This is a genomic window from Cupriavidus sp. GW823-FHT07A04 (assembly GCF_058794615.1).
In genome coordinates this window covers 170,256-355,110 of the sequence record NZ_JBXAHA010000008.1, presented here as the reverse complement: position 1 = coordinate 355,110, position 184,855 = coordinate 170,256, and the positions used below count along the sequence as shown (strand labels likewise).

General features: G+C 67.1%; 165 protein-coding genes, 1 tRNA gene and 2 riboswitches (1 of these 168 running past the window's edge). Of the genes, 108 read left to right on the top strand and 58 right to left on the bottom strand.

Going from position 1 to position 184,855, the window contains the following annotated elements:
• From AC1Q7Q_RS16590 to AC1Q7Q_RS16475, 24 genes are all read left to right on the top strand, one after another.
• Nucleotides 1-96, top strand: a 96-nt coding sequence (locus AC1Q7Q_RS16590; RefSeq protein WP_492368639.1) for an acyl-CoA dehydrogenase family protein, incomplete at its 5' end; no start/stop codon positions are given.
• A gap of 161 nt (nt 97-257) precedes the next feature.
• On the top strand, nt 258-2,102 hold the full coding sequence (aceK, locus tag AC1Q7Q_RS16585) for a bifunctional isocitrate dehydrogenase kinase/phosphatase (protein ID WP_492374269.1): 1,845 nt from the start codon (nt 258-260) through the stop codon (nt 2,100-2,102).
• The gene (gene can / locus AC1Q7Q_RS16580; protein ID WP_416050198.1) at nt 2,099-2,770 is read left to right on the top strand and encodes a carbonate dehydratase; all 672 of its coding nucleotides are present in this window, start codon (nt 2,099-2,101) and stop codon (nt 2,768-2,770) included. Before aceK ends, can begins: the two co-directional genes overlap by 4 nt.
• Nucleotides 2,771-2,843: 73 nt before the next feature.
• A complete protein-coding gene (locus AC1Q7Q_RS16575) occupies nt 2,844-4,040 on the top strand; it encodes an acetyl-CoA C-acetyltransferase (protein ID WP_492374270.1) in 1,197 nt (398 codons plus the stop codon).
• A gap of 84 nt (nt 4,041-4,124) precedes the next feature.
• The gene (locus AC1Q7Q_RS16570; protein ID WP_416050200.1) at nt 4,125-4,805 is read left to right on the top strand and encodes an SDR family oxidoreductase; all 681 of its coding nucleotides are present in this window, start codon (nt 4,125-4,127) and stop codon (nt 4,803-4,805) included.
• 48 nt (nt 4,806-4,853) lie between these two features.
• Nucleotides 4,854-5,984, top strand: a complete 1,131-nt coding sequence (locus tag AC1Q7Q_RS16565) for an acyl-CoA dehydrogenase family protein (protein ID WP_492374271.1) — start codon at nt 4,854-4,856, stop codon at nt 5,982-5,984.
• Nucleotides 5,985-6,081: 97 nt separating this feature from the next.
• Nucleotides 6,082-6,786, top strand: coding sequence for a 2-hydroxychromene-2-carboxylate isomerase (locus AC1Q7Q_RS16560; protein ID WP_492374272.1), 705 nt, complete (start codon nt 6,082-6,084; stop codon nt 6,784-6,786).
• Nucleotides 6,783-7,472, top strand: coding sequence for an HAD family hydrolase (locus AC1Q7Q_RS16555; protein ID WP_416050202.1), 690 nt, complete (start codon nt 6,783-6,785; stop codon nt 7,470-7,472). The genes AC1Q7Q_RS16560 and AC1Q7Q_RS16555 overlap by 4 nt, the downstream gene beginning before the upstream one ends.
• Nucleotides 7,469-7,894: a YchJ family metal-binding protein gene (locus AC1Q7Q_RS16550; protein WP_174428625.1), complete on the top strand. Its 426-nt coding sequence runs from the start codon at nt 7,469-7,471 to the stop codon at nt 7,892-7,894. Before AC1Q7Q_RS16555 ends, AC1Q7Q_RS16550 begins: the two co-directional genes overlap by 4 nt.
• The gene (locus AC1Q7Q_RS16545; protein ID WP_492374273.1) at nt 7,891-8,580 is read left to right on the top strand and encodes a glutathione S-transferase family protein; all 690 of its coding nucleotides are present in this window, start codon (nt 7,891-7,893) and stop codon (nt 8,578-8,580) included. Before AC1Q7Q_RS16550 ends, AC1Q7Q_RS16545 begins: the two co-directional genes overlap by 4 nt.
• Before the next feature lie 63 nt (nt 8,581-8,643).
• A complete protein-coding gene (locus AC1Q7Q_RS16540; protein WP_492374274.1) occupies nt 8,644-9,546 on the top strand; it encodes a dienelactone hydrolase family protein in 903 nt (300 codons plus the stop codon).
• 273 nt (nt 9,547-9,819) lie between these two features.
• Entirely contained in the window at nt 9,820-11,307 is a 1,488-nt protein-coding gene (gene bioA, locus AC1Q7Q_RS16535; RefSeq protein WP_492374275.1) for an adenosylmethionine--8-amino-7-oxononanoate transaminase, read from the top strand.
• A complete protein-coding gene (gene bioF, locus AC1Q7Q_RS16530; protein ID WP_416050206.1) occupies nt 11,297-12,514 on the top strand; it encodes an 8-amino-7-oxononanoate synthase in 1,218 nt (405 codons plus the stop codon). The genes bioA and bioF overlap by 11 nt, the downstream gene beginning before the upstream one ends.
• Nucleotides 12,511-13,233 (top strand): dethiobiotin synthase, encoded by a 723-nt coding sequence (gene bioD / locus AC1Q7Q_RS16525; RefSeq protein WP_492374276.1) that lies wholly within the window; start codon nt 12,511-12,513, stop codon nt 13,231-13,233. The genes bioF and bioD overlap by 4 nt, the downstream gene beginning before the upstream one ends.
• Before the next feature lie 57 nt (nt 13,234-13,290).
• Entirely contained in the window at nt 13,291-14,337 is a 1,047-nt protein-coding gene (gene bioB, locus AC1Q7Q_RS16520; RefSeq protein ID WP_492374277.1) for a biotin synthase BioB, read from the top strand.
• 97 nt (nt 14,338-14,434) lie between these two features.
• The gene (locus AC1Q7Q_RS16515; RefSeq protein WP_492374278.1) at nt 14,435-16,471 is read left to right on the top strand and encodes an acetyl/propionyl/methylcrotonyl-CoA carboxylase subunit alpha; all 2,037 of its coding nucleotides are present in this window, start codon (nt 14,435-14,437) and stop codon (nt 16,469-16,471) included.
• Between the two features lie 95 nt (nt 16,472-16,566).
• Nucleotides 16,567-17,508 carry a 2-hydroxyacid dehydrogenase gene (locus AC1Q7Q_RS16510; protein ID WP_492374279.1) on the top strand — a complete coding sequence of 314 codons (942 nt, stop codon included), beginning with the start codon at nt 16,567-16,569 and terminating at the stop codon, nt 17,506-17,508.
• 117 nt (nt 17,509-17,625) lie between these two features.
• On the top strand, nt 17,626-18,561 hold the full coding sequence (locus AC1Q7Q_RS16505) for a hydroxymethylglutaryl-CoA lyase (protein WP_492374280.1): 936 nt from the start codon (nt 17,626-17,628) through the stop codon (nt 18,559-18,561).
• A gap of 25 nt (nt 18,562-18,586) precedes the next feature.
• Nucleotides 18,587-19,126, top strand: coding sequence for a YbaK/EbsC family protein (locus AC1Q7Q_RS16500; protein WP_492374281.1), 540 nt, complete (start codon nt 18,587-18,589; stop codon nt 19,124-19,126).
• Between the two features lie 51 nt (nt 19,127-19,177).
• Nucleotides 19,178-19,426 (top strand): DUF1289 domain-containing protein, encoded by a 249-nt coding sequence (locus AC1Q7Q_RS16495; RefSeq protein ID WP_492374282.1) that lies wholly within the window; start codon nt 19,178-19,180, stop codon nt 19,424-19,426.
• A gap of 33 nt (nt 19,427-19,459) precedes the next feature.
• Nucleotides 19,460-20,146, top strand: coding sequence for a 2-hydroxychromene-2-carboxylate isomerase (locus AC1Q7Q_RS16490; RefSeq protein WP_492374283.1), 687 nt, complete (start codon nt 19,460-19,462; stop codon nt 20,144-20,146).
• Nucleotides 20,147-20,165: 19 nt separating this feature from the next.
• Nucleotides 20,166-21,098, top strand: a complete 933-nt coding sequence (locus tag AC1Q7Q_RS16485; protein WP_492374284.1) for an MBL fold metallo-hydrolase — start codon at nt 20,166-20,168, stop codon at nt 21,096-21,098.
• A gap of 72 nt (nt 21,099-21,170) precedes the next feature.
• Entirely contained in the window at nt 21,171-21,767 is a 597-nt protein-coding gene (locus AC1Q7Q_RS16480; RefSeq protein ID WP_492374285.1) for a GatB/YqeY domain-containing protein, read from the top strand.
• 109 nt (nt 21,768-21,876) lie between these two features.
• Complete coding sequence (locus AC1Q7Q_RS16475; protein ID WP_492374286.1) at nt 21,877-22,527, top strand: GNAT family N-acetyltransferase; 651 nt, start codon at nt 21,877-21,879, stop codon at nt 22,525-22,527.
• Between the two features lie 10 nt (nt 22,528-22,537).
• Here AC1Q7Q_RS16475 and AC1Q7Q_RS16470 read toward each other — a convergent pair whose 3' ends face one another.
• On the bottom strand, nt 22,538-23,275 hold the full coding sequence (locus AC1Q7Q_RS16470) for a GntR family transcriptional regulator (protein WP_492374287.1): 738 nt from the start codon (nt 23,273-23,275) through the stop codon (nt 22,538-22,540).
• A 158-nt stretch (nt 23,276-23,433) separates the two neighbouring features.
• Here AC1Q7Q_RS16470 and AC1Q7Q_RS16465 point away from each other — a divergent pair, with 158 nt between their 5' ends.
• Nucleotides 23,434-24,963: an SLC13 family permease gene (locus AC1Q7Q_RS16465; RefSeq protein WP_492374288.1), complete on the top strand. Its 1,530-nt coding sequence runs from the start codon at nt 23,434-23,436 to the stop codon at nt 24,961-24,963.
• Nucleotides 24,964-24,980: 17 nt separating this feature from the next.
• A complete protein-coding gene (locus tag AC1Q7Q_RS16460) occupies nt 24,981-27,389 on the top strand; it encodes a hypothetical protein (RefSeq protein ID WP_492374289.1) in 2,409 nt (802 codons plus the stop codon).
• A gap of 68 nt (nt 27,390-27,457) precedes the next feature.
• On the opposite strand, the gene AC1Q7Q_RS16455 is transcribed toward AC1Q7Q_RS16460, so the two are convergent.
• Nucleotides 27,458-29,044, bottom strand: coding sequence for an ABC transporter substrate-binding protein (locus AC1Q7Q_RS16455; protein ID WP_492374290.1), 1,587 nt, complete (start codon nt 29,042-29,044; stop codon nt 27,458-27,460).
• A 291-nt stretch (nt 29,045-29,335) separates the two neighbouring features.
• Here AC1Q7Q_RS16455 and AC1Q7Q_RS16450 point away from each other — a divergent pair, with 291 nt between their 5' ends.
• Nucleotides 29,336-29,965 carry a glutathione S-transferase family protein gene (locus tag AC1Q7Q_RS16450; protein WP_492374291.1) on the top strand — a complete coding sequence of 210 codons (630 nt, stop codon included), beginning with the start codon at nt 29,336-29,338 and terminating at the stop codon, nt 29,963-29,965.
• A gap of 7 nt (nt 29,966-29,972) precedes the next feature.
• On the opposite strand, the gene AC1Q7Q_RS16445 is transcribed toward AC1Q7Q_RS16450, so the two are convergent.
• The 10 genes from AC1Q7Q_RS16445 to AC1Q7Q_RS16400 all read right to left on the bottom strand — a co-directional run bounded on the left by AC1Q7Q_RS16445 (nt 29,973) and on the right by AC1Q7Q_RS16400 (nt 47,567).
• The gene (locus tag AC1Q7Q_RS16445; RefSeq protein WP_492374292.1) at nt 29,973-31,370 is read right to left on the bottom strand and encodes a hypothetical protein; all 1,398 of its coding nucleotides are present in this window, start codon (nt 31,368-31,370) and stop codon (nt 29,973-29,975) included.
• Nucleotides 31,367-37,783: an AAA domain-containing protein gene (locus AC1Q7Q_RS16440; RefSeq protein ID WP_492374293.1), complete on the bottom strand. Its 6,417-nt coding sequence runs from the start codon at nt 37,781-37,783 to the stop codon at nt 31,367-31,369. Before AC1Q7Q_RS16440 ends, AC1Q7Q_RS16445 begins: the two co-directional genes overlap by 4 nt.
• Nucleotides 37,780-38,469 carry a 4Fe-4S single cluster domain-containing protein gene (locus AC1Q7Q_RS16435; protein ID WP_492374294.1) on the bottom strand — a complete coding sequence of 230 codons (690 nt, stop codon included), beginning with the start codon at nt 38,467-38,469 and terminating at the stop codon, nt 37,780-37,782. The genes AC1Q7Q_RS16440 and AC1Q7Q_RS16435 overlap by 4 nt, the downstream gene beginning before the upstream one ends.
• Entirely contained in the window at nt 38,466-40,346 is a 1,881-nt protein-coding gene (locus tag AC1Q7Q_RS16430) for an AAA family ATPase (protein ID WP_492374295.1), read from the bottom strand. The genes AC1Q7Q_RS16435 and AC1Q7Q_RS16430 overlap by 4 nt, the downstream gene beginning before the upstream one ends.
• Nucleotides 40,347-40,490: 144 nt before the next feature.
• Complete coding sequence (locus AC1Q7Q_RS16425; protein WP_492374296.1) at nt 40,491-42,641, bottom strand: TonB-dependent receptor; 2,151 nt, start codon at nt 42,639-42,641, stop codon at nt 40,491-40,493.
• A 167-nt stretch (nt 42,642-42,808) separates the two neighbouring features.
• Nucleotides 42,809-43,276 carry a hypothetical protein gene (locus AC1Q7Q_RS16420; protein ID WP_492374297.1) on the bottom strand — a complete coding sequence of 156 codons (468 nt, stop codon included), beginning with the start codon at nt 43,274-43,276 and terminating at the stop codon, nt 42,809-42,811.
• Nucleotides 43,266-44,561 carry a zinc metallochaperone GTPase ZigA gene (gene zigA / locus AC1Q7Q_RS16415; protein WP_492374298.1) on the bottom strand — a complete coding sequence of 432 codons (1,296 nt, stop codon included), beginning with the start codon at nt 44,559-44,561 and terminating at the stop codon, nt 43,266-43,268. The genes AC1Q7Q_RS16420 and zigA overlap by 11 nt, the downstream gene beginning before the upstream one ends.
• 267 nt (nt 44,562-44,828) lie before the next feature.
• The gene (dksA, locus tag AC1Q7Q_RS16410; RefSeq protein WP_006164034.1) at nt 44,829-45,248 is read right to left on the bottom strand and encodes an RNA polymerase-binding protein DksA; all 420 of its coding nucleotides are present in this window, start codon (nt 45,246-45,248) and stop codon (nt 44,829-44,831) included.
• Nucleotides 45,249-45,846: 598 nt separating this feature from the next.
• Nucleotides 45,847-46,944 carry a CobW family GTP-binding protein gene (locus AC1Q7Q_RS16405; protein ID WP_492374299.1) on the bottom strand — a complete coding sequence of 366 codons (1,098 nt, stop codon included), beginning with the start codon at nt 46,942-46,944 and terminating at the stop codon, nt 45,847-45,849.
• Nucleotides 46,945-47,045: 101 nt separating this feature from the next.
• The gene (locus AC1Q7Q_RS16400; RefSeq protein WP_492374300.1) at nt 47,046-47,567 is read right to left on the bottom strand and encodes a Fur family transcriptional regulator; all 522 of its coding nucleotides are present in this window, start codon (nt 47,565-47,567) and stop codon (nt 47,046-47,048) included.
• Nucleotides 47,568-47,714: 147 nt separating this feature from the next.
• On the opposite strand from AC1Q7Q_RS16400, the gene AC1Q7Q_RS16395 reads away from it, so the two are divergent.
• The 4 genes from AC1Q7Q_RS16395 to hslU all read left to right on the top strand — a co-directional run bounded on the left by AC1Q7Q_RS16395 (nt 47,715) and on the right by hslU (nt 52,132).
• Nucleotides 47,715-48,614: an alpha/beta fold hydrolase gene (locus AC1Q7Q_RS16395; RefSeq protein ID WP_492374301.1), complete on the top strand. Its 900-nt coding sequence runs from the start codon at nt 47,715-47,717 to the stop codon at nt 48,612-48,614.
• Between the two features lie 328 nt (nt 48,615-48,942).
• Nucleotides 48,943-49,929: a tripartite tricarboxylate transporter substrate-binding protein gene (locus tag AC1Q7Q_RS16390; RefSeq protein WP_492374302.1), complete on the top strand. Its 987-nt coding sequence runs from the start codon at nt 48,943-48,945 to the stop codon at nt 49,927-49,929.
• 242 nt (nt 49,930-50,171) lie between these two features.
• Complete coding sequence (hslV, locus tag AC1Q7Q_RS16385; protein ID WP_006162714.1) at nt 50,172-50,708, top strand: ATP-dependent protease subunit HslV; 537 nt, start codon at nt 50,172-50,174, stop codon at nt 50,706-50,708.
• Nucleotides 50,709-50,800: 92 nt separating this feature from the next.
• Complete coding sequence (hslU, locus tag AC1Q7Q_RS16380) at nt 50,801-52,132, top strand: ATP-dependent protease ATPase subunit HslU (RefSeq protein ID WP_150989789.1); 1,332 nt, start codon at nt 50,801-50,803, stop codon at nt 52,130-52,132.
• A gap of 88 nt (nt 52,133-52,220) precedes the next feature.
• Here hslU and AC1Q7Q_RS16375 read toward each other — a convergent pair whose 3' ends face one another.
• A complete protein-coding gene (locus AC1Q7Q_RS16375; protein ID WP_492374303.1) occupies nt 52,221-52,772 on the bottom strand; it encodes a YcnI family copper-binding membrane protein in 552 nt (183 codons plus the stop codon).
• A gap of 255 nt (nt 52,773-53,027) precedes the next feature.
• Between AC1Q7Q_RS16375 and AC1Q7Q_RS16370 the strand changes: the two genes are divergently transcribed.
• The 3 genes from AC1Q7Q_RS16370 (at nt 53,028) to AC1Q7Q_RS16360 (ending at nt 54,383) form a co-directional block, all read left to right on the top strand.
• Nucleotides 53,028-53,609, top strand: coding sequence for a hypothetical protein (locus tag AC1Q7Q_RS16370; protein ID WP_492374304.1), 582 nt, complete (start codon nt 53,028-53,030; stop codon nt 53,607-53,609).
• Nucleotides 53,610-53,697: 88 nt separating this feature from the next.
• Nucleotides 53,698-53,901: a CsbD family protein gene (locus AC1Q7Q_RS16365; protein WP_150989795.1), complete on the top strand. Its 204-nt coding sequence runs from the start codon at nt 53,698-53,700 to the stop codon at nt 53,899-53,901.
• 185 nt (nt 53,902-54,086) lie between these two features.
• On the top strand, nt 54,087-54,383 hold the full coding sequence (locus AC1Q7Q_RS16360; protein WP_492374305.1) for a hypothetical protein: 297 nt from the start codon (nt 54,087-54,089) through the stop codon (nt 54,381-54,383).
• A 23-nt stretch (nt 54,384-54,406) separates the two neighbouring features.
• On the opposite strand, the gene AC1Q7Q_RS16355 is transcribed toward AC1Q7Q_RS16360, so the two are convergent.
• Together AC1Q7Q_RS16355 and AC1Q7Q_RS16350 are read right to left on the bottom strand one after the other, a co-directional pair.
• A complete protein-coding gene (locus tag AC1Q7Q_RS16355) occupies nt 54,407-55,030 on the bottom strand; it encodes a response regulator transcription factor (protein WP_492374306.1) in 624 nt (207 codons plus the stop codon).
• Nucleotides 55,027-56,430, bottom strand: a complete 1,404-nt coding sequence (locus AC1Q7Q_RS16350; RefSeq protein ID WP_492374307.1) for an ATP-binding protein — start codon at nt 56,428-56,430, stop codon at nt 55,027-55,029. Before AC1Q7Q_RS16350 ends, AC1Q7Q_RS16355 begins: the two co-directional genes overlap by 4 nt.
• 214 nt (nt 56,431-56,644) lie before the next feature.
• Between AC1Q7Q_RS16350 and AC1Q7Q_RS16345 the strand changes: the two genes are divergently transcribed.
• A complete protein-coding gene (locus tag AC1Q7Q_RS16345) occupies nt 56,645-57,124 on the top strand; it encodes a copper chaperone PCu(A)C (protein ID WP_416050237.1) in 480 nt (159 codons plus the stop codon).
• Between the two features lie 34 nt (nt 57,125-57,158).
• On the opposite strand, the gene AC1Q7Q_RS16340 is transcribed toward AC1Q7Q_RS16345, so the two are convergent.
• Complete coding sequence (locus tag AC1Q7Q_RS16340; protein WP_174426049.1) at nt 57,159-58,094, bottom strand: LysR family transcriptional regulator; 936 nt, start codon at nt 58,092-58,094, stop codon at nt 57,159-57,161.
• A gap of 94 nt (nt 58,095-58,188) precedes the next feature.
• On the opposite strand from AC1Q7Q_RS16340, the gene AC1Q7Q_RS16335 reads away from it, so the two are divergent.
• A complete protein-coding gene (locus AC1Q7Q_RS16335; protein WP_492387186.1) occupies nt 58,189-58,701 on the top strand; it encodes a DMT family transporter in 513 nt (170 codons plus the stop codon).
• Here AC1Q7Q_RS16335 and AC1Q7Q_RS16330 read toward each other — a convergent pair whose 3' ends face one another.
• The 3 genes from AC1Q7Q_RS16330 to AC1Q7Q_RS16320 all read right to left on the bottom strand — a co-directional run bounded on the left by AC1Q7Q_RS16330 (nt 58,702) and on the right by AC1Q7Q_RS16320 (nt 59,822).
• Nucleotides 58,702-58,929, bottom strand: coding sequence for a cysteine-rich CWC family protein (locus AC1Q7Q_RS16330; protein ID WP_492373909.1), 228 nt, complete (start codon nt 58,927-58,929; stop codon nt 58,702-58,704). It abuts the gene before it with no gap.
• Complete coding sequence (locus tag AC1Q7Q_RS16325) at nt 58,926-59,153, bottom strand: zf-HC2 domain-containing protein (protein ID WP_492373910.1); 228 nt, start codon at nt 59,151-59,153, stop codon at nt 58,926-58,928. The genes AC1Q7Q_RS16330 and AC1Q7Q_RS16325 overlap by 4 nt, the downstream gene beginning before the upstream one ends.
• A gap of 90 nt (nt 59,154-59,243) precedes the next feature.
• Nucleotides 59,244-59,822, bottom strand: coding sequence for a sigma-70 family RNA polymerase sigma factor (locus AC1Q7Q_RS16320; RefSeq protein WP_492373911.1), 579 nt, complete (start codon nt 59,820-59,822; stop codon nt 59,244-59,246).
• A 260-nt stretch (nt 59,823-60,082) separates the two neighbouring features.
• On the opposite strand from AC1Q7Q_RS16320, the gene argB reads away from it, so the two are divergent.
• The 3 genes from argB to slmA are packed head-to-tail and all read left to right on the top strand — an operon-like array spanning nt 60,083 to nt 62,706.
• A complete protein-coding gene (gene argB / locus AC1Q7Q_RS16315) occupies nt 60,083-61,012 on the top strand; it encodes an acetylglutamate kinase (RefSeq protein ID WP_006162725.1) in 930 nt (309 codons plus the stop codon).
• A 57-nt stretch (nt 61,013-61,069) separates the two neighbouring features.
• Nucleotides 61,070-62,050, top strand: coding sequence for an HAD-IA family hydrolase (locus AC1Q7Q_RS16310; RefSeq protein ID WP_492373912.1), 981 nt, complete (start codon nt 61,070-61,072; stop codon nt 62,048-62,050).
• Entirely contained in the window at nt 62,047-62,706 is a 660-nt protein-coding gene (gene slmA, locus AC1Q7Q_RS16305) for a nucleoid occlusion factor SlmA (RefSeq protein ID WP_043343042.1), read from the top strand. Before AC1Q7Q_RS16310 ends, slmA begins: the two co-directional genes overlap by 4 nt.
• 54 nt (nt 62,707-62,760) lie before the next feature.
• Here the strand turns inward: slmA and AC1Q7Q_RS16300 are convergent, their stop codons facing one another.
• The 5 genes from AC1Q7Q_RS16300 to creB all read right to left on the bottom strand — a co-directional run bounded on the left by AC1Q7Q_RS16300 (nt 62,761) and on the right by creB (nt 67,983).
• Nucleotides 62,761-63,582 (bottom strand): DUF817 domain-containing protein, encoded by an 822-nt coding sequence (locus AC1Q7Q_RS16300; protein ID WP_492373954.1) that lies wholly within the window; start codon nt 63,580-63,582, stop codon nt 62,761-62,763.
• Nucleotides 63,583-63,685: 103 nt separating this feature from the next.
• Nucleotides 63,686-64,243, bottom strand: a complete 558-nt coding sequence (locus AC1Q7Q_RS16295) for a metal-dependent hydrolase (RefSeq protein WP_492373913.1) — start codon at nt 64,241-64,243, stop codon at nt 63,686-63,688.
• Between the two features lie 16 nt (nt 64,244-64,259).
• Entirely contained in the window at nt 64,260-65,690 is a 1,431-nt protein-coding gene (creD, locus tag AC1Q7Q_RS16290) for a cell envelope integrity protein CreD (RefSeq protein WP_492373914.1), read from the bottom strand.
• Nucleotides 65,691-65,800: 110 nt separating this feature from the next.
• Complete coding sequence (gene creC, locus AC1Q7Q_RS16285; protein WP_492373915.1) at nt 65,801-67,243, bottom strand: two-component system sensor histidine kinase CreC; 1,443 nt, start codon at nt 67,241-67,243, stop codon at nt 65,801-65,803.
• 41 nt (nt 67,244-67,284) lie between these two features.
• Complete coding sequence (creB, locus tag AC1Q7Q_RS16280; protein ID WP_492373916.1) at nt 67,285-67,983, bottom strand: two-component system response regulator CreB; 699 nt, start codon at nt 67,981-67,983, stop codon at nt 67,285-67,287.
• Nucleotides 67,984-68,340: 357 nt separating this feature from the next.
• On the opposite strand from creB, the gene metX reads away from it, so the two are divergent.
• Together metX and metW are read left to right on the top strand one after the other, a co-directional pair.
• On the top strand, nt 68,341-69,513 hold the full coding sequence (metX, locus tag AC1Q7Q_RS16275) for a homoserine O-succinyltransferase MetX (RefSeq protein ID WP_416050246.1): 1,173 nt from the start codon (nt 68,341-68,343) through the stop codon (nt 69,511-69,513).
• The gene (gene metW, locus AC1Q7Q_RS16270) at nt 69,510-70,121 is read left to right on the top strand and encodes a methionine biosynthesis protein MetW (RefSeq protein ID WP_416050247.1); all 612 of its coding nucleotides are present in this window, start codon (nt 69,510-69,512) and stop codon (nt 70,119-70,121) included. Before metX ends, metW begins: the two co-directional genes overlap by 4 nt.
• Nucleotides 70,122-70,161: 40 nt before the next feature.
• On the opposite strand, the gene AC1Q7Q_RS16265 is transcribed toward metW, so the two are convergent.
• Nucleotides 70,162-71,079: a LysR family transcriptional regulator gene (locus AC1Q7Q_RS16265; RefSeq protein WP_492373917.1), complete on the bottom strand. Its 918-nt coding sequence runs from the start codon at nt 71,077-71,079 to the stop codon at nt 70,162-70,164.
• A gap of 121 nt (nt 71,080-71,200) precedes the next feature.
• On the opposite strand from AC1Q7Q_RS16265, the gene AC1Q7Q_RS16260 reads away from it, so the two are divergent.
• Both AC1Q7Q_RS16260 and AC1Q7Q_RS16255 read left to right on the top strand, forming a co-directional pair.
• The gene (locus AC1Q7Q_RS16260; RefSeq protein ID WP_492373918.1) at nt 71,201-72,139 is read left to right on the top strand and encodes a DMT family transporter; all 939 of its coding nucleotides are present in this window, start codon (nt 71,201-71,203) and stop codon (nt 72,137-72,139) included.
• 98 nt (nt 72,140-72,237) lie between these two features.
• The gene (locus AC1Q7Q_RS16255; protein ID WP_492373919.1) at nt 72,238-73,068 is read left to right on the top strand and encodes an acyl-CoA thioesterase; all 831 of its coding nucleotides are present in this window, start codon (nt 72,238-72,240) and stop codon (nt 73,066-73,068) included.
• A 60-nt stretch (nt 73,069-73,128) separates the two neighbouring features.
• Here the strand turns inward: AC1Q7Q_RS16255 and AC1Q7Q_RS16250 are convergent, their stop codons facing one another.
• Nucleotides 73,129-74,385, bottom strand: a complete 1,257-nt coding sequence (locus AC1Q7Q_RS16250; RefSeq protein ID WP_174426061.1) for a muropeptide transporter — start codon at nt 74,383-74,385, stop codon at nt 73,129-73,131.
• Between the two features lie 194 nt (nt 74,386-74,579).
• Here AC1Q7Q_RS16250 and AC1Q7Q_RS16245 point away from each other — a divergent pair, with 194 nt between their 5' ends.
• Together AC1Q7Q_RS16245 and AC1Q7Q_RS16240 are read left to right on the top strand one after the other, a co-directional pair.
• Nucleotides 74,580-75,578: a M48 family metallopeptidase gene (locus AC1Q7Q_RS16245; protein ID WP_492373920.1), complete on the top strand. Its 999-nt coding sequence runs from the start codon at nt 74,580-74,582 to the stop codon at nt 75,576-75,578.
• Nucleotides 75,579-75,653: 75 nt separating this feature from the next.
• Nucleotides 75,654-76,127: an excinuclease ATPase gene (locus AC1Q7Q_RS16240; RefSeq protein ID WP_492373921.1), complete on the top strand. Its 474-nt coding sequence runs from the start codon at nt 75,654-75,656 to the stop codon at nt 76,125-76,127.
• 97 nt (nt 76,128-76,224) lie between these two features.
• Here the strand turns inward: AC1Q7Q_RS16240 and argC are convergent, their stop codons facing one another.
• The gene (gene argC / locus AC1Q7Q_RS16235; protein ID WP_183032188.1) at nt 76,225-77,172 is read right to left on the bottom strand and encodes an N-acetyl-gamma-glutamyl-phosphate reductase; all 948 of its coding nucleotides are present in this window, start codon (nt 77,170-77,172) and stop codon (nt 76,225-76,227) included.
• A 108-nt stretch (nt 77,173-77,280) separates the two neighbouring features.
• On the opposite strand from argC, the gene AC1Q7Q_RS16230 reads away from it, so the two are divergent.
• The gene (locus tag AC1Q7Q_RS16230) at nt 77,281-77,448 is read left to right on the top strand and encodes a type II toxin-antitoxin system MqsA family antitoxin (RefSeq protein ID WP_492373922.1); all 168 of its coding nucleotides are present in this window, start codon (nt 77,281-77,283) and stop codon (nt 77,446-77,448) included.
• A gap of 30 nt (nt 77,449-77,478) precedes the next feature.
• On the opposite strand, the gene AC1Q7Q_RS16225 is transcribed toward AC1Q7Q_RS16230, so the two are convergent.
• A complete protein-coding gene (locus AC1Q7Q_RS16225) occupies nt 77,479-78,255 on the bottom strand; it encodes an exodeoxyribonuclease III (protein WP_492373923.1) in 777 nt (258 codons plus the stop codon).
• A 30-nt stretch (nt 78,256-78,285) separates the two neighbouring features.
• Here AC1Q7Q_RS16225 and pyrE point away from each other — a divergent pair, with 30 nt between their 5' ends.
• The 4 genes from pyrE (at nt 78,286) to AC1Q7Q_RS16205 (ending at nt 82,272) form a co-directional block, all read left to right on the top strand.
• On the top strand, nt 78,286-78,975 hold the full coding sequence (pyrE, locus tag AC1Q7Q_RS16220; RefSeq protein WP_492373924.1) for an orotate phosphoribosyltransferase: 690 nt from the start codon (nt 78,286-78,288) through the stop codon (nt 78,973-78,975).
• 185 nt (nt 78,976-79,160) lie between these two features.
• Nucleotides 79,161-79,901: an acetoacetate decarboxylase gene (locus tag AC1Q7Q_RS16215; protein ID WP_441640849.1), complete on the top strand. Its 741-nt coding sequence runs from the start codon at nt 79,161-79,163 to the stop codon at nt 79,899-79,901.
• Nucleotides 79,902-79,997: 96 nt separating this feature from the next.
• Entirely contained in the window at nt 79,998-80,780 is a 783-nt protein-coding gene (locus AC1Q7Q_RS16210) for a 3-hydroxybutyrate dehydrogenase (protein WP_441640848.1), read from the top strand.
• Nucleotides 80,781-80,919: 139 nt separating this feature from the next.
• On the top strand, nt 80,920-82,272 hold the full coding sequence (locus AC1Q7Q_RS16205; RefSeq protein WP_492373925.1) for a DUF3734 domain-containing protein: 1,353 nt from the start codon (nt 80,920-80,922) through the stop codon (nt 82,270-82,272).
• Nucleotides 82,273-82,319: 47 nt separating this feature from the next.
• Here the strand turns inward: AC1Q7Q_RS16205 and AC1Q7Q_RS16200 are convergent, their stop codons facing one another.
• The 4 genes from AC1Q7Q_RS16200 to AC1Q7Q_RS16185 form a co-directional block, all read right to left on the bottom strand.
• Entirely contained in the window at nt 82,320-83,129 is an 810-nt protein-coding gene (locus AC1Q7Q_RS16200; protein WP_492373926.1) for a polyphosphate kinase 2 family protein, read from the bottom strand.
• Nucleotides 83,130-83,177: 48 nt separating this feature from the next.
• Nucleotides 83,178-84,044 carry a diaminopimelate epimerase gene (gene dapF, locus AC1Q7Q_RS16195; RefSeq protein WP_459372642.1) on the bottom strand — a complete coding sequence of 289 codons (867 nt, stop codon included), beginning with the start codon at nt 84,042-84,044 and terminating at the stop codon, nt 83,178-83,180.
• Nucleotides 84,045-84,144: 100 nt separating this feature from the next.
• The gene (locus tag AC1Q7Q_RS16190) at nt 84,145-85,038 is read right to left on the bottom strand and encodes a lipid A biosynthesis lauroyl acyltransferase (protein ID WP_492373927.1); all 894 of its coding nucleotides are present in this window, start codon (nt 85,036-85,038) and stop codon (nt 84,145-84,147) included.
• Nucleotides 85,035-85,973: a lysophospholipid acyltransferase family protein gene (locus AC1Q7Q_RS16185; protein ID WP_492373928.1), complete on the bottom strand. Its 939-nt coding sequence runs from the start codon at nt 85,971-85,973 to the stop codon at nt 85,035-85,037. The genes AC1Q7Q_RS16190 and AC1Q7Q_RS16185 overlap by 4 nt, the downstream gene beginning before the upstream one ends.
• A gap of 386 nt (nt 85,974-86,359) precedes the next feature.
• On the opposite strand from AC1Q7Q_RS16185, the gene metK reads away from it, so the two are divergent.
• Both metK and kdoO read left to right on the top strand, forming a co-directional pair.
• Complete coding sequence (gene metK, locus AC1Q7Q_RS16180; protein ID WP_043343105.1) at nt 86,360-87,523, top strand: methionine adenosyltransferase; 1,164 nt, start codon at nt 86,360-86,362, stop codon at nt 87,521-87,523.
• Nucleotides 87,524-87,776: 253 nt separating this feature from the next.
• Nucleotides 87,777-88,730: a Kdo hydroxylase KdoO gene (kdoO, locus tag AC1Q7Q_RS16175; protein ID WP_492373929.1), complete on the top strand. Its 954-nt coding sequence runs from the start codon at nt 87,777-87,779 to the stop codon at nt 88,728-88,730.
• Between the two features lie 187 nt (nt 88,731-88,917).
• On the opposite strand, the gene AC1Q7Q_RS16170 is transcribed toward kdoO, so the two are convergent.
• Nucleotides 88,918-90,339: a coniferyl aldehyde dehydrogenase gene (locus AC1Q7Q_RS16170; protein ID WP_492373930.1), complete on the bottom strand. Its 1,422-nt coding sequence runs from the start codon at nt 90,337-90,339 to the stop codon at nt 88,918-88,920.
• Nucleotides 90,340-90,631: 292 nt separating this feature from the next.
• Here AC1Q7Q_RS16170 and AC1Q7Q_RS16165 point away from each other — a divergent pair, with 292 nt between their 5' ends.
• Nucleotides 90,632-92,311, top strand: coding sequence for a GMC family oxidoreductase (locus AC1Q7Q_RS16165; RefSeq protein WP_492373931.1), 1,680 nt, complete (start codon nt 90,632-90,634; stop codon nt 92,309-92,311).
• Nucleotides 92,312-92,353: 42 nt separating this feature from the next.
• Here AC1Q7Q_RS16165 and AC1Q7Q_RS16160 read toward each other — a convergent pair whose 3' ends face one another.
• Both AC1Q7Q_RS16160 and AC1Q7Q_RS16155 read right to left on the bottom strand, forming a co-directional pair.
• Nucleotides 92,354-93,898: a methyl-accepting chemotaxis protein gene (locus AC1Q7Q_RS16160; protein WP_492373932.1), complete on the bottom strand. Its 1,545-nt coding sequence runs from the start codon at nt 93,896-93,898 to the stop codon at nt 92,354-92,356.
• Nucleotides 93,899-94,083: 185 nt separating this feature from the next.
• Nucleotides 94,084-95,745, bottom strand: coding sequence for an acyl-CoA dehydrogenase family protein (locus AC1Q7Q_RS16155; RefSeq protein WP_492373933.1), 1,662 nt, complete (start codon nt 95,743-95,745; stop codon nt 94,084-94,086).
• 267 nt (nt 95,746-96,012) lie between these two features.
• Between AC1Q7Q_RS16155 and AC1Q7Q_RS16150 the strand changes: the two genes are divergently transcribed.
• The 9 genes from AC1Q7Q_RS16150 (at nt 96,013) to AC1Q7Q_RS16110 (ending at nt 105,202) form a co-directional block, all read left to right on the top strand.
• Nucleotides 96,013-97,404 (top strand): RtcB family protein, encoded by a 1,392-nt coding sequence (locus AC1Q7Q_RS16150; RefSeq protein ID WP_492373934.1) that lies wholly within the window; start codon nt 96,013-96,015, stop codon nt 97,402-97,404.
• A gap of 192 nt (nt 97,405-97,596) precedes the next feature.
• Nucleotides 97,597-97,698, top strand: a riboswitch (TPP riboswitch).
• A gap of 103 nt (nt 97,699-97,801) precedes the next feature.
• Entirely contained in the window at nt 97,802-99,688 is a 1,887-nt protein-coding gene (gene thiC, locus AC1Q7Q_RS16145) for a phosphomethylpyrimidine synthase ThiC (protein ID WP_441641114.1), read from the top strand.
• 141 nt (nt 99,689-99,829) lie between these two features.
• On the top strand, nt 99,830-101,008 hold the full coding sequence (locus AC1Q7Q_RS16140; RefSeq protein ID WP_492373955.1) for an FAD-dependent oxidoreductase: 1,179 nt from the start codon (nt 99,830-99,832) through the stop codon (nt 101,006-101,008).
• 12 nt (nt 101,009-101,020) lie between these two features.
• Complete coding sequence (gene thiS, locus AC1Q7Q_RS16135) at nt 101,021-101,218, top strand: sulfur carrier protein ThiS (protein WP_150989923.1); 198 nt, start codon at nt 101,021-101,023, stop codon at nt 101,216-101,218.
• 6 nt (nt 101,219-101,224) lie between these two features.
• Nucleotides 101,225-102,073: a thiazole synthase gene (locus AC1Q7Q_RS16130; RefSeq protein WP_043343126.1), complete on the top strand. Its 849-nt coding sequence runs from the start codon at nt 101,225-101,227 to the stop codon at nt 102,071-102,073.
• Entirely contained in the window at nt 102,070-103,203 is a 1,134-nt protein-coding gene (locus AC1Q7Q_RS16125; RefSeq protein ID WP_492373935.1) for a thiamine phosphate synthase, read from the top strand. Before AC1Q7Q_RS16130 ends, AC1Q7Q_RS16125 begins: the two co-directional genes overlap by 4 nt.
• 341 nt (nt 103,204-103,544) lie before the next feature.
• Nucleotides 103,545-104,048: a GNAT family N-acetyltransferase gene (locus AC1Q7Q_RS16120; protein ID WP_492373936.1), complete on the top strand. Its 504-nt coding sequence runs from the start codon at nt 103,545-103,547 to the stop codon at nt 104,046-104,048.
• Nucleotides 104,049-104,107: 59 nt separating this feature from the next.
• Nucleotides 104,108-104,884, top strand: coding sequence for an AAA family ATPase (locus AC1Q7Q_RS16115; protein WP_492373937.1), 777 nt, complete (start codon nt 104,108-104,110; stop codon nt 104,882-104,884).
• Nucleotides 104,885-105,202: a hypothetical protein gene (locus AC1Q7Q_RS16110; protein WP_492373938.1), complete on the top strand. Its 318-nt coding sequence runs from the start codon at nt 104,885-104,887 to the stop codon at nt 105,200-105,202.
• A 20-nt stretch (nt 105,203-105,222) separates the two neighbouring features.
• Here AC1Q7Q_RS16110 and AC1Q7Q_RS16105 read toward each other — a convergent pair whose 3' ends face one another.
• Nucleotides 105,223-106,992: a sigma-54 interaction domain-containing protein gene (locus AC1Q7Q_RS16105; protein ID WP_492373939.1), complete on the bottom strand. Its 1,770-nt coding sequence runs from the start codon at nt 106,990-106,992 to the stop codon at nt 105,223-105,225.
• A gap of 162 nt (nt 106,993-107,154) precedes the next feature.
• Between AC1Q7Q_RS16105 and AC1Q7Q_RS16100 the strand changes: the two genes are divergently transcribed.
• The 6 genes from AC1Q7Q_RS16100 to AC1Q7Q_RS16075 are packed head-to-tail and all read left to right on the top strand — an operon-like array spanning nt 107,155 to nt 114,002.
• A complete protein-coding gene (locus AC1Q7Q_RS16100; protein ID WP_043343137.1) occupies nt 107,155-108,702 on the top strand; it encodes an acyl-CoA carboxylase subunit beta in 1,548 nt (515 codons plus the stop codon).
• Nucleotides 108,703-108,753: 51 nt separating this feature from the next.
• Entirely contained in the window at nt 108,754-109,764 is a 1,011-nt protein-coding gene (locus AC1Q7Q_RS16095) for a tripartite tricarboxylate transporter substrate binding protein (protein ID WP_492373940.1), read from the top strand.
• Between the two features lies 1 nt (nt 109,765).
• The gene (locus AC1Q7Q_RS16090; RefSeq protein WP_492373941.1) at nt 109,766-111,877 is read left to right on the top strand and encodes an acetate--CoA ligase family protein; all 2,112 of its coding nucleotides are present in this window, start codon (nt 109,766-109,768) and stop codon (nt 111,875-111,877) included.
• The gene (locus AC1Q7Q_RS16085; RefSeq protein ID WP_492373942.1) at nt 111,874-113,313 is read left to right on the top strand and encodes an acetyl-CoA carboxylase biotin carboxylase subunit; all 1,440 of its coding nucleotides are present in this window, start codon (nt 111,874-111,876) and stop codon (nt 113,311-113,313) included. The genes AC1Q7Q_RS16090 and AC1Q7Q_RS16085 overlap by 4 nt, the downstream gene beginning before the upstream one ends.
• Nucleotides 113,313-113,525 (top strand): acyl-CoA carboxylase biotin carboxyl carrier protein subunit, encoded by a 213-nt coding sequence (locus AC1Q7Q_RS16080; RefSeq protein WP_492373943.1) that lies wholly within the window; start codon nt 113,313-113,315, stop codon nt 113,523-113,525. The genes AC1Q7Q_RS16085 and AC1Q7Q_RS16080 overlap by 1 nt, the downstream gene beginning before the upstream one ends.
• Before the next feature lie 30 nt (nt 113,526-113,555).
• A complete protein-coding gene (locus AC1Q7Q_RS16075) occupies nt 113,556-114,002 on the top strand; it encodes a PaaI family thioesterase (protein ID WP_150989937.1) in 447 nt (148 codons plus the stop codon).
• 4 nt (nt 114,003-114,006) lie between these two features.
• Here the strand turns inward: AC1Q7Q_RS16075 and AC1Q7Q_RS16070 are convergent, their stop codons facing one another.
• Both AC1Q7Q_RS16070 and thiD read right to left on the bottom strand, forming a co-directional pair.
• Complete coding sequence (locus AC1Q7Q_RS16070) at nt 114,007-114,447, bottom strand: PGDYG domain-containing protein (protein ID WP_492373944.1); 441 nt, start codon at nt 114,445-114,447, stop codon at nt 114,007-114,009.
• Nucleotides 114,448-114,711: 264 nt separating this feature from the next.
• A complete protein-coding gene (thiD, locus tag AC1Q7Q_RS16065; protein ID WP_492373945.1) occupies nt 114,712-115,542 on the bottom strand; it encodes a bifunctional hydroxymethylpyrimidine kinase/phosphomethylpyrimidine kinase in 831 nt (276 codons plus the stop codon).
• Nucleotides 115,543-115,616: 74 nt separating this feature from the next.
• Nucleotides 115,617-115,697: riboswitch (S-adenosyl-L-homocysteine riboswitch) on the top strand.
• A gap of 131 nt (nt 115,698-115,828) precedes the next feature.
• On the opposite strand from thiD, the gene ahcY reads away from it, so the two are divergent.
• The 5 genes from ahcY to AC1Q7Q_RS16040 all read left to right on the top strand — a co-directional run bounded on the left by ahcY (nt 115,829) and on the right by AC1Q7Q_RS16040 (nt 119,825).
• Entirely contained in the window at nt 115,829-117,262 is a 1,434-nt protein-coding gene (ahcY, locus tag AC1Q7Q_RS16060) for an adenosylhomocysteinase (RefSeq protein ID WP_492373946.1), read from the top strand.
• Nucleotides 117,263-117,391: 129 nt separating this feature from the next.
• Nucleotides 117,392-117,745, top strand: coding sequence for a phage holin family protein (locus AC1Q7Q_RS16055; RefSeq protein ID WP_150989950.1), 354 nt, complete (start codon nt 117,392-117,394; stop codon nt 117,743-117,745).
• Nucleotides 117,746-117,807: 62 nt separating this feature from the next.
• Nucleotides 117,808-118,638, top strand: coding sequence for a methylenetetrahydrofolate reductase [NAD(P)H] (gene metF / locus AC1Q7Q_RS16050; RefSeq protein WP_183032212.1), 831 nt, complete (start codon nt 117,808-117,810; stop codon nt 118,636-118,638).
• A gap of 22 nt (nt 118,639-118,660) precedes the next feature.
• Nucleotides 118,661-119,023, top strand: a complete 363-nt coding sequence (locus AC1Q7Q_RS16045; RefSeq protein WP_492373947.1) for a TfoX/Sxy family protein — start codon at nt 118,661-118,663, stop codon at nt 119,021-119,023.
• Between the two features lie 31 nt (nt 119,024-119,054).
• Nucleotides 119,055-119,825: a Mut7-C RNAse domain-containing protein gene (locus tag AC1Q7Q_RS16040; protein ID WP_492373948.1), complete on the top strand. Its 771-nt coding sequence runs from the start codon at nt 119,055-119,057 to the stop codon at nt 119,823-119,825.
• 970 nt (nt 119,826-120,795) lie between these two features.
• Here the strand turns inward: AC1Q7Q_RS16040 and AC1Q7Q_RS16035 are convergent.
• Nucleotides 120,796-121,404 (bottom strand): 5-formyltetrahydrofolate cyclo-ligase, encoded by a 609-nt coding sequence (locus AC1Q7Q_RS16035; protein ID WP_492373949.1) that lies wholly within the window; start codon nt 121,402-121,404, stop codon nt 120,796-120,798.
• Between the two features lie 96 nt (nt 121,405-121,500).
• Here AC1Q7Q_RS16035 and AC1Q7Q_RS16030 point away from each other — a divergent pair, with 96 nt between their 5' ends.
• The 4 genes from AC1Q7Q_RS16030 to AC1Q7Q_RS16015 all read left to right on the top strand — a co-directional run bounded on the left by AC1Q7Q_RS16030 (nt 121,501) and on the right by AC1Q7Q_RS16015 (nt 126,706).
• The gene (locus tag AC1Q7Q_RS16030) at nt 121,501-123,453 is read left to right on the top strand and encodes a lytic transglycosylase domain-containing protein (protein WP_492373950.1); all 1,953 of its coding nucleotides are present in this window, start codon (nt 121,501-121,503) and stop codon (nt 123,451-123,453) included.
• A 105-nt stretch (nt 123,454-123,558) separates the two neighbouring features.
• Nucleotides 123,559-124,584, top strand: a complete 1,026-nt coding sequence (locus AC1Q7Q_RS16025; protein ID WP_492373951.1) for a complex I NDUFA9 subunit family protein — start codon at nt 123,559-123,561, stop codon at nt 124,582-124,584.
• 188 nt (nt 124,585-124,772) lie between these two features.
• Nucleotides 124,773-125,462: a glutathione S-transferase family protein gene (locus AC1Q7Q_RS16020; RefSeq protein ID WP_492373952.1), complete on the top strand. Its 690-nt coding sequence runs from the start codon at nt 124,773-124,775 to the stop codon at nt 125,460-125,462.
• An 8-nt stretch (nt 125,463-125,470) separates the two neighbouring features.
• A complete protein-coding gene (locus AC1Q7Q_RS16015) occupies nt 125,471-126,706 on the top strand; it encodes a multifunctional CCA addition/repair protein (protein WP_492373953.1) in 1,236 nt (411 codons plus the stop codon).
• Between the two features lie 664 nt (nt 126,707-127,370).
• Here the strand turns inward: AC1Q7Q_RS16015 and AC1Q7Q_RS16010 are convergent.
• Nucleotides 127,371-127,565, bottom strand: a complete 195-nt coding sequence (locus tag AC1Q7Q_RS16010; RefSeq protein ID WP_150992005.1) for a DUF2905 domain-containing protein — start codon at nt 127,563-127,565, stop codon at nt 127,371-127,373.
• A gap of 36 nt (nt 127,566-127,601) precedes the next feature.
• Complete coding sequence (locus AC1Q7Q_RS16005) at nt 127,602-128,810, bottom strand: class I SAM-dependent methyltransferase (protein WP_492374751.1); 1,209 nt, start codon at nt 128,808-128,810, stop codon at nt 127,602-127,604.
• 15 nt (nt 128,811-128,825) lie between these two features.
• Between AC1Q7Q_RS16005 and AC1Q7Q_RS16000 the strand changes: the two genes are divergently transcribed.
• The 3 genes from AC1Q7Q_RS16000 (at nt 128,826) to ttcA (ending at nt 131,245) form a co-directional block, all read left to right on the top strand.
• Complete coding sequence (locus AC1Q7Q_RS16000; protein ID WP_416050307.1) at nt 128,826-129,656, top strand: SDR family oxidoreductase; 831 nt, start codon at nt 128,826-128,828, stop codon at nt 129,654-129,656.
• Nucleotides 129,657-129,726: 70 nt separating this feature from the next.
• Nucleotides 129,727-130,140, top strand: a complete 414-nt coding sequence (locus AC1Q7Q_RS15995; RefSeq protein WP_459372687.1) for a dihydroneopterin aldolase — start codon at nt 129,727-129,729, stop codon at nt 130,138-130,140.
• Between the two features lie 163 nt (nt 130,141-130,303).
• Nucleotides 130,304-131,245: a tRNA 2-thiocytidine(32) synthetase TtcA gene (gene ttcA, locus AC1Q7Q_RS15990; protein ID WP_150992013.1), complete on the top strand. Its 942-nt coding sequence runs from the start codon at nt 130,304-130,306 to the stop codon at nt 131,243-131,245.
• A gap of 34 nt (nt 131,246-131,279) precedes the next feature.
• Here the strand turns inward: ttcA and AC1Q7Q_RS15985 are convergent, their stop codons facing one another.
• Entirely contained in the window at nt 131,280-132,224 is a 945-nt protein-coding gene (locus AC1Q7Q_RS15985) for a DUF6279 family lipoprotein (protein WP_492374752.1), read from the bottom strand.
• A gap of 179 nt (nt 132,225-132,403) precedes the next feature.
• Between AC1Q7Q_RS15985 and glmU the strand changes: the two genes are divergently transcribed.
• The 5 genes from glmU to AC1Q7Q_RS15960 all read left to right on the top strand — a co-directional run bounded on the left by glmU (nt 132,404) and on the right by AC1Q7Q_RS15960 (nt 139,651).
• On the top strand, nt 132,404-133,765 hold the full coding sequence (glmU, locus tag AC1Q7Q_RS15980) for a bifunctional UDP-N-acetylglucosamine diphosphorylase/glucosamine-1-phosphate N-acetyltransferase GlmU (RefSeq protein WP_253932589.1): 1,362 nt from the start codon (nt 132,404-132,406) through the stop codon (nt 133,763-133,765).
• A gap of 120 nt (nt 133,766-133,885) precedes the next feature.
• A complete protein-coding gene (glmS, locus tag AC1Q7Q_RS15975; protein WP_492374753.1) occupies nt 133,886-135,724 on the top strand; it encodes a glutamine--fructose-6-phosphate transaminase (isomerizing) in 1,839 nt (612 codons plus the stop codon).
• A gap of 646 nt (nt 135,725-136,370) precedes the next feature.
• Entirely contained in the window at nt 136,371-138,338 is a 1,968-nt protein-coding gene (locus tag AC1Q7Q_RS15970; RefSeq protein ID WP_492374754.1) for a sensor histidine kinase, read from the top strand.
• The gene (locus AC1Q7Q_RS15965) at nt 138,335-139,105 is read left to right on the top strand and encodes a response regulator transcription factor (protein ID WP_492374755.1); all 771 of its coding nucleotides are present in this window, start codon (nt 138,335-138,337) and stop codon (nt 139,103-139,105) included. Before AC1Q7Q_RS15970 ends, AC1Q7Q_RS15965 begins: the two co-directional genes overlap by 4 nt.
• 225 nt (nt 139,106-139,330) lie before the next feature.
• On the top strand, nt 139,331-139,651 hold the full coding sequence (locus AC1Q7Q_RS15960; RefSeq protein WP_492374756.1) for a hypothetical protein: 321 nt from the start codon (nt 139,331-139,333) through the stop codon (nt 139,649-139,651).
• 1 nt (nt 139,652) lies between these two features.
• On the opposite strand, the gene AC1Q7Q_RS15955 is transcribed toward AC1Q7Q_RS15960, so the two are convergent.
• The 4 genes from AC1Q7Q_RS15955 to AC1Q7Q_RS15940 are packed head-to-tail and all read right to left on the bottom strand — an operon-like array spanning nt 139,653 to nt 144,602.
• The gene (locus AC1Q7Q_RS15955) at nt 139,653-140,954 is read right to left on the bottom strand and encodes a sensor domain-containing diguanylate cyclase (RefSeq protein ID WP_492374757.1); all 1,302 of its coding nucleotides are present in this window, start codon (nt 140,952-140,954) and stop codon (nt 139,653-139,655) included.
• A 7-nt stretch (nt 140,955-140,961) separates the two neighbouring features.
• Complete coding sequence (locus AC1Q7Q_RS15950) at nt 140,962-141,321, bottom strand: phosphonate transporter (RefSeq protein ID WP_492374758.1); 360 nt, start codon at nt 141,319-141,321, stop codon at nt 140,962-140,964.
• Between the two features lie 48 nt (nt 141,322-141,369).
• A complete protein-coding gene (locus AC1Q7Q_RS15945; RefSeq protein WP_492374759.1) occupies nt 141,370-142,812 on the bottom strand; it encodes an HDOD domain-containing protein in 1,443 nt (480 codons plus the stop codon).
• A gap of 8 nt (nt 142,813-142,820) precedes the next feature.
• Nucleotides 142,821-144,602, bottom strand: a complete 1,782-nt coding sequence (locus tag AC1Q7Q_RS15940) for a putative bifunctional diguanylate cyclase/phosphodiesterase (RefSeq protein ID WP_492374760.1) — start codon at nt 144,600-144,602, stop codon at nt 142,821-142,823.
• A 321-nt stretch (nt 144,603-144,923) separates the two neighbouring features.
• On the opposite strand from AC1Q7Q_RS15940, the gene AC1Q7Q_RS15935 reads away from it, so the two are divergent.
• The 4 genes from AC1Q7Q_RS15935 (at nt 144,924) to AC1Q7Q_RS15920 (ending at nt 147,344) form a co-directional block, all read left to right on the top strand.
• A complete protein-coding gene (locus AC1Q7Q_RS15935) occupies nt 144,924-145,343 on the top strand; it encodes a hotdog fold thioesterase (RefSeq protein WP_492374761.1) in 420 nt (139 codons plus the stop codon).
• Nucleotides 145,344-145,462: 119 nt separating this feature from the next.
• Nucleotides 145,463-145,537, top strand: a tRNA-Cys gene (locus AC1Q7Q_RS15930).
• Nucleotides 145,538-145,794: 257 nt separating this feature from the next.
• Entirely contained in the window at nt 145,795-146,238 is a 444-nt protein-coding gene (locus AC1Q7Q_RS15925; protein WP_492374762.1) for a GNAT family N-acetyltransferase, read from the top strand.
• Nucleotides 146,235-147,344, top strand: coding sequence for a bifunctional nicotinamide-nucleotide adenylyltransferase/Nudix hydroxylase (locus AC1Q7Q_RS15920; RefSeq protein WP_492374763.1), 1,110 nt, complete (start codon nt 146,235-146,237; stop codon nt 147,342-147,344). Before AC1Q7Q_RS15925 ends, AC1Q7Q_RS15920 begins: the two co-directional genes overlap by 4 nt.
• Before the next feature lie 17 nt (nt 147,345-147,361).
• Here the strand turns inward: AC1Q7Q_RS15920 and AC1Q7Q_RS15915 are convergent, their stop codons facing one another.
• From AC1Q7Q_RS15915 to AC1Q7Q_RS15905, 3 genes are read right to left on the bottom strand one after another with little or no spacing between them, the layout of a single operon-like run.
• Entirely contained in the window at nt 147,362-149,992 is a 2,631-nt protein-coding gene (locus AC1Q7Q_RS15915; protein WP_492374764.1) for a branched-chain amino acid ABC transporter ATP-binding protein/permease, read from the bottom strand.
• Nucleotides 149,989-150,867, bottom strand: a complete 879-nt coding sequence (locus AC1Q7Q_RS15910) for a branched-chain amino acid ABC transporter permease (RefSeq protein WP_492374765.1) — start codon at nt 150,865-150,867, stop codon at nt 149,989-149,991. Before AC1Q7Q_RS15910 ends, AC1Q7Q_RS15915 begins: the two co-directional genes overlap by 4 nt.
• A gap of 44 nt (nt 150,868-150,911) precedes the next feature.
• A complete protein-coding gene (locus AC1Q7Q_RS15905; RefSeq protein ID WP_492374766.1) occupies nt 150,912-152,090 on the bottom strand; it encodes an ABC transporter substrate-binding protein in 1,179 nt (392 codons plus the stop codon).
• Between the two features lie 323 nt (nt 152,091-152,413).
• Between AC1Q7Q_RS15905 and AC1Q7Q_RS15900 the strand changes: the two genes are divergently transcribed.
• Genes AC1Q7Q_RS15900 through AC1Q7Q_RS15885 form a run of 4 tightly spaced genes read left to right on the top strand, consistent with a single transcriptional unit; the run spans nt 152,414 to nt 155,099 of the window.
• Nucleotides 152,414-153,400, top strand: a complete 987-nt coding sequence (locus AC1Q7Q_RS15900) for a polysaccharide deacetylase family protein (protein WP_492374767.1) — start codon at nt 152,414-152,416, stop codon at nt 153,398-153,400.
• Between the two features lie 13 nt (nt 153,401-153,413).
• Nucleotides 153,414-154,226 carry a GntR family transcriptional regulator gene (locus tag AC1Q7Q_RS15895; protein WP_492374768.1) on the top strand — a complete coding sequence of 271 codons (813 nt, stop codon included), beginning with the start codon at nt 153,414-153,416 and terminating at the stop codon, nt 154,224-154,226.
• 22 nt (nt 154,227-154,248) lie between these two features.
• Nucleotides 154,249-154,884, top strand: a complete 636-nt coding sequence (locus AC1Q7Q_RS15890) for a flavin reductase family protein (RefSeq protein ID WP_492374769.1) — start codon at nt 154,249-154,251, stop codon at nt 154,882-154,884.
• Between the two features lie 32 nt (nt 154,885-154,916).
• A complete protein-coding gene (locus tag AC1Q7Q_RS15885; protein ID WP_492374770.1) occupies nt 154,917-155,099 on the top strand; it encodes a hypothetical protein in 183 nt (60 codons plus the stop codon).
• A 43-nt stretch (nt 155,100-155,142) separates the two neighbouring features.
• On the opposite strand, the gene AC1Q7Q_RS15880 is transcribed toward AC1Q7Q_RS15885, so the two are convergent.
• The 7 genes from AC1Q7Q_RS15880 to urtA all read right to left on the bottom strand — a co-directional run bounded on the left by AC1Q7Q_RS15880 (nt 155,143) and on the right by urtA (nt 161,869).
• Complete coding sequence (locus tag AC1Q7Q_RS15880) at nt 155,143-155,481, bottom strand: zinc ribbon domain-containing protein (RefSeq protein WP_492387185.1); 339 nt, start codon at nt 155,479-155,481, stop codon at nt 155,143-155,145.
• Between the two features lie 74 nt (nt 155,482-155,555).
• Nucleotides 155,556-156,785, bottom strand: a complete 1,230-nt coding sequence (fmdA, locus tag AC1Q7Q_RS15875; RefSeq protein ID WP_492374772.1) for a formamidase — start codon at nt 156,783-156,785, stop codon at nt 155,556-155,558.
• A gap of 82 nt (nt 156,786-156,867) precedes the next feature.
• The gene (gene urtE, locus AC1Q7Q_RS15870; RefSeq protein WP_492374773.1) at nt 156,868-157,557 is read right to left on the bottom strand and encodes an urea ABC transporter ATP-binding subunit UrtE; all 690 of its coding nucleotides are present in this window, start codon (nt 157,555-157,557) and stop codon (nt 156,868-156,870) included.
• Between the two features lie 27 nt (nt 157,558-157,584).
• Nucleotides 157,585-158,328, bottom strand: coding sequence for an urea ABC transporter ATP-binding protein UrtD (gene urtD, locus AC1Q7Q_RS15865; protein WP_492374774.1), 744 nt, complete (start codon nt 158,326-158,328; stop codon nt 157,585-157,587).
• A gap of 29 nt (nt 158,329-158,357) precedes the next feature.
• Nucleotides 158,358-159,539: an urea ABC transporter permease subunit UrtC gene (gene urtC, locus AC1Q7Q_RS15860; RefSeq protein ID WP_492374775.1), complete on the bottom strand. Its 1,182-nt coding sequence runs from the start codon at nt 159,537-159,539 to the stop codon at nt 158,358-158,360.
• A 44-nt stretch (nt 159,540-159,583) separates the two neighbouring features.
• On the bottom strand, nt 159,584-160,498 hold the full coding sequence (gene urtB / locus AC1Q7Q_RS15855; protein ID WP_492374776.1) for an urea ABC transporter permease subunit UrtB: 915 nt from the start codon (nt 160,496-160,498) through the stop codon (nt 159,584-159,586).
• A gap of 147 nt (nt 160,499-160,645) precedes the next feature.
• On the bottom strand, nt 160,646-161,869 hold the full coding sequence (gene urtA, locus AC1Q7Q_RS15850) for an urea ABC transporter substrate-binding protein (RefSeq protein ID WP_492374787.1): 1,224 nt from the start codon (nt 161,867-161,869) through the stop codon (nt 160,646-160,648).
• Nucleotides 161,870-162,208: 339 nt separating this feature from the next.
• Here urtA and AC1Q7Q_RS15845 point away from each other — a divergent pair, with 339 nt between their 5' ends.
• From AC1Q7Q_RS15845 to chrA, 3 genes are all read left to right on the top strand, one after another.
• Nucleotides 162,209-165,553: a hybrid sensor histidine kinase/response regulator gene (locus tag AC1Q7Q_RS15845; RefSeq protein ID WP_492374777.1), complete on the top strand. Its 3,345-nt coding sequence runs from the start codon at nt 162,209-162,211 to the stop codon at nt 165,551-165,553.
• Nucleotides 165,537-166,421 carry a response regulator gene (locus AC1Q7Q_RS15840; protein ID WP_492374778.1) on the top strand — a complete coding sequence of 295 codons (885 nt, stop codon included), beginning with the start codon at nt 165,537-165,539 and terminating at the stop codon, nt 166,419-166,421. The genes AC1Q7Q_RS15845 and AC1Q7Q_RS15840 overlap by 17 nt, the downstream gene beginning before the upstream one ends.
• A 184-nt stretch (nt 166,422-166,605) precedes the next feature.
• Nucleotides 166,606-167,967 carry a chromate efflux transporter gene (gene chrA, locus AC1Q7Q_RS15835; RefSeq protein WP_492374779.1) on the top strand — a complete coding sequence of 454 codons (1,362 nt, stop codon included), beginning with the start codon at nt 166,606-166,608 and terminating at the stop codon, nt 167,965-167,967.
• A 5-nt stretch (nt 167,968-167,972) separates the two neighbouring features.
• Here chrA and AC1Q7Q_RS15830 read toward each other — a convergent pair whose 3' ends face one another.
• Entirely contained in the window at nt 167,973-168,893 is a 921-nt protein-coding gene (locus tag AC1Q7Q_RS15830; protein ID WP_492374780.1) for a LysR family transcriptional regulator, read from the bottom strand.
• Nucleotides 168,894-169,050: 157 nt separating this feature from the next.
• Between AC1Q7Q_RS15830 and AC1Q7Q_RS15825 the strand changes: the two genes are divergently transcribed.
• The 9 genes from AC1Q7Q_RS15825 to AC1Q7Q_RS15785 all read left to right on the top strand — a co-directional run bounded on the left by AC1Q7Q_RS15825 (nt 169,051) and on the right by AC1Q7Q_RS15785 (nt 179,130).
• On the top strand, nt 169,051-170,061 hold the full coding sequence (locus AC1Q7Q_RS15825) for a tripartite tricarboxylate transporter substrate binding protein (RefSeq protein ID WP_492374781.1): 1,011 nt from the start codon (nt 169,051-169,053) through the stop codon (nt 170,059-170,061).
• Between the two features lie 53 nt (nt 170,062-170,114).
• Nucleotides 170,115-171,533, top strand: a complete 1,419-nt coding sequence (gene leuC, locus AC1Q7Q_RS15820) for a 3-isopropylmalate dehydratase large subunit (RefSeq protein ID WP_492374782.1) — start codon at nt 170,115-170,117, stop codon at nt 171,531-171,533.
• The gene (leuD, locus tag AC1Q7Q_RS15815; RefSeq protein WP_492374783.1) at nt 171,526-172,185 is read left to right on the top strand and encodes a 3-isopropylmalate dehydratase small subunit; all 660 of its coding nucleotides are present in this window, start codon (nt 171,526-171,528) and stop codon (nt 172,183-172,185) included. Before leuC ends, leuD begins: the two co-directional genes overlap by 8 nt.
• A gap of 13 nt (nt 172,186-172,198) precedes the next feature.
• Nucleotides 172,199-173,083: an alpha/beta fold hydrolase gene (locus AC1Q7Q_RS15810; protein WP_492374784.1), complete on the top strand. Its 885-nt coding sequence runs from the start codon at nt 172,199-172,201 to the stop codon at nt 173,081-173,083.
• Nucleotides 173,084-173,171: 88 nt separating this feature from the next.
• Nucleotides 173,172-173,834: a TetR family transcriptional regulator gene (locus AC1Q7Q_RS15805; RefSeq protein ID WP_492374785.1), complete on the top strand. Its 663-nt coding sequence runs from the start codon at nt 173,172-173,174 to the stop codon at nt 173,832-173,834.
• A 131-nt stretch (nt 173,835-173,965) separates the two neighbouring features.
• On the top strand, nt 173,966-174,934 hold the full coding sequence (locus AC1Q7Q_RS15800) for a Bug family tripartite tricarboxylate transporter substrate binding protein (RefSeq protein ID WP_492374786.1): 969 nt from the start codon (nt 173,966-173,968) through the stop codon (nt 174,932-174,934).
• Nucleotides 174,935-175,023: 89 nt separating this feature from the next.
• Nucleotides 175,024-176,214 (top strand): M24 family metallopeptidase, encoded by a 1,191-nt coding sequence (locus AC1Q7Q_RS15795; RefSeq protein WP_492376847.1) that lies wholly within the window; start codon nt 175,024-175,026, stop codon nt 176,212-176,214.
• 212 nt (nt 176,215-176,426) lie between these two features.
• A complete protein-coding gene (locus AC1Q7Q_RS15790; RefSeq protein WP_492375590.1) occupies nt 176,427-178,196 on the top strand; it encodes a putative bifunctional diguanylate cyclase/phosphodiesterase in 1,770 nt (589 codons plus the stop codon).
• Nucleotides 178,197-178,551: 355 nt separating this feature from the next.
• On the top strand, nt 178,552-179,130 hold the full coding sequence (locus AC1Q7Q_RS15785) for an acyloxyacyl hydrolase (RefSeq protein WP_492375591.1): 579 nt from the start codon (nt 178,552-178,554) through the stop codon (nt 179,128-179,130).
• 39 nt (nt 179,131-179,169) lie between these two features.
• On the opposite strand, the gene AC1Q7Q_RS15780 is transcribed toward AC1Q7Q_RS15785, so the two are convergent.
• Complete coding sequence (locus AC1Q7Q_RS15780) at nt 179,170-180,675, bottom strand: aminotransferase-like domain-containing protein (RefSeq protein ID WP_492375604.1); 1,506 nt, start codon at nt 180,673-180,675, stop codon at nt 179,170-179,172.
• 355 nt (nt 180,676-181,030) lie between these two features.
• On the opposite strand from AC1Q7Q_RS15780, the gene aptA reads away from it, so the two are divergent.
• From aptA to bcaP, 3 genes are all read left to right on the top strand, one after another.
• Complete coding sequence (gene aptA / locus AC1Q7Q_RS15775; protein WP_492375592.1) at nt 181,031-182,362, top strand: omega-aminotransferase AptA; 1,332 nt, start codon at nt 181,031-181,033, stop codon at nt 182,360-182,362.
• A gap of 55 nt (nt 182,363-182,417) precedes the next feature.
• Complete coding sequence (locus AC1Q7Q_RS15770; RefSeq protein WP_492375593.1) at nt 182,418-183,935, top strand: CoA-acylating methylmalonate-semialdehyde dehydrogenase; 1,518 nt, start codon at nt 182,418-182,420, stop codon at nt 183,933-183,935.
• 829 nt (nt 183,936-184,764) lie between these two features.
• A protein-coding gene (bcaP, locus tag AC1Q7Q_RS15765) for a branched-chain amino acid transporter BcaP (protein WP_492375594.1) crosses the window boundary here: on the top strand, nt 184,765-184,855 show its beginning. Its footprint extends 1,304 nt past the window's final position; the window shows 91 of its 1,395 coding nt (coding positions 1-91); its start codon is at nt 184,765-184,767; the stop codon falls past the right edge of the window.

Genomic DNA, 184,855 nt, shown 5'->3' with positions numbered 1-184,855 from the left:
CTGTGGCGCGACGCCAAGCTGTACGAGATCGGCGCGGGCACCTCGGAAATCCGCCGCATGCTGATCGGGCGCGAGCTGTTCTCGCAAACCATGTGATGCCGGCGCAGCACGCGGCCGGGCGCGGCGCCGCAAGGCGGCAGCGCCAGCCTAAGTGCCCCACCGCCCACGCCGAATTGACCGAAAGAGCACTCGCCCGGCCGCCGAACCAATTTACAATCTCCGGAAACCACCTCCAGCCTTAGTCACCGGTCTGCGACATGTCCCACTTCCCCAAGCTGCTGTCCTCGCAGATCGCCTACGACGTGGCCCGGACCATGCTGGACGGGTTTGACAAGCATTACCGGCTGTTCCGCGAAGTCAGCCACCTGGCCAAGCTGAAGTTCGAAGCGGCCGACTGGCTCGGCCTGCAGCAACTGCAGCGCGACCGCATCGACTTCTACAACGAGCGGGTGCGCGAAACCAGCGTGATCCTGGAAGACGAATACGACGCGGAAAATATCGAGGACGAGATCTGGCAGCAGATCAAGCTGCACTACATCGGGCTGCTGACCAATCATCACCAGCCCGAACTGGCCGAGACGTTCTTCAACTCGGTGTGCACGCGTATCCTGCACCGCTCGTACTTCAACAACGACTTCATCTTCGTGCGCCCGGCCATCTCGACCGAGTACATCGAGAACGAGGAGTCGCCCACCCGGCCGACCTTTCGCGCCTACTATCCGGGCAGCCGCAAGGGCATGGCGGCGTGCTTCGAACGCATCGTCCATAACTTCCAGCTCGACCGGCCGTTTGACGATCTCACGCGCGATATCGGCTATGTGGTGCGCGCTGTCACCGAGTATTTCGGTGACTTCCGCATTGCGCCGAATTTCCAGATCCATGTGCTGTCGTCGCTGTTCTTCCGCAACAAGTCGGCGTTCATCATCGGCCGTATCCTGAATGCCGATCGCACCTTCCCGCTGGCGATTCCCATCGTGCACACGCCCGATGGCAAGCTATCGCTCGATACGGTGCTGCTCAAGAAGGTGCAACTGCTGATCCTGTTCTCCTTCACGCACTCGTATTTCATGGTCGACATGGAGATCCCGTCGGCGTACGTGACCTTCCTGCGCGACATCATGCCGCGCAAGCCGCGCGCGGAGATCTACACCTCTCTGGGCTTGCAGAAGCAGGGCAAGAACCTGTTCTACCGGGACTTCCTGCATCACCTGCAGCATTCGTCGGACAAGTTCATCAGCGCACCCGGTATCAAGGGCCTGGTGATGCTCGTGTTCACGCTGCCGTCGTACCCATACGTGTTCAAGGTGATCAAGGACTACTACCCCGCGCCCAAGGAGACCACGCGCGAGCTGATCAAGTCGAAGTACCAACTGGTCAAGCAGCATGACCGCGTCGGGCGCATGGCCGATACGCTGGAGTACTCCGACGTGGCCTTCCCGCTGTCGCGCTTCGACGATGCGCTGGTGCGCGAGCTGGAGTTGCATGCGCCGTCGATGATCGAATACCAGCGCGGCAAGGATGGTGGCGAGGAAATTGTCGTGCGCCACGTGTATATTGAGCGCCGCATGACGCCGCTGAACATCTGGCTGCAGGAAGGCTCGGATGCGCAGGTCGAGCACGGCATCGTCGAGTACGGCAACGCCATCAAGGAGCTGATCGCCGCCAATATCTTTCCCGGCGACATGCTCTACAAGAACTTCGGCGTGACGCGCCACGGGCGCGTGGTGTTCTACGACTACGACGAGATCGAGTACATGACGGACACCAATGTCCGCCACGTGCCGCAGCCGCGCAATGAGGAGGAGGAGCTTTCGGGCGAGGTCTGGTACAGCGTCGGGCGGCACGACATCTTCCCCGAGACCTATCGCACCTTCTTGCTCGGCGACGCACGCGTGCGTGCTGCCTTCCTGCGGCACCACGAAGATTTTTTCGATCCTGCCATGTGGCAGGCTCACAAGGACCGGCTGCTGGCCGGGCAAATCCATGATTTCTATGCCTATGATGTTTCTGAACGCTTTATCCATCGCTATGCCGCCGGCGGCGACGACGCCGAAGCGCGCGCGCACGGCAACGATCCCGCACCCGCAAGGAGAGTCGCATGAGTGACGCTATCGCCCAGCTTTTCCGCAACAACCGCGAGTGGGTGGACCGCGTCAATGCGGAAGACCCAAGCTTCTTCATGCGCCTGGCCAACCAGCAGGCGCCCGAGTACCTGTGGATCGGCTGCTCGGATTCGCGCGTGCCGGCCAACCAGATCCTCGGGCTGGCACCGGGCGAGGTGTTCGTCCACCGCAATATCGCCAACGTCATCGCCCATAGCGACCTCAACGCGCTGTCCGTCATCCAGTTCGCGGTGGAAGTGCTCAAGGTGCGCCACATCACCGTGGTGGGCCACTATGGCTGCGGCGGCGTCAAGGTGGCGCTCAAGCGCCAGCGCATCGGCCTGGCCGACAACTGGCTGCGCCATGTGCGCGACGTGGCCGACAAGCACGGCGCCTACCTTGGCACCATCACCCGCGAGGAAGACGCGCATACGCGCCTGTGCGAGCTCAACGTGATCGAGCAGGTCAACAACGTGTGCCAGACCACGGTGCTGCAGGACGCGTGGGACCGCGGGCAGCCGGTCACGGTGCATGGCTGGGTCTACGGCGTGTCCGACGGCCTGCTGCGCGACCTGGGCATGGCCGCCAGCAGCAACGACGAACTGCACGCACAGCTTGAGGCCGCCTATCGCCAGTTCGGCGATCCGCCGCAAGCGTCGATCCGCTAAGCCAAGTACAGAGAGATTCCCGGAAGAGCCAACAATCGCCGCCAGCCAGCGCCCCAATCATTGGAGACACCACATGCATGATCCCGTAGTCATCGTATCCGCCGCCCGCACCCCCATGGCGGCTTTCCAGGGCGAGTTCGCCACGCTGACGGCGCCGCAGCTTGGCGCCACCGCCATCCGTGCGGCGGTCGAGCGCGCGGGCCTCGCGCCGGAGCAGATCGAGGAAGTGGTGTTCGGCTGCGTGCTGCCCGCGGGCCTGGGCCAGGCGCCCGCCCGGCAGGCCGCGCTGGGCGCTGGCTTGCCGCTTGGCGTGGGTTGCACCACGGTCAACAAGATGTGCGGCTCCGGCATGCGCGCCGCCATGAATGTGCATGACGCGCTGATCGCGGGCGCATTCGAGATCGGCATCGCCGGCGGCATGGAGAGCATGACCAATGCGCCGTACCTGGTGCCCAAGGGCCGCGGCGGCTACCGCATCGGCCACGGCATGATCTTCGACCACATGATGCTGGATGGGCTGGAAGACGCCTACATCAAGGACGAAAAAGGCGGCGGGCGTTCGATGGGCACCTTCGGCGAGGACTGCGCGGCCAAGTACGACTTCACCCGCGCGGCGCAGGACGAGTTCGCCATGGAGAGCGTACGGCGCGCCCAGCAGGCCACCGAGCGCGGCGACTTCCGTTGGGAGATCGCGCCGGTGACGGTGCCGGGGCGTGGTGGCGACACCATCATCGACACCGACGAAGGCCCGCGCCGCATCAAGGTCGACAAGATTCCATCGCTCAAGCCCGCTTTTGCCAAGGACGGCACCATCACCGCCGCCTCATCGTCATCGATCAACGACGGCGCGGCCGCGCTGGTGATGATGCGCGAATCCACCGCCAGGCGGCTCGGCCTGGAACCGCTGGCCCGCCTGCTCGGCCACACCACGCATGCGCAGGCGCCGGGATGGTTCACCACCGCGCCGGTGGAAGCGATGAGCAAGCTCTACCGCAAGCTCGGCTGGACGACCGACAGCGTCGACCTGTTCGAGATCAACGAAGCGTTCGCCGTGGTGCCGATGGCCGCCATGCACGACCTCAAGATCCCGCGCGACAAGGTCAACATCCACGGCGGCGCCTGCGCGCTGGGCCACCCCATCGGCGCCTCGGGCGCGCGCATCATGGCCACGCTGATCGGCGCGCTGCGCAAGACCGGCGGCAAGCGCGGCGTGGCCAGCCTGTGCATCGGCGGCGGCGAAGCCACCGCGGTGGGGCTGGAGATCGTCTGAACCCGCGGCATTGACCGCAACAGAGCCGCTGCCGCCACCGCGCGGCAGCCAGGCTGCAATCCATATAGAAGAAGGAGTACTGCCTTGCCAACCGCTCTCATCCTTGGTGCCTCGCGTGGCATCGGTCTCGAATTTGTGCGCCAGTACCGTGCCGATGGCTGGCGGGTGCTGGCCGTCGCGCGCAGCGATGACGGCATCAAGGCCATCGAAGCGCTTGGCGCGGAGGCGTTGCGCGCCGACCTGACCGACGCGGGCCAGGTCGCCGGGCTGGGTTGGAAGCTGGACGGCGAGTCCATCGACGTAGCGATCTACAACGCCGGCGTGATCGGCCCGCGCACCGAAGGCGCACAGCCGGTCACCCGCGAGGACTTCGACAAGGTGATGCACGTCAATGTGCTGGGGCCGATGATGGCGCTGCCGTTGCTGCTGCCGCTGGTCGAGGCCGGGCGTTCGGGCAAGGGTGGCGTGCTGGCGGTGCTGGCTTCGCGCATGGGCAGCATCGGCACCATGGACAGCAACCGCAGCTGGCTCTACCGGGTCAGCAAGGCGGCGGCCAACGCGGCGCTCAAGGCCGCCTCGCTCGACGCGCGCCACGCTACCTGCCTGGCCTTCCACCCGGGCTGGGTGCAGACCGAGATGGGCGGTAAGGAAGCCGACCTCACGCCGCAGCAAAGCGTATCCGGCATGCGCGGCGTGATCGCCGGCGCGACGCGCCAGGATAACGGCGGTTTTCGCAACTACGATGGCAGCGTGATCCCGTGGTGAGCACGGCGTTCATGGTTCCCGACTCCGCTACCACCTTGGTGAATTGACATGCTGCTCACGCCAGAACAGGAAATGATCCGCGATGCCGTGCGCCAGTTCGCGCGGCAGGAGATCGCGCCGCACGCCGCCGCGTGGGATCGCGACAAGACCTTCCCGCAGGCGGTGCACCGCGAGCTGGCCGCGCTCGGCGCCTACGGCGTGGCGGTACCCGAGCAATACGGCGGCGCCGGGCTCGACTATCTCTCGCTGGCGCTGATCCTGGAAGAAATCGCTGCCGGCGATGGCGGCACCTCGACTGTCATCAGCGTCAACAACTGCCCGGTGTGCAGCATGTTGATGGCTTTCGCCAGCGAGGCGCAGAAGCAGCGGTGGCTGGTGCCTCTCGCGCGCGGCGAGATGCTCGGCGCTTTCTGCCTGACCGAGCCGCACGTGGGCTCGGATGCCGCCGCGCTACGCACCAGCGCGGTGAGGGATGGCGACGACTACGTGCTCAACGGTGTCAAGCAATTCATCACCAGCGGCAAGAACGCCGACGTGGCCATCGTGCTCGCGGTCACCGACAAGGCGGCGGGCAAGCGCGGCATCAGTGCCTTCCTGGTGCCCACCGCGACGCCCGGCTACATCGTCGCGCGGCTGGAGGAAAAACTCGGCCAGCATTCGTCGGACACCGCGCAGATCCTGTTCGAGGATTGCCGCGTGCCGGCAGCCAATATGCTGGGCGAGGAGGGCGCCGGCTACAAGATGGCGCTGTCCGGCCTGGAAGGCGGACGCATCGGCATCGCCTCGCAAAGCATCGGCATGGCACGCGCGGCGTTCGACGCGGCGCTGGCGTATGCCAAGGAACGCGAGAGCTTCGGCCAGCCGCTGTTCGCGCACCAGGCCGTGCAGTTCCGCCTGGCCGACATGGCGACCAAGATCGAGGTGGCGCGGCAGATGGTGTGGCATGCCGCGTCGCTCAAGGATGCGGGGCGGCCTTGCCTGAAGGAGGCCGCCATGGCCAAGCTGTATGCCAGCGAGATGGCCGAGGAGGTCTGCTCGGCCGCCATCCAGGTCTTTGGGGGCTACGGCTATGTCAGCGATTTCCCGGTCGAGCGCATCTACCGGGATGTGCGCGTCTGCCAGATCTACGAGGGCACCAGCGACATTCAGAAGATACTGATCGCTCGGGCGCTGGCCTGAGGGCGGCTCGCGCGCAGCACGGAACCAACCTGTTGGCGCATCATCGAATCACCGAAGCATTGAACCCAAACGGCCAGACGCCAGGAGCCCCCAGACAATGACTGCTGCCATCGATTTCTACTTCGATTTTTCCTCGCCCTACGGCTACTTCGCCAGCACGCGCATCGACGAGCTGGCGCAGAAGTACGGGCGCATCGTCGCCTGGCATCCGATCCTGCTCGGCGTGGTGTTCAAGACCACTGGCAGCTCGCCGCTGCCGCAGGTGCCGCTCAAGGGCGACTATTCCTGGCGCGATTTCGAGCGCACCGCGCGCTTCCACAATATCGAGTACAAGCGTCCGACGCACTTCCCGCTGCCCACCACGCAGGCCGCGCGCGCCGTGCTGTGGCTGCAGAACCATCACGGCGACGATATCGCCACCGCGTTTGCCAAGTCGGTCTATCACGCCCTGTTCGTGGATGACATCAACATCGCCGAGCCGGCCGAACTGGTGAAGCTGGCCGAGCCGCTCGGCATCGACGCGCATGCCATGGATGCCGGCGCGAGCAGCTTCCAGATCAAGGACCAGCTCAAGGCCGAGATCGACGTGGCCATGGCCAAGGGCGTGTTCGGCTCGCCCTTTGTGATCATCGACGGCGAGCCGTTCTGGGGCTTCGACCGCTTCGACCAGATCGAAGCACACCTCAAGAGCAAGCGCCCGATGGCGCTGCGTGCCGTGCCGGGCATGGACAGCAATGCAAGCCATACCGAAAACAGCGCAGATAACAGCACAGACAGCAGCAAGGAAAAGAAACCCGCATGAATGCCAGCATCAAGCCGATCCGCCATCCCCGTTTCGACTGCGTGATTTTCGATTGCGACGGCGTGCTCGTCGACAGCGAGCCCATCGTCAACCGCGTGCTCAACGAGATGCTCAACGAGCTTGGCATCCGCATCTCGATCGAGGAATCCACCAAGTGGTTTCTCGGCCGCGCGGTGCGCGAAGAGCTCGACAACATCGCCAGCCGGCGTGGCGCGCCGCTGCCGGAAAACTGGCTGTCGGAATGGTTCGTGCGTCGCAACGCGGTCCTTGAGGCGGAAGTGCAGGCGGTGCCGCATGTGCGTGAGGCGGTGCGCGCGATCGTCGCGACTGGCTTGCCGGTCTGCGTGGCCTCGGGCGCGGATCGCATCAAGGTCAAGCTGCAACTGACGCGCACCGGCCTGGTGGAGCTGTTCCAGCAGGACGAGCGCGAGCATATCTTCTCGTCGACCGAGGTCGAGCGCAGCAAGCCGGCGCCCGACGTGTACCTGCTGGCGGCGCGCACCATGGATGTGGAGCCGGCGCGCTGCGTGGTGATCGAGGATAGTCCGACGGGCGTGACCGCAGGCGTTGCCGCGGGCATGACGGTGCTCGGCTACGCTGCGCGCAACGCGGCGCAATCGCTGCTGGCAGCCGGCGCAGTCACTACCTTCACCGATATGCGCGAGCTGCCGGGGCTGATCGGATGAAGGCGCGCGCGTCCGGCGCCGGCACTGGCGGCTGCCCATGCGGCGGGGGCGACTACGCCACCTGCTGCGGGCGCTTTCATCGCGGCGAGGCGCTGCCGTTCAACGCAGAGCAATTGATGCGCTCGCGCTATAGCGCCTATGTGCTGGGCGACGTGGACTGGCTGCGCCATACCTGGCATCCATCTACCTGCCCGGACGATCTTGCCGCGGACACGGACACGCGCTGGCTCGGGCTCGCGGTCAAGGCGCATGCGCAGCAGGACGAGACGCATGCCCAGGTGGAGTTCGTGGCGCGCTACAAGGTGGGCGGGCGCGCCTGGCGGCTGCACGAGCGCAGCCGCTTTGTACGCGAGCCGCGCAGCGCCGGCGAGGCGCCGCGCTGGCTTTATGTCGATGGCGAAATGCTGGGGGAGACACCATGACGGAATCGATGGCTGCTGCTGCTGCGCGGGACACGGAGTACCTGCTGTATGGCTTCGCACAATCCGGCAACACCTACAAGGTGGCATTGCTGCTGGAAACCGTCGGCGTGCAGCGTGGCCGCACGCTGTGGACGCCGCGCTTCGTCGACTACTTCAACGGCGAGACGCATGCGCCCGAGTACCGTGCCATCAACGAAATGGGCGAGGCGCCGGTGCTGGAGTTCGATGGACAGCGGTTGTCGCAATCGGGCGCCATCCTGGACCTGCTCGCGCAGCGCCTCGACGCCTACGGCCCTGCCAGCGAGGCCGAACGCTCCGAGGTCTTGCGCTGGCTGCTGTTCGACAACCACAAGTTCACGTCGTACACCGCAACCTACCGCTTCCTGCGCACCTTCACCAAGGCACCGAACCCGGCGGTGCTGCAGTTCCTGAGGCAGCGCTGCGAGGGCGCGTGGAACGTGCTCAACACGCATTTGTCCGGGCGAGCCTACGTGCTGGGCGAGCGCCCGACCATCGCGGATTTCTCGCTGGCCGGCTACGTGTTCTACGACGACGAGATCGGCGTGCACTGGCGCAAGGAGTATCCGCAACTCCACGCCTGGACCGAGCGGTTGCGTGCGCTGCCGGGCTGGCGTCATCCGTACGACCTGCTGCCGGGGCATCCGTTGCCCAAGCGCACGGCCTGAGGCGGCGGGCAGCAGGCAAGCGGCGCTTCGCGCGGCAGGGGCAAACCAAGGAGCAGGCAAATCATGAGGTGGATGCAACGACTGGCCCTGGCCCTGCTGCTGACCCTGCCATTCGCCGGGGCGATGGCGCGGGCGCCATCCGCGAATCAGGCCACGCAGGCACCAGAGGCGATCACCGCCATCATCCCCGGATCGTCTGAGCAGGTCGCCATGGTTCCCAAGCCCGGCGTCATGTTCTCGCTGGAGCTGGAAACCACTATCTTCAAGCCACCCGGCGACGGCCCGTTTCCGCTGGTCGTGATCAATCACGGCAAGGCGCTGGGCAAGCCAGCCTTCCAGTCGCGCGCACGCTACCTCGCGCAGAGCGCGGAATTCGTCAAGCGCGGCTACGTTGTGGCGCTGCCGATGCGCCAGGGCTTTTCCAAATCCGGCGGCGCCTATATCGGCGGCGGCTGCAATGTCGAGAGCAACGGCCTGGTGCAGGCCGAAGACGTGGTGGCCACACTCGAATACATGATCAAGCAGCCCTATGTGGACAAATCGCACATCGTCGTGATCGGCCAGTCGCATGGCGGGCTGACCACCATGGCATTCAGCACCATCGCCTATCCGGGCGTGCTGGGCGTGATCAATTTTGCCGGCGGACTGCGCGATGAATCCTGCAGTCGCTGGGAATTCAACCTGGTGGACGCATTCGGCGACTACGGCAAAAAGGCGCGCTATCCCTCGCTGTGGCTGTACGGCGATAACGACAGCTACTGGCCGCAGCCCCTGCCGGCAAAATTCTTCGAGGCCTATACCGCGCAGGCGCATGGCCCTGCCGCTAACGCCCGCATGGTGGACTACGGCACATTCGCGGGCGACTCCCATACGCTGTTCGGCGCCCGCGCGGGCGTGCCGATCTGGCTGCCGGAGGTCGAGCGGTTCTTCAAGGAGATCGGGCTTTCGTTCGATCCGCAGCCATGATGCGTGATTATTTTCGATAGACGGATGGAATCGCGCGCCGCATCCGGCTGCGCAGGGTGGAGATAGGCGCACGCAAGTGTCGGGATACGAGGCGGTTAGGTACTTCTTCGTGCTTTGTCGTTCAACGTGTCGTCAACGTGTAAATCCGGCGCTGTTTGCCAATTCACCAGGTAGCTCCCTACCATGACTCTCCCCAACCCGCACGCAAGTGCCGCCACGCCAGGCTTCGCCGGCCTGGGCCGGCCAGCGCGCGGTCAACAAAGGAGGGTTTCCTTGGAAGACCAGTCCAATTCCGCGTCCCTGGCGCCGAGCGCGCATCTTGCCCAGCCCACGCTGGGCGAGCGCAGCTTGCGCGCGGTATGGCATCCGTGCACGCCGCTGCGGCCCGATGCCGGCGAGCCGCCGCTCGCCATCGCCCGCGGCGAGGGCCCCTGGCTGCACGACACCGACGGCCAGCGCTATTTCGACGCCACCAGCTCTTGGTGGGTCAATCTGTTTGGCCACGCCAACCCGGACATCAACGCCGCGCTGCGCGAGCAGCTCGATACGCTCGAGCACGTGATGCTGGCCGGCTGCACGCATGCGCCGGCGGTGGAGCTTGCCGAGCGCTTGTCGGCGCTGACCGGCGGCGCGCTCGGTCATGCGTTCTATGCCAGCGACGGCGCGTCCGCCGTGGAGATTGCGCTGAAGATGAGCTTCCACTACTGGCGCAACACCGGCCTGGGCGGCAAGCGCGAATTCGTCTGCCTGCGCCACGGCTACCACGGCGAGACCGTGGGCGCGCTGGCGGTGACCGATGTGGCGATCTTCCGCGATGCCTACGATCCGATGCTGATGAGCTCGCACGTGGTCATGTCGCCGGATGCGCGCCAGGCCGCGCCGGGCGAGAGCGCCGCGCAGGTTGCGCAGCGCGCGCTGGATGCGCTGGAGGCGCTGCTGCAGGCGCGCGGCGGCCAGATTGCAGCGCTCATCATCGAGCCGCTGGTGCAGTGCGCCGCAGGCATGGCCATGCATGATCCGCTCTACCTGGAAGGCGTGCGCGCGCTGTGCGACCGCTACCGCGTGCATTTGATCGCCGACGAGATTGCGGTGGGGTGCGGGCGTACCGGCACCTTTTTCGCGTGGGAGCAGGCACGCGGCGCGGCCGAGCCCGGCGCACCGCTGCCGGCGCACCTGTGGCCGGATTTCCTGTGCTTGTCCAAAGGCATCAGCGGCGGCTACCTGCCGCTCTCGCTGGTGCTGTCGCGCAGCGCGATCCAGCAGGCCTTCGTGGCCGAGGCGCGCGACCCGGACCGCGCCCGCAGCTTCCTGCACTCGCATTCCTATACCGGCAACCCGCTGGCCTGCCGCGCCGCGCTGGCCACGCTCGACCTGTTCGCCAAGCAAGACGTGGTGGCGCAGAACCGCCAGCGCGCGCAGTGGCTCACGCAGGCCATGGCAGGGCTGGCGGCGGATGCCCGGCTGCATCACGTACGCCAGCGCGGCCTGATCTGGGCCGCCGATGTGCGCGAAGAATACGCGGCCGACGCGGGCGAGTTCGCCGCGCGCTTCCATCATGCCGCGCGCAAGCACGGCGTGCTGATCCGGCCGATCGGCCGCACGCTTTACATCATGCCCCCGTACGTGTTCGACGCGGCGCTTGCGCAATGGCTGGCAGGCCAGCTGCAAGCCACGCTCGACACGGTACTCGCCGGCATGGACCAGAACAACAGCGCTGGCAACGGTACCGGCGCACCCACGGAGATACGCGATGCTGCTTGAGCACTTGACCCTGGCCGCCGCCGAGCGCGACGAAAAGGCACTGACGCGGCGCCGCCGCACCGCGTACTCCGCCTGTGCGCCGCAGCAAGCCGTGAGCGATGCCTGCGGCGGCGAGATGCACTCGTTGCTGACGTTCTGCAGCAACGACTACCTGGGCCTGGCCAACCATCCCGCGCTGATCGCGGCCATGGCCGAGGGCGCGCGCCAGTTCGGCGCGGGCAGCGGGGCCTCCCACCTGGTGAGCGGCCATTCGCTGGCCCACCACCGGCTCGAAGGGGAACTGGCGGCGTGGTTCGCGCCGAACATTCCGCACGCGGCCGCGCTCTACTTCAGCACCGGCTATATGGCCAACATGGCGGTGCTGACCGCGCTAGGCAGCGCCGATGCCACGCTCTTCTGCGAAGCGCTCAACCATGCCTCGCTGATCGACGGCGCGCGCCTGGCGCGGGCCGAGGTCCGCCGCTACGCGCATCGCAACGTGGCCGAGCTCGAAGGCTTGCTGGCCGCCAGCACCAGCCCGCTCAAGCTGATCGTCACCGACAGCGTGTTCAGCATGGACGGCGACTTTGCGCCGCTGGCCGAGCTGCTGACGCTGGCCGAGCGGCACGATGCCTGGATCATCCTGGATGACGCACATGGCTTCGGCGTGCTGGGCGAGCAAGGCCACGGCGTGCTGGAGCACCTCGCGCTGACGTCGCCGCGCTTTATCTATATCGGCACGCTGGGCAAGGCCGCCGGCGTGGCGGGCGCGTTCGTGGCCGCGCACGAGACCATCATCGATCATCTCGTCAACACCGCGCGGCAGTACATCTACACCACGGCCTCGCCGCCGGCGGTGGCGCACGCCCTGTCCGCCAGCCTGGCGTTGATCGCCGGCGACGAAGGGCGGCAACGCCGCGCGCAGCTGGATAAGCTGATCCATACGCTGCGCAGCGGCCTGGCCGGCCTGACGCGGGCGGCTGGCTGGCGCCTGGGTGAGAGCTCGACGGCGATCCAGCCGGTGATCGTGGGCGACAACGTGGCGGCGCTGGCACTGTCCGCGGCGCTGGAGGCCGACGGCATCCGCGTCGGCGCGATCCGCCCGCCCACCGTGCCCGTTGGTACCGCGCGCCTGCGCATCACGCTGTCGGCCTCGCATACCGTGGCCGATGTCGAGCGCCTGCTGGCCAGCCTGGCCAGCGTGGTGCCGCGCAAGGAGGCGTCATGATCGCCTGCTTTGTCACGGGTACCGACACCGGCATCGGCAAGACGCACGCTAGCGCCACCTTGCTGCACGCGCTGCGCGCCGCCGGCCACCTGGCCGTTGGCATGAAGCCAGTGGCCAGCGGCAGCGAATGGCGCAACGACCATTGGCACAACGATGACGTGGCGCAACTGCGCGCCGCCAGCGCGGTGACCGTTGCGCAGGCGCAGACGTGCCCGTTTTTGCTGCGCACGCCGGCTTCGCCGCACCTGGCCGCCGCCATCGAGGGCACGCGCATCACGCGCGAGCCGATCCGCGCCGCGTTTGCCGCGCTGCAGGCGCGGGCCGGCGCGGTGGTGGTGGAGGGCGTCGGTGGCTTTTGCGTGCCACTGGACGGCGCGCCGCGCGACCAAGGCGGCTGGGACACGGCCGACCTTGCCGTGATGCTCGGCCTGCCGGTGGTGCTGGTGGTCGGCATCCGCCTGGGCTGCATCAGCCATGCGCTGCTTACCGCCGAAGCCGTGCGCGCGCGCGGCTTGCACCTGGCCGGCTGGATCGCCAACCGCATCGATCCCGGCATGCAGCTCGCCGACGAGAACATCGACACGCTGCGCACGGCGCTAGGCGCGCCCTGGCTCGGCACGCTGCCGTGGCAGGTCGCGCCGGCCGAAGCCGCCAGCCAGCTCGCGCTGGCGCCGCTGCTTGCCGCTTGCCATGCCGCAGGCGATGGTGTCGCCGCCTGAGCGCGCACCGGACCAAGACTGAAAACACTGAACGAATTACCGGAACAGATCGCAAACATGACCGCAACCACCCACGCCGGCGAAACCGTCGCCACCATTTCCGCCGACACCCTGCGCCAGACCGCCCGCCGCTTTACCGAGCCCGCGCCCGCCACCAAGCCGGGCGACTGGACCGTCGCCGAGGTCGCCGCGCTGTACGCGCTGCCGTTCAACGATCTGCTGTTCCGCGCCCAGCAGGTGCACCGCGAGCATTTCGATGCCAACGCCGTGCAGCTCTCGACGCTGCTGTCGATCAAGACCGGCGGCTGCGAAGAGGATTGCGGCTATTGCCCGCAGAGCGCGCACCACGATGCCGGCGTCACCGCGGGCAAGCTGATGGCGCTCGACGAAGTGCTGGAAGCCGCGCGCGCCGCCAAGGCCAGCGGCGCTGGCCGCTTCTGCATGGGCGCCGCCTGGCGCAGCCCGAAGGAGCGCCACCTTGAGCCGGTCATCGAGATGGTGAAAGAGGTCAAGGCCATGGGCCTGGAGACCTGCGTCACGCTAGGCATGCTGGAAGCCGAGCAGGCGCAGCGCCTGAAGGACGCGGGACTGGACTACTACAACCACAACCTCGATACCTCGCCCGAGTTCTACGGCGAGATCATCGGCACGCGCACCTACCAGGACCGCCTGGACACCATCGGCCATGTGCGCGAGGCCGGTATCAACGTGTGCTGCGGCGGCATCGTCGGCATGGGCGAATCGCGCGAGGCGCGCGCCGGGCTGATCGCGCAGCTCGCCAACCTCGACCCGTATCCCGAGTCGGTGCCCATCAACAACCTGGTGGCGGTCAAGGGCACGCCGCTGGCCGACACCGCGCCGATCGACCCGTTCGAGTTCGTGCGCACCATCGCGGTGGCGCGCATCACCATGCCCAGCGCCATGGTGCGCCTGTCCGCCGGCCGCGAGACCATGGACGACGCGCTGCAGGCCCTGTGCTTCATGGCCGGCGCCAATTCCATCTTCTACGGCGACCGCCTGCTGACCACCGCCAACCCCCAGGCCGATCGCGATCGCGCGCTGCTGGCACGGCTGGATATCCGCACCGAGGGCTACGCAGGGTAAGCTGGCGGCAATGGCGGCGGCCAAGGGCCCATGGTCAATGGCCGCCGTCCCCGCAACCACACTGGCTGCGGGCAGAGGTTCATCAGGGGAGGGCGCCATGTTCAACAAGATCCTGATCGCCAATCGCGGCGAAATCGCCTGCCGCGTGGCAGCCACCTGCCGCCGCCTGGGCATCCGCACGGTAGCCGTCTACTCCGACGCCGACGCCAACGCGCGCCACGTGGCGCTGTGCGACGAGGCCGTGCATATCGGCGGCGCGGCAGCGCGCGACAGCTACCTGCGCGGCGACCACATCATCGAGATGGCCAAGGCCACCGGCGCGCAGGCCATCCATCCGGGCTACGGTTTCCTCTCCGAGAACGACGGCTTCGCAGAAGCTTGCGCCGAAGCCGGCCTCGTCTTTATCGGCCCGCCGGCATCCAGCATCCGCGCCATGGGCAGCAAGAGCGCGGCCAAGCGCCTGATGGAGGCGGCCGCGGTGCCGCTCGTGCCCGGCTACCACGGCGAGGATCAGGATGCCGCCCTGCTGCGCCGCGAGGCCGACCGCATCGGCTACCCCGTGCTGCTCAAGGCCAGCGCCGGCGGCGGCGGCAAGGGCATGCGCGTGGTGGAAGCCAGCGACGGCTTCGAAGCCGCGCTGGCGTCCGTGCAGCGCGAGGCCAGCGCCAGCTTCGGCGACGACCGCGTGCTGGTCGAGAAATACCTGACCCGCCCCCGCCATATCGAGATCCAGGTCTTTGCCGACACGCACGGCAACTGCGTCTACCTGTTCGAGCGCGACTGCTCCGTGCAGCGCCGCCACCAGAAGGTGCTGGAGGAAGCGCCGGCCCCTGGCATGAGCGAGGAACGCCGGCGCGCCATGGGCGAAGCCGCTGTTGCCGCCGCGCAGGCCGTGGGCTACGTCGGCGCTGGCACGGTGGAATTCATCGCCAACCAGGACGGCTCGTTCTACTTCATGGAGATGAACACCCGCCTGCAGGTAGAGCACCCGGTCACCGAGATGATCACCGGGCAGGACCTGGTGGAATGGCAACTGCGCGTAGCCGCGGGCGAGCCGCTGCCGCTGAAGCAGGAACAACTGCGCATCCACGGCCATGCACTGGAAGCCCGCGTCTACGCCGAAAACCCCGACAAGGGCTTCCTGCCCTCCACCGGCACGCTGCGCTACCTGCGCACACCGGCAGCGGTCACGTTCGCGCTGGGCCAGGACGGCAACGGCCCGGCTGGCGTGCGCATCGACTCCGGCGTGCGCGAGGGCGACACCATCAGCCCGTACTATGACCCCATGATCGCCAAGCTGATCGTGTGGGGCCACGACCGCGAGGAGGCATTGGCGCGCATGGCGCAGGCGCTGGCCGAATACCGTGTGGTGGGCCTGTCCACCAATGTGGCTTTCCTGCGGCGGCTGGTGACGTCGCAGGCGTTCCGCACGGCGGACCTCGACACCGGCCTGATCGAGCGCAGCCAGGCGGCGTTGTTCCCGCCGCCCGCGCCGGTCGGCATGGAAGTGATCGCGCTGGCCGTAGCGGCGTTGCTGGATGCGCAAGCCCGCGCGCGCCGCGTGGACCCGGCCGACGCGCATTCGCCCTGGCAGCATGCGGGCGCATGGCGGTTGAATGGCGGGGAGCGGCGCGCCCTGCGCTTCTCGGTGGGTGGCCTGGCGGGCAGCCACATCGCCGACGTGACGCTCGCCACCGATGCGCGCGGCAGTACGCTGTTCTTCGCCGACCAGGCCGCGCCCTTCCGGGCGCAGTGCGCGGCGGACGATATCCGTGTCGATCTCGGCACGCGGCGCGCCCGTGGGCAGGTCCACGCGGAAGGTGATACCTTCCATGTATTCAGCGGCCACCGTCATGTGGCCCTCACCTGGATCGACCCGCTCGCGCATGCTGCCGAGGGCGAAGGCGAGGGCGGCAAGCTCACCGCGCCCATGCCCGGCAAGGTCATCGCGGTCATGGTCCAGGCCGGCAGCCGGGTTGCGCGCGGCGCGCCGTTGCTGGTGATGGAGGCCATGAAGATGGAGCACACCATCAGTGCGCCGGCCGACGGCGTGGTGGGCGAGGTGCTGTATGGCGTGGGCGAGCAGGTCGGCGAAGGCGCGCAATTGCTGTCCTTCGAAGCCGGCAACGGCTGAGCCGCCCCTTCAGGCGGTGCCCGCTGCAAGAAAACCGCAGGCCACGCCTATCCTCTGCGAAAATAGAAGAGAAAGAAGACCAGAGTGGAGATGAGATGAAGTTGCAGTTGTATGTACCGGACGGCCGTTACCAGCCCTGGATCGACGGCTTTGCCGAGGCCCTGCCCGAAGCGCAATGCCTGACCTGGGAAGACAGCAAGAACGAGCAGGTCGACTACGCCGTGGTGTGGCGCCCGCCGCTCGAGATGCTGCGCGGGCGTACCGACCTGAAAGCCGTGTTCAACCTGGGCGCCGGCGTGGACGGCATCTTGAGCCTGCGCGACACCGACCCGGACGCGCTGCCGGCCGGCGTGCCCATCGTGCGCCTGGACGATGCCGGCATGGCCGCGCAGATGATCGACTACGTGACGCACGCGGTACTGCGTTATTTCCGCCGCCTGGACGAGTACGCGCTGGCCCAGCAGGCCGGCACCTGGCGCTTTCTCAAGCCGCATCGCCGCGCCGATTTCACCGTGGGCGTGATGGGCGTGGGCACGCTCGGCGCGCAGATCGCGCAGGCGCTGGCCGGCTTCGGGTTCCCGGTGCGCGGCTGGAGCCGCACGGCGCGCGATATCGAAGGCGTGCAGGGCTTTGCCGGCGAGGCTGGCCAGGCGCCGTTCCTGGATGGCCTGCGCGTGCTGGTCAACGTGCTGCCGCTCACGCCGGAAACCGAGAACATCCTGGATGCCGGGCTGCTGGGCAAGCTCGCCAAGGGGGCCTACCTGGTCAACGTGGCGCGCGGCCCGCACCTGGTTGAGCAAGACCTGCTGGCCGCCGTGCAGTCGGGACAGATTGCCGGCGCCACGCTCGACGTGTTCCGCACTGAGCCGCTGCCCGCCGAGCATCCGTTCTGGGCCGAGCCGCGCATCACCATCACGCCGCATATCGCGGCACTGACGCTGCGCGAAGACAGCGTCGCCCAGATCGCGGCCAAGATCCGCGCGCTGGGCGCGGGCCAGCCGATCGCCGGCGTGGTCGACCTGCAACGCGGCTATTGAGCAAGCCGGGCGCCGGGGCGGAGCGTTTGCGCCGGGAGCCCGAGCACAATGTCCGCACATTAGTTAAATCGCGCACGCTCCGACGCGTGCGCAGCAACCAGACAGCGAGGAGACATCGTGACCCTGCCCCACTATGTAAAAGTCGTAGAAGTTGGCCCGCGCGACGGCCTGCAAAACGAGAAGGCGATGGTGCCGACCGAGGTCAAGGTCGACCTGATCAACCGTCTCAGCGACGCCGGCTTCGTCAATATCGAGGCCGCCTCCTTCGTCTCGCCCAAATGGGTGCCACAGATGGCCGATGGCGCCGAGGTGATGGCGCGCATCCAGCGCCGGCCGGGCACGCTGTACTCCGTGCTCACGCCCAATATGAAGGGCTTCGAAGGCGCGGTGGCCGCGTCGGCGGACGAGGTCGTGATCTTCGGCGCCGCCAGCGAGGCGTTCTCGCAAAAGAACATCAACTGCTCCATCGCCGAATCCATCGAGCGCTTCGCGCCTGTCGCCGCCGCCGCCAAGGAAAAAGGCCTGCGCCTGCGCGCCAGCATCTCCTGCGCGCTGGGCTGCCCCTACCAGGGCGAGGTGCCGGTGCACGCGGTGGTGGACGTGGTGCGCCGCATGCGCGATCTCGGCTGCGACGAGATCGACATCGCCGACACCATCGGCGTGGGTACGCCGGGCCGGGTGCAGGAGGTGATGCACGCGGTCGCCGCCGAATTCCCCATCGACCGGCTCTCCGGCCATTTCCACGATACCTACGGCCAGGCGCTGTCCAATATCCTGGCCAGCCTGCAGGTCGGCATCTCGATCTTCCACGCCTCGGTGGCAGGACTCGGCGGCTGTCCTTACGCCAAGGGCGCCACCGGCAATGTGGCCACCGAAGACGTGCTGTACATGCTGCACGGCATGGGCATCCACACCGGGGTGGACCTGGAGCAGGTGGTGCGCGCGGGCGATTTCATCTCGCAGTCGATCGGCCGCGCCAACAGCTCGCGCGTGGGACGCGCGCTGCTGACCAAGTGGGGCGCCGCCGCGGACGCCGCGCCTGCCTGCGTATAAGGCCTTTCATCCGAACCCTATCGACATGAACGCTCACTCTCCCGACAACGCCAACGCCAACGCCAACGCCAACGACACCGCCGCGCTGCCCGAAGCGGCGCAGCGCGTGGCCGGCCTGCTGGCCGGCCTTGGCCACGACAAGCCCGTGGTCATGCTGCCCGCCACCGGCAAGACCTCGGCCGAGGCAGCGGCCGGCCTCGGCTGTTCGGTGGCCGAGATCGCCAAGTCCATCATCTTTCGCCGCGTCGCCGACGACGCGCCGGTGCTGGTGATCGCCAGCGGCAGCAACCGCGTCGACGAAGCCAAGGTCGCCGCCGTGGTGGGCCCGCTCGGCAAGGCCGACGCCAGGTTCGTGCGCGAGAAGACGGGCTACGCCATTGGCGGCGTCTGCCCGATCGGCCACGCGGTGGCGCCCGTCATGCTGCTCGACAGCGACCTGTTCCGCTACGACAGCCTGTGGGCGGCCGCCGGCCATCCGCACGCCGTGTTCAACCTCACGCCCCAGGATCTGCAGCGCATGACCGGGGCCGAGGTGGCCGACGTGGCGCAGCGCCAATCGGCATGAAGCCGCTGCTTGCACGCGTCATGCGCGGCACCCGGGGCGAGGGCTGAGGCGATGTCGCAAGCCACCCGCCTCGTTACCGAGCTCACGCGCGGCGCGCAAGCCGCCCAGCGCGCGCAGCCCGTGCCGTCGCCGTGCCGCAACGTGTGCCGCATGGACGCCGCGAGCGGCTATTGCGAAGGCTGCCTGCGCACCATCGACGAGATCGCCGCATGGTCCGGCAGCGACGAGGCCGGGCGGCGCAGGATCTGGCTGCTGCTGCCGCAGCGCGCCGCGGCGTTGGCCGCAAGAGCGGCGCCATGATGCATCGCACCCACAACACAGCGTGACCCGGCCATGACAACCGCCATCGACTGGTACTTCGACCCGATCTCGCCGTTCGCCTACCTGGCGTTCGAGCGCTTGCCCCGGGCCTTGCCAGCCGATGTCTCGGTGCGCTACGTGCCGCTGCTGTTTGCCGGGCTGCTGCGCCATTGGGGCAACGTCGGCCCGGCGGAGATCGCGCCCAAGCGCCGCTTTACCTTCGAGCACGTTACCTGGATCGCGCACCGCGACGGCACGCCGCTCGCCATGCCCGCCGTGCACCCGTTCAATCCGCTGCCCTTGCTGCGCCTGGCGGTCGTGCTGGAGCTCGAAGGCCGGCTCTCGCACGCCACGCTGGCACCGGTTTTCCGCTTCGTCTGGCAGCAAGGCCACGTGCCCCAGCAGCAGGCCGAGTTCGACGCGCTATGCGGTGCGCTGGGCGTACCTACCGCTGCGCTGGCGCAAGATGCGGTCAAGGCGCGCCTGCGGGAAAACGGGGACGAAGCGCTGGCGCGCGGCGTGTTCGGCGTACCTACCGCTGCGCTGCAGGGGGATGCCGAGGGGCAGTTGTTCTGGGGCCTGGATGCGCTCGACATGCTCACCGCGCGGCTTGCCCAGGATCCTTTCTTTGCCTCGGACGCATTCCGTGCCGCCGCCGCATTGCCGGTTGGCGCGGGGCGAGTCGATGCACCGCCACCTCCCACGCCGCGCGCTGACTAGCTGATTTGCCGACACCCCAATGCCAACCACTTTCACGCCTCCAAACCTGCCCGGCACCATGCGCGTTTTCGAGCGCGGCTGGCTATCCGCCAACAACATCCTGTTTGTCGATGGCGACGACACCGCGCTGGTCGATTCCGGCTACGTCACGCATGCGCCACAGACGCTGGCGCTGGTCGAGGCCGGCCTTGGCGGGCGGGCGCTGCGGCGCCTGGTGAACACGCACCTGCACTCCGACCACTGCGGCGGCAACGCCACGCTGCAGCGCCGCTGGCAACCGCGCACGCTGATCCCCGCCGCGGAGGCCGAGGCGGTGCGCGCGTGGGACGTGGACGCCCTCAGCTACCGCGCCACCGGTCAGCAGTGCGACCGCTTCACCTTCGATGACGTGGTGCAGGACGGCGACACCTTGCGCCTGGGCGGGCTCGACTGGCAGGTGGTAGGCGCGCCCGGCCACGATCCCCATGCCGTGATGCTGTTCGCCCCGCAAGAAGGCATCCTGATCTCCGGCGATGCGCTGTGGGAGAACGGCTTTGGCGTGATCTTCCCGGAACTCGACGGTGAGAGCGGCTTCGCCGAGCAGGCGGCCGTGCTGGCGCGCATCGCCACGCTGGATGTGCGCGTGGTGATTCCCGGCCACGGGCGGCCCTTCACAAACGTAGCGGCCGCGCTTGACGTTGCTGATGGGCGGCTGGCTTACCTCAGCGCCGATGCCGGGCGTAATGCCACGCATGCCATCAAGGTGCTGGTGAAGTTCAAGCTGCTTGAGCAGCAGCGCATGCGACGCGACGCGCTGCTGGCGTGGATGGCGCAGGCGCCGCTGATGCAGCGCATCCATGCGCGCTTCATGCCCGCGCAGGACATGGCGGCCATCCTTGAGCGGATCCTGGCGTCGCTGGCCGCCGCCGGCGCGCTGGCGGAGGAAGGCGGCGAGGTGTACAACCGGGATTGAGCGGTAACGCTGGTAATGCGGGCGCCACCATGCCCTGGCGCCAGTCCCTGACCCTTTGCGAGGAAACCGTCCATGCCTGCCTTTCCCGTCGCACTGCTTCACCCCCTGGTCGCGCATCTCTGCGCCTCGACGATCCACGCGCACGGCGCCGACCTCGAGATAGAACTGGCGCCATTCGTGCTCGGCGGCGCGCCGGTGCGCACGGCGATCCGGCTCGACGGCATGGACCTGCCCACCTACAGCCTTGAACAACTGGCGGGCACGCGCCTTGTCTTCCCGCTCAACCCGGAGCCCGGCTACATCGACGGCTCGCTCTACCTCGACGGCCGCCATCATGCGGTCGACATCCGCGAGCTGCGCTTTGGCGAGATCGACCCGCAAGGCTTGCCTGTGATGATCGAGGGCTGCATTCATTTCGACGACGGCGCCCGCTTCGACGACACGGCACTGAGCCTGGCCGCCCGCATCGCCCGTCCGCTGTCCGACGCGGAGATCGACGCGCTGATCGACCGCGCCGCCGCCGATGCCGGCGCTGGCTCGATCCGGCAGTCCGGCAAGGTGATGGCCGCGCTGAGCCGCCACCCGAGCCTGCGCCATGCCGACATGGCGCTGCTGCATGCGCGCGTGCAGGCCAGGCTGCTGATTGGCGAAGCCATGAGGCCGAGATGAGGCGGCCTGGCCATGACGCTCGCCGCACTGGCATGCAGGCCGGGCGCGTCATGCCCCACGATGCGCACGCCGGCAAGTTCCCGCGCTGACCGAGTCCCAAGGACGCACCATGCAAGCCCTTCACGGCCAAGGCTTCCTCCTTCGCCCCTTCCGCTATCCCGACGTGCCCCAGTTCGTGGCCGCCGTGCACGAATCACTCGAGACCGTGGGCAAATGGCTGCCGTGGTGCCACGCGGGCTATAGCGTGCGCGATGCCGAGAACTGGGTCGACCTGTGCACGCAGAGCATGGCCATCGGCGAGGCCTACGACATCGGCGTATTCGCCCCGGACGGCAGGGAGCTGTATGGCGGCGTCTCCATCAACCAGATCAACCGCGACTACAACTTCGGCAACCTCGGCTACTGGATCCGCCAGACCCGGCAGCGGCAGGGATTGGGCGCGCGCGCGGCAGAGCTGATGGCGTGCTATGCCTTTCACCGCCTCGGGCTGACGCGCCTGGAAGTGGTCGCCGCCGAGCACAACATGGTCAGCCGCGCCGTGGCGCAGAAGATCGGCGCGCAGTTCGAATGCATCGCCCGCAACCGGCTGGTGCTGCACGGCGTGCCGTGCTCGGCGGCGATGTACTCGCTGGTGCCGCCGTGGTACGGCAATGCCGGCGCGTCCAGGGACAAGGACAAGGACAAGGACAAGGACAAGGACAAGGACAAGGACAAGGACAAGGACAAGGGCAAGGATCAAGACAAGGGGGAGGTGAGATGAAAGGAGCCACTCACGCCGGCACCCGCACGCCGCCCGCGCTATTGAGCGCGAACTCATACCGCTCCGACCGTATGGAAAACAGCGTGTGCTCGCAAACCGTGCCATCCGCTGTGAACGACGTGCGTTCCAGTTCCAGCAGCGGATGCGTGCGCGAGGTCTGCAGCACGGCCGCCAGGTGCTGGCCCGCCGAGCGCGCGCGGATGACGAGGTCAGCCCGGTCGACCGGCATGCCCAGCAACTGGCCGATCAAGGTGTAGGACGGATTGCGCTCGGCATCTTCCCAGCCGGGCGTGGCATCGCAGGCAATGTGGGTCTCGGCGAGCGCAATCGGCTCGCCATCGAGACGATGCAGGCGCTGCAAGGCGATGCAGTGGCCGAGCGCGGCGGGAAAGATACCGCGCAGCCGGGCCGGCACGGCGATCCGCTCCAGCGCGACCAGTTGCATCTCTGGCGCGTGTCCCTGCAGCACCAGCGAATCGTAGAAGCCGCGCAGCGTATCCAGGCCATGGCGCAGCCGCTTGTCGACCACGAAGGTGCCTTTGCCTTGCTTGCGCTCGACCAGGCCAGCATCAACCAGCCGCGTGATCGCGAGGCGCACCGTGACCCGGCTCACCCCGAAACGCTCGCCCAGCTCGGCCTCGGAAGGTAGCTTTCCAGACGGGTCGAAGCGCCGCTTCTGGATTTCTTCGCGCAACAAATCTGCGATCTGCTCGTATAGTGAAATGGCGTTCTCACGCGCAACACTCATGTAAAACCCTGTTGTATCAAAGGCTTGTGAAAAACAGCATAACAATATGCCAATGCCTTCGTTGGACATCTTGTATTAAAACGTATTATTGCCTTCCAAGGCCGGACTGACCAGTGCGGCGTCTTACGTGCGTATCGGGAAACCGCCAAGGAGCCGCAGTGAACTCTCCCCTCAACCCGTCATCGGCGCATTCGCGCGCCGGTTGGCAAGCATACCTGCACAAGCCGCCGGCCTGGTTCCGGCCGGGTCCATTGCGCAAAGCGCAGCTGGGCTTCGTGGCCGCGTGGATCGCCTTTTTCGCCATCCTGTTCGTGCTCCCGCAGCCGGAGGGCTTGCCGCCCGCGGGCCGCGCCACGCTGGCGGTGGTGGCCTGGGCGAGCCTGGTCTGGATGAGCGAGGCCGTGCCGGTCGGCGTGAGCGGCATGCTGATCCCCGCCTTGCTGGTGCTGGCGCATGCGGTGACGCCGTTCTCCAAGGCGGCCAGCGGCTTTGCCACGCCCGTGGTGTTCCTGTGCCTGGCAGCGTTCATCTTCTCGGCCATCATGCAGGCGGCCGGGCTGGACCGGCGGATCGCCTTGTTCCTGCTCGACAAGCTGAAGACGCGTACCGCCAATGGCGTGATCTGGGTGATGTTCGTGGTCAACTTCGTGCTGGGCTTTCTCGTGCCGGCGGCCAATGCGCGCGCGGCTACGTTGCTGCCGGTCGTCAACGGCATCGTGGGCCTGTTTGGCGACTCGCCGCGTGAGCGCAGCGCGAAGAAGGCCATCGTGATTCAGTCGCTGGTGTATGGCTCGATGATCAGCGGCATGTGCATTCTCACCGCGCACCTGCCCAATATGGTGATCGTCGGCCTGCTGCAGAAGAACCTCGGCCTGCACATCTCCTATCTCGACTGGTTCAAGCTGCAATGGCCGTACCTGGGCATGTTCGTGCTGACCCAGTTGTGGGTGCAGTCCTACTTCAAGTCGCGCGCGGTCCGGCTGCCTGGCGGCCAGGCGGCGATTGCCGCCGAGCGTGCCGCGTTGCCGCCGGCAGGTGTGCAATCCAAAACGATCCTGGCGGTGTTTGCCGTGGTGGCCGTGCTGTGGGCGACCGAGTCGTGGCATGGCCTGCCTTCCGAAATCGTGGCCTTGCTCGGGCTGGCCGCGCTGTTCGTGCCCGGGTTGACGGGGCTGGGCTGGAGGGACATCCAGGCCCGCACGATCTGGGGCACGTTCTTCTTGCTGGCCGGCGCGCTGAGCCTGTCCTCCGCGATTGGCGAGACCGGCCTGGCGCCGTGGGTGGCCGACTGGCTGTACCGCTTCGCGGCGGGCCATCCGTGGTGGCTGGCGTTGCTGATCGTCATGCTCGGCACGCACGTGGCGCGCCTGGCCATGCTGTCCAACGTGGCCGCCGTGACGATGATCGCGCCGATCATGCTGGCGCTAGCACCCAAGCTCGGGCTGCATCCCGCCGCGTTCACCTTGCTGGTGTGCGACAGCGACAGCTTTGCCTACATCTTGCCCACGCAGATCACCGCGGCCGTGGTGGCCTATAGCAGCGGCACCTTCACCACGGCGGACTATGCCCGCGTGGGCGTGGTGTCGGTGCTGATCGGCATTGCCTACGGCCTGCTGGTCATGGCGCCCTGGTATGCCTACCTGGGCATCCCGGTGTGGGATGCCAGCGCGCCGTGGCCATTTCATTGACATCGGAGTTCCCCCCAATGACCGACAAGACAACACTGGCCGCGCGTTACGCCGCGCTGCGCGAGCGCCTGGGCACGCATCACGCGCCCGCCGGCCTGTACGAGCAGAACAAGGCGCTGCCGTTCGCCGGCCGGGTGAGCTGCTCCGTGAGCCGGCTGGAAGCGGGCGAATGGGCCGAGATCATCGTCGACTACGAGGTCGGTGCCTCCGGCGTGGCGGATGGCGCGTGGCTCAAGGCGACGTTCAAGTTCTACTCCGACTGGGCGCTGTTCCAGACCACCGACCCGGGCGGCGCCAATTACATCAGCGCCGAGTACCAGGCCGCGCCGCTTGTGCCTGGCCAGAGCCCCGCGAGCGTGCAATCGCTCAACGTGCGCTTCGAGCAGAAGGGGCATGAGCGCCCGTTCCAGAAAGCGATCATCGTCGATGTGGTCGATGGTTACCTGAATGCCGGCGATCACATCCTGATCCGCCTTGGCGACCGGCGCCGCGGCGGGCCCGGCACGCGCGTGCAGACCTTTATCGAAGACAGCTTTCGCTTCCGGCTCTATGTGGATCCGCTAGGCACTTCGCGCTTCGTGGCGGTGCCGGGCGATGCGGTGATCGATATCCACGCCGGGCAGCCGGCGCAGGTCCTGCTGCAGGCGCCGCGCTTTGCCCGGCCGGGCACGCCGTTGCCGCTCAGGGCTTCGCTGATGGACAGATGGGGCAATATCTGCGCTGCGGCAGGCGGCTCGATACGCCTTGCCGCGTGGCAAGGCATTGAGCTTGTCCACCAGCGCGATTATCCCGTGCCCCAGGCGGGCTGGGCATCGGTGGGCATCGACGACCTGCCCGCCAGCGCCGGCACGCTGCGCCTGGAAGCTTCCCTGACGGATGCGCCCCGCGTTGCCAAGGGCTCGGCGTGGCTGACGGTCTTCGACGCAGCCGATGCGCCGCGCGCCTTCTACGCCGACTTGCATGTGCATGCGCACGACACGGTCGGCACCAATAGCCCGGCCTACAACGTGGCCTATGCGCGCGACGTGGGCGGCATCGATGTGTTCGGCTACACCGTCAACGATTTCCAGATCACCGATGCCAACTGGCAGCTTGGGCTGGAAGCCGTGGGAACCTTCAACGAGCCCGGCCGCTTTGTCGCTTACCCGGTGCAGGAGTGGTGCGGCAGCTCCACGGCGGGCGGGGATCACAACGTCGTGTTCCTTGGCGACGGCACGCCGGATTTTCCCTACAACGCCCGCGGCCAACACAATCGTACGCTGGTCTGGAACGAGGACATGAAGGGCACCGCGGCCGAGCTGGGGCGCTGGCCAGTCGAGGAGCTATGGGACGCCTATGTCGGCGCGCCCGAGCAGCACCTGATCATGCCGCACGTGGGCGGGCGGCGCTACATCCCGGACTGGCATCATCCCGAGCTCGAGCGGCTGGTGGAGATCGCTTCCAGCTGGGGGCATTTCGACTGGCTGTACCGCGATGTGATGGCGCGCGGCTACCAGCTGGGCGTGGCAGCCAGCGGCGACGAGCACCGTGGCCGCCCTGGCGGCGGCCCGCCCGGCGTGCAGGTGTTCGGCGTGCGCGGCGGGCTGACCGGCGTGCTGGCCGAGCGGCTGGACCGGCAGGCGATCGGCCGCGCACTGCGCGCGCGCCACACCTGGGCCAGCACCGGCGAGCACACGGCGCTGCTGGTGCGCTGCGGCGACTTCGTGCAGGGCGACGCATTCTCGCTGCCGGCCTCGCATCGCGGCCCGGCCCGGCTCGACTATCGCTTCCTCGGCCAGACCGGCTGGGAGTACCTGGCGGCCTATGATCACAATGGCTTGATCTGGGAGCGCAACCTGCATCGGGAGGCGGGCTTCTCCGAGCGCCTGATCCGCGTGCGCTGGGGCGGCGCGCGGATCCGTGACCGCTATCGCTGGGCCGCCTGGCAAGGCCGCATCCGCATTCTCAATGGCACGATCAACCGCTTCGGCGGGCACGGCTTCGAGCATCAGGAAGAAGCCTGCTGGCGCGAAGGCGCGACCGACATCGGTTTTCGCAGCGATACCTATGGCGATGCGGACAGCGTGGAAATCGACGTGAGCAACCTCGCTGCCGCGTGCATCGTGATCGAAGGGCACATCGACAGCTTCATCAAGGTGGGAGATCCGCTGCAGCGCAACCCCTTCGCCCATGCGCCGGATTTTCGCTGGGAGGTCAGCGGCGCCGAACTGCTCGCCAATGACGGTCTGCGGCTGGAGCTGGGCGGCACGGAACTGTTTATCGCGCTGGAGCGGCTCACCGACAAGGCATTGCCGGTGGACGTGAGCGGCGTGGTCGACGTCGAGCCGGTGAACGGGCCCCATGGCCACCGCCCGGTGTACTTCCATGGCCGGGAACGAGACGACGGCAAGGTGTGGTCGTCGGCTCAGTTCATCACCTTCGCGTGAGGCATGGCGCGCGGCGATGGCGTGACCGGCGCGCTGGCGCGCCGGTCATCGAGGTGACGGGCTAACGCTCAGGAGCCTTTGGTGATGGCGAATGCGTAGGTACGCTCATCCTGGCGCGGCACCACCTTGTACCCCTTCTTCGCCGCCCATGCGTTGATCTGGAAATACAGCGGGATCACACCGTAATCCTTGATCCCGATCTCGGTCGCGTCCTGCAGCAACTTCTCGCGCGCGCGATCGTCGATGGTGGTCAGCGCCGTGGCCAGCTTGGCATCCAGCGCCGGATTGCTATAGCGGCCGCGATTGGATGCGCCCCAGCCCTTGGCCGGATCGTAGGTGGCCAGCAGCGACTTCAGCGACGAGCCAGCCTCGCCCGTGTCCGCGCCCCAGCCGGCGAGCATGAAGGAGAACTCCAGCTTGTTGGCGCGCGTGAAGAAGGTGGCGGACGGCATGGCTTCAACCCGGGTCTGGATGCCGACGCGCGCGAGCATGGAGGCAATCGCCTGCGCGACTTGTTCGTCGTTGACGTAGCGGTTGTTGGGCGCGTGCAGCGTGAGCGCGAAGCCGTCGGGATAGCCCGCGTCCGCCAGCAGCTTCTTGGCGCCTGCGGCGTCGAAGGTGTCAGGCTTGAGGCTCGGCACATGGCCGAACAACGTGGAGTTCACGAGCTGCCCGGTGGGCTCGGCGGCGCCTTCCATCACGCGGTCGACGATGGCCTGGCGCGAGATGGCGTGCGAGATGGCGGCGCGCACGCGCGCATCCTTGAGCGGGTTCCTGGCGAGCGGCTTGCCGGCCTTGTCGGTGACGAAGGGGGTGACGTCGCGGTTGCTGTCCAGGTGCAGGTACATCATGCGGAAGGTCGGCACCTTGAACACGCTCACGCCGGGATCGGCGGAGAGCTTGCGGATATCCGAGGTGGGCACGTTCTCGATGACCTGCACGTCGCCGGCGAGCAGCGCGGCCACGCGCGGCGCGTCGTTGGTGAGGATGCGCAGCGATACGGTGTCCCACTCCGGCTTGTTGCCCCAGTAGCTGTCGTTGCGCGTCAGCTCGATGCGGTCGCCCTTGCGGAAGCTGACGAACTTGTACGGGCCGGTGCCGACCATCGCGCGGCCGCTGTTGAAGTCGTCGCCGCTGGCGTTCTCCGCGACCTTCTTCGACAGCATGTAGATGGTGGAGAGGTCATTGGGCACCAGCGGATAAGGGCCGTGGGTGGTGATGCGCACGGTCAGCTTGTCGACCGCGGTGATGTCCTTGAAGCCCTTGGTGTAGATGGTGTACGGCGACGGGCTGTTCTTGACCGTGGCGGGGCGGTTCAGCGAGTAGACCACGTCGGCCGAGGTGAACTCGCTGCCGTCGTGGAACTTCACGCCGGGGCGCAGCTTGATTTCCCAGGTGGTGTCGTCGACCGGCTTCCACGAGAGCGCCAGCGCGGGCTTGAAGCGCATCTTCTCGTCCTTGGCGATCAGGGCCTCGAACATATGCTCGGCCACGTTCGCGTTGGGCGTGACGTTGTGATAGTGCGGGTCCAGCGAGGTGATGTCCCCCGACATGCCGATGGTGAGGCTGGCAGCAACAGCGGTTGGGGAGAGTGCGGCGCAGGCGAGGCTTGTGGCAAGTGCTGCGGCGCCAAGGGCGCGGCGGATGATCGTCATCGATGGGTCCCTGGTAGGCAAGATGCTGTGCAGGCATTGTCAGGAGATGCAGACATCCATGTCAAGGCGGGCAGACCCGCAGCGCCGGATGCACCGGGGTGAGGCGGCCGCGCACAGCGAGCGTGCGGTTTTGCGCAGTGCTTGCCCTGCCGCGTGGCACAAACTTCCGATTGCCCAACTCTCAAATGTCAACTGTCAGGCCGCAAATCGGCGCAACTGTGCCTGTGCGGCCTGACAGCCCGGCTTTATATTGGAAGCCATTCTCTTTGCGCCACGCGCGCCTCCCCGCCCATGCTGAAGATCCTCGGAAAGGCCTCCTCCATCAACGTCCGCAAGGTGCTCTGGTGCTGCGACGAACTCGGCTTGCCGTTCGTGCGCGAGGACTGGGGTTCGGGCTACCGCGCCACCGATACGGCAGAATTCCTCGCGCTGAATCCGAATGCGATGGTGCCGGTGCTCGATGACGACGGCTTTGTGTTGTGGGAGTCGAATTCCATCATCCGCTACCTGGCGTCGCAATATGGCGATGGCGATGGCGCCATCTACCCGGTTGCGGCGCGCGAGCGTGCGCGGGTGGACCAATGGATGGACTGGCAGGCGACGGAGCTGAACAATGCGTGGCGCTACGCGTTCATGGCACTGGTCAGGCAATCGCCTTTGCATCAGGATGCCGCGGCGCTTGCCGCGTCCGTCGGCGACTGGTCTCGGCATATCGGCATCCTGGAGCGGCAACTGTCAGGTACCGGTGGCTATGTGGCTGGCGATCGCTTCACGCTGGCGGATATCCCGATCGGCCTGTCGGTGAACCGCTGGTACGCCACGCCACAGCCGCATCCAGACTATCCTGCGGTAGCCGCCTATTTCGAGCGGCTTGGCGGCCGGGAGGGTTTCGTGCGCCACGGCCGCAACGGCATTCCCTGACGGGTGGCTACGCGCGTGGCAGCGTGCGCTGCAGCGGCGCAGCCGTCGCGGGGGCAGCCTGCGCGGGATCGTTCTCCAGCGTCGCGACCCGCAATGGCGCGGCGCCCACCGGCAGCGCGCGCTCGATCTCGATGCCTGCGCCACGCTGCGCCACCAGTGCCTGCAAACGGGTGAATTCGCCGCACCAGAGGGTCTCGATATCACGGTCGCGGCTGGTGTCGCGTGTCTCGGAGAAGGCCACGGCGCGCACTTGCAGCCGTGCGCTGTCGCCGGCGCCACCAAGTTCCACGCCATAGCCCGGCGTGGCAGTCTTGCGCAGCGCCACCTTGCCGTGCTCTGCCCATGCGGTCGCCATGCCTTCGCGCACCTCGTAGCCAAGGCTGGCCAGGCCTCCCAGCACGGCCTCGCGGCGGGCGAGCGCGGCTTGACGCTGGAGCAGGGTTTCGAGCATTGCTTCGCCGTGCTCGCATTGCGCACCGATGGTGGCTGCGTCCGCCGCCTGGCGCGCAATGTCGATGATTTTGCGCAGGGCGAGAGCGTCCTGATCCGGGGCGCCGGATCCCAACGTGCCAAGGCTGTCCAGGCGCGCCGCCAGCGTATCCAGGCGCAGCAGGCAGGCGGCACGCACCTGGCGCTCCCGCGCTGCCGCGGCAAGATCCAGCAACAGGCTGTCCAGCAGCATGCTGTGCCGTGCCGATGCCGTCTCGGCCTGGGCGTTGGCTGCGCGCGCGGCGAAGCCGGCGGCGGCGTCGTGGTCATCCAGCGCTTCCAGCATGCCGATGTGACGATCGATCTGGCGCAGGCGCGCATCGGTGGCGCCGGGCTGGCGCGCCTGCCATTGCGACAGCGTTTCAGTGGGCTCGCCAGCCGACAGGGCGTTGGCGAGCGCGCGCTGCGCATCGCTCAGCGCGGCTTGCTCTTCCGGCGGCGCCATCAGGGTGAAGCCGCGTGCAAGCGCAGCCTGCGCTTGCGGGCCATGCAGGGTGCCGTCTTCGATGGCCTGCAGCGCCGTCAGCAAATCCGCTGGCAAAGCCCGTTGCTGACCCCGCTGCTGATCCGCGCGGCGCAATGTGGCGGCGTTCTGCATCAACTGCCGCTGCTGCTGGCGGGCCTGTCCGGCTTGCTCCGCGCAACGCTGCCGGCATGCCTCGAGATCGCCCTGCAGGAAGGCAAGCTCAGCCGCGGCGCCGCGCTGCAGCGCCTCGAACCGATCGGCTTCCAGCAGCGCCTGCAGGCCGGCGCGGCGCTCGCGCGTGGCCGCCAGCGTGGCTTGGTCGAGCTGTCCCAGGCGCTGTCCTTCGTGGCTCCAGTTGGCGATGGCGTGGTCGAGTCGCGCGAGCTGGTCGCGCCCGCGTGCGATGCGCTCTTCCCGGGTGACTACCCGGACTACCTTGGGGCCGCTCATGGCGTCGCTCCTGTCGATGCCGCTTCGGCGGCGGCATGCGTGGCGGTTTCGCCCAGCGCTTCGTCCAGCTGCACCGCCGGGCGCGTGGCGGTTTCGATCGCTGCCTTCAGGCGTGCACGCTCGCTCTCGCCATCGTGGTACCAGCCGTGCGAGGAAACGCGGTGCATACGCGCGATGGCGCGCGCCAGGACCGAAGGGCGCCAGATCTCGCGGGCACGGGCGCGGGCCAGCAGCGCGTGGCGCGGCGCATCGCATTCGATGCCCAGCGCATACAGGCCGGTGCGCGGGTCCTCGATGGCATAGTCCAGCCCGAAGGCGTCGCCTTCGCTGGCCGGCGCGAGCTCCCATCCGAGGCTGCGGACATAGCTGGCTACCGCGGCCTTGAAACCGTCCTGGGGTGCATCGTCGACTTCGCTGCCGGCGCTGCGCGCGCTTTCCGCCCGTTCGCCTTGGAGCCTGCCGAGCAGGCCTTCGCAGGCGGGGAATTCACCGGCGGACAGCGTGCGGGCATACTCAAGATAGCTTTGCAGGAAGTCTCGCGGGATGGCCGGCGCGCGGCGCGTGGACAGCATGTCGGAAATATCGGAGATGGGCATCGAGGTCACCATTACCACCTTGCGGCGTGCCCGCGTGACGGCTACATTCAGGCGGCGCTCGCCGCCCTTCTGGCCGAGCACGCCGAAGTTGCGGCGAAAGCTCCCCTGGCCATTGCGGCCAAAGGTGGTGGAGAACACGATGATGTCGCGCTCGTCGCCCTGCACGTTTTCCACGTTCTTGACGAATACCGCCATGTCCTCGCCGCCTTCGCTGCGTTCGCGTTCCTCGCGGTAGGCGGCGCGGAAATCGCCGTCGCGCGAGGCGCGTGCCTCCAGCACTTCTTCGATCAGGTCGGCCTGCTTGCGGTTGAAGGTGACCACGCCCACCGAGGGCCGCTCGGCGAACGGCGCCTGCCATAGCGTGGCGAGCAGGTCTGCCACCTTCTCGGCTTCAGCGGGGTTGGTCTGGTTCTGGTAGAGGCCGTCCACGCGGATCAGCTCCACGGGCTTGTCCTGCAGGATGCGCGTGCGCGGATGGCGCACCGGCACGCTGAGCCGGCTGCCATAGAACGCAGCGTTGGAAAAGCCGATGAGTTCTCGGTAGGCCGAGCGGTAGTGGATCTGCAGCGTGGCGCTGGGCAAGGTGGTGCGGGCCAGTTGCAGCAGGTCGGGGCAATCCTTGATCTCGCGCCGGTTCCACTCCTCGTCAAAGGCGTCCTGCACGGCCTCGTCGGCGTTTTCGTCAGGGGCCTCGCCGTCGAACAGCTCGGCCTCGTCGCTCTCGATGCGGCTGGAGAAGAAGCTGGTCGGCGGCATCTGCTTCTCATCGCCGCTGACCACCGCGACGCGGCCGCGGAACAGGGTCGGCAACGCGTACTCGATGGGCATCTGCGAGGCTTCGTCGTAGATCACGGTGTCGAAGAGCCCTGCCTTGAGCGGCAGCACGCGGCTAGCCACGTCGGGGTTCATCAGCCACACCGGGCGCAGCGCCATGAGCCCCAGCGGCGCACCCAGCTCGATGAACTCCCGTAGCCTGCGCGCGCGCCGTCCGGTGAGGCGGGTGATGTCCTCCCATTCCTTGAGCGGGCGCACGCGGCTGCGCTCGATGCCATGAACCAGCAGTGCGCGGTTGAGCCGCCGCATCTCGACGTCGGCGGCGGCCAGCGCGCTCACGCGCGCCTCGGTTTCGCCGCGTTCGAGTTGCAGCGCCGGGTGATGCAGCTCAAGTTGCCGCTTCCAGGCGAGGCGCGCCTCCCGGTTGAGCAGGCGCCGCACCTCGGCCTCGAGCGTGTCGGCCGGTATCGCTTCGAGCGCTTGCTGCTTGTCGCGCAGCGTGGCGAACACGGCCAGCGCGTCAGGGCCGAGCTGGCTGGCGCGGCTGCGGAACCGCTGATAGGCCGGCAGCGTGGGCAATGCCGCCGCAAGCGGCGCCGTCAAAGGCGCGCTGTTCTTGTTGCCGCCAATGGCTTCATCACAGGCGGCAATCCAATCCGGCTCGCACCAGCCGGCCAGGCGTTGCAGCGCGGCGTGGCTGAGGCGGCGTGCTTCGCAGCGCGCGAAAGCCGCGTCGAATCCGGCCAGCAAGGCGACCACCGTCTCGCGCCGTCCGCTGGCGAGCGCGGCTTCGACCTGCTCGGCGCGAGGGGCTTGCGCGAGGCGATCGCACATTGCCGCTGCATCGTGCAGGCGGGCCTGCGCGTCGGCGCATAGCGCAGGGAGTGCCGGGCCGGCGTCGGTGGCGGGCGCGGGTAGCGAGAGGTGTTGCAGGATGTCGCGCAGGGCCTGGCGTGGCGCGCGCCATTGCTGTTCCAGCCGCGCTGCCATGGCCAGCGCCGTCAGCCGGCTGGAATCCGTCCCGGCCGCGGCATTGCCGCTGCAGCGTTGCAGCAAGGCCAGTTGCTTGCGCTGGCGCAGCCAGCGCGCCGGGCTAAGGCGGCCAAGCAGGCCGGCGGGCGTCGCCAGTTGCTCGGCGCGTGCGACCGCTGCGGCGAGTTCGCCTGCGTCGAGTGCGGCCAGCGCGGGCGACAGCACGGCATCATGCGCGTCCTGCGGGCAGTCGGCGAGCTGCTGTTGCACCTGCGCGAGCTGCGCCAGCAGTGCGGCGCCGCGAGTGGTCGCGCAAGAGGCCGTGCTGGCCGGCGCTGCGCCCAGCGCACGGAACAGTGGCAGCCAGCGTGCCAGGTCGGCGCGGCGCCCGTCGTCGAGCGCGAGCAACGCGTCGCCGTGGCTGGCGAGCCATGCGCGATGCGGGCCGGGATCTTCGACTTCGAATGCCGCGGGACGGTGCGCGAGCACATCGGCGCGCGCTTGTTCAGTTTGCACCAGGCGCTCGAAGTTCTCGCTGAAATCGGCGAGCGTGGCGCTGTCGGTGGCGAAGGGGCGCAGGCGCGCCAGCGGGCTGCCTTCGAAACGCGCGGGCAGCCAGTGCCGGGCCAGCGGTGCGCAGGCTTCTTCCAGCGCTGCAAGGCTGGCGGTGTCGAGCGGCTCCAGCCTGGCGCGCAGCGCCGGCACGTCCAGCGGTGGCCCGCCTTGTTCCAGCGCCACCAGTTCGCCCAGCAAGGCGCGGTAGCTCAGGCCAATGCGCGCATCGACCTGGTGCAGTGCTTGCTGGTGGCGGTCCAGTTCTCCCTCCAGCGCTTCGATGCGCGCGGCGACGCGCTCGCGTTGCGCGCGCCATGCGGGCGGACCGGCGTCAGGCGTCTTCAACAGCGCCTCGAGCTGCTCGCGCACGCCACGGATCACCGGCTCGCGGTCGCGGTTCACGTCGCTCAACATGACGATGCGCTGCTCCAGTCCTTCGGCAACCAGCCGCTTTCGCACCACGTCGAGCGCGGCCTGCTTCTGGCACACGATCAGCAGGCTGCGCTGGCGGCCGAGCGCATCGGCCACCATATTGACGATGGTCTGGCTCTTGCCGGTTCCGGGCGGGCCTTCGACCAGCAGTCCCGGCGCCCGCCGCGCCTGCAACACTGCCGCTTCCTGCGAGGGATCGCTCGCCACGGTGAAGTAGCGCTCGCGCTCTGGCGGCTGCGTGGCGTCGGTGGCGTCGGCCGCTTCGGTTGCAGCGTCGGCATCCGGCGCGGCAGCATGGCCCGCGCCCAGCCGCAACGCGGTCTCCAGCCCCGTGCCGCCGCCAGGCAGGGTCTTGAGCTGCCGCAGGTCCTCGCCGACCGCTTGGCCCATGAAGGTGACATGGAACAGCACTGCCGCGCACGACAGGGCGTCCTGATAAGGCTGCACCTGCGTGTCGAGTCCGGGCAGGCGCCCCAGCACACGCTCGCTCGCGCTGGCCAGCGTGCCGAAGGCGTCCATCACCTCGCCGGCCTTGAGCGCGGAGCGCCCCAGCAGCTCGTCGGCGGCGTCGCGCCAGCGGCGGCTGGCCTCCATGCCCAGCAGCGCTTCCAGCGCCGGGTTCAGGCGCACCTCTTCGCGCTCGCCGTCGAAGGCCAGCGCTGCCTGGCCCCGGCTGCCGACTTCCAGCAGCAGCTTGACCGGCCACAACAGCACTGGCGCGATGCGGGTCTTGGTGTTGCCGCGCGCGTCGCGCGTGAGTAGGAACGGAAAGCCGAGGTAGAGGCCGTCGATGCCGGTATCGCGACGGTAGAGCGTGCTGTGCCGGTACAGGCTCTGCAGGCGCAGCTCCAGCTCGCGGCGCTCGCCGAAGAGGGCGGGGTCCAGCGAGATCGGCTGCGCATTGCGCTGGAGCAAGTGGTCGAGCAACGCGCCGGCGGGACGGCGCGCGCTGTCGAGCTCGCGCAGGTCGATGCGCGCGGTAGTCTTGCCGATGCTCATGCGCACCAGCGGCCCGCGCAGCACGGCGGTGGCCACCTTCTTCTGGAAGAAGTCGAGGATGTCGGCCACGTATTGCTGCTTTTGCGGCGCGAGCCATTGCTCTGGCGGCACCGCCAGCAGCACCAGCGCCTGCGCCAGCGGCAGCCGCCGCTCCAGGCGGAACTGCGCGGCCCAGCCATCGACCGCGGCCACGCTGCTGCGCGCGAAGCCTTCCAGGCGCGCGTCCACCGCCTGCCAGATCACCTGCCGGCCCTGTTCGAGCCAGGCGCGCGCGGTGTTGTCGCTGAACGCGAGCACGTCCTCGCGCCGGGCCAGCGCCGCGGCTTGCTCGACGATCGCATCGATCGAGCGGAACTGGCCGGGCGCGGCGGACAGCAGCACGATCAGGTCTTCCTCGCCAATCAGCCGGCGCTCGGCCAGCGACAGCACGCCGGCATGGCTGCTGTCCGGTAGCAGTCGCCGGCGCGCCTCCCACAGCGCGGCGAGACGCGCGCGCGAGCTCGACAACAAGTGGATGCGCAGGCTGTCCTCGTCAAGCTCGATCTCCAGGCTGCGCGCGCGCTGGCGCACCTGGGCCGCGCGGATCTTGAGGCGGACCAGCCAGTGCTCGTTGTCGAAGCGGGACAGCAGGTCGGGCGCCAGGCCTGCGAGCAGCGCGTAGCCCTGCTGTGGATGCTGCAGCAGCCAGCCCGGCGTGACAATGTCGCCGCGCAGGATCAGCGGCATTTCCGGGTTGAGCAGCTTGAGGGCGAGCATCAGGCGGAAATCGTCTTCCAGGCCCTCGTTGCGCGCCACTTCGCGCAGGCCGGACAGGCGCTGCGCGGGCAGCGCGGCATCCTGCGCCCAGGTCACGATGACGCCGCGCCGCAGGTGGTCGCCGGCCTGGTCCCAGTTGCCGGCTTCCGCGGCGGCGAGTGCAAGCTGCGCCGGGCTGCGGTAGCGCCGGCCGCCCAGTTCGATGGCGCTGGCGGCGCTGCTGTCGTGCTCGGTGGCCTGCTCGCTGCTGTCGGCGGGGGTATCGACTGCCTCGCCATGCAGCCATGCCTGCACCTGCGGCCATTGCCAGCGCTGATTGCGGTCTCGCGCCAGCAGGCCGCGCAGCAGCAGGCGCAATTCGGGATCGAGGTCATCGGGCAGCGCCACACCGTTGGCCAGCACGTGGATCAGGAAGGCCTGCGGATGGATGTCCGCGAAGCAGGCGCCGCCGGTGACCTGCTCCAGCAGGATCATGCCCAGGCTCCACCAGTCGGAGGCGGCCGCGACGCCGCCGGCGATGGCTTCGGGCGCCATATAGCGCGAGGTCTCCAGCGGCGAGACGATGTCGAGGTCGAAGTCCGACAGCCGCGCCGAGCCGAAGCCGCTGACCACCAGGTCGAGCGGCTCGCGCTGGCGCACCAGCAGCGTGCCGGGGCGCAGGTCGCGGTGGCGCAGCCCGGCTTCCGAGAACACATGCAGCGCCTCGCCAAGCTCGCGCACGATATGGCGAATCCGCTCGAGGTCGCCGGCGACGATGCCAAGGTCGGCCAGCGTGCCGCCGCTGAGTTCCTCGGCCACTTCATAGGCACGCTCCTGCCAGCGCCCGGTGACAAGGATCTCTGGCACGTGAGCGCGCGGCAGGCGTTGCAGCAGCGCGTAGACGGCCGGGTCGGGCTCGGCGCCGGCGCGGTAGAGCGTCAGCACGGCGTGGCGTTGCGTATCGACCTGCTGCGCGGCATATCGCTCGCGCACGCCGTCGGTGCTGGCGATGCGGTGCAGCAGGCGCCAGCCGGCGATGACGTTGGCTTCGGCGTTGGCTTCGGCGTTGGCGTTCAGCACATCGCCTGCCGGATCGGCACCGCATTGCAGGCAGATCAGGTCGTCGGCGGCCATCGGGTGGCCATTGAGGCAGTGGCCTGGCGCTACGCCGGACGCCTGCTGCGCGGCGGCAGGCGTAGCGGTGGTTGCTGTTGCCGCGGGGCGCCAGCCCGGCGCATGGATCGCTTCGCCAGACAGGTCCCAGCCGCAGGGCGCGTGGCCGAACAAGCCTTCACAGAAGATCTCCGCCAGTGAACGTTCGGTCTGGCAGTTGGGGCAAAAACGCATCATGGCTGGGAGTATCCGTTGGGTTCGGGCCGCCTGGCGGCGCGGTCCTCGGTGATGGTGATGGTGTGGCCCTGGGCCTGCAGCAGCGCGCGCAGCCGCCCGAGGTCGCCGCGCCGGGGGATGCCGGCCAGCCACACGGTACCGTCGTCGTCGAACATCAGGTCGAGCGCGCGATCGTGTGCGGCCAGCGGGCGCTCGAAGGCGCCGAAGCGCGCGCGGCCAAGCGGGGTGAGCAGGTGCAGGCGCTGGTTGTCGCTGCCGCGCAGCGCCAGCGTCTGCGGCGCGCGCAGCGCGAACGGGTCGGATATCAGCGCGTCGATCAGGCCGTCGGCGCGCGCCAGCACGGGTGCCAGCGCTTCGATGGGATGGCCGCTGTAGACCAGGATGTCGAGCGGGCAGGCCGCGCGCAGCGCATGCAGCAGCGCCATCAGGCCCTCGGGCTGCTCGAACGGCTCGCCGCCCGAGATGGTGACGCCCTCGGCCTGTGCCAGCCAGGGTGCCAGCGTCGCCATCAACGTTGTCACGCTCACGCTGCGCCCGCTACCGGCCTGCCAGGTGTCTGCCGAGATGCAGCCGGGGCAGCGGATCGAGCAGCCTTGCAGCCAGATGCCGACGCGCTGCCCTGGGCCGAGCGTCGTGACGGGGAAATGCAAGCGCGACAAATCCAGCGCTGCCTCGGCGCCGCTCACAGGCGTTGCAGGCTGAGCTGCGTGAAGGCGCCGGTTGTCAGGCCGGCGATCTCGAAGCGCTCGCCCGGCTGCGCGTCCTGGTCGAACAGCGCGCGCGCCAGCGGGTTTAGCAGGTGGGCTTCGACCTGGTTGCGGATGCCGCGCCCGCCGTTGGTGAGATCGGCCAGGCAGCGCTCGCGCAGCGCTTGCAATGCGCCGGCGGCCAGCCTCAGGTGCAGGTCCTGGCGCGCCAGGTCGGCCAGCACGTTGTCCACCATCTGCGTGAAGATCTGCGCGGCGATATCGGCGCGGATGAAATCGAACACGATCACGTTCTCGCCGATGCGGTTGAGGATCTCCGGGCGATTCAGCTCCAGCTTGAAGTAGCGCTCGATCTCGCTGCGCACCTTGGCCTGTACCGCCTCGAAGGGCTCGGCCGGGTTGACGTTGGCCACCCGCTGGCCATCTGCGCCGGTGCGGTAGATGCCCAGGTTGGAGGTGAACACGATCAGCGCCTCGGAGAAATACACGCGGTCGCCGCGCCCCGAGGTCAGCACGCCGTCGTCCAGGATCTGCAGGAACTTGTCGAGGATGCGCGGATGGGCCTTCTCGATCTCGTCGAACAGCACCACCGCAAAGGGCTTTTCGCGGATCGCGTTGGTCAGCTCGCCGCCCACGTCATAGCCGACGTAGCCGGGCGGCGCACCGATCAGGCGCTGGTCGGCGTGCTCGGCGCTGAACTCGGACATGTCGAAGCGGATGTAGGCGCTCTCGTCGCCGAACAGCAGGCTGGTGATGGTCTTGGCCAGCTCGGTCTTGCCCACGCCGGTGGGCCCGGCCAGGAAGGCCACGCCGCGCGGCCGTCCGCCGCGCCGCCCGCCGCCCACGCCGGTCATGGCGCGCTTGACGATATCGAGCATGTGCGTGGCCGCGTGGCCCTGGCCCTTGACCCGGCGGCTAATGAATTCGCTCGCGCCGCGGATGCGGTTGCGATCGATCTTCAGCCAGGGGTCCTCGGTGACGCCCACCTTGTAGCGGCGCACCGCGTCGGCCACCTGGGCCAGCGGCACGCCTTCTACGCGCGCCAGTTGCGCGATGGCGTTCAGATCGAGCAGCAGCATGCCCTCGGTGTCATCGACGAAAGCCTGCTGCGCCTGCTGGATGGCCTGCGCATCGGCGTCCTGCGCGCCCGCCAGGCCGCGCAGCAGCGCCGGTGCCAGCGCGCGGCGGGCGTGGTGATCGGGCTTGGCCACTGGGATATGGCGCAGGCGCGGGTTGCCCACCAGCAGCCAGTCGGGGAGGTCGCCTTCCTTGTCGACCACCCACAGGATGCTGTTGAAGAAGGGCTTGCGCGCCGTGCCGGCCGGGCGCGAGCGGACCTGGTGCGACAGCACCAGCGCGCGGGTGAACAACTGGTGTTCGGCGGGGCTGGGGTTGTCTGCGCGCGTGAGCAGCCGCGAAGCGAAATCCACAATCAGCGCCAGCGGCTCGCCGGGGTGCGCGGCGAAGCGCTCCAGCGTGGCGCCGAGCAGGTCGATGCCGGCATTGGCGCGGCCTTCGCTCACGGTCAGGCCGAATTGCTGCAGGATGGCCTCGGCCGGTTTGCTGTCTTCGCCGGGCGCGCACAGCGCCTGGAAGCCTGCTATCGGGTCGTAGAGAAAAACATGGGCGTAGCCCGCTTCGCGCAGGGCGCCATGCATGGCTAACGCGAAGGACTGCGGCGCGATGACGCCGGGCGCCACCTCGCAGGCCTGCAGGTCGCGTACGCTGCCCGACAGCACGAATTGGCTCTTGAGCGGCAGGAAGCGCAGCAGGTCGCGCAGCCAGCGCGGGCGGGTGAAGGCGGGGGCAGCGGCGGCTGCAGCCGCTGAAGCGTTTGCGGGTTCGGTACCGGACATGGGCGGGCTCGGGAAGATCCAGGAGCGCGCGGCCGTGTGCCGCGCGCGCACCATGCGGATTCTATCCCCCGTGCGCCATCATGCCGGCACCGATACCAGATTGTTACCACGCGGGGCGGGCAAGACCCGCCGCCGCGGTGCTGCTTAGAACGTTGTGCGCACGCCCAGCTTGACGCTGCGCCCTGCCAGCGGCGCAATGTCGCGCAGGATCGAGGTGGCGCTGCGGGCGTCCTGGTTGGTCAGGTTGTCGCCGCGCAGGTAGACCAGCGTCTGGGTGCCCGCCATCTTGAACTTGTACGTGATGGACACGCCCAGCAAGGTGTACGCATCGGTGGGCGTGTCGTTGGACGGCACGCGCGTCTGGCGGGCGGCGTAGGTCACGTCCGCGCGCGCGCCCCACGGGCCGGCGCCGTATACCACCGCGCCGCCCAGGCGCAGCGGGGACAGGCGCGGCAGCGGCTGGCCGGTGTTGCGGTTCTCGCCGTGCACGTAGTCCGCGCGGGCCTCCAGGTCCAGCGTGTCGCTGCCGGTCAGCAGCTTCTGCGCGACGCGCGCCTTGCCTTCGGCCTCGAAGCCGTACAGCGTGGCGGGCACGCCCATGTATTGCATCACGGGCAATGCGCCGGCGCCGCCGGGCGCGACGAAATCGCCTTCCGCGTCGCGCGCGCTCCCGGTGTTGGTGAGCGCCAGGTAGTTCGCGAAGCGGCTGTAGTAGCCCGACAGGCCGGCGCTGTGCGGGCCTGACTTGAAGCGCACGCCCAGGTCCAGCGAGGTGGCGCGTTCCTTGGCGGCGTTGGGGTCGCCCTGCTCCCACGAGCCGGTGGCCACGTGGGGGCCATTGGCGTACAGCTCGTAGAAGGTTGGGGCGCGCTCCGTGTAGGCCAGGTTGGTGGTCAGCGACCAGGCCGGCGCCAGCTTGTAGAGCAGGCCGGCCGAGGCGCTGCCGGCGTTGAAGCTGCGGCTGGCGTCGGAGAAGCGGTCGTTGCCGTTGGCCTGCGCCTTCACGCTGGTGTGGTCCATGCGGCCGCCCAGGTTGAGCTTGAGGTCGCCGCTGGCGGTCAGCGGCATTTCCTCGAAGATGAACAGCGCGGCGTTGTCGGTGTCGGTGCTCGGCACGAAGGCCTCCTCGCCAAGCGCCGAGAAGCGGGTCGAGCCGAACTGGGTGCCGATCACGCCAGTCATGTTGCCGATGCGCGCGTGCTTGGCCTCGAAGCGTGCGTCCCAGCCGTTGTTCTTGAAGATGGTGCCGGTCTGCCCCGCGTCGATTTCCTTGTGCTCGTAGTCGGTGTAGCTGAACTTGCCTTTGACCGACTCGATGAAGCCGCCGGTGTTGCCGGCCAGGTTGCGCGCCTCGCCTTCGAGCGCGAAGCGTTGCTGGCGCATCTGCAGCCGCACGGTGTCTTCGGCGGGGGTACCGTATTCGTTGTGGTACTCGCTGTAGTTGGCGCCGACGAAGCCGTCAGCCCAGGTGTAGGCGCCGCCCAGCGAGCCGCCCGACTGCTGCGCGTTGCTGTTGGGCAGGCGGCCGTAGGCCTCGCTTTCGCCCTCCGGCAGCGGCTGGCTGTTGCGCACGCTGGCGCTGCGCGCGTAGCCGGGGATGCGCAGGTTGCTGGTCTTGCGGGCGAAGGCGTCGGCATGGATGGCGATCTGGCCATTGCCGGCCTCGAGCAGGCCGCTGGCGTTGCGCGCGCTGTCGCCGCCAGCGGTGGCGCTGGCGTCCACCGCGCCGCCGATGCCCTGGATTGGCTCCTTCGGGATGCGGTTGTCGATCACGTTGACCACGCCGCCGATGGCGTTGCCACCGTACATCAGCGCGGCGGGGCCGCGCACCACTTCAATGCGCTCGGCCACCAGCGGATCAATTGGCACGGCGTGGTCGTTGGACAGGGTGGAGGCGTCGACCGTGGTGCCGCCGTTCTGCAGCACCTTGATGCGGTCGCCGTCCAGGCCTCGGATGATCGGGCGGCTGGCGTTCGGGCCGAAGTAGCTGGAGGACACACCCGGCAGCTTGTCCAGGGTGTCGCCCAGCGTGCTGCCCTGGCGCACGGCAAGGGCATCGCCGCTGAGGGTGGAGACTGGCGCCACCAGGTCGGTGAGCTCGCTGCCCAGCGGGTTGGCTGTGATGACCACCTCGCGCAGCGTGGTCGGGGCGGAGGGTGCTGCCGCAGCCGTCGATGCAGCCGGGGCGCTTTGCGCGAACACGCCTGTGGAAACGGAGGCGGAGGCGATCAGGGCCGCCACGGCGGCGAGCGGCGTGCGCCGCAGGATATGGGTTTGTTGGAGGCGGAAAGACATGGCTCGCATTGTTCTTGGGTGCTTTCGAGCGCGTGACGCCAGCGTCCGGATGCCGGTCGCACGCCGTCCGGCGCTAAATGCGCGGGACGGTGGCGGGCAGCAAGATTCAGGAGCGCGGCGCGATGCGACAGGCGGCGGGCGGCGGCTTGGCAACCGCGGCCCGGGTTTCAGGCGAGAGCGTGAACGGCCGGAGGGGCGCGCGAGCGGAAAGGCTGGGGATGTTGCAGGTCGGGCCGGCGCCAGCCCACGCTGAACGGCACCGGCGACTGCAGGTGCGTGAGCGCCGGCATGGCCGGCGTGCCGCAATGGCTGGCGGCCACGGTGGCGCCGTCGAACAAGACGCAGAAGTGCCCCGCCAGCTTGAGCGAGAGCGGCAGGTCGGGATCTGCCCGGGCGCTATCGGTGACCTGGATCTCGTTGTCGTTGGCGCCGGTAACAGGCAGGGCAGCCTCGCCATTGCCGGCGGCGGCCTGTAGCGTCGGGCTGAACAGCCCACCGTGATGAATACGGTGTGTCAGTCCGGCATGCTGGGCCAGCAGCAGGCACAGCGCCAGCCAGAGCGCCGGCCACAGGCCGAGGCCGCGCTCGCGCCGGCGCTGCAGGCGCTGCCAGGGCCGAACGGCCTCAGTGGCCATGGCCGCCGTGATCGTGGCCAGGGTCATCGCAACCGCAGTCGTCGCCATGCTCGTGGCCGTCATCGTCCAGGCCGTCGTCCCAGCTCGGGAACGGGTCGGCGTACTGCGCCCAGGCATCCGGGCCAGCAGCCATTTCCGCGTCGGTCAGCAGGCAGGCGTCCAGCAGCGCTTCGAGCGTGGGGCGGTCAAGGTCCTGGCCGATCAGCACCAGTTCCTGGCGCCGGTCGCCAAATGGCGCGGGTTTGCCATCCACCGTCATATCGGCTTCGAGCTCGGCGCGGCCTGCTTCGTCTTCCGGCCATTCGGACGAATCCAGCGCGGCCCACCAGGCGCCGGCGCCGCCGTGGCGGCACACGCCGCCTGCCTGGCCCCAGGTGCCGGCTGCGTGCATGCGCGTGGCCAGCCAGAAGAAGCCCTTGGAGCGCAGCACATTGCCATGCTCGCGCAGCCACTCGGTGTGGATCAGCTCGGCGAAGCGCTGCGGATGGAAGGGGCGGCGGCGGCGGTAGACGAAGCTGCCGATGCCGTAGGCCTCGCTCTCCGGCACGTGTTCGCCGCGCAGTTCCGCCAGCCAGCCCGGGGCGGCGGCGGCGGCGTCGAAGTCGAAGCGGCCGGTGTCGAGGATGCTGTCCAGCGGTACCTTGCCAAAGCTGGCCGGCACGATGGCCGCGCGCGGGTTGAGCGAATGCAGGATGCCGGCGAGGCGCTCACACTCGGCCTCGCTGACGAGGTCGAGCTTGTTGAGCACGACCACGTCGCAGAACTCGACCTGCTCGATCAGCAGGTCGACCACCGTGCGGTCGTCGTCCTCGTCGCGCGCCTGGCCACGGTCCTGGAGGAAGTCGGCTTCGTTGAAGTCTTGCAGGAAGTGCGCGGCATCGACGACCGTCACCATGGTATCCAGGCGGGCGACGGTGTCCAGCGCCACGCCTTGCTCATCCTCGAAGGTAAAGGTCTCCGCGATGGGCAGCGGCTCGGCGACCCCGGTCGACTCGACCAGCAGGTAATCGAAGCGGCCCTCGCGCGCCAGCTTGCCGATCTCGGTCAGCAGATCCTCGCGCAGCGTGCAGCAGATGCAGCCATTGGTCAGCTCGATCAGGCGCTCGCCAGCCTGCGCCAGCATGCCATCGCCAAGCAGGCGGGCGTCGATGTTGACGTCGGCCAGGTCGTTGACGATCACGGCCACCCGCTTGCCTTCGCGGTTGGCCAGGACATGATTGAGCAGGGTTGTCTTGCCGGCACCGAGGAATCCGGACAGCACGGTGACGGGCAGGCGATCGGCCATGGCATCGAGTCGCGCCGGGGTTGGGGCGCGTGTTATTGCAACAAAGTTGCGACTGTATCAGAAAGCAAGGGGGAAAGCAGGCAATTCGGGGCGCGCGATGGCCGCACGAATCCCGCCGTTCCTAATGATAGGCCCGTGCCTGTGACACCACAAAGGCGAATGATGAATGGCAGGCGATGCCTGCCGGTGTCGTGCCGCTCAAACAAAACGGCCCGGAGAACCGGGCCGTCTGGCGCGCGGGGCGACAAGCCCCGGGCAGTCGCGGAATCAGTCGCCGAACAGCTTCTGGCGCAGTTCGCGGCGTTGCTGGGCTTCCAGCGACAGCGTGGCGGTGGGCCGGGCCAGCAGGCGCGGCACGCCGATCGGCTCGCCGGTTTCCTCGCACCAGCCGTAGTCGCCGGACTCGATGCGGGCCAGCGATTGCTCGACCTTCTTGAGCAGCTTGCGCTCGCGGTCGCGCGTGCGCAGTTCCAGCGCGTGCTCTTCCTCGATGGTGGCGCGGTCCGCCGGATCCGGCACGATGACCGTTTCGCGCAGGTGCTCGGTGGTCTGGTCGGCGTTTTTCAGGATATCGTCGCGCAGCTGCTCAAGGCGATGTTTGAAGAAGCCAAGCTGCGCTTCGTTCATGTAATCCTTGTCGCCCATCTTCAGGATTTCAGCTTCAGTCAGAAGTTTATTGCTGCTCATGGTTGCTGCTGATTCTCTTGTTGGTGCGACCGGCGGCGTCTTGGTCCGCTCGGGTGCAGTGTCCGGCCGCTTGCGCGGCGCGGAGGTTTCGCTCTGGCTGGCTGCAGACTGGCTGCTGTGCGTGCCTCCCTTGGCCTCGCCCGCACCGGCGTGCGCCGTACTGCCGCGGGGAGCAGGCGCAGCCTCCATGGACTGCGCCTTCAGCGTCTCGGCCGCAGCGTTGCTGCTTTTGCTGCGGCTTTGTTTCGTTTTCGTTGCGGCTACCATGGGACACCTCTCTCTCGCGTCGATCGATGACGGCGCGTGACGGGTGCCCCAAGCGGAGGGCGGTCTCCGCATAAAGCACTGCGACCGCACCTGCCGGCAGCCCGCCTCATGCTGACGACGACCGCCGCCCTGCATTGCGGGCACCATCGCCAAATGACCAAATGACCAAATGGCCAAAAGACAAAAGGCTACGTTACCCGCACTAAATCCAGCCTATTGTACTTGAACAAAAATTTTGGAGATATGGGAGAAAAGCGGGGAGTTTTCCCTGATATCCCGGCCCCCCTCCGACGAGGGGGGGCGGCAGGGCGGGCGGCGCTGCCTGCCGGCTTTAGGCCAGGCAGGTGGCCAGGCCCTTCAGGATGGCGTCCTTGGGCAGGTCCACGCCAATGAAGACCATCTTGGTGCCGGGGGTTTCATCGCCCCATTTTGCGCCAATATCGCTGCCCATCAGCTGATGCACGCCCTGGAAGACCACTTTCCGGTCCACCGCGTCCATATAGAGTACGCCTTTGTAGCGCAGCAGGTTTTCTCCGTAGACCGACAGGATGCCAGACAGGAATTCCTCCAGCTTGGCGTAATTGAAGGGTTTTTCGCTACGGAAGACGAACGAGCCGATGCGGTCGGTGTGGTGGTGGTGATGGTGGTGGTCGTGCTTGTGATCATGGCCGTGACCGTGCTGGTCATGATGATCGTGGCCGCAGTCATCGGCGCAGTGGTCGCCGTGAGTGTGCTCGTGCGCATGGTCGTGATCATGCTCTTCGGCCTCGGCACGCAGGAAATCCGGGTCGATTTCCAGCTTTTCGTTCAGGTTGAAGCCCCGAAGGTCAAAGATTGTGTCGATCGGCGCTTCGCCGAAATGCGCCGTGCGCACGGGCGCGCGCGGGTTCATGTGCAGCAGGCGGTGGCGCAGGTCGGCGATCTCGCCTTCCGGCACCAGGTCGGCCTTGGTGACGAAGATGGCGTCGGCAAAGCCCACCTGGCGCTGCGCTTCTTCCTGCTTGTCGAGCTGCTGGTTGGCGTGCTTGGCGTCCACCAGGGTGATCACGGCGTCCAGCAGGTAGCGCTGGGCGATCTCGTCGTCCATGAAGAAGGTCTGGGCCACCGGGCCCGGATTGGCCACGCCCGTGGTTTCGATCACGACGCGGTCGAAATCGATCTCGCCGGCGTCGCGGCGGGTCATCAGCTGGGACAGCGCCGCCACCAGGTCGCCGCGGATGGTGCAGCAGATGCAGCCGTTGCTCATCTGCACGATCTGCTCGCGGCCATCCTGCACCAGGATCTCGTTGTCGATGTTCTCTTCGCCGAACTCGTTTTCGATCACGGCGATCTTCATGCCGTGCTGCTCGCTCAGGATGCGCTTGAGCAGGGTGGTCTTGCCGCTGCCGAGGAAGCCGGTCAGGATCGTGACCGGGATCAGTTTGGACATTGTTTTCTCCGGGAAGGGATGCCGCTTTGGCCTGTCGTGCGCGGGGTAAGTCTGGTTTGGGTAACTTGTTCGTTTATCTAGCGAGCGGGCGGTGACGCCGCTCAGCCATGCTTGCCAGGGGTGCGTGCGCCGCATTCGGCGCAAACGCCGTTCACGGTCAGCTCCACATGCTCCACGGCAAAGCCGCTCGGCACCTTGGGCGCGGCTTGCGCCGGCGCGCTGACGCCGTCCAGGCAGAAGGTGCGGTCGCAGCGGTTGCAATGGAAGTGGCTGTGCTGCCGGTGCACCTGCGCGCGCGCGGCCTCATGCTCGACCAGGCTGAAGCGGAAGACCCGGTCGTGGCCGGCCCGTTTCTGGGCCAGCCCTTGCTCGACCAGCCAGTCGAGCACGCGGTACACGGTCACGCGGTCGATCGCTTCGCCATCGGCCGGCATGCGGTCGATCACGGCCTGGTGGGTCAGCGGCTCGTGGCTTTCCATCAGGCAGGCCAGGATGCCAAGGCGCGGTTGGGTCACACGCGCACCCAGCTCGCGCAGGCGTTCGTGGGCTGCGTCCAGGGTGGCCGGCGCGGGGGGCATGGCGGATCCAGGCATGGCCTGGGTGGGGGAGGGGCTGCTGCTCATGGACCGATTTAACCATAGCGCCCCGGGTGATGCAATTCAGTTGCGTCAACTCGGCACCCTGGCGGCCGTCCTCGGCCCGCGCGCCGTCGCGCCAGCGGTTTGCGTCTATCATCGCCAGCAGGCCCCCGAGACCCGAGGAGACACTACATGCAGAACGACGCCAGCGCCCTGCTGTTCCCCAATTTCGAGCCCTTTCGCCTGCACATCGGCGACCTGGAGATCGCCGGCGTGCGCGGCGGCTCCGGGCCGCCGCTGTTGCTGCTGCATGGCCATCCCCAGAGCCACCTGATCTGGCACAAGGCGGCACCCGCGCTGGCCGACCACTTCACCGTGATCGCCACCGACCTGCGCGGCTATGGGAGCAGCAGCGCGCCGCCGGGCAAGGCCGGCTTTGAAACCTACAGCAAGCGCGCGATGGCGCAGGACCAGGTGGCGGTGATGGCGCAGCTGGGTTTCGACCACTTTGCGCTATGCGCCCACGACCGCGGCGCGCGCGTGGCGCATAGGCTGATCGCGGACCATCCCGGCCGGGTCACGCGCGCCATGCTGCTGGACATTGCTCCCACGCTGGCCATGTACGAACGCACCAGCATGGCATTTGCCGCCGCCTACTGGCACTGGTTCTTCCTGATCCAGCCGGCGCCATTCCCGGAAACGCTGATCAACGCGGAGCCCGAGTTCTATCTCAACAAGCTGATGGGCCTGCGCCACGCCGGGCTGAGCCCGTTCGCGCCCGAGGCGATGGCCGCCTACACCGCCGCCATGCGCGATCCGGCCCACGTGCATGCCATGTGCGAGGACTACCGCGCGGCAGCCACCATCGACCTGGACCATGACCGGGCGGACCGCGCCGATGGCCGCCGGCTGGATTGCCCGCTGCGCGTGCTGTGGGGCGAGCATGGCGTGGTGGCGCGTTGTTTCGAGCCGTTGGCGCTGTGGCAAGAGGTGGCGAGCGAGGTCAGCGGCCGCGCGGTGCCCTGCGGGCATTACATCCCCGAGGAGGCGCCGGGGGTGCTGCAGGAGGAAATGCTCGGCTTCTTCCGTTGATCTTCTGTTGAGCTTCCGTTGGTCTCCTGTGGTTCTCCCGTTGCGCACCGATTCCCGCAGGCTGCGTCGAGTTCGATACATTTAGCGCACCTTTGCGAAGAAATGTCTTAGCGGGTTATTCCGGATATTTGCCACTTTTCGACATTGATAGCATTGCGCTCCGGTCGCGCGGCCCAAGCCGCCGCGGCCGTATGCGCTGTGCCCGCGTCATGGTCGGCGCTGCCGCCCGGATCGGGCCGGCAGCGCAGGAATGGCAGCGCCCGACAGGGCGCGCCACTCCGGCCGGGGCAGTGTCGGGACGGGAATAGCAGGGTATCCAGGAGATAGCATGAAACGAGTTGCACAGTTTGTGGCTGCCGCGCTGACGGTCGGCGTGATGGGAGTGCATGCGGGCGCGCAAGCAGAGGAATTCCCCGGCAGCAAGCCGGTATCGGTGGTGGTGCCTTTTGCCGCGGGCGGCCCAACCGACAAGGTCTCGCGCGAGCTGGTCATGATCATGTCCAAGCACCTGGGTACCACGATGGTGATCGAGAATCTGGGCGGCGCTGGCGGCACCATCGGTGCCAAGAAGGTTGCGCAGGCCAAGGGTGATGGCTACACCATCCTGATCCACCATATCGGCATGTCCACCGCGCCGGCGCTGTACCGCAACCTCGGCTTCGATCCGCTCAAGGACTTCGAAACCGTGGGCGAGATCGCCGACGTGCCGATGGTGATGATTGGCAACAAGAACCTGCCGCCCGCCAGCTTCAAGGAACTGCTGCCCTATATCAAAGCCAATGCCAGCAAGCTGTCGCTGGCCAACGCTGGCATCGGCTCGGCCTCGCACCTGTGCGGCCTGCTGTTCCTGAGCGCGATCCAGACCGACCTGACCACGGTGCCCTACAAGGGCACGGCGCCGGCGCTGACCGATATCCTGGGCGGCCAGGTCAACCTGATGTGCGACCAGACCACCAATATCGCCGGCCAGCTCAAGGCGGGCGCGCTCAAGCCGTACGCCGCCATGCAGAGCCGCCGCGTGGAAGCCTTCAAGGACATCCCGACGGCCGCCGAGCAAGGCCTGCCGGGCGTCGAAGTGAAGATCTGGCACGCCATGTACGCGCCCAAGGGCACGCCCAAGCCGGTGGTGGACAAGCTCTCGGCAGCGCTGCAAAAAGCAGTGACGGACCCCAACTTCCGCGCCAAGATGGCTGAGCTGGGCGCCGAAGCCGTGCCCGCGCAGCGCGCCACGCCGGAATCGCTGAAGGTCTTCCTGGCCGGGGAAATCGGCAAGTGGAGCCCGGTGATCAAGAAGGCCGGCGTCTACGCAGACTGACCAGACGCAAGATCCGGTTCGTCCGCCGGCACCCGCCCGCGGATGGTGAAAAGGCCACGCGCAATGCGTGGCCTTTTGTCTTCCAGCGGCGTTGGCCGCGCGCAGCCAACGCCGCCTCGTCTATATTGTTCTGGTTGCCTTCGGTGCGGCAACGGATGCGCACGCAGAGCCGCTTGCGCCGGCCCTTGAATTCACCGCAGCCGTCGCCACCTACCTCCCTGACACATTCTCGCGAAGCCATCATGGAACAGTATCACGGCACTACCATCGTCAGCGTCCGGCGCGGCAACCAGGTTGCAGTCGGCGGTGACGGCCAGGTCACACTCGGCAATATTGTGATGAAGGGCACGGCACGCAAGGTCCGCCGCATCTACAACGGCAAGGTACTGGTTGGCTTCGCCGGCAGCACTGCCGATGCCTTCTCGCTGCTTGACCGCTTCGAAGCCAAGCTGGAGAAGTACCAGGGCAACCTGACCCGCGCCGCCGTCGACCTCGCCAAGGACTGGCGCTCGGACCGCGCGCTGCGCCGGCTCGAGGCCATGCTGATCACCGCCGACCGCGACACCACGCTGGTGATCACCGGCAACGGCGATGTGCTCGACCCCGAAGGCGGCGTGGCCGCGATCGGCTCGGGCGGCGCTTATGCCCAGTCGGCCGCCAAGGCGCTGGTGGAGAACACCGAGCTTTCGCCCAAGGACATCGTCGAGAAGTCGCTGGGCATTGCCGGCGAGCTCTGCATCTACACCAACACCAATTTCGTCATCGAGACGCTGGAATGAGCGTCGGCCGGCCGCGCAATGACCTGTTGCGTGGCCGCCTGGGCCCGGATGCCGCACCGCTCCGGTCCGTCGTCTTCCTCTGAACGGATACCATGTCGCATACCATGACCCCGTCGGAAATTGTTTCCGAACTCGACAAGCACATCATCGGCCAGAACAAGGCCAAGAAGGCGGTAGCGGTTGCGCTGCGCAATCGCTGGCGCCGCCAGCAGGTGGAAGAACCCCTGCGCCAGGAAATCACGCCCAAGAACATCCTGATGATCGGGCCGACCGGCGTCGGCAAGACCGAGATCGCGCGCCGCCTGGCCAAGCTGGCCGATGCGCCGTTCATCAAGATCGAGGCCACCAAGTTTACCGAGGTGGGCTACGTGGGCCGCGACGTGGACACCATCGTGCGCGACCTCGCGGAGATGGCGGTCAAGCAGGCGCGCGAATCCGAAATGAAGAAGGTGCGCGCCAAGGCCGAGGAAGCCGCCGAGGACCGCCTGCTCGACGTGCTGCTGCCGCCGCCGCGCGATATCGGCTTTAATCAGCCCGAGGAAAAGGATTCCAATACGCGCCAGGTGTTCCGCAAGAAGCTGCGCGAAGGCCAGCTCGACGACAAGGAGATCGAGCTTGAGGTTGCCGCCGGCTCGCCGAACATGGACATCATGGGTCCCCCGGGCATGGAAGACATGACCGAGCAGATCCGCACCATGTTTGCCGGCCTGGGCCAGGGCAAGAAGGCGCGCCGCAAGATGAAGGTGCACGAAGCCTTCAAGCTGCTGATCGACGAGGAAGCCGCCAAGCTGCTCAATGACGAAGAGGTCAAGCACAAGGCGGTGGCCAACGTCGAGCAGAACGGCATCGTTTTCCTCGACGAGATCGACAAGATCGCCAGCCGCAGCGACGTGGGCGGCGCCGAAGTGTCGCGCCAGGGCGTGCAGCGCGACCTGCTGCCGCTGGTCGAGGGCACCACGGTGAACACCAAGTACGGCATGATCAAGACCGATCACATCCTGTTCATTGCCTCGGGCGCCTTCCACCTGTCCAAGCCGAGCGACCTGATCCCCGAGCTGCAAGGGCGCTTCCCGATCCGCGTCGAGCTGGAATCGCTGTCGGTCTCCGACTTCGAGGCCATCCTGACGCAGACCGACGCCAGCCTGACCAAGCAATACCAGGCGCTGCTGAACACCGAGCAGGTGCAGCTGGTGTTCGCGCCGGATGGCATCCGCCGCCTGGCCGAGATCGCTTTCTCGGTCAACGAGAAGGTCGAGAACATCGGCGCACGCCGCTTGTACACGGTGATGGAGCGGCTGCTGGAGGACCTGTCCTTCCATGCCACCAAGTCATCGGGCGAGACGGTCACCATCGACGCGGCCTATGTGGATGAGCGCCTGGGCGACCTGGCCGGCAACGAAGACCTGTCGCGCTACGTGCTGTAAGCCTTAGCCCGGTTCAGCGGCATCCAGACGATCCAGACGACAAAGGGCGCACTTCGGTGCGCCCTTTGTCGTTTTGCAATACGCCCGCTCAGTGCGCGTGCGCATGCCCCGCCGGCATAGGCGCGGTCAGCTCCAGCGCTGCCGCCGGCGTCTTCAGCTCGCGCAGGCTCTGGCCATCCGCGGGGATCTGCGTCCATTCGGTGCGCCCGTCCTCGCATTCCTGCACCACCGGGAAATACAGCTTGCCGGCCTGCTCGGGCAGCTTCATCAGCATCACGAACTCATCGAAATGCGCGTCGGCCAGCGAGCCGGCAAACCAGCGCAGCGTGCGCACGTCCTCGCTCACGGTCTTGCCGTGCGAGGTGTAGGGCTTGGCCAGCGGCGCGCGTTTCACTTCCAGTTGCCAGCCTGCCTTGGGCTGCGGATGGGTGCCTTGCACGCCTTCCGGGATGGTCACGGTGATGGCGCGGGTGGCGCTGCCGTTACAGCCATGCCCCACCATCAGCGCGCCTTTGAAGTAGCTGCCTGCCGTCGCGGCCTTTTGCTCGAACACGATGTGCGCGAACGCGGCGGGCGTCCAGCTTGCGCCAAGCGAGGCCAGCGCGATGGTCACTGCGGGCAGCAGGCGGGATGCGGTCATGTGGATTCTCCTGGAAAGCGCGTCAGTCTAGCGCCGAAGGACGCCTGCGGCCCTGCGGCGCAGGGCCGCAGGCGTCGTGTGCCCCGGAAATCATGTCGGAATTGTCTTACGCGGCTTTCGGAGCGTCACGCCTGATTGTCGGAGGCGCCCATGCGTACTCTGTACTTACGGTGTGGGCAAACGCGGATCGCACCCGGCATAGGCCAAGAGCGAGACTGCCCTCCACAATATCCGCCACTGAAAAAGGAGCACGACATGATGAAGAAATGGCTGAGCGCAGCAGTGTGTTCGATGATGTTTGCCGGCCCTGCGGCCTTCACGCTGGCGCATGCCGCACCCGCGGGTTCCAAAGCGGACTACGACGCGGCCGTGAAGACCGCCAGCGCCAACTACAAGGCCGCGCGCGCCCAGTGCGACAGCCTCAAGGACAACGCCAAGGACGTGTGCGTGAAGGAAGCCAAGCGCGACGAGGACGTGGCCAAGGCTAACGCCGAAGCGACCCGCGATGGCACCGCCAAGGCGCGCGCCAAGGCGGACAAGGTCAAGGCCGATGCCGACTACAGCGTGGCCAAGGAAAAATGCGACGACGCCAAGGGCAATGACAAGGATGTGTGCGTGAAGGAAGCCAAGCTTGCCCACGAGCGGGCCTTGGGTTCGGCCAAGGTCGAGAAGGCTGCCGCCACCGGCACCAGCACCGACGTCGCCGAAGCGCGCGCCGACGCCAAGAAGGACACCATGGACGCCGCCTACAAGGCTGACAAGCAAAAGTGCGATGCACTGTCCGGCGACGCCAAGGACAAGTGCCTGGCTGACGTGAAGACCAAGTACGCCAAGTAACTGGCCTGCGCGCTGGCTCAGCAGGTTGAGCCAGCACGCCAAGTCGGCACGTCACCCATCCACGACATCCACGATAGAGGAAGCGACCATGAATTGGGATCAAATCGCAGGCAAATGGGACCAGGCCAAGGGCAAGGTCAAGGAAAAGTGGGGTCAGCTCACAGACGACGACCTTACCCAGATCCAGGGCAAGCGCGATCAGCTTGCCGGCCGGATCCAGGAGCGCTATGGCTACACCAAGGAGCGCGTGGAAGAGGAAATGAAAGCGTGGGAGCGTGATTCACGCTGGTAAGAGACGCTGGTAAGAGACCCAGATAAGACACGCTGGTAAAGAGAAGCGTAAGACAGGTAAGCATTCGTAAGCACGCTGGTGCGTGTTGCGATGCAATGCCAAAGTGGCGGCCGGCACGATCGAAGGATCGTAGCCGGCCGATTAGCACCCGCATCCCCAACCACCAACCTGGCAGGAGAAACGAAATGAAACGCGAGCTACTGTCCTCGTTCGGCGTACTTTGCGGCCTTGCCGCGGCCACTGTCTTTCTCTGCGTGCGCCCGGAGGCCGCGCCCGTACATCGCCAGGCGAGCGCGCCAGTGGTGGCGAAGCCCGCCGTGTTGGCCGGCACCACGCCGCAAGCCGCGGTGGAACTGGCCGTGCAGGCCGGCGATCTCGGCTCGCGTGCCGACCGCCATGCCAGCGACGCGCTGCGCATTGCCGAGCAAGCCGCCGGGCAGGAAGAGGACCTGGACTGGGACTACGTGCAGTTGCGCCTCTGAGCTTGCGGATTCGCGGCGAACGCCTAGCGCGATACCGGCCGCTTGCCCAGTTTGCGCTGCAGCGTGCGCCGATGCATATTGAGCGCGCGCGCGGTGGCCGAGATGTTGCCCTCGTGTTCGGACAGCACCCGCTGGATGTGCTCCCACTCCAGCCGGGCCACCGATAGCGGCACCGGCTCTTCCATAGCGGCTTCGGCCGCGTCTTCCGATACCCCGGCCATCAGCGCCGTCAGGATCGAATCCACATTGGCCGGCTTGGCCAGGTACTCATCAGCACCGTGCTTGACCGCGGCCACCGCGGTGGCAATGCTCGCATAGCCCGTCAGCACCAGGATGCGCGCATCGGGCAACGCCGCGCGCAGCGGCGCGACCAGTTGCAGGCCAGACTCGGCTGGCGCGGTGCTGCCGGCTTCCGGCGGCGCGCTCAGGTGCAGGTCCAGCGTGATGTAGTCAAACGGCGTTTGTGCCGCCAGCGCCAGCGCCTGCTGGCGGTTATGGGCGATCTGCACGGCGTAGCCGCGGCGCGTCAGCGCGCGTGCCAGGGCGCCCGCGAACACGGCATCGTCGTCGACGACCAGGAAGGGAGCGGCATCGCTGGCGCCGGGCTGTGCGCCGGCGGCGGCGGGATCGTGGGGGGCGTCGGTCATCGCGGGCTCGTTGTCAGGGGTGAGGCAAACGGTGAGGCGGCCGGTAAGGCTGCCAGGGAAGGCGCGGGCAGGCGCAGCTCGGCCACGGTGCCGCCCTCGTGGTGGTCATGCCAGGCCAGCCGGCCGCCCATCTGCTGGGCTGCGCTTTGCGCCAGGTACACGCCAATGCCCTGGCCGCCGTGCATGCTGGTCATCGGTGCTTCGCCCAGGCGCGCGCGCTGGGATTTTGGGATGCCCAGGCCGCGGTCGGTGACGCGGAAGATCAGCGTCGGCAGCGCGCGGTTGTTCTCCAGCGCGATGGCCAGGCGCAGCGGAATCTGCTCGTGCCCCGCGGCCAGCTGGCTGCGCGCGGCGTTGTCCAGCAGGATCGTCAGGATCTGCCCCACGCGCGCGGCCTCCACCGGCAGGGCCGCGGCTTCGCCAATGGCATTGGCTTCCAGCCGGGCATGGGGGTGGCGCAACTGCCAGCGTTCCACGTAGCCGTCCAGCCACGCATCGATGCGCTGCGGCGCTGCGGTCTCGTGGTCGTCGCGCAGGCGGGCCAGGATCGATTTGCACAGCTCGAGCTGTTGTTCCATGGTCTGCAGGTCCGGCAGGTAGGCGGACACTTGCGTGGTGGCCAGGCGCGGGTCCGCCGCATCGGCGCGCAGCTCGCCGGCGATGACCGCCAGCGTGGCCAGCGGCGTGCCGATCTCGTGGGCGACCGCCGCGGCCTGGTCGTTCAGCGCTTCGATGCGCGCGTCGCGCAGCAACTGTTCGCGTGCCAGGTTGAGCTCCGCGTCGCGCTGGCGCAGCACGCCGGACAGGCGCGCCACGAAGACCGCGATCATGGTCGCGCTGGCGACAAAGTTGAGCCACATGCCGGCCAGGTGATAGTTGATGGCGTTGTCCGGGTTGTGCAGGTTCAGCGGCACATACTCGATCAGCATCAGGCTGTAGCAGGCCATCGCGTAGGCGGCGAGCGCGATCACGTTGCGCCACGGCAGGATCGCGGCGGCGATCGCCAGGCCCGGCAGGTAGAACGAGACAAAAGGGTTGGTCGCGCCGCCAGTGAAGAACAGGTTGGCCGACAGCGCCGTCAGGTCGACCATCAGCTGGCCCATCAGCTCGGCGTCGCTCGGCATGCCGCCGCGGCTGGTGTGCATGCGCAGGCGCAGGCCGGTGAGCAGGTTGAACACCGCTTGCAGGGACAGGATCGCCAGCAGGGGGCTGTATGGCAGGATCACGCCGGCCACGGCCTCGCACGAAACCAGCAGCACCGCTTGCCCGCCCATCAGCGCCCAGCGCAGCCAGAACAGGCGGCGCAGGCTCATCAGGTTGTGACGGACCGGGATGATGCTCGTGGCGGAGCCGGGGCGGGAGGGGGCCGTGTCTGGCGGCACGGCTGCGATGGTATCCATGCCGCGAGTTTAACAACGACCGGCGCCCGGCCTGCCGCGTGCGACACCGTGCCGCATTGGTTGGCGCCGGGGCCGCTGCCAGACTGAACGGTTCGCTGCCGGGTAGCCAACCGGCCGGTTCCTCGATTTGCGCCGCCTGGCTCACGTCGCCAGGGACGCCATGGTCTAATGTTCTCTTTGTGCAGTCCTTTGAATCTCAGTGGAGATAGTCCAGATGCAAGCCAGATTCCTCGCCGCGGTGCCCGCCGCCCTGCTCGCCGCGCTGTGCTCGAACGCGGCTTTTGCCCAGGTCGATGTCAGCAACGCCTGGGCGCGCGGCACCGTGCCGGCGCAGACCGCCACCGGCGTGTTCATGACCCTGCATGCGCACGAGCCCGCCAAGCTGATCGGCGTCAGCACGCCGGCGGCAGCCACAGCCGAAGTGCATGAGATGAAGATGGATGGCAACGTGATGCGCATGCGTGCCATCGGCGCGCTCGACCTGCCCCGCATGCAGGACGTCGAGCTCAAGCCGGGTGGCTATCACGTGATGCTGATGGGTCTCAAGGCGCCGCTGAAGAAGGGTGACACCGTGCCGCTGACGCTCAAGATCGAGCAGGGTGGCAAGGTGACCGAGCAGAAGGTCGACGCCGAAGTGCGCGACCTCACCGCAACGGCGCCGGCCGCCGGCGCGCACGGTGACCACAAGCACTGAAGCACTGAGCCGTACAGGCAGCTAGCTGGGCTGCCTAGCTGCGCAGGCTGATCGCGTCGTCCGGCTCGTCGCCTGCGGCCACCGCGATCACGCGGTCGCGCAGCCAGCTATGGCCGGGATCGGCGTCGGTACGGTCGTGCCAGATCAGGCTGAAGCCAAAGCCCGGCAGGGGGAAGGGCGGATCGAACACCGCGAAGCGTGGGTCCTCCTCGAACGCGGCCAGGCTGCGGCGCGCCGTGGTCAGGACCAGGTTGGTGCCGGCAATCAGCGCTGGGGCCACGCTCCAGTGGGGCAGCACGCAGGCAATCTTGCGCCGCCCGCCCACCTTGGCCACAGCGGCGTCGATGGCATCTACGCGCTCGCTGTGGGCCGCCACCAGCACATGCGAGCGGGCCAGGTACGCCACCTGGTCAAGCTTGCCCAGGCCGCGCACCGTGGCCGCATCCACCATGCAGGCATAGGTTTCCTCAAATAGCTCCGTGCAGTGCACGCCTTCCGGGGGCTGCCCGAACACGCCCAGCGCCAGGTCGATCTCGCCGTCCGCGACCTTGGCTGTCATGGCTTCGCGGCTGGCCTGGCTGACCACCAGGTCGATGCCAGGCGCGATCTTGCGCACCGCGCGCAGCAGGCCGGGCAGCAGCGCCATGGCGCCGTAGTCGGACATGGCCAGGCGGAAGCTGCGGCGCGCCGTGGCGGGCTGGAAGCCGGAAGGCCCCAGCAGGATGCGTACCTGCGCCAGCGCCTCGGCCAGCGGGCCCGCCAGTTCGTGGGCGCGCGCGCTCGGCACCAGGCCGCCCTGGCCACGCACCAGCAGCGGGTCGTCCAGCAACTGGCGCAGGCGGCCCAGCGCGTGGCTCACCGCAGGCTGGCTGAGGTGCAGGCGCAGCGCGGCGCGCGAAATATGTCGTTCGGCCAGCAGGGCTTCCAGCACCACCAGCAGGTTCAGGTCGATACCGCGGAGATCATTCATGCGGCGCATATTAACGCTACGAAACGAGAATTGGTAATTCGCGGCGCAATATTTCACACTGGGGCATCCAATTTTTGGCGAAGGAGATGCCACAATGCCTGGTATAAATCACTTTTCGCCGGCGCTTGCCGGCCTCGTTCCCGTCCTGGTGGCCATTGTTTCCGGGGCGGTGATCCCCTTTCAGGCCGGCGCCAACGCCGCGCTCGGGCGCAGCCTGGGCCATCCGCTATGGGCCACTGTGGTGTCGCTGCTGGTCAGCCTGGCGGTGGTGGTGCCGCTGCTGTGGCTGCTGAAGGTTCCGCTGCCCTCGCTGGCGGTGGGCGGGCCGGGCTGGATGTGGGGCGGTGGCGTGGCGGGCGTGTTCTACATTACCGTGGCACTGGTGCTGGCTCCGCGCCTGGGCGCAGGCGGCTTTATCGCGGCGGTGGTGGCGGGGCAGATGGTGGGCGCGCTGCTGCTGGACCAGTTTGGCCTGGCGGGTTTCGCGGCGCGCGCCGTGACGCCGGGGCGCATGGCCGGCGCCGCGCTGGTGGTGCTGGGGGTGGTGGTGATGCAGTTCGCCGCGGCGGGCGCGGGCAGCACAACGCCAGCGCAGTCGGCGAACTGATCAGCCCTTGGTTTGCGCCTGGCCGGCATCCTCGCGGCGGCGTGCCAGGCAGGCGGGGCAGAGGCAGTGCTGGCCCGGCACGATCTGCCGGGCGGGCAGCAGTGGCTGGGTGGCGCACCAGCAGTGGGGCAGGCCGGCGGCATAGCCGCAGACAAAGCCGGCGCCGCAGGCGCTGCAATGCTCGATGGGGCGCAATTGCCCCGTCAGCACCGTGGCCGGATCGCTCACGGCTTGTCCCTGGGCAGCTCGTCTTCCTGGCCCAGCCGGGACATGGCGGAGCGCATCAGCCGCATCTGGCCCGAAAAATTGGTGCATGCATCGCAAATGGCCATGTGTCCGCGCATGCGCACGCGCTCGAACCAGCTCAGCGGCCGGTCCATGCTTTCCATGGTCAGGTGGTGGATCTCGCGGCAGTTTGGCAGCAGCCGGCGGTGGGGTGGCGTGTCAGGCATGGCTTCCTTCGGTCGGAGAGGCGGTTTCGGGCCGGGGCAGCTTGCCTGGCTGCCCCGGCCTGCTTACAAGCTCGGGCGAGCGTCAGGCGCTCACGCCTTCTGCCCAAACCAGTTCAGTTCCAGGCACTCGCGCAGGCGCATGCGGGCTCGGTACAGCATGACCCAGGCATTAGTCGTCGTGATCTCGAGTTCCTGACAGATTTCTTCGGTTTCCAGCTCCAGCCATTCCCGCATCATGAAAATCCGGCCGATCTTGGCGGGCAGCTTGTCCACGCACAGCTGGAGGATCTCGAAGAACTCGCGGCGCTCCAGCGCGCGGTCCGGGTTGCCCCAGTCGGAAGGTGGCGTATGGTAGTGGCCGTTCTTGGCGAACAGGGCGTCGAAGGCATCGATATCCGACTGCGCCTCGCCGTCCTCGTCGCCGCCGCCCAGCATCAGGCGTACTTCGCGCCGGCCGCTGCGCAGCGTATCGATGATCTTGTGCTTGAGGATGCCGATGAGGTAGGTCTTCAGCGCGGACTGGCCGCTGAAGCGCTCAGGGTGTTCCAGCGCGGCCACCAGGGTGTCGGAGACGGTATCCTCGGCCAGTGCCTGGTCGCGTAGTTGCAGGCGGGCGAAGCGCAGCAAATGGGGGCGCAGGGCGCTAAGATCGTCGGGGTGCAGGCTCATTGTGTTGCCGCTATTCGATGGCGATGCGACTGTTGGACAACCGTTGGACAACTGTTGCGTGGATAGAACGCCATGGTGCGCCGCAGTACGCATGCACCGGTTTTGAACCCCCGCTGCACCACCGTCTGCACGCGTGCGCCACGGTTTCTTGTAAAATCGGCGCCTGCCGCGGCCGGAGGTGGCCTATTCGGGGTAAAAAGCCCCTTAACCAATCGCTCACCGCCGGTCAGAATTGCCATGATACCTGTTGAATCTCACGGATGTCCCTTGCCATGAACGCCGACACCCCTGGGCCTGCCGCTACCGCGGTGGCCGCAATTGCCCCAGCCCTCAAGGCCGAAATCCTTGCCGAGGCGCTGCCCTATATCCGCAAGTTCCACGGCAAGACCATTGTGGTCAAGTACGGCGGAAACGCGATGACCGAGGAAAAGCTCAAGCACGGCTTCGCGCGCGACGTGATCCTGCTCAAGCTGGTCGGCATGAACCCGGTCGTGGTTCACGGCGGTGGCCCGCAGATCGACGAAGCCCTGAAGAAGGTCGGCAAGGTCGGCACGTTTATCCAGGGCATGCGCGTTACCGATGAAGAGACCATGGAAGTGGTCGAATGGGTGCTTGGCGGCGAAGTGCAGCAGGACATCGTCATGCTGATCAACCAATATGGCGGCCAGGCCGTGGGCCTGACCGGCAAGGACGGCGGCCTGATCCGCGCCAAGCGCCTCAAGATGCCGGACCGCGAAAGCCCCGGCGCCTTCATCGACATCGGCTTCGTGGGCGATATCGAGGCCATCAACCCGGCGGTGGTCAAGGCCCTGCAGGACGACGCCTTCATCCCGGTGATCTCGCCGATCGGCTTTTCCGACGACGGCCAGGCCTACAACATCAACGCCGATGTGGTGGCGGGCAAGATGGCCGAGATCCTCAAGGCCGAGAAGCTGGTGATGATGACCAACATCCCGGGCGTGATGGACAAGGCCGGCAACCTGCTGACCGACCTGTCGGCGCGCGAGATCGAGGAACTGTTCGCGGATGGCACCATCTCCGGCGGCATGCTGCCCAAGATCTCGTCGGCGCTGGACGCGGCCAAGAGCGGCGTGAATTCGGTGCACATCATCGACGGCCGCATCGAACACTCGCTGCTGCTTGAAATCCTGACCGAACAAGCGTTCGGTACCATGATCCGTTCGCACTAGAACGCATCTACGGCAGCGCGCGCCGCGCGCTGCCGCTTCACTTCTTTTTCTTCCTGCGTGCCCACTATTTCCCCGCCCTTGCGCCGCAGCCTGCGCGGTGCGCGCCGACGCCGCCCCGCGGGCGACAATTCCGGCCGCACGGTCTGGCTGTTCGACCTCGACAACACGCTGCACGACGCGTCGCATGCGATCTTTCCCGCCATCAACCAGTTGATGACGGCGTATGTCGCGCGCGTGCTGGGCAGTGACGAGGCCATCGCCAGCGAGGTTCGGGTGAAGTACTGGCAGCGCTATGGCGCGACGCTGCTGGGCATGATCCGCCACCACAACGTGGACCCGGCCGACTTCCTGCGCGCCGCGCATGATTTCCCCGAACTGGCGGAGATGGTGCGGGTGCAGCGCGGCCTGGTCGGCCACCTGCGCCGCCTGCCCGGGCGCAAGATCCTGGTGACCAACGCACCGGAGCAATACGCGCGCGCGGTCATGAAGGTGGCTGGCATCCAACAGTGTTTCGAGCGGGTGGTCGCGATTGAGGACATGTGGGTGCACGGCCATCTGCGGCCCAAGCCGGACCGGCGCATGTTGCGCCGGTTGCTGGTGCAGCAACGGGTGGCGCCGCACCGTGCGGTGCTGGTGGAAGACACGTTGTCCCACCTCAAGCGCTACGCGGGCACGGGCATTCGCACGGCCTGGGTGACGGGCTACCTGCGCACGCTGGCGCCATCGCGTCCGCACGACGTGCCGATGCCCGCGGGCTCCGCGGTGGCGGGCGCCAGCGGTGACGCCGTGCTGCGCAGCACGCTGGATGCGCAGGACCGGCAGCACACCGGCCACGCCGCGCAGGAACATTCGGTGACGCTGGTGGCGGCCGAGACGCAGGATCCGCCCGCGCTGGCGACTGGCACGACAGCGCCGCAGGCGCTGCCGGCATCGGCGCCGCGCGTGCGGGCGCGGATCGTAAATCGCCCCGGCTATGTGGACGTAAAAGTACAATCCATGCATCAACTCCAACGACGAATGCGGAGAATCGGGTCATGATGCACAGTAACGGGCACCCATCGGGTGCGGCTCCGGCCGCTGCCGGGCAGGGCGCAGGCGCGGACGGGGCGCCGGCACGCAAACGCCCGCGTCCTGGCGAGCGGCGTGTGCAGATCCTGCAGACGCTGGCCGGGATGCTGGAAGTGCCGCGCGGGGAAAAGGTCACCACCGCGGCGCTGGCGGCCAAGCTCAGCGTATCGGAGGCGGCGCTGTACCGCCATTTCGCCAGCAAGGCGCAGATGTTCGAAGGCCTGATCGGCTTTATCGAGCAGACCGTCTTCGGACTGATCAACCAGATCACCACCCAGGAAGAGCATGGTTTGCGCCAGGCGCACGCCGTGGTGCGCATGCTGCTGTCCTTTGCCGAGAAGAATCCCGGCATGACGCGCGTGCTGACCGGCGAAGCGCTGGTGGGCGAGCATGATCGCCTGCAGGAGCGCATCAACCAGGTAGTGGACCGGATCGAGGCCTCGCTGCGGCAGTGCCTGAAGATCGCCATCAGCCAGGGTGCGTTTCCGCCCGACGCCGATGTGCCGGTGCGCGCCGCGCTGATCGTGGCGACCGTGCAGGGGCAGTGGCATCGCTATGCCAAGAGCGGCTTTCGCAAGCTGCCGAGCGAGAACGCGGACGCGCAGTTGCGCGTGTTGCTCGGCTAGGCCGCGCCATCGGCCATGAGAAAGGGCAGGCTCGCGCCTGCCTTTTTTTCGTCATCAGGCCGCCGGCACATGGATGCTGGCCTTGATGTGCTTCAGGTTGGCCACGATGGTAAACGTCATCACGATCAGCAGGGACCAGGAACTCCACTTGCCCACATGCACCGCCGACCACGCGCCAAGCTGGTTGGGGTAGTGCCATACCGCGAAGAACGTGCTGATGTTCTCCGCGATCCAGACGAACAGCCCGATCAGCACGAAGGCCAGCAACAGCGGCATCTCGCGCTCGCGGTCCAGCGGGCGGAAGCGGACTGTGGTGCGCGCGTACAGGCCTGCGATGCCACAAGCCAGGTACCAGCGGTAGTCACCGATAAAGTGATGGGTGAAGAAGTTCGCGTAGACCAGCGCCGCCATCAGGCCCGCCATCCAGTACGGCGGGTGATGGCGCACATTCACGTCCAGCATGCGCCAGGCCTGGATGATGTAGCTGCCTACCGCCGCGTACATGAAGCCCGAGAACAGCGGCACGCCCAGCACCTTGGTGTACGCAAAATCCGGGTAGCTCCAGGACTGGATGCCACCCGAGACCTTGAACACCTCCAGCGCGAAGCCCACGACGTGGAACAGGCTGATGGCCTTTAGTTCGTCCAGCGTTTCCAGGCGCGCCCACACCATCGCCGCCTGGATGCCGAGCGCGGCTGCCAGCAGCAGGTCGTAGCGCGGGATACCAAGCAGGCCGCCGCGCGGGACAGCGAACACGCAGAGGAAGAACAGCCCCGCGAACAAGCAGGAGCGCGCCTCCTTGACGCCGAAGGCCAGGAACTCGCACAGCCCGCGCCGCGCGCCGGTGAGCGCAAGGCCAGGGCGTGGCGCGGTCAGGATACGGTCGAGCCGGTTATGCGCGGGGCCATGGCCGTAGTGCAGCCCAGGGCGCAAGCGGGGCGAATCGCGCATGCGTGTAGCGGTGGTTGTCATGCTGGCGTCAGTCCGCACAGGCGCGCACCGGCACGCGGCGATCGACAGGCCTGATGCGATCGCACCAGCGGCGCAGCGCAGCACCGAGCGTGGCGAACGCCAGCAGCGGCAGGCCGATCCACGCACACTCCAGCCAGAAGCGCGCAGCGCCAAACAGGCCCGCGCCGGCCAGCGGCAGCGGCCGCCATGGCAAGGTCACGCGCTGCGCCGTCACCGGGTAGAAGAGCGCCGTGCCGATGCCGCGGTCGGTCAACAGGTCCAGCAAGGGATGCGACACGGTGCTCAGTGCGATGAACAGGAACGCGATGCCGCGCTGCCAGCCGCAGCGCCGCGCCGCCAGCGCGGCCAGCAGGCCAAGCGCCACCGCGAAGCCGATCGAGTGGGTCAGGCCGCGGTGGCCCAGCAAGGTGTTGTAGCGCACCCCGGCGTACCAGACGTTGAGCATGTCGACATCCGGCACGATGCTCGCCGCGACGCCAGCCAGCACCAGGCCGGCCGGCACCCGCCGCCGTCCCAGCACGGCCGCCAGCGCGAGTGGCGGGGCGCAATGAAGGTAGGTTGGCATGGCGTTGCGCCTTCGTTCAGGCTGATGCCGAGGCGGCAGCGCCGGCGTCTTCTTCGCCGGCCGGGGCGGCAGGCTTGTCGCGCAGCGGCTGCCATGCGGCGCCCGCGGCGTACCAGTCGATGCGCCGGGTCATGACCATGATGGCAGCCAGGATCACGAACATCAGCAGCGAGCCCAGCATCAGCGCATTGTCCTCCGACAGCAGCAGGCCATAGAGCGCGCCGTACAGCACCGTCAGCAGCGTGGCAAAGGCCAGCCCGCGCCGCCAACTCTGCAGCACGAACGACAAGTAGAAGCCCAGCAGCCCGATGCAGGCACCGCTGGCCGCCAGGTAGGCCAGCGCGAACGAGATATGCTCGGACAGGCTCAGCAGCAACAGGAAGAACACCGCGAGCGCCAGGCCCACCAGCAGGTACTGGATCGGGTGGATGCGCAGGCGCTTGATGAGCTCGAACATGAAGAAGCCAGCGAAGGTCAGCAGCACGAACATGGCGCCGTACTTCACCGCGCGCTCCGCCTGCAGGTAGATGTTGACCGGATCGATCAGCGTCACCGACACCGTTTCCAGCGTGCCGTCGCCCGAGCCAGCGAGCTGGCCGCGAGCCTTGGTGTTGTACGAGGTCACGCTCCAGTTGCTGCGAAAGCCTTGCGCGGTCACGCTGCGGGTGCGAGGCAGGAAGTCACCGTCGAAACTCGGATGCGGCCAGGCGGAATCGAGCGAGATATCGTTCTGGTCGCCCACCGGGGTGAAGGCCAGCGACTGCGCGCCCAGCAGCGGCAAGGTCAGCGAGAACGGCACCACGCGCTGTGCCTGCGCGGACCTGCCATCCAGGCCGGGCTTGGCGGCCTTGGCGGGCGGCAGGTCGATCTCGGCGTGCAGGCCTTGGGACAGGCTCTTGAGCAGTGCGCCTTGCTCCAGCTTAAGCGCCTTGCCGTCCAGCTCGAACGCAGGCGCCGCCATCAGGCCGCGCGTGTCGCTGATGCCGATCGTGATGTATGGCTGGCCCACCTCAAAGCCGACGTGGCCGGCCGAGCGCGGCAGCTCGGCCGGATCGGGCAGCGCGATGGTGCCCTGCCAGCGGCTTTGCATCTCGTACACTAGCACCTTGTGAATGCCGCGATAGCGCTCGCTCGGCGTGACCTCGCCCTTGACGCGCAGCGTGGTGGGGAAGACCAGCAGCTGCCCGGCCTCCGCCTGCAGCACGGTGGCATTCGGCCGCTTGGGGTCGCTGCTGTCCGTCACGCGCAGGATCTCCTTGTACGGCAGCACCAGCACCGGGCCGGTCAGGGTTTGCGGGCCGGCGTAGCTCTGCCAGACGCTGCGCACCGCTTCCTCGCGGTAGTGCTTGCGGTCCTGCACGGCGTTGCCCACGAGGTGCAGCGGGATCAGGATCAGCAGGATCAGGAACGCCGTGATGGCGGACTTGAAAAACAGGATTCGGTTCATGGCGGCAGGCGCGCGGGAGTGACGATGCCGCTAGCTTAGGCTTGCCATGTGAGCCGCCGCGGAAGCCTGCGTGAAGCGATTCGCGCGATTGTGTGTTGAGTGTGAAGCCGCTATGCCGCAGGCAGCGTCAGCGTCGCGCACGCGCCACCCTCGGCGCGGTTGGCCAGCGTGATGTCACCGCGATGCAGCGTGGCGATCTCGCGTACGAAGCACAGGCCCAGCCCGGTGCTCTTGTCTTGCCCGCCGGGGCGCGGCAGCGAGTAGAAACGCTCGAACAGGCGCGGCAGCGCATAGTCGGGAACGCCGGGGCCGTGATCGGTGACGCGCACGGCGATCATGTGAGCGGGCTCATTGCCGTGCGCCACGGACACGTCGACCGTGCTGGCCGCTGGCGCAAAGTCGATGGCATTCTCCAGCAGGTTGCCCAGCGCCTGGTGCAGCAGGAACGGATCGCCTCTCACCACCGCTGCGGGCTGGCCCGGCGGCAGCAAGCGCAGCGTCAGGTCGCGCTGGCGCGCGCGCGGCTCCAGCTCATGCAGCAACTGCTCGATCAGCGGCTCCAGCGCAACCGGCGCGTGGGTCTCCAGGCTCTGGCGTTGCTCCAGTGCCGCGAGCGCCAGCAGCTTGCGGATCATTTCCTCAAGCCGCTGCGCCTGCCGCCGGATATTGGCGACGAAGCGGTTGCGGTCGGCGGCCGGCATGTCCTCCTGCAGCAGCTCGGCGGCGCCGCCGATGGCCGCCAGCGGGCTCTTCATCTCGTGCGTCAGCGTGTGGATATAGTGCTCGACGTACTGCTTGTCCTCCAGCCGCAGGCGCATGCTCTCCACCGAGCGCCCCAGCTCGGCCAGCTCGCTGGCGCCGCGCAGCGGCATCTCGGCACGCTCGCCCGACGCCACCGCACGCGCGTAGCGCTGCAGGCGGCGCAGGCCGTGCACCAGCCACAGCGTGCAGGCCAGGCCGATCACGAACGCACCGCCCATCAGCAGCAGGCCGTTGAGCAGGATCTTGCGCTGGCTGCGCTCGATGAACGGCGCCATGGTCACATTGGGCTTGGCCACGGTCAGCACGCCGATGGTCTTGTTGCCGTCGCGGATGGGTGCTGCCACGTGCATCACCGTGCTGGCGTCGTCGTCGGGGTTGGCGCGGGTGCTGCGCGCGCCGTACTCGCCGCGCAGCGTGCGGTAGACGTCGTTCCAGCGCGAGTAATCCGCGCCCACGGCTGCTTCGCCGGAATCGAAGCGCACGATGCCGCGCTCGTCCGTGATGTAGATGCGGTAGCCCACCGCATCCTTGTGCATGCCCCACACATTGGCGTCGACCTTGTCCTCGCGCAGCCGCGCCAGGCGGCGCGCGAAGGCGCCGTTGGCAATGCGGCCGCTCTTCATGTCGTCGGCGGCCAGCACCGCCAGCACGTGGGCGGTGTCGACCAGCGTGTCTTCCATGGCCTGCCGCACGCCGGGCTTGACCTCCTGCACGAACACCCGCAGCGTGAGGAAAGCCGCCAGCCCGACGATCAGGAAGAAGCCGAGGAAGATGCGAAGCCCGATATGCATGCGTGGCCGTGGTTGGGTTGTGAATAAAGTGGAAGCGCGGCTCAGCTTTCGAGCGAATACCCCATGCCGCGATGGGTGCGGATCGAATCGCACTCGGGATCGAGCGCGCGCAGCTTGGCGCGCACCGTCTTGATATGCGTGTCGACGGTGCGGTCGATGGTGTCGACCGCGTCGTGCCAGACCAGGTCCATCAGCTGCGCGCGCGAATAGATGCGCCCGGGGTGCTGCAGCAGCAAGGCCAGCAGCCGGTACTCGTAGCGGGTCAGGTCGAGCCACTGGCCGCGCCAGGCCAGGCGCGCGCCGTCGGCATCGAGCGTGAAGCCTTCAGGCGGCGCCGGGGCTTGCACCGGCTCCTGCGCTGTTGCGCGCTTGCCGGCACGCCGCAGGATCACGCGTACCCGCGCCGCCAGCTCGCGCGGCGAGAAGGGCTTCACCACATAGTCGTCGGCGCCGATCTCCAGGCCGACGATGCGGTCGATTTCCTCGTTGCGCGCGGTGAGGAAGATCACCGGCACATCGGAGAAGGTGCGCAGCGTGCGGCAGACTTCGAAGCCATTGATGTCGGGCAGGCCCACGTCCAGGATCACCAGGTCCGGCGCCTGCGCGCGCAGGCGCGCCAGTGCGGCGCTGCCGAGCGCGCAGTGCTCGACCGTCATGCCTTCGGTGGATAGCGCATAGAGGATGGTGTCCGCGATCGCGGATTCGTCTTCGATGACCAGGATGCTGGGTGGTTTCGTCAAGGCTGGATTGGCGTTTGGTTAGCGTCTGGCGGCGCGCCGCCGCCGGCGCGTTTGTTTGCTCTATAATAAGCGGGTCGCGCCGATTTGAAGACTGGCTTGCGGGCGCGCGGCGGCATGGTAACCCCTGGAGGATTGGTTTTGGGGGTTCCGGCAGCCAATATAAATGCGGCTAAAGAGGTGGGTCGGTTCCCTGCCACGCAAGGCACCGGCACGCGGGACGCAAGACCCGTGCAAAACCCGATTTGGCTGCGCCGTCGTTGATGCTGTGCTTGATGTCAGGTTTGATGTCATCCGCAGGCAACGTCCACGCAAGGCCGGTCGGGTTTTTTTACGCCTGTTTGCCAACGGGCTTATTCCATGACAGACGTAGCTCCGCCTCCTGCCGCGCTTGCCCTGCCGACCGACTCGGTCGGCATCGTCGCGCCGCAGTGCATGCATTTCACCGAGCCGTTGAAGCTGCGCAACGGCACCTCGCTCGCCGACTACGACCTGATGGTCGAGACCTACGGCACGCTCAACGCCGCCCGCTCCAACGCTGTGCTGGTGTGCCACGCGCTTAACGCCTCGCACCACGTGGCCGGCGTGTACGAGCACGACCTGCGCGATGTCGGCTGGTGGGACAACATGGTCGGCCCGGGCAAGCCGCTCGACACCGACCGCTTCTTCGTCATCGGCGTCAACAACCTTGGCTCCTGCTTCGGCTCGACTGGCCCGATGAGTGCCAACCCCGCCACCGGCCAGCCCTACGGCGCCACCTTCCCGGTGGTCACCGTGGAAGACTGGGTCAATGCCCAGGCGCGCGTGGCGGACCGGTTCGGCATCACCCAGTTCGCGGCGGTGATGGGCGGCAGCCTGGGCGGCATGCAGGCGCTGGCCTGGAGCCTGATGTACCCGGATCGGCTGCGCCACTGCATCGTGGTGGCCTCCACGCCCAAGCTGTCGGCGCAAAACATCGCCTTCAACGAGGTCGCGCGCAGCGCCATCCTGTCGGACCCGGATTTCCACGGCGGCAACTACTACGCGCACGGCGTCAAGCCCAAGCGCGGCTTGCGCGTGGCGCGCATGATCGGCCATATCACCTACCTGTCCGACGAGGACATGGCGGAGAAATTCGGCCGTGAGCTCAAGACCGATGACATCCGCTTCTCCTTCGATGTCGAGTTCCAGGTGGAGAGCTACCTGCGCTACCAGGGCGACAAGTTTGCCGAGTACTTCGATGCCAACACCTACCTGCTGATCACGCGCGCGCTCGACTACTTCGATCCGGCGCTGGCCTTCGGCGGCGATCTCACGCGCGCGGTGTCGCAGACGCAGGCCAGCTTCCTGGTGGCCAGCTTCACCACCGACTGGCGCTTCGCCCCCAATCGCAGCCGCGAGCTGGTCAAGGCCCTGCTCGACAACAAGCGCCCGGTCAGCTATGCGGAGATCGATGCGCCGCACGGGCACGATGCCTTCCTGCTGGACGACCCGCGCTATCACAACCTGATGCGCGCCTACTACGAACGCATTGCCGAGGAGATAGGCGCATGAATGCCGCGGCCAACCCCAATATCCTGGCGCTGCGCCCCGACTTCCGCGCCATCGCGCGCTGGATCGAGCCCAATTCCACCGTGCTCGACCTGGGCTGCGGCGACGGCAGCCTGCTGCGCGTGCTGCAGGACGAGCTCGACGTGCAGGCCTACGGCATCGAGATCCAGGACGAAGGCGTGCTGGCATGCGCGCAGAAGGGCGTGCATGTGATCCAGCAGAACCTGGAAGGCGGCCTGGCGCTGTTCGAGGACAAGAGCTTCGATACGGTGATCCTGTCGCAGACGCTGCAGACCATCCACAACACTGCGCAGGTCCTGCGCGAGACGCTGCGGGTGGGGCGCGAATGCATCGTGTCCTTCCCCAACTTTGGCTACTGGCCGCACCGGCTGTCGGTGTTCCGCGGGCGCATGCCGGTGTCGGAGGCGCTGCCGTACCAGTGGTACAACACGCCGAACGTGCGGGTGCTGACCATCAGCGACTTTGAGTCGCTGGCGTCCAAGGTCGGCCTGCGCATCCTCGACCGCGTGGTGATGCACGAGGGCGTGACGGTCAACTGGGGCTCGAACTGGCGCGGCAGCCTGGCGGTGTATCGGGTTTGCGCCACCTGAGCCGGCGAGGGCGCGGGGCTGCGCTCAGCGGTCCGCCGCGCTAGTCGCTGGTCTCCAGCGCGGCCTGCGCCACCAGGTAGTCAATCAAGGCGCGCACCTTGGGGGCCAGGTGGCGGGTTGGCGTGTAGACCGCGAAGGCCGTGCCCACGTAGGGTTCGAGGATTTCCCAGTCGTCCAGCACCGGTACCAGGCTGCCCGACGCCAGCGCCGCGGCGGCCGAGAAGTCCGGCACCAGCCCGATGCCCCCGCCGGCCTGCGCCATGGCGACAATGGCCGCGCTGTTGTTGAGCGTGACCTTCGGCGGGATGCGCAGCGCCACGGTCTGCCCGTCGCGCTTGCGCCGCAGGCTCCAGCGCTCGCCAAAGGCGCCATAGCCCAGGTAGAGGCAGCGATGCCCGGCCAACGCCGCCGGCTCGGCTGGCGTGCCATGCCGCGCCAGCCAGCCGGGTGCTGCCACCAGCCGGTAACGCACCGCGCGGATTGGCCGCGCCGCCAGCCCCGGCGCCAGTTCGCGCGCAATGCGGATGGCCACGTCCACGCCTTCTTCCACCAGGTCCACCAGGCGGTCCGCCAGTGTCAGTTGCAGGTCCAGCGCGGGAAAGCGGTCCAGCAGGGCCGGCAGCCGCGGCGCCAGCCAGGCCTGCCCGAACACCACCGGTGCGCTGACCCGCAGCACGCCGTGCGGCTCGCCGCCGTGGTCGCTGGCCAGCGTGCTGACTTCCTGCGCCGCGGCCACCATCCGGGCGCACGCGGCGTGCACTGCCTGTCCGAGCTCAGTCAGGGTGAAGGCGCGCGTGGTCCGTTGCAGCAGGCTCCCGCCGATGGCCGCTTCCAGCCGCGTCACATGGCGGCTGACGGCGGAGGGTGTCATGCCAAGCTCGCGGGCGGCGGCGGAGAAACTGCCGCATTCCACCACCCGGGCGAACACGGCCATGGCGTTGAGTTGCGCGACCGGCATGGACTGGTTCCCGTATTTGTGATTACAGATCAAATAGTAATTGCTTATCGGATGGATTGTTGACCTGAGTGCACGATGGAACAATGACGTCCAAGCGTACGAAGCTCCGTAGGAGACATCCATGAATATCGATCGATCTGGCGCCGCCGTGGTTTCCCCGGCCGCCACCCCGGCCCCGCAGGCCACGGAACCCGCCCGGCGCGGCGGTGCCTGGCGCATGGTGGCCGCCATGGCCCTGTCGGGCACCATCGGCTGGTTCGTGGTGACCAGCGGGCAGTCGCCGCTGGATGTGGTGTTTTTCCGCTGCATCTTCGGCGGCGCCGCGCTGCTGGGCACGCTCGCCCTGCGGCGCGGCTGGCAGCCCATGCGCGCCCGCGACTGGGGCTGGCTGGCGCTGGGCGGCGTTACGCTGATCCTCAACTGGCTGGCCTTGTTCTCTGCCTATTCGTACAGCGGCATCTCGGTGTCCACCGTGGTCTATCACACCCAGCCCTTCTTCCTGCTGCTGCTGGCGGCGCTGTTCCAGCGCGAGGCCATCGCGCCCGGGCGGCTTGCCTGGCTGGTGCTGGCCTTTGGCGGCGTGGTGCTGATTACCGGGCTGGAGCACGGCGGTGCCACCGGCGGCATGCTGGCCGGGGTCGGGCTGGCGATGCTGGCGGCGTTGCTGTACGCCATCACCACCATGGCCACGCGCCGGCTCAAGGGGATTCCGGCGGGGCAGATCGCGGGCCTGCAGATGGCGATGGGGGTGGTCACGCTGTTCCCCCTGGCGCATCCGGCGGTCGAGACGTTCGGCGGGCGGACCTGGGGGGCATTGCTGGCGCTAGGCCTCGTGCATACCGGCGTGATGTACACGCTGCTGTATGGCGCCTTCCAGCGCCTCAACGTGCTGTCGATCGCCACGCTCTCGTTTGTCTATCCGCTGGTGGCCATCGTGATTGACGTGCTGGTGTTCGGGGTGGTGCTCACGCCGCTACAGCTCGCTGGCATGGCGCTGATCCTGTTGGCGGTGATCGGCAACCAGCTCGGCTGGAATCCGCTGCGGCGGGCGCGGGGCTGACCCGGCGGCGGATTGGAGGGGCGCCCGGTTGACGCGGTGTCAGCGCCTGTCTGCCGTTTGCAGTATTATCGAACGATCGTACTTTTTTGGTCCCCAACATGTCCGCCACGCCAGCCAGCCAGACCATCCATTCCTTCGACCACGCGATCGCGCTGGAGCCGGCGGGAGGCAATCTTTTCCACGGCCGCACCACGCCGGCCTACTGGAACATGATCGGCCCCTTCGGTGGCATCACTGCGGCCACCTTGCTGCAAGCCGTGCTGCAGCATCCCGAGCGGCTGGGCGATCCGTCCGCGCTGACCGTCAACTTTGCCGGCCCGATCGTCGAAGGGCCGTTCGTGATCGAAGCGCGTCCGGTGCGCACCAACCGCAACACCCAGCACTGGACCATCGAGCTGCGCCAGGGCGATGAAGTGGCCACCACGGCTACCGCCTTCTTCGCCGTGCGCCGCGAGACCTGGAATTGCGGCGAGGCCGTGTTCCCGCAGGTGCCGCCGGCAAGCGATGTCGCCCCGATGGCCGGTTTCGCACCGGTGCGCTGGCTGGATGCGTATGAGTTGCGGCCGGTGCGCGGCGCCAAGCCGAATGTCGAGGCCGGCACCGAGAACCCGGACAGCGTGACCCAGTTCTGGCTGCGCGACGCGCCCGCGCGTACGCCGGACTTCGCCGCGATGGCGGCATGGTGCGACACCTTCTACCCGCGCATCTTTCTCAAGCGCGCGGGCTTCGTGCCGGCCGGCACGGTGTCGCTGACCACGTATTTCCATGCCGACGCCCCGACCCTGGCCGCGCTGGGCAACAGCCACGTGCTGGGCAGCGCCCAGGCGCAGGTGTTCCGCCAGGGCTTCTTCGACCAGAGCGCGCAGATCTGGAGCCCGCAGGGAGAACTGCTCGCGACCTCGCACCAGATCGTCTACTACAAGCAGTAAGAGGCCATTCTGAAACAGCCTCCAGGCGAGTAAGCGTTCGTGCTGCCGGGTGTCGGGGGGCTAGGCCGCGGCGCGGGCCCGGGCTTCGTAGCGATGCACGGTGTTGCGCATCGCCCATAGCAGCACGACGCCGGGCACCGCCGCCACCACGGTACTCAGGTAAAAGGCCGACCAGCCGAAGGCCTCCACCAGGTAGCCCGAGCTGGGGCCAACATAGACGCGCCCGACCGAGGCCAGCGCCGAGAGCAGCGCGTACTGGGTGGCCGAGAACGAGCGGTTGCACAGCGTCATCAGCAGCGCCACGAAGGCCGCCGTGCCCATGCCGCCACAGAGGTTCTCCACCGCGATGGTGGCGCCCATGGTCCACAGGTGCGGCGGCGTCACCGCCAGGATCCAGTAGCCGAGGTTGGACACCCCCTGCAAGATGCCGAACAGCATCAGTGAGCGGTACAGGCCAAGGCGCACCATCAGCGTGCCGCCGAACAGCGCGCCCACAATGGTGGCGGCCAGCCCTAGCGTCTTGTTGACCAGGCCGACTTCACCGGCCGAAAAGCCCACGCCGCGGATCAGGAAGGTGGTGGACAGGCTGCCGGCAAACGCATCGCCCAGCTTGTAGAGCACGATCAGCAGCAGCAGCCACCAGGCGCCCGGGCGCGAGAAGAAGTCGCGCAGCGGGCCCAGGATGGCTTCCTCCATGGAGCGTGGCGTGCGCGCCGGCGATTCCGCCTCGGGCGCCCACAGCAGGCTGACGATGCCGATGCCCATCAACCCCGCCATGAGCAGGTACATCTGCTGCCAGCCCATCACGCGGTCGGCCAGCCACAGTGCCAGCCCGCCCGACACCAGCATCGCCAGCCGGTAGCCCAGCACCTTGACCGCCGCTCCCACGCCACGCTCCGGCGCGCGCAGCACGTCGGTGCTGTAGGCGTCGAACACGATGTCCTGCGAGGCAGACAAGAAGGCCACCAGCGTGGCCAGCGCCGCCAGTGTCCACAGCGCCTCGTGCGGCGGGCAGAAGGCCATGCCCGCGATGCCCAGCACCAGCCCGATCTGGGTCACCAGCAGCCAGCCGCGGCGCCGGCCCAGCAGCGGCGGCGTATAGCGGTCCATCAGCGGCGCCCACAGGAACTTGAAGATATAGGCCTGGCCCACCAGCGAGAAGAAGCCGATGGTCTTGATATCCAGCCCTTCCACCGTCATCCAGGCCTGCAATGTGCCGGAGGTGAGTGCCAGCGGCAGCCCGGACGCGAAGCCCAGCGTGAGCATGGCGCCGATGCGGCGATTGCGGAAAATGTCGAGATAGGCTTGAAAGGTCATGAATCAGGATGGCAAGCGGGGCAGTCGGGGCAATCGGGGCAATCGGGGCAATCAGGCTGGGCAAGGCGCCGTGTATTATTGCATTACCGTCAGCGCCGCCCCGATGCGCGGGATGCGCAGGGCCCGGACCGTGTCCTGGCCGCATCAACCCTTGCCCACCCTGCTTGCCGAAAATCGCATCCAAGGAATCGTCCATGTCCGATCGCCAGCGTTGTCAGTACCGCCACCGGCGGGCCGGGATTGCGTTGCCACGTCGACTGGCCGCGCTGGCGCTGGCGGCCAGCGCCGCGCTGAGCATGAGCGCGGTCCAGGCCCAGGGCCAGGCCCAGCCGCAGGACGCTGAAGATGGCATCCGCGTGCAACGCGGCGGCGCGTCCATCCGCCAGATCGTGCCGGTCGAGGTCATCGAGCAGCAGGCCTCGCAGGAGTACGAGCAACTCAAGGAAGAGGCGCAGGCCAAGAAGACGCTGGTTGGCGACAACAACCCGCAACTGGTGCGCCTGCGCGCCATCGCCAAGCGCATCCTGCCGCAGACCCCGCGCTGGAACGAGCGCGCGAAGCAATGGAAGTGGGAAGTCAACCTGATCAACTCCAAGCAGGTCAATGCGTTCTGCATGCCCGGCGGCAAGATCGCCTTCTACTCCGGCCTGCTCGACCAGCTCAAGCTGACCGATGACGAAGTCGCCATGGTGATGGGGCACGAAATCGCCCATGCACTGCAGGAGCATGCGCGCGAGCGGGCGGCCAAGTCCGAGATCACCAACCTGGGCGCCAACGTGATCTCGCAATTGTTCGGTTTCGGCAACCTCGGCAATATGGCACTTGGCACCGGCGCGCAGTTGCTCACGCTGCGGTTCTCGCGCTCGGACGAGACCGAGGCCGACCTGGTTGGCATGGACATCGCCGCGCGTGCCGGCTACGACCCGCGCGCCGCCGTGTCGCTGTGGCAGAAGATGGGGGCGGTCTCGCAATCGTCGGCGCAGTCGGGCTCGGAGTTCCTCTCCACCCATCCATCGGGCCGCACCCGCATCGCCGAGCTGGAAAAGCACCTGCCTGAGGTGCTGCCGCTCTACGCGCGCGCGATCGATTCCAGCGTCGGCCAGCTGCCGGCCTATCGGGCCAATATGGCCAACCTGAGCGGCGCGCCGGTCGACAGCGGCGACGACGACCGGCAAAAGCCACTAAAAAAGTAAAGACGCCTGAGAGGCGCTCTTTATGGCGGATCCTGTACGATAAATACATCGAACCGGGGCAATGAGGAGAAGACCATGAAGCGTTGGGTGCGATTCAGCCTGATGGCCGGCGCGTTGCTGGCAGGCGGCAGCGCGCAGGCGGCCGACCAGCTGCTGAGCATGCCGATCGACAAGGCGCTGGCGACACCGGGGGCCAAGGAACGCGTGGACCCGTCGATCCGGCTGCTGTTCGGTTTCAACAAGCTGCCGGGCGCGCAGGACGGCCAGTCTTTCAAGACAGTCAAGCGCATGCGCCGGCCTATCGACAACAGCCGCTCCACCGGCGGCCCGCCGCCGCCGGCCGACGACGAGTTGTGCGCCACCCTCTTCGTGCAGGCGGTGCAGGAGTTGCAGCAGCGCGCGACCAAGGAAGGCGGCAACGCCGTGGTCGATATCCGCAGCAACTGGAAGGACGACGAGACCGCCAGCGACAGCACCTACGTCTGCGCCAAAGGCAGCGCCTACCTTGGCGTTGCGCTCAAGGGCGTCGCGGTCAAGGCCGGGATCTGACCGACGGGATTTCCCGGGGCGAAAAAAAGCCGGCGAAACCATCGCCGGCTTTTTTTCATTCGTGCGGCTGGTGCCGCCGCACTAGCGCTTAAGCGTGTCAGGCGCTCAGGCCAGTCGCCTCGTCCGCCCCGACATGCACGTTCATGCATTGCACCGCAGCGCCGGCAGCGCCCTTGCCCAGGTTGTCCAGGCGCGCCATCAGCACGATGCGCTCGGCCGAGCCGAACACGAACAGGTCCACGCGGTTGGTGTCGTTGCTGGCCTGCACGTCGAAGAAGCCGCCGTCCAGGTTGGCCTCGTCGCCCACCGGCATCACGCGCACGAACTGCTCGCCTTCGTAGTGCTTGCGGTACAGATCGGCGATCTGTTCCGGCGTGACCTTGCGCGCCAGGCGATCCGGGTACACCGGCACCGTCACGGCCAGGCCCTTGAGGAAGTTGCCGACGATCGGGTTGAAGATCGGCGCCTGCGCCAGGCCGGCCTGCACGCGCATCTCGGGCAGGTGCTTGTGCGCGAGGCCGAGCGAGTAGGGGCGCGGGCTGTCCAGCTTCGGGTTACCGCCGGCTTCGAACTCGGCAATCATTTGCTTGCCGCCACCGCTGTAGCCGGTCAGCGAGAACGCCGAGACCGGGTAGTCGGCCTGCATCACGCCGGCTTCCACCAGCGGGCGCACTGCCATCAGGAAGGCGCTGGCGTGGCAGCCCGGCACGGCGATGCGCTTGCTGGCGCGGATCTTCTCGCGCTGGCCGCGCGTGAGTTCCGGCAGGCCGTAGGCCCAGCTGTCGGTGGTGCGGAACGCCGTGCTGGCGTCGATCACGCAGGTATTGGGATTGGTCACCAGCGCCACGGCCTCGCGGGAGGCAACGTCGGGCAGGCACAGGAAAGCGACGTCGGCAGCATTCAGAAAGCGTGCTCGTTCGGCCGGATCCTTGCGCTTGTCATCGGCGATACGCAGCAGCTCCACATCGGAACGGCCGGAGAGATAGTCGAGCAACCGGAGACCGGTGGTGCCTTCCTGACCATCTACGAACACTTTGAAAACCATGGCGGACTCACTCGGAAATACGAAGGGTCCCATGCCGGAATCGGATGGGAAGCAGCATTGTAACTAGGTTGGGGGAACTGGTGCAGGACACGCGCGACGTGCCCCGACGTGTCCAATACGTACAAGGGCGAAACGGCCACCGTTCCCGCGCTCTCGGGCGGCTTTTGTCCGGCGTGCGGGGAAATCATGACTGGCAAGACCAAACCGCCGCTGGCGCTGGTCAAGCTGCTCAAGGTGCTGGAGCGGCACCCGGAGCTGCTTGGAGAGGTGCGCTAGGCGTAACAGGTGCGCCCTCGGCCGCACCTGTTATAGCGGGAAGTCGTAGTCGATCGACAGCGGCGCGTGATCGCTGAACTTCTCGTCCTTGTAGATCGAGGTGGCGCGCGCGGTCTCGGCGATCTTCGTCGTGGCCAGGTGGTAATCGATGCGCCACCCGACGTTCTTCGCATAGGCCTGGCCGCGGTTGCTCCACCAGGTGTACTGCTCGGGGCGCGGGTCCAGCTTGCGGAACACGTCCACATAACCGTGCACGTCGAACAGCTCGCCGATCCAGCTGCGCTCTTCCGGCAGGAAACCTGAGTTCTTCAGGTTGCCCTTCCAGTTCTTGATATCGATTTCCTTGTGGGCGATGTTGACGTCGCCGCACAGCACGATCTCGCGCCCGCTGGCCTTGAGCTGCAGCAGGTGGGGCAGGAAGGCTTCCATGAAGCGGAACTTCGCCTGCTGGCGTTCTTCCCCGCTGGAGCCCGAGGGCACATAGACCGAGATCACGGCGAGGTGCGGATACTGCACCTCGACATAGCGGCCTTCGTTATCGAATTCGTCGATGCCGAAACCGGTGATCACGCGCTCCGGCTTGTGGCGCGTGTAAAGGCCGACACCGCTATAGCCTTTTTTCTCCGCATAATGGAAGTAGCCGTGGTAGCCGTGTGGCGCCAGGAACGCTTCCGTCATGTCGGCAGCCTGCGCCTTGAGCTCCTGGACGCAGACCATGTCTGCGTCCTGCTTGCCCATCCATTCGAAAAAGCCTTTCTTGGCCGCGGAGCGGATGCCGTTGAGGTTGGCGCTGATAATCCGTAACATCTCGGGAAATTTTGAAATCAGAGAGAAAAGATGACGCAGCAGACGACGCCGCAGTCCGGCGCTGGCGACCTGAGCCAGACCTTCATCCGCTTCGCGCTCGACGCCGGCGTACTGTCCTTCGGCGAATTCGTGACCAAAGCGGGCCGCAAGTCGCCGTACTTCTTCAATGCGGGCCTGTTCAACCAGGGTGCGATGTTGGGCCAGGTGGCGCAATTCTATGCGAAAACCCTGCTGGCATCCGGATTGGAGTTCGACGTGCTGTTCGGGCCGGCCTACAAAGGGATCACGCTGGCGTCCGCCACCGCGGTGGCGCTGGCCGGGCTCGGACGTGACGTCGGCTTCGCCTACAACCGCAAGGAAGCCAAGGATCATGGCGAGGGCGGCACGCTGGTGGGCGCCAAGCTGCAGGGCAAGGTCGTGATCATCGACGACGTGATCTCGGCCGGCACCTCGGTGCGCGAGTCGATGGCGATGATCCGCGCGGCTGGCGCGGAGCCGGCCGCGGTGCTGATCGCGCTCGACCGCATGGAAAAGAGTGGCACCGCCGATCAGGTCGGCACGCATTCTGCAGTGCAGGATGTGCAGCGCGAATATGGCGTGCCGGTGATCTCCATCGCCAGCCTGAAGGACCTGCTGGCTTACCTGGACGCATCGCAGGATCCCGCGCTGGGCGGCTCGCGCGAGGCAGTGGCTGCCTATCGGCAGCGCTACGGCGTATAGTCTGGAATCTGTTGCCTGCCGCTTGCAACGCTTTGTCGCAATGCAGCAGATAACAGGGAACCGCGCAGGAAAATCGCCGGTCTGACTGATCTCGCTGGCCTCCCCCCCGGATACCCGGGGACGCCAGCGATTCGCCTTGCCGCCCGGCAAGGCGGCGCAGCATCTCTTCAGGAGGTTGGCTGGCGATGGACATCAAGACGATCCGCGAGCAGGCATTCGCCATGCCGCTCACCAATCCGGCCTATCCGATGGGGCCATACCGCTTCATCCATCGCGAATTCTTCATCATCTCCTACCGTACCGATCCCGAGCTGTTGCGCGCGGTGGTGCCGGAACCCCTGGAGATCGCCGACGCGGTGGTCAACTACGAATTCATCCGCATGCCAGACTCCACCGGATTTGGCGATTACACCGAATCGGGCCAGGTGATTCCCGTCACCTACCAGGGCAAGCCCGGCAACTATACCCACGCCATGTACCTCGACGACCATCCGCCACTGGCGGGCGGGCGCGAGCTATGGGGCTTTCCGAAGAAGCTGGCCAGCCCCACACTGGCGGTCCACACCGATACGCTGGTCGGTACGCTCGACTATGGCCCGGTGCGCGTCGCCACCGGCACCATGGGCTACAAGCACCGCGAACTCGACAAGGACGCGCTGGGCCTGGCGCTTGCGAGCACGCCAAACTACCTGCTCAAGATCATTCCGCACGTGGACGGCTCCGCGCGCATCTGCGAGCTGGTCTGCTACTTCCTGAAAGACGTGCAGATGAAAGGCGCGTGGACCGGGCCTGCGGCGCTGTCGCTGTCGCCCCATGCGCTCGCGCCGGTGGCTGGCCTTCCGGTGCTGGAAGTCCTCGGCGCCAAGCACTACGTTGCCGACCTCACCCTGGGGCTGGGCGAGGTGGTGTTCGACTACCTGGCCTGAGCGGCCAGGCATCCAACGATTTCCAACGGTTTCCATCGGTCCCGGCCCCTCCGGCCGGCCCGGCTAACCTGAATCATCCAGACAGGAGAAACGTCCATGAAGCTCCAAGGAAAATCCGCCATCGTGACCGGCGCTGCCAGCGGCATCGGCCGCGCCATTGCTGAGCTGCTGGCCAAGGAAGGCGCGGCGGTCGCCATCGCCGACCTGAATCTCGAGGCTGCGCAGAAGGCAGCCGCCGATATCGAAGCTGCCGGTGGGCGCGCCATCGCCGTGGCGATGGACGTCACCAACGAGGACGCGGTCAACAGCGCTACCGAGGAGGTGGCCAAGGCGTTCGGCGGCATCGACATCCTGATCTCCAACGCCGGCATCCAGATCGTCAACCCGATCCAGAACTACGCCTTCTCCGACTGGAAGAAGATGCAGGCCATCCACGTCGATGGCGCCTTCCTTACCACCAAGGCCGCGCTCCAGCATATGTACAAGGACAAGCGCGGCGGCACCGTGATCTACATGGGCTCGGTGCATTCGCACGAGGCTTCGCCACTGAAGTCCGCCTACGTTGCCGCCAAGCACGCGCTGCTTGGCCTGGCGCGCGTGCTGGCCAAGGAAGGGGCGGAGTACAACGTGCGCTCGCACGTGATCTGTCCGGGTTTCGTGCGCACGCCGCTGGTCGACAAGCAGATTCCGGAACAAGCCAAGGAGCTTGGCATCAGCGAAGAAGAGGTGATTCGCCGCGTCATGCTCGGCGGCACCGTGGACGGCGTCTTCACCACCGTGGACGACGTGGCGCAGACCGCGCTGTTCCTCTGCGCCTTCCCGTCGGCGGCGCTGACCGGGCAGTCCTTTATCGTGAGCCACGGCTGGTACATGCAGTAAGCGGCAAAAAAGCGGCCGGGCGGCGGTACCGCCTCCCGCCGCCATGACCGCATGCAAGGTCGGAAAGCAAAGTCATCAAGGAGGGGTCGTGGCAGGTGGACGTCGGCAGAAGCTGGATAAAGTGGCACAGGAAAATACAGTGGCACAGAAAAAGGGCACGCCGAAGCAGGCTGCAAAAAGCGCTGCGGCGGCCGTGGTAGCGAACCCGGCGGCACCCGCGCTCAAACGCGAGGCGCCAAAGCCCGAGGCGCTACGAGAGCCGGAGCCCAACCTCCTGCCTCCCGGCGGCTGCGCGCCGCCGGACCTCGCGCCCGAGGGTGCCAGCCGCACGCGGCCGGTTCACCATGAATACACGGTCAGGGCGTTGGTGCTGCAGGGCGGCGGCGCGCTCGGCTCGTATCAGGCGGGCGTGTACCAGGGACTGGCGGAGGCGGGCATCCAGCCTAACTGGGTGGCCGGGATTTCAATCGGCGCACTGAACGCAGCCGTGATCGCGGGCAATGCACCTGAGCGCAGGGTCGAGCAGCTGCGTGCCTTCTGGGACTACATCTGCCAGCAGCCCTGGCTGCCCAGCCTGCTGCCCTACGAGGTGGCAGCACAGGGCGCCGCGCACTGGCCTGATCCGCTGCGCATCTGGTTCGACGGCATCGAGGCCGCGCGTGCCATCTTCGAGGGGCAGCGGGGCTTCTTCCAGCCTCGTCCGTGGTCCAGCCTGGTGGAGCGCCAGTGCGGCCCCGCCAATGCCAGCTATTACGACACCAGCCCGCTCAAGGCCACGCTGGAGCGCTTTGCCGATTTTGATCGCATTAACTCGCACCATAACGAGATGCGCGTGTCGGTGGGCGCGGTGAATGTGCGGACCGGCAATTTCGCCTATTTCGACAACACCCGACGCAAGCTGCATGCCGAGCATTTCATGGCCTCCGGCGCTTTGCCGCCCGGCTTTCCCGCGGTGGAGATCGATGGCGAGTTCTATTGGGATGGCGGCCTGGTGTCCAACACGCCGCTGTCGGAAGTGCTGACGGCCCAGCCCCGGCGTGACGCGCTGATCTTCCAGGTGGACCTGTGGAGCGCGCGGGGCAAGCTGCCGCACAACCTGCTGGACGTGGCCGAGCGGCAGAAAGACATCCAGTACTCCAGCCGCACGCGCACCATCACGGATTACATGAGCGAGCAGCAGAACTACCGGCGCATGCTGAGCGAAGTGATGGCGCTGGTGCCGCAGGGGCAGCGTGACAACGACTGGTACCGCAAGGCGGCGGAGTACGCATGCGATGCACGCCGCAACGTGATCCAGCTGATCTATCGCGACAAGACGTTTGAAGGCAACGCCAAGGATTATCAGTTTGGCTTGCTGACAATGAACGAGCACTGGACCAGCGGGCTGGACGACATCCGGGAAACGCTGAAGCATCCGGAGTGGCTGGCCATGCCGACGCACGAGAAGCCGTTTGTCACGCACGACATCCATCGCGGCAACGGGCATGCCTGACCCAAAGCGAAGGGGCTGGCCTGGTCCCTTCGCGTTGCCCTGGTGCCTCAGACCACCTTCAGCTTCGCCAACGCCGGCTTTCCCGGTGGATACGCCGGCTTCAATTTCTCGAACACCGCCATCAGGATCTCCGCCACCATCAGGTTCCGGTGCGTCTTCGAATTCGCGGGCACGATATACCACGGTGCTTCCGGCGTGCTGGTCGCGGCAATGGCGGCCCCATAGGCGGTCTCGTAGTTTTTCCAGTACTGCCGCTCTTCCAGATCCTTCGGGTCGAACTTCCACTGCTTCTGCGGATCCGCCAGCCGCGCTTCCAGCCGGGCCTTCTGCTCGTCCTTGGAAATATGCAGGAAGCACTTGACGATGGTGGTGCCGGTTTCCAGCAGCATCGTCTCGAATGCCCGTAGCTGCTTGTAGCGGCGCTCGCATTCGGCTTCGTCGATCCACTCGTGCACTCGCGTGATCAGCACGTCTTCGTAGTGGCTGCGGTTGAAGACCACGATCTCGCCGGCGCGCGGTACCTGGGCATGGATGCGCCACAGGTAGTCGTGCGCGAGTTCTTCGGCGGTGGGGGATTTGAAGCTGACGACGCGGATGCCGAGCGGGTCGAAGCTGCGAAAGACGCCGCGCACGGTGCCATCCTTGCCGCTGGTGTCCATGCCTTGCAGCACGATCAGCAGCTTGCGCTGGTGCTCGGCATAGAAGATGTCCTGCTGCGCGTCGAGCTGGGTGCTCAGTTCGGTGAGGCGGGCCTGGTCGGCGACCTTTTCGCCGCTGGAGAACGGCTTGGCGTCGGGGTTGAAGTCGGCCAGGCTGAAGTTCTTGCCCGAGGTGATGCGGAAATCGGCGAGCGACATTGGCACTCCATGGAGGGTGCGGCCGTGGCTGGCCGCAAGCCCCTATGGTCAGGCAGGCAGCCGGTCCAGGTCAATGCTGCCTTCGAACACCGTGGTCGCAGGGCCGGTCATGCGTACCGGCTCGCCTTCGCCGTCCCAGGCAATCGTCAGGTCGCCGCCATGGGTGTGCACCAGCACCGGCGAGTCCAGCAGGCCGCGGCGAATGCCGGCGACGACCGCCGCGCATGCGCCCGTGCCGCAGGCCAGGGTCTCGCCGGCCCCGCGCTCGAACACGCGCAGGCGGATCGTGTGGCGCTCCACCACCTGCATGAAGCCGGCGTTGACGCGGTTGGGGAAGCTCGCGTGATGCTCGATGATGGGGCCGTCCTGCAGCACCGGGAACGCCTCGGTGTTGTCCACCACCTGCACCGCGTGGGGGTTGCCCATCGAGACTGCCGAAATCCACCCGGTGCGGCCGTTCACTTCCAGCCCGTACAGCGTATCGCGGCCTTCGGCCTTGGTCGGCAGGCCTTCGGGGCGGAACGGCACGCGGGCGGGTTCGAGTTCCGGCGCGCCCATGTCGACCGTGACCTGGCCGTCGTCCTGCAGCGTCAAGGTGATCACGCCGTTCATTACCTGCACGCGCACCGAGCGCTTGTCGGTCAGGCCGTGGTCGGTGACGAAGCGCACGAAGCAGCGCGCGCCATTTCCGCAGTGCTCCACTTCACCGCCATCGGCGTTGAAGATGCGGTAGCGGAAGTCGACGTCGTCCCTGGTGGGTTTCTCGACCACCAGGATCTGGTCGGCACCCACGCCGAAATGCCGGCTGGCGAGCGCGCGCCACTGCGCTGGGGTCAGGTTCAGGGTCTGGTGGATGCCGTCAAGCACGACGAAGTCGTTGCCGGCGCCGTGCATCTTGGTGAACTGGAGTTTCATAGTGCGATTGTAGTCGGGCCGTCCGGCGCTTGCTGGCGGCGTGTCGAGGGTGGCGCGGGCTGCATGTTTGCCTGGCGATGCCGCCGCCGCGCCCACGTGGTCAGTAGTTTTCGCGCTCGCCGTCGGGGCGGTGCTTGAAGCGCTTGTGTACCCAGTAATACTCAGTCACGCGGGGGCGGATGCAGTCTTCGAAGAAGGCATTCATGCGGCGGGTGTCCTCGGTCACGCTTTCGCCAGGATAGTTTTCCCAAGCCGGCAGGATACGCAGCACATAGCCTTGGTAGTCGGGCAGCATCTCGGTATAGATCGGCACAACCTTGGCCCCCGTCAGCCGCGCCAGGCGTGATACCGAGGTCAGGGTCAGGGCCTCCACGCCAAAGAACGGGATGTACTCCGAGTCGCGCTCGCCAAAGTCCATGTCGGCGATCAGCTGCAGGGCCTCGCCCTTGCGCAGGCAGCGGATGATGTCGCGCGCGCTATCGTTGCGGGCAATCATCTTGGCGCCGAAGCGGCCGCGCGCGTGCTTGAGGAACCCGTCGAACAGGTCGTTCTTCTGCTTGGTGTAGAGCGACGCGCCGGAGCGTTTGACGTGTTCGCGCAGGTGGATGGTGAGGCGGATCGCGCCAGCTTCGACGCCGGAGAGATGCAGCGTGACGAGGATGTGGGGCGTGCCGTCCAGCGCCACCAGGTCGGCCTGGTCGTCGATCTGGACCCAGCGGCGCATCTGCGCCTCGCTGCCGGTCCAGAAGATGCCGCGCTCGGCAAAGCTGCGAAAGACGGTGCGGAAGGTTTGCCGCGAGAGCGTTTCGATCTCGGCGTCGGTCCGCTCGGGAAAGCACAGGCGCAGGTTGGTCTGCACCACGCGGCGCCGGCTGCTGGGAATGAGGTAGAGCAGGCTGCCCAGGCCTTCGCCGAAGCGTGCCACGAGCGGATAGGGAAGCTTGCCCAGCACGGTCAAGAGGCCGATGCCAAGCCAGGTGAAAATACGGCTCATCTTTGGTCGTTGGAGAGAGAGGCGGGTGCCGGTGCCGGCACCTCCAGGGGGTTGTGCGAGGCGTCGGCCGCCGGGGCCCGAGGGGGCTCCGCGGGCGGCAACTGCGCGCCGCCTGGATGCTTGTAGCGGTTGTAGCCCCACAGGTACTGCGTCGGGCATGCCTTCACCAGCTTCTCGACGGCCGCGTTGATCACCGCGACGGCTTCGGCCTGGTCATCGGGCAGCCGGTCCTTGATGACCTGCATATGGCCGAGGAAGCCGGCGCCGCGCGGCAGGCGCTCTGCAAAAATCACCGCGATTGGCGCACCCGTGAGCTGCTGCAGGCGCTGCACCAGCGTCATGGTGTAGGCTGGCTTGCCAAAAAACGGCGCCCAGGCGCCTTCGCCGCCGGTTGGGACCTGGTCGGGCAGGATGCCGATGGCCTCGCCTCGCTTGAGCGCCTTGACCAGCATGCGCACGCCGCGCGGCAGCGCCGGCGCCATGGCCAGGTTGGGGCGGGTGCGCATCTTGACGATCCAGTCGCGCAGCCAGGCCTGGTGTGGCGGCTTGTACAGGGCCGTGACCGGATGCCGCAGGGCAAATGCCTGTGGAAGCACTTCGAAGCAGCCAAGATGCGGCACCAGGATGATCAGCCCGCGGCCCTGCGCCATCAGCTTGTCGAGTTCCGGCCAGAGCCGGTCGGCAAAGCCGTACATGCGCACCTCGGGATTGCGCCGGCTCCAGAAATAGGGCATTTCCAGGATCATGCGCCCCGTCGAGCGGGCCGCCTCCGCCACCATTGCATCGCTGGCGTCAGGGTAGGCATGGCGAAGGTTTTCCCTGAGCCGCGTGCCATAACGTCCCGGCAGGCGTGCCGCCAGCAATCCGAGCGCACCGCCGATGGCGTGCAGCCAGGAGAGCGGCAAGCGGGAAATCAGCCAGAACAGAAAGGTCATCGAATTGCGATAGCGGCCCGGCGGGCCGGGTGGGTCATTAATGTTTTGCCGGGCGCTGCCGTTAGTGGGGCAATCAAAATGAATCTGGTGTTGTTACGGGGCCCACCGTACGGCTTGCACTGCCTGCAGGCTCGCGCCAGGCCGGAAACGCGTCGCCTATCGGGTGGCGCGGCCTGGCCGCGACAGCGTCCGGTATTTGGCAGGTGTGCCAGAAAACCGGGGTGCTGCAGCGTAGCTTGCAGGCGCGTATAATAGCGCGTATCGCCGAGTTAACTGACAACTTGCGGGGCGATACCGTTCTACCGGAACGGCATGAAAATACCGCTAAAGCGTCGCCGCCCGGGCTTAGAGGTTGGCGCGCAATAGCCAAACCTGGAGAAAAGTTCGTGGCAAACGACTTCTTGTTCACTTCGGAATCCGTCTCCGAAGGCCATCCCGATAAGGTCGCCGACCAAATTTCCGATGCTGTCCTCGATGCCATCCTGGCCCAGGACAAGTACGCGCGCGTGGCCGCTGAAACGCTGTGCAACACCGGCCTGGTTGTCCTGGCCGGGGAAATCACCACGACCGCCAACGTCGACTACATCCAAGTTGCGCGCGACACCATCAAGCGCATCGGCTACGACAACACCGAATACGGCATCGACTACAAGGGCTGTGCAGTGCTGGTCGCTTACGACAAGCAATCGCCTGACATCGCCCAAGGCGTGGACCGCGCCTCCGACGACTACCTGAACCAGGGTGCCGGCGACCAGGGCCTGATGTTTGGCTACGCCTGCGATGAAACGCCGGAGCTGATGCCTTTCCCGATCTATTATTCGCACCGCCTGGTCGAGCGCCAGTCGCAACTGCGCCGCGATGGCCGCCTGCCCTGGCTGCGTCCCGACGCCAAGTCGCAGGTGACCGTGCGTTACGTCGACGGCCGCCCGCACAGCGTGGATACCGTGGTGCTGTCGACCCAGCATTCGCCGGATATCACCCAGGCGCAGATCCGTGAAGCCGTGATCGAGGAGATCATCAAGCCGGTGCTGCCGGCCGAGATGCTCAAGGACACCAAGTACCTGGTGAACCCGACCGGCCGCTTCGTCATCGGCGGCCCGCAGGGCGATTGTGGCCTGACCGGCCGCAAGATCATCGTCGACACCTACGGCGGCGCTTCGCCCCACGGTGGCGGTGCTTTCTCGGGCAAGGACCCGTCCAAGGTCGACCGCTCGGCAGCCTATGCTGCCCGCTATGTCGCCAAGAACGTGGTTGCCGCCGGCCTGGCGCGCCAGTGCCAGGTGCAGGTCAGCTACGCCATCGGCGTGGCCCGCCCGATCAATGTGACGGTGTACACCGAAGGCACGGGCAAGATCTCCGACGAGGCGATCGCCGCGCTGGTGCAAGAGCACTTCGACCTGCGCCCGAAGGGCATCGTGCAGATGCTTGACCTGCTGCGCCCGATCTACGAGAAGACCGCTGCCTATGGCCACTTTGGCCGCGAAGAGCCGGAATTCTCGTGGGAAGCAACCGACAAGGTCGCGCTGCTGCGCGCTGCTGCCGGCCTGTAAGGCTGCGGCGAACCTCGCATCGGAAAAGCACCGCCTTCGGGCGGTGTTTTTTTTCGCGCTTGCGGTGGCGTTCCTGGCTTGCCACTGCCTTGTCCTGGATCAAGCGGGGCAAGGCGGGGCGTGGCGCGCCATGGCCGCGAGGGTAGAATCGCGGGATGGCAAGGCGGCCCGGCGAGTGGCGCTTTGTTCGCCTGCCGCGGCGCGCGCGCACGCGCGCTCACGACCGCCGGAGCCCGCATACCGAGGATGCCCAATGTCACTTGATTCGACCCTTACCCCTTCCACGCCCCCCCCTGCCACTGCGCTCGGGGCGGCCGCGCCCGGGTTCAACCTGATCCGGCCCCAGCCCTATACCGAGTGGGCTCCGCAACTCGATGCCGGCACCAAGGCGGGGTTGCGCCGCGAGCTGGAGCAGGGCGCCGTGCTGTTCTTCCCCCAGCTGCGCTTCCAGTTCGAGCCTGGCGAGGAGCGTTTCCTGGACAGCCGCTGGTCGGACGGCAAGTCAAAGAACATCAACCTGCGCGCCAACGACCAGGCCGTGCGCGGTGCGACGGGCGGCGAGCAGGACCTGAAAGACCTGTACGTGCTGATTCGCCGCTATGCCGAGTACAGCGAGAAACTCGTGCTCAGCCTGTTCCCTGAATATGGCCCGCATATGGTGCGTGCCGGCACCTCGTTGCGCCCGAGCGAGATCGCCGGGCGGCCGGTGAGCTGGCGCAAGGACGACACGCGGCTGCATGTGGACTCGTTCCCGTCGAACCCGATGCTGGGCCAGCGGCTGCTGCGCGTGTTCCACAACATTGACCCGCAGGCGCCGCGCGTGTGGCGGGTGGGCGAGCCGTTTGGCGATTTCGCCAAGCGTTTTGTCCCGAAGACCAAGGGCATGTGGCCGGGGCAGGCGCGGGTCATGGAGATGCTGCATATCACCAAGCGCCGGCGCTCGGAGTACGACCATCGGATGCTGCAGTTGCACGATCTTGCGAAGGCCGACCTGGAGTATCAGGCCAATGTGCCGCAGCAGGAATTTCAGTTCCCGCCCGGGTCGACCTGGATTGTATTCAGCGACCAGGTGCTGCATGCGGCTATGCGGGGCCGGGCCATGATGGAGCAGACTTACTACCTGTCGCCGAAGGCGATTTCAGACCATACGCATTCACCGGAAGCGGTGCTGGCGCGGATGCTGGGGCGGCCGATGGTGGTGGGTTGAGTCTGGGTGGTCGTTACGCCAGCGGGCCGGAAAACACCACGGGCTTCGCTTTGCGTGGCTCCTAGATAAGCCACCCCTCTCCCCGGCCCTCTCCCCCTGAGGGGAGAGGGAGAGACAGCCGTCGTCAGGGCGCGCCGCGTTGGCCCGTTCGGCGGCTTCGATCAACGCCGCAGGTTTTCCTTGTCATTCAGCGCATCAGCAGCTTGATCATCGTTTCAAACCGCTTGCCATAAGGCGGCTTCAGCAGCCCGGCGCCATTGATGCCGGATTGGCGGAAGATCGGCTTGAGCTTGGAGAAGGTCTCAAAGCCCGCCTGGCCGTGATATGCGCCCATGCCGCTGGGGCCCACGCCGCCGAAGGGGAGGTCTTCCTGGGCGATATGCAGCAGCGTTTCGTTGATGCTGACGCCGCCCGCCACGGTTTGCGCCATGACGTGGTCGATCGTGCGGCGGTCTTTCTCGAACAGGTAGAGCGCCAGCGGGCGTGGGCGGGCGTTGATGTAGTCGATGGCCTCTTCCAGCGTGCGGTAGGTCACCAGCGGTAGCACCGGGCCAAAGATTTCCTCGCGCATCACGGTGGCGTCGGCGGGGACATCCAGCAGCAGCACTGGCGCGAGGCGGCGGCGCTCCGGGTCCGATGGCACCTGCGACAGCGGCACCACGCGCGCCCCGGCGCGGGCGGCATCGCTCACCAGGCCGTCCAGCCGCGCGAAGTGCCTCGGGCTGATGATGGTGGTGTAGTCGGGGTTGCCCGCATGGCCCGGCTGGCCCGGCAGGTCCGGATAGAGGCGGGCGGCGCAGGCGCGGGCGGCTTCGACGAAGGGCTCGCGCAGTGCCTCGGGCAGCAGCACATAGTCCGGCGCGATGCAGGTCTGGCCGGCGTTGAGCAGCTTGCCCACCAGGATGCGTTCGACCGCGCGTTCCAGATCGGCGCCAGGGCCGACGATGGCCGGCGATTTGCCGCCCAGTTCTAGCGTGACCGGCGTGAGGTTGGCGGCCGCCGCACGCATCACATGGTGGCCGACCTGGGTTGAGCCGGTAAACAGCAGGTGATCGAAGGGCAGGGCGGAAAAAGCGCTCGCCACTTCCGCGTCGCCATTGATCACCGTGACCTCGTCGGCGGCGAAAGCCTGTTGCGCCAGGCGCGCGAACAGCGCGGCGAAGCGCGGCGTGTACTCGGAGAGCTTGACCATGGCGCGGTTGCCCGCGACCAGCGCGCCCACCAGCGGGCCCACGGTCAGGTAGAGCGGGTAGTTCCACGGCACCACGATGCCGATCACGCCCAGCGGTTGCGGCATCAGCCGCGATGTAGCGGGCTTGAACCACAGCCCGGTGCGCATGCGCCGCACCCGCATCCAGCGCTTGCCATGACGCAGCGCATCGTCGATCCCGGCCACGCTGGGAAAGGCTTCGAGCAGCGCGGTTTCCTGGCGCGGGCGGTTGCCGAAATCGGCGCTGATGGCTTGCGAGATCTCGTCCATGTGCCCGGTCACCAGCTTGCGCAGGCGCCGCAGCCGGTCGGCGCGCACGGCCCAGGCCGGGGCCTGGTCGCGGCGCGAGGCGGCGCGCATGGCGTCGAATACGGATGACATCTCGGGCACTTCTCTCATGTCGCGCTCTCCTTGGGGTCGTGCGCTGCCCTTGGCGCGCGCGGCGTTTCGATCCCCGCACCATATGCCATGCGGCGGCGCCTGACAATGGAGGCCGGCCACTAGCCGCGTGCTTCAAACAACCGTATACACCGACCCGCCTTCGTCCTTTCCAGTGCCCTGGCAAAGCCCTACACTGATTTCGCGGCATGCTTTCGGCGTGCCAGCCAGACCGGGTTGACCGGCATGCGCGGCCTGCCGAAGCGTTCGGCGCAACCCCGGCACACTGACCTCGGACCAGGCGGGGAAACGGATGGAAACCACCTTTGACTATCTCGTCGTTGGCGGCGGTTCGGCGGGGTGTGCCCTGGCCGGGCGGCTGGCCGACAGCGGCAGCGACAGCGTGGCTGTGCTCGAGACCGGCGGCCACGATCACCATGTGCTGGTGTCGACGCCGGCGGGCTGCGCCGCCATGCTGCCACGTGCCGGCAGCCATAATTACGGCTACCGCACCGTTGCGCAGCCCGGGCTGAACGGGCGCCGTGGCTACCAGCCGCGCGGGCGTGGCCTGGGGGGCAGTTCCTCGCTCAATGCCATGATCTACACGCGAGGCACGCCGGCGGACTACGACCGCTGGGCTTCGGCCGGCTGCGACGGCTGGGCCTGGGACGATGTGCTGCCCTATTTCCGCCGGGCCGAATGCAATGAGCGCGTGACCGGGCGCGACGACGATCCCTGGCACGGCGGCAGCGGCCCGCTCCATGTGTCGGACCTGCGCACGCCCAATCCCTTTGGCCAGCGCTTTATCGAGGCGGCCCAGCAGGCTGGCTATCGCCGCAACGACGACTTCAACGGCGTGGACCAGGAGGGCGCTGGCTGGTACCAGGTGACCCAGCATGGCGGCGAGCGCTGGAATGCCGCGCGCGCCTACCTGCACCGCGGCGACACCGCAGACCGCGCCAGCAATGGCGGGCGCGAGAACCTGGCTGTGATGACGGGCGCGCAGGTGCTGCGCATCGCGTTCGAAGGCCGCCACGCGGTGGGGGTGGTGGCGCGGCTGGATGGCCGCGAGACCCTGTTGCGGGCGCGCCGCGAGGTGATCGTGTCGGCCGGCGCGTTCGGCTCGCCGCAACTGCTGATGGTGTCAGGCGTCGGCCCTGCCTCGCATCTGCGCGAGCTAGGCATTCCCGTGGTGCACGACCTGCCTGGCGTGGGCGCCAACCTGCAGGACCATCTCGACGTCATCGTGCACAAGCGGGTGGCGGCGTCCGAGCTGTTCGGCGTCTCGGTGGGCGGCGCGTTTCGCCTGCTGGCCGAGATATTGCGCTACCGGCGCGAGCGCACCGGCATGCTGACTTCCAATTTTGCCGAGGCAGGCGCCTTCCTGAAGAGCCACGCCGGGCTGGACGAGCCGGACCTGCAACTGCATTTCGTGGTCGGCATGGCCGACGACCATATGCGCCGAATCCACCTGGGCCATGGCTATTCCTGCCACGTTTGCGTACTGCGCCCGAAAAGCCGGGGCGAGGTACGGCTGGCTTCGCCCGATATCCGCGAGGCGCCGATGATCGACCCGTGCTTCCTGTCGGACCCGCGGGATCTCGACGGCCTGGTGGCCGGCGTGCGGATTGTGCGCCGAATCCTGGCCCAGCCGCAACTGGCGGCGTTCGGCGGCAAGGAGCTGTATTCGGCGCACTTGCCAGCCGATGGCGGCGACGACAGCGCGATCCGCGCGATGATCCGCGCCCATGCCGATACCATCTACCATCCCGTCGGGACGTGCCGCATGGGCATGGACGAATACGCGGTGGTCGATCCGCAACTGCGCGTGCGGGGCGTGGAAGGCTTGCGCGTGGTGGATGCGTCGATCATGCCGACGCTGATTGGCGGCAACACCAATGCGCCGGCCATCATGATCGGCGAGCGCGCGCATGACCTGATCCGGCACGGCCCGCGCGTGGTGTTGCGGATGGCGGAGGTATTGGCCGTGTGAAGGGCCGTGTGAAGGGCGGGGGTCCGCCCCTCACACCCGCGCTCAGGCTGTAGCCAGGCGGAAGGTCGATACCGTGTCGCGCAGCTTGCCGGCCTGGTCATCCAGCGACTGCGCGGCTGCGGCCGCTTCTTCCACCAGCGCGGCATTTTGCTGCGTGACTTCGTCCATCTGGCCCACCGCCTGGTTGACCTGCTCGATGCCCGCGCTTTGCTCGTCGGAGGCAGCAGCGATCTCGGCAATGATGTCCGATACGCGCTTCACCGCGTTCTGGACTTCGCTCATGGTCTTGCCGGCATCCTCGGCTTGCGCCGAGCCCATGCGCACAGTGTTGACCGAGCTGTCGATCAGGTCCTTGATTTCCTTGGCGGCGCTGGACGAGCGCTGCGCCAGGCTGCGCACCTCGCCGGCCACCACCGCGAAGCCCCGGCCTTGTTCGCCGGCGCGCGCGGCTTCCACCGCGGCATTGAGCGCCAGGATGTTGGTCTGGAAGGCGATGCCCTCGATCAGGCTGGTGATCTCCGCGATGCGGTTGGAACTGGTGCTGATCGCGCCCATGGTTTGCACCATCTGCTGCACGGCGGTGCTGCCGTGTTCGGCCACGCTGGCGGCATTGCCAGCCAGGCCGCTCGCCTGGCGCGCGTTGTCGGCGTTCTGGCGCACGGTGGTGGTGAGCTCTTCCATGCTCGATGCGGTCTGCTCCAGCGAGGCAGCCTGTTGTTCGGTCCGTGCCGACAAATCGGTATTGCCCGCGGCGATCTGGCGTGCCGCCACGCCGACGGAGTCGGTCGAATGGCGCACCTCGCGCAGCGCCACGGCTACCCGCTCCAGCAGGCGGTTGAAGGCAGCCGCGGTACGGCCGATCTCGTCCAGGCGGCCCACCGGTGCGCGGCGTTCCAGGTCCAGGGAGTCGCTGACGTATTCCAGGGTCTCCTCGATTTCGGCCAGGCTGCCGTGGATGCGGCGATACAGCGTCACGGCCAGCAAGCCGGTGACCAGCACTGCCACGACGATGACCGCCGAGAACACGCGAACCGCCGTGGTGTACTGCTCGCGATTTTGCGTCACGGCGAGCTCGCCCAGGTCGCCGTTATAGTTGATGTGATCGTCGATTGCCTTGCGCAAGGCGATCGATGCGTCGTTCAGTTCGCCGCTCACCAGCATGGCGTGGGCCGTGGCGAAATCGTTGGCGCGCGATTTCTCCAGCATGGCGGCACGCCCGGCGCGGTAGCGCTTGAGCGCGGCGCGGTCGGCTTCGAGCATCTTGCGGTCGGTATCGTCGCTGATGTCGTCGCGCTCATACTTTGCGGCGGTGGTGTCGAACTTCTCGTCGGCGCGGGCCAGGGCGGCTTCCGCTTCGGCCTTGGCCTTGGGGTCTTCGCTCATGGCGTGCCTGTAAAGCGAGATACGCATGGCGTTGACGTTGTCCTTGAGGGTGCCCAGGGTGCGTACGCTACCTAGCGTGTTGTCGTTGAAGTACTCAAAGCGCTGTTCCGACTCGCTGAGTTGCCAGATGCCGCCGAGGCCCACAACGAGCAAGGCGAGCAGGGCCAAGGATAAAGATAGCAACAGGCGTTGGCTGATGTTCATGTCGGGATGTCGGCACCCGCCGTGTAGCAGGGCGCGCCGCTTGGTCATTTAAAGGGGATCAATACGCACTTATGTATTAAGTGCATGACATTAATACCAAGGGATTTACGGCAGGACCTGCGCCGCCTGTAGCGCGATGGCCAGAAAAAAAAAGCGTGACGAGGCGTGTGGCGCGGCCGCGTGCCTCAGGCCGGCCAGGCACGTGCGATCACCCGCGCCAGCGCGGTATCGTCGCCCTCCAGCGTGCCGAACACGCGGCCATGCTGGCGTCCCAGCCGGCTGGCCACGAAGCGCTCGGCATCGTCGGTGTCGGCGTGGGCGAGCATCAGCGCCGCTTGCGCGGTCAGCACCAGGCCCTGGGCAAAGCGCCGCGCGCCGGCTTCGAGGTGATCCGGCGCGTCGCGCAGCATCGCCTGCAGCGAGGCGAGTTCGGCCCGCACCGCCGGATGGCCGCCGGCGCGCCGGCCGAGGTCCCGCAATAGCCGCCCCGCGTCCTCGGGATTGCGCTGGAGCGCGCGCAGCACGTCCAGGCACATGATGTTGCCGGAGCCCTCCCAGATCGAGTTGACCGGCGCCTCGCGGTACAGCCGCGCCATCGGGCCTTCCTCCACGTAGCCGTTGCCGCCCCACACCTCCATGGCTTCGCCCGTCACCTCGATGGCGCGCTTGCAGACCCAGAACTTGGCCGCCGGCGTGACGATGCGCTTCCAGGCGGCGGCCAGCGGATCGGCATCGGCGCGCTCGAAGGCGTGCGCCAGTTCCATCATGAGCAGGGTCGCGGCCTGGCTTTCCAGCGCCAGGTCGGCCAGCACGTTGCGCATCAGCGGCTGCTCCGCCAGCAGGCGGCCGAACGCCATGCGATGCCGCGCGTGATGGATGGCCTGCACCAGCGCCGCGCGGATGATGGCGGCGCTGCCGATCACGCAATCCAGCCGGGTATAAGTGGCCATCTCGATGATGGTCGGGATGCCGCGGCCTTCCTCGCCGATCAGGATGCCGGTGGCCTCGCGGAATTCCACTTCGCTGCTGGCGTTGGAGCGGTTGCCCAGCTTGTCCTTGAGACGCTGGATCTGCACCGGGTTCTTGCTGCCGTCGTCGCGAAAGCGCGGCACGAAGAAGCACGACAGCGGCCCATCCTCCGCGCCCATGCGCGCCACCACCAGGTGGGCATCGCACATCGGGGCGGAGAAAAACCACTTGTGCCCGGTGATCGCGTACTCCGCGCCGCGGCCCTCGCCACGTACGGCGCGCGCGACGGTGGTGTTGCTGCGCACATCGGAGCCGCCTTGCTTTTCCGTCATGCCCATGCCGATCATCACGGCGTGCTTGTCGCGCCAGGGCAGGTCGCGCGGATCGTGCTCGGTGGCAAACAGCTTCGGCCCCAGTTCCGCGAACAGCGCCGCTTCCTTCTGCAGCACCGGGATGCTGGCGAACGTCATGGTGGGCGGGCACAGGGATCCGGATTCGGCCTGCGCCTGCAGGAAATAGCCGGCGGCGCGCGCCACCCACGCGCCCTCCCTGGGCTGCGCGAACGGCAGCGCTTGCAACTGCTGGCTGCGCAGCAGGGCCAGCAAGGCGTGCCATGCTGGCGGAAATTCCACTTCGTCGATGCGCTCGCCGGTGCGGCTGTGCGTATGCAGCTCGGGCGCGTGGCGATTGGCCTCGGCCGCCCACTGCTGCACATCGGGTTTGCCCAGGCGCGCGCCGAAGGCATCGAGCGCACTGGCGTGCCAGCCGCCTCCAAGCCGCTCCAGCGCGGCGCGCAGCGCGGGGTCGCCGGTGAACAGGTTGTAGCCGGTCAGGTCCGGGACCTGGTTGAACACGCGGTGGGTGGCGGCTTCGGTCATGAGGTCTCCTGTGCAGTCTTCTGCGCGCGCGGCGCATGGGCATGCCTGATTGCATGGTAGAGCAAGCGGCGCGCTATGTGCGCGGGCTCGCGCTGTGTCCGGCCCCCAACACTTTGCGCCGTCATGGCAGGGCTCGCGGGCCGGGCGCTTGCCGTTCGCCGCTCCCCAGAGATACACTGCACGCTCCCTTCTCGACGCTGCTGCGCAGAAGGTACTTTTTGCCCCGGTTCCCCGGAGGCACTCCCGTACCTTGTATTCCCAGCAGCCATGTCCTCACTTCCCCGTCTTGAAAAAGCCCTGCAGCGCCAGGGCATCCATGTCGAGCGCAGCCAGGGTGTCTATCACCTGCGCAACGAACACGCGCAAGCCTCGGTGCTGTTGCCCGCCACGCTTGCCCTGGAAGCGAAGGCCGTACGGCAGTTGCTCGACTTCGCCGCGGTGCGTTCTGCGGACGGCCACCACGGCGTTTGCAAAGCCTGCGCCACGCCGGACTTTCATCCCGGCGGCATCGCGCCGGTAGGATCGATCGTTGCCACCGACGCGGATTTCGTCATTCCCGCCGCGATCGGTACCGACATCAACTGCGGCATGCGCCTGATCACCACAGGCCTGAAGCAAGCCGCCCTGCTGCCGCAGCAGGATGCCCTTGTGAGCAGGCTGACGCGTGCCCTGCTCGATAACGGCCGCGACGTGCCGGTGCATAGCGCCGCATTCCGTGCCTTGTTCGACGAGGGACCCGCCGCGTTCATCGATCGCGTGGCCCCCCAAGGCTTGTGGGCGCAGGTCGATCGTGACCGGCTGGAGGCCGAACTTGCCGCTTGCGTCGGGCTGGATGCGTTTGGCGGCAGTGCCCGCTATGCGCGGGATGCGCACGTCGGCAATCGCGAGGTCTTTCGCGATCCCTGTCTCGGCACGCCGGGCGGGGGCAATCATTTTGTCGAACTGCAGGTCGTGGACGAGATTTTCGACAGGCACGCCGCGTATCGCGTTGGCCTGGCGCCCGGCGATGTCGTGGCGATGATCCACAGTGGCTCGCGCGATGTCGGCTTCTACGTGGGCCGGCGCTGGATGGACCGGGCGCGCCAGGCCTGGCCCACCGGCCTGAAGCATCCGACTAGCGGGCTGTACGGCTTGGCGGGCAGCCTGGCGCACGAGTACCTGGTGGCCATGGGTACGGCGGCACGCTATGCCTGGGCCAACCGGGTAGTGCTGGCCGAACTCGTGCGCAAGGAGCTGGCCGAATTGTGCGGCGCGACGGCTTCGCGACTGGTGGTCGACGTGCCGCATAACGTGGTGCTGCGCGAAAACGGCCTCAATATCCACCGCAAGGGCGCGACACCCGCGCATGACGGCGACCTGGCCCTGATCCCCGGTTCCATGGGGGATGCTTCCTATATAGTGAGCGGTTTGGGTCACACCGATTGGCTCTCGTCATGCAGCCACGGCGCCGGCCGCAGTGTCCGGCGCCAGGCCTTGCGCCGCTTGAAAAGCGATCATGCCAACGCCGAGTGGCGCTGCGTCACGCTGCGCGAGGAGCGCAGGGTGGAAGAAGCGCCCGAGGCCTACAAGCCGATCGGTCCGGTGCTGCAGGCACAGGAAGAGGCCGGGCTGATCGAAGCCGTGGCGCGGTTGAAGCCTTGGGTGACCTTCAAGGCTTGAAATCACGGCGGTGCTCGAATGGTGTTCGAATGGCAGTGCATGCGCACGCTAAGTCATGGTGCATTGCAGCGTAATGGTGTGCATGCCATTGTCTGGGGGGCCGCATGGCCCTCAGCCATACCTCGACGCACGACACTCCAGATTGAAACAGGGGTGGTCAAGCCCCGAGCCTTGTGCTTAAATTCACCCCGTTGGATGAAACAGGGGTGCCGTACGGATGGGCCGTGCGGCTGAGAGAGTCCCTTCGAACCCGATCCGGCTAGTACCGGCGTGGGAAGTTTCATGGTTACCGAACAGCTCCTGCCTTCTCCAAGGCACATGACCCGGCCACACCGCCGCGGCCATGCTCACAGGGCTCCTGGTTTCGTCCATCCCCGCAAGAGAGAGGACGACACCCATGGCCCGCACAAATACCGCCCCCGCCGCATCTTTCGAGTCGCTTGAAACCGATCTCGACAAAAAGTTTGCCTATCCGGCATCCAGCAAGACCTACCTGACCGGCAGCCGCCCCGATATCCGCGTGCCGCTGCGCACGATCCTGCAGACGTCCACGCGCACGGACAAGGGCGAGATGTCCAATCCGCCGATTCCCGTGTATGACACGTCGGGCCCGTACAGCGATCCGGACATCCATATCGACCTGAAGGCCGGCTTGCCCTCGGTACGCGGCAAGTGGATCGAAGAGCGCGGCGACACCGAAGTGCTGTCCGGCCTGTCGTCGGAGTACGGCCTGGCGCGCGCCGCCGATCCGGCCACCGCCCACCTGCGCTTTGCCCAGCTGACCAACCCGCGCCGCGCCAAGGCCGGCGCCAACGTGTCGCAGATGCACTATGCACGCCGCGGCATCATCACGCCCGAGATGGAATACGTGGCGCTGCGCGAGTCGCTGAACCTGCAAGCGCTGTACGACAAGCCCGAATACAAGGCGTTGCTGCGCCAGCACCCCGGCAATGCGCTGGGTGCCGCGCTGCCGCTGCGCCCGGAAGACATGACGCCGGAATTCGTGCGCCGCGAAATCGCTGCCGGCCGCGCCATCATTCCCGCCAACATCAACCACACCGAGCTGGAGCCGATGGCGATCGGGCGCAATTTCCGCGTCAAGATCAACGGCAACCTGGGCAACTCCGCCGTGACGTCGTCGCTGGCCGAGGAAGTGGAAAAGATGGTGTGGTCGATCCGCTGGGGCGCCGACACCATCATGGACCTGTCCACCGGCAAGCACATCCATGAGACCCGCGAGTGGATCCTGCGCAACTCGCCGGTGCCTATCGGCACGGTGCCCATCTACCAGGCGCTGGACAAGACCGGCGGCGTCGCCGAGGACCTGACCTGGGAAATGTTCCGCGACACGCTGATCGAGCAGGCGGAGCAGGGCGTGGACTACTTCACCATCCACGCCGGCGTGCTGCTGCGCTATGTGCCGATGACCGCGGACCGTGTCACGGGCATCGTCTCGCGCGGTGGTTCGATCATGGCCAAGTGGTGCCTGGCGCATCACAAGGAAAACTTCCTGTACACGCACTTCGACGAGATCTGCGAAATCATGAAGGCGTACGACGTGTCGTTCAGCCTGGGTGATGGCCTGCGTCCGGGTTGTATCGCCGACTCCAACGACGATGCACAGTTCGGTGAGCTGCGCACGCTCGGCGAGCTGACCGACAAGGCCTGGAAGCACGATGTGCAGGTCATGATCGAAGGCCCGGGCCACGTGCCGCTGCAACGCATCCAGGCCAATATGGATGAAGAGCTCAAGCACTGCTATGAGGCCCCGTTCTACACGCTTGGACCGCTGGTGACGGACATCGCCCCCGGCTATGACCACATCACCAGCGGCATCGGTGCGGCCAACATCGGCTGGATGGGCACCGCCATGCTGTGCTACGTCACGCCGAAGGAACACCTGGGCTTGCCGGACAAGGAAGACGTGCGCGAAGGCATCATCACCTACAAGATCGCCGCTCACGCGGCCGACCTTGCCAAGGGCTGGCCGGGCGCGCAGCTGCGCGACAACGCACTGTCCAAGGCACGTTTCGAGTTCCGCTGGGAAGACCAGTTCAACCTCGGCCTGGACCCGGAACGCGCGCGTTCGTACCACGACGCCACGCTGCCGGCCGAAGGCGCCAAGATCGCGCATTTCTGCTCGATGTGCGGTCCCAAGTTCTGCTCGATGAAGATCACGCAGGAAGTGCGCGACTACGCTGCCTCGCTCAAGCCCGAAGCCGAGCAAGGCATGCAGGAAAAGTCGATCGAGTTCGTCAAGAGCGGCAGCAAGATCTACTCGTAAGGCGTAGGGCCATGGTGCGGCGCATGCCCGTGCAGCGCCGCACGCGAAGTACCGTGCCCCTTCCCCGAAGGGGCACGCCATGACTTAAAGGAGGCCGGTGCTCGCCGCGCCATCGCGGCGAGCACCGGCACAACCATCCCCATGACAACGCAGTCGTTTGATGTGGCCGTGCTCGGCGCCGGCCTGGCCGGGCGCCTTTCCGCCTGGCAACTGGTGCGTGCCGGCCTGCGCGTGGCGCTGGTCGAGCGCGGTGGCCCCGACGGCGTTGGCTCCGCCGCGCACGTCGCCGCGGCAATGCTCGCGCCCCTGGCGGAATCCGCCATTGCCGAGCGCCGCATCGTCGAGCTTGGCACCGCCAGCGTCGACCTCTGGCGCGCCTGGGTAGCCGAAATGCCGGAACCCGTGTTCTTCCAGGAAGACGGCACGCTGGTGGTATGGCATACCCGCGACCGCAGCGAGATGTCGCTGTTTACCAGCCGGGTGCGCGCCGTGGCGCCGCCCGAACTGGTGGCCGAGCGCATGCGCGCGCTGGACGGCAATGGCGTGGCCGCGCTCGAGCCCGCGCTCGCGGGCCGTTTCTCCCAGGGACTGCTGCTGGCCGGCGAAGGCCAGCTGGACAATCGCGGCACGCTGCGCGCATTGCTGGCTTGCGCGGTGGCAAGCGGGCTGCATTGCGTCTGGGAGGCTGGTGAAATCGAAGCGGGCGACCTGCCCGCGCTGGGTATCTGCGCGCGCACCGTGCTGGATTGCCGTGGCCTGGGCGCCCGCGCCGCCTGGCCGGGGCAGCCCGCCGCGCACGGCAGCATGCCGGGATTACGCGGCCTGCGCGGTGAAGTCGTGCGTGTGCACGCACCCGAGGTCAAGCTGCATCGCCCGGTGCGCCTGCTGCACCCGCGTTACCCGATCTATATCGCGCCCAAGCCCAACGACCTCTACGTGATCGGCGCCACCGAGCTTGAAAGCGAAGATGATTCGCCGATGAGCGTGCGCTCCGCGCTGGAGCTGCTTTCCGCGGCGTATTCGCTGCACCCCGCCTTTGGCGAGGCGCGCGTGCTGGAACTCAATGTGCAGCGCCGCCCGACGCGCCCGGACCACCTGCCGGCCATCCGGGTCGACCAGCATGCCCGCATCGTGCGCCTCAATGGCCTGTACCGGCACGGCTTCCTGATCGCCCCGGCGGTCACCGAGGCCGCCTGCCAGGTGGTGCGGGCTCTGCTCGACGACGATCCTGCCGCGCATGCCGTGCCCGCTTCGGTGCGCTGGCCGGGCATGATCGCGGCCGCGCTCGATACCGTCGCCGGCTCGCCGGTGCTGCACTGAACGACAATGACCATGGATATCCTGCTCAACGGCCGTCCGCTCGCCCTTGCCGATAACGCCACGCTGGCCGATGCGGTGGCGGGCGCCGGCATCGCGCCGCCATTTGCCGCCGCGCTCAACGGCCAGTTCGTGCCACGCGCCGCGCATGCGGCCACCGTGCTCGCCGCCGGCGATCGTATCGACCTCGTGCAACCCGTGACGGGAGGCTGACCCCAAATGACCTTCAATTCCGCAGAACCCCGGCGCGACCTGTTCGCCGACCCCTTCGTGCTCTATGGCGAGTCGTTTGCCTCGCGCCTGTTGCTGGGTACCGCGCGCTATCCGTCTCCCGCCACGCTGCAGGCCGCGGTGGAGGTGGCCCGGCCCGCCATGCTGACGGTGGCGCTGCGCCGCCAGGGCTCGGTCGGCGATGGCGAGGGCGGCCAGGCTTTCTGGCAGATGCTGCGCTCGCTGAACGTGCCGGTGCTGCCCAATACCGCTGGCTGCATGGCGCCGCAGGAAGCCATCACCACCGCCATGATGGCGCGCGAAGTGTTCGAGACCGACTGGATCAAGCTTGAGCTGGTGGGCGACGATTACACGCTGCAGCCCGATACGCTCAACCTGCCCGCCGTGGCCGAGACGCTGATCAAGGAGGGCTTCAAGGTGCTGCCGTATTGCACGGAGGACCTCGTGCTGTGCCGCCGCCTGCTGGACGTGGGCTGCCAGGCGCTGATGCCCTGGGCCGCGCCCATCGGCACCGGGAAGGGCGCCGTCAATCCGCACGCCATGCGCCTGTTGCGCGAACGCTTGCCGGATACCCCGCTGATCGTCGACGCTGGCCTCGGGCTGCCGTCGCACGCGGCCCAGGTGCTGGAGTGGGGCTACGATGGCGTGCTGCTGAACACCGCCGTGGCGCAGGCTGCCTATCCGGTCAACATGGCACGCGCCTTCGCGCTGGCTGTGGACGCGGGCCGCACCGCCTACCTGGCCGGCCCCATGCCGGAGCGCGATATCGCGCAGGCCAGCACGCCGGTGGTGGGCATGCCGTTCTGGCACGCCGAAGGCGCGGAGGACCGCGCATGACCCGCAATCTTCTCCCGGCCGGCATCGACGCCGCGCTGCGCGACACGCTGCTGGCGCGCTATGGCGCCACCTTCGGCACCAGCGACAAGGCCTGGCGCGCGTGGGTGCAGGGCAACGCCCCCGCCGCGCTCGGCGATGCCGACGTGGTGCTGTTCGACGGCGAGGCCGACGAGGCCACGCTGGCGCGCATTGCCGGCGCCGGCGCCATCGCCATCGAGAGCGACCGCGAAGGCGGGCAATGGAGCGACACCGTGCGCTCGCCGATGGGCACCTGGGTCTTCAATGCCCATGCCGACGACGACACCGCGCATTCGCCGGCCTTCGTCGCCGTGCTGCTGGCTTGCCTGGCGCTGCATTTCCCCGCGCACGATGCGCTCTGCCTGGCGCGCGCCTGGCAGCCGGGCTCGCTGGACTGGCCGGTGGACTTCGCGCGCTTCCCGCACGTGCGCCACGCCGCGCTGGTCGCGCCGGAGCAGCGCGCCGAGCCCTTCGCACCGTGCCCGCCGCTGGGTCTGTACGCGGTGGTGCCCAGTGCCGAATGGATCGAGCGGCTGGTGCCGCTGGCGGTGCCCACCGTGCAGCTGCGCTTCAAGTCCGACGACGCGCAGGCCGTGCGCAGCGAGATTGAGCGCGCCGCCAAGGCCGCGCGCGGCAGCGCTTCGCGCTTGTTCATCAACGATCACTGGCGGGCTGCCATCGACTACCACGCCAGCCAGGGTGGCGACAGCGGCATCTATGGCATCCACCTCGGCCAGGAAGACCTCGACGAGGCCGACCTCGATGCGCTGCGCGCCTCCGGGCTGCGCCTCGGCGTGTCCACGCACGGCTATGCCGAGATGCTGCGCGTGGCCACCATTGGCCCGAGCTACCTGGCGCTGGGTGCGATCTTCCCGACCACCACCAAGGTTATGCCGACCGCGCCGCAGGGCCTGGGCCGCTTCCACGCCTACGTCAAGCTGATGCAGCCCGTGGTGCCCTCGCTGGTGGGCATCGGCGGCGTCGATGCGGCGCGCTTGCCGGAGGTGCTGGCGGCTGGCGTTGGCAGCGCGGCCGTGGTGCGCGCGATTACCGAGGCGGCTGACGTGCCTGCGGCGGTGACGAATCTGCTGGGGATGTTTCCGGCGGCGTGATGCATGGGGCCCGGAGGATGGGCAAGCACGCGTGCGTGTGACTGTCCATACTCTGGGCCAGCGCCCGCCCTCTCCCCCGGCCCCTCCCACAAGTGGGAGAGGGGAGCAAACCAGCGGGCCTGAACGAAGCCGCAGAACGGGCCAAAGCTGCGCGCCATGACGACGGCTGTCTCTCCCTCTCCCCTCAGGGGGAGAGGGCCGGGGAGAGGGGTGGCTTAGCTAGGAGCCACTTGAAGCGGAGCCCTCGGTTTTGTCCCGCACGACGCTTATCGGGCTTCCGCCCTCTCCCGCGCAGCGGATGAGGGGGGGAGCCCGAACTTGCCACATACCGCCGCGCCCCGATGCCAGTCATTCGCTTAGCAACTCCCGAAGACGTACCCGGCCTGCCTGCCATCGAACGCGCGGCGGCTGAACTATTCCCCGAATCCGACCTGCCTCCCGCGCTGCGCCAGCAAGTCACGCCGCTCGAAGACCTGCAACGCGCGCAGCGTGAGCGCCGCCTGTGGGTCGCTATCGCCCCCGACGGCACGCCAGCCGGCTTCGCGCTCGCCAGCGTGCTTGGCCAGCATGCCTGCCTTGATGAGATGGACGTCCACCCCGCCCACGCCCGCCGTGGCATTGGCCGCGCACTTGTGCGCGCCGTAGCCGATGGTTTGCGCCGGCAAGGCCTGCAGTCGCTCCATCTCACCACCTTCAGCCACCTGCCGTGGAACGCGCCGTTCTACGCAAGCCTCGGCTTTCGCCATCTCGATGAAGCCGATCTCAGCCCGGCGCTCTGCGCCGCACTGGCGCGCGAGGCGGCGCTCGGCTTGCGCCAACGCATCGCCATGCGCCTGGCGTTGTGAGCCACGCCGGCGCCGAACGGCGTTACGATAGTGCCGTGCCATCCACTCCGGCGAACCCCATGATCTCGTCCCAGTTCATCAGCCGCGTCACCCTGCGGCGCGACATCGTCGACAGCTTCGAGCGCTACCCCTTCAGCCTGCCCGCGGTGCGCACGCTGGAAGCGATGGAGATGCACCCCAAGGTGACCTTCCTGGTTGGCGAGAACGGATCGGGCAAGTCCACGCTGATGGAAGCCATTGCCGTGGCCATGGGTTACAACGCCGAGGGCGGCTCGCGCAATTTCAGCTTCGGCACGCGTCGGTCGCATTCGGTGCTGCACGAATACCTGCGCGTTGCGCGCGGCTTCAAGCGCCCGCGCGATGGCTTCTTCCTGCGCGCGGAGAGCTTCTTCAACGTGGCCACGGAAATCGAGCGCCTGGACCAGGAGCCGGCCTTCAGCCCGCCCGTCATCAACGCCTACGGCGGGCGTTCGTTGCACGAGCAATCGCATGGCGAATCGTTTCTCGCGCTGATGATGCATCGCTTTGGCGGCAATGGGCTCTACCTGCTCGACGAGCCCGAGGCGGCGCTGTCGCCGCAGCGGCAACTGGCGGTGCTGTCGCGCATCCATGATCTGGCCGAAGACGGCTCGCAGTTCATCATCGCTACGCACTCGCCGATCCTGATGGCCTATCCCAACGCGTGGATCTACACCTGCTCGCCGGACGGCGTGGCGCGGATCGACTATCAGGACACCGAACACTTTCGCGTGACGCGCGATTTCCTGGCTAATCCCGAGCGCATGCTGCGCGTGCTGTTTGGCGACGAGCCGGGCGGCGAGAGAGGGCCGATCTAAATGCTCCGCTATCCCACGCTGATCGTTTCCCTGTTGATGCTGCTTCTTACATTCAGTGCCGGGGATGGGCACTGGATCGCCGGTGCTGGCATGCTTGACCGAGCGTTACAGGGCGGCGCCTTTGTCTGGATTTTCCTGTTTTGCTTCCTGGCCTACATTCCGCTCCTGGTGCTGGTAGCCAGCTACACGCTGCGGGATCTGCTGGCGCTCTACCTGTATAGGAACCGGCGCGCTGTCGTCAGCCTGTTCTTGTTTTCCGTGATGCCAACCATTGCGCTTTACCGCTTCAATGCCTGGTTTGTCCGGGAGATCCTGTAGGCGCTGGAAAACGCCTGCGCTCAGCCGCGCGCGCCACGCGCCAGGATCTTGTACAGATGCGAGCGTGAAATGCGCAGTTGCTCCGCCGCGCGCTTCTTGTTGCCACCGTGCCGCGCGATGGCCTGCAGCACGGCCTCGTACGCGACTTCCCGCAGGTCCGCCGGCGATGCGGCGCGCGCGTTGATCCCAGCCTCATTCGCCGCCTCATTCGCCGCCTCGTCCAGTGCCTCGCCATACGGCAACGGCGGCTCGCTCAGACCGTACGCCACCGCACTTTCCTCGCCCCGGGCGAAATCCGCCGCGCGCAGCACGCGTGCGTCGCAGAACACCAGCGCTTCTTCGATCTTCTGCCTGAGCTGGCGCACATTGCCCGGCCATCGCCGCTCGGCCAGATAGCGCGGCACCTCGGAGGCCACTTCCGGCACCGGCACCTGGTTGCGCGCGCAGAAGCCGCGCACGAAATGGGTCAACAGGGCAGGGATGTCCTCGCGCCGCTGGCCCAGCGCGGGAATGCGCAGCACCACGCCGCTCAGGCGGTAGTACAGATCCAGGCGGAAGCGTCCGCCATCGATCAGCGCCTGGATGTCGCGGTTGGTTGCCGCTACCAGCCGGAAGTCCACGCGCTGCGCCTGCCGGCTGCCCAGCCGTTCCACCATATGGTCCTCCAGCACGCGCAGCAGCTTGACCTGCATCTCCATCGGGATATCGGCAACCTCGTCGAGGAACAGCGTGCCGCCGGCGGCCTGCTCCAGCTTGCCAGCCTGCCCAAGGCGATGGCTGCCCGTGAAGGCGCCCGCCGCATGCCCGAACAGCTCGGCCTCGATCAGCGTGGCGGGCAACGCGGCCAGGTTCAGGCTGACCAGCGGCTTGCCCTGGGCCGCGCGGCTGGCGCCGTGGATGGCGCGTGCCACCAGTTCCTTGCCGGTGCCGCTTTCGCCGAGGATCAGCACCGGCACGTCCAGCCGCGCTACCGTGTCGATCTCTCGGCGCAGCCGCTGCATGGGTGCGCTATCGCCAATCAGCAGGCCGGGGCCGGCGCCGGCCTGCTGCTCGCGCAACGCGTCGAGCTCGCGTTGTGTTTGCGCCAGTTGCGAGCGCAATTGCGTCATCTCGCGGTGCATGCGGCCGATGGCTTCAGGCTCCTTGAAGAGGATCTGGCCGATGGCGCCAACCACTTCGCCCGCGGCGCTGATCGGGATGCGGTTCACCACGCGTGTCACCCCGTTCATCTCCTGCAGCTGCCCGATCTCGGCTTTGCCGCTGGCGGCCACCTGCGCTAGGCGCGAGTTGGGGATGACGTCCACCGCGGGCCGGCCCGTGCCTTCACCGGTGCGCAGGCCGAGGAATTTTTCGTGCACTGGGCTGATGAAGCGCACGTTGCCCGCACGGTCCGCCACGGTGATGGCCTGGTAGGGGTTGGTAATGAAGTGATCGAGGATCGCGCCGGCAAAGGGTACCGCGCCGAGGAAGTCGAAGAGGGCTGCGTCACGCTCGGCCGGGCGCAGCAGGATGACCTGCCGCTCGCGGTCGCTCAGACGCATGGCGATGAAGCGGTGCGCGGGCTTGCTGTCGGGGCCAGGCAGGCTGCATTCGAACAGGCGGCCGGCATCCTGGGGGGAGTCGCCATCGCCAGCGAGCCCTGCGCTGGCGGCTAGCGCGGCGGTTGCCAGCGTGGCGTTGGCGGCGAGTCCCAGGCTGGCTAGTACGTCTCCCGCGTGGCTGGCGACCAGTACGCCGAGGCTGTCTTCAGTGCCGGGGAAAGTGTCTTCGGGTGTCGCTGATGACGACATGTTGTGTCTCCGTCGTGGGCACTTTTGTGTCCTTATTGCGGACACAATATCAGCGAGCCATAAAAAGAACAATGAAATCAAGGGCCGGTGCGCCTGGCACGTTTGCTGCGTTTATGCGTCTAGATAGCCCACGACCATAACAACAGCACTAAGGAGACCGCCGTGTCCTGGCAGCCCGAAATCGATGAACTGGCCTACCGCAAGCAACTCGCCGCGCAGCTCGGCGGCCCCGACAAGGTCAAGCGGCACAAGGACGCCGGCAAGCTGACCGTGCGCGAGCGCATCGACGCGATCGCCGATGCCGGATCGTTCCGCGAGGTGGGCGCGCTCACCGGCAGCGGCCAGTACGACAGCAATGGCCGCCTGGTGGGCCTCACGCCCGCCAACCTGGTGATGGGGCGCGCCAAGGTGGACGGCCGCCCGGTGGTGCTGGTGGGCGATGACTTCACCGTGCGCGGCGGCGCCAACGACGGTGCCGTTGGCGAGAAGCTGATCCATGCAGAGAAGATGGCGCACGACCTGCGCTTGCCCATGGTGCGGCTGGTAGACGGCACCGGCGGTGGCGGCTCCGTGCGCAATATCGAGAACAAGGGCTACACCAACATCCCCACCATGAAGGTGTGGCAGCACGTGGTGGAGAACATGTCGCTGGTGCCGGTGGTGTCGCTGGCGCTGGGCTCGGTGGCCGGCATGGGCGCGGCGCGCGTGGCCGCGAGCCACTACTCGGTGATGGTCAAGGGCACCGCGCAATTGTTCAACGCCGGCCCGCCGGTGGTGGCGCGCATTGGCCAGGTACTGGAAAAGAACGAGCTCGGCGGCAGCCAGATCCATACGCGCAATGGCGTGGTCGATGACGAAGTGGCGAGCGAGGAAGAAGCCTTTGCGCGCGCGCGCCGCTTCCTGTCCTACCTGCCGGGCTCGGTGCATGAACTGCCGCCGCGCGTTGAGCCAACCGACGATCCCGCCCGCCGCGATGAATGGCTGCTCAGCGCGATCCCGCGCGACAGCCGCTCCGTCTACAAGGTGCGCCCCATTGTCGAGACGCTGGTGGACCAGGGCTCCTTTTTCGAGATGGGCCGGCACTGGGGCCGCGCCATCGTGACCGGGCTGGCCCGCGTGGATGGCTGGCCGGTGGCGGTGGTGGCGAGCGATCCGTATCACTACGGCGGTGGCTGGGACGGCCCCACCGCGGAGAAATTCATCCGCTTTGTGGACCTGGCCGAAGCCTTCCACCTGCCGGTGATCAATATGGTCGATATCGCCGGCTTCCAGATCGGCCTGGAAGCCGAGAAGGCCGGCACCATGCGCTACGGCGTGCGCGCGCTGGCCGCGGTGTACCAGGCCACCACGCCGTGGTGCTCCGTGATCCTGCGCCGCGCCTATGGCGTGGCGGCGGCGGGGCACCAGCATATGGGCCGCTTCAACTTCCGCTATGCATGGCCGTCCGGCAACTGGGGCTCGCTGCCGATCGAGGGCGGGCTGGAGGTTGCCTACAAGGCCGAGATCGAAGGCGCCGACGACCCCGTGCAAAAGCGCGCCGAGATCGAGCAGCGTGTGCGCAGCCTGACGTCGCCGTTCCGCAGCGCCGAAGCCTTCGTGGTGGAAGACATCATCGACCCGCGCGATACGCGCTCGCTGCTGTGCGAGTTCGCCAACCTGGCGGCGCCGCTGCGCGAGCCGGGCGTGCGCAAGTTCGGCATCCGGCCCTGAGACGAGAGACCGTCCGGCAAATCAGACACAAACAAAATAATGGAGACCGCCTTGCCCAATCACCGACCTATCCTTGCGCACCGCCCCACCCTCAATGCCATCGTTACCGCCACGCTGGCCGTTGGCGCCGCACTGCCGGGCGCCACCGGCGCGCAGGCGCAGGAGCACTGGCCGCAGAAGCCCGTCACCATCGTCGTGCCGTTTCCCGCCGGCGGCATGACCGACCTGCTGGCGCGCCGCATCGCGCGCGACATGCAGGCCGAGTTCAAGCAGCCGTTCGTGGTGGATAACCGCGCCGGCGCCAGCGGCCAGATCGGCACCGAGATCGTCGCGCGCGCCAACCCGGACGGCTACACGCTGCTGGTCAGCGCCACGCACCAGGTGATCAATCCCGCGGTGCGGCCCAAGCTGCCGTACAACGCCAGCAAGGACTTCACCCCGATCGCGCTGTTGGCGACCACGCCCAACGTGCTGGTGGTGAACAACAATGTGCCGGTGTCGAACCTGCAGGAATTCCTTGCGTACGCGAGGAAGCAAAAGGAAGGCTTGTCGTTCGGCTCATCCAGCATTGGCGGCGCCACGCATATGTCGGGGGAGTTGCTGCGGCTGATGACCAACACGCCGCTGACGCATATTCCCTACAAGGGCGCGGCGCCGGCGCTGTCGGACCTGCTCGGCGGCCAGATCCCCGCGCTGTTCCATGACGTGATGACGATGGCGCCCTATGTGAAGGACGGCAAGGTCAAGGCCATCGGCGTGACCTCGGCCAAGCGCAGCGAGGCCTTGCCCAATGTGCCCACCATTGCCGAGCAGGGCGTGCCCGGCTACGAGGCCACCACGTGGATTGGCTTCTATGGCCCGGCCAACCTGCCCAAGCCGCTGGTGGAGCGCCTGAACCGCGACGCCGTGAAGAGCATGAACACGGCGGAATCCAAGGCTAACCTGGCGCAGAGCGGCACCACGCCCGGCACGCTGAATGCCGAGCAGTTCGGCGCGTTTATGCAGGCGGAACTGGTCAAGTGGAAGCGCGTGGCCACCGAAGCCAAGGTGAAGGTGGATTGAGATGAGCGACAACATGCTTGAACTGCTGGCCCCGCGTTCGGTTGCCATCCTTGGCGCCTCCGATAATCCGATCAAGGCCGGCGGCCGGCCGATCGATTACATGCGCCGCTACGGCTTTGCCGGGCGTGTGTATCCGGTCAACCCCAAACGCGCGCAGATCCAGGGCCTGCAGGCCTATCCCGAACTGGCCGCGCTGCCCGATGCGCCCGATGTCGTGGTGATCAGTGTCGCGGGGCAGGAGGTCGAACAGGCCATCGACCAGTGCCTGGCGGTCAACGCGCGCGCAGCGGTGATTTATTCCTCGGGCTTTGCGGAGCTTGGCGAAGCCGGCGCGGCGCAGCAGCGCAGGCTGGTCGAGCGCGCGCGCGCGGGCGGTTTGCGCTTGTTCGGCCCCAATACGCAGGGCGTGGCCAACTTCCGCGATGGGGCCATCCTGCATTTTTCGACCATGATCAACGAGGAGGCCGGCCAGGACGGGCCGGTCGCCATCGTCAGCCAGAGCGGCGCGGGCTCTTCCATCGTCTACGGTGGCCTGCGCCGCAAGGGCATCGGCGTGCGCTATATGGTGGCGACCGGCAACGAGGCGGACATCACTGCCGCAGAGGTGCTGCGCGCGGTCGGCGCCGATCCGGACATCCGGGTGCTGCTGCTCTATATCGAATCGCTGAAAGACCCGGCTGTGCTGGCGCAGGCCGCGCGCGTCGCGCATCAGCGCGACATTCCCATGCTCGCCGTCAAAGCTGGCCGCACGCAGGCCGGGCAACTCACCGCCAGCTCGCACACCGGCGCGCTGGCCGGTGAGGATGCACTAGCCGACGCCTTCCTGCGCCAGCACGGCATCCAGCGTGTGGCGGATTTCCGCGAGCTGGTCGAGTACAGCCAGGTGTTTATCGGCGGGCAGCGTCCGCGTGGACGCAAGGTAGTGGCGATCAGCAATTCCGGCGCCACATGCGTACTGGCAGCCGATGCCGCCGAGGATCAGGGCCTCGCGCTGTGCCAGTTCGAAGGCGAGGGGGAAGCCGCGCTCAAGGCAGTGCTTCCAGCGTTTGTGTCGGCGCGCAATCCGATCGACATGACCACTGCGCTGCTGGGCCAGCCGCACATCTACGGGCAGACGCTGGAAGTGGTGGCCGCGCAGCGCCAGGCCGACATGATCTACGTGGGCTTTCCTATCGGCGGCGAGGGCTACGACTTTGCCGATTTCTCCGCGCAGACCGGCCGCTTTGCCTCGGCCAGCGGCGTGCCGGTGGCGGTCAGCGCCAACCAGGAATGGGTGGCGCAGGCGTTCCGCGCGCAAGGCGTGCCGGTGTTCGACAGCGAGCGTGCCGCCATGCGCGCGCTGGGCATGCTCGCGCGGCACGCGGCGATGAATGCCGCCGCGTTGGCCGAGCCCGCCGCGCTGCCGCCGGTGTTCGCCAAGGACAATGCGGCTCCCAACGTATCGCTCGACGAAGTGGCAAGCCTGGCGGCGCTGGCGCAGGCCGGTCTGCCGGTCGTGCAGCACCGCCTGTGCCGCAGCGTGGATGACGTGCGCCGCGCGCTGGGCGAACTGGGCACGCCAGTGGTCGCCAAGGGCGTTTCGCCGGACATCTCGCACAAGTCCGAGTTCGGGCTGGTGCGCCTCGGCCTTGCCGACGAGGCGCAGGCACTGGCTGCCTTCCATGACCTGGACCGTGTGCTGCGAGGGCTGTCTGCCAGCCAGGGCATCCAGCATGGCGGCGTCTTGCTGGCGCGCCAGCAACGCGGCGCTTTCGAGTTGGCGGTGGGAGCGCACATCGACGACGTCTACGGACCGGTGGTGATGGTGGGGCAGGGTGGCGTGCTGGTCGAAGCGATAGACGACGTGCAGTTTCTCGTCGCGCCCTTCAACGCCACGCAGGCGCGCGAGGCCATCGGCCGGCTGCGCATTGCGCGCGCCTTCGGCGCGCTGCGCGGCATGGAGGCGGTCGATGTGGACGCGCTGGCGCAAATGCTGGTGCGCGTGGGCGACTGGATGGTGGGCGCGCAAGGACAGGTACGCTCGGTCGACGCCAATCCGGTCATGGTGAGCCGCGCCGGCGTGGCGCCGGTGCTGGTCGACGCGGTAGTGATCCGCGCGGGAGAGACTTCATGATTGCCACGACGAAGGCTTGCGAATCGGTACGTCCGTTGCGTCCCTTGCGTCCCTTGCGTCGCGTGCTGGTCGCGAATCGCGGCGCGGTAGCGGCGCGCATCATCCGCGCGCTGCGCGGGCTGGGCCTGGAATCGGTCGCGGTGTACTCGGATGCCGACGCTGGCTTGCCCTACCTGCGCGAAGCCGATGCCGCGCTGCGCCTGGGCGAAGCGCCGCCGCTGGCCAGCTACCTGGACCAGGACAAGCTGCTGGAAGCCGCGCGCGCCAGTGGCGCCGATGCGGTGCATCCCGGCTATGGCTTCCTGTCGGAAAACGCCGCTTTCGCCGAGCGCGTGGAAGCCGCCGGCCTGTGCTTTATCGGCCCGTCCCCGCATTGGATCCGGCGCCTTGGCCACAAGACCGAAGCGCGCGCTTTCATGGCCGCGCAAGGCATGCCGCTGGCGCCCAGCTCCGAGGTGCTGCCCGACGACATGGACACCGTCGCCGCTGCGGCAGAGCGTATCGGCTATCCGGTGCTGATCAAGCCCGCCGGCGGTGGCGGCGGCATCGGCATGGTGCCGGTACGTGACGCGGCCGGCTTGGCCGCTGCCTGGCAGCAGGCGCGCTCGGTGGCGCAGCGCAGCTTTGGCCAGGCCGAGCTGTACCTGGAGAAGCTGGTCGAGCAGCCGCGCCATATCGAGTTCCAGGTGCTGGCCGACCGCCACGGCGGCGTGCGCATCCTGTGGGAGCGCGATTGCTCCGTGCAGCGCCGTCATCAGAAAGTCATCGAGGAAGCGCGCGCGCACGGGCTGGACCGTGCCGAGGTGCAAGCCATGGCGGCCAAGCTCTCGGCGCTGCTGTCCGGCATCGGCTACGACGTGATCGGCACGGTGGAAATGCTGCACACGCCGGCCACCGGATTTGTCTTCCTGGAGATGAACACGCGCCTGCAGGTGGAGCACGCCGTCACCGAGCAGATCACCGGCGTGGATATCGTGGCAGCGCAGATCCGGCTGGCGCGCGGCGAGCGCATCGATGATGTGCTGCCGGGCGGCCAGGTCCACGCGCAAGGCCATGCCATCGAGGCGCGCGTGTATGCCGAGGACCCGGTGCGCTTCTTCCCGTCGCCTGGCCCGCTGGAGGTGTTCCGCCCGCCGCAAGGCGAGGGCATCCGCGTGGAAACCGGCTACGCCGAAGGCGCCCGCATCACGCCGTACTACGACCCCATGCTGGCCAAGGTGATTGCCACCGGCGCCGATCGCGGCGAGGCCATCGCCACGCTGCGCGCGGCGCTGGGGGATTTCGCCATTGCCGGCGTCAAGACCAACATCCCTTTCATCCTGCGCGTGCTCGCGCATCCCGATTTCCTGGCCGGGCGCATCGATACCGCGCTCGCCCAGCGTGTGCTGGCCACGCCTGCCGCAGAGAACCCACAACCTACCCAGAGAGCTGCCTGATGAACAAGATCGAAGCCGCGGTAAGCGGCCATGTCTGCGCCATCCACATCGAAGTTGGCGCTACCATTGCGCCCGGCGACGCCGTGATGATGATCGAGTCCATGAAAATGGAGATACCGCTCGAATCCGAATATGCTGGCGTGGTCAAGGCCATCCTGGTGCGGCCCGGCGACGCCGTCGCCGAGGGCCAGGCGGTGGTGGAGCTCGCATAACGCGAAGAACGCGAATAAGGAAGAACTGTTTTGGAAAGTCCCGCTCAGATTGTCCCGGTAGCGCCGGGCACGCCCGAGAAACCCTACTTCGGCATCGACGTGCCGCTGATGCGCCATCTTGGCCTGCAGCCCGTGCGGATGGAAGAGGGCCTGTGCCACACGCGCCTGCCGGTCAGCCCGTTCCTGGTCAACAGCCGGGGCGACGTGCACGGCGGCACCTTGATGGCCACGCTGGATTTCACGCTCAGCGGCGCCGCGCGCTCGCATGCGCCGCTGGAAACCGGTGTGATCACCATCGATATGTCCACGCATTTCCTGGCTGCGGCACGCGGTGAACTGCACCTGGAAGCGCGCTGCATGCGGCGCGGCGCGCGCATCGCGTTTTGCGAGGGCGAAGTGAAGAACGCCGCTGGTGAAGTGGTTTGCGTGGCACGCGCGGCGTTCAAGCTGGTGCCGCTGAGCAGCGGCGGGGACTGACGCCTCAGGCGTTGCCGCTGGCCGGACGGTAGACCTGGGCGAAGCGCGCCTGCTGGACGATGCCGTAGTCGTTCGGGGCGTATTGCATCAGCCAGTCGCCAGCTGCGCCATGCAGTACGTCGCCGCCGGCTGAGCGGGCGATGCTGAAATCCTGGTCCATGCGTTTGGCCAGCACCACGCCCGGGATGTTCTGGTAGGCGCCATCCTGGCCGTGGGTGCCGGCTTGCAGCGGTTCGTACTTGGGGTCGAAGCGTTCGCGGGACACGACCCAGCGGTCGCCGGTGGAGCCGGTGATGATGGCGTCGCCGGGCCGGTAGCGGTTGGGGCCTTCGAGGCTGATGAGTTCGCCGGGTTCTTTGGCGAAGGCTACCTGTACCACTTCGTGCTTTTGGTATGGGGCGGCGGTGGGGTCGGTGCGCAGGTCGATCTGGGTGAGGGTGGGCATGGTGTGGCGGATGTCAGGCTGGGGCGCAAATCATACCGCTGGTCCGCTCCCCTCGCCCACTTGTGGGAGAGGGGTCGGGGGAGAGGGCGGGCGCTCGTTCCGCCGGCGTGCTGGACAAATCCAAGGGCTCCGCTTCCAGTGGCTCCTAGCTAAGCCACCCCTCTCCCCGGCCCTCTCCCCCTGAGGGGAGAGGGAGAAACAGCCGTCGTCATGGCGCGCGGCTTTGGCCCGTTCGACGGCTTCGTCCAGGGCCGCTGGCTTGCTTCATCCCAGCACCCGCGGCGCAAAGCCGTGGTTCAGCGGCCCGTTGCCCGTCCCAAGCGCAAAGTCAGCGCCCGCCACAATCGCATCGGCCACGAAATCCAGCGCCACTTCCACCGCGTCTTCCAGCTTGTCGCCCCTTGCCAGCTGGGCAGCAATGGCCGCGGCCAGTGTGCAGCCGGTGCCATGCAGGTTGCGGGTGTCGACCCGCTGATGCCTGAACACGCGCACAGTGCCGTCGGCACTCAGCAGCAGGTCGTCCAGGCCGGCATCGGCCGGATCCAGGTGCCCGCCCTTGAGCAGCACCGCCGGGCAGCCCAGCGCGACCAGGTCGCGTGCCGCCTGCTCCATTTCATCACGCCGGGTGATCTTGCGGCCCAGCAGGTAGGATGCCTCCGGCAGGTTGGGCGTGACCAGCACGGCGCGCGGGAACAGCAGGCGCACCATGGCCTGGGTGGTGGCGTCGTCCGCCAGGGTGGCGCCGGAGGTGGAGATCATGACCGGGTCCACTACCAGCTGGCGAATCCCATGGCGGTCCACCGCGGCGGCTACCGCCTCGACGATGGCGGCGGTGCCCAACATGCCGGTCTTGGCCGCATCCACGCCGATATCGCTGGCAACCGCATCGATCTGGGCCGCCACCATGTCGGCCGGGATGGCATGCACGCCGGTCACGCCGAGCGTGTTCTGCGCCGTGATGGCAGTGATCGCGCTCATGCCGAAGCAGCCCAGCGCCGCAAAGGTCTTGAGATCGGCCTGGATGCCGGCGCCGCCGCCAGAGTCGGAGCCGGCGATGGTCAGGGTGCGCGGGGGGCGGTGTGTCGTCAGGGTCATGTGCTGGGCCGGCGGTCAAGAAAAATTCATGGCGGTGGCGGTGCCAAGCGTGCCGGGGCAGGCTACAATACCGCCACTCCGAGGAGCGTTGCAACGAATGGGCCTTATTGTGCCATTCGCCAGGCTCGGACTGTCTTCAACGGCGCTCGCTGATCCGTGGCATACACACGGAGGCGAGTCGACCTATCCGCCCGTTATGCAAAGGCCCTGGTTTTCACCATCCTTGCATGGCGCGGCCGTATTCCCCGCACTCGTCCTTCGTCGCCACTCTTCATCGGAGTGAAACATGAACGCAGTGACTGACCTGAAGAACGATTACCTCGTGGCCGACCTGGGCCTCGCCGGCTGGGGCCGCAAGGAAATCGCCATCGCCGAAACCGAAATGCCCGGCCTGATGGCCATCCGCGACGAGTACGCTGCCGCCCAGCCCCTGAAGGGCGCGCGCATCGCCGGCTCGCTGCACATGACCATCCAGACCGCCGTGCTGATCGAGACGCTGGTGGCGCTTGGCGCCGACGTGCGCTGGGCATCGTGCAACATCTTCTCGACCCAGGACCACGCTGCCGCGGCCATCGCCGCTTCGGGCACGCCGGTGTTCGCCTTCAAGGGCGAATCGCTGAAGGAATACTGGGACTTCACCCACCGCATCTTCGACTGGAAGGATGGCGGCACCCCCAACATGATCCTGGACGACGGCGGCGATGCCACGCTGCTGCTGCACCTGGGCGCCCGCGCCGAGAAGGACGCATCGCTGATCGCCAACCCGGGCAGCGAGGAAGAAACCTTCCTGTTCGCCGCGATCAAGGAAAAGCTGGCCAAGGACCCGTCCTGGTACAGCCGTAACCTGGACGCCATCAAGGGCGTGACCGAGGAAACCACCACGGGCGTGCACCGCCTGTACCAGATGGCGCAAAAGGGCGAGCTCAAGTTCCCCGCCATCAACGTCAACGACTCGGTGACCAAGAGCAAGTTCGACAACCTGTATGGTTGCCGTGAATCGCTGGTGGACGGCATCAAGCGCGCCACCGACGTGATGATCGCCGGCAAGGTTGCGCTGGTGGCCGGCTACGGCGACGTGGGCAAGGGCAGCGCGCAGGCACTGCGTGCCCTGTCGGCCCAGGTTTGGGTGACCGAGGTCGACCCGATCTGCGCACTGCAGGCCGCGATGGAAGGCTACCGCGTGGTGACCATGGAATACGCTGCCGACAAGGCCGACATCTTCGTCACCTGCACCGGCAACTACCACGTCATCACCCATGACCACATGGCCAAGATGAAGGACCAGGCCATCGTCTGCAACATCGGCCACTTTGACAACGAGATCGACATCGCCTCGCTGGAAAAGTATGAGTGGGACGAGATCAAGCCGCAGGTTGACCACGTGGTGTTCCCCGCCATTGGCGATCAACCCAGCAAGAAGATCATCATCCTGGCCAAGGGCCGCCTGGTGAACCTGGGCTGCGGCACGGGCCACCCGTCGTACGTGATGAGCAGCTCGTTCGCCAACCAGACCATCGCCCAGATCGAACTGTGGCAGGAACGCGAAAGCGGCAAGTACCCGGTCGGCGTCTACACGCTGCCCAAGCACCTGGACGAAAAGGTCGCGCGCCTGCAGCTCAAGAAACTTAACGCGCAACTGTCCGAGCTGACCGAGCAGCAAGCCGCCTACATCGGCGTGAGCAAGCAAGGCCCGTACAAGGCCGATCACTACCGTTATTGATCTGCCGGTGACCGGCGGCTGATCTGCGTTTGATCAACCGCCGGTTCGTCAGCCCGCGGCGCCCGCGCGCAGCGGGCGCCGTGCCCCGAATCTGCCCCGAATCCGTTTTACCCAAGCGAAGGAGTCGTCATGAGATTGTTGGCCGTCTGGATCATCAACGCCGCCGCGCTGTTCCTGGTGGGCAGCCTGATCGATGGGATTCATCTTGGCGGCTTCGGCTCGGCCATGATCGCCGCGCTGGTGCTTGGCCTGGTGAATACCTTGATCCGCCCGATCCTGGTGATCCTGACCTTGCCGGTGACGCTGCTCACGCTTGGCCTGTTCATCTTCGTGATCAACGCGCTGCTGTTCCTGTTCGTGGGCAAGCTGCTGGCCGGTTTCGTGGTCACCGGCTTTGGCGCGGCCCTGCTCGGCTCGATCCTCTACAGCGTGATCTCCTGGGCCCTGTCGAGCGTGCTGCTCGGCGAACGCCGCAGCGCCTGACGCCGTCCGGCGTCCCATGCCAATTTTTCAGCGCGCCGCGCCATAGGCGGCGCGCCACCATCATGCAAGACCGCTACTTCAGCTTTGAATTCTTCCCGCCCAAGACGGCGGAGGGCGCCGAGAAGCTGCGCAACACGCGTGCGCAGCTCGCTCCGCTGCAGCCCAAGTTCATCTCGGTGACCTTCGGCGCCGGCGGCACCACCCAGCAGGGCACGCTGGACGCCGTGCTGGAGATCCAGCGCGAAGGCATCGAGGCCGCGCCGCACTTGTCGTGCGTGGGGTCCTCGCGCGAGAGCATCCGCAATATCCTCAAGACCTACCGTGAAGGCGGCATCCGCCATATCGTCGCGCTGCGCGGCGACATGCCATCGGGCATGGGCGAGATCGGCGAGTTCCGCTATGCGAACGAACTGGTGGAGTTTATCCGCGCCGAGACCGGCGACTGGTTCAACATTGAGGTGGCGGCTTATCCCGAGTACCACCCGCAGGCCAAGTCGCCCCGCCACGATCTCGAGAACTTCGTGCGCAAGGTCAAGGCCGGCGCCGACTCGGCCATCACCCAGTACTTCTTCAACGCCGATGCGTACTTCCGTTTCGTCGAGGACGTGCGCGCCATGGGTGTGGACGTACCGATCGTGCCGGGCATCATGCCGATCACCAATTCCTCGCAGCTGATGCGCTTCTCCGAGATGTGCGGTGCCGAAGTGCCGCGCTGGGTGGCCAAGCGGCTGGAAGGCTTCGGCGATGACCGCGAATCGATCCGCGCCTTTGGCCTGGATGTGGTCACCGCGCTGTGCGAGCGCCTGCTTGCCGCCGGCGTGCCGGGGCTGCATTTCTACACGCTCAACACGGCCAGCGCGACCAAAGCCATCTGGCAGCGCCTGAAGCTCTGAGGCATCCGCCCGCGCCCGCGCCATGCCAGCCCGCCGCCCCGATCCCTTCATCGACCATCTGCTCGAACTGTTGGGGCCGCTAGCGGCGCGCATCGGCCCGATCACCACGCGCCGCATGTTTGGCGGCCACGCCCTGTACTACGACGGCCTGGTGTTCGCGCTGGTGCTGGGCGGGCGCTGCTACCTGAAAGTGGACGACCAGACGCGCGGGGGCTTCGAGGCCGAGGGCGGCGAGCCGTTCCGCTACAGCCGCAACGGCCGCGAGGTCTCCATGCAGCATTACCTGAGTGCTCCACCGGCCTGCCTGGAGTCGGCCGAGGCCATGACAGCCTGGGCGCGGCTTTCCGTGGAGTCCACGCTGCGGCTGGCCAATCAGGCGGGCTGAGGCGCTGCCGGGCGGTGGCATACTTTGGCCCATGGCCACCGACCCTGCCACCGTCACCGCCACGTTTCGTTTCTACGAGGAACTGAACGATTTCCTGCCGCGCGCGCAGCGCGGCCGGGATTGCGTGTGCGCCTGCGCGCGCGCCGCCACCGTCAAGCACATGATCGAAGCGCTGGGCGTGCCGCACACCGAAGTGGAGCTGATCCTGGTGAACGGCGAGTCATGCGGCTTCGAGCGCCTGCTGCAGGATGGCGACCGCGTCTCGGTCTATCCCCAGTTCGAAGCCTTCGACGTCACACCGTTGCTGCGCGTGCGCGCCGAGCCGCTGCGCGCGACCCGCTTTGTTGCCGACGCCCACCTGGGCGGGCTGGCGCACCTGCTGCGCCTGACCGGCTTCGACACGCTTTACGACAACCATTACGCCGATAGTGAGATCGAGGCCATCGCCATGCGCGAGGGCCGCATCGTGCTCACGCGGGACCGCGAGCTGCTCAAGCGGCGCGGGGTCACCCATGGCTGCTACGTGCGCGCCATCAAGGCCACACCGCAACTACGGGAGATTTTCGCGCGGCTCGACCTGGCCCGTAGCGCGCGGCCGTTCTCGCTGTGCCTGGACTGCAATGTGCCGCTACGGGCGATCGACAAAACCGAGGTCGACGGCCGCGTGCCGCCGGGCGTGCTTGCGCGCCAGGAGCGGTTCGTGACTTGCGATTGCTGCCAGCGAGTGTTTTGGGAGGGGTCGCATTGGCGGCATATGCGGGATTTGGTGGATGAGTTGGTGCCTGTGGGGCGTTGTTTGTAGTTGGTGGCTTGTTTTTTTGGGGTGTGGTCGCTGTTTTTTTTAGCGGCGTTGGTTTTTGGACCCAAGGGCCATACGACATCCCCCTGCGGGGGCTGCCGGTCACTTTTCTTTGACCGGCAAAGAAAACTAACGAAAAGAAAGCCGCCCTGCCGGGGGCAGAGCAATAAGGCTTATGTGGGGCAGTGGTTGCGTCGTACGGCCCGGAGTGTTGGCTAGCGTGCCTTACCGGCTCAAAGGGCATCGAACTTGCATGACCCAATGGTCACGTGGTGCAGCCCCTGACCTCGTGTGCGGTGACCACTCCCACATCTGCCGCTCGCGGCGCGAAGTGCTGCGCCGTTTCGGGTGTGGCTGGTTTCGTGGTTTTGTCTCGGAGGACGAGCGCCGTGGGTGTGAGCGCGGCCCTAGCGAACGGGCGAACGGGCCACGGTGCCCACCACGAAACCCTGGACGCTAAGAGCAAGACGCGGATAGAGCCGGTACGGCAGGGCATCAAATGGCCGAGCGCCCGCCGCCAGAGACAAAACCACGAAACCACCAGGGCAGGCAGGATCGTGGCGCTGCGCACCGCGAACGGCAGATGCCAGAACGCTCACTGAGCAAAGCGATCAGGGGCACCACCACGTGACCATTGGGTCATGTAGTAGCGATGCCCTTCGAGTCGGTAGGATTGGCTAGCCAACACTCCGGGCCGTACGACGCAACCACAGAGGCAAAAACAGCCTTATTGCTCTGCCCCCGGCAGGGCGGCTTTCTTTTCGTTAGTTTTCTTTGCCGGTCAAAGAAAAGTGACCGGCAGCCCCCGCAGGGGGATGTCGTATGGCTTTTGGGTGCAAAAACCAACACCGATCAAAGAAACAGCGACCAACCCCGCAGGGGGATGTCGTATGGCTTTTGGGTGCGAACGCCATCGCCGTTCAAAGAAACAGCGACCACCCCCCCAATAGGATGAAGACACATCCCATATCCCTCAAAACACCCCCCCCTCACTAACCACCCAATCCATCGGCAAATCATGCTCCTGCGGCACCAACGCAATCCGGCAGGCCTCATGCCCGATGCCGATCGCCACCGGCGCGTTCCCGCTGGCGGCCAGCGCCGCCAGCGTGCGGTCGTAGAACCCGCCGCCATAGCCCAGGCGGAACTTATCCCCGCTGAAACCGACACATGGAATCAGCAGGACGTCTGGCAGCAAGGGCGGCGTGCCATCGGGCACGGGAATGCCGTAATGCCCGGCAACCATCGGCGTGGCCGGTTCCCACTGGTGGAAATCCAGCGGCGCGCCCGGCCGGCTTACCACCGGCAGGGCCGCTTGCCGCGCGGGGGCGCCGGCCAGCCAGCGCGAGACCACGCCACGGGCGTCGAACTCCTGCTGGATCGGCCAGTAGAAGCCCAGGCGATGCACGGGCAAGCGCTCCAGCAGGGCGGCCAGCGCGGCTTCGATGCCGGCGTCGGCGGCGGGGCGCTGCGGCAATGCGCCGCGCAGCGCCAGCAACTGGCGCCGCAGTGCCGCTCGCGGCACGCTGGAGTCGGGCTTTCCGGGCGCGCCGGAGGGGCTGCGAACGTCGTCGCTTGGCATGGCTGCGTGGGATAATGTCTGCTGTTGACCCAACATTGCACGGTCGGATGCACGCCCTCGAAAGGTGTTGTCCGGCCGTCACAACAAGGAAGAAGAATGCCGAAGGGAGTATATCCGCAGCGTGTGGCCAAGGCCGCCCTGGCGGCGATCGCGTGCGCAGTGCTTGCCACGCCGGTATTTGCGCAGAAACGGCCCCAGCCGCAACCCCAATCGCAGTCGCTCGCTATCCCGAGCAACCCCGACGACGCTTTCGTGGCGCTGCGCGACGCCGCGCGCAAAAACGACGTGGCACGCACCGACGCCATCTCGGCCACGCTGGTGGACTACCCGATCTCGTCTTACGTCGAGTACTTCCGCATCAAGCCGCAGATGTTCGACGCCAGCGGCCTGGCCCGCATCGACGCCCCTGACGACCAGGTGCGCGCTTTCCTGCAGCGCTACAAGGGCGAGGCCATTGCCGACCGCATGCGCAATGACTGGCTGCTGGTGCTGGGCAAGAAGCGCGACTGGGCCAATTTCGACGCCGAATACCCGCAGTTCGTGCTCAAGGATGACACGCAGGTCGAGTGCTACGCGTTGCTGTCACGCGCGCTCAAGGGCCAGAACGTGGCGGCGGACGCACGCGCGGCGCTGAGCGATCCGCGCTACTACGGCGAAGGCTGTGTCGACCTGATCGGCTACCTGGCCCAAAGCAGGCAGATCGAGCCGAGCGACGTGGCCTTCCAGGCACGCCAGGCGCTGGAACAGAACTATGTGACGCTGGCCGGGCGCATCGCCGCCACCGCGCCGGACGCGCGCGGCGACAGCAACACGCTCGCCACCGTGGTCAAGATGGCGCGCAACGATCCCTCCCAGGCCGCGGCCTACCTGAGCGCCAACGCCGGCAGCTTGTCGCGCGACGAGCAGGGCGCAGGCTGGGGCGTGGTCGGCCAGTACGCCGCCAAGAAGCTTGCACCCGAGGCGGCCGGCTACTACCGCCGCCAGATGGACCTGGGTGGTAACCAGTGGCTGTCCGACGAAACGCAGGAATGGCGCGTGCGCGCCGCACTGCGCCAGGGCGACTGGAAGCAGGTGCGCCAGGCAGTGGAGCTGATGCGCCCCGAGCTGCGCGCCAAGGATCCGGCCTGGACGTACTGGTACGGGCGCGCGCTCAAGGCGGACAACCGCGGCGCCGAGGCCGAGAAGCAGTTCCAGTCGATCGCCGGCCAGTTCAACTTCTACGGCCAGCTGGCCAGCGAGGAACTGGGCAACCGCATCGTGCTGCCGGCACGCACGCAGGTCAGCGATGCCGAGGTCAATGCCATGCGCACCCGCCCGGGCTTCCTGCGCGCGCAGAAGTTCTATGACCTGAACCTGCGCTTCGAAGGCAATCGTGAATGGAACTGGGAACTGCGCGGCATGACCGACCGCCAGCTGCTGGCCGCCGCCGACTACGCCCGCCGCATCGAACTGCTGGACCGCGCCGTGAACACCGCGGACCGCACCCAGGCCGAGCATGACTTCTCGCTGCGCTTCCTGATGCCGTACCGCGACATCATGCAGCGCGCCACCGATGACGTGGGCCTGGATATGGCGTGGGCCTATGGGCTGGTGCGCCAGGAGTCGCGCTTCATCATGAACGCGCGCTCGTCCGCCGGCGCCCATGGCCTGATGCAGGTGATGCCGGCGACCGCCAAGTGGGTTGCGCGCAAGATCGGCATGACCGACTTCTCGCCCTCGATGATGAGCGATCCCAATATCAACATCCAGCTCGGCACCAACTATATGAGCATGGTGCTGACTGACCTGGACAGCTCTTGGACGCTGGCTTCGGCCGCCTACAACGCCGGCCCGGGCCGTCCCAAGAACTGGCGCTCCAGCTTGCCGCGCCAGGTCGAGGGCGCGATCTTCGCCGAGACCATTCCGTTCTCGGAGACCCGGACCTATGTGAAGAATGTGCTGTCGAACGCCACGTACTATGCTGCATTGATGAGCGGCCGGCCGCAGTCGCTCAAGGATCGCCTGGGCGTGGTGTCGCCGTCGCAGATCACCACCACCAGCCTGCCTTGAGGTTTTAACGCCTTCAAGGCAGCGCGGTCTGCAGGCCAATGCGGTAGCCGGCGCGTGCTCCAGCCCTGGAGCGTGCGCCAGTCGTCCCTTGCCGCGGAGAGATCCATGCAGACCAGCAACGTTCTAGTGATCGGAGGGGCCGGCTTTGTCGGCAGCCACCTGGTAGCCCGCCTGGCAGGTGTTGCCACCGCGTCGGCCACGCCGCTGGAGCCGGGCACCGTCGTGGAGCCGCCTCTGGACCCTGAGCGCATCGTGGCCGCTACCCGCGACGCCGAGCATGCGCAGCACCTGCTGCTGTTGCCGCGCGTCGAGGTGATCGAGCTGGACGTGAGGAACGATGTTGCGCTGAACACCGCCATTGGCACGCTGGGCACCGACGGCGTCGTGGTGAACCTGGTCGGCATTCTCCATGGCGAACGCGCCGAGCCCTACGGCGCGGCTTTTGCCGCCGCCCACGTAGACCTCGTGCGGCGCATTGTCGAGTCTTGCCGCAGCACTGGCGTGCGCAGGCTGTTGCACATGAGCGCGCTGGGCGCCGATAGCGCCGGCCCGTCGATGTACCTGCGCAGCAAGGGCGACGGCGAGCGCGTGGTGCGCGAGAGCGCTCTGGACTGGACCATCTTCCGTCCGTCCGTGATATTCGGCCCCGACGACCATTTCCTCAATCTGTTCGCCCATATGCAGCAACTGGCGCCCGTAGTGCCGCTCGCCTGCGCGCATGCCAGGTTCCAGCCGGTGTACGTGGAGGACGTGGCGCAGGTCATGGTCAACGCCATGGCGACGCGGGACACTATCGGCCGCGCCTACGACCTGGCGGGGCCGCAGGTCTATACGCTGGAGGAGCTGGTGCGTTTTGCGGGCCGCGCCAGCGGCCACCCGCGCCCGGTCCTGCACCTGCCCGACGCCCTGGCCCGCGTGCAGGCAGCCATCCTCGAATACATGCCGGGCGCGCCGGTGATGTCGCGCGACAACCTGGACTCCATGCGGCTCGACAATGTCATGCGGGGGCCGATCGCGCCCGAGCTTGGGCTGGGCCAGCCGGTGGGGCTGGAGGTGGTGATGACCGATGTGCTGGCGGGCCGTGGGCACGAGAGCCAGATGCTGGGACTGCGGCGCAGCGGGTATCGTTGAGCGGCAGGCTGCCCGGCCGGGTTTTGCCCTTCGCATGTGACCAGGATTCACATCGCTGCGAGCGTAATTCGCTTGGAGGCGCTTGGCGCGGCTGGCTACAATGGTTCGCTCGCCGGCGTGCGCTTCGCGCTCCGGGCTTGCCCCGGCCCCGCGCGCGCTCCCCCACGTTTTCCTGCAAGGATTTTGCGATGAAGCTCGTCATCGGCAACAAGAATTACTCTTCCTGGTCGCTGCGCCCCTGGCTGCTGATGCGGCAGGCTGGCATTGCGTTCGAAGAGGTCAAGGTACGCTTGTTCGTGGCCGGGTTTGAGCAAGCGGTTGCGAAGCACTCGCCCACTGGCAAGGTGCCGGTGCTGGTCGATGGCGATGTCTCGGTGTGGGACTCGCTGTCGATTGCCGAATACCTGGCCGAGTCCTTTCCCGAGAAGCGGCTCTGGCCGGCCGACCGTGCCGAGCGTGCGCATGCGCGCTCGATCTGCGCGGAGATGCATTCTGGCTTCGGCAACCTGCGCAGCCAGCTGCCGATGAACGTCACCGCGGTGCTGCCCGGCATGGGCTGGAACGTGGCGGTGCAGCGCGATGTGGACCGTGTCGCCGCGATCTGGTCGGACCTGCGCGCGCGCCATGCTGCCGCCGGGCCGTTCCTGTTTGGCGCGTTCTCCATTGCCGACGCATTTTTCGCGCCGGTCGTCAGCCGCTTTGCCACTTATGGCATCCACCTGCCGGAGGCCGCCAAGCAATATGCGGACTTTATCCTGGCGCTGCCGGCCATGCAGGCGTGGATCGCCGATGCCCGTGAGGAGCGCGATTTCCTCGCCTCCGACGAGCCCTACCGCCTCACCCCCGATCGCGCCGATGCGGTCGTGATCAACCATTGAGCTCGTCCATGCAGGTGTATGCCGTAGGCGGCGCCATTCGCGACGCCCTGCTGGGCTTGTCGAGCCAGGACCGCGACTATGTGGTGGTGGGCGCAACCCCGGCCGAGATGGAAGCCCAGGGCTATAAGCCGGTAGGCAAGGATTTCCCCGTTTTCCTCCATCCCAGGACCCGGGAGGAATACGCGCTGGCCCGCACTGAGCGCAAGACCGCGGCAGGATACAAGGGCTTTTCGTTCTATTGCGCGCCGGACGTGACGCTGGAAGACGACCTGGTGCGGCGCGACCTCACCATCAACGCCATGGCGCAGGCGGTGGGCGATGACGGCGCGCTCACGGGCCCTGTGATCGATCCCTATGGCGGGCAGCGCGACCTTGCCGCACGGCTGTTTCGCCATGTGTCGGACGCCTTCGCCGAAGACCCGGTGCGGATCCTGCGCGTGGCGCGCTTCGCCGCGCGTTTCATTGATTTCACGGTAGCCCCCGAGACGCTGGTGCTGATGCGCCGGATGGTGGAAGCCGGCGAGGTCGACGCACTGGTGGCCGAACGCGTCTGGCAGGAACTCGCGCGCGGCCTGATGGAGGCACGGCCCTCGCGCATGTTCGAAGTGCTGCGCGAATGCGGGGCGCTGGCGCGGCTGCTGCCCGAGCTGGACCGGCTATGGGGCGTGCCGCAGCGGGCCGACTACCACCCGGAGGTGGATACCGGCGTGCACGTGATGATGGTCGTGGATACCGCCGCCGCGATGGGCACCTCGCTGCCGGTGCGCTTTGCCGCGCTGATGCACGACCTGGGCAAGGGCACCACGCCCGAGGATGTGCTGCCCCGTCATATCGGGCACGAGCAGCGCAGCGTGGCATTGCTGGAGGCGGTTTGCAAGCGGTTACGCGTGCCGACTGACTGCCGTGACCTGGCTGTGGTGGTGGCGCGCGAGCATGGCAATATCCATCGCTCCGAGGCGTTTGGCGCGGCTGCGCTGACGCGATTGCTGGAGCGGTGCGATGCGTTGCGCAAGCCGGCGCGGTTTGCTGAAGTGCTGCAGGCATGCGAGGCGGATGCGCGGGGACGGCTTGGGTTTGAGGACCGGGAGTATCCGCAGACGGCGCGGTTGATGATGGCGCTGGAGGCAGCGGCTTCGGTGGACGCCGGGGCCGTGGCGCGGGAGTGTGCTGGGGATCCTGGGTTGATTAAGGATCGGGTGCATGCTGCGCGGGTGGCGGCAGTGGAGGTTAATTTGGGAGGGTAGGGGTTTAACTGCAACTTCAGCTGCTTAACTGCTTAACTGCAAAGTCAAAGGCAGTTTCACCTCCCCTGCGGGGAGGCGACCTACTTTCTTGTCTCGCCAAGAAAGTAGGCAAAGAAGCGACCCGGATGGGGCGAAAGACTCCTCGTCGACAGGCAAAAAGAGCGGCCGGGGGCCAAACTCACATCGCCTTAGGGCGATGCTCAGACATGGCCCCCTCTTTTCCGCTCTTTTTGCCTGCCGACGAGGCGCCCCATAACGGGAGATGAAAACCCTGACGGCTCGCTGCGCATCGCGGGCGGGTGATTGCCGCCTGGGGGCGGGAAACACCCATGGCGATGCGAAGCGAGCCGTGGAGGTGTGCCAAGGCCGTATGGGGCGCCTCGGGATTTCATGAAAAGAGCGGAAAAGAGGGACCCATGTCTGAGTATCGCCTTAAGGCGATGCGAGTTTGGGTCCCGGCCGCTCTTTTCATGAAATCCCGAGGGGGTGTCGCCCCATCCGGCGCGCCTTTTTTGCCTACTTTTTTGGCAAGACAAAAAAGTAGGTCGCCGCCCCGCAGGGGTGGTGAAACTGCAGTTGAAGTTGACGTTAAGCCGTTGCAGTTGTAGTTGCAGTTGTAGCTGCAGTTGCAGGCCAGCAGTGTCCGCAGTATCCGCCCCACACCCTAAAACAACTTCCCAATCACCAACGCCACCATCGACAACAAAACCGTCGAAGCAAACGGCAACACAAACTCCCGCCCAAACAACCGAAACCGCAAATCCCCCGGCAGCCGCCCCAACCCCAGCTTCTGCAGCCAGGGCAGTGCCGCGGACAGCACGATGACGGCCAGGAAGATGGTGAGGGTCCAGCGCAGCATGTGGGCGTGCCTAAAGGATGAGGTGAGATGCGCGGACTATAGCGCGTGGCTGCGATCGCCGCGTGCGAAGCCTGCCAGCGGCAGCGCCGCATCAAAGTCGCGGGTCAGCGCGATCACCTTGAACAGTTCGCCCATCTCGGCCTCGGACAGCAGCTTTTGCACCGCGTTGGCGGCGGGCAGGAAGTTGCGCGTGTCGTTGGGGTCCAGCGCCATCAGCAGCTCGGTGATGCCGGCGTTCATCAGGAAGCGCGCCTGCGAGGCGAAGCCGGCCACCGTCAGCCCGGCATCGGCCGCGGCGTGGGCGATGCCGCTGAAGTTGACGTGGGCGGTGATGTCCTGCAGGCCAGGGTAGAGGAAGGGGTCCGGGTGGGCGTGATGGCGGTAGTGGCACATCAGCGTGCCGCCGACACGCTGCGGATGGTAGTACTCGGCAGCGGGGAAACCGTAATCGATCAGGAACACCGCACCCCGCGTGAGCATCGTGCCCACTGCGCGCATGAAGCCTTCGGCCTCGGCGTGGGTTTCGGTGACGATGTCATGGTCTCCGGCCACGGCATGCAGGGATGCGGGCAGGGCGTCGGCCGCCACAGGACGGTCCGAGAAGCCGAAGGCTGCATCGGATGTGTCAGATGCGCCAGCATCGCTGTCCCGACGGGCTACGCCGCGCTCCAGCCAGCGGCCGTGGCTGCGGGCGAACAGCCGCACTGGCATGGCGTCCAGCACTTCGTTGCCGACCACGATCCCTTCGAAATGCTCGGGCAGCGTATCCAGCCAGGCGACGCGTGGGGCCAGATGCGGCGCGCGCGTGGCCAGCGTGGCCTGCTGGCGCGCGCGCAGCTCGCCGGAGAGCTCGACGATGGCGTAGCGCTCGGGCAACTGGCCTTCCTGCTCCAGGGCCAGCAGCAGGTCGGCGGCGAGCCGACCGGTGCCGGCGCCGAATTCGAGGACCTGCGACAGGCCCTGCGCCAGCAGCGGCGCGAACTGGCGCGCGAGCGTACGGGCAAAATACGGGCTGAGTTCGGGGGCGGTGATGAAGTCGCTGCCATCGCGCGCGTCGCGGCCGAACTTGGCCGCGCCGCCGCTGTAGTAGCCCAGCCCGGGCGCATATAGCGCAAGCGCCATATAGCGGTCGAAACCGAGCCAGCCGCCCGCGTCGTCGATAGCCTGGCCGATGTGCGCGCTCAGCGCGGCGGACGCCGACAGCGCGTCGGCGGGGGGAAGGGGTAAACTAGCGCCTTTGTGCATACCGCGATTGTAGCAATGCCAGCCTCCGAATCCCCTGACTCCGCATCGCCTGCCGGCGCTACCGCTGCCGCCGCAGCCTCCGCTACCCCCGCGCGCGGTATCGCGCTCGTCACCGGCGCCGCGCGCCGGCTCGGGCGTGTGATCGCGCTGGAACTGGCCCAGCGCGGCTGGGACGTGGCGGTGCATTGCCACCGCTCCGTGGCCGAGGCCGAGGCGCTGGCCGAGCAGATCCGCGCCGGTGGCCAGCGTGCCGCCGTGCTGCAGGCCGACCTGGCCGACGAGGCGTCCACCGCCACGTTGATCAAGGCGTGCACCGATGCGCTGGGCGTGCCGACCTGCCTGGTCAACAATGCCTCGCTGTTCCAGTACGACGTGGCCACCAGCTTTTCCTATGCCTCGCTCGATACGCATATGCGCACCAATGTGGCCGCGCCGCTGCTGCTCGCGCGCGAAATGCACCGTGCCATGTCGGACACGCAGCGCGGCGTGGTCATCAACCTGCTCGACCAGAAACTGGATAACCTGAATCCGGACTTCCTGTCGTACACGCTGTCCAAGGCGGCGCTGCAGACGGCTACCGTGCAGCTGGCCCAGGCGCTGGGACCCAAGCTGCGCGTGGTGGGCGTGGCGCCCGGCATCACCATGGTCTCGGGCGACCAGTCCAGCCCGGGCTTCCGGCGCGCCCACCGCATGACGCCGCTGGGGCAGTCGTCCACGCCGGAAGACATCGCGCAGGCGGTGGCCTACCTGGCCGAAGCGCGCGCCGTGACCGGCACCACGCTTTACGTCGACGGCGGCCAGCACCTGATGCCGCTGGCGCGCGACGTGATGTTCCTGACCGAATGATCGAATAACGTACCCGGCGCGCGCGCCAAGTCCGCGCGCGCCCTCTCCCTCATTTTTTCTTCTTCCCATCATGACCATGCTCGCCGCCCTCACACATCCCAGCCTGCAAGACTGCCGCCGCATGTTCTTGCGCAACTACGAAGTGCAGATCAATATCGGCGTGCACGAATTCGAGAAAAAGGGCGAACAGCGCGTGCTGATCAATATCGACTTGTTCGTGCCGCTGGCCCAGAGCACGCCGCAGGACGACAAGCTGCAGGAAGTGGTGGACTACGACTTCATGCGCAATACGGTCGCCGAGCGCATGGCGCAGGGCCACGTCCACCTGCAGGAAACCCTGTGCGACGACGTGGCGCGCGCCATGCTCAAGCACCCCAAGGTGCGCGCCGTGCGCGTATCGACCGAAAAGCCGGACGTGTACCCGGACTGCGATTCGGTCGGCGTCGAGGTGTTCCACATCAAGAGCGAGCCGGCTGGCCAGTAAGTAAGCCGCCCTGGCGGGCTGCCGGCGCAGGGTGGCGGCTCACGGTAAAATGCCGGGTTCTCCGGCCCCCGCAGCTTGCATGTGATGCAACTGCCGCATTGCGCGCCGTTTTGCCCTTGCTTTGCCGTACCCGATCGCCCCTTCGCCCCATCACACCATCGCCATGACCGCCACCACGCATTCCAAGAACTTCTTCCGTCTGGAGACCTATCTCCAGTCGCAGACGGGCCGCGCCATCGGCGATTTCAAGATGATCGAGGATGGCGACACGGTGCTGGTGTGCCTCTCCGGCGGCAAGGACTCGTACACCATGCTGTCGGTGCTGATGGCGCTGCAAAAGCGCGCGCCGGTCAAGTTCAAGCTGATTGCGATGAACCTGGACCAGAAGCAGCCGGGCTTTCCCGCGCACATCCTGCCGGCTTACCTGAAATCGGTGGGGGTGGAGTACGTGATCGTCGACGCGGATACCTATTCCATCGTCAAGGAGAAGGTGCCTGAGGGCAAGACCACCTGCTCGTTGTGCTCGCGCCTGCGCCGCGGCGTGATCTACCGTACCGCTAAAGAGCTCGGCGCCAACAAGATCGCGCTGGGCCACCATCGCGACGACATCATCCAGACCTTCTTCCTGAACCTGTTCTTCGGCGGCAAGATGAAGGCGATGCCGCCCAAGCTGGCCACCGACGACGGCCAGCACATCGTGATCCGCCCGCTGGCCTATTGCCCTGAAAAGGACATCGCCAGCTACGCGCGCGCGATGGAATACCCGATCATCCCGTGCAACCTGTGCGGCTCGCAGGAAAACCTGCAGCGCAAGAAGGTCAAGGAGATGGTGCTGGAGTGGGAGCGGACCAATCCGGGGCGCACCGACAATATCTTTGCCGCGCTGCGCAGCGTGGTGCCGTCCCATCTGGCCGATACCGATCTATTCGATTTCAACGGGCTGGCAACTGGACTGGCCAAGGTGGACGAGGCATCGCTGTTCGGCGAGACCACCTTCTCCCAGCAGCCGCTGGTCTTTGCGGGCGGCATGGAAGAGAACAAGCTGGAATTCGTGCGCTTCGAGAAGTCCGCGCCCGCCAGCCCGGCGCAGCCTGCCGCCGAATAGGCCACGGGCCGGCCTCCCGGCCTCCTGGCCCCTGTCAGTTCTCAGCGCGCGTTGGCCGGGGCGCCGCTGCATTGGCGGTGCCATCGCGCATCAACGCGTTCGCGTCATCGATCCATTTCTGGAAGCGATCCGCCGCGTGGGCTTTTTGCTCCGGTGTGGTCAGGTTGGCAATGGTGGCGGTCAGCGCCAGCCCGGCCTCGTTGTTGGCGTCGTAACGGGCATTGCGCTCCCGCGTGGGCGGGTTCTGCCAGTGATCGCCATAGCGCCTTAGCATCTCCACGACCTGGGCCTTGGGCGGATGCTCGGCCTGCACCTGGCGCACCAGCGCTAGCCATTCCTGCTGGCGCTTGACGCGTTCCGCATAGCGCGCCTCGGCGCCTTGTACCACGGGCGCCATGGCGCGGCGGATAGTGGCCTCCTGGTCACTCGAGAAGCGCCCATAGACCAGCCGCGCGTAGTCCATCACCTTGTCGAACCGGGCTTCCTCGCGGGCCGCCGGGTCGGGGCGCAGGTATTCCTTGCGGTATTTGGCGTTGGCATCGGCGAATTTCTTCTCCATGCGGGAGATCTGCTCAGGGGTCAGCGTCAGCAGCAGGTCGGCCACGTCGGGCGTGGAGCGATCGAAGGCAACGCGTGCCAGGCGCTGGGCGTCCTCCTGGATCTTGCCTACCGCGGCGGCGGAGACCGGCTGCTGTACCTCGCTCTTGGCCTGGCGCAGCAGGCCGGCGATCTCAGGCAACTGGTCCTTGCGATGCCAGGCAAAGAAGCGGGCGATGGCATCGCGGGTAAGGGGTTCCTGGCTGGCGGAGACGTCGACGTAATTGTCGATCCACCAGTAGGCGAGCCGGTCGCCCTGCTGGTAGCCTAGCTTCAGGGCATTGCAGGCCGTCAGGGCGACCACGGCTGTGACCAGAAGGAGACGCTGGATACGGTCCCCGCGCAGGAAGGGATAAGCGGTCAAACGGCGCAAAACCCCCATGATAGAATCCTTTTCCGCGCGTTTTGGCAGCTGATCGTGCCCGCGATTCCCAACCGTTGCTGGCTTTGCCGCCGGTTTCGGGGTTCGGGCCAGGACCCTGGCCAACGCTGCTGGCCCCCGGGCTCGCCGAGGGGGTGAATCATACTGTTTGCTGGACACACTCACTTAGGACCCTCCTTGTGAATATCGTCATTCTCGCTGCAGGAATGGGCAAGCGGATGAACTCCGCGTTGCCCAAGGTCCTGCATCCTCTCGCTGGCCGGCCGCTGCTTGCTCATGTGATTGAAACGGCACGAAAATTGTTGCCGACCCGGCTCGTGGTGGTGGTTGGGCATGGCGCCGACCGCGTGCGCGAGGCGGTTGGCGCGCCAGACGTTGCCTTCGCCCTGCAGGCAGAGCAGCTTGGCACCGGCCATGCCGTGGCGCAGGCGCTCCCGCTGCTCGACGACAGCCAGCCTACGCTGGTGCTGTACGGCGATGTGCCGCTGACCGAAGCCGCCACGCTGCAGCGCCTGGTGGCCGCGGCCGGCAGCGAGCGCTTCGGCATCCTGACGGTCGAGATGGATGACCCCACCGGCTATGGCCGCATCGTGCGCGAGGCGGGCAAGATCGTGCGCATCGTCGAGCAAAAGGATGCCAGCGAGCCGCAGCGCGCTATCCGTGAGATCAACACCGGCATCATCCTTGCACCCACCGGCCCCCTGCGTCGCTGGCTGTCCACGCTGCGCAATGACAACGCCCAGGGTGAGTATTACCTGACCGACGCCGTTGAGCGCGCGGTGGCGGACGGCATGGAAGTGGTTTCCGCGCAGCCCGATGCGCTGTGGGAAACGCTGGGCGTGAACAGCAAGGTGCAGCTCGCCGAGCTCGAGCGCATCCATCAGCGCAACCTGGCGCAGCGCCTGCTTGAAGCCGGCGTGACGCTGCTGGATCCGGCGCGCATCGATATCCGCGGCGAGCTTACCTGCGGGCGCGACGTCACCATCGACGTGAACTGCGTGTTCGAAGGCCGCGTGCACCTGGAAGACGGTGCCCATATCGGCGCCAACTGCGTGCTGCGCAACAGCACCGTGGGCGCTGGCGCGCGGGTGCAGCCGTTCTGCCATTTCGAGGATGCCAGCGTTGGCGCGGCCGGCCGCATCGGCCCGTACGCGCGCCTGCGTCCCGGCACGGTGCTGGGCGAGGATGTGCACATCGGCAACTTCGTCGAGGTCAAGAACAGCCAGATCGCCGCGCACAGCAAGGCTAACCACCTTGCCTACGTAGGCGACGCCACGGTTGGCTCGCGCGTCAACATCGGCGCGGGCACCATCACCTGCAACTACGATGGCGCGAACAAATACCGCACCGTCATCGAGGACGATGTCTTTATCGGTTCCGATACGCAGCTGGTCGCGCCGGTGACCGTGCGCCGCGGCGCCACCATTGGCGCCGGCACCACGCTGACCAAGGAGGCGGCGGCCGACAAGCTGACGCTGTCGCGCTCCAAGCAGATGACGCTCGACGCGTGGCAGCGCCCGGTCAAGCAAGCCAAGAAATAAGCCCCGCCGCCGCCTGGCCGGGATACGGCCGGGCGGCAATGGCAACTCGCGGGAGACGGCAGCGCCGTCCTCGCGCCAATCATCCGGTGCGGCCGTGTCCGCGCCCTGTGGGAGAAGAATATGTGCGGCATCGTCGGCGGGGTTTCCTCGCGCAATATTGTTCCGGTCCTGATCGAAGGACTGCGTCGCCTCGAGTACCGTGGCTATGATTCCTGCGGCGTAGCGGTAGTGCGCGACAACGCGCTCGAGCGCGCCCGCACGGTCTCGCGCGTGGCCGACCTGGACGAGCAGACCCGCGCGTCCGGCCTGACCGGCATGACCGGCGTGGCGCATACGCGCTGGGCCACGCATGGCAAGCCCGACACCACTAACGCCCACCCGCATTTCTCGGGCGAGTCCATCGCGCTGGTGCACAACGGCATCATCGAGAACTACGAGCCGCTGCGCGAAGAGCTGCGCGCCGCCGGCTATGGCTTCGAGTCGCAGACCGACACCGAAGTGGTGGCCCACCTGATCCACCAGGTCTACACCTACCCGAGCAGCGCCACGCGCGGCGACCTGTTCGCCTCGGTGCGTGCCGTGACCAAGCGCCTGCACGGCGCCTACGCCATTGCCGTGTTCTCCAAGGACCATCCGGAACGCGTGGTCGGCGCCCGCGCCGGCTCGCCGCTGGTGGTGGCGCTGGGCGACAACGAATCCTTCCTGGCTTCCGACGCGCTGGCCGTGGCGGGTACCGCCAACCGCATCATCTACCTGGAAGAAGGCGACGTGGTGGAACTCACCCGCGAAGGCGCTACCATCCGCGACGTGCACGACCACCTGGTCGAGCGCGAAGTGCGCGTGGTCGAGACGCACGCCGCGGCGGTAGAGCTGGGCCCGTACCGCCACTTCATGCAGAAGGAAATCTTCGAGCAGCCGCGCGCGCTCGGCGATACGCTGGAAGGCATCGACGCCATTACTCCGGAACTGTTCGGCGAGACCGCCCAGAGCGTGTTCAGCGAGATCGACAGCGTGCTGATCCTGGCTTGCGGCACCAGCTATTACTCGGGCTGCACCGCCAAGTACTGGCTCGAATCCGTGGCCAAGATCCCGACCCAGGTCGAGGTGGCAAGCGAGTACCGCTACCGCGAAACCGTGCCCAACCCGCGCGCGCTGGTGGTGGTGATCTCGCAGTCTGGCGAGACCGCCGATACCATGGCTGCCCTGCGCCACGCCAAGTCGCTGGGCCACACGCATACCCTGGCTGTGTGCAATGTGTCCACTAGCGCCATGGTGCGCGAGACCGTGCTGCGCTTCCTGACGCGTGCCGGCACCGAGATCGGCGTCGCGTCGACCAAGGCCTTCACCACCCAGCTCGCCGCGCTGTACATGCTGACCCTGGCGCTGGCCAAGGTACGCGGCAGGCTCACGGCCGAGGCGGAAGCCGCGGCGCTGACCAACCTGCGCCACCTGCCCGTGGCCCTGCACGGCGTGCTGGCGCTGGAGCCGCAGATCATCTCCTGGTCCGAGGACTTCGCCCGCCGCGAGAACGCGCTGTTCCTGGGCCGTGGCCTGCATTACCCGATCGCCCTGGAAGGCGCGCTCAAGCTCAAGGAAATCTCGTACATCCACGCCGAAGCCTATCCGGCCGGCGAGCTCAAGCACGGCCCGCTGGCGCTGGTGACCGAGGCCATGCCCGTGGTCACGGTGGCGCCCAACGACGCGCTGCTGGAAAAGCTGAAGTCCAACATCCAGGAAGTGCGCGCCCGCGGCGGCCGGCTGTATGTGTTCGCCGACAGCGACACCCACATCCATTCCACCGAAGGCATCCAGGTGATCCGCCTGCCCGAGCACTACGGCGACCTGTCGCCGATCCTGCACGTGGTGCCGCTGCAATTGCTGGCTTACCATACCGCCTGCGCGCGCGGCACCGACGTGGACAAGCCGCGTAACCTGGCCAAGTCGGTCACGGTGGAGTAACGCAAGGGATAGCTGCGAGCCGCGCCGCACGGCATGGCCAGGAACGCCTGGCCGGCCGGGCGGCATGGCCGGCATGGGTAAGCACGTATTCATGCCAGTTGCCGGTGGAGGGCGCGCGGCCAGGTGGCCGGTTCCGCGCCGATGCTGGTTTCAGCATGGCCTTTTGGCTCGCCGCCCGCTATCGGTGAGTTGCCTACTTCGCTATCGGCTAACGCCGCGGGTTCGCCTCGTCCGTTTGGCTGACTTGAATAATCCCGGCCAATAGCCAAAAATCTCGCTCGGCTGCGTTCTCGCCGAAGACGTGCCCGGCACCGGGCCTCCTGCAGATCCAGATCAGCAGATCAGCAGATCAGCGGGAAGAAGACAAAAAGATAAAAAGATAAAACACCAAATACGATAATGCGGACCAGGTGCTCTAGGAGTCCCGCCGCACACCTTGCCTCGGGAATGACTGAAGATTGGCTTGCCGGGCGGCTCCTCAGCCACCCAGAATTGCTGGCGCGCCCAGTCGGCGGCGTCACGCGCCTGCAGCCTCGCAATTCTCGTAATTCTTGCTGTTCCAGCATCCCGGCAGCGGACGGTCACGGCCATGCGCCACGCAGTGCCGCAGGATCGGTCCTGTGATCCGGCTGCCTGGTTTCGCCGCATGAGCGCAGCCAACCCGCCCTGGCACCACGGCGCTGGCGTCATGCTGACCCGCCGCCTCCATGCGGCCGGTCTCATCGGCATGCTGGCCTGGCTGCTGGTGGCGCGGGCCTGGGCCTCCGATGCCGGCCCGCTGCCCCTGCAAAACCCCGACGTGTCCTGGTTGCGCGATCCGGGCGGGCGACTCACGATCGCGCAGGTTGCCGCGCATGCCGATGGATTCCAGCCATTGCGCGGTGGCCTGAACGAGGGTTTTACCCATGACGTGGTCTGGCTCAAGGTGGTGCTGTCCGCGGCGGCCCAGGGTGGCGAGCGCTGGCTGGAGATCTGGCCGGGGGCGCTTGACGATGTGCGCCTGTACCAGGCAACAGCGAACGGCGCCTGGGCGGAGCGCCGCAGCGGCAACGCGCTGCCCTTCGATGCCCGCGACGGACCCGATGGGCGTAGCCGCAACCTGGCCTTCCGGCTTGTGCAGCCGCAGCCGGGGGATGTGCTCTACCTGCGCATCCGGACCACCGGCACGATGGCGGTGGCGTTGCGGCTGTGGCATGGGTCCGAGCTGCGCGCGGCAAGCGCGGCCGCCAACATCGGCTATGGCATGCACCTGGGTTTCATGGCCACGGCGGTGCTCTTCTACCTGGCAGGCTGGCTGCTGACCCGCCGCGCGCTCTACGGGGCTTTTTCCTTGCTCGTGGCCGTGGCTACCCTGCGCTGGTTTGCCGCTGACGGCCTGGCCAGCCAGTTTCTCTTTCCGCACGATGCCACCGTGCCGCTATTGGCCGCCAAGGCCCTGGTGGGGCTTCAATGGGCATGCGCCAGCTTGTTCGTGATCTGCTTGCTGCAGTTGCGCGAGCGCGCGCCGCGCCTGCTGCGCTATCACCGGGGGCTCATGCTGACGGGTCTGGTGGTCGCCTTGTCGTCATCGAGCGATCACTACGGTACCGCGGTTTCCGTGCTCTATACCGGGGTGTTGCTGGGGCAATTGTTCTCGATTCCCGTCTATCTTCACCTGTGGCGCACCGGAGGGGCTTCCGGACGGCTGGTCGTGGCTTCGCTTTTGCTGTATTGCCTCATCATCCTGCCTGGCTGCCTTGGCGCGTTCGGCCTGTTGCCGCTGTGCGCCATCACCACGCAAAGCGTACACCTGCTCGACCTGCCGCTGATGCTGGCGCTGCACCTGACCATTGTGCTGCGCGTGCGCGAAGCGGAAAGCGAGCGCAAGAGCGAGCGGCAGCAGGCCCGCGAGGCCATGGCGTCTTCCCTGCGCGAGCGGCGTGCGTTCGAGGAGCAAAGCCGTTTGCTCGCGATGATGACGCATGAGGTCCGCACGCCGGTGGCGGTGATCGATGCCGCGGCCTATAGCCTGCGCCTGCTCGATGACATCGGCGGCGACCGCGTGCAGCGCGAGAGCCGCTACCAGAGCATCCAGCTGGCCGTGCGGCGGCTGAAACTCCTGATGGAGCTGGCCGAGGCGCGCGAGCGGCTGGTGCCCGGCGAACAGCACCTCGACACTGCGCCGTTCGGCTTCGCCGAACTCAGCCGGGACGTGCTCGCGTCGATCGAGCCGCAAGCGGCGGCCCGGGTATCCCTGGAGGCCGGCGCCGGGTTGCCCCAGCTCGATGGGGATGTCCGCCTGCTGCACTTCGCCTTGCTCAACCTGCTCGACAACGCGCTCAAGTACGCTTACCCGGCCAGCCGCATCCTGATCGACATCGCCGCTGGCATGCGCGAAGGCGTGCGCGGCGTGGCCTGGCGCATTCGCGACCAGGGGCCCGGCGTGCCCTTGGGCAAGGAAGACGTGATCTTCGAGAAATTCCGCCGGCTCGGTGAGATTGCCGACCAGCCCGGCCTCGGGTTGGGCCTGCCGCTGGCGCGCAAGATCATGGAGCTGCATGGCGGGACCCTGTGCTGCGATCCGGGCTGGCGCGAGGGGGCCTGCTTCGTGGCGTGGCTGCCGGAGGCCGCATGACTGTCGCCGCCGCTTCCGATGCCGCCGCAAGCAGGATGTCCGAACGGGTTTCCATTGCGCTGGTCGAGGACAACGAGCGCCTGCGCACGGAGCTGGCCTTTCACTTGACCCACGCCGGCTATGCCGTCGCGAGCCTGGCCGATGCAGCCGCGCTGGACGCGCACCTGGCCAGCCAGCCGTGCCGGCTGCTGATACTGGACCTGGGTCTTCCGGATGAGGACGGGTTGTCGATCTGCGAGCGCCTGCGCCGGACCCGGCCCGACTTGGGCATCGTCATGCTGACCGCGCGCGGCATGGCCCACGACCGGCTCGCCGGGCTGCGCGGCGGCGCCGATGGCTATCTCGTCAAGCCGGCGCGCACGGAAGAGCTGCTGCTGGTGATCGCCAACCTGCTGCGCCGCCTCGGTCCCGTGACGCCTGATCTGCCTCCGCCGCCGCTGGCCGGTGCGCCCGCGCCGGCCTGGTGCCTCGATGCGCGCCGTCTCATGGCCATCACGCCGGATGGCAACCCGCTCCTGCTCACGCGCATGGAAGGCCAGCTGCTGCAGGCCTTGCGGCGCAGCGCGCCGGATCCCGCCGGCCGCCGCCAATTGGTGGAAGCGCTGGGTGGCAACTACCTTGACTTCGACGAGCACCGGCTTGAGGTCGCCATCAGCCGGCTGCGCGGAAAGCTCTCGCAGGCTTGGCCGCATGGCCCGGCGATCCGCACGGTGCGTGGCGTCGGCTACCTGCTGGCGCAGCGCTGGCTGGGCCAGGCTGAGGGATAGCGCTGGGAGGCCGGCGGCGAGCGGTTTTGGGCTTGTCGCGTGCTTGCGAGTATTTGTGCGTATTTGTGAGTATTTGTGAGCTTTGCCGGCGTGGATTTTTGTATGCTCACCCCCCCGTCACGGGGCTGGCCGGTTGGCTTAAAGGTGTCGTCGGCCGCGCGGGAAACCTCGATGCCCGCCACACCCGGGAAGAAGCATCAGAAGCATAAGTAGCGTGGAGCAAGAATGAGGCAGAGCGAGCTATTGGGAAGAGTGGCCAACGGGGCGATCCTGCGCATCGCTCGCGATCCCTGGGGCAGGCTCTTGCCAAGCGTCGTGCTGATGGAACCTGGCGCGCAAGGCAATGACGAGGTCGTTCACCGCTGGCAGATCCGCAAGATGATGGATTCAGGCTTGCTGCAGCACGACGGCAGCACGGCCGAGGACTCCAGCATGTATGTCCCGACTTCCGCCGGGCTTGCGATTGGCAATGCGTGGAACCGCGCGAAGGCGAGAGCCGCGGCGGCCGGGGCAGCTGCCGCCGGCCCGGCGCAGGGTTCGGGCTAGATCAGTCCTGGCTCGCCACGCAGTTCCTGCCCGCGGCCTTGGCCTGGTAAAGGGCCTTGTCGGCCGCTGCCAGCACATCGTCCAGCGTGCCCCCGGCGCCAGGCAGCGTGGCGCAACCCAGACTTACCGTGCAGCGGATGTCCACGCCATTGAAGTGGAACGCGTGCTGCTCCACCGCTTGCCGGATGCGCTGTGCCGTCGCCCTGGCGCCATCCGCATCGGTCGACGGCAGCAGCAGGGCAAACTCCTCCCCGCCCAGCCGGGCAATGATATCGATGGCGCGCAGCACGCCCTGGCAGCAGGCGACCAGTTCCTTGAGGACATGGTCGCCCGCCGCGTGGCCGAGGTTGTCGTTGATGGCCTTGAAATGGTCGGCGTCCAGCATGACGACCGACAAGGGTTGCCGCAGGCGCCGGGCACGCACCACTTCTGCCTCGCCGACGTCGAAGAAATGCCCGCGGTTGGCGGCCCCCGTCAGATGGTCCCTGGTGAGCAGCTCCTTGACCTTGTCGATGCTGAGCTTGCGTTCCGTGACATCGCGCAGCACGACCGAGTAGCCGGAAACCTTGCCGTCGATCTCCTCCAGTGCCGCCACCAGCAACTGGCCCCAGTAACGCCGGCCGTCACGGGTGACGCACCATAGCTCTTCCACATGCCAGCCGCTTTCGCGCGTGAGCCGGAGCTGCTCGTCGAGCCGCGCGGGGAAGTCGCTGTCCGGATGGCAGAACAGGCGCAGCGTGGCGCCTTCCACGTCCTGCGTTTCGAAGCCGGTCTGGCGCTGGCCGGACTGGTTCCAGCTGTCGATCCGGCCGGTGGCGTCCAGGGAGAAGTACGCGAAATCATTCACCGCCGAATAGACCGCGGCGAGCCAGGATTCGGTCTGCTTGAGGTTGCGCTCCTGCGCGACCACCTTCGAGATGTCCGTGAGCACCACCATCGTGCAGTCCTGGGCGACGCGCAGCATGGAGCAGGACAGGACATTGGGCTCCTGCTGTTTGCGCGTGGGCAGGAAGATGCGATGGTTCTCGCAGATATAGCCGCGCTCATGCGCGAACGTGGCCGCCATGCTCCTTAGCTCAGGAGCCAGGTCCTCGAATACGGCAAAGAGATTGTCCAGGCTGCCCGTGCGCGAGATGGGCATCAACACCTGGGCTGCCTTGGGGTTTGCCATCGCCACGTTGCCGGCTGCGTCGATGCGCAGGATGCCTGCCGGAGACATATAGAGGAAGGTCAGCAATTCCTCGTTCTCGGCCGCGAGAGCGGCCAGGTCGCCCTGGCTCTCCCCGGGATGTGCCATTGCCATGGCGCGCCTATCGCTGGATCAGCACATAGAGCCGGTCGCGGCCGGGACTCTTGAGCAAGCGGAGCTTGACCGGCGTGGGGCGCATGCGCAGGGTGAGGACATAGTCGATGGTTTCGTCCAGCGAATCGGCATCCTCGAAGCGCTGGGCCACCATGAAATTGTTCATGCAGATGGCCACCTCGGCAAAGAAATGCCGGCCGAGCACCCGTTCCGGGGACAATCCCGCGAGCCGCGATTCGGTGGCGTTGTAACGCTCGACGATGCCCGTCGACGCAAAGCCGATGGTGCCGAAGGGCAGTGCGTCGGCGTCCTGTGCCGAGAGGCTATCCAGCTGCTCCAGCGAAATCTCCGAAAAAATCATCCTCATCCTAATTTTTCAATCCGGGGGTAACAATGCCTGCGGCCAGCACCGCGCCTACCTGTGCTCGGCAGACCTGAGGAAGCTCGCCGAGATCTCCCGCGTCAGCAGGCTGATGGCTTCCATCTCTCCATCGGACAGCCCGCCCGTGCAGGCCGTCGGGCCCCAGTCTCCGCAGATCATGGCGACGCAGCGATTCTTGATCATCACGGGCGCCAGCAGGATGGAGCGGGCATCGGGCATCTGTTCCCGATACCAGCGGGGCACGCGGTGCGCCACCTCTTTGTCAAAGGAGTCTTCGAACAGCAGCGGCTTGTTGCCGATGGCGGCGAAGTGAAAGATATCGGGGACGAAGCCCTCTTCGAAGGATAGCGCTTCCATCTTCTCGCGCATGCCCTCGCCAAATCCAACCCGTGCGCCAAAACGCTTCGCCATGGGGTTGAGCAGCATGAGGAAGCAATGCGAGAAGTTCAGCGCCCGCATGGCCGATTCGAGCACCAGCGGCGCCAGCTCGGAGACCGGCAGCTCGCCGCCCTCGCGCTGTACTTCCTGCAGGCTTTGCTGAAGGCGCTTGAGGGCATCCTTCGGCTTACCGGCATTCAGGGCGGGGGTGGCCTTGGCCGCTTCGGGTGACTCCGCATTGGTCATGGAGACGTTCAGTGCCAGGGCCTGCAGGACTGCGCCATCCACCGCACCTGCTTGCAGGCCCAGTGCCTCGGCGTGATCCAGCAGCAAGGCCTGGACCTCTTCCTGCGGCGCGTCCCTTGCCACCAGCGTGGCGGCCCGGGAGGAGATGTTGGCAATCGCGCCCAGCCAGTCGGCGTGGGATTCCAGCACCGAATCCGAGTCGAAGCGCTGGCAGCGCATCGACGTCGCGATCAGGCTGGGCAACCTCCATTTGATCGCCGCCGCTGCCGCGATGTCTTCGAGGGTGACGCCCAGCACTTGCTGGCACGCTTCGCTTTCCTTCTCGGAATCGCCCTTGCACAGGGCCTGGATCTGTTCCCACTCCTCGGCAAAGTAGAAGACCAGAAGCAGGCGGCTCATGTGGTGCATCAACGTGCAGACCACGGCTTCTTCCGCCTGCCTGATGCCTTGGGCGTTGCTGAGCGCGCGCGTGAACTCGCCGGCGATCAGGGCCTGCTTCAGTTCAGTGGTGGCCTGCGGCCGGTTGATGGCTACCCCGGAGAAATAGTCCAGCAACTGGACCCCGAGCGTGAGGTGGCTGATCGCTTCAACCCCCAGGACCAGGATGGCGCGCGACACCGTCGTGACTTCGCCCCCGAACGAGCGATACATGGCGGAGTTGGCCAGGCGTATGACCTTTTGCGACAAGCTGAAATCGCAGAGCACGCCCGCAGCCATCTCGCCGACGCTGGTGTCGCTGTTGAGCGTCTTGAAAACGTTGTCGATGCAGAACTGCAGCGTGGGGAAATCCCCTTGCTGCGCCATGCGGCTCCATAGTGTCTCGAAGAGCGTATTGCTTTCATTGTTTGACATGGCGGCGCCTACTTCGAGAACACTTGGGCATTGCCAAGCTGCAGCGTGCCGGCTTGCGCCAGGTCCACGAACTGGGCCGGGCTCATTGCCTTTGCATAGCGCCAGCCCTGCACCAGCTCACAGCCTTGCTCGGCCAGCAACTGGCTTTGCTCGTCCGACTCCACGCCTTCGGCGATGGCCACCAGCCCGAGTTCCCGCGCGAGCGACAACACGGCAAACACGATGGTCCGCGCATGCGGGGAGTCCATCATGTCGGCCACAAAGCTCTGGTCGATCTTCAGTGCCGAGAGCGGGAAGCGGCGCAGGTACGACAAGCTGGAATACCCCGTGCCGAAGTCGTCGACCGCGAACCGCACGCCCAATGCGCGCAACTCCGTCAACAAGTCTTGCGCTGCCTCGGGGTCGGTCATCAACGCGCCTTCCGTGATTTCCAGGACCAGCCGGTGCGAGCTGACGCCGGCATCTTTGATGGCCCGCCTGACGCTGTCCGCGAAGCCGGGGTGCCTGAACTGGACCGGAGAGACATTGACCGATATGTATCCCACGTCCAGCCCGAGCGCGTCCCAGCTGGCCAGCTGCGCACAGGCGCAGCGCAGCGCCCACGCCCCGAGATGGTTGATGAGGCCGTTATGCTCCGCAACCGGGATAAACACGCCCGGCGGGATGGACCCCGTCGGGTGTTGCCACCGCATCAGCGCCTCGACCGCGCAGACCTTGCCGGAGCCGGGCCACACGATCGGCTGGTAGTGAAGCAGGAACTCGCCGTTCTGGACGGCCTCGAACATGTTCTGTTCGATCCGGAACTGCTCGTCCAGCCGATGCTCCAGCTCCGGCGTGTAGACACAGTATCGATTCTTGCCCTGCGCCTTGGCGTCATACATGGCCAGGTCCGCACGCTTGAGCAATTGCGACTCGGACTGATGGGCCAGCGTGCCGAAGGTGAGCCCCAGGCTGGTGGTGACGCGGATCTGGCAACCGGCCAGGTGAAAAGGCTGCCTGCAGACATGGATCACCTTCTCCACGATGCCGATGGCGGCCGCTTCCGAGGCGATCCCGTCGAGCAGCAGCACGAACTCATCGCCGCCCAGCCGCGCGACCATGTCCGTCGGGCGAACCGCCCCGAGCAGCCGCACGCTGACTTGCTTGAGCAAGGCGTCGCCAAATTCATGGCCGAGCGAGTCGTTGACCTTCTTGAACCCGTCGAGGTCCATCAGGGCAAGCGCAAATGGCGCCTTTGCCGTGCCATCTTCGGCAAAGTACCCGGCAATGCGTTCGCGCACCATGGCGCGGTTGCCTACGCCGGTGAGCGGGTCGCGAAAGGACGCCTCGATGAGCCGTTCTTCGTTGTCGACCCAGTCGGTCACGTCGTAGCCAAACAGCAGCAAGCTCGGGTTGCCGTCCTCGTCGGCATGGCGGCACACGCGCAGGTCCAGCCAGCGGCTTTCGCCGACGCCGCCGGAGAAGCGGATGCGGCCGGTCTTGCACGGCGCTTCCTGCTCGCAGGCACGCAGCAGCCCGGCGAGCTGCTCGCGCTGCTCGAACGAGACGACATCCAGGATCGAGGATTTAAGAAGGTATTCCCGGGGATAGGCAAGCAACTGCGCCGAGGCTTCGGTTGCCAGGATGATGTTGCCCGCGACATCGATCTGCAGGGCGAGCGCGCCCGAAGCCTCGAGCAATGCCCAGGCATCCCGCGCCGATCCCCCGGCGGATAACAGTGGGTTCCGGTCGGAGGATGGCCATTCAGGGGGCTCGTCCGCTAGAACTGCGTCATACGTAAACGACGTCATGGAACTCTGGTTGAAGCTCGGGCCGAATTGAGCGCCTGGTAATCGAGTGCCGCCAGCGCAACCGTGCCAGGCTGGCTCGCGCATTAATGTGATTTTAGGTGCATGTTAACCATGCTGCGCATGCCAGTTTAACGCTTAACCGCAACATCCGATCACCCGAATGCGTTGCCTGGCAAGAGTTTGTGGCGCCGTTGCACAGTGGGATCCGATACATCGATGGCCCAAGCGTGGCCGCCCCGAATCGGCCGGGCACGCGCCGCCCCGCGAACGTCCGCGGACTACTGCCTTTAGAATGCAGCACAAACCAATCGGAGACCGTGCATGCTGTGGAAATCACCCCCCTCCCTGAAAGACCTCCAGGCTCGCCACAAGGACACCGCTGTCGAGCAACTGGGCATCGAGTTCACCGAGATCAGCGAGACTTCGCTCAGTGCACGCATGCCGGTGGACCGCCGCACCGTGCAGCCGCATGGCATCCTGCACGGCGGCGCTTCGGTACTGCTGGCGGAGACCCTGGGCAGTTGCGCCGCCAGCCTGTGCCTGGATAGCGAGACCCAATATTGTGTCGGGCTCGACATCAATGCGAACCATGTGCGCGCGGCGCGCACGGGCTATGTCACCGGCACCGCCACGCCGGTGCATATCGGCCGCACCACCCATGTATGGGCCATCGAGATCCGCAACGAAGAAGGCAAGATGGTGTGCGTCTCCCGGATCACCATGTCCATTCTTTCGCGCTGATCGCCCCGGCCTTCGGCAAGCGTGCGGGCGCCGTTGTGCGCCCCGTGCAGAGTTTCTCATTTCCGGCTAAACTGCGCCCCGCACTGTAAGCGGGCGCCAAAGCGCGGCGTCCCGGCAGCGGCGGGGTGGCAGAGTGGTTATGCGACGGTCTGCAAAGCCGTACACGGCGGTTCAATTCCGTTCCCCCGCCTCCAGTATTGCTGTCATGGCCAGGGGGATCGCGCCATGCAGCCGGGCGCCGCGATGCTTCGCGCTCCTTTCCATTTCCCTTTGTTCTTTCCCTTTCCCGTCAAGCTATTTTGACTTGGCCCCGCCTCATTCATTCGGTGGATAAGGCGCTGCTTATGCCGTTTTCCCCGCTGGAACAAGTCGCTCGAATCATGTAGTGTGAAGTCAGCGCAGTCCATCCATGACAACCTCCGCCATCGTGCGTGGCGGGGAGATAATTGCAATGACAAGAGATCTGCGTATCCGCGCCGCACAACCGGCCGATTGGCCGGCAATCGCGGAAGTCCTTGAAGCATGTGGCCTCGCCAGCGCCGATCTCGATCCCTCGCTGGCGTTGTTCCATATTGCGGTGCTCGACGGCGGCATTGTCGGTTGTGCTGGCGCCGAAGGCTATGGCGACACCGTGGTCGTGCGCTCGGTCGCTGTGTTGCCGCCTTATCGCGATCGCGGCATCGCCTCCCATATGGTTTCCGCCGTGCTCATGCGCGCCCGCGCCAACGGCTGCACGCGCGCCGTGTTGCTGAGCGCCAGTTGCCCCAGCTACTTTGCCCGCTACGGCTTCTCGCTGATCTCGGCGGATCGCCTGCCGCCGGAAGTACGCGCGTCGCGCGAGTTCCGGCAGCAAGAAGGCGCGCTGCCGCTATGCATGTGTTGCGAGCTGAAATGATCTACCCGACGAACCAGACCGAACCGACCCAGCCGCCGAGCACTGTCCCCTTCGATTGCCTGGTCTATATCGGCCGTTTCGAACCCTTCCACAATGGTCACTTCGCCATGTTGCGCCAGGCGCTGGCGCAGGCCAGCACGGTGATCGTGGTGCTGGGTTCCGCCGGCGGCGCCCGCACTGTCAAGAATCCGTTTTCCGCGGATGAGCGTCGCCAGATGATCGAGGGCGCCGTCGCGGCATGGGACGCCGCGCGCGTTGCCGACCTGCGCTTTGTGGTGGTGCGCGACTACTACGAAAGCGCGCGCTGGACAGCGGCGGTGCGCGCCGTGGCGGGCGCGGCGATCGAGGCTTGCGCGCAAGGCACGCCGCGCGTTGGCCTGTTCGGGCATTTCAAGGATGCCTCGTCGGGCTACCTGAATGACTTTCCCGGGTGGGAACTGGTGCCGCAGCCCAGCTTCGGGCAGCTCAACGCCGCCGACGTGCGCCGGCAATGGTTCGAGCAGCAGGGCGGGCTGGAGGGGTTGCAGAGCGTGCTGCCGCAGCCGGTGGCCGCCTTCCTGCGTGAGTTCGCCGGGCGCGAAGCATTTGCGGCCTTGCTGGCCGAGTACCGCTTCCTGCAGGACCACAGCCGCCGCTGGGCCGCCGCGCCGTATCCGCCGGTCTTCGTGACCGTGGATGCGGTGGTGCGCTGCTGCGGCCAGGTGCTGCTGATCCGCCGCGGCGGACAGCCCGGCCGCGGCGCCTGGGCGCTGCCCGGCGGTTTCCTCGACCAGCATGAGCGCGTGGCCGACGCGGTGCTGCGCGAGCTCGACGAGGAGACGCGCTTCGGGCTGCCCAAGTCGGCGTTGCAGCAATCCTTGCGCGACCAGGCGTTGTTCGATCATCCCGAGCGCAGCCAGCGCGGGCGCACGCTGACCCACGCTTTCTTCTTCGACCTGCCGCTCGATGCGCTGCCTGCCGTGGCCGCCGCAGACGACGCCGCCGCGGTGCGCTGGGTGCCGCAACAGGAGCTGCTGGCGCTGGAAGGGCAGATGTTCGAGGATCACCTGCTGATCCTCGATCGCTTCCTGCACCTGTTCGACGGCGAGGCGCAGCCGGCGGGCTGAGCGGTTCGCCGCCGGGTTCAGTGCCCGCCCAGGTACGCCTGCGCCAGCGCGGGATCCCGCGCCAGTTCGTCCGCCGGCCCGCTGGCCACTACGCGGCCTTCCTCCATCACATAGCCGCGATCGGCCAGCGCCAGTGCCAGCGCGGCCATCTGGTCCACCAGCAAGATGCTGATCGAGGCCTCGCGCAGCTGGTCCAGCGAGGCGAACAGCTCCGCGATCACCTTGGGCGCCAGGCCCAGCGATGGCTCGTCGAGCAGCAACACGCGCGGGTTCGACATCAGCGCGCGCCCGATCGCCAGCATCTGCTGCTCACCGCCGGAGAGCAGGCCGGCACGCTGATGCTGGCGCTCGCGCAGCCGCGGGAAGCGGGTCAGCATGGCTTCGACCCGCTTGACCATTTCCATATGGGACAGCGGACCGGACGGAAACGCGCCCAGCCGCAGGTTGTCGAGCACGGATAGCTCGGGGAACACCTGCCGGCCTTCCGGCACCAGCACCACGCCCATGACCGCGATGCGCTCGGCGTCCAGCCGCGCCAGGTCCACGCCGTCGAAGGTGATGCCGCCCTGCACCGGGCGGTGCAGGCCAGACAGCGCACGCATCAAGGTGGATTTGCCCGCGCCGTTGGCGCCCAGCAGCGCCACCAATTCGCCTTCGCGGACCTGCAGCGCCACGTCGTGCAGCACCGGCGCTGCGCCGTAGCCCGCGCTGAGTGCATTTACACCCAGCACTTCGCGCAGCGCGTCGGACGGCACCTTGCGCGGGCGGGCTGCCTGGGCGCTGTCTTGCCCGGGCAACACCGTGGCCTCGCCCAGGTAGGCGCGGCGCACGTGCGGATCGCTGCGGATGGCCGCCGGCGTGCCCGCCGCCAGATGCTGGCCGGCATCGATGACGACAATGCCGTCCGACACGTCCATCACCAGCGACATATCGTGCTCGACCAGCCCCACCGCAATGCCGCTGTCGGCAATCCTGCGCAGCAACGCACCCAGCCGCGCCTTGTCCTCGCGCGACAGCCCGGCGGCGGGCTCATCGAGCAGCAGCACCGCGGGGCGGGTGGCCAGCGCGCGCGCAATTTCCACCAGGCGCTGGTCCACGTGCGCCAGGCCTGCCGCACAGGCGTCCGGGTCGCCGGCATAGCCGCACGCGGCAAGCAGGTCCAGCGCTTGCTGGCGCACCGCCGGCGCGGTGAAGCCCGCGATACCCAGCAGCGCGCCAAGCCGCCCGCGCCGCAAGGCGATGGCCACGTTGTCGGCCGCGCTCATGCCGGCGAACAGCTGCGAGGTCTGGTAGGTGCGGGCGATGCCGTTGCGCGCGCTATGGCAGGCGCCGCGCGCGGGCAGCGCGGCCTGGCCCAGGCTGCGGCCGCCGGCGCGCGGGCGGTAGTAGCCGGACAACAGATTGAGCACCGTGGATTTGCCCGCGCCGTTGGGGCCGATCAGGCTGGTCACCGCGCCGGCGGGCATGACGAAGGAGAGATCGTCGACCGCGCGCACGCCGCCGAACACCATGGACAAGCCCTGCGCGGAAAGCCCGCGCTGCCTGGCGGCGGGCAGGGCGGCCAGGGAGGGGAAGGCGGGCAAGCTGGCATCGGCACCTTCACCCGAGGCACGATGCCGCGCACGGGCGCGTTGCCATAGCTGGCCGATCACACCGGCGATGCCGCCCGGCGCAACCCACAGGACCAGCAATAGCAGGCCGCCGAAAAACAGCAGGCGCAGGTTCTCCAGGCTCGACAGCAGCTCCGGCAAGACGCCCACCACCACCGCGCCCAGTACCGGCCCGGCCACCGTGCCCGCGCCGCCGATCATGACCACCAGCACGAACAGGATCGATTGCAGGAAGGAGAACATGCCCGGCGTGACCATGCCCTGCAGCGGCGCGAACAGGCCGCCGGCCAGCCCGGCGAGCGCGGCCGAGAAGGCAAAGCCCACGGTCTTGACCACGAGAGGATCGATGCCGATGGACGCCGCCGCCGTCTCGCTGTCGCGCACCGCGCGCATGGCCGCGCCCCAGGCGCCGCGCGAAATCCGCGCATAGGCCGCGAGGGCAATCGCCAGCACCGCCAGCGCAATCAGCGCGAGCGCGCGCTCGCCGCCATCCACGCCCGGCAGCGAAGGCTGGGCGATACCCATCAGGCCGTTCTGCCCGCCGGTGAGCGCGCGCCACTCGACCGCGCCGTGCTCCACGATAAAGCCGAAGGCGATGGTCACCATCGCCAGGCCGGGCCCTTTCACGCGCAACGCCGGCAGCGCCAGCAGGGCGCCAGTGACCGCGGCGATCAATGCGCCCACCGGCCACGCCGCCCAGAAGCTCCAGCCGGCCGGGCCGGTGAGGATGGCCACGGTGTACGCGCCAATGGCATAGAAGGCCACGTGGCCGAACGAGATCTGCCCCGTCAGCCCTAGCAGCAGGTTCAGGCCCACGCCGCAGATCGCCAGCATGGCCACCCCGGCGATGACGAAGACGAAGTAACCGTTGACCAGCAGCGCGGCGGCACCGGCCACGATGAGGGCCAGCGCCATCGCGCTTACCTGCAGCGGCGTGCCCAGGCCCAGCAGCGGCGAGCGCGCGCTCGCAGGCGCGGCGTGCGGTGAGGCGGTGCGCGGCGCGCCACCGCGCGTGGATGTCAGCGTGGAATCGTTCATACCTTGCGCACCTCCGCGCGTCCGAACAAGCCGTCCGGCCGCATGGCCAGCAGCAGGATCACCAGGGAGAAGGTGATGATCTGGGTGTAGCCGGAGCCGAGCGAGGCCGTCACCAGCGCCTCCGCCACGCCGAAGATCAGGCCCGCCACCATCACGCCCCAGGCGCTGCCGAGCCCGCCCAGGATGGCAACGGCGAAGGCCTTGAGGCCAAACACCGTGCCCATGTCGGACTGCACGTTGAACAGCGGCGCGATCAGCACGCCGGCGATGCCGGCCAGCAGCGTGGACAGCGCGAACGCCGCCGCTACCAGGCGCCGGATCGGAATGCCCATCAGCCGCGCGGCGTCGCGGTTCTGCACCACCGCCAGCATCGCCACGCCCCAGCGCGAGCGGCGCAGCACCAGGTGCAGCACGCCGGCCAGCGCAAGCCCGATCACCGGGATCAGCAACTGCAGCGGATACACCCCGAGGCCCGTGTCGCCGAGCCGCATCGCGGAGGTGGCAAGCGGCGAGGGCAGGCTGCGCGGCTCGGTGCCGAAGGTCAGCATCACCACGTTATCGAGCACGATGCCCAGCGCCACCGTGGCCATCAGCCAAGCGTTGGAGCCGCGGCTGGCAAACGGGCGCACCGCCAGGAACTCCACCGCCAGCCCGTACAGCGCGCACAGCGCCAGTGCCAGCACCACCGCCAGCGGCATCGGCCAGCCCAGCGTCTGGGCGAAGGTGTAGGTCAGCACCGCGCCCAGCATCATCGAGCTGCCCTGCGCGAAGTTGACTGTGGCCGAGACCGCGTAGGTAATGTGAAAGCCGAGCGCCATCAGGCCGTACATGCTGCCCAGGCCGAGGCCGCTGATCAGGGCGGAGATCCATAACATGGTGAGTCCTTGTTGTGACGCCAGCACCTTGTTGAAATGACCGCTTACTTCGCCACCGGCACGATCCGGTTGTCGATGAACTGCGCCCACACATAGTCGTTCTCGCTGAGCGCGTCGTGCGACTCGAGCGAAAACGGCTTCACATACGTCTTGATCAGGCCTTCATAGCGGTCGATCTTGTAGAAGCCCTCGCGTACCGCGTCGCCCTTGGTCGAGCCGGCGCGCGCAATGGCCAGCGCGGCAAGCTGCGTGGCATCGTAGGCATTGGCCACGCCCACGGCCGGCGTGATGTCGTCCGGCCCCTTGATGTCGCTGTACTTCGCCTTGAGTTCCGCCACCACGCGCGTGCTGACCGGCGAGGGCGAGCCGAAGAAGCTATACGTCTGCACGAAGTGCACGTTCCTGGCATTAGGTCCGGCCAGCTCGGTGAAGCGTCCGCCGGCGGGGCCCCAGTGCGATACCACCGGCACCTTCCAGCCCATGCGGTCCAGCGACTTGACCACCTGCGCCGACGGCCCCACGTTGCCGACCATGAACAGCACGTCGGCGCCGGCCGCTTTCAGGCGTCCGAGCTGCGGCACCACGTCCACGTCATTGGCCTCGAACTTCTCGATGCCCGCGGGCTTCATGCCCTTGGCGGACAGCGCCGCCACGATGCCCTTCTCGTTCGATTCGCCCCAGGGGTTGTTGACGAGGATCAGGCCGGGCTTGCTGGCATTGAAGCGCTTCTGCGCGTATTGCAGCATGGCCTTGTCCACGACCTCATCGACCGCCGAGACGCGGAAGGCGTAGTTGGGGTTGGCGCCATTGCGCGTGATCGGCGTGCCCGCTGCCCACGGGCCCATGAACGGCACCTTCTCCTGGTTGGCGACCGGCACGATGGCCATCGACACCGGCGTGTCCAGCCCGCCGAACAGCACCGCCACCTTCTCCTTGTAGATCAGCTCGCGCGCGGCCAGCACGCCCTTGGCGGGATTGCCTTCATCGTCGCGCCGCACCAGCTCCAGCTTGCGCCCGCCCAGCAGGCCACCCTTGGCGTTGATCTCGTCGATGGCGATGGTCATGCCGCGCGTGAGCGACTCCCCAGCGCGGGCGGACTGGCCGGACAACGCGGTGACCAAGCCGATCTTGATGGTGTCGGCGGCCAGCGCGGGCAGGGCCGGCATGGCGCAGGCGGCAATGGCGGTGGCGGCGAGCAGGGCGCGGCGTGAGACGGTGGACATGGCGGTTCTCCGGAAAGGAATGCGGCAAGAGGGAAGGGTCGGCGACGCGTGGTGTCCCGCTCGCAAGAGCCATGCCATACGTCGACAAACCACTCGAATATCGTTCAGCGATAGTGAAATCAATGTGTCTACGATATGGCCTAATTTTTGCGAACGATATGCATGACAACTTGCATACGATCAACCCGGTGCCATGCCTGCACGATGTCGGTGCCGGATGCCCCCGGATGTCCCCCCGATGCCCCGGATGGCGCCAAAGCGGGGCATGGCCGGCGCTGGCGGTTCCCCTGCATTGGCAAAGACGCATTGAGGCGATCCAGAAGATGACGCATAACCCGACTCCTTCCGCCGCCCAGGCACCCGGCGGCCCCCACGGTGCGGCGCCCGGCCCCGAGTACGGGCCGCTGCGCACGCACGGGCGCTTTGGCTACCGGCCCATCACCGATGTGGACGCCTACCGCTGGCCCGGCGGCGCCAACCTCGCGGTCTACCTGGGCTTCAATATCGAGCACTTCGCTTTTGGCGAGGGGCTGGGTGCCAACCTGGGACCGGTCGCGCCGCAGCCCGACGTGCTCAACTACAGCTGGCGCGAGTACGGCAACCGCGTGGGCGTGTGGCGCTGCCTGGAGTTGTTCGACCAGCTGGCGCTGCCGGCCGGCGTGCTGATCAACACCGCGCTCTACGATCATTGCCCTGAGGTGGTCAGCGCTTGCCTGGCACGCGGGGACGAACTGATCGGGCACGGCCACACCAACGCACGCCGGCAAAGCGACCTGGACGAAGCCGGCGAGCGCGCGTTGCTGCTGCATTGCCGCGAGCGCATCGCCGCGCACGCAGGCGCCGCGCCATCGGGCTGGCTGTCGCCCTGGATCGCCGAGACCGCACTCACGCCCGACCTGCTGGCCGAGACCGGCTACCGCTACACGCTCAACTGGTGCCACGACGACCGCCCGGTGCGCATGGAAACGCGCGGCGGCCCGCTATGGTCGATTCCCTATCCGCAGGAGCTCAACGACATCCCGATGATCGTGGGCCGCCATCTGGACGGCAGCGCTTTCGCCGACATGATCATCGACCAATTCGACGAGATGCTGGCGCAGGCCTGCCACGCGCGGCATCCGCAACCGCTGGTGATGGGCATTGCCTTGCATCCCTACCTGGTGGGCCAGCCGTATCGCCTGCGCCACCTGCGCCGCGCGCTGGCGCATATCGCCTGCAGCCGCCGGCAGGGCAAGGTGTGGTTCACCACGCCCGGCGCAATTTGCGACCACCTCGACCAAGTGGCGCCGCTGGCCGCCGCTTCGCGCTAACATCATGCGCTCCATGTCCCCGACCAACGTCATGCCTCGCATCGCCTCGCCCCGCACCGCCCAGCCGAAAGCGGCAACGCCAAAAGCCGTCAGACAGAAGCCCGACGCGGCGCCCGTTGCTGCAACCTCGAAGGACGCCGGCGCCGAGCTCGGCGGCGACGCTGACGCGCGCATCTACCAGTCCATCTTCGATGGCGTGCTCAACCACCGGCTCACGCCCGGCACCAAGCTGCCAGAGCCGGAGTTGTGCCAGTTGTTTGGCGTAGGCCGCGCGGTAGTGCGCCGCGTGCTGGAAAAACTGGCGCACGATGGCATTGTCGACCTGCGCCCCAACAAGGGCGCGGTCATCGCCGAGCCCACGCCGGCCGAGACCAGCCAGATCTTCGAAGCGCGCCGCGCCATGGAGCGCGTGCTGGTGGAGCTCGCCGTGGCTCGCGTCACGCCCGCCGACCTGCGCGAGCTACGCCAGCAACTGGCCGCCGAGCACGAGGCCATGCACCGCTTCGACCAGCCCTCATGGGCGCGGCTGGCAAGCGGCTTTCACCTGCGCATCGCCGCGCTCGCGCGCAACCCCGTGCTGCAGCGCTACCTCACTGAACTGGTCTCGCGTTGCTCGCTGATCGTCGGCCTGTACGAGCCGCCGGGCCATGCGCCCTGCGAGCACGACGAGCACGCCGCCATCGTGGACTGCATCGAGCGGCGCGACGCCACCGGCGCCGTCGAACGGATGGAGTCGCACCTGCGCGAGCTGGAGCAACGCATCGAAACGTCCCGCATGCAGGGCGAGAAGAGCCTTGCGCAGATGCTGGGCCTGGCCGGGGAGTAAGGCCGAATCACAGGAAACAAGCATGGAAATCGATTTCGAGGCCATCACCGAATACCAGCGCTACAAGCTGATGGCCAGCCTGATCGTGCCGCGCCCGATCGCACTGGTCACCACGCTGTCGGAAGACGGCACCGTCAATGCCGCGCCGTTCTCGATGTTCAACATGCTGGGCGAGGAGCCGCCCATCGTGATGATCAGCATCAACCGCCTGCACGACGGCGCGCTCAAGGACACCGCGGCCAATATCGTGCGCACCGGGGAGTTTGTCGTGCACCTGAGCGATGAAGCGATGGCGGAGAAGATGCATGGCTGCGGCGAGCGCTTGCCGCCGGAGCAGAGCGAGCTCGCACGCGTGGGGTTGACGTCGCTGCCATCGAGCGCGGTGGCGCCGCCGCGAATTGCCCAGGCGCCGGTGGCGTTCGAGTGCACCCTGTGGGAAACGCTGGAGACGACCAGCCGGCAGATTTTCATAGGCCGCGTGCTGCGGCTGCATGCGCGCGACGATCTGATCGATACGCAGGCCTGGCGCGTGCGGCTGCAGAACTACTTTCCGGTGGGACGATTCGGGGCCAGCTTCTACGTCACCACGCGGGATCGGTTCTCGATGGAGAAGGAAGCGGGCGTGGTGACGGCGACCACGGCGGTGGACGAGATGTGAGCTGGCTGCTCTTGCAACAAGGATCAATGGCTATGCATAAGATGTCAGATGAAGACTACTTCGAATCGAGCGATGGTTCGATAAGGATCTGGATCGAGCAAGATTCGTCCATCCAGATCAAGGTGGTTGCTAAACATGATGACCCCGTGGAGCTTTCGGCGCAGGAGGCTATTGCGTTGGCAACCGTGCTTCAAGCGTTTGCGGGGCGGATCTAGCCCAAGCGCAGGCCAATCACATCCGCCCGACCGGCACTGGCAGCTAGTGGCTGATCATCCAAGGACGCCCGGCAGGATTCCCCTTCGGCGCATTTGCCGCCGCCGCCGGCGCCCCGGCCAGGTTCACCTTTTTCCCACAACAGCCACACCCCGCCCCATGCCCACCGCGCGCCGACTCCCTCGGCGCAGCGGCACTGCGTTCATTAATCGCATGCGCTCGCCGCGATGCGGCCGGCATGCTGGCCAGCGATGGCGCCGCAACCAGCGCCCGTTCAGAGAAGCTGCCGCATGACGGGCAAGCGCAAGGCTCATCGCGCCGAGCGATGGGCCGCATCACGGCAAATACGCCGCAATCCTGGCAGCGGTAATCGTAGGTCGGCATCCGGCACTCTCCGCTAGTTGTTTCATGACAGGCAGCCGGGCACGCCATCGCGCGATGGCGCGTCCGGCAGGGCATCACACGTCCTGCGAGATCGGCAGATCCACATCGCCCCCGATGTGTTTGACGGGCCCTTGCGCGCTAGGTCGGATATCGAAGTCGAAGATCTGCGTCGGCAGCCACAGCGTGGCGCAGGCGTTGGGGATGTCGACCACGCCGCTGATGTGCCCTTGCACCGGCGCCGTCCCGAGGATCGAATAGGCCTGCGCCCGCGAGTAGCCGAACTTGGTCATGTACTCGATGGCATTCAAACAGGCTTGGCGATAGGCCACATGCACGTCCAGGTAATGCTGCTGGCCGGCTTCGTCCACCGAGATGCCTTCGAAGATCAGGTAGTCGTTGTAATTGGGCGTGATGGGGCTGGGCTTGAAGATCGGGTTCTTGATGCCGTACTTGGCCATGCCGCCCTTGATCAGCGACACGCGCATATGCACCCAGCCGGCCATCTCGATGGCGCCGCAGAAGGTGATTTCGCCATCGCCTTGCGAGAAGTGCAGGTCGCCTACCGACAGGCCGGCGCCATCGACATAGACCGGGAAATACACTTTGGCGCCGCGCGAGAGGTCCTTGATGTCGCAGTTGCCGCCATGTTCGCGGGGGGGCACGGTGCGGGCGCCGTGGGCAGCTGCCTGGTCGCGTGCGTCGCCTTGCAGGCGGCCCATGTGGGCGGTGGCGGCGAAGGGCGGGTTGGCCAGCGGCGGCACGCGGTCGGGTTCGGTGGCGATGAAGTCGATCTCGCGCTTGTTCCACGTCTCCAGCAGCGCCTTGTCCGGCATGCAGCCGATCAGGCCAGGGTGGATCAGGCCGGCGAAGTTGACGCCGGGGATGTGGCGCGAGGACGTGTAGAGGCCGTGGAAGTCCCAGATGGATTTTTGCGCGAGCGGGAAATGGTCGGTGAGGAAGCCGCCGCCGTTCTGCTTGGAGAAGAAACCGTTGAAACCCCACTGGCTCTCCGCCTTGGCGCCGATATCTAGCAGGTCCACCACCAGCAGGTCGCCGGGCTCGGCGCCTTCCACGCCGACGGGGCCGGTCAGGAAGTGGACGATGGACAGATCGATATCGCGGACGTCGTCGGCGGAGTCGTTGTTCTTGATGAAGCCACCGGTCCAGTCGTAGGTTTCCAGGATGAAGTCCTCGCCAGGCTTGACCCAGCAGGCCATCGGGATGTCCGGGTGCCAGCGATTGTGGACGTTGGGATTCTCGTACGGGGATTCGGCCAGATCGACCTTGATCAGTGTGTCCGTCATGACATGCCTCCTGATGGGTGTTGGGTGTGAAGAAGGTGAAGAAGGTGAGGAAGGTGAAGCAATCGCAGAAAAACGCCGCTGCCTAGACCGACAGCAGTTGCCGGATGCGCTCGACATCGGTGCCGTCGCGGTGCGTCTCGTGCACGAAGCGGCCCCCTTCGATCACCAGCAAGCGGTCCGCCACGTCGAGCGCAAAGCTGAGCACCTGCTCGGAGAAGACGATGGTGATGTCGCGCGTGCGGCGGATCTCGTTGAGCGCACGCGCGATGTCCTTGATGATCGATGGCTGGATGCCTTCGGTAGGCTCGTCCAGCAGCAGCACCTTGGGGTTGGCCACCAGCGCGCGCGCAATCGCCAGTTGCTGCTGTTGCCCGCCGGAGAGGTTGCCGCCCTTGCGCCGGCGCATGTCGAACAGCACCGGGAACATGGCGAAGATATCCTCGGGGATACGGCGGCTCCTGCCTTGCTCCATGCCGGTGAGGATGTTCTCTTCCACCGTGAGGTGCGAGAAGATCATGCGGCCTTGCGGCACGTAGGCCAGGCCCGCGCGCACGCGACGGTAGCTTTCGTCCTGCGCCACGTCGCGGCCATCCACGCAGACTTGGCCGGAGCGCACGGGCAGCATGCCGATCATGGCCTTGAAGAGCGTGGTCTTGCCCATGCCGTTGCGACCCACGATGGCGATCGTCTCGCCCTGCGCGGCGGCGAAAGACACCCCGTGCAGCGCTTCGCTTTGGCCGTAGTTCACGACCACGTTGTCGACTGTGAGCATGCTGCTCTCCTAGGGTTTGGTGTCAGATCAGTGGCCAAGATAAACGTCGATCACGCGCGGATCGTTCTGCACCTGCTCCATCGAGCCTTCGGCGAGGATCTTGCCCTGGTGCATTACGGTGACCTTGTCGGCAATGCGCTTGACGAAGTCCATGTCGTGCTCGATCACGATCACCGCGCGGCCTCGGCTGATGCGCTTGAGCAACTCGGCGGTCTGCTCGCGCTCGCGCACGCTCATGCCGGCAATGGGCTCGTCCAGCATCAGCAGTTGCGGCTCCTGCATCAACAGCATGCCGATCTCCAGCCACTGCTTCTGTCCGTGCGAGAGTTGCGCGGCTTCGCGCTCCAGCGCATCGGCCAGGCCGATCTCGGCGGCTACGTCGGCCACGCGCTGGCGCACCTCGGGCGTGGTGCGGAAGCTCAGCGCGCCGAACACACCACGGCTGCGGGGGAACGACACGGCCAGGTTCTGGAACACGCTCAAGTTCTCGTAGATGGAGGGTGTCTGGAACTTGCGGCCCACTCCGGCGCGCACGATCTGGTATTCGGGCAGGCCGGTCATCTCGCGGTTGCGGAATTTGATGCTGCCGCCGGTGGCGCGGGTCTTGCCGCAGACCAGGTCGAGCAGCGTGGTCTTGCCGGCGCCGTTGGGGCCGATGATCACGCGCAGTTCGTCTCGATCCACATAGAGCGTTAGCTTGTCGATGGCGCGAAAGCCATCGAAGGACACGGTCAGGTCCTCCACCGCCAGCATGAAATCGGTATTGCTCATGGTGTCTTCCTCGCTTCGGACGGATGGCTTCAAGCGGTACGGCCGGGGATGTCTTCGGCGGGCGGCGTCGCCGTGGCCGGCTCGGCCGAATTGGCAGAATTGGCCGGCTGCGACGGGCTTGCGACGGCTTTGCGCCGCGACATGTATTTGCTATAGAGCCCGGCCAGCCCGTCGGGGAAGGCCACCACCACGCCAATAAACAGCGCCGCCATCAGGAACAGCCACAGGTCGGGGAAGCTCTCGGAAAAATACGTCTTGCCAAAGTTGACCAGCAGCGTGCCCCACACCGCGCCCACCAGGCTCATGCGCCCGCCCACCGCCGCGTAGATCACCATCTCGATGGAGGGCACGATGCCGACGAACGACGGCGACATGAAGCCCACCTGCAGCGTGAACAGCGCGCCGCCCACCGCGGACAGCGCCGCCGCCAGGCAGAACACGAAGACCTTGAACATTGCCACGTCATAGCCGGAGAAGCGCACGCGGTCTTCCTTGTCGCGCATCGCCAGCAGCAGCACGCCGAGCTTGCTGCGCTGGATCCAGCGGCACAGGGCGATGGCGCCGAACAGCAGCACCACGTTGGCGAAGTACAGGATCACCTTGGCGCTGTCGCTGCGGATGTCCCAGCCCAGCATGGTCTTGAGATCGGTGATGCCGTTCACGCCGCCGGTAAAGCCTTGCTGGCCGATGATCAGCACCGAGAGGATCAGCGCCACCGCCTGCGTGATGATGGCGAAATACACCCCGCCCACGCGCCGCCGGAACATGGCAAAGCTGACGATGAAGGCGAGCGCCACCGGCACCGCGATCACGCCGGCCAGCGCGAGGGGCAGGTGGCGGAACGGCTCCCACCACCAAGGCAGCGCGGTGATCTGGTTCCAGTCCATGAAGTCAGGAATGCCGGGCGTGGACTGGATCGCGGTGCTCTTCACGTCGGACGCTTCGAGCTTAAGGAACATCGCCATGGCGTAGCCGCCCAGGCCGAAGAACACGCCCTGGCCAAGGCTCAGCACGCCGCCGTAGCCCCACAGCATGACCAGGCCTATGGCGACGAAGGCGTAGCTCAGGTACTTGCCGACGAGGTTGAGGCGGAACACGTCGAGCGCCAGCGGCATGATCACCAGCAGCACTACGGCCAGCACCAGGTGGCCGGCGAGTTCGCCGCGCAGAAATCGGCGTGCCGCAGGCGCGGCGGAAGAGGAGGGTGACATCACAAGCTCCTGTGCAGTGCTTAACGTCTTGTTGAGGGGTGTTGTCAACGCCGCACCGCCGGCGCAAACAGGCCTTGCGGGCGGATCATCAGGATCGTCACGATCAGCAGCAGCGTCAGCACGCGCGCCATCGAGCCGGTGAGGAAGAACTCGCTGATCGATTGCGCCTGGGCAATGCCGAAGGCCGACGCCACCGTGCCGAGCAGGCTCGCCGCGCCGCCGAATGTGACCACCAGGAAGGAGTCGACGATGTAGAGCGAGCCGCTGGTGGGCCCGGTGGAGCCGATGGTGGTAAATGCCGCGCCCGCCACGCCGGCGATGCCGCAGCCGATGGCAAAGGTGAGGCGGTCGGTGCGCCGCGTGTTGATGCCGGCCGCGTTGGCCATGGCGCGGTTGAGCGTGGTGGCGCGCACCCGCAGGCCCCAGCGCGAGCGGTACAGCGCCAGCCACACCATGCCGGTGACGAACAGCGTCAGCGCCATCACGAACATGCCGTTGATGGGAATATCCAGCCCCTGCGCCGGTGCCCACGAACCCATCAGCCATTCGGGCAGGGTGGGGCTGACCTCCTTGGGGCCGAAGGTGGAGCGGAAGGTCTGCTGCATGCCGAGTGACAGGCCCCAGGTTGCGAGAAGGGTATCGAGCGGGCGGCGATAGAGGTGACGGATCAGCGCCCATTCGGCCAGCCAGCCCGCGCAGAACGCAAGGGCGAACGCCGCGCCGATCGCCAGCGGAAAGTAGTAAGGCATCCACGACGGCGCAAGGCGCTCGGTCAGCGTGGAAGCCAGGAAGATGGTGTAGGCGCCGATCGTCATGAACTCGCCGTGGGCCATGTTGATTACGCCCATCTGGCCGAAGATGATGGCCAGGCCCAGCGCCATCAGCAGCAGCACCGAGAACAGGCTCAGGCCGGCAAAGCCCTGCATGAGGCCGATATTCAGCATGTCGGATAGGTTCATCGTGCGCTCCGCCATCGGTAGAAGATAAGTTCGCCAGCTGTGCAAAACGAAGCCGGCAAGATGCGCCAAAGCCGTCTGCCATGACGACGGCTTTTACTCCTTCTCCCCTCAAGGGGAGAGGGAGTAAATCAACGTGGACCAATCCGCTTACTGGTAGCCCTTCGGGAACGGATTGGGCGGGATCAGCGAAGGCGATTCCGCCACCACCTTGAACTGCCCGTCCAGCTGCGCCAGGCCCACGCGCGTCTTGCTCCACAGGTGGTGGTTGGGGTCGACCTTCACATAGCCTTCCGGCGCGGTCTTCAGCTCGATGCCGGGGGAAGCGGCAACCACCTTGTCGATGTCGAAGGAGCCGGCCTTCTCCACCGCGGCCTTCCACAACCAGGGGCCGAGGTAAGCGGCCTGCGTCACGTCGCCGATCACGGACTTGGCGCCGTACCTGGTCTTGAACGCATCGACGAAGGACTTGTTGTTGGCGTTGTCGAGCGACTGGAAGTACTTCATGGCCGCATAGAAGCCGGCGATGTTCTCGCCGCCGATGCCCAGCACTTCATCCTCGGTCACAGAGATGGTCAGCAGGAACTGCTTGTCGGCGGTGATGCCCGCGGCCTTGAGCTGTTTGTAGAAGGCCACGTTGGAGCCCCCCACCACGATGGCGTAGATGCAGTCCGGCTTGGCGATCTTGATCTTGTTGATCAGCGAGTTGAAGTTGGTGTGGCCGAGTGGGTAGTACTCCTCGCCCACCACCTTGAGCTTCTGGAAGTTCTCGATGTGCTTGCGCGCGATCTTGTTGGAGGTGCGAGGCCAGATGTAGTCGGAGCCGATCAGGAAGAAGCTCTTGGCGTTCTTCTGCTTTGCCGCCCAGTCCAGGCCCCAGATGATCTGCTGCGTGGCTTCCTGGCCGGTGTAGATGACGTTTTTCGATTGCTCCAGCCCTTCGTAGAACGTCGGGTAGTAGAGCAGGCCGTTCTCCTTTTCGAAGATCGGCAGCACGGCTTTGCGCGAGGCGGAGGTCCAGCAGCCGAACACGGCCGCCACGCGGTCGTTGACCAGCAGCTTCTTGGATTTCTCGGCGAAGGTGGGCCAGTCGGAGGCGCCGTCTTCCTTGATGACCTTGATCTTGCGGCCGAGGATGCCACCCGCCGCGTTGATCTGGTCGATGGCCAGTTGCTCGGCCTGGATCGAGCCGGTCTCGGAAATCGCCATGGTGCCGGTGGCCGAGTGCAGTTGGCCCACGGTGACCTCGGTGTCGGTGACGGCCAGCCTGGTGGTGTTGGCAACGGCGGTCGGCACCGCCGCGCGTGCCGAGCCGCTGAGGCCGGCCACGCCGGCGAGCGACAGGGCCGGCAGCGCGGCCAGGCCCTGCATCATGCGCCGGCGCTGCCGCGAGACCGCGCCGGCGGCATCGGTACGGGTATCGGCATCTTGGGAAGAAAGGGACCCGTTCGTTTCTTTGTCACGCATGATCGACGCTCCTTGGAGGCGTGGTGAGGTAAGACGGCGTTGGCCGGTTAGCGGTGGCTGTGAATGACCCTGCGGCTGGATCATGGTGCAGCGCAGCGCTAGCTTCCATACGTCATTCAACGTACGTGCATGCGCCCCCCGGGCGAGTGACGGGCGTTACGATTGGTGCCCTTCACCACGGTGCTCGGCACAGCTCTTGCATCTGCCGACACGCCCACGCGCGCACCCTCCGGAGTCACCGCCCCCATGCCAGCCGCCAGCCAGCCCGTACAGCGCATCAGCAAGATCCGGCGCGACTACAACCGCTGGGTCGCCGACGAGACGCTGGAGGACTACGCGCTGCGTTTTGCACCAAGGACGTTCCGCAAGTGGAGCGCATTTCGCGTGGCCAATACCGCTTTTGGTGCAGTGGCCTTCCTGGCGCTGGAGGCGATCGGTGCGGCCATCACGCTGAGCTACGGCTTTACCAATGCGATGTGGGCCATCGGCGTGGTGAGCCTGGTGATCTTCCTGACCGGGCTGCCGATCTCTTATTACGCGGCCCGCAACGGCGTTGACATGGACCTGCTGGCGCGCGGCGCGGGTTTTGGCTATCTCGGCTCCACCATCACGTCGCTGATCTACGCCAGCTTCACCTTTATCTTCTTTGCGCTGGAGGCGGCCATCATGGCGCAGGCCTTCGAGCTGCTGTTCGGGCTGCCGCGCGCGCTGGGCTACCTGCTGTCGGCGATGGTGGTGATCCCGCTGGTCACGCACGGCGTCACGCTGATCTCGCGCATCCAGTTGTGGACCCAGCCGGCATGGCTGTTGCTGCTGGCGCTGCCCTACGCGGTGATCTGGTGGCGCGAGCCGGGGCTCTACACGGATTTCCTTTCCTTCAACGGACGCCTGGCCGAAGGCGATGGCTTCTCGTGGCATGCCTTCGGCGCCGCCGCCACGGTCACCGCCGCGCTGATCGCGCAGATTGGCGAGCAGGTGGATTTCCTGCGCTTCATGCCGGAACTCACGCCGAGCAACCGCTGGCGCTGGTGGAGCGCGTTGATTGCCGCCGGCCCGGGCTGGATCGTGCTGGGCGCGGCCAAGATGGCGGGCGGGGCATTTCTCGCCTTTGTGGCGTTGCAGGCCGAGGTGCCGATCTCGCACGCGCTGGAGCCCACGCAGATGTACCTGGCCGGTTTCTCGCGCGCGCTTGGGCGAGCGTGGCCGGGCTGGGTGGCGGTGGTGCTGACCGGGCTGTTCGTGCTGCTGTCGCAGACCAAGATCAACATCACCAATGCGTATGCCGGATCGCTGGCGTGGTCGAACGTGTTCGCGCGGCTCACGCACAGCCATCCCGGCCGCGTGGTGTGGCTGGCGTTCAATGTACTGATTGCCGTGATGCTGATGGCCATGGGCGTGTTTGAGGCGCTGGAGCAGGTGCTGGCGCTCTACGCGCACCTGGCGGTGGCGTGGGTCGGCGCCATCGTCGGGGATCTCCTCATCAGCAAGCCGCTCGGGCTGTCGCCGCGCACCATTGAGTTTCGCCGCGCCTACCTGTTCGATATCAACCCGGCTGGCTTCGGCGCCATGATGATGGCCTCGGCAGGATCGATGCTGGTCCACCTGGGTGCGTTCGGCGAGACGTTGCGCCCGGCGTCGATCGGGGTGGCGCTGGTGCTGGCCATCGTCATCCCGCCGCTGATCGCGTTCGCCACGCAAAGCCGCTATTTCATCGCGCGCACACCAGTGGATTTTGGCCCGCGCCACAAGGTGGTCCGCTGCACCATCTGCCGCAATCCGTTCGAGGTGGAAGACGTGGCTGCCTGCCCGGCGTATCGCGGGCCGATCTGCTCGCTGTGCTGCACGCTGGACGCGCGGTGCGGGGACCGCTGCAAGCCCGGCGCCAGCGCGCAGGAGCAGATCGTCACCGCGCTCACGCGGGTGCTGCCGGTCGGCACGCCGCCGGTGATGGCGCGCCGCATCGGCCAGTTCTGCCTGGTGCTGGCCGGCATGGTGTTTGTGTTCGGCACCTTCCTGTGGCTGCTGTACACGCAGGAGCAGTTGTCGGGCGCGCTGGCGGCGTTGCCACGCACGGGGCTGTTCATCAAGATCTTCGCCGGGCTGCTGCTGTTCGCGGCGGTGGCCGCGTGGTGGCTGGTGCTGGCCAACGAGAGCCGGGGCGTGGCGCAGGAGGAGTCGGAGCGGCAGAACATGCTGCTGCAAAAGGAAATCGATGCGCACCGCCACACCGACGCGCTGCTGCAAGGTGCCAAGGAGGTCGCGGAGAAAGCCAACCTGGCCAAGAGCCGCTTTATCACCGGCATGAGCCACGAGATGCGCGCCGGGCTGAACTCCATCCTCGGCTACTCGCAACTGCTGTTGCGCGCGGGGCCGCTGCCGCCCGCGTTGCGCGAGGACGTGCGCACCATCGGGCGTGCGGGAGAGCATCTTTCCAGCTTGGTCGATGGCTTGCTGGAGCTGTCTCGCATCGAGGCTGGCAAGCTGCGCCTGGCGCAGGAGGCGGTGGCGCTGGAGGGCTTGTTCGGCGAACTGGTGCGGATGTTCCGGCCGCTCGCTGCGGCGCGCGGGCTGGCTTTTCACTACCGCGTTGAAGGCGTGCTGCCCACGCACGTGCACGGGGATCCGAAGCGGCTGCGCCAGATCGTCATCAACCTGGTCAGCAACGCCATCAAGTTCACCGAGCAGGGTGCCGTCACGCTGGCCGTGCGGCACCAGCGCGAGATGGCCACCATCGTGGTAAGCGACACCGGCCCCGGCATCGACGCCGCGGACCAGGAGCGCATCTTCGATCCCTTCGAGCGCGCCGGCGGCCACGACGACCGCGATGGCATCGGGCTGGGCCTGGCCATCGTGCGGCTGCTGGCCGACCTGATGGGCGGCGAGATCCGCGTGCGCAGCGCGCCCGGCGCCGGCAGCGAGTTCACGGCGCGGCTCTACCTGCCGACGGTGACGGCGCCGGTGGCGCGCAGGCCCGCGGCGGTGGGCACGCGGTTGCCGGCCGATGCGCGCGTGCTGGTGGTGGACGATCGCGCGGCGCATCGCGCGGTGCTGCTCGGTTTCCTGGCGCCGCTGGGGCTCGTGGTCGATGCGGTGGGCGAGGGCGCGGCGGTGCTGCCCGCGGTGCAGCGCCTGGACCCGCAACTGGTGCTGCTGGACCTGAACCTGCCCGATGCATCCGGCTGGGACCTGTGCCGCCTGCTGCGCGCGCTGCCGCGTGCCCCGCTGGTGGTGATCGTCTCGGCCAACGCGCACGAGAACACCGAGGAGGCGCGCGCCACGCACGGCTATTTTGCCTTTGTCAGCAAACCGGTGCGCGAGCCCGAACTGATCGAGGTGGTGCGGCGCGCGCTGGCCAGCGTGGCGCTGCGCGAGAGCGCGGCGGCTGCATTGCCATCCTCGGAGCTCCTGCGCGAGTTGCTGCTGCTCGGGGCCACCGGCCGCCAGCGCGCGCTGGAGGCGCAGCTGTCCGAGCTGGCCGAAGGCACGGACGCAGCCGCCGCATGGGCGGCGCGCATGCTCGCGCTGGCACGCATCGACGGCGCTGCACTGACACATTCACTTGGCGAGGCGCTCCATGATTCCCGTTCCTGAGCTGCAGACCCGCGTGCTGGTGGTGGACGACAACGCCGACGCGCGCGGCTTGCTCACCCGCGCCCTCGGCGGCGAAGCCATGGCGGTGCACGCCGCCCACAGCGGCAACGCCGCGCTCGACGCGCTGGCGTTCTTCGAGCCGGACGCGGTGCTGCTCGACGTGGACATGCCGGGCATGGATGGCTTTGCCACCTGCGCGGCGCTGATGGACCGTCACGCCGATCTGCCGGTGATCTTCATGACGGGGCTGGGCGAGACCGGTCACATCGTGCGCGGTTTCGAGGTGGGCGCGTGCGACTACGTGACCAAGCCGGTGGCGATTGCCGAAGTGGTGGCGCGGGTGCGCTCGCACGCGGCCAAGGCGCGGCTGGCGCGCAGTGCGCGCGCGGCGGTGCTGAGCAGCACGGTCGCGATGCTGGCGGCGGATGCGGGCGGGCAGCTGATGTGGATGAACGCTAGCGCGGCAGCCCTGCTGCAGACACAGGGCTGGGCGCAGGGGCTGCCGGGCGAGATGTTGCCAGCGCAGCTGGTGGCTACGCTGTGGGCATTGCAGGAAAACGCAAGCATGCAGGGCCTGCCGCTGGGCGGACTGCGCCTGCGCAGGCTGACCGCCGTGACGGCAGGCGTGATGGTGGTGGAACTGGCCGCGCAGGCGGCAACGAGCGAATCGGCGGCGCCAAGCGAGTTGACTCCACGCGAGGCGGAGGTGATGGTGTGGGTGGCGCGCGGCAAGACCAACCGCGACGTGGCCGAGATCCTGGGCATGAGTCCGCGCACGGTCAACAAGCATCTCGAGCACATCTACGAGAAGCTCGGCGTGGAAACCCGCACAGCTGCCGTTGCGGCCGCGCAGCGCGCTCTGGGCTAGGTCAGAGCTTCCGGTGTGAGCAGGTGTGATCAGGCGTGGCGGTGGTGCGCCCTGGCCGCGCCGTCATGATCGCGGGCCGTATCCTCCATGCGGCCGCGTGGGTGATTGGCAGCATGCTGACACAAGCCTCTGCTATCTTTAGGCACCCAGCCCGTTGCTGGACACCATTCCCACATCGGCTCCCATGCAAGCTACGACCACCACGCCAGACACCGCCGCCCCGGCCGCCATCACCTTGCGCCAGGCATTCTGGTACTGGCTCAAGCTGGGCTTCATCAGCTTTGGCGGCCCGGCCGGGCAGATCGCCATCATGCACGAGGACCTGGTCGAACGGCGACGATGGATCTCCGAGAGCCGTTTCCTGCACGCGCTTAATTACTGCATGGTGCTGCCCGGGCCAGAGGCGCAGCAGCTGGCAACGTATATCGGCTGGCTGATGCACCGCACCTGGGGCGGGGTGATCGCGGGCGGGCTGTTCGTGCTGCCCTCGTTGCTGATCCTGATGCTGCTGTCGTGGATCTACATGCGCTTTGGCGAGGTGCCGGCGGTGGCGGGGGTGCTGTATGGCATCAAGCCGGCGGTAACGGCCATCGTGATGTCGGCGGCGTGGCGCATCGGCTCGCGGGCGCTGAAGAACAGCTGGCTGTGGGCGATCGCGGCGGCTTCGTTCGTCGCCATCTTCGCGCTGGAATTGCCGTTCCCGGTCATCGTGCTGGTCGCGGCCTTGATCGGCTACGCGGGCGGCCGGTTCGCGCCGGCGCGCTTTGCCAGCGGGGGTGGCCATGGCGCGGGCAAGACCGGTTTTGGCCCCGCGCTGTTGGACGACCACACGCCCACGCCGCAGCATGCGATGTTTACCTGGAAGCGCTTCGGGCTGGTGCTGGCGGTGTTCCTCGCGATCTGGGGGCTGGCGCTGGGCGCGCTGGCCTGGCGCTACGGCTGGCAGGGCACGCTCACGCAAATGGGCTGGTTCTTCACCAAGGCCGCGCTGATGACCTTTGGCGGTGCCTATGCGGTGCTGCCCTATGTCAACCAGGGCGCGGTGGCGCACTACCACTGGCTTAGCGCGCCGCAGATGATCGACGGCCTGGCGCTGGGCGAAACCACGCCCGGCCCGCTCATCATGGTGGTGGCCTTCGTTGGCTTCGTCGGCGGCTGGACGCAGGCGGTGTTCGGTGCCGATGCGGTGGTGGCGTCGGCCGTGGCGGCGGCGACGGTGGTGACGTTCTTCACCTTCCTGCCGTCGTTCCTGTTCATCCTGCTGGGCGGGCCGTTCGTGGAGAGCACGCACGGCAACCTGAAGTTCACCGCGCCGCTGACTGCCATCACGGCGGCGGTGGTTGGCGTGATCGTCAACCTGGCGGTGTTCTTTGCCTATCACGTGCTGTGGCCCGCCGGGCTGCAAGGGCGCTTCGAGTGGCCGTGCGCGCTGATCGGACTGGCCGCGGCGGTGGCGTTGTTCCGCTTCAAGGCCGGCGTGATCCCGGTCATCCTCGCTTGCGGAGGCGCCGGGCTGGCGCTGGTGTTCGCGCGCGGCATGGCCTGAGCGGGCTACCAGCCACTATAGGGCGCGCCCGCCATCCGGTGGGCCGCGAAGTGCTCCGCCAAAAAGTCCACGAACGCGCGCACCTTGGCCGTGAGGTGGTCGCGCGTGAGGAAGACGGCGAACACATCGGCTGGCGGCGTTTCCCAGTCGGTCAGCACCTGGCGCAGCCGCCCCGAGCGGAGCATCGGCGCCACCTCCCATTCCGAGCGCATCAATATGCCGTGGCCCTGCAAGGCCCAGCCGAGGGCCACTTCGCCATCGTTGGTGCTGGCCGGCCCGCGCACCTTTACGGCTTCGTGGCGGCTGGCCGAGCGCAGGTGCCAGGTGCCGTAGGTGGCGTCGCTCTCCCGGATCACGATGCAGCGGTGCTGCTGCAGCTCGCGCGGCGACGCCGGTTCGCCGTGGCTGGCCAGGTAGCGCGGCGCGGCGCATAGCAGGCGGCGGTTGTGCGCGATGGGCCGGGCGGTGAGGCGCGCATCGGGTAAATCGCCCACGCGAATGCCGACATCGAAGCCCGCCTCGGCCAGGTTCAGCGGCCGGTCCGTGAGTTCCAGCTGCACCTCCACCTCCGGGCAGGCCAGCAGGAAGGCGCCCACCGCCGGCGCCACGTGGCGCCGGCCGAAGCCCAGCGTGGCGTTGACCCGCAGCAGCCCGCGCGGCGCCACCCGGCTGCCGCCAAGCCCTTGCTCCAGTTCCTCCAGCTCGGCCAGGATGCGCGCGCCCTGCGCCAGGTAGGCCTCGCCCTCCTGCGTGACGCTCAGCCGGCGCGTGGTGCGGTTGAGCAGGCGCACGCCGAGCCGCGTTTCAAGCGCCGTCAGCCGCTTGCTGGCGGCCGACGGCGTGATGCCGAACTGCTGGGCCGCGCCGGCGAGGCTGCCGCGCTTGACCAGGGTGACGAAGAAGGCGAGGTCGGAGAAGTTATCCACGATGCGGTCCGAGGCCTGATTGGTGAATTGGACGACTGAATGAAAGTCTTTGGATGAAATTATAGCGGTGGGTTCAATGGTTAAACTGGCATCTCAATAAGCGCGGCGGCGTCGGGGGCGTTCCCTGGCAGCCAGCCTGCCACCCAGGAGACCCCACATGAACCGCTTTACCGCCATCGCCCGCCGGATCTGCCGGATCGGCCGGATGCCGCTCGCCATGAGTGCTGTCGCCTTGTCAGTTGCGCTCGCGCCGGCGGTGGCCTCGGCCGAGACGTTTCCCGCGCGCCCGATTCGCCTGATCGTGCCGTTCGCTCCGGGCGGCAGCGTCGACATCGCCGCGCGGCTGGTCACCGAAGCGTGGGGCCGGCAACTCGGCCAGCCCGTGGTGGCGGACAACCGTGCCGGCGCCTCGGGCAATATCGGCATGGACCAGACCGCCAAGGCCAGGCCCGATGGCTATACGCTGGCCATCAACAACGTGGCGCTGGCGGTGAATCCTTCGCTCTTCGCCAGGCTGCCGTTCGACACCGAGCGCGACCTGACGTCGGTTGGCACCATGGGCACCTCGCAGCATGTGCTGGTGGTGACCAACGGCCTGCCGGCCAAGAATGTGAAGGAACTGATTGCGCTGGCCAAGAGCCGCCCCGGGCAGCTGAGTTTTGGCTCGGCGGGCACCGGCAGTACCTTCCACATGGCGGCGGAGCTGTTCAAGTCCGAGTCCGGCACGGCCATCCTGCACGTGCCATACAAGGGCGGCGGCCCGGCCATGGTCGATACCATCGCCGGCCAGGTGCAGCTCAGCTTCCCGGTGCTCTCCGCCGCGCTGCCGCAGGTGCAGGCGGGCAAGCTGCGCGCACTGGCGGTGACCGGGCCCAAGCGCTCTGCGTTGCTGCCCGATGTGCCCACCATTGCCGAGGCGGGCCTGCCCAACTACACCTTCGAGACCTGGTTCATCGTCAGCGCGCCGGCCGGCACGCCCAAGGAGGTGATCGCCAAGCTCAACCAGACGCTGAACCAGGCACTGGCCGCGCCGGAGATCAAAGCGCGCCTGCTCAAGGAAGGCTTCGAGCCGCTGACCATGAGCCCGTCCCAGGCCGACACCATGCTGCACAAGGAAATCAAGCGCTGGGCCGCGCAGATCAAGCAGGCCGGCATCACGCCGGAGTAGGCGCGGTGCTTTCTGCCGCGCATTTTTTCAACGCATATCAAGCAGGCTGTCCCATGTCAGGCCTTACCTACTATCGCAAGCTGGTGGATTCGCACACCGTGGCCGCGCTCGATGCCGACCACGTGCTGCTCTACGCGGATCTGCACCTGATGAACGAATACACCAGTCCGCAGGCTTTTGCCGGGCTGGCCGCGCAGGGCCGGGGCGTGCCGTCGCCGGGCCAGCAGGTGGCGGTGGTGGACCACATCATCCCCACCCACGCCGAAAGCCCGCGCCGCATCCAGGATCCCGCCTCGGCGCTGCAGGCGCGCAACCTCAAGCGCAACTGCGACCAGCACGGCATCGCGCTGTTCGATACCGATGACGCGCTGCAGGGCATCGAGCACGTGATCGCGCCCGAGCACGGCATGATCCGGCCGGGCATGGTGGTGCTGTGCGGCGACAGCCACACCACCACCTACGGCGCGCTGGGCGCGCTTGGCTTTGGCATCGGCACATCCGAGGTGGAGCACGTGCTGGCCACGCAGACGCTGGTGTACCGCGTGGCGAAGGACATGCGCATCCGCGTGGACGGTGTGCTGCCGCGTGGCGCCACCGCAAAGGACCTGATCCTGCATATCATCAGCCGCATCAGCGCGCAGGGCGCGCGCGGCTATGTGGTGGAGTTCGCCGGCAGCGCCATTGCCGCGCTGTCGATCGAGGCGCGCATGACCTTGTGCAACATGACGGTGGAAGCCGGCGCGCGTGGCGCGCTGATCGCGCCGGATGCGGCGGCCATCGAATACGTGCTGGCCCGCGCCGCCGATATCGATGCCACGCTGCGCGAGCGCGCGCTGGCCTGCTGGCGGGCGCTGCATTCCGATGCGGATGCCAGGTTCGACAGCGAACTGGTGTTCGACGCCAGCAGCGTGGCGCCGTATGTGAGTTGGGGCACCAGCCCCGACCAGGCGATCCCCATCGACGCGTGCGTGCCGCCGGTGGAGGATGCCATCGACGACACGGCGCGCAGCGCTGCCGCCAAGGCGCTCGACTATACCGGCCTGCAGGCGGGGGCCACGCTCGAAGGCCTGCCGGTGCAGCGCGTGTTCATCGGTTCCTGCACCAATGGGCGCATCGAAGACCTGCGCGCTGTGGCCGCCATCGTGCGCGGGCGCAAGGTGGCCGAAGGCGTGCGCGCGATGGTGGTGCCGGGCTCCGGCGCGGTGCGCCAGCAGGCCGAGGACGAAGGCATTGCGCAGGTGCTGCTGGACGCCGGCTTCGAATGGCGCAAGCCGGGCTGCTCGATGTGCCTGGCAATGAACGACGACGTACTCGCGCCCGGCGAGCGCTGCGCCTCCACCACCAATCGCAATTTCGAGGGACGCCAGGGGCGCGCCGGGCGCACCCACCTGATGAGTCCCGCCATGGCCGCCGCGGCGGCGCTGACCGGCTGCATCACCGATGTGCGCCGCCTGGAGCAAACCAATGCCTGATGCCATGCCTGACTACGATTCCGACCTGATCGCCGCGCTTGGCGCGCCGCTGCCCATCGGCAACCTCGACACCGACCAGATCATGCCCAAGCAGTTCCTGCGCATCATCGACAAGGCCGGGCTGGACCGTGGCCTGTTCTACGATATGCGCTTCGACGCGCAAGGCGTGCCGCGCCCGGAGTTCGCGCTCAACCAGGCGCGGTACCAGGGCGCGGGCGTGCTGGTGGCCGGCCCGAACTTTGGCTGCGGATCGAGCCGCGAGCACGCCGTCTGGGGGCTGCAGCAATACGGCATTCGCGCGGTGATCGCGCCCAGCTTTGGCGAGATCTTCTACTCGAACGCGATCAACAACCGGCTGCTGCTGGTGATGTTGCCGCAGGCAGAAGTGGATGCGCTGATGGCCGCGGTGTCGGGCGGCGCGCCTGCGCGGATCGAGATCGACCTCGCGGCGATGTCGGTGAGCGCCGGCGCGCTGCGCTTTGCCTTCACGCTGGCCGAGCGCCACCGCACCATGTTTCGCCAGGGACTGGACATGATCGGCGCAACGCTGGCACAGTCGTCGCAAATCGCCGCGTTCGCGCGGCGCCATCACCAGTCGCAGCCCTGGCTGCAGGACGTCGCCGCCAAGACCATGGCGCGGCTGTCCGCCTGAAGGAGGACGGAACGTGTTCGAAGGATTCACGCAGCATCGCATTCCATGTGGCGACGTCGAGATCCACGCTGTCGTCGGTGGCCGGGGCCCGGCCTTGCTGCTCCTGCATGGCCATCCGCAAACGCATGTGATCTGGCATAAGGTGGCCGCCACGCTGGCAAGGCATTTCACGGTGGTCGCCACCGACCTGCGCGGCTACGGCGATAGCGGCAAGCCGGCCGGGCTGCCGGACCACGCCAACTACAGCAAGCGCAGCATGGCGCAGGACCAGGTCACGGCGATGCGCGCGCTGGGCTTCGAGCGCTTCCTGGTGATGGCGCATGACCGCGGCGGGCGCGTGGCGCACCGCATGGCGGTGGATCATCCGGATGCCGTGCAGCGGCTGGTCACGCTGGATATTGCGCCCACGCTGGCGATGTACGAGCAGACCAGCCTGCAGTTCGCGCTGGCCTACTACCACTGGTTCTTCCTGATCCGGCCCGCGCCGTTTCCCGAGACGCTGATCGAGGCCGATCCGGCGCTCTACCTGCGCAGCACCATGGGCAGCCGCAGCGCCGGCCTGGCGCCGTTTACCGAGGCGGCCATGGCGGAGTACCTGCGTTGCCTTAGCCTGCCGGGCGCGGCGCACGGGCTGTGCGAGGACTATCGAGCCAGCGCGTCGATCGATCTCGAACACGATCGTGCCGACCTCGCCGCCGGGCGCAAGGTCGAGTGCGAGATGCTGGCGCTGTGGGGCGAGCAGGGCGCGGTAGGCCGCTGCTTCGCGCCGCTGGAAGAGTGGCGCAAGGTGGCGCGCAACGTGAGCGGCAAGAGCCTGCCGTGCGGGCACTACATGGCCGAGGAAGTGCCGGCGCTGCTGCTGGACGAGACGCTGCCCTTCCTGCTGGGCGCAGGTTAGGGATGCAACGGGCGAATGCGCTGCGAGCCGGGCTGGCTTACACTCGCTGTCTTCGCCCCTGTGCCCAACCGAACGCTTTCCCCAGTCCATGCCGCCCCGCAAGAATCCCGCCGCTGCCACCGAGACGCTCGATAGGCTCGAAACACTCGCGCAAGGCCGCGCTGCCAGCGACCAGGCCATCCAGCTGCTCGACGGCGCCGTCAACCACGTGCTGGAGCACGGCATCGGCGACTTGTCGCTGCGCCATATCGCCGAGGCGCTCGGCACCAGCCACCGCATGCTGATCTATTACTTCGGCTCGGCGGACCAGTTCTGGGAGGCGGTGCTGCGCCGCATCCGCCATGCCGAGCTGGATGCGCGCGCCAGCCTGGCCGCCAGCGAGTCCGATCCCGCACGGGCGCTGGAGGTAGCCTGGGCGCGCTACTCGGCGGACAACTACCTGCCCATCATCCAGTTGCTGTTCGAGATTTACGGCCGCGCCATTCGCGATCGCGAACGCTTCCAGGTGTTCCTCGACGATGTGATCGGCAGCTGGACCGGCGCGCTGACCGAGCGCTTTCACAAGCAGCTTGGATTGAGCACGAGCGAGGCGAAGCTGCGGGCTCGCATCGAGGTCGCCACCGTGCGCGGCCTGTTGCTGGATCTCGTCACCACGGGCGATCGCAAGGGCACCACTGCCGCGCTGAAGTACTTCGCGCGCATGCTGAATGCGCCTGGGGCCCCGGGCGCGAAATCCGCACCCGAAGCCTGATCCGTATGCGGCGCCGGCGTCGGCGCCGCAGTCCCGAAAATTTTTTTCCCTCCTCATGTACCACATGGTACAGTAAACCGCATGCACCTCGATGCGAGGGTGCCGCTCAAGGGATGCGAGAGGAGATCGAAGTGAACAGACGCACACTGATACTAAGCGCCGCGCTCGCCGTGGCGGGCATGGCATGTGGCGCGGCCGGCTGGGCGCAGGACTGGCCGCAGCGCCCGGTCAGGCTGGTCGTGCCGCAGGCCGGCGGAACGGGCAACGACGTGCTCGCGCGCGCGCTGGCCGAAACGCTGGGCAAGCGCTGGGGACGCAGCGTTGTTGTGGAAAACAAGCCCGGCGCCAACGGCGTGCTGGCCATCAACTATGTGCTGCAGCAGCCGGCCGATGGCTACACCCTGTTCTTCGCGGGCGTGTCCAACCTGGCCTTCAATCCCTTCCTGTATCCCACGTTGCCCTATGTGCCGCAACGCGACCTGACCGGCGTGGCGATGCTGGCCAACTCGCCGTTCGTGCTAGTGGTCGCGCCGGCGATGCACGCCACCAGCTTTGCCGAATTCGTGCGGCTCGCCAAGGCGCGGCCGGGCGGCATCAGCTACGCCTCCGGCGGCATCGGCAACTCCACGCACCTGGCCATGGAGCTGGTGGCCGAGCGCGCCGGCATCAAGCTGCAGCATGTGCCGTTCAACGGCGCCGGCGGCTCAACCAGCCTGATGTCGGGCGAGACGCCGGCCATGATGAATGTGGTGGCGGGCGTGCAGCCCTATATCGCCGGCAAGAAGCTGGTGGCGCTGGCCGTGACCGGCGAGCGGCGCCTGGCCGCGCTGCCCGATGTGCCGACTTTCAAGGAGCTTGGCTACGACGTGGCGGTGCCGGGCTGGTACGCCATCGTCGCAAAGACCGGCACGCCGGCGGCGCTGGTGCAGAAGATCAACGCCGACATCAACGCGGCCATGGACGAGCCGGCATTCAAGGACAAGCTGGCCAACCAGTTCCTCGACCCGATCAAGGGGCCACCGGCCGAAGTGGAGCGCCATATGCAGCGCGACGCGCAGGCCTGGGGCCCCATGATCCGCAAGCTCGGCATCGCCCTCTGATCCCGGGCGGATGTGTCCGCACCCGCCCGCACCCGCCCGCACCCGCCCGCACCCATTACCAAGGAAGCAAGGAACCAAGGAGACTAGACATGCCCCAGATCACGACCGCCGTGCGCGACTATCGCCTGGCAATGATGCACGCGCTGATGGACCGCATCCGCGTCGACGCGCTGGTGTTCAGCACGCCGGACTTCTTCCAGTTCGCCACCAATTTCCAGCTGGATGTCTGGCCGTGGGAGCGCCCCGTTTTCGTGTTCGTGCCGCGCAACGGCGAGCCCTTCGCCGTGATGAACGAGCTGTCCACCAACCACATGCGCCTGTGCACGGAAAAGGACAAGGTCTGGCTGCGCGACGTGACCTACTACGCCGAGCATCCGCGCGTGTCGCAGCGGCTGGCGCTAGCGCCGCAGTTGCCCGAGGTGGTGGCGTCGCTGCTGGCGTCGCACGGGCTGGGCGGCTCGCGCATTGCCGTGGACGTGGCCCACCCGATTCTCGCGGCGGCGCAGCGCTACCTGCCGGAGCTCGCGCTGCGCCCGGCCATGGCGGAGATGCGCGCCATGCGCTGGGTCAAGCATGCGGAAGAACTGCAGGTGATGCGCGAGCTTGGGAGCCTGACCGACTGGGTACAGGACCGCTACCGCGAGAACATTCAGCCGGGGCGGCTGGTGCAGGAGCTGGACCATGCCATGTCGGCGCTGATGGTGGAGGAGGCCGCGCGCCGCTTTCCCGGCGAGGATTTCGATATCCTCAAATGCTGGACGCTGACGGGGCCGGCCTCGGCCTCGCCGCACGGCGACGGCGCCGCGTGCGGCGCGCGCATCGCGGCTGGCGATACCATCGTCAACCTGATCCTGCCGCGCCTGAATGGCTACTACGTGGAGAACGAGCGCACGTGGTTCTGCGGCAAACCGGACGAGCGCCAGGCACGCTGCTACCAGGTTGCCGCCGAGGCCACCGACGCGGCGGTGGCGGCCGCGGTGACCGGCCGGCGCGTCTGCGACATGGACGCCGCCGCGCAGGCCGTGATCGAGCGCGCGGGGCTGGGCGAGTACATCTTCCACCGCACCGGCCACGCGGTCGGGCTGATGCTGCACGAGTATCCGGAGGACATGGCCTTCAACACGCGCGCACTGCTGGACGGCGAGGTCTACTCGGCCGAGCCGGGCATCTATGTCTATGGGCTGGGCGGCTTCCGGCTCGACGATACGGTCGTGGTGGGCGAGCGCCCGGAGGTCATCGTGAAGACGCCAAAGACACTGGAGTACGCAACCGTGGCGTGACGCCAGCGACAAGCGGGGATAGCGGGGGGATAGTGGGGGGAAACCGTATGTGACCGGGGGGCATCGTGGCGGGCACTGGTGCGCAATCCTTGGGCCAAAGGCCCGCGCCGGCATACCGGTGCGGGGTGTTCGAGGATAAAATGCGGCCGACGCCTGCCACCTGCCGCCTTGTCAACCGTGATTCATACGGTGCTCGGACGACCCCCCTCGACATGGACGACTCTCCCCAGCGCGCGCCACTTTTGCCCTGTCATGCCAATCCCACGAGCACGCCGCCCGCCGGGGCGTTGCCCACGCATCTTGCCGCGATGCTCGATAGCGTCGCGGATGGCGTCATGTCGCTCGACCGCGAGTGGCGATTCGCCTACGCCAACCAGACCATGGAGCGCTGGCTCAAGCGCACCCGTAAGGATCTCGACGGGCGCGGCATCTGGGAGTGCTATCCAGACCTGATTGGCTCGGCGTATTACCGGACGTTTCATGAGGCTGCTGCCAGCGGCGCATCACGCACCTGTACCGCCTACTATGCCCCGCTGGCATGCTGGTTTGAAGCGCGCGCCTTTCCCGATGCCAACGGCCTTACCGTGCTCTTTCGCGACGTCAGCCGCGAACGGCAGCAGTCGGCCCAGCTGGAATACCATGCCGACCACGACTACCTGACCGGCCTGCCGAACCGCCGGCGCTGCACGCAGGTGCTGGCGCGCGCGGTGGCGCAGGCTGCAGAAGCCCAGGTAGCCGTGCTGCCGGCCGGCATGCAGGCGCAAGCGCCGCAAGCGGCCGGGGTGGTGGTGCTGTTCGTCGATCTCGACCGCTTCAAGGAAGTCAACGACGCCTTTGGCCATGCCGTGGGCGACACGTTGCTATGCAAGGTCGCCGAGCGCTTTCGCGCGCTGCTGGCGCCTTCGGCTTTTGTCGCGCGCGTCGGCGGCGATGAGTTCGTGTTCATCTTGCGCGACGCGCGGCCGGGACAGGCCGAGCGCTTTGCCGGCACCATCCTGGCCGGCGTGTCGCAGCCATTCCAGGTGGACGGCCACACGCTGCTGCTGGGTGCCAGCGTAGGGATCGCGCAATGGCCCGAGGCTGGCGACACCGCTGACACCCTGTTGAACCACGCCGATGCCGCCATGTATGCGGCCAAGGCTGCGGGGCGTTTCCAGTTCCGCGTCTTCCACCTGGACCTTGCCCAAGGCTTGCGGCAGCGCCTGCAGCTGCGCGCCGACCTGCATGCCGCGATGGCCGACGACCAGCTGGTGCTTCACTTCCAGCCGCAGTGGTCGCTGCCGGATGGCAGGCTGGCGGGCGCGGAGGCGTTGTTGCGCTGGCAGCACCCAACGCGCGGCCTGCTGCCTCCCGCCGCCTTTCTCGATGTGCTGCTGGAGTCCCCGCTGGAGCCGGCGGTGGGGCTGTGGGTCATGCGCGCCGTGTGCCGCCAGATAGCGGCCTGGCGGCGTGCCGGCCTGACGGTGCCCAGGATCTCTCTCAACCTGTCAGCGCGGCAGCTGGTCATGCCGGGGCTCGCTGGCTTGCTGGCGGACCTCGCGCGCGAGCACGAGGTGCCATGCGGGCTGCTGGACGTGGAAGTCACCGAGGACACCCTGATGACCGACCTCGACAGTGCCGCGGCGGCGCTCGACGAGCTCAGGCACTGCGGCATCAGCGCCTCGCTGGACGATTTCGGCTCCGGTTACTCGAGCCTGGCCTACCTGACGCGCCTGCCGGTTGCGACGCTCAAGATCGACAAATCGTTCGTTGCAGTCCTCGGCAGCGCACCCGAGGCCCTGGCGGTCATTCGCGGGGTCATCGCGCTGGCGCGCTCGCTGGGCATGAGAACCCTGGCGGAAGGTGTGGAGACCCAAGCCCAGCAGCGCTTGCTGGCCGAGGAGGGCTGCGACGCGGCGCAAGGCTACCTGCTCGGCCGGCCGATGCCGGCAACGGATTTCGCCGCGGTCATGGGCCAAAGCGCCGTGGCGCGGGGGGATTGACGCGGCGTGGCAACAGCCCCGCGGTGCCGCAAGCATGTGCCGTCCCGGAGGTGCATAATCGCTCACCGATACGTTGAGCCCTAGCCCGATTTCTCCTGCCTCAACATACATTCATGAACGGATGTATAATTCCGTAATGATTCGCTTGTCCCTAAGCGATTGTTGCGGAAATTGACCATGACTTACCGATTTATTGCCGGGTGCCTAAGCGCCTGGCTCGCGATCTGCGTGACCGCGGGCTGGGTGGTGGAACGCCTCTGGTCCTGAGTACGGGTGGTCGGCTTTGCCGCTGGGAGGTGGCAAGGTTTTCGCTAGGACTTGCCATTCTTCGCGGTAATTACCACCCACCATGCACATGACCATCGATAAGAAGAACGCCGGCCTTGCCCGTCGGCTTGCAACACGTATCAAGGCGCTTGGCGCCATGGCTGCCCTCGGCGCATGCGCTGCCGCGCACGCCGATCCAGGGGTGCACGTGGCCTTTGGCCGCGATCCCGGCCACAACATCGACAAGTACGAAGTTGGCGTGAACTGGGACTCCGGCTTTGCCTGGGGCAACCCGCAGGGCTGGCTGGCCAAGCTGCAGTGGGAGGCCGAACTGGCCGAATGGAACGCCCGCAGCGGCACCAATCACCAGAATGTGACCGAATTCGGCTTCTCGCCGATCCTGCGCGTGGAAAAGCGCGGCGGCTCGCTGGTGCCGTTCCTGGAAGCCTCCGTCGGCGTGCGCATGATGAGCCATAAGGCCACCTCCGACGAGCACCGCTCCGGCAGCCTGTTCCAGTTCTCCGACATGATCGGCGTGGGCATGGCCTTTGGCCCCAAGACCGCGTACGAAGCCGGCTTCCGCTACCAGCACGTCTCCAACGCCGGTATCAAGCAGCCCAATCCGGGCAGCGGTTTTTACACGGGTTACGTGCGTTATCGCTTCTGATCCTGCAAACGTGGCTGGCTTGGCCTGAAGCCATGACGCTCAGGCCAGCCTGACCATGCCTGCGCGCGGGGCGTGCAGGCCGCGGGAGGTGGATTCCGTTTCCGCGCCTTGCGCCTGCCTGCTGCGCAGCGCGTCAAAAAATCGCCACAGCGCGGGTTCATCGCTGGTTGCCACGTTGAACCGTATCCACGGCGAGTCGCCTTCTTCCGGTTCAAAGTAAGACCCTGGCGCCAGCCAGATGCCATGCTCCAGCGCCAGCGTCGCCAGGCGGTTGCCCGACAGCGCGGCCTGGTCGCCGCCGTCTTCCGGCCGCATCCTTGCCCAGGCGAACATCCCGCCTTCCGGGCGCAGCATCACCTCCAGCCCGTGGGCTTCCATTTTCTCCGTGATCCGGTCCTGCTGGGCGCGCAGCCGTTCGGCCAGCGCCGCCACATGTCGGCCATAGTGGCCGCTGGTCAGCACCGAGTACACCAGCCGCTCGGTCACTTCCGATGACGTCAGCCCCACGGCCATCTTGGTGCGTGCGAGTGCCTTGGCCAGCTCCGGGCTGGCCGCGAGGTAGCCAACCCGCAGCGATGGCGTGATGGTCTTGGAGAACCCGTTGACGTAGATCACGTGCGAAAGCCCGTCCATGGCCGCCAGCATGGGTGAGCCGGGCGGCGCCAGCTCGCGGTAGATATCGTCCTCCACCACCAGCAGCCGGTACTGCTCGGCCAGTTGCAGCACGCGGTGCGCGTTCATGCTGGTGAGCGTGCCGCCGGTGGGGTTCTGCAGCACCGTGTTGACGAACAGCGCGCGTGGCGCGTGGGTGCGGATGGCGTGGTCGAGCGCGTCGGTGTCGAGCCCGCTGGCGGTGCGGCGCACGCCAACCACCTGCAAGCCGGCAAGGCGCAGGATCTGCAGCAGATTGCAGTAGCAGGGGTCTTCCACCAGCACGGTGTCGCCCGGGCGCAACAGCGTGCGGACCACCAGGTCCAGCGCTTGCGTGGCGCCCTGGGTCAGCACCACTTGCTGGGCCTGCACCGGCATGCCGTACTGGCTGAGCCCGGCGGCGATATGCTCGCGCAGCGCGGCGAAGCCGTACGGGTGGCCGTAGCCCGAGACCTGCGCCGCGGGCACCCGCGCTGCGGCGCGCATGGCCTGGTGCAGCCCTTCCTCGTTGAGCCAGTCGCCGGGCAACCAGCCCGCACCCGCCTTGATCGGCACGGAATGATCGGCGAACACATCCGACAGCAGCCACGCGGCGTTGAGCCCCGGTGCCTCCCAGCGTGCCGCCGGCGCCTGGCCGGCGGGGGCATGGCGGTGTGCCACCGTGTAGCCCGAGCCCACCCGCGCGCTCAGGTAGCCCAGCGCGGTCAGGCGGCCGTAGGCCTCGGCCACGGTGAAGGTGCTGACCCCATGCTGCTGGGCAAAGCGCCGCACCGACGGCAGCGCCGCGCCGGCGCGCAGCACGCGCCGGTCCACCAGGCTGGCGATGCCCGCCACGATCTGCTCGGTGAGGGTGTCGCCGCTGCGCCGGCTGCGGACAAGATCGAGGTTAAGCATGCGTGACATGTAAGGATGGACCTGTACAGTTTAATGGCCGTACCGGTTCGGTGGGAAGCCTCACGGCGGCGCGAGGCTTTGCAGCGCTGCAACGTGAATCCGGCAGCTGGCGGGACTTTGGCCGCTGTGGCGAGCGGGGTGGCTGGATCCGCGGCTGCGGTCGCCCGGTTCGAGCAATTCTTGATCTGTACAGTTGTCTCACTCTTAACTGTACGGTAAGGCGATGTTCTGTCGACCGTATATTCTTTAAGCCGGGCCGGGCCGCTACAGTGGCCGCATTCACCAGAATCACCTGACAACCCGGGCGGCGCCAGCCGCCGCCCAAGCCAATGCCAATTGCTCCTGAGGAGGATGTATGGATGCCGCCAAGACTGTGATCCCTGATCTCGATGCCCTGTGGATGCCGTTTACCGCCAACCGCCAGTACAAGGCGGCCCCGCGCCTGCTCGACTCCGCCAGCGGCATGTACTACACCTCGCATGACGGCCGCCAGATCCTCGACGGTTGCGCCGGCCTGTGGTGCGTCGCTGCCGGCCATTGCCGCCAGGAGATCGCGGACGCGGTCGCCCGCCAGGTGCAGACCCTGGACTACGCGCCGCCGTTCCAGATGAGCCACCCGCTCACCTTCGAGGCTGCCACCAAGGTGGCAGCCATCATGCCGGCCGGGCTGGACCGCATCTTCTTCACCAACTCGGGCTCGGAATCGGTCGACACCGCGCTGAAGATCGCGCTGGCGTATCACCGCGCCCGTGGCGAAGGCCAGCGCACCCGCGTGATCGGGCGTGAGCGCGGCTACCACGGCGTTGGCTTCGGCGGCATGGCGGTGGGCGGCATCGGCCCCAACCGCAAGGCCTTCTCGGCCAACCTGATGCCCGGCACGGACCACCTGCCGGCCACGCTGAATATTGCCGAAGCAGCTTACTCCAAAGGCCAGCCGACCTGGGGCGCGCACCTGGCCGACGACCTGGAACGCATCCTGGCGCTGCACGATCCGTCCAACGTCGCCGCCGTCATCGTCGAGCCGCTGGCCGGCTCGGCCGGCGTGCTGGTGCCGCCCGTGGGCTACCTGGAAAAGCTGCGCGAGATCACCAGCAAGCACGGCATCCTGCTGATCTTCGATGAGGTCATCACCGCCTTCGGCCGCCTGGGCGCGGCCACCGCCGCCGAGCGCTTCAAGGTCACGCCGGACCTGATCACCATGGCCAAGGCCATCAACAACGCAGCCGTGCCGATGGGCGCGGTGGCGGTGCGGCGCGAAGTGCACGACACCGTGGTCAACGCCGCGGCGCCGGGTGCCATCGAGTTCCTGCACGGCTATACCTATTCCGGCCACCCGCTGGCCATGGCCGCGGCCATCGCCACGCTGGATATCTACAAGAACGAGAACCTGTTCGGCCGTGCCGCCGAGCTGGCGCCGAAGTTCGAAGCCGCGGTGCATGCCGTGCGCGGCGCGCCCCACGTGAAGGACATCCGCAACCTCGGCATGGTCGCTGGCATCGAGCTGGAGCCGCGTCCCGGCCAGCCCGGCGCGCGTGGCTATGAGGCCTTCCTGAAATGCCTGGAGCGCGGCGTGCTGGTGCGCTTCACCGGCGACATCCTCGCTTTCTCGCCGCCGCTGATCATCACCGAGGCGCAGATCGAAGAGATGTTCGACACCGTGAAGAAGGTGCTGCAAGAACTGAAGTGATTGCAGTGATTGCAGCGAATGCCGTGGCCGCAGAGTCAAGACAAGGAACACTGACGTGAACATCGCAGAGAACCGGCAGATCGCCGACATTGCGCACTACATTGGCGGGACTGTGCGCGCCGCCTCGTCGGAGCGGTTTGCCGACGTCTTCAACCCGGCCACGGGCGCCGTGGCCGGGCGCGTGGCGCTCGGCTCGGCGCAGGACGTGGACGCCGCTGTGGCTGCGGCCCACGCCGCGTTCCCGGCCTGGTCCGAGACCGCGCCGCTCAAGCGCGCGCGCATCCTGTTCAAGTTCAAGGAGCTGCTCGACCGCCACCATGACGACCTCGCCGCGCTGATCACGCGCGAGCACGGCAAGGTGTTCTCCGATGCCAAGGGCGAAGTCACCCGCGGTGTGGAGATCGTTGAGTTTGCCTGCGGCATTCCCAACCTGCTCAAGACCGACTTCACCGACAACATCGGCGGCGGCATCGACAACTGGAACCTGCGCCAGCCGCTGGGCGTGGTGGCCGGCATCACGCCGTTCAACTTCCCGGTGATGGTGCCGATGTGGATGTTCCCGGTGGCGCTGGCCTGCGGCAACACCTTCGTGCTCAAGCCGTCCGAGCGCGATCCCTCGCCCTCGCTGCTGATTGCCGACCTGCTCAAACAGGCCGGCCTGCCGGATGGTGTGTTCAATGTGGTGCAAGGCGGCAAGGAAGCCGTCGATGCGCTGCTGGCGCACAAGGACGTGCAGGCCCTGTCCTTCGTCGGCTCCACGCCGATCGCCGAGTACATCTACACCGAAGGCACCAAGCGCGGCAAGCGCGTGCAGGCCCTGGGCGGCGCCAAGAACCACCTGGTGGTGATGCCCGACGCCGACCTCGACCAGGCCGTGGACGCGCTGATCGGCGCTGCCTATGGCTCGGCCGGCGAGCGCTGCATGGCCATCTCGGTGGCTGTGGCGGTGGGCGATGTCGCCGACAAGCTGGTGCCGCGCCTGGCCGAACGCGCGCGGTCGCTGAAGATCCGCAACGGCATGGAAGATGATGCCGAGATGGGCCCGCTGGTGACCGCCGCGCACAAGGCCAAGGTAGAAGGCTATATCGCCAAGGGTGTGGAAGAGGGCGCCAAGCTGGTGACCGACGGCCGCGGCCACAAGGTCGACGGGCACGAGAACGGCTTCTACGTGGGCGGCACGCTGTTCGACAACGTCACGCCGGACATGACCATCTACAAGGAAGAGATCTTCGGCCCGGTGCTGTCGGTGGTGCGCGTGCATGACCTGGCCGAAGCGGTGGACCTGATCAACGGCCACGAGTACGGCAACGGCGTGTCCTGCTACACCAGCGACGGCGGCGTGGCACGCGCGTTCTCGCGCCAGATCCAGGTGGGCATGGTGGGCATCAACGTGCCGATTCCGGTGCCGATGGCGTGGCATTCCTTTGGGGGGTGGAAGCGCTCGCTGTTTGGTGATCATCATGCCTACGGCGAGGAAGGTATCCGCTTCTATACGCGCTACAAGAGCATCATGCAGCGTTGGCCGGACAGTATTGGGAAGGGGGCGGAGTTTACGATGCCGGTGGCTAAGTGAGGGGGGCGGTGTTTCTTTGAGCGGCGTTGGCCTTTGCACCCAACAGCCATACGACATCCCCCTGCGGGGGCTGCCGGTCACTCTTCTTTGCGTCGGCAAAGAAGACTAACGAGAAGAAAGCCGACCCTGCCGGGAGCAGAGCAATAAGGCTGTCCGGCCTCGGTGGTTGCGTCGTACGGCCCGGAGTGCCGGCGGGCTTCTGCCGGTACCGGCTTGACCGGCCACGAACCTGCCAGCCTCCGGGATTCGTGGTGAGGCCCCCGGTAGCAGACATCACTTGCTTCAAGCCGTCTGTTGCTCGCGGCGTGCCCGGCCACGAAGTTGCAGGCGCACCGGTTCCGTCGTGGGCGCGGTGGCACCGGGTTGATATGCCCGAGACCTTGACCACCGCGCCCGCCCCACCACGAAACCACTGACGGGCGATGTGTCGTGGTGCTTCGCGCCGGTAACGGCAGATGTGGGAATGGTCACCGCACACGAGGTCAGGGGCCCCACAACGAAACCCATGTGCCATGCCATTGCGATGCCCTACAAACCGGTGCCGGCAGATGCCAGCAGAACTGTGGCCGCACGACGAAACCACAGCCCCACATAAGCCTGATTGCTCTGCGCCCGGCAGGGTCGGCTTTCTTCTCGTTAGTCTTCTTTGCCGACGCAAAGAAGAGTGACCGGCAGCCCCCGCAGGGGGATGTCGTACGGCCCTTGGGTGCAAGATGCCAACGCCGATCAAAGAAACACCAATCAACCCAAAAGTGACGAATCCGCCCACCCCATCACGCTAAAATACGCCGCTTTTCAAAGCCGCCCAGCGCGCCAGGAGTACCCACCGATGAGTCTGTTCCGCACCAAGAACATCGAGGCCATGCTGGCCGCCGCCCGCGATGATGGACTGAAAAAGGTGCTCGGTCCCGTCGACCTGA

Bases quoted from the DNA above. Each gene is read 5' to 3' on its own strand.
- dksA (WP_006164034.1), bottom strand. From the start codon at position 45,248: ATGAGCAGCAATAAACTTCTGACTGAAGCTGAAATCCTGAAGATGGGC.
- AC1Q7Q_RS15915 (WP_492374764.1), bottom strand. From the start codon at position 149,992: ATGAACGATTCCACGCTGACATCCACGCGCGGTGGCGCGCCGCGCACC.
- leuD (WP_492374783.1), top strand. From the start codon at position 171,526: ATGCCTGATGCCATGCCTGACTACGATTCCGACCTGATCGCCGCGCTT.
- AC1Q7Q_RS16200 (WP_492373926.1), bottom strand. From the start codon at position 83,129: ATGTCGCTCGCCGATTTCCGCATCACCTCGGGCAAGAACTTCAGCCTG.
- can (WP_416050198.1), top strand. From the start codon at position 2,099: ATGAGTGACGCTATCGCCCAGCTTTTCCGCAACAACCGCGAGTGGGTG.
- metW (WP_416050247.1), top strand. From the start codon at position 69,510: ATGAATGCCGCGGCCAACCCCAATATCCTGGCGCTGCGCCCCGACTTC.
- AC1Q7Q_RS16170 (WP_492373930.1), bottom strand. From the start codon at position 90,339: ATGAGAGAAGTGCCCGAGATGTCATCCGTATTCGACGCCATGCGCGCC.
- AC1Q7Q_RS16035 (WP_492373949.1), bottom strand. From the start codon at position 121,404: ATGCCAAGCGACGACGTTCGCAGCCCCTCCGGCGCGCCCGGAAAGCCC.
- AC1Q7Q_RS15945 (WP_492374759.1), bottom strand. From the start codon at position 142,812: ATGTCAAACAATGAAAGCAATACGCTCTTCGAGACACTATGGAGCCGC.
- urtE (WP_492374773.1), bottom strand. From the start codon at position 157,557: ATGCTCACAGTCGACAACGTGGTCGTGAACTACGGCCAAAGCGAAGCG.
- AC1Q7Q_RS16340 (WP_174426049.1), bottom strand. From the start codon at position 58,094: ATGAATGATCTCCGCGGTATCGACCTGAACCTGCTGGTGGTGCTGGAA.
- AC1Q7Q_RS16375 (WP_492374303.1), bottom strand. From the start codon at position 52,772: ATGACCGCATCCCGCCTGCTGCCCGCAGTGACCATCGCGCTGGCCTCG.
- AC1Q7Q_RS16185 (WP_492373928.1), bottom strand. From the start codon at position 85,973: ATGACCTTTCTGTTCTGGCTGATTTCCCGCTTGCCGCTCTCCTGGCTG.
- AC1Q7Q_RS16320 (WP_492373911.1), bottom strand. From the start codon at position 59,822: ATGAGCCTGCACCCCGACGATCTTAGCGCCCTGCGCCCCCATTTGCTG.
- AC1Q7Q_RS15960 (WP_492374756.1), top strand. From the start codon at position 139,331: ATGAGGCAGAGCGAGCTATTGGGAAGAGTGGCCAACGGGGCGATCCTG.
- AC1Q7Q_RS16010 (WP_150992005.1), bottom strand. From the start codon at position 127,565: ATGCTGCGCTGGACCCTCACCATCTTCCTGGCCGTCATCGTGCTGTCC.
- AC1Q7Q_RS16420 (WP_492374297.1), bottom strand. From the start codon at position 43,276: ATGGCCACTGAGGCCGTTCGGCCCTGGCAGCGCCTGCAGCGCCGGCGC.
- aceK (WP_492374269.1), top strand. From the start codon at position 258: ATGTCCCACTTCCCCAAGCTGCTGTCCTCGCAGATCGCCTACGACGTG.
- AC1Q7Q_RS15825 (WP_492374781.1), top strand. From the start codon at position 169,051: ATGAACCGCTTTACCGCCATCGCCCGCCGGATCTGCCGGATCGGCCGG.
- AC1Q7Q_RS16045 (WP_492373947.1), top strand. From the start codon at position 118,661: ATGCCAGCCCGCCGCCCCGATCCCTTCATCGACCATCTGCTCGAACTG.
- AC1Q7Q_RS15940 (WP_492374760.1), bottom strand. From the start codon at position 144,602: ATGACGTCGTTTACGTATGACGCAGTTCTAGCGGACGAGCCCCCTGAA.
- AC1Q7Q_RS16155 (WP_492373933.1), bottom strand. From the start codon at position 95,745: ATGACCGAAGCCGCCACCCACCGCGTGTTCAACCAGGTCCCGGACCTG.
- metF (WP_183032212.1), top strand. From the start codon at position 117,808: ATGCAAGACCGCTACTTCAGCTTTGAATTCTTCCCGCCCAAGACGGCG.
- ttcA (WP_150992013.1), top strand. From the start codon at position 130,304: ATGACCGCCACCACGCATTCCAAGAACTTCTTCCGTCTGGAGACCTAT.
- AC1Q7Q_RS16210 (WP_441640848.1), top strand. From the start codon at position 79,998: ATGAAGCTCCAAGGAAAATCCGCCATCGTGACCGGCGCTGCCAGCGGC.
- AC1Q7Q_RS16325 (WP_492373910.1), bottom strand. From the start codon at position 59,153: ATGCCTGACACGCCACCCCACCGCCGGCTGCTGCCAAACTGCCGCGAG.
- AC1Q7Q_RS15995 (WP_459372687.1), top strand. From the start codon at position 129,727: ATGACCATGCTCGCCGCCCTCACACATCCCAGCCTGCAAGACTGCCGC.
- urtB (WP_492374776.1), bottom strand. From the start codon at position 160,498: ATGAACCTATCCGACATGCTGAATATCGGCCTCATGCAGGGCTTTGCC.
- slmA (WP_043343042.1), top strand. From the start codon at position 62,047: ATGATGCACAGTAACGGGCACCCATCGGGTGCGGCTCCGGCCGCTGCC.
- AC1Q7Q_RS16160 (WP_492373932.1), bottom strand. From the start codon at position 93,898: ATGAACATCAGCCAACGCCTGTTGCTATCTTTATCCTTGGCCCTGCTC.
- AC1Q7Q_RS16085 (WP_492373942.1), top strand. From the start codon at position 111,874: ATGATTGCCACGACGAAGGCTTGCGAATCGGTACGTCCGTTGCGTCCC.
- AC1Q7Q_RS16495 (WP_492374282.1), top strand. From the start codon at position 19,178: ATGTCGCAAGCCACCCGCCTCGTTACCGAGCTCACGCGCGGCGCGCAA.
- AC1Q7Q_RS16475 (WP_492374286.1), top strand. From the start codon at position 21,877: ATGCAAGCCCTTCACGGCCAAGGCTTCCTCCTTCGCCCCTTCCGCTAT.
- AC1Q7Q_RS16215 (WP_441640849.1), top strand. From the start codon at position 79,161: ATGGACATCAAGACGATCCGCGAGCAGGCATTCGCCATGCCGCTCACC.
- AC1Q7Q_RS16150 (WP_492373934.1), top strand. From the start codon at position 96,013: ATGTCCTCACTTCCCCGTCTTGAAAAAGCCCTGCAGCGCCAGGGCATC.
- AC1Q7Q_RS15790 (WP_492375590.1), top strand. From the start codon at position 176,427: ATGGACGACTCTCCCCAGCGCGCGCCACTTTTGCCCTGTCATGCCAAT.
- AC1Q7Q_RS16355 (WP_492374306.1), bottom strand. From the start codon at position 55,030: ATGACCGACGCCCCCCACGATCCCGCCGCCGCCGGCGCACAGCCCGGC.
- AC1Q7Q_RS15970 (WP_492374754.1), top strand. From the start codon at position 136,371: ATGAGCGCAGCCAACCCGCCCTGGCACCACGGCGCTGGCGTCATGCTG.
- AC1Q7Q_RS16120 (WP_492373936.1), top strand. From the start codon at position 103,545: ATGCCAGTCATTCGCTTAGCAACTCCCGAAGACGTACCCGGCCTGCCT.
- urtA (WP_492374787.1), bottom strand. From the start codon at position 161,869: ATGATGCAGGGCCTGGCCGCGCTGCCGGCCCTGTCGCTCGCCGGCGTG.
- AC1Q7Q_RS16265 (WP_492373917.1), bottom strand. From the start codon at position 71,079: ATGCCGGTCGCGCAACTCAACGCCATGGCCGTGTTCGCCCGGGTGGTG.
- AC1Q7Q_RS16470 (WP_492374287.1), bottom strand. From the start codon at position 23,275: ATGAGTGTTGCGCGTGAGAACGCCATTTCACTATACGAGCAGATCGCA.
- AC1Q7Q_RS16515 (WP_492374278.1), top strand. From the start codon at position 14,435: ATGTTCAACAAGATCCTGATCGCCAATCGCGGCGAAATCGCCTGCCGC.
- argB (WP_006162725.1), top strand. From the start codon at position 60,083: ATGTCCCTTGCCATGAACGCCGACACCCCTGGGCCTGCCGCTACCGCG.
- AC1Q7Q_RS16490 (WP_492374283.1), top strand. From the start codon at position 19,460: ATGACAACCGCCATCGACTGGTACTTCGACCCGATCTCGCCGTTCGCC.
- AC1Q7Q_RS16295 (WP_492373913.1), bottom strand. From the start codon at position 64,243: ATGCCAACCTACCTTCATTGCGCCCCGCCACTCGCGCTGGCGGCCGTG.
- bioB (WP_492374277.1), top strand. From the start codon at position 13,291: ATGACCGCAACCACCCACGCCGGCGAAACCGTCGCCACCATTTCCGCC.
- dapF (WP_459372642.1), bottom strand. From the start codon at position 84,044: ATGAAACTCCAGTTCACCAAGATGCACGGCGCCGGCAACGACTTCGTC.
- AC1Q7Q_RS15785 (WP_492375591.1), top strand. From the start codon at position 178,552: ATGACCATCGATAAGAAGAACGCCGGCCTTGCCCGTCGGCTTGCAACA.
- AC1Q7Q_RS16500 (WP_492374281.1), top strand. From the start codon at position 18,587: ATGAACGCTCACTCTCCCGACAACGCCAACGCCAACGCCAACGCCAAC.
- AC1Q7Q_RS16445 (WP_492374292.1), bottom strand. From the start codon at position 31,370: ATGAGCGGCCCCAAGGTAGTCCGGGTAGTCACCCGGGAAGAGCGCATC.
- AC1Q7Q_RS16020 (WP_492373952.1), top strand. From the start codon at position 124,773: ATGAAGCTCGTCATCGGCAACAAGAATTACTCTTCCTGGTCGCTGCGC.
- zigA (WP_492374298.1), bottom strand. From the start codon at position 44,561: ATGGCCGATCGCCTGCCCGTCACCGTGCTGTCCGGATTCCTCGGTGCC.
- AC1Q7Q_RS16245 (WP_492373920.1), top strand. From the start codon at position 74,580: ATGTCCGATCGCCAGCGTTGTCAGTACCGCCACCGGCGGGCCGGGATT.
- AC1Q7Q_RS16360 (WP_492374305.1), top strand. From the start codon at position 54,087: ATGAAACGCGAGCTACTGTCCTCGTTCGGCGTACTTTGCGGCCTTGCC.
- AC1Q7Q_RS15965 (WP_492374755.1), top strand. From the start codon at position 138,335: ATGACTGTCGCCGCCGCTTCCGATGCCGCCGCAAGCAGGATGTCCGAA.
- AC1Q7Q_RS15925 (WP_492374762.1), top strand. From the start codon at position 145,795: ATGACAAGAGATCTGCGTATCCGCGCCGCACAACCGGCCGATTGGCCG.
- AC1Q7Q_RS15985 (WP_492374752.1), bottom strand. From the start codon at position 132,224: ATGGGGGTTTTGCGCCGTTTGACCGCTTATCCCTTCCTGCGCGGGGAC.
- AC1Q7Q_RS15890 (WP_492374769.1), top strand. From the start codon at position 154,249: ATGGAAATCGATTTCGAGGCCATCACCGAATACCAGCGCTACAAGCTG.
- thiC (WP_441641114.1), top strand. From the start codon at position 97,802: ATGGCCCGCACAAATACCGCCCCCGCCGCATCTTTCGAGTCGCTTGAA.
- AC1Q7Q_RS15910 (WP_492374765.1), bottom strand. From the start codon at position 150,867: ATGTTATGGATCTCCGCCCTGATCAGCGGCCTCGGCCTGGGCAGCATG.
- hslU (WP_150989789.1), top strand. From the start codon at position 50,801: ATGTCGCATACCATGACCCCGTCGGAAATTGTTTCCGAACTCGACAAG.
- AC1Q7Q_RS16260 (WP_492373918.1), top strand. From the start codon at position 71,201: ATGAATATCGATCGATCTGGCGCCGCCGTGGTTTCCCCGGCCGCCACC.
- AC1Q7Q_RS16425 (WP_492374296.1), bottom strand. From the start codon at position 42,641: ATGTCTTTCCGCCTCCAACAAACCCATATCCTGCGGCGCACGCCGCTC.
- AC1Q7Q_RS16250 (WP_174426061.1), bottom strand. From the start codon at position 74,385: ATGACCTTTCAAGCCTATCTCGACATTTTCCGCAATCGCCGCATCGGC.
- ahcY (WP_492373946.1), top strand. From the start codon at position 115,829: ATGAACGCAGTGACTGACCTGAAGAACGATTACCTCGTGGCCGACCTG.
- AC1Q7Q_RS16055 (WP_150989950.1), top strand. From the start codon at position 117,392: ATGAGATTGTTGGCCGTCTGGATCATCAACGCCGCCGCGCTGTTCCTG.
- bioD (WP_492374276.1), top strand. From the start codon at position 12,511: ATGATCGCCTGCTTTGTCACGGGTACCGACACCGGCATCGGCAAGACG.
- glmS (WP_492374753.1), top strand. From the start codon at position 133,886: ATGTGCGGCATCGTCGGCGGGGTTTCCTCGCGCAATATTGTTCCGGTC.
- AC1Q7Q_RS15900 (WP_492374767.1), top strand. From the start codon at position 152,414: ATGACGCATAACCCGACTCCTTCCGCCGCCCAGGCACCCGGCGGCCCC.
- AC1Q7Q_RS16350 (WP_492374307.1), bottom strand. From the start codon at position 56,430: ATGGATACCATCGCAGCCGTGCCGCCAGACACGGCCCCCTCCCGCCCC.
- AC1Q7Q_RS16565 (WP_492374271.1), top strand. From the start codon at position 4,854: ATGCTGCTCACGCCAGAACAGGAAATGATCCGCGATGCCGTGCGCCAG.
- AC1Q7Q_RS16400 (WP_492374300.1), bottom strand. From the start codon at position 47,567: ATGAGCAGCAGCCCCTCCCCCACCCAGGCCATGCCTGGATCCGCCATG.
- urtD (WP_492374774.1), bottom strand. From the start codon at position 158,328: ATGAGCAATACCGATTTCATGCTGGCGGTGGAGGACCTGACCGTGTCC.
- AC1Q7Q_RS15895 (WP_492374768.1), top strand. From the start codon at position 153,414: ATGTCCCCGACCAACGTCATGCCTCGCATCGCCTCGCCCCGCACCGCC.
- AC1Q7Q_RS16550 (WP_174428625.1), top strand. From the start codon at position 7,469: ATGAAGGCGCGCGCGTCCGGCGCCGGCACTGGCGGCTGCCCATGCGGC.
- AC1Q7Q_RS16345 (WP_416050237.1), top strand. From the start codon at position 56,645: ATGCAAGCCAGATTCCTCGCCGCGGTGCCCGCCGCCCTGCTCGCCGCG.
- AC1Q7Q_RS16190 (WP_492373927.1), bottom strand. From the start codon at position 85,038: ATGAGCCGTATTTTCACCTGGCTTGGCATCGGCCTCTTGACCGTGCTG.
- hslV (WP_006162714.1), top strand. From the start codon at position 50,172: ATGGAACAGTATCACGGCACTACCATCGTCAGCGTCCGGCGCGGCAAC.
- AC1Q7Q_RS16460 (WP_492374289.1), top strand. From the start codon at position 24,981: ATGACCGACAAGACAACACTGGCCGCGCGTTACGCCGCGCTGCGCGAG.
- thiD (WP_492373945.1), bottom strand. From the start codon at position 115,542: ATGACCCTGACGACACACCGCCCCCCGCGCACCCTGACCATCGCCGGC.
- AC1Q7Q_RS16105 (WP_492373939.1), bottom strand. From the start codon at position 106,992: ATGTCGTCATCAGCGACACCCGAAGACACTTTCCCCGGCACTGAAGAC.
- AC1Q7Q_RS16110 (WP_492373938.1), top strand. From the start codon at position 104,885: ATGCTCCGCTATCCCACGCTGATCGTTTCCCTGTTGATGCTGCTTCTT.
- AC1Q7Q_RS16485 (WP_492374284.1), top strand. From the start codon at position 20,166: ATGCCAACCACTTTCACGCCTCCAAACCTGCCCGGCACCATGCGCGTT.
- pyrE (WP_492373924.1), top strand. From the start codon at position 78,286: ATGACGCAGCAGACGACGCCGCAGTCCGGCGCTGGCGACCTGAGCCAG.
- AC1Q7Q_RS16000 (WP_416050307.1), top strand. From the start codon at position 128,826: ATGCCAGCCTCCGAATCCCCTGACTCCGCATCGCCTGCCGGCGCTACC.
- AC1Q7Q_RS16225 (WP_492373923.1), bottom strand. From the start codon at position 78,255: ATGTTACGGATTATCAGCGCCAACCTCAACGGCATCCGCTCCGCGGCC.
- AC1Q7Q_RS15920 (WP_492374763.1), top strand. From the start codon at position 146,235: ATGATCTACCCGACGAACCAGACCGAACCGACCCAGCCGCCGAGCACT.
- creC (WP_492373915.1), bottom strand. From the start codon at position 67,243: ATGCATATCGGGCTTCGCATCTTCCTCGGCTTCTTCCTGATCGTCGGG.
- leuC (WP_492374782.1), top strand. From the start codon at position 170,115: ATGTCAGGCCTTACCTACTATCGCAAGCTGGTGGATTCGCACACCGTG.
- AC1Q7Q_RS16165 (WP_492373931.1), top strand. From the start codon at position 90,632: ATGGAAACCACCTTTGACTATCTCGTCGTTGGCGGCGGTTCGGCGGGG.
- AC1Q7Q_RS16080 (WP_492373943.1), top strand. From the start codon at position 113,313: ATGAACAAGATCGAAGCCGCGGTAAGCGGCCATGTCTGCGCCATCCAC.
- AC1Q7Q_RS16070 (WP_492373944.1), bottom strand. From the start codon at position 114,447: ATGCCCACCCTCACCCAGATCGACCTGCGCACCGACCCCACCGCCGCC.
- thiS (WP_150989923.1), top strand. From the start codon at position 101,021: ATGGATATCCTGCTCAACGGCCGTCCGCTCGCCCTTGCCGATAACGCC.
- AC1Q7Q_RS16015 (WP_492373953.1), top strand. From the start codon at position 125,471: ATGCAGGTGTATGCCGTAGGCGGCGCCATTCGCGACGCCCTGCTGGGC.
- AC1Q7Q_RS16540 (WP_492374274.1), top strand. From the start codon at position 8,644: ATGAGGTGGATGCAACGACTGGCCCTGGCCCTGCTGCTGACCCTGCCA.
- AC1Q7Q_RS16545 (WP_492374273.1), top strand. From the start codon at position 7,891: ATGACGGAATCGATGGCTGCTGCTGCTGCGCGGGACACGGAGTACCTG.
- argC (WP_183032188.1), bottom strand. From the start codon at position 77,172: ATGGTTTTCAAAGTGTTCGTAGATGGTCAGGAAGGCACCACCGGTCTC.
- kdoO (WP_492373929.1), top strand. From the start codon at position 87,777: ATGTCACTTGATTCGACCCTTACCCCTTCCACGCCCCCCCCTGCCACT.
- AC1Q7Q_RS16140 (WP_492373955.1), top strand. From the start codon at position 99,830: ATGACAACGCAGTCGTTTGATGTGGCCGTGCTCGGCGCCGGCCTGGCC.
- AC1Q7Q_RS16450 (WP_492374291.1), top strand. From the start codon at position 29,336: ATGCTGAAGATCCTCGGAAAGGCCTCCTCCATCAACGTCCGCAAGGTG.
- AC1Q7Q_RS16025 (WP_492373951.1), top strand. From the start codon at position 123,559: ATGCAGACCAGCAACGTTCTAGTGATCGGAGGGGCCGGCTTTGTCGGC.
- AC1Q7Q_RS15805 (WP_492374785.1), top strand. From the start codon at position 173,172: ATGCCGCCCCGCAAGAATCCCGCCGCTGCCACCGAGACGCTCGATAGG.
- AC1Q7Q_RS15845 (WP_492374777.1), top strand. From the start codon at position 162,209: ATGCCAGCCGCCAGCCAGCCCGTACAGCGCATCAGCAAGATCCGGCGC.
- AC1Q7Q_RS16510 (WP_492374279.1), top strand. From the start codon at position 16,567: ATGAAGTTGCAGTTGTATGTACCGGACGGCCGTTACCAGCCCTGGATC.
- AC1Q7Q_RS16255 (WP_492373919.1), top strand. From the start codon at position 72,238: ATGTCCGCCACGCCAGCCAGCCAGACCATCCATTCCTTCGACCACGCG.
- AC1Q7Q_RS16030 (WP_492373950.1), top strand. From the start codon at position 121,501: ATGCCGAAGGGAGTATATCCGCAGCGTGTGGCCAAGGCCGCCCTGGCG.
- AC1Q7Q_RS16115 (WP_492373937.1), top strand. From the start codon at position 104,108: ATGATCTCGTCCCAGTTCATCAGCCGCGTCACCCTGCGGCGCGACATC.
- AC1Q7Q_RS16130 (WP_043343126.1), top strand. From the start codon at position 101,225: ATGACCTTCAATTCCGCAGAACCCCGGCGCGACCTGTTCGCCGACCCC.
- AC1Q7Q_RS16370 (WP_492374304.1), top strand. From the start codon at position 53,028: ATGATGAAGAAATGGCTGAGCGCAGCAGTGTGTTCGATGATGTTTGCC.
- AC1Q7Q_RS15905 (WP_492374766.1), bottom strand. From the start codon at position 152,090: ATGTCCACCGTCTCACGCCGCGCCCTGCTCGCCGCCACCGCCATTGCC.
- AC1Q7Q_RS16005 (WP_492374751.1), bottom strand. From the start codon at position 128,810: ATGCACAAAGGCGCTAGTTTACCCCTTCCCCCCGCCGACGCGCTGTCG.
- AC1Q7Q_RS16560 (WP_492374272.1), top strand. From the start codon at position 6,082: ATGACTGCTGCCATCGATTTCTACTTCGATTTTTCCTCGCCCTACGGC.
- AC1Q7Q_RS15950 (WP_492374758.1), bottom strand. From the start codon at position 141,321: ATGAGGATGATTTTTTCGGAGATTTCGCTGGAGCAGCTGGATAGCCTC.
- AC1Q7Q_RS15795 (WP_492376847.1), top strand. From the start codon at position 175,024: ATGCCCCAGATCACGACCGCCGTGCGCGACTATCGCCTGGCAATGATG.
- metX (WP_416050246.1), top strand. From the start codon at position 68,341: ATGACAGACGTAGCTCCGCCTCCTGCCGCGCTTGCCCTGCCGACCGAC.
- AC1Q7Q_RS16240 (WP_492373921.1), top strand. From the start codon at position 75,654: ATGAAGCGTTGGGTGCGATTCAGCCTGATGGCCGGCGCGTTGCTGGCA.
- AC1Q7Q_RS16395 (WP_492374301.1), top strand. From the start codon at position 47,715: ATGCAGAACGACGCCAGCGCCCTGCTGTTCCCCAATTTCGAGCCCTTT.
- AC1Q7Q_RS15885 (WP_492374770.1), top strand. From the start codon at position 154,917: ATGCATAAGATGTCAGATGAAGACTACTTCGAATCGAGCGATGGTTCG.
- AC1Q7Q_RS16440 (WP_492374293.1), bottom strand. From the start codon at position 37,783: ATGATGCGTTTTTGCCCCAACTGCCAGACCGAACGTTCACTGGCGGAG.
- chrA (WP_492374779.1), top strand. From the start codon at position 166,606: ATGCAAGCTACGACCACCACGCCAGACACCGCCGCCCCGGCCGCCATC.
- AC1Q7Q_RS15880 (WP_492387185.1), bottom strand. From the start codon at position 155,481: ATGCCGACCTACGATTACCGCTGCCAGGATTGCGGCGTATTTGCCGTG.
- AC1Q7Q_RS16365 (WP_150989795.1), top strand. From the start codon at position 53,698: ATGAATTGGGATCAAATCGCAGGCAAATGGGACCAGGCCAAGGGCAAG.
- AC1Q7Q_RS16575 (WP_492374270.1), top strand. From the start codon at position 2,844: ATGCATGATCCCGTAGTCATCGTATCCGCCGCCCGCACCCCCATGGCG.
- AC1Q7Q_RS16430 (WP_492374295.1), bottom strand. From the start codon at position 40,346: ATGTCCGGTACCGAACCCGCAAACGCTTCAGCGGCTGCAGCCGCCGCT.
- AC1Q7Q_RS16405 (WP_492374299.1), bottom strand. From the start codon at position 46,944: ATGTCCAAACTGATCCCGGTCACGATCCTGACCGGCTTCCTCGGCAGC.
- creD (WP_492373914.1), bottom strand. From the start codon at position 65,690: ATGAACCGAATCCTGTTTTTCAAGTCCGCCATCACGGCGTTCCTGATC.
- AC1Q7Q_RS16480 (WP_492374285.1), top strand. From the start codon at position 21,171: ATGCCTGCCTTTCCCGTCGCACTGCTTCACCCCCTGGTCGCGCATCTC.
- AC1Q7Q_RS15935 (WP_492374761.1), top strand. From the start codon at position 144,924: ATGCTGTGGAAATCACCCCCCTCCCTGAAAGACCTCCAGGCTCGCCAC.
- bioF (WP_416050206.1), top strand. From the start codon at position 11,297: ATGCTGCTTGAGCACTTGACCCTGGCCGCCGCCGAGCGCGACGAAAAG.
- AC1Q7Q_RS16555 (WP_416050202.1), top strand. From the start codon at position 6,783: ATGAATGCCAGCATCAAGCCGATCCGCCATCCCCGTTTCGACTGCGTG.
- AC1Q7Q_RS15840 (WP_492374778.1), top strand. From the start codon at position 165,537: ATGATTCCCGTTCCTGAGCTGCAGACCCGCGTGCTGGTGGTGGACGAC.
- AC1Q7Q_RS16125 (WP_492373935.1), top strand. From the start codon at position 102,070: ATGACCCGCAATCTTCTCCCGGCCGGCATCGACGCCGCGCTGCGCGAC.
- AC1Q7Q_RS15955 (WP_492374757.1), bottom strand. From the start codon at position 140,954: ATGGCAATGGCACATCCCGGGGAGAGCCAGGGCGACCTGGCCGCTCTC.
- AC1Q7Q_RS16040 (WP_492373948.1), top strand. From the start codon at position 119,055: ATGGCCACCGACCCTGCCACCGTCACCGCCACGTTTCGTTTCTACGAG.
- fmdA (WP_492374772.1), bottom strand. From the start codon at position 156,785: ATGACGGACACACTGATCAAGGTCGATCTGGCCGAATCCCCGTACGAG.
- AC1Q7Q_RS16090 (WP_492373941.1), top strand. From the start codon at position 109,766: ATGAGCGACAACATGCTTGAACTGCTGGCCCCGCGTTCGGTTGCCATC.
- urtC (WP_492374775.1), bottom strand. From the start codon at position 159,539: ATGTCACCCTCCTCTTCCGCCGCGCCTGCGGCACGCCGATTTCTGCGC.
- AC1Q7Q_RS16390 (WP_492374302.1), top strand. From the start codon at position 48,943: ATGAAACGAGTTGCACAGTTTGTGGCTGCCGCGCTGACGGTCGGCGTG.
- aptA (WP_492375592.1), top strand. From the start codon at position 181,031: ATGGATGCCGCCAAGACTGTGATCCCTGATCTCGATGCCCTGTGGATG.
- AC1Q7Q_RS15780 (WP_492375604.1), bottom strand. From the start codon at position 180,675: ATGCTTAACCTCGATCTTGTCCGCAGCCGGCGCAGCGGCGACACCCTC.
- AC1Q7Q_RS16335 (WP_492387186.1), top strand. From the start codon at position 58,189: ATGCCTGGTATAAATCACTTTTCGCCGGCGCTTGCCGGCCTCGTTCCC.
- AC1Q7Q_RS16455 (WP_492374290.1), bottom strand. From the start codon at position 29,044: ATGACGATCATCCGCCGCGCCCTTGGCGCCGCAGCACTTGCCACAAGC.